Here is a 230686-nt window from a genome sequence, read left to right on the forward strand (position 1 = left end):
CACGCATAAACAAGGTCTGGTCGCCTTCCATGGCATCCAACAACAAGGTTTCGTAAGCTTCGGGGGTATCGGTATCGTAAGTGCCTTTGTAATCGAACACCATATCAACAGGGTTCAGCACCATGTCAACGCCAGGCCTTTTGGCCTGTACCTGCAAGCGGATGCTCATTTCGGGTTGTAGGCTGATAATCAATCGGTTTTGTTGCCAGATTTCGGCCACGTTAGAAGAAAAAATATGGTGCGGTACATCTTTAAACTGAATGGTAATCAGCGAAGAAGTTTGGTTCAGGCGTTTTCCGGTTCTGAGGTAAAAAGGAACGCCTTGCCAGCGCCAGTTGTCGATGTGGAATTTAACGGCCGCAAAAGTTTCGGTATTCGAATGCGAATCAACGGCGTTTTCATGGCGATAGCCCGGTACTTCCTTGCCTGCCACCCAGCCTTTGCCATATTGGCCACGCACCGAATTGTAGCTTACTTCTTCAGGCTTAAACGGACGCATGGCTTTCAATACCTCCACTTTTCTATCCCTGATTTCGTCGGCATCAAAAGAAATAGGCGCTTCCATACCCACCAAGCACAACAATTGCAACAAGTGGTTTTGGATCATATCTCTCAAGGCGCCAGAACCCTCGTAATAGCCTCCACGATCGCCTACGCCCAATTGCTCGGTTACCGAAATCTGCACGTGGTCAATATAGTTCCGGTTCCAAAGTGGCTCGAACAGTGAGTTGGCAAAGCGGAAAGCCATCATGTTCTGTACGGTTTCTTTACCCAAGTAATGGTCTATGCGGTAAATCTGCTTTTCGGTAAAAATCCCATCCAGCAAGAGGTTAAGTTCTTTAGCGCTTTCCAAATCGTGACCAAATGGCTTTTCTACCACAATGCGGCTGTTGCTTTCGTTGCCGGTTAGTTTGTATTTTTTGAGACATTCGGCAATGAGCGGAAAGAAGTTAGGCGCCACAGCCAAGTAATAGATCACCTGGGTATCTTCGCCAAATTCGGCCTTGTATTTTTCGATGTTTTCCTTCAGGTCTTCAAAAGTTTTTTGCGAGGTAATGTCAATCGGGCAATAGTGGATGTTAACCCCAAACTTTTCCCATTTATCGGCTTTTACCTTGCCGTTTCTCGAAAACTCGTTAATGCTGTCGAGTAGTTCCTGCTGATATTTCTCATCAGTAAATTCAGTTCTTCCGGTTCCGATGATGGAGAACTTTTCGGGCATGTACCCCTCGGTGTACAAATTGTACAGGGCAGGGGCCAGCTTGCGTTTGTTTAAGTCGCCAGTACCACCAAAAATGATAAATATGGTTGGTTTTAGATTACTTGCTTTTTTCATTTTTTTTGAATTGGGATGAATCGATTGTGCGCCGATCTGGCCACAAGGGTTCATGATATATTGTGCTTTCGCTATCTTCTGTTAGTCGTTTTTTTGGTTCCAATCGGCATGGAAAATGCCTTCGCTGTCGATTCGCTCAAAAGTATGGGCACCAAAGAAATCGCGTTGGGCCTGGGTGAGGTTAGAAGGCATGCGACCGGTTTTTAAGGTATCGAAATAAGTAAGAGCCGAAGCAAAGGCCGGAATGCCAATACCTGCTTCAACTGCTGCGCTTACCACGGTACGCGTACCTTTTAAACTCTGCTTAATCTTAGCTTGGATGGCCGGATCGGCATATAAATGTGCCAGTTCAGGGTTTTTGCTGTAAGCTTGGTAAATGTCTTCCAAAAACTCGGCCCTGATGATGCAGCCACCTCTCCATATTTTGGCAATCTCGGCCAAGTTGAGTTCGTATTTGTATTCGATAGAGGCTTGGGTAAGCAAATGCATGCCTTGTGCGTAGGCCGCCACCATGGCAAAATAGAAGGTTTCTTCCAAGTGCGCAATAAAATCGCCTTCGGTTTTGATTGGGCTTGATGGACCAAAAGCCTCGCCAAGCGCAACACGAAGCGTTTTGAGTTTAGAAAGGTTCCTGGTCGACACAGCGGCGTCGATGGTCGGAATAGGCACTTCAATGTCCATGGCCACCTGCGAAGTCCATTTGCCTGTTCCTTTCGATTTGGCTTCATCTTTGATCTCATCGACCAATAAATTGCCTGTTTTGACGTCTTTGAACAAGAAAACGTCTTTGGTAATTTCCATCAAGAACGATTGCAAACGGCCTTTGTTCCAATCGTCGAATACCTTTTGGATTTGCTGGTTGTCATAGTTCAATCCGTTTTTCAGGATTTCGTAGGTTTCGGCCAACAATTCCATAATGGCATATTCGATACCGTTATGGGTCATTTTAACAAAGTGGCCGGAAGCACCCGGACCGATATAGGTTACGCAGGGATCGCCATTTACCTTGGCCGAAACGGCTTCGAGCATATCCTTAACTACGGCATAAGCCTTTTTATCACCGCCAGGCATTAAGCTAGGGCCGAATCGGGCGCCTTCTTCGCCACCAGAAATGCCCATGCCGAAAAAGTGCAGGCCTTTGTCTTTCAATTCCAGCGATCTTCTGCTGGTATCCGTAAAATGCGAGTTTCCGCTGTCTATAATGATGTCGCCTTTGTCTAAAAGTGGTTCCAATTCCAAAATCACACTGTCAACAATAGGGCCTGCAGGCACTAAAAGGATAACGGTTCGCGGGGTTTGCAGGCTTTGTACAAATTCCTTGATGTCTGAAAACCCTTTGAGGTTATGGGCTTTGCCATCCTCTTCAAAGATCTGGATCATCTTTTCGCTTTTATCGTATCCGGTTACCGCAAAGCCGTTGTCGGCCATATTCAAGAGCAAATTACGTCCCATGGTGCCTAAGCCAACCATGCCGAAAGCGTAGGGTGCTGTTTTATCGTTATTCATGTGTGGATTGATTTATACTTTCTAAAATTGTTTTACTTTGTTCAAAGCCTTCGTGTACAAAGGCATTAATGCCCATTTGTTTGGCAATGGCCACGTGGATGGCCCTGTCGTCGAAATAAAGGCAATGTTTGGGTTCTACATGGGCAATGCCCAAGGCGAGTTTGAAGATGCAGGGATCGGGTTTGGAATAGCCCACTTCGCAAGAAGAAATGAAGGCATCGAAAAGCTGGTCGAGCCCGAATTTGTCTATCCGGTAATCGTTAAATTCCTTGCCCTCGTTGTTCACGGCAAACACCCTGATCTGGCTTTTTTGTTTCCACTCGATGAGCCAAGGCAGGAAATGAGGCAACAAGGTTGATTTGGAAAACATAAACGCCCTGAAATCGGCTTTGCTAAACGAGCGTGGCTTGTTAAAAATAACCGAATCCAAATATTGCTCGAGGTTTAATTTTCCGTTTTCGAAAAGCGGAAAGGCTACCGAATGGTCTTTTTCGAAGGGTATGGGGTCTAATCCGAACCGCTCTACCGCTTCCATTCTGGCCTTGTGGTTCCAGCCATCGCTTAACAGCACGCCCCCAATATCCAAGAAGAGCAGCTTAATGTCTTTCATCAGTGTTTATTTTTTATCGGGATAAGTTGTATGAACATGGTATTTTTCTTTGGCCTGCCACAATTTGGCGCCGCCCTTAATGCCGTCCTTGTTAGAAACCAGTTTAATGTTGTCGTCTAGCTTGAAGTTGATTTCGCTTGAATTGCCTCCGCCTATATACAACACATCATAGTTGAATACGGTTTTATAAGTGGCAATGATGTTTTGTAAACGCTTGTTCCACTTTTTCTTGCCTACTTTTTCAAAACCTCTGTCGCCAATATAGTCGTCGTAGTCTTCTTTTTTGTTTACAGGCAGGTGCGAAAGCTCCAAATGGGGCAACAATTCGCCATCAAACAGCAATGAGGTGCCAAAGCCGGTACCCAGGGTAAATACGATTTCGAAGCCTTTGCCACTTACAATGCCCAATCCTTGCTGGTCGGCATCGTTAATGAGGCGAACGGGTTTGCCAAACAGGTTGCTTACCTTTTGGGCCAGGTCTACATTGTTCCATTGGTCTGGTGCCAAGTTTGGCGCAGTTTGTACAATCCCAAGCTTAACATAACCCGGAAATCCGATAGATATCTTGCCAAAATCAGACAAGTCTTTGGTCAGGCTTTCGATAGCCTCTAAAACGGCCTGTGGCGTAGATTTTTTGGGCGTAGGGGTCTTTCTAAAATCGGTTAGCAATTTGCCCTGCTGACTAAGAATGCAAGCCTTGATGTTGGTGCCACCGATATCGATAGATAAGATATTGCCTTGGGGTGCTTTGTTTTGTTGAGGCATAAGCGCTGGTTGATGTATTTTGATCAAAAACCGTTATTGGTATCAAACAAACAAAAATACAACCATTAAGTTAGCTATACGATAATATTTGTGTAATAAGTTGGGCTTAATTACTAACAAAAACCAACTATTGTGGATTAAAACGGATAGAGTGGCAAAACCGGCCGGTTATTTAACCAAATATTAAAACCTTGGGCTTTTTATTGACCATGCTGCCTAGCGGTTCATTGGTTTCGATGTGCTTAAAATAAAGCGGGTTGCCGTCTTTTATTTTCTTTTTGAGGCAACAGTACAGGTAAAGGCACTTGATCCAGTTGAGTGCCGTTGCCTTATCTTTCCAGATTTGAGGATAAAGCGATACTTCGTTACCAGCAAAGCTGATCAGGTTTTTGGCCTCCAGCTCCTTTACATTGGCTATAATTTGTGCAGTTTGCTGGGCGATATTGGTTTTTACGGCTACCTTTTTATTGGCGTAAATCATGTCCAAATATAGGCAATCATTTGCTTTGGTTAAAAATGCAGGCCAAAACCGTTAGGACAAAACTACCTGCCGATGCCCAGGTACGGATGGCATGTAAGGCATTCCAGCTGGTTTCGAACAGGGCTCTTTGTTTGGCTAATGCTTCGGGCGTAGCCGTGCTGAGGTCAAATTTGTCCAAGGCATCGTTTAAAGGCACGTTGCCAAAGGCGGTTACGCCAAAAACGGCAACGATATACAGGATGCTGGCACTGAGCAAAAGCCAAAATCTTGTTGACGGCGCAGGCGTATAGCTGAAATAGGTGCTTAAAGGCAACAGCACCAACGCGCCCATAAAGCTGCAAAAGAACACGGGGTTGAGAATGGCACGGTTAATAGCCTGCATGGCCGATAGGTAGCCGAAATCGGTCAGGGTTTTTAGGCCCGGATTTACCGAACAGGAATAGCTGTAAAACAAACCTGCAATCAAGCCGCAGGCAATGGTGGTTATGGCCAAAATAAAGATGCTCATGCTTGTTCTTTTCATGCTTGGCCAAACTTAACGAATTTAATGCGCCGCTACAAGCTATACATTCTCCAAAACCGGTTTTGGAAGCGGGTGGATGTTCATAATTTTTACATTTGATTTGGTGAACCTATTTAGGGATATATTTGCGAAACCGGCACGGGAAAACCAAAATAAATAAATTCTATGAAAGATGGCGTTAAATATACAGTTAGCCTAAGCTTTGAGGAAATCAAATTGCCTCCATTTCAAGACATCCTGATTTTGGGCAGGGATGGGGCGCAGGGGCGCATAGGCCTTTCAAGATCTTTCGAACTGCTTATTCCCAACGGTTTTGAAACCATTCCGATTGACGAAGACAACGTAGAAGCCATTTTTGTGAATAAAAAAATCCTGCGCAAACTTCCTGTCGATCGCCTAATTGCCATACTTAAGGAAAAAGTATTCCCCTTTGTATCAAAAGAAGAATTGATCAGGGTCGATTGCCGAATTAATATTGCTCTCAATAATATTGAATTAGAACATCGAACATGATCAGTCAGCTATTTAGAAGAGAATTTAAAACCGTGGGCGCCTACGATGGAACGGTAATGGCCAAAAAAATGGTTCAGGAAAGCGGTGCGGTAATTGTAATGGAAGATAACGTGCCTCTGGGTTTGTTGTCGCCAGAAGATTTGGCCACCAAACAGTATAACCTGGTGATCGATTGTTTGTCGGAAAAACCAAAAATCGATATCAATCAGCCATTGGCCGAGGTAATCGATTTGATGAAGAAATGCCGGGTAGATGCGCTGCCCGTTTACGATGATGGAAAATTGATTGGGATTATCCATAAAAACGATATCCTCGATTATTTTGTACAATCGATAGAAATGCAGCGGACTGCGGTTCAACAGATCGTTCATGACCTTAAAAACCCCATTTCCAATATCAGTGGTTTGCACGAGCTCCTCGGACAGAATATCATAAAAGATGAGAACAAAGCCCTGCTGGCTTATTCGCAACAGGCTTGCGATCATGCAACAGAAATCTTGAACAACATCCTCATTGCCGAACGCAATAACAATGGTACGGCGAGCAAAAACAAAATAGAGCTCGGTAGCTTTTTAGCCGACTGTTTAGCCGAAATAAAAGGCAATGCCAGCCTAAAGGAAATCAAACTGGCGAACCATGTGTCGCAAGAACCTTATTTTGTGTCGACCGACCGTAGAAAATTGGCCCGTGTTATCCATAATTTGCTATCCAATGCCTTGAAGTTTACCCCGCAGGGAGGAGAAATTGCCCTTTCTTTGGCAATCGAGGCAAAACAATATACCATCGCCATCGCCGATACGGGCGTGGGTATTCCATTGGCTATCCAACCTTATATTTTTCAGAAATTTACGCTGGCCAACCGTTTAGGTACCAGTGGCGAAAATTCGACCGGCCTCGGCTTGTCTATTACCAAAGAACTCGTTGAGCAATTGGGAGGCCACATCGATTTTAAGAGTGTAGAAGACACGGGTACTACTTTCTTTCTTCAGTTTAATTTACAAGATTAAGGGCTTAAAATTAGCCTGTCAGATTCTCCAATTGTTAGTCGGCTATGAGGCTGGTTAATGCTGTAGCTTTTTTAAGGCCATGCTTTCCTGCTATATGACATTTTCAGCAAAGTAAATTGACATTTACAACAAAACGGTCTTGCCAATTCCAAGGTAATTTTGTCTTATAACATTTAAATCATAAAAAAATGAGACAAAGTAATGATCAAGGGGCGTTGCAGCAACCAGTAGGTTCTGGATTTAACGCCAAATCAACTGCCGCAGAAGTGATGGAAGGCATCAATCTTTCGGGTAAAACCGCAATCGTAACAGGAGGGAATACAGGCATTGGCTTGGAAACCACAAAAAGACTTGCCGAGGCCGGGGCTTCGGTCATTGTGTTGGCAAGAGATGTTGAGAAAGCGAAACAGAATCTAGCCGGAATTAATGGGGTAACCATAGCAGCGATGGATTTTATGGCTCCTGATTCTATCGACGCCTTTGCCGCCAAATTCATTGCCTCGGCAAAGCCCTTGCACCTGCTCATCAACAACGCAGGCATCATGTGGGTGCCCTTGCGCAGAGATGCACGTGGCATTGAGGCGCAGTTGGCTACCAATTACCTGGGACAGTATCACCTAACGGCCAAATTGTTTCCGGCATTAAAAAAAGCCAATGGGGCCAGGGTAATCAATCTTTCCTCGCTTGGCCATCAGTTTGGCGATTTCAATTTTGAAGATCCGAATTTTCTGCATCGCGAATACGAAACCTTGCAGGCTTATGGCCAATCGAAAACGGCAACCAATCTTTTTTCGCTCCAACTCGACCACCTGGCCAAAGCATTTAAGGTGAGGGCCTATGCGGTTCATCCTGGGTCTATTGGTGGCACGGAACTGGCCAGAGAGGCTTCGCTGGAAGAGTTTCAAAAACTGGGCTATCTCGATGCCGACGGCAACATGAAGCCAGAAGTAGCCGCACAGCTCAAAACCATACCGCAGGGCGCGGCAACAAGCGTTTGGTGTGCTACAAGCCCGCTACTCGATAACATCGGTGGCGTTTACTGCGAAGATGTAGAAGTAGCAAAATTGGCTACTGGAGATTCTGTCGAATCCTCAGGCGTTAAAGCTTACTCGCTCGACGAACATCGCGCCAAGAAGCTTTGGCAATTAAGCGAAGAACTGGCAGGCGCATATTTTGAATTTTAACAGCATCACATCATGAAAAAATTTGAAGGAAAAATAGCCCTGATCACCGGAGGGAACAGTGGCATAGGCTATGCAACAGCCAAAGAGCTGATTGCCGAAGGAGCAACCGTAATTATAACCGGCCGGAGAAAAGAAGCCGTTGAAAAGGCTGCGCTTGAACTGAATGCCATTGCCATGGTGGCTGATCAGTCTGATGTGGTTGCGATTAAAGGCCTAGCCGAAAGGGTAGGCCATCGGTTCGGGAAACTGGACATCATGTTGGTCAATGCCGGAATTACCAAATCTGCCTTGATCGAAGCAACCTCGGAAGAGTTGTTTGACGAGGTGATGAACGTCAATTTTAAAGGCGCTTTCTTTACGCTGAGCAACTTTATTCCCTTGCTCAACAACAATGCTTCGGTAATTCTGCTGTCTTCCAGTTCGGCACATATTTCGCCAAGAACCGCTTCGGTATATGCCGCAAGCAAATCGGCGCTGAATACCTTGATGAAAATTGCGGCACTAGAGCTCGCAGACCGAAAAATCAGGGTCAATGCGGTAAGTCCCGGACCGGTAAGTACCGAAATTATGCAGAAGATAGGGCTTAACGACAATCTTGAACAGCTCATGCTAAATTCAATTCCGTTGCAACGGTTCGGCACGGCCAACGAAGTAGCCAAACTAATTTGCTACGTAGCCAGCCAGGACGCCGCCTTTATAACAGGATCTGAATTTTTGATTGACGGTGGACAAAGCGCCTAGGGCCTTTAGCATAGCAAAGCGCAACAAATCTTTTTTATATTTACAGAAACACCAATATGGAACACGTCTCGAAATACCTGACCAAAGAAATCAAGCTTTCCAGTTATGAAGACAAGCTTTTCAAGTCCGACTTGATGTTTGATGACCACATGCTGGTATGGTTCATTTCTGGCGAGACCAAGATTATCCAGGCCGACAAAACCTATCATTTTGAAACCGGCGATATTTTCCTGATTCCGCGCAACCAATTGGCCACCATTATCAATTATCCCAAAGGAGGCTTGCCTCATCAAACGGTAGTGATGCACTTGTCTGCCGAACGTTTGAAACATTTTTATGAGAAGGTTGAGCTACCCCAAAAAATTGTTCCTGAGCAACGTTTATACCGTTTCAGCAATCATCCCTTGTTGCAGAGCTGCATGGCCTCACTCGTCCCTTATTTTGATGTACGGGGCGAATTTCCGGAAGAAATAGCTTCGTTGAAGATTACCGAGGCTATTTCAATTCTCCGATCTATCGATCAGAATGTGGATAATGTATTGGCTAATTTTAATGAGCCTGGCAAAGTTGACCTGATCGGTTTTATGGAAAAGAACTTCATGTTTAACTTGCCCTTGGAAAAACTTGGTTATCTCACTGGCAGGAGCCTTTCTACCTTTAACCGCGATTTTAAAAAGCATTTTAGTACAACGCCACAAAAATGGATGATTGATAAACGGCTCGAGCTGGCCTATTATCATCTGGCGGAGAAAAAGAAAAAAGCGAAGGATGTTTACCTGGAAGTTGGATTTGAAGACCTGTCGCATTTTTCGTTTGCCTTTAAAAAGAAATACGGCATAGCGCCTACGCAATTGAGATCAGTACCGGGGTAAACACTGTAAGAATGTGCACGAAAAAGGGTTAACGAGTCAGGCTTGCCAAAATTTAATGGATTTTTTTGTTTTGGCTGATTTGTTATGGGGCTGATTTTGTTTTGTTGTTGATAATCAGTTTGTTGTGTATTGATTCGAGCATAAAAAAAGCGTCTTTAAGACGCTTTTTGTTTTGGCGGAGAGTGAGGGATTCGAACCCCCGGACCTGTTACAGTCAACAGTTTTCAAGACTGCCGCAATCGACCACTCTGCCAACTCTCCGGCGCAAAAGTACAAACTCTAATTAATTCTACAAACTCAGATGTAATCTTTTTTGCGTTGTAGGGCTAATAGCCTAGAAATGAAGCAGAAAATTTTAAACTAATTTTAACCTCGGCTTAACAAAGGCCGTTTTTTAAGAAAATGAAGTCGACAGAAAATTTTAAATTTTTTAGAAAAAGGATAAAAAATCTAGAAATACCGGCTTTAGTTGAAAATTAGGGATTAGGCCTTGCCTATATTTTTTCGGAACAGCCAAAAAAGCAAGCCATAAACCGTTGAGGTGGTTATGAAAAAGATAAGCGTTAATCGGTCAAGAAAAATTTCTTCGTAACTGATAGACCGGATGTCGGGATCGCTAGAAAAAGTGAGTAGGGCAGCGAGAACCATTACAATGATCAGCAAGGTGAGTATAGCGTAGGAGGTAACATTCTGCAACCCTTTCTTTTTGGTTATGATCGATTGAAGAATGAGTCCCCATAATAAAAAGGCAATCCACACGATAGGGCTGATCATGAGAAAGAATAAGCCTCCATAGCCACTTGAGGCACCGGGACCAGCTATAAGCGCAATAGTCAGCAAAATGGTGATGATAAGCGCTAGGAAGAGGTGTTGTTTAAGTTTCATTGGCTTTTTATTTTTCTTCAGGTTTGCCCTGTTAAATTTGATCAACTGCCGCTTGTTGATGAAGAACACCAACAAGGGCGAATTTCTCTTCAACTTACAAATGCCTTAATTCCTAAATGTTAAAACTATAAGCTTTCGCACATCTATTGGTGAAGAACACCAACAAGGGTCGTGCCTGAAATGCCTTAATTCCTAAATGTTAAAACTATTAGCTTTCGCATATCTGTTGGTGAAAAACACCACCAAGGGCCACAACTTACAAATCTCTTAATGGTAAAAACAATATCGGCGTTGCTTTAACTTTATCATATCTATTAGTGAGGAACACTAACAAGAGCTATGCCCAAAAATCTCTTAATTTCTAAAGGGTAAAACAATATCAAGACTTCTCCAGTTTCTCTTCAACTGGCATATTTTTCTTAAACAGGTTGAAATTTGGCCTGATAATTTTTACGCTCCGTTTAGAAAGATCTACACTGGCATTCAGCTCAAAGCCAATAAGCAGGATCAGCGAATTGAGGTAAAGCCAGATCATTACCACGATTAAAGTGCCGATAGAGCCATATATCTTGTTGTAGGCGCTAAAATTATTGATGTAGAAGGAAAATCCCCAAATGGTAAGAAAAGCGAGTATAGTGGCCAGCCAAGAACCCGCGCTAAAGAATTTCCATTTCTTGGCGTGTGCCGGACCATAACGGTACAGGATAGAAACCGTGAGGAAATACAAGGTGCCCAGTAAAGTCCATTGCGTGAGCTGGATGGCGTACGAAGTGAGATTGCCCTTGTAATGAAGCTCGTTTTTTAAATAGGTAAGCAGGATTTCTCCAAGCGCCATGGCGATAATGCACACAATTACGGAGAAAGCAATAATCACGGTCAAAAGTACCGCAACCAACCTGCGCTTCAGCCAGCTGCGGGTTTCTACAATAAGCGACGACTTGTTAAAGGCTTTCATCAAATTGTGTACGCCATTGGTGGCAAAAAAAAGCGATAGCACAAAACCGATAGACAACAAGCGTCCGTTTTGAATATTTACGATTTCATTCAGCGTGTTTTCGAAAGCTAAAAAGGCATTTTCAGGCAAAACCAGGGCAATGAGTGCCATCAGTTGGCCCTGAAAGCCAATCCGCTTCGGAATGTAAGGGATAAGCGTAAACAGGAAGATAATGGCCGGAAAAATAGCCAGCAAAAAATTGTAGGCTAACGACGAAGCTTTGTTGACCAAGGTATCTTTGCCAATTTCCTTAAAAAAGAAAGTGGCTACGGTATAAAGAGGCAAGGGGCTAAAACCAGGTAATACACAGACTTTGGTCCATTCGATAAATAAAGAATAGAGCCTCAGTTTTAACAATTGTCTGTGTATCCAGTTCATGGGCTAGCTAAAATATGGCCTCACGTTTTTCATGAAATTTTCGGGTGGCGGACAAGGTCTGCGCGTTTGCCGGTTCACAAAAACCAATAAGGTACTGCCTGTATTGATCAGTTCATTAGCTTCGTTATAAATCTCGTATTCTACATTCAGCCTAACCGTTGGCAATGTCCTTACAATAGACTTGATGGTCAGCACCTGATTGTACAGCGCCGGCTTGATAAATTTAGAATGCATCTCTAAAATCGGCAACATCACGCCATCGGCTTCCATCGATTCGTAGCTCATACCCGAACAGGCCTCAAAACATTCGGTTCTGGCCAGTTCGTAATATTGGGCATAATTGCCATGGTGCACCACGCCCATTTGGTCGGTTTCTGCGTAACGAACCCTTACTTTGCTCTCGTATACAAACATTATTTGAAGATATTGCGTTTGTTTAAGGCCTCTCTGTATTTCTTGGCATTGATTTCGTGCTGTGCCTGCGTTTCGGCAAAATTGTGGTAGCCTGAAAAATCCTCTTTGGCACACATGTAGATGTAGTTATTCTTTTCTGGGTTCAAAACCGCATCAATCGCTTTAATGCTAGGCATGGTGATAGGGCCTGGGGGCAAACCGGCATACTTGTAGGTGTTGTATTTCGAATTTACCGCCAATAGCGCGTTGGTTACTCTTTTTACGGTAAAATCGTCATTGGCAAAAATTACTGTAGGGTCTGCCTGCAATAAAATGCCACGGTTTAAACGGTTGAGGTACAAACCGGCAATGGTAGGCATTTCTTTGTCGTAAAGCGCTTCAGAATCTACGATAGAAGCCAAAATGGTTACTTGAATGGGATTGAGGTTAAGGGCAGCGGCTTTGCGTTTGCGCTCGTCGTTCCAAAATTTGACGTATTCCTTTTGCATTTTTTCAAAGAAATCCATCGGACTGATATTCCAATACAACTCGTAAGTGTTAGGAACAAACATGGTGTAGACATTATCGCTATTGAAGCCGTATTTCTCGATCAACGCTGCGGAGTCAATCACTTTGATAAAAGCCAAAGAGTCTGATTCCATGTTTTTGGCTAAATAGGCCGCAAAGTTTTCTTTTTTCCTGATGTTCTGGAATTTTAATTTCACCGCATCCTGATTACCCGCTTTGATTTTGTTGATCAGGGTACGATTGTTCATGCCTTCTTTTACGGCATAGCGGCCAGGTTTCAGGTTGTTGGCCAAATTCATCTTTTCGGCTGCGGTTTGAAAAGAGCCGATGTTGTTCAGGGCTTCTTTCTCTTCCAATTCTTTGAGCAATTGGTCGAAAGAACTACCGGTTCTCACAAAAATATAAGCTGTTTTGCCACTCACGTTCGGAGCAAAATAGGTAGAATACAGTTTGATGCCATAAAATCCGGCAATAAGCAATACAACGATGGCAATGCCTAGTACAATTTTGGTGTTCTTTTTCAATGGTTTTTTATTTTCGGTGCTCATTAGGCTTATTGTTTGGGTTTGTTGGATAGGATGATATTGATTGGCGTGCCGATTTTTACCTTGGTCAGGGTATCGGCCACTGCCGGGTATTGGCTTACGATTACTGCATTTGCGGTGTCGGTAATCGCACCTTCGTAGGTAATTGTTCCGAGGCTCAGCATGAGGCCTTTGAGCGAGAAGCGCGCCTCGTCTATGGTAAGTCCGTTAAGGTTAGGCAATTCGATGTCCTCATTGCCCCGGCCATCGCCCAAGATTAGGCTTACCCTCGATCCCGTAGGCAGAATTTCTCCCGCTTTTATCGGCTGACCACCAAATAAGGCACCGAGTACTACATCTCTGGCTACGTCTGGTTTGTAGGTAGTATCGCCCAATTTTAAGCGATAGCTTTCTAAAATGGCTTGAGCCTCTCTCAACGATTTGGTTTCTATATCAGGGAATTTCACATTCGGCGCCTGCGAAGTATTAATGGTGAGGTAAATGGTTCTGTTGGCCTTTACAAAAGTATTGGCATCAGGGTCTTGGTCGGTTACAATGCCTGGAGGTTTGTCCATCATGTACACCGAATCGAGCTCGTAGCGCAGGCCCAATTCTTCCAGTTTGCTCACCGCCTGTGCAACGGTAAGTCCTTTAACCTCTGGCACGTTTAAGCCTTCGCCATGCTTGGTATAAAAGCGCAGGCTAAAAAAAGCAATCAGCAACAAGCCGACAACGGTACCAATGGCACCCAATAAATTATTCCTAAAAGATCTTGTTTTAAGGTACGCAGTAAAATTGCCCATTTATATTGTTAAGTGATGGAATGTATAATGTCCAAATTTAGCTTAAAAAAATATTTTATCTCAATTAAAATCGAAACAGCCTAAAGTGAACGGACAATCCGTAAAATTAATTGTTCCATTACTAAACTGTTTTATATTTTTGGAGCAAATTCCAAGCCTAATTTTCAATTGAGCATGAGTTTGTCGCGATTTTGCCTATTTCAGAAAATAAAGTAAAAACATGACTGATTCATTGTCCTTGAAATACAAACGATAAACTGATGAAAAAAACGATCGCATTATTAACAGGAGGTACAACCGGCGAATGGGTGGTATCTGTAAAAAGCGCCGCAACCATAGCGCAAAACCTCGACCCTCAAAAATATGAGGTCTATAAAATAATGCTTTCCGAGAATGGATGGTTTTACGAACCTGCCGATTCCGTAAAAATTGAAATAGACAAGAATGATTTCTCGCTGACCCTTAATGGCAGGAAAATCAAATTTGACGGTGTTTTTATCGCTATTCATGGTTCGCCGGGCGAGGACGGAAAACTGCAGGGTTATTTCGATATGATCGGTTTGCCTTATACCACCTGCAATGCCCTTACATCGGCCATTACCATGAACAAAGGCTATACCAAGGCCATTGTAAACGGCATCAAGCATTTGCACGTGGCCAAATCTGTGCAGATTTTTAAAAATGGCGATTATAGCCTAGACGATATCAAGAAACAGTTGAAGCTGCCTTATTTTGTAAAGCCTAACAACGGTGGTAGTAGCATTGGCATGAGCAAAGTAAAGCATGCGGATGATTTGGAAGAGGCCCTAACCAAGGCATTTAAAGAAGATAATCAAATCCTAATTGAGGAATTTGTTGAGGGCAGGGAATTTTCGGTAGGCGTTTTTCGTGCCAAGGGCAAAGTAACCGTATTGCCTGCTACCGAGGTTATTCCGGCCAATGAATTTTTCGATTTTGAAGCCAAATATACGCCGGGTGCTACCGAAGAAATTACGCCAGGCCGAATGACAGAGGAAGAAAAAAACAGGGTAGAAGAAGTCGTAGCAGCCGTTTACGAGCAGTTAAACTGTAACGGCGTGGTTCGTATCGACTATTTCTTGGAACACCAAACTGGCAATTTTTACTTCATCGAAATCAATACCATTCCGGGGCAAACGGCTACCAGTTTCATTCCGCAACAAGTAGCGGCCATGGGCATGCAACTGAAAGATTTCTACACCCAAATTATCGAAGAAACGATTTAACGGTGTTTCGATAAAAACAAAAAGGTCTGGAAATTTTTCCAGACCTTTTTTGTAAGCACATAAATTCCCCTCCACTGGAGGGGTGCCAGAAAGGCGGGGTGGTTAAGCGTACAGCGTATTGCGAATTGCGTATAACAAACCGCTTTACGCTAAACTTTAAACCCTTAGCTGAACCTTCCAGCCTTTCAACCCTCTAGCTTTCCAACCTCTCTAGACCATCGTTTTCTTCCACTTGCCACGCTTAAACAAGATAAAGGCAGCTATGGTGATGCCTACTTCGGCTACTGGAATGGCAATAAATACGCCAGTTGGGCCCAATTCGAGGTATTTGGCCAAAAAGAAGGCAAAAGGAATTTGGAACAGCCAAAAAGCCACCACATTGATTTTGGTTGGTGTCCAGGTATCGCCGGCACCGTTAAAGGCGCTGGTCAGCACCATACCTACGCCATATAAAACAAAGCCATAGCTTAAAATTCTTAAGGCCTCCGTAGTCACGCGTTTAACCTGTTCATCTATCGTAAAAAATGAAGCGAAAATCGAGCCACAGGTCAGGAAAAGCACCATTACTACGCCCATAAATACGATAATGTATTTCATGGTTACAAATACCGAACGCTCTGCGCGGTCTAAATGTCCAGCGCCCATGTTTTGTCCGACCAAAGTAGCGGCCGCATTGCTTAATCCCCAGGCTGGCAACATGAAGAACATCATAAGCCTTAGCGCGGTTTGATAGCCCGCCGAGCCATGGTCGCCACCAGTTGTAGCCACCAATTCGGCTAGAAAGATCCAGCTGCACGAAGCAATAACGAATTGCAAGATACCAGGTGCCGCAATCTTAACGATGGCGCGAATCTGTTCCCAATCGGGAGCAAAATAAGCCAGTTTTACTTTTAAGGCGCTGTTGCCTCGTGCTAACCTGAAAATCTGATAGGCTACACCCAAACCACGTCCAATTGCAGTAGCCATGGCGGCGCCCGTTAAGCCAAATGCAGGAATTGGTCCCCAGCCTCTAATTAAAAGCGGACAAAGCAAAATATTAGCTGCATTGGCAATCATTAAGCTTTGCATGGCGATAGAAGCATTGCCGGCACCCCTAAAAATACCATTAATGAGAAACAGGAGCATAATAACGGTGCTGCTGCCCATCATAATGCGAACAAAAGTGATCCCTTGTTCAGCTGTCGCATCGCTGGCACCCATAAGCAATAAGATTTCTTTGGCAAAGATGAAGCCCAACACGCTGATGATGACGTTAACCAGCATGGCAATGATGATGGTCTGCATACCGGCTTTGGCGGCCGCTGCCGGATTTTTCTCGCCAATGCGCCTAGCTACTACTGCAGTAGCGGCCATGCTCATGCCAATGGCCAAAGAATAAATAATGGTCAACACCGATTCGGTTAAGCCTACCGTTTGGATGGCATTGCTGCTATTGGGCAAGTGCCCCACAAAGTAAAGATCGACTAAGGCAAATACCGATTCCATCATCATTTCGAGCATCATCGGAATAGCCAGCAACACGATGGCCTTGCGTATGCTGATGCTTGTATAATCGGTTTCCTTGCCAATAATGGCTTGCCATAAAATGGTTAAAAAATTAGAAAAACCACTAGTCTTAGTAGATTCTGACATAAAATATGAAGTAAAAATGTAAGTATAAAACCACGAAGCACAAAAAGATGTGCCTAGTTAATAGAATTGCTGAAAATAGAGTCCTTGCTTGTAAAAAGCTAACGGGTGCGGACTACGGAAGCTATCATGGTTCTGTAGATTTGTTGAACAAAAATAGAAAAAAAACAGAACTTGCAAATAAAATTAGCAAAATCAAAAGATTAAATTTGGGTAAAGCTTGTTGAAGCCCGAATACGCTAGTTTTGGCATGATTAATTGTAACAACTTTTGGCTTTTGCCATCAAATTTTAAAAACCGAACTTGACAAATCTCGTACTTCAGCATATCAGCAAGCTATATGGGAGCCATTTGGTGCTTCAGTTTGATCATTGGGAAATCAATAAGGGCATTTATTGGCTTAAGGGTGGCAATGGAACCGGAAAAACGACGCTTTTTAGGGTCATTACCGGCCAAACTCCTTTTAATGGAACGGTAAAGCTGAACAATATCGATTTACGGCAAGACCCGATGGCTTTTCGTTCGCAAATCAGTTATGCCGAAGCAGAGCCTCAATATCCTCTGTTTATTACCGGAAAGGAGCTGTTGGATTTTTATGGCGACACCAGAAAAGGTACAGCGGCCGAAGCCATGGAACTGGCTAGGCTTTTCGAACTGGAAGCCTTTCTGTTGCAACCAATAGGGAGCTACTCGAGTGGCATGCTCAAAAAGCTCTCGCTGGTTTGTGCTTTTATTGGCGATGTTGATTTTTACATCCTCGACGAACCTTTGATTACCATCGATGTAGCTTCGGCGCATAAGCTCTACGAACTGATCAAAACCAAAGCCGCTCAAGGCAAAAGCTTTTTGCTTTCTTCGCACCAGCAAATCGATCCCGAAAAATTGAGCATAGATGGGGTTTTCGAAATTCGGGACAAACAAATTGTGGCATGCTAAAACTGCTGTACAAAACCATAGGACGTACTTTTTACCAGCAATATGCCGGACTTTTTTTAGTCGTTTTTTACCTGTTGTTTGGTGCTGTTGAAGGTTCGCAACTGATCAGCTACCATGAGGCCTTATTGCTAGCCTTTTGTGCTTCGCCATTAGCTTTGTTGCTGTTGTTGGGCATCTGGATTTTATATGCGCTTAAATGTGCCTTTTTTGTAAGGCAGCAGCTGAAACAGGAAAACTTTGTTTTTGCCAACAACATAACCGTATTGCGCAAAAACAGCCAGCTTTGGGTTTGGGTAAAGGTTTATGCCTTGTTGCTGCTGCCCATTTTAGGCTATGCTTTGCTCTTGTTGTTCATGGCTTTGAGGCATGGCCATTACTTAACTTTTATGGCTGTTTCGCTATTTTTGCCATTGTTGTTGCTGCTGCTTGCCCGCTACACGTTTAACCAGCATAATTATGCCTTTAAAACAATCCAAATATGGGTGAAATTGCCAATGTTTAAGGTTAAAAGGCCTTTTTGGACTTGGCCTTTGTTTTACTTGCTTAACGAACAGCGTCTGATGCTGATTTTGTGCAAAGTGGTATCGTTTGTGTTTTTAAAAGGCATGCTGTGGATGTTTGCCGATGTAGGTCCCGATAGTCGCGTTTACCTTACTGCGGCCATGACGGTTGTGCTGAGCCATTCGGTGGTACTGCTCAATTTGGTGAAATCCGAGGCCAATTACCTGTCTTTTGCCAAAGGATTGCCCATTGCCACCTTTAACAAGCTGCTGCACTGGCTTGGTGTAGTATGCTTGTTGCTATTGCCCGAAATGATTTTGTTTGTTTGGCTGGTTAAGTTCGATTGGGCGCAGTGTTTTGCCATTTTGCTTTACCTGCCAAGTGCCATGATCTGCCTACTTGCCTTGGTTTACTGGCTTAAAGCCAATATGGACCATTACCTTAAATGCTTGCTTTTTTTCTTTTTTGTTAGCATGTGGATGATATTGGCAGGCCAATACCTCGTTTTCAGTCTGTTGCTATTGGCCTTGGGCAGTTGGGCCTTTCTGTGGAAATACAATAGGATAGACCTCCGCGAAATAGCCTAAATGCTGTAGGCTGCAATCATTTCTTCGTTTACCCTGCACGAACGTTGGGTCGTTAGATCGATCATCACGTAATCGAAAACACCGTCTGAAGCTGTTTTGCCTGTTTTTTGGTTAACGATTTCGAACTGTACGCGGCAGCCTTTTTCGTTGATTTCGAGAATTCCGGTTCTGATTAGCATTTTATCGCCCATAAGCAAAGGTCGTTTAAAGGCGATATTTACCCTGCTTACTACCCAGCCATAGCCTTGCTCGGCAAATTTTTCCCAGCTCATGCCATAAAAACGGTCCATCTGTTCGTAACGGGCCGCCAATACGTAATCGAGGTATTTGCTGTTATGCACGTGGTTAAACATGTCGATGTCGTCTGGACGAACGCTAAGCTCGCTTTCGAATATGCTGTATTGGTTTTTTTCCATCCCTGCAAAAATAGGTTAAAGCTATCGATATTTAAATTTTGGTTTTGCGTTTAAAGCCCATGTTGATCAAATTCCTGTCATCTAATCCGATTAAATAGGAATATCGGGAAAACCCGATATATATTTGCGCTATGGATCAGGTAGAACTATTCAAAGCCCTGGCTAACAAAGCCCGTTTACAGATACTGAACTGGCTCAAAGAGCCAGAAACGCATTTTCCCGACTATAAGGCCTCTTGTGGCGATAACAGCGTTGGCGTTTGCGTGGGGCATATTCAGCGTAAAAGTGGTTTGACCCAATCAACCGTTTCGGAGTACCTGGCCGTGTTACAAAGGGCTGGATTGGTTAATGCCACCCGAATAGGACAGTGGACCTATTATCAAAGAAATGAAACGGCCATTAAGGCTTTGGGCCAGCTGATTGCAACAACGCTTTAGTTTGTTGTGATTGATCTGATACCCTAAATAAACAAATATGAGTACAAGAGAATTAGCAAAGCTTCCTTTTTCGGTTTTGGATTTAGCCACGGTTGTAGAAGGCAAAACCATAGCCGATACTTTTAAAAATAGCGTAGAACTGGCGCAACATACCGAAAAATTAGGCTACCTGCGTTATTGGTTGGCCGAACACCATAACATGATCAGTGTGGCCAGCTCGGCAACATCAGTGCTGATCGGACATATTGCTGACCATACCAACACCATACGAGTTGGTTCAGGAGGTATTATGCTGCCCAACCATTCGCCATTGGTTGTAGCCGAACAGTTTGGAACGCTAGCCACGCTTTATCCAGAGCGGATAGACTTGGGTTTGGGCAGGGCACCGGGTACAGATCAGCTGACCTCGATGGAAATCAGAGGCGAACGTTTTGCTGCGCCACATAACTTTCCGCAAGATGTATTGAAGTTGCAAAGGTATCTTTCGAGCACCAATAGCAACAGTAAAGTTCGGGCCATACCCGGCGAGGGCACGGAAGTGCCGATTTGGATTTTGGGTTCGAGCACCGAGAGTGCACATTTGGCCGCTTCTTATGGCTTGCCTTATGCCTTTGCCAGTCATTTTGCGCCTACTTATTTCTTGGAGGCCTTACAGATTTACAAGCAGAATTTCCGCCCTTCGGCCGTGCTTAAAGAACCTTATGTGATTTCCTGCGTCAATGTAATTGCGGCGCCGACCGATGAAGAAGCCGAATACTTATCTACTTCATTAAAGCAGCTCTTTATGGGCATTGTAACCGGAAAACGCAGGTTATTGCAACCACCGGTAGCGGATATGGACGAAATCTGGGATCCGATGGAAGAACAGGCTGTAAACCAAATGTTGGCCGTGGCTTTTATTGGCGGACCAGCAACTTTGGCCACACAAATGCGTTCGTTCTTGGCGCAGACACAGATTGACGAAGTGATGGTCACTTCTCACATCTACGATCATCAGGCCCGTTTACGCTCTTACGAGCTATTTGCCGAGGTTTTGAGGAAAGGGTAAAGTCGATAGACGATGGACTATGGACTATCGTCTATAGTCTATCTAAAACACTTGCGAAGTTTTTAAAACTTCGCAAGTGTCTGTTGTTGGTGAGGGACAACTCCTGCTTGATTAAACCCTATAACAATTTAACAATCCTAGCCATTTAAAACCTTCCAACATTCAACGTTCCAACTTTACAATTTTTTTAACTGGTTAAGATTCGAATAGGATTGCTTAACAGCTTATGGATGGGGCATTTGTCGGCAATTTGCATCAGGCGTTCCCTTTGCTCATGCGTTAAGGCGCCCGTAAATTCTATTTTTCTGGTAATGGTGGTTTCTTTACTCATCTGGTCTTCCTTGCAAATGGCCAAGTCTACTTTAATGGCTTCCAAAGGAAATTCCTTACGGTCGGCATACATTCTGATGGTGATGGCCGTGCAGCTGCCCAAACTGGCCAAAAGGAGGGCGCCCGGTTGCATGCCTTCGTCGGTGCCACCCAGTTCGGCGGGTTCGTCGGCATAAATCAAGTGTCCGTTAGCAAATACCTTTGTTTTGTATTTCGATCGGTCTAATTCGGTGATGGCTGTAATTTGTGCGCTGCTCATATTTGTAGTTTAATGCCTAAATTTACCGTAAACATAGCATAAATGGAAAAACAAAGCGAAGCACAGCAGCGATTATTGATATTTCAGTCGTTTACCGGAAAAGAAATCGGCCAATCTCCCTCTCATTTTATGAATTGGCTCAAGCCTACCTTAATCAGTGCCGAAAGAGGCAGCCTGCATTGCAGCTATGTGGTGAGAAAAGAAATGACCAATCCCTATGGCATTTTGCATGGTGGCATTACGGCAGGCATCATCGACGATTTAATCGGTGCTACGGTATACATTTTGGGCCTCAACGACCGTTATACTACTGTTAACAACAACATCGATTATTTTGCCCCTGCCAATGAAGGCGACACCATTACCGCCAAAACAGCCATTGTGAAACAGGGCAGGGCCATTATCAATCTGCAGTGCGAAATATTCTTGCCTTCTAAAAACCGCCTCATTGCCAAAGGTTATTCCAATATGCTGAATATTGGTTAAGCAGATGTGTATCAGTTTTTTAGCGTAGATTTAACTTTGGCTAAACATTTGGATAGTAGATTTGTTATACAGTTATCCCTAAACTAAATATAGCCATGTTGAACGATTATTTAAACCTCCAGTTTGATGTTAAAGGCAAGACCTTTAAAGGCTTTTGCATGAGGATCCACGACGATTTTCATTTGACCTATGCCGTTATTCTAGAAGATTGCCATTCGTTCTGCGTTTGGCTCGACAATAAAACTTCCAAATGGTACTCTTCTAAATTTACCAATCTGGACCAGAGTGTTTTAGATCAAATCATCGATAAGATAGACGTAAAGGAAGAAACCAGCTATTTGAGCTTTTCATAAGCTTAAAACTATCGCTATTATTTGGATTTGTTTTGATTCTTGATAGGTCTGTTGGTTAAGGTTAAGTGAGCGGAATTTCTTATTTTCCCTTACAACTTAAACTTTAATTAACAGACTATGAACAGAAAATCTATCCTTTTTCTCATTGGATTTTTGCTGTTTGCTTTGGTAGGCTATGCCCAAAAAACCGTAAGGGGCAAAGTAACCGATAGCGAAGGAGGCAGTCCAATTCCCGGGGTAAGCGTGCTGGTAAAAGGCACGGCCACCGGCGTAACCACACAGTCGGACGGGGGCTTTGTGGTTAATGTACCTGCCGAAGGTACTACCCTGATTTTTAAATACCTCGGTTTCGAAACACAGGAAATTGCCATTGGCAACCGCACCGAAATCAATGTGACTTTGGTGGCTAGTGCCCAAACCCTCGAAGGCGTGGTGGTAACGGCCTTGGGCATTAAGCGCAGCGAAAAATCGGTGGGCTATGCTACGCAACAGGTAAAAGGCGATAACCTGACCATGACCAAGGAACAGAATGTAATTGCTTCGCTGGCCGGAAAGGTTGCCGGTGTGCAGGTAACGGGTTCATCCGGTGCCAATATGGGCGGTACGCAAAAGATCAAGATCAGGAGCGTTAACTCTATTACTGGGGGCGGACAGGCCCTGATGGTGGTTGACGGTACGCCGATTGCCCAGAGCAATTTTGGTGGCGATGCAAACGGTGTTGATTACGGCAACGTTTCGCAAGACATCAACCCCGAAGATATCGACAACATCAGTATCTTGAAAGGTCCGGCAGCAGCGGCGCTTTACGGGATCAGAGGCCAATATGGTGTGATTTTAATTACCACCAAAAAAGGAGCCAAGGGAGCCAAAAAGGTAAATATCAGTGTTAATTCTGCTTTTACCGTTGATAAAGTGGCTAATTTTCTTCCCCTTCAAAATGTGTATGGCGTAGGTAATAACCAAACCTTCCAAACGCTAACAAACGGCCAGAAATATGTGAATGGCAACGATGAGAGCTGGGGACCAAAAATGGACGGCACGCCGGTGCGCATGTTTTACAGTTTCTATCCGCAAGATCCAGAATTTGGCCAGCTGACGCCTTTTGTGCCACAGCCCAATAACATCAAGGATTTTTATGAAACCGGGCAGAACATCAACAATGGCATCTCGATTACTGGCGGTAGCGAAAACATGAATTACAGGCTGAGCTATAACAACGCCTATACCAACGGGGTAATTCCGAATACTTGGCTTAAACGGAATAATTTGAGCCTGAGTTCGTCGCTCAATGTTACAGACAAATTTACTGTGGGCGCCAATGTCAATTATGCCAACAACAAAGGCCAGCGTCCTACACAAGGCTATCAGGGCTCGTTCACGGGTGCTACACAATGGTTTCAGCGCAACATCGATATCAACAGGTTGCGCAACTATAAATATGCCGATGGCACCATTTTAAACTGGAACGTTAACCCAAATACCACTACTGGCATTATCACCAACAACAGGCCAAGCGATTGGAATAACCCGTTTTTTGATGCTTATGAGGTATTGAACAACGACGATCGCGACCGTTTGTTTGGCGATGTCAATGCTTCGTATCAGGTACTGCCAGAATTGAAACTGAGCGGTTTTGTGCGCTCGGATATGTATACGCAGAACATTACGCACAAAGAAGGCTTGGGTGGTAGGCTTGTAGATGGTTATCAGGTAGGCAAATACCAGAATACCGAAAACAACTACGAGTTTTTGGCGCAATACAACAAAAACATTGACGATTTTTCGATGAATGTCAATTTGGGCGCCAACTTGTATACCCTTAAATATTCGCAACAGTACCAAGCTACGGTAGGTGGCCTGTCGAGCCCAGGATTTTACTCGGCCGCCGCTTCTGTCGATCGTCCGGTAAGTACCTCGTTTATCAGGCAAAAACAGGTAAGGAGTGTGTATGCCATGGGATCTTTTGGCTACAAAGACACTTATTTTATCGATGCCTCTATTCGTAACGATATTTCTTCGGCATTGCCAGACAACAACAATTCGTATTGGTACCCGTCGGTATCTGGAAGTTTTGTGTTTAGCCAATTGGCCAAATGGAAGCCTTTGAGCTTTGGTAAATTGAGGGCCAGCTACGCCATAGCGGGTTCCGATTTAAGCCCTTACCAAACCATATTCACTTATAGCCCAGGCGCTAATTATCCTTCTACTTCAGGTTCTATCAATACGTTATTTGTACCCGATAAGCTTAAAAATCCTTTAATCAAACCCTCTTTTGCCAATTCTTTTGAACTGGGTTTAGACCTCAAGTTTTTCAGCAACCGCTTGGGCATGGAATTTACTTACTATAACCAGGCCAATAAGAACCAGATTATCGACCTGTCGGTTTCTGGCGCCAGCGGTTTCGACCAAACCGTGGTTAATGCAGGCTTGATCAGGAACAAAGGTATTGAGCTTTCGTTGAACGGCCGCCCGATCCAATCGAAATTCTTTACCTGGGAAACCAATATCAACCTGGCTCGAAACAAGAACAAAATTGAAGAGCTTTATCCTGGAATTAATGTATTACAGAACGATTTAGCCACTTATTCGAGCCAAACCATTTACCTCAACTCAACCGTGGGCAGGTCGTTTGGCAATTTGGTTGGTCCGGGATATAAAATCGATCCGGGAACCGGAAAAGTACTTTTAGGTACCGATAACATGCCTTTATTTGATACGGCTAAGGATTTTGGAAGCGTAATCCCTGATTTTACCGGTGGCTTTCAGAATACCTTCAAAATCTGGAGGTTTGATTTGGGCGCCATGATCGATTTCCAAAAAGGCGGACAGTTTTTCAGCTGGTCTAAAATGCTTTCGGCCAAATCGGGACAGGCTTTCGAAACGGCGGCGCTTAACGATAAGGGCTTTAACGTGCGCGATGCCATTGCTGCCGGAGGTGGCGTAAAAGTAAATGGGATTTCGCAGGCAACCGGACAGGAAGTAACAGCTTATGTTGATGCCAGAACCTATTTTAGAACCAATTTGGGTACGCGTATTTACGACGAATGGATTTATAGCGCTTCTTACATCAAATTACGCGAAATAAGCGTAGGCTATAATTTCGAACCCGAATTGCTGGCTAAAACACCTTTTAAAACGGCTAAGATTTCGTTCATCGCACGTAATCCGGTTATGATTTGGCAAAAAGCGCCAAAAGGAGTTGACCCGTCCGAATTATCGTCGGGCAGCGCATCGATCAGCTGGATTGAAAAGGGAGAACTGCAAACCGTACGTTCTTTCGGTGTTAACCTTAACCTTACCTTTTAATTTTAAGTTTATGAAAAATAGCTATAAATCAATTTGCAGCGGTTTGTTAATGGCCTTGGCGCTGAGCAGCTGCGAAAAATTTGATAAATCCATCAATACCGATCCCAATAGTCCAACCAAGGCATCGGGAACGCAGCTGATCGCCAATGCGGAGCTTTACCTGCCCGGCCTCAGCTCGTCGCCTTATGGCGTGCATTATCCGCAGTACCTATCCAATACTTCGTTTACCGACAACAGCAGGTATGTAACGGTGAATTTTAACTTTTCTGGCTTGTATATCGGTCCGTTGATGAACCTGGAGAATGTAATCAATAATACCACCTTAGATGGCAACGAAGGTCCGATAGTGAACCAAATCGCGGTGGCCAAAATTCTGAAGGCTTATTTTTTCTGGCACATGACCGATAGATGGGGCGATTTGCCTTACACGGAAGCTTTAAAGGGTGATGTCAATTTTACACCTAAGTACGACAAGCAACAGCTCATTTACAGCCGTATGTTTACCTTGTTGGACGAAGCCAATGCCGCTATTGTAGCTGGAGGCAATATCAAAAACGATATTATATATAGTGGCGATGTGGCCAAATGGAAAAGACTGGGCAATACCATCCATGCCCTTATGGCGCTGCGCCTAAGCAAGGTAGACCCTACAACGGGAGCCATGGAGTTTAACAAGGCAGTAACCAACGGCATGATGACGGCCAATACCGATAACCTTTCTTATCCGCACCTGGCCGACCAGAACAATGAAAACTATTGGTATAACCAGTTTACGCGCTTGGGCCGAAACTGGTACGCGGTGAGCAAGCCGGTAGTTGATTATATGTTGCCTTTAAATGATCCGCGTTTGCCGGTATTTGCCAATAAGAACGGTGCTGGAAACTATGTGGGCCTAGATTATGGCTTGCCGGGTTCGGTAACCGTGGTTATCAACAACTATTCGCTGTTGGGTAGCAATTTGCGTTTACAGAATTCGCCGGTAGCTTTGGTTACCTATGCACAGTCGCTGTTTGCCATGGCCGAAGCGGCTAAAATTGGCTGGATTACCGGAGGCGATGTAACGGCCAAAGCCAATTACGATAAAGCCATCGAGTTTTCTATTCGCCAATGGAACAACAACGATATAAGCGCCTTGCCTGCCTATATGGCCAATGCCGAGGTGGCTTATACGTCGGTTGATGCCTTACGCAAAATAGGCAATCAGCGCTGGGTACATCTGTTTTTGCATGGCTACGAAGGCTGGGCCGAGTGGAGGAGAACCGGTTTTCCAAACTTTTTGGCGCCAGCACCTAACAACAACGGCATACAGATTCCAAGGAGGGAAGGTTATCCAACGCAAGAAAGATCGATCAATACCACAAGCTACAATAATGCGGTAAGTGGTTTTCCGTATGGTGGTGCCGACGACCTGAATGCAAGGGTTTGGTGGGATAAACCCTAGTGAAGTGTAATGTCAATAGACCATGGACTATGGACCATGGTCTTTATTCCATTTGAAAAGAAAAAATCGTTCTAACTCGGCGTTGGTCGGGATGTGCCATCTCGACCAAGCGAATGCTGGATTTCTAATCCAGTTACATTAAAAGTTACTCCAGAGCGGATTATAAATCCGTGATTAGTGCAGTCGAGAAAGCATTTCCCGACTAGCAAAAAGTGTAAAGTCAATAGACTATGGACCATGGTCTATTGACCTTATACCAATAAAAAAGGCCGTTACTGATAAAGAACGGCCTTTTTTAATCGATATCTAATTACTTGAAGTTCCCAAAGAAAAGATAGGCCAGGCCAATTGCGGTACAAACGCCAACTAAATCGGCTAGCAACATGGCACCAACTGCGTAACGGGTATTTTTGATGCTCACCGAGCCAAAATAAACCGCTATGACATAAAAAGTGGTATCAGAAGCGCCTTGAAAAACACCGGAAAGCTTGCTGGCGAAAGAATCGGCACCATAGGCTGTCATGGTATCTACCATCATGCCCCGGGCAGCACCACCGCTCAAAGGCCTGATTAAAGCCGTAGGCAAGGCGTTTACAAAGCGCGTATCGGCACCTACCCAAACAAAAAACTGCGTAATGCCGTTCATAATGACGTCAAAAGTACCGCTGGTTCTCAGCATGCTCACGGCTACCAATATACCCACCAAGTAAGGCACGATTTTAATGGCGGTATCAAAACCGTTTTTGGCACCTTCGATAAAAGCATCGAAAATGTCGATTTTTTTATAAACACCGCCGAGTACAATCAGTAAGAAAATGAGCAAGATCATGCCGTTGCTCAATATGCCCGAAAACGATTTGATGCCGGTCGAATCCAGCGAAGCGACATACAATACCAATGCGGCAATAATAACCGACAAGCCTAATACCCAGGCAATAATGGCGGGTTGTAACAAATTGATTTTCTGTTTAAAGGAAACAATCAGCATGGCGGCCATGGTGCCTATAAAGGTTACAATGAGGCAGGGAATGAAAATATCGGTTGGATCGCTGGCATTTTGCGAAGCCCGGATGGCAATCACGCTTACCGGAATCAAGTTTAAACCGGCCGCATGCAAACACAAAAACATAATTTGCGAATTGCTGGCCACGTCTTTGTTGGGATTGAGTTCTTGCAGACTGGCCATGGCTTTTAAGCCAAAAGGCGTAGCCGCGTTGTCCAGTCCCAGCAAATTGGCCGAAAAATTCATGATCATGTGTCCCATAGAAGGGTGATCTTTCGGGATTTCTGGGAAAAGCTTCGAAAAGAAAGGCGCTACAATCCTCGATAGCAACCTGATGCCCCCAGCTTTTTCGGCAATGCTCATAAATCCGATAAAAAGAGCAAGCACACCAATCAGCTTTAAACAGAGTTCTACGGCGGTCCAACAGGTTGGAATAATGCCGTCAACCTTGGTTAGGTTTGTCGGATCGTCGGCTTTGCCGGTCACCATCCAGCTGAATATTTCGGTTTGTCCAAAAAAGAAACACTTGATGCAAGCCACCACGATGGCAACAATGATAAATCCCGACCAAATTCTGTTTAATGCCATTAATTTGTTTGTTTAGTTTGTTGAAGGTTTAGCCATTTTGATAAACGGCGTGGTTAAATTTAGATACTTTGCGGAAATATCTGAAATAAATACGCAAATAGCACGAAAGTGGTACAAATATTAAGCTTGGCACATTTCTCCATCGGTGAAAGCTAAAATCAAGGTCGAATTTTCAAACAATTGAAACGAAGCATTTTCGTATAAGCGCACATCGCCTTGCAGCTGAAGATTGGCTTGGTTATACACGGTAAAGGCATCGCAGTAGCTTAAATCGCCTATGTCTTGGATGCTGTAGGTTTTAACCGTTGCGTGGCCATTATGGGTAGGGCTTTCGTCGTAATTAATGCCTATGCTGACTTCAATGCCATCCAATAGGAGTCCATGGATCAGGATATGAAAAATCTGTTTGTTGTTTTTGGGGATGGCAAAATAGTTGTCGAGCTCTTGTTGTTGATAATCGCCCCTGGCAATGGCCACTAATCCGGCAAGGATAGCCCCGAAATAGAATTTCCGGATTTCCTGCTTTTCGAAATCGTCCTTATAGCCTCCGGCTTCTATTAAAATGGTTGAAGTACCCAGTTTTTGGAAGTTGTCGCCAAAAGCACGGGGTTCAAATTCATCGTCGAACAGGCCAATGTGCTTCGGTACGATTTGATCCAGATGCCTGTACATTTCGGCAATCACCAGCATGGCATTTTTCCGGGTTTCGTCAATGTTTAGTTCTTGATCAAAAGCAGGTGCCAAAAAGGAGAGGGTTGCCGGCTTGAGGCTGCCGCTTACGCTCCACAGCGTGAGCTGATCGTGCAGGTTAAAACCAAAATGAGGTTGGATAGCCGCCCTGCAGGCTTTCAGGATTTTGGCTTCGGCCGTGGCTTCTTTTAAAAAATCGCGGTTAATGTCTATTTGTTGTGCATTTCGTCTGGTAAAGGCTTCGGCACCATCGGGATTAACCATGGGGATGATATCCAGTTGGCAGTTTTCGGCCAATAGCTTTACAAGCGGATCATCGCTTTGCAGGAAATTGAACAAATCGAACAAAGCCATGGTGCCCGTAGCTTCGTCGCCGTGCATTTGGCTCCACAACATGACCTTAATTGGTCCGTGCCCCCAGGTAACTTGGGTAACGCTTCGTCCTTTAACCGAAAGGCCAATTTGCTTTAGTTCAAACTGCTTGGGTAGCTGTGCGAGTAAACGGGTAACATCGACGTGTTTGAAAAAGCGGTTCGACAACTCGTTTTCTTTAAACTGATCGAAATTTTGGAGGGTGGTTGCTATCATGGTCGTTAACCCAAAATTACATAAAAAAAGAGGCAATCCTTTTTAAAGATTGCCTCTTTTATCGTTCATTGGTTCACTAGTTCATCAGTTCATTGGTTCGCTTCAAACTGTGAACTTCAAACTGATTATGGTTTTTCGTCGGTTAACTCAAAGCCCCAAGTTTTTCCTTTTTCTGTAGCAGGAATACCGCTTACCATCCATACAGGCGCTTTTGCACCTTTTAAATAGTAGTCGAAAAATTGCTGCTCGCGAATTTGGATATCTTTTCTGTTTTGGCGTTGCACCAAGTTGTGAGCTTCGTTGTTGTAGTTTAACAACCAAGCTGGTTTACCCAAACGCTTCAAGCCGGTAAACATTTCAATGCCTTGGTACCATGGCACGGCGCCATCGGTATCGTTAGACATGATCACCACTGGGGTAGTTACTTTTGGCAAATTGAACAATGGAGAGTTTTCGATATATAACTCAGGTTTTTCCCAAAGTGTGGCACCAATACGGCTTTGTGTTTTTTCGTATTGGAACTGTCTGTTCATACCGCTTTCCCAACGGATGCCACCATAGGCAGAAGTCATGTTTACCACTGGCGCGCCAGCCCAGGCTGCTGCATACATGTTGGTAGCCGTAATGAGGTGGGCAACTTGGTAACCGCCCCAGCTTTGACCTTGGATACCGATTTTGGTGCCATCAACCCATGCATTTTTCTTGAGGCTTTCCACACCAGAGTTGATAAACTCTTCGGCCGATTTGCCCGGGTGACCAGTTTCGTAGCTAATGTCTGGTGCAAAAACCAGGTAGCCATTACTTACAAAGAAAGGAATGTTTAAGCGCGATGGAGTAGGTGATGGCGCATTGTAGCTGTATAATCCGTCAGAAAGTTTTTCGTAGAAATAAACGATCATCGGATATTTTTTGTTCGGATCGAAGTTTTCTGGTTTGTACAGAATGCCTTCAGATTTATAGCCTTTTGGCGTAGTCCATTTAACCAATTCGGCAGTTCCCCAGTTGTAGCTGGCTTGTTGCGGATTGGTGTTGCTTAACTTGGTTGCAGTTTTAAGCTGGTCTTTAGAAATGTAAACATCAGGAGAGTTTACATAGCTGCCTTTGTCGAAAATGTAAACCTCGGCATCTTTGGCTTTGGTCAGGTTCGAATATTTGGCTGGAGCCATGATAACCAATTCTGGTGCTTTGTCGTTGCTGATGGCTTTGCGGTAAAAACCATTTTCTTTGTTGGTATTGTTAAAGGCATCTAACCACAATACATCTTTTTTGGTAAAGAACCTGGCTTCTGGATCTACTCTTTCGGCGCGGAAAGTAATGTTGTTTTGACGACCGAAACCATTGGTGATGTTTTTAGGCGCTGTTTTTCCATCCGGAGAAAATGCCCAGATATCATAACGATCGTATAAATACACCAATTTGTCTTCTTCCAGCCATCCTGCCGAGCCGTAGCTGTTTGGCAGATCTGGCACGTCGTTGTCTTCGTCGTAGAATTTAACGGTCATACCGGCGTTGAGTGCCACGGTTTTGCCCGTTGCAATTTGGTAGCTGTTCCAAAGTGCTGTTTTCTTGTCGAAATAAAGGATATAATTGCCACCCGGCGAAGGGGCTGCAATGCCGTTAAGGCCTTCTAAGATCTTTTTGCGTGCACCTGTTTTGGTATCAACCAGGTAGTAATCGCGTTGCGAACCGCCAGTCCATTGCGAGGCAATACGGTTGCCATAATCGGTAGAAGCCAACACAAAATTGGCATCGCCTTCTTTAACCAAACTGGCATCTGGCAATTTAACGTCGGTTAGAGGTACAATTTTGGCATCGGCGCTATAGATGTCGATTACGGTGAGGTAGTTCTTCTTAAGATCCCTATCCAGGTTTTTTAGCTGCATAGGCTGCAAATAATCATCCTTGTAGCCCCAAATATCAAGCTTGGCGTTTTCGAAATCTACCAAAGTGGTGTCTTTCGGCTTTTTGATCGGTGCAATGCCGAAGAACAATTTATTGCCGTCTTTGCTGAAGTTTAGTCGGCTGTCGCCACTTACCGCAAACTTAGCTGGCATGCCCGGCATGTCTTCATCTACCAAAATTTGTGCGGTATCTAAAGTAAGCGAGTTGTAATACACATTAAAATCTTTGATTTCGGCTTTTTCCGGACTGGTTTCGCCCAAAAATGCCAAGTGCTCGCTGTCATCGTCGAAGGTAAAGCCCTTAAAGTTGCCTTTGCCCTTAACCAATGTTTTTAGGATGCCTTTTTCGGTATTTAGCAAAAACACGCCTTGTGGTGCATCTTTTTCTTTTTTAGAGCCGGTGCAGGCAAAAACCAATAGTTTGCCGTCTTTGCTAAAGCTGTAGTCGCTTACAAACTTGTACACGCGTTCTTGTCCGGTGGCCAGGTTTTTTACAATCAGGTCGGTACCTTCTTTGGCGGCGCCGCCAGCAGGCTCGTCGTCGGCAAAAAAGTAATCCTGATCGTTTTTATTCGGCTCGCCTCCCTGTGGGGCAGGTTTGGCCTTTTTGCTGGTGTCAGGCGCTTTTTCTAGGCTATAAGCTAATAATGGCGCACCATTTTCAGGAAACTTGAACGATTTAACGCGAGGGATTTTGGTTACGGCCAAGGTAGTAAGGTTGGCGATACCCAAGGTATCTTTGGTCATTTCGTCTGGTTTTTTCTTTTTGATTTTGGCCATTCTGGTGTCCTTGAAAAAAGGCTTGATGGCAAAAGCAGCAAACTTGGAGTCGGCGCTAAACTGCGCAAAGCTGGCCCTAGGCACTTTTATTTTTTGTGCGGTTACGGTTTCCTGCAGGTAGAGGTTGGCGTCGCCTTCTTGCTGGTTAACGCTATAGGCAGCCCAAAGACCGTTTTTTGTCAGCTGTTTGGCACCCACGTTTTCCCAGGTGTCGTAAACCGAATGGTCTAGTGGTCTTTTTTGAGCGTAAGCCACGCTGGCAAACAATAAAAAAAGTAAGGTTAGTTTTTTTTGCATAATTTAAATCAGTTATAGGGTGTTTGGCCTTATCGAAACTTAAAAATTGTAAAATTTATGCACATTATTAAATCTGTACGTCAAATTTTACAAAAAAACTAAAGCTTCAATCCCTGATTTTAATTAGCTTTTAACCGTTGGATGTAGGTTTGATTGTCTGTCTTCTCTATTTTAAGGGCTGCAACTGGAGATAGGCTCAACTGTTTGTTGCCCAAATTATACGTTACAACACCGTTTTTGCTCACATAAAGCAAGGTTTGCGCATCAGTAAAAACGATATTCGAGATGGGCTTTTCGGTCGGGTTTGTTTTGAACAGTTCTTTTCCGGTTTTAGCGTCCAAAACAAAGAGCTGGTCTTTAAGGTAGCCGATAATCTTTTCATCAATCCAGTCTATGGTTTCTATTTTCTCTGCCGGAAAATCTGTTTTCCACAACTGTTGGCCATCGCTGGCTTTGAGGGCATAAACCGAAGTGGTTTTCGAACTTGGGCCTCCTTTGCCGGCCAAGTAAATGGTGCCCTGCTTTACAATGATGTTTTCGTCAACACCATACTGATTGTCGGCCAGGTTAAATTGCCAATCGATGGTCGATTGTCCGCTGGGATCTATGGCAAATAGCGTGCTGCTTTCGTTGCAGGCGTAAATACGTTGGCCATCGGTAACCATTTTGGCGTACATGGCTTTCCCAAAATTTCTTTGCCAGATCGCTTTGCCCACTTGTGCGTCAAATTTGTACACGTAGGGCGCATTGTTGATGAATATTTCGTCATTGGACAAAATAGGCGGGTAGATGTTGTACTCATAAGGCAGTTTGTAGTTCCATATCATTTCGCCATTTACCTTGTTTAAGGCATAAAAATTACTGTTTCTGGCAGCCACATAAAGCAGGTCGCCATGGGTTAGAGCGGTTTGTCGCCTCAACAGCATCTTATCTCTATTGAAGCCTATTTTGGCTTTCCAGTACGCTTTGCCGGTGTTGAGGTTGAGGGCGATAATGCTGCCGTCAACAAAAGGAATGTAGGCTGTCGCGTTTTCTACCGTAAACCTGTTGGCGCTGTTGTTATCGATGTTGGACTCTTTGTAGGTCCAGTTTGTTTTCTTGCTGACCAAATCGAACGAAACCACCGTGCCGTTGTTGCCATAAATCAACAAGGCATCCTGATGCAGCTTGTCGGCAGTATTGACCTTGAAAGTAACTTGGGTGGTCACGATGTCGTCGGCAGTGAGGATTTTATTGTTCGAATAAGGGTTCAGTTTGTCATCTTTGGCTGCCATGGGTGTTGGAGGCGCAGGCATGGGTGTGGCAACGGCGATATCTATACTTGCCGCTGCTTTTTGGGGAGGTGTTGGTACCGGTATGGGTTTAGGTGGCGGAGGTAAGGACGCGGGCTTTTGTGGTTTTTTGCTTACAGTTTTTTTAGTGGTTGTACTTTTTTGCTGCGCTTGTGCCTGCACGTACAGGTTTGCGAAAAGGATCATGCTTAAAATGAAGACAGTTTTTTTCATAGATGTACCGGTTATGGGTAATTAAGGCACAAATTTGAGGCCATAAACAATAACATCTGAGAAGTTTTTAAAACTTTGCAAGTGTATCTGACCAAGTGCCAAAACAAAAAAAGCATCCCGAAGGATGCTTTTTCACAAAATATATTGAAGCTTATTTTTTGTTTTTTTGTTGAGCCTGGGCTTGTTGCTGTGCTCTCATGTACTCGTCTAAACGAGCTTGGAACTTAGATTTTTTCTTTTCGGCTTGAGGCTTTGTTTTGTTTTCCTGCAAAATCGCGTGGATTTTTTCGTCGTTAACCATTCTTCTGATCAAGAATTGTTGCAAGAAGGTTAGCATGTTAGCCAAGAAATAATAGTAGTTCAAACCTGATGGGTAGCTATTCAATACGCCCAGGAAGATAATCGGCATAATATAGCCAATGTATTTCATCTGACCGGTTGCACCCGAAATCTGGTTGTTGAAATAGGTGTAGATCAAGGTCGAAATCGTCATCAAGATACACATCAAGCTCAAGTGGTCGCCAATGAATGGTACGTTAAAGCCAAATTTGATGAAATCGTCATAAGTTGAAAGATCTTTCATCCATAAAAAGCTTTCGCCCCTCAATTCGAACAAGTTCGGGAAGAAGAAGAAGAAAGCCATTACAAAAGGCAATTGCAGCAACATCGGCAAACAACCACCCAGGGGATTTACGCCTACCTTTTTGTACAGCTTCAAGTATTCTTGTTGCAAGAGGGTAGGATTGTCTTCACCTACTTTGGCTTTGATTTCGTCCATTTCTGGTTTCAAAATCCTCATTTTAGCCATCGAAATGTACGATTTGTAGGTTAATGGCGACATGGCCAATTTGAGCAAGATGGTCAGCACCAAAATAATCAGTCCATAGCCCCAGCCAAAGCTTTCCAATAAGTTGAAAACCGGCAATACAACAAACCTGTTGATGTATTTTAACGGCCAGTAGCCCATGTCAACCTGCTTTTCTAATTCGTGGCCTTGCTCTTTTAAGGTAGAGAATTTATTGTCGCCGAAGTAGAAAGTCATCGGATAGCTCTGTGTAGCCAGTTGGCTAAACGGTAATTGCATATTGGCGCCATACCATTTTATTTTTCCTGGTTCGGTGCTTACTTTCACTTCTAGGTTTCCTTTTTCGAAAGCGGTTTGCGGAATAAGTACGGCCGAGAAGAAGTGCTCTTTGAATGAGAACCATTCGATTTTGCCTTCTTTCAGTTCAACTTTTTCGTCTTTGTGCAAGCTCAAATGGTCAGGTGTTTTCTCTACATATTTGAAATACGGACCAGAGTGTTCCTGTTCTTTTTTGGCAGATTTTTCCTGTTCCAACAAAGTAGCTTCCCAGTTCAGGCTGATGTTGTTGCCTTGAATTACCTGGTTTAAACCGTTGAGGTTGATGTTGAAATCTACATTGTTGCCTTTTGGTTTTAGACTATAGCTAAACTCAATGTATTTATCGCCACTATAGTTGGCACGCATGCTTATGTTGCCTGCGTTTTGCGTAGCGGTAAAATATAAATTGTTGGTGTTTACAATTTTGCCATCAATGTTGAGGTTAAGGCCAAATTTGTTGTCGCTGCCATCAAACAAGATAAGCGGCTTGCCTCCGTAGGTATGTTCGCCTTTGATCTCTACCGACTGGATTTTACCACCCAGGTTGGTTAAAGTCAATTTCAGGTTTTCGTTTTCCAATACCGAAATCTGAGCAGTACCGTTGATGTTGCCACCAAACGGACCTTTAAGCGCCGCCGAATCGGGTTGCTTAGGGGTAGTTTCAACTTTATTTTGGGCAGCAGCTTTAGCGCCAACTTTTTTGAGCGAATCTGCTGTTATTTTTTCTCTTTCCTTCTTGATTTCGGCCTCGCTAGGCTTCATGAAAAAAACAGCTGCTCCCAAAATTACCATGATCAGGAACAGACCTGTAAATGTATTTCTATCCATTATGTTGTTTTAAACGTATTAATTTGCTTTTTTCTTGGCATGCTCCATTGCAGCGGCGACAAATTTAACAAAAAGTGGGTGAGGATTTGCAACTGTTGACTTTAATTCTGGATGAAACTGTCCACCAACAAAGAAAGGATGGTTTTTAAGCTCGATAATTTCTACCAAATTGCTATCTGGATTGATACCAGAGGCCATCATTCCGGCTTCTTCATATTGGTTCAGGTAGGCATTGTTAAATTCGTAACGATGTCTGTGTCTTTCGGTAATATGTTGTTTGCCGTAGGCATGGTAAGCCTTGGTGCCTTTTTTGATATCGCATGGATAGGCGCCCAAACGCATGGTACCGCCTTTGGTAGTGATGTTTTTCTGGTCTTCCATCATGTTGATTACCGGATGCTCGGTGTTTTCGTCGATTTCGGTGGTATTGGCGTTTTTAAGGCCCAATACATGACGACCGTACTCGATAACGGCACATTGCATGCCCAAACAGATGCCAAAGAAAGGAATTTCGTTTTCGCGAACGTATTTAATGGCTTCAATTTTGCCTTCAATACCACGGCTGCCAAAGCCTGGCGCTACCAATACGCCTTGCAGGTGGCCCAATTTTTCTTTGACGTTTTCTGGATAAATACTTTCCGAAGGAATAAATTCTACGCGAACCTTGCATTCGTTTTTGGCACCGGCATGGATAAAAGCTTCGCTAATCGATTTGTAGGCATCAGGCAGTTCTACATATTTTCCTACCAAACCAATCCTTACCTCAGCCGTAGGGTTTTTTAAGCGGCCTAAGAAATCTTTCCAGCTTTCCATGTCAGGCTCGTGCTTTTGAGGCAGTTTTAATTTGGTCAATACCGTTTTGTCCAGTTGTTCTTTCATCATCAACAGAGGCACGCTGTAAATAGAGGATGCATCTATTGATTCGATTACCGCATTGATGTTAACGTTACAGAAAAGTGCAATTTTTTTTCTGATATCGGCGCTGATGTGGTGTTCGGTACGGCAAACCAGGATATCTGGCTGAATTCCGTATTCCAATAAGGCCTTAACCGAGTGTTGCGTAGGCTTGGTTTTCAATTCGCCGGCAGCGGCGAGGAACGGAATCAAGGTAAGGTGGATCACAATGGCGTTCGATGAGCCTTCTTCCCATTTAAACTGGCGAACAGCCTCGATAAACGGCAAGGATTCGATATCGCCTACGGTACCGCCCAATTCGGTAATCACGATGTCGTAATTGCCACTTTCGCCCAACATGCGCATATTGCGTTTGATCTCGTCGGTAATGTGGGGCACTACCTGTACGGTTTTGCCCAAATAATCGCCCTGACGTTCTTTGTTGATTACATTTTGGTAAATGCGCCCGGTAGTAATGTTATTGGCCTGCGAAGTTGGCGTATTCAGAAAACGCTCGTAGTGGCCTAAGTCTAAGTCTGTTTCGGCACCATCTTCGGTTACATAACATTCGCCGTGCTCGTAAGGGTTCAATGTACCCGGATCGATGTTGATGTAAGGGTCGAATTTTTGGATGGTTACCCGGTAACCTCTGGCTTGTAAAAGTTTGGCCAATGAAGCGGAAATGATGCCCTTACCTAATGAGGAAGTAACACCGCCCGTAACAAAAATATACTTAGTCATGTTTGAGAATTTGTGAAATTAATAGGGCTTTATGGCCTTTTTAATTGTTTTTGTACGGGATACAAAGGTACGTAAAATTCTGATTTCGGAGCGCAAATATTGTAAATAAATTATTTGCTTGGGAGTCAGGTGCTAGCAACAATTCGTCGTTGCTTAGCATTTGAATGTTGGATTGCTAAATTGTTTAATAGGCATCAATGGTTTACCATGGATTGAAAATCCATAGTTAGTAAGATCGGGATGGCACATCCCAACCAGCAACAATATGTTGAGCTCTGCAAAATGATTTCCAAACTAAGATCATCCTTATCATAAATGGGGCATTGTCGATAGTTAGTAGACAATGGACTATGGACCATGGTCTATAGCAATTCCATCATCGCTATGAAACAATTCAACAATTGAACAATTCAACAATTGAACAATTGAACAATGGTCTATTGACCATGGACTAATAGCTTACTAGCTACAAAATCAACCCGTAAATCTCCTTTTTGATTTCTTCTATTTTGCGCGGATTTTTCTTGTCGTCGTAGCGGGTGTAAAGATCTACCAGCTTCTTGAAATCTTTTTCGCTGTCTGTTTTTTTGCCCTTGCTGGGTTCGGCAATGCTCATTACAGGTACATTTACGGCTTCTACCTTGGTGGCAAACCAGGTGGTATTGTAGCGCGGAATGGCCAGACCCAAAATCATGCCCGGCAAACCGGTAAATCCTTCCGGACCGCCCTTAAACAAAATATCGTCGGTATAAAAAGCCACTACGTAAACGGTATCGTTAATTACGCCAATGGCCTTGCGGCAATCGTAACCTGCTATTTTGCGTACATCGTGCATGATTTTCCAATTCACATGGGGCACGGTGTCGTTCAGGATGTAGTCTTCGCCCATCACCGGTTTCTTGATAATCCTGGTACCTTTGCTCAAGTCGGTATACATTTGAGCAGTATTCTCGCCAGAAGAAAACATGAACACGTTGTCGCTTACCTGGCTTTCTTTTTTTTGTGCCTTGTATAACGAGGTGGTTTCGTTAAAAGCATATTCCCAAAATGAGCTGATGTATTTTTTCATTTTGTCCTTGGCATCGTCTGATAGCCAGGTGTTGTCGGCCATTTGCCTTTGCAGGTTCACTTTTTTCTCGAAGGTAATCTTGGCGCTGCTTACAAAAACCTGTTGGGCTTTAACGCCAAGCAGGCCCAAGGTTAATAAGGTAGTTATGATTGCTGTTTTCATTTGTTTGCGGTTATTTGGCTGCTTTGGCAAAGTTGCCACTCAGGTTGTAGGTTAAACCAATCAGGATGTATCTCGGAATGTAGCTAAACGTGGTTTCGTTGATATAGTTGCCACCAACATAGCGATTGTAGCCTATCTTTTGGTTTAAAATGTCAGATACGGAAAGTTTCATTTCAAGCGCATCGGTTGGCAACATCTTTTTGGAAATGTAGCAGTTCCAAAGCGCTACGTTAAGCGGCGTATTGAACGATTGGTTGGCCGGTCTGTACGACAGCGAAATACTGGTGTTGAACTCGGTTTTGTAAGGCAATTGGATAGTGCCGCTAATTTCGTGGTTGTGGGTATAGCTTTTGCCATTGTTGATAGAGCCCAACGAAGAGTTGCTGTTGAGGAAAGTAACCGAGGGGTTATAGTTGACCTGAACTTTATCGGTATAGTAGCTAAAGCCTGGCCTTAAGTTCAGCTGGCCATTAAAATTCTTGTTCAGCTTGTTGTTGAGGATAGACACATAGTTTGAACTGTTATAGCTGATGCTGAAACTGGCTCTGAAATGCAACTTGCTGAAACCTTTCTGGTAGGAGGCGTTGGCATAGATGCTGTTATTGCCGTTAAGGTTGGTATAGCTGCTGATGGTTTTGTTAAACTCGTCTACAGTTTGAGTGCTTGCAATGGCATTTCTGGTGAAATTATAACTCAGGTAGCCATAAATAAACTGCTCCGACTTAAACTGGTACGAATTGAAATTAAGTCCGATACTGTTGCTAAACGAAGGTTTGAGGTTCGAATTTCCAACCACCTGATACAAAGGATTGTTGATTTGCCTAATCGGTTGCAACTGGTCTAGACTCGGCTGACTGGTATTGCCATTGTAATTAAGCGATAGGCTGGTGCTTTTGCTGATTCTATAATTGAAATTCCCTCTTGGTGCCCAGTTCAGGTAGTTCCTGTTAAACTTGTTATTGCGGTCTATATCGTCTAACTCGAAGCTGGTTTGGGTAGCTTCAACGCCTCCAGAAACAGAGAATTTTTGTGCGCGGTACTGCAACACCACTTTGCCGATGTTGGAGAAATTGTTGAAATCGAAATTATTGCTCAACGAATCAATAGCCTTTCTGTTTTGCAGGTTGTCGTAAACCATGCGGTTACTGCTCGAAATGACGGTTTTAAAGCTGTAGGCGGTTTGTAATTGCCATTTTTTGCCCAAAGGCTCCGTATACGATATGCGCGTACCCAACGAAGTTTGCTTGCTGGCATTATCCTTAAACAAGTCGAGGTTTTCGGTACGGTTCATCTGGCCTTGGTCGTTGTAGTAATTGGTTACGTTGAGGCTGTTTTCGATGCCCTTGCTGTTTTGTGTTTCGGGTTGCAGGTCGATAGATAGGGTTCTGCCTTTTTTCTTCGATTTGTGGGTATAGTTGATGTTGCCGTTAAATAGCTCGCTATCGGTATCGGTACTGTTTTGCTGATTGTTTTTACTTACAAATAAGCCTTGGTCGTTAAGCGATTGGTTGTAGTTGGTCGAATTGTTCTTGTTGAAGTTCGTTTTGCCCGAAAAAGAGATTTTCATGGTCGATAGCGAATCCAATGTGATGTCTACATTTCCTTTTACCGATTGCCCGCCTTTATTGCTGTTTTCGGTCGAAGTGCCCGAACTGAAAAAACTAGTGCCGTTGGGCAATAAACGCTGACCGTTTGAGGTTCTGTTGTCAATAACCTTGGTATCGGTGTTTTTATAGTTGAGTTTGAGCCCCAGTTTGTTCTGGTTCCACTTGTCAGAGAAGTGTGCACCATAGGCACTGTAGTTGGGCAGGCCATTGGTAGGAGAGAAGTAGTCGTCGTCATCGCCACCATAAGAAATCATCATCGTACTGCCATCGTCGCCAACTTCAATTACATCGTAATCGTTGCCCTTGAGCTTTGACATAGCCGAAGTAACCTTCGAATCCTGGTTAAGGTTGGTGGTATTGCCATAAATGGCGGCTTTGAGCTTGCCCTTGTAAACGCCAAGCATGCCACCCAGGTTTTTGTAATGGTCGAGGTCGCTATTGGCATCGAGGGTAGAGAGATAACCGTTTTTGGCATTTTCTTTCAGCTTGATGTTGATGATTTTGTCTTTTTTCCCATCGTCTATTCCGGTAAGCTCGGCTTCCTTGCTTTTCTTGTCGTAAACCTGAACCTCCGATACAGCGCTGGCCTTGAGGTATTTGGTGGCCAATAGCGGGTCATCGCCAAAAAACTCTTCGCCTTCTACCAATACGGTATTAACGTCTTCTCCAGCGGCCTTGATGGCGCCGTTTTTATCAACTTCTATACCGGGCAACCTCCGCAAAAGATCCTGCACGTTGGCATTGGGTTTTACGGCAAAACTATCGGCTTGGTAAACAATGGTATCGCCTTTCATCCTGATGGCTTCCTTTTGTGCACGAACAACAACCTCGTTCAACAAAAAAGTTTTGGTTTCCATGTGGATGGGGCCCAAGTTGAATTTAGAGCTGTCGGTTAAGCGGATATCCCGTATAAAATCGGCCATTTTCGGATAAGAGATCAACAAGCTGTAGTCGCCCTTTTGAAGATTGGTCAATTCGAACTCGCCCTGGGCATTGGCCCTTACCGATTTGACAAGAATAGAATCCTTGCTTCTGATGAGGAGGACGGAGCTGTTTTGAAGCTTCTTTTTTTCGATGGTATCTACAACAGATCCCTTGATGCTGGCTTTTTGGGCAAATGCTTGGCACGCAGAAATGGCTAGCAAAACCAACAGGAGTAGTTTTTTGGACATAGGAAGGCGTTATTGGTAGGTTGTAATTTGTGTTTGGCTAGGCGAAAGTAGCTGAAAAAAAGACTTTTAATTGTTAAAAACTGTTAATAAATGTTAATTCTTAAATTTTTAGTTCAATGGGCTCTCTAAAGTGTAACTATTTGTTTAGGTGGCTAAAAAAATGCCCGGCGCAAAGTCCAGACATAAATAGGGGATGATTTAAGTTGTGCACGCCAATTTTTTAATCAACCTGAAAGAAAAATACCCGAACCTCAGTCCAAGCGATTTGAAGCTTTGTGCTTAGCTGAAACTCAATTTGTCGCCGAAAGAAATTGCCCAGTTGCTTAACATTACGCCGAGGGCAGTAGCGGTAAGCCGTTATCGCTTGCGCAAGAAGTTAGGCCTTACCCCAGAGGTAAATCTCTTCGATTTTCTGTTTAAATAAGTTGATTAAATAACTGAATGCTATTTTTTTAACTGACAGCATTTGTAGTAAACCTTTACCTTCTTTTCCTTGACCGACCAAGCAATATACACCTTGTCGTCTTTGCCGGTACTGTAGTCGAAACCGTTGAGGCCGCTTTGTTTCAGCTCTTCGTAAAAGGCTTTGTCGGGCACGTTTTCGTCTGGCTTTTCATCAGGCATGACGGCTGGCACCAAAAAGTGTTCGTCTTCAAAAAAATCGTTTACCTCGTCTTGCAGAAACTTGATTTTATCGTCTTCTTTTTTGAGCTCGGCACTGGCTAGGAAACCTTTAAGCAGGTCGGCAGCTTTCATTTCTTTCTCGTAGATTTTCTCTCCATTGAAATTGACAATGGTAAAGAAAAGGCTCATGTCTTTGGAAGTTTTACCTTTGAGCGCAATCTTAAAGGTGTCTTGTTTTAGCGTATCGGTAAAAGGTTGCAAAGAGGTTTTTTCCAGATTGCCGGTTACCTGTTTGGCAGATTCGGATGTGCAACTGGCAAAAGCCATGATCAGCACCAAAAGAGAAAGCGATGCGAGTTTCATAGTGGATAAGTTTTGGGCCTAAGATAAAAAATTAGCTTTAAAAAACTATTTTTTGCAAGTCTTCCGGCGTATCGATGGCAATGGTTTCCAACTCCGTAATTTTGGTTTGAATAGCGTAGCCGTTTTCTATCCAACGCAGCTGTTCTAAACTTTCGGCAAGTTCTAAACTGGAAGGGGCCAGTTGTGTAATGGCCAATAAAGTAGCATTGCGATAGCCATAAATGCCAATGTGCTTGTAAAATTGATGCGCTTTGATCCAGTTTTCTTTTTCGGCGCCACGGATAAAGGGAATGGGATTGCGGCTAAAGTAAATGGCCTCGCCTTGGGCATTGGTAACCACCTTTGGCAAATTGGCATTAAAAAGCTCTTCTTCGGTATGTATGGCTTTGATCAAGGTAGCCAATTCTGCCTTTTCTTCCTCAAAACAGGAAGCTACCAAGTTTATCTGGGCGGGATCTATAAAAGGTTCGTCGCCTTGGATATTGATTACCACCTCAAAACCGGGCAATTGCTGTGCAACTTCGGCACAACGATCGGTACCGCTTTGGTGCTGCGAACTCGTCAGTACATATTGGCCCCCAAATCGCTCTACTTCCTTGGCTATCCGCTCATCGTCGGTAGCGACTACCACCTTGGCCAAATTGGCTAGGGAAGCCTGTTCGTAAACCCGTTGAATCATCGTTTTGCCGTTGATGTCAACCAAGGGCTTGCCCGGAAAGCGGGTAGAGGCGTAGCGTGCCGGTATAATGCCTAGGATTTTCATGGACAGCTTAAAACAACCCGTTGATTTCGGCTTCTATCGATTGGATTACCGTGCCCAAGTCTTCAGGATTATTGGTGAAATCCAATTTGTCCTTATCCAAAATGAGCAACTTGCCCAAGTTGTAGCCTTTAATCCAAGCTTCGTATTTTTCGTTCAGTTTAGAAAGATAATCGATACGGATGCTGGCTTCGTACTCGCGGCCACGGCGTTGGATATTGTTAACCAAAGTTGGCACCGAAGCCCTCAAATACACCAACAAATCAGGAGGTTTGATGAAAGAGGTAATATTATCAAAAATAGCCCTGTAATTTTCGTGGTCCCTGCTGGTCATCAGGCCCATTTCGTGCAGGTTTTCGGCAAAAATATGCGCATCCTCGTAAATGGTACGGTCTTGGATTACGTTGCGTTTATTGGCTTCTATCTCTACAATTTGCTGAAAACGGCTGTTCAGGAAGTAAATCTGCAGGTTAAAGCTCCAGCGCTTCATGTCGCTGTAAAAATCTTCCAGGTAAGGATTGTTGTCTACTGCTTCGTACAGTGCTTCCCAACCATAGTTTTTGGCCAGCAGCCCAGTTAACGTAGTTTTTCCGGCACCTATATTTCCAACTATTGCTATATGCATATTTTTCTTGATGTGAGATTTTAGACTTGAGATTTTAGACTTGTCTCCAATCTAATGTCCCATTGCTCAAATCTATTAAATTAAAAACTTTTAAATCCAATTATTTCGCGTACTTCCCTGATTGTTTTTTGGGCACTTTCCCTGGCCTTTAAAGCACCATGCTTGGCCACTTGACGCAGGTAAGCCGTGTCGGCCGCAATTTCGTTGATGCGTTCGCGCATTGGAGCCGTGGTCACGATCATGTCTTCGGCCAGTTGCTTTTTGAAATCGCCATAACGGATGGCCATTTTATTATACTGTTCTTCAAAATGCGCCAAGGTATCGGCCGATGAAACGATCTTCATCAAATCGAACAGGTTTTGGATGGCTTCCGGCTTCTCTTGGTTTTCGGCCGTAGGACCGCTGTCGGTAACTGCCCTCGAAACTTTTTTACGGATAATTTCCGGACTGTCTGATAGGTAAACGGCATTGCCTTCGCCTTCAGATTTGCCCATTTTGCCTTTTCCGTCTAATCCAGGTACCTTAACCAGGTTGTTCGAATAGCTGAACGCGTAAGGCTCCGGAAAATATTCGTTGCTGTACAAACGGTTAAATCGGTTGCCAAAGGTACGGGCCATTTCCAAATGCTGTTCCTGGTCTTTGCCTACCGGAACTTTAGTAGCACGGTGGATGAGGATATCGGCCGCCATAAGCACCGGATAGGTAAGCAAACCGGCATTTACGTTGTCAGGATTGGCACGAACCTTATCCTTAAACGAGGTGGCACGCTCCAGTTCGCCCAGGTAGGCATTCATGTTCAGGTACAAATAAAGCTCCGAAACTTCTGGCACGTCAGATTGTATATAAATGGTGGTGGTTTCAGGGTCGATGCCACAAGCCAAATATTCTACCAAAACCTGCTTAATGTTGCCGTGCAGATCCTGTGGCGTAGGATGCGTAGTTAAAGAGTGCAGATCGGCGATAAAAAAGTAACAATTGTACTCGTGTTGCATCTGTACAAAGTTTTTTACCGCGCCGTAATAATTTCCTATATGTAATTTTCCTGTAGAGCGTATGCCGCTTACAACCGTTTCTTTGATCATGGCCCGAAATTAAGAAAAAACCTAGAAAGTTTAGGGGTTCATTGGTTCATTTGTGTCATTAGTTCAATAGTACATGAGGCTATTCCCTAATTCATTCATTCTCTAATTCATTCATCCTCTAATTCACTCATTCCCTAATTCACTCATTCATTAGTCGAGAACTGAAACTAATTTTCTCAACTAGTCGCCAAAATTGTATTTTTGGTTATCCATGATAAAATTGCTCAAAAGGATCCACCAGCTTTATTTTACCTGCAGCCTCCTGTTTTTCTTTTTCCTGTTTTGGCCGTTCTATTACTTAACCAGTCGCAGCCCCAAGTACTATGGCATTCTCAATAAATTCAGAACCGCACACGGCTTTTTATGCTGTGCACTGGCAGGCGTTTTCTTCAAGTTTGATCTGGAACAGAAATTAGACAAAAAACAGACTTATATTTTTTGCGCCAACCATAGCTCCAACCTCGATATCATCGTTTTCTGCATATTGGCCCGGGGGCGCTATCATTTTATGGGCAAGGAAGAGCTGTTGAAAAACCCGATTTTGGGCATCTTTTTCCGTACCATAGATATTGCGGTAAACAGGGAGAGCAAAATTTCTTCGTTCAGGGCATTTAAAAGGGCAGGCGATAACCTCGAAAACGGCATGAGCCTCATCATATTTCCCGAAGGCAGGATAGACGATAGGTACCCGCCGCAGTTGCAGGAATTTAAAAACGGTCCTTTCCGCTTGGCTATCGAGAAAAATATTCCGATTGTACCCGTAAGCATTACCAACATTTGGAAAGTGTTGTGGGACGATGGTATGAAATACGGCACCAGGCCGGGCATTGTAAATATTTATGTGCACCAACCTATATTAACCAGTATCTTAGTGGCCGATAGCGCCGATTCGCTAAAAGAAGAAGTGTTTAGGAAAATAGAAAGCAAACTTTAAGTAGTCAGTAATAAGCAGATGAAAATAGATCAGCAAACGGTATATAAAGTGGCAGACTTGGCCCGCATTGAAATTGCAGCTAACGAAGTTGATACATTGACGGTAGAGATGAACAAGATCCTTACTTTTATGGAAAAGCTGAACGAACTCGATACCACAGGCGTAAAACCGCTGGTTTACATGAACGAGAGCGCAAACGTGTGGAGAGAGGACGTAGCGAAGCAGGAAATCAGCACTGCCGACGGACTGAAAAACGCAGCCAAGCATAACGAAAGTTTTTTCTTTGTGCCTAAAATCATAGAAAAATAAGCCGAGGCTGTAACATTGCATAGACAAAGCAGGTCTAAAAAGAAAAAACGATGGAGAAATCACTCATTACCATTAATGACATAGGACGTAAATACGTTATCGGTTCAGAAGTAATTCATGCGTTAAAATCAGTAAGCCTTACCATAGAAAAAGGGGAGTTTGTAGCCTTGATGGGTCCATCTGGCTCTGGTAAATCGACCTTGATGAATATTTTGGGCTGTTTGGATACGCCCAGCAAAGGCGATTACATTTTGAATGGTATTAACGTAAGCCACATGTCTGATAATGAGCTGGCCGAAGTACGCAACAAAGAAATCGGCTTCGTTTTCCAGACGTTTAACCTTTTGCCGCGTTCTACTTCCTTAGATAATGTAGCCCTGCCGTTGATTTATGCGGGCGCCAGTAAAAAGGAGCGCGATGAGCGGGCAACCAAGGCGCTCGAAAACGTAGGCCTGGGCAACCGTATTACCCACAAGCCCAATGAACTTTCGGGCGGACAGCGCCAACGTGTGGCCGTAGCCAGGGCTTTGATCAATAATCCTTCCATTATCCTGGCCGATGAGCCTACGGGTAACTTAGATACCAAAACCTCCATCGAAATTATGGGGCTTTTGGAAGAGATCCATAGCAAGGGCAATACCATTATTCTGGTAACCCACGAAGAGGATATCGCACAGCATGCCCATCGTATTGTGCGTATGCGCGATGGTTTGATCGAAAAAGACTACATCAACGAGGATATCAAAACCGTTTCGCCGCGTTTAAGCAATTTAGAGGCTAAAGGCGACGATTTCGAAAGCATACAATAAGGTTTTAGGGCAATGGCATAGGATGATGAATCCAGGCCCTCAACCTTCAACCCTCAACCTTACAACAATGAAAATCTATACCAAAACTGGCGATAAGGGCCAAACTTCGCTTATTGGCGGTACCAGGGTACCCAAATATCACGTACGCATCGAAAGCTACGGAACGGTTGATGAGCTGAATTCGTACATCGGATTGATCATGTGCCAGGCTATCGAAGCGCATCACCAGCAGATTTTAAAGGAGATCCAAGACAGGTTATTCACAATTGGTTCTTCGCTGGCTTCGGACCCTGAACGTTCGAAAATGAAAATCCCTGATCTTTTAGAAAGCGATATCACGCTTTTGGAGCAGGAGATGGACCAAATGAATGAGGTGCTGCCCGAACTGAAACATTTTATACTGCCGGGTGGAAATACGGTGGTATCTTATTGTCATTTAGCGCGTTGCGTATGCAGGCGAGCCGAAAGACTGGCGGTGCAACTGGCCGCCGACAGTTTTGTTGACAGCAATATTACAATTTATTTGAACAGATTGAGCGATTATTTATTTGTTTTGGCCAGAAAACTGAATGCTGATGCTAAAACAGAAGAAAACATCTGGATACCACGGATTTAAATTGGTGGAAAAAAATATTTGTTTTGCTCATTTTTTTTAGCATACTTTTGCCAACTCAGAAAGTTGAATTATAAATATTAAGTAATATAAGTAATATGTATTGGACATTAGAACTCGCATCGCACTTGGAAGACGCTCCATGGCCTGCAACAAAAGACGAATTAATTGATTACGCTATTCGTTCAGGTGCACCTGTTGAGGTGATTGAAAATTTACAAGCCTTAGAAGATGATGGTGAGCCTTACGAAACGATCGAAGAAATTTGGCCAGACTATCCTACAAAAGACGACTTCTTTTTTAACGAAGACGAATATTAAAGTGCTTAACAGAAACATTTAAAAGCCCCTGATCACATCGGGGGCTTTTTATTTTTTAGAACAATTTTAGTTTGCCTGTTGTTAATGCTATAAAATCAAGAGAATTAACAATCACTTAAAAACTAAAACTATGGGAAATCTACTTTATGTTATAGCGGTTATTCTGGTTATTATTTGGGCCATTAGCTTCTTGGGAGGCTACTATACAGGTGGCATTATCCATGCCTTGTTGGTTATCGCTATTATTGCCATTATCTTAAGGGTGATTAAAGGCGCCGCTTAATTCTTAAAATATGCTTTGGCAATGCCGACAAAAGGTGTTGCCAAAGTTACGGCTACCTGAGCAGAAAATGGGCCAGTTCCAGGTCTTCCGGAAATGTGATTTTCAGGTTGCTGCGCTCGCCCTCGATCAAATTGATTTTAAATCCGGCTTTCTCTACCACCGATGCATCATCGGTAAACTTGGCCCGATAGGGTTGTTGATAGGCCTTGCGCAATTGGCTGATTTCGAAAGTCTGTGGCGTTTGCACCAATACCAATTCATCGCGGTTAATGATTTTGCTCTGGTCGGCTTTGAGCCTCCTTACCGAATCGCTGGGTTTGATGCAGCATACCGCATTCCCGTTTTCTTCGGCTTCTTCATAAGTGCGTGTAATCAGTTTTTGGCTGACCAAGGGCCTCACAGCATCGTGTATGGCAATAATTCCATCGCCTTTAATGGCCATCAAACCGTTGCGTACCGAATGGAAGCGCTGTTCGCCACCCCTCACCAAGAGGTGTGGTACTTCAAAATTATATTGCGTACAAAGATCGTCCCATTGCTGGTGCAGGTCGGGATGCAGCACTAAAATAAGTTCGGGTTTGAAGTTGGAATGGTAAAAGGCCGAAAGGGTGTGCATGAGCACAGGCTGGTTGCCTAGCAATAAGAACTGCTTAGCAACGGGGTTCTGCATTCTTTTGCCAGAACCACCTCCGACAATTATTGCATAATATTTCATAATAAAGATAAAACGTATTGAGCAAAGAATAATTACGCTGTACTCAATACGTTTTACGCCATACTAGATAATTAACATGGCATCGCCGTAGCTGTAGAAACGGTATTTCTCTTTTACGGCAACGTTATAGGCATTCATTACGTTTTCGTAGCCACCAAATGCGCTTACCATCATCAACAAAGTAGATTCTGGCGTGTGGAAATTGGTGATCATACAATTGGCAATGCTAAAATCGTAAGGAGGGAAGATGAACTTGCTGGTCCAGTCGTTGGCTTCTTTCAATCTTCTGTTGGCCGAAACCGCCGATTCGATGGCGCGCATTGAAGTTGTACCTACCGCACAAACCCTTCTCTTCTCATCAAGTGCCTTGTTTACGGTATTTACAGCAGCCGATTCGATAATGAACTGCTCCGAATCCATTTTGTGTTTGGTCAAATCTTCAACCTCTACCGGTCTGAAAGTCCCCAAACCTACGTGCAAGGTTACTTCGGCAAAGTTTACGCCTTTCAGTTCCAGACGTTTCATCAATTCGCGGCTAAAGTGCAAACCTGCAGTAGGGGCAGCTACCGCACCTTCGTGTTTGGCGAAAATGGTCTGGTAACGCTCTTTGTCTTGCGCAGTGGCTTTACGTTTGATGTATTTTGGAAGTGGGGTTTCGCCCAATATCTCTACATTTTTTCTGAATTCTTCATCGGTTCCGTCAAAAAGGAAACGGATGGTACGGCCACGAGAAGTGGTGTTGTCAACCACCTCGGCAACCAAAAGGTCGTCATCGCCGAAATAAAGCTTGTTGCCTACGCGTATTTTACGGGCAGGATCAACCAATACATCCCAAAGGCGTAGTTCTTTGTTCAGCTCGCGCAACAAAAATACCTCGATGGTGGCACCGGTTTTTTCCTTGTTGCCATACAAACGGGCAGGAAATACCTTGGTGTTGTTCAAGATCATTACGTCCTTGTCATCAAAATAGCCTAAAATATCTTTAAAAATTTTGTGCTCAATTTGGCCAGTGTCTTTATGTAAAACCATTAATCTGGCTTCGTCCCTTTGTTCGGCAGGGGTGTTGGCTAAAAGCGAATCTGGTAAATTGAACTTAAATTGAGATAACTTCATATTTTCTTGGATGTAAATTAGGGCGCAAATTTACGAAATATAATTTTGTTTTTACAATATAATAATTATGGACGGTTGGGGGGAGTTAAGGATTGAATTAATCAATGATTGAGTGATTGAATGAAGGAATGAAGGAATGATAGCATGATTGGCTCGGCGGCCGGAACCTTTCACCTTTAGTCTTTCACCTTTGGCCTTGAACCGTAAATGTATTTTTTATAATATACTCGCACAACTGTAACCTTTTATGGTATTTTTGGTCTAAACAGCATGATGATGATTTTTAGACTAATAGGCGAGAGTTTCAGGTTTGCTTGGGATGCACTCCGCCAGAACAAACTGAGGACCGCACTTTCCCTATTGGGGATCACTATTGGTATATTTCTCATTATTGCCGTATTAACCGGCGTAGATACCATGCGCAATAAAATCCAGGCCAGTGTCGACAAACTGGGCTCAAATACGCTGTTTGTGCAGAAATGGCCATGGATATTCAGCGATAATTTCCCTTGGTGGAAATACATCAATCGCCCTCAGCCCTCTTTAAGGGATTACGAAGCGCTTAAAGACCGGATGGAAATGGCCAAAGGCGTTTGTTTCGAAACATCGGCCAGTAACCGTACCATTAAATACCACAGCAATTCTGTGGAGGGCGCAAATTTGAATGCCGCCAGTCAGGAATACGACCGCACTTGGAATTTGGAATTTCAGGACGGCCGTTATTTTACCGAAAACGAAGGGCGAACGGGGTCGCCGGTTTGTGTTTTGGGGGCCGATATTGCCGATGGTTTGTTTAATGGCGAAGAACCTTTAGGCAAACAGATCAAGGTAATGGGGCGGCGCTTGACGGTAGTTGGCGTATTTAAAAAAGAGGGTGACGATATGCTGGGCATGTCGCAGGATAAAAACGTACTTATCCCGCTTAACTTGGCCAAAGGCATGTTCGATGTGCAAGACGACCGCTATAATCCGCAAGTAACCGTTAGGGGCAAGGAAAATATCAGCCTCGATGAGGTAGAAGCCGAGTTAAAGGGGCAGATGCGCTCTATACACAGGCTTAGGCCAGGCGAAGAAGACGATTTTTCTTTGAACAAAACCACCATGCTGTCTAACCAGCTCGACATTATGTTTGGCGTGGTCAAAATAGCCGGTTGGGTAATTGGAGGGTTTTCTATCTTGGTAGGCGGTTTTGGTATTGCCAACATCATGTTCGTTTCGGTAAAGGAACGTACCAATATCATCGGCATCCAAAAATCGCTGGGTGCCAAAAACTACTTTATCCTGTTGCAGTTTATATTCGAATCGGTAGTGCTGTGCCTGTTGGGTGGGGCATTTGGCCTCGGACTGGTGTACCTGCTTACACTGGTGTTTACTTATGGGGCCAAGGTAGAAGTGGTTTTATACATGAGCAACATCGTGCTCGGCATAGGCGTATCGGTAATTATCGGATTGATTTCCGGTTTTTGGCCAGCCTATTCGGCTTCGAGATTGGACCCGGTAGAAGCGATTAGATCGTAAAGACCAAACAACAAGCATAAAAAAAGAGGATTACCAATCGTAATCCTCTTTTTTGTTTGATGGCAAATTGAAACTTAAACCAGTTGGGCCAAAGCTTCGGCAATTCTTTTTACGGCTAACCTCAATTGATCTTCGGCAGCGGCATAAGAAATACGGATGCAGTCTTCGTTGCCAAAAGCTTCGCCGGTTACCAACGAAACGTGTGCTTCGTTTAATAGGTACAAGCAAAGGTCTTCGGCATTATTAATCACGTTGCCATTAAAGCTTTTGCCAAAATAGGCTTTCACTTCTGGGAAGAAATAGAAGGCGCCATCTGGCAGGTTAACTTTCACATTCGGAATGGCTTTAAGTAGGTCGTAAACAATATCTCTGCGTTTTCTGAATTCTTCACGCATGTGGTATACGGTTTCCAACCCCCCTTGGTAGGCGGCCAGGGCTGCACGTTGACTAATTGATGAGGTACCTGAGGTAATCTGTCCCTGCATTTTGTCGCAGGCTGCGGCAATTTCTTTATTGGCCGCCATATAGCCCACCCTCCAGCCAGTCATGGCGTAAGATTTAGAGAAGCCATTAATGACTACCACACGGTCTTTGATCGAATCGAAAGCGGCGATAGAAGCATGCTCGTTTACAAAGTTGATGTGTTCGTAAATTTCGTCAGAAATGATGAAGATATTCGGGTGTTTTTCGAACACAGCTACCAAAGCGGCCAGTTCTTCCTTGCTGTATACCGAACCGGTAGGGTTGCAGGGCGAAGAAAACATAAACAATTTGGTTTTTGGCGTAATAGCTTCTTCCAATTGCTGTGCGGTTATTTTAAAGTTCTGTTCAACGGTAGCATTGATGAATACGGTTTTGCCTTCGGCCAGTTTGATCATTTCAGAGTAAGATACCCAATAAGGTGTAGGTACGATTACTTCGTCGTCTGGATCGATGAGGCACATAACGGCATTGGCCAAGCTTTGTTTGGCGCCTGTAGAAACCACGATCTGGTCGATGCCATAAGTCAGGCCATTTTCTCTTTGAAGCTTTTCTGTAATTGCCTTTCGCAAATCTGGATAGCCAGAAACTGGCGTATAGTAAGAGTAGTTTTCGTCGATTGCTTTTTTAGCGGCAGCCTTTACATTGTCCGGCGTAAAAAAGTCGGGTTCTCCAAAGCTTAAATTGATTACATCAATCCCCTTGGCAGCTAATTCTCTACCTAACTTTGCCATTTTAATGGTCTGAGATTCGGATAGGTTACGGATTCTTCTAGATAAAAATGTCATAATGATTTGAGTGAAAGCGCAAATATATAAACCTGAGCGAATTTTGGGTCAAAAAATAACAATTTTCATAAAAACTGAGCATTAAACTGTAATTTTGGGTCTAAAATTTCTTCAATTGCAACCAAAAAAGAAGGCTATACTGATTTCGCTATGTGTAAGCATTGCTTTGATGCTGGCCAAATTTGTAGCTTACTTTCTTACAGGTTCCAATGCCATCCTTACCGACGCGGCCGAAAGCATCGTCAATGTACTGGCCAGTGCCTTTGCCTTTTACAGCATTTATTTGGCCACCTTGCCCAAAGATGAAAACCATCCCTATGGCCATGGCAAGGTCGAACTTTTTTCGGCTTTTGTTGAGGGCATTCTCATCGGCCTGGCGGGAATTATTATCATCTTCAAATCTACCTACGACCTCATTTATCCGAACGAAATCAAACAGTTGTTTGACGGCGCCATTATTATCGGTGCCACTGGCGTAATCAATGCTTTGGTAGGTTATTACCTGATCAAAACCGGTAAAAAGCACAATTCGATTACCTTGGAGGCCGACGGCAAGCACCTGCTTACCGATTCGGTGAGCAGCGCGGGATTGGTGGTGGGCATTATCCTGATCCAGTTAACCGGCTTTTATTGGCTGGATGGCGTAATTTCTATTGGTCTTGGTTTGTATATCGTTTTTAACGGCTATAAGCTGATCCGGAAATCGGTAGGGGGGCTTATGGACGAAAGCAATATTGAACTGGTGAAAGATATTGTGGTCATTCTGCAAAATAACCGTCAGGATAGCTGGATAGACATCCATAACCTGAGGGCGCAGCAATACGGGGCCGACCTGCACATCGATTGCCATGTTACCTTGCCTTATTATTTCGACCTTACTGCCGTACATCAGGAGATTTCGAACATAGACCAGCTCATTAACGTTTCAGGCTCTCACCAAACCGAACTTTTTATCCATGCCGATCCTTGCCTGCCTGCCTGCTGCAATTATTGCAAAATGCAGAACTGTGGCGTTAGGCAAGAGGCTTTCCGAGCAGAAATTGCCTGGAACATGGAAAATGTAACCAAAAACCAAAAGCACTTTAATCAATGAGTTATTTTAACGTAAGGGTATATGGCTTGCTCATTAACGATAACAATGAGGTTCTGCTGAGCGACGAATATGAATACGGACAATACTTTACCAAATTTCCGGGTGGTGGCGTAGAGCTGGGCGAAGGATTGATTGATGCTTTGAAACGTGAGTTTGTAGAAGAATGCAATGCAGCCATTGAGGTGGTGAGCCATTTTTATACCACCGATTTTTACGAAAAATCGTCGTTTAACGAAAGCCAGCTCATCAGCGTATATTATATCGTAAAGGCAGTAAATCCATTGGCACTGGATATCAAAACAACGGTTTTTGATTTCTCGGCCGATAGTACGCAATCTTTCAGGTGGGCAAACATCGATACGCTCAGCTTGGACGAAATTACCTTCAAAACCGACAAAACAGTGGTTGCTTTACTGAAAAATACCCTCGGCTAACATGCAAAGACCTGTTTTGTACTATCTGGCACCGATTATAAAAATTATACTATTCCTGATTTTTATCGTGTTGTGGGTAATTCCGGTAGCGATGGTTTTTGGATTCAATTTTCTTCCTTTGGCCGGGAGCGGGTTTGCCGTTGAATTTTATTGGGAACTGGGCATGGTACTGGCCATTTTGGGCAGTTTACAAATGGTCTTTTTTATATTCAAAATTGATTTTTGGACCGTTTTTGTCAGGAAAATAGGCGCATTTTCAGGCTTTTTAAAAGGAACGTTGATCGGATTTTTGCTCATTGCGCTTTGCGGTGGCATTTTATGGGCCAACGGCAATGTCCGCTTTGCCATAGGCGGTATCAGTTCTATCACCTTGGCGGTCTATTTGTTTTATTTTATACTGGTTGCCATTTTTGAGGAGCTGATGTTCCGTACCTATCCCTTGTTTGTATTGGCCGAAAGCTATCGGATAGCTGTTGCGGTAATCATTAACAGCATTGGTTTTGGACTGGTGCACTTGGCCAATCCGGGTTATACGCCCTTGGCCTTTCTCAATATCATGTTGGCTGGCGCTTTGTTTGCTGTTTTTACTTTGATTAAGCGAAACGTAAGCTGGGCCATCGGTATACATTTTGGATGGAATTTTGCCCAAGGCGTACTTTTGGGCTATAAAGTTAGCGGCTTAGATACAGAACGGGCCTTGATAGCCCAGCCCATTGGCAAAGCCTATCTTTCGGGAGGGGAGTTTGGCATAGAAGGTTCTGTTTTCTGTACCCTCATATTATCGATTTTAATAAGCTGGATGCTTTACCGTTATCGGATTGCACCAGTAGTAACTTGGGCTTTTGTAGAAGCCCATGAAGAAAAGGAGCGAATAGAATGAATTTAGTAGCAAGAGACCAAAAAGTAATATGGCATCCTTACACGCAAATGAAGAATGCCTTAACACCCATTTCCATTACCCATGGCGAAGGTGTTTATTTGTATGCCGAAGATGGTAAAAAGTATATCGATGCCGTTTCGTCGTGGTGGGTAACCATTCACGGCCATGCACATCCGCATATTGCGCAAAAAGTGGCCAAGCAGCTGCAGACCTTAGAACACGTTATTTTTGCGGGCTTTACGCACGAACCTGCCGTAACCTTGGCCGAACGTTTGTTGCCTTTGTTGCCAGGTCAGCAGGAAAAGGCTTTTTACAGCGATAATGGCTCTACAGCGGTAGAAGTGGCCCTAAAAATGTGCTTGCAGTACTGGAACAATAAAGGCAATACCACCAAGAAGAAGGTGTTGGCTTTTAAAGATGCCTATCATGGCGATACTTTTGGAGCGATGTCGGTAAGTGGCCGGAGCATTTTTACGAATCCTTTTGCCGAACTGCTTTTTGATGTGGAGTTTATCGATTTGCCCACCGCCGAGAACATCTCCAATCTCCAATCTAAAATCTCCAATCTAAAATCCGAGTTGGCTTGTTTTATCTTCGAACCTCTGATTTTAGGTGCTGGCGGGATGTTGATGTACGAAGCCAAATACCTGGATCAGCTTTTAGCCGCCTGTACCGAAAACGAAGTGCTGACCATCGCCGATGAAGTAATGACTGGTTTTGGCCGAACAGGAACCTTTTTCGCTAGCGAACAGTTAAGCAATAGACCCGATATTTTCTGTTTGAGCAAAGGCCTAACCGGAGGCACTATGCCTATGGGCCTTACCACCTGCAATGCCAAAATATTCGAAGCTTTTTTAAGCGAAGACAAATTGAAAACGCTTTACCATGGCCATTCGTTTACGGCCAATCCGGTAGCCTGCGCCGCTTCCTTGGCTAGCTTGGACATTTTATTGGAACCGGCTACCTTGGCCAATATCAAAAGGGTAGAAGCGCAACATCGCCAGTTTTTTGAACAGATCAAGGGCCATCCCAAACTGCGCAACGTGCGCCAAACCGGAACCATTATTGCCTTGGAGTGGGAAACGGGCAACGATACTTCGTACCTCAGTGGCTTGAGAGATCGCTTGTATACCTACTTTTTAACTAAGGGAATTATCCTGAGGCCATTGGGCAATATTATTTACATCTTACCTCCGTATGTCATTTCTAACGATGATTTGGCGTACATTTACCGCACTATTCAACAAGCTTTAGACGAAATATAACATGCAACTTTCTTCAATTTTAGAAAATATAGTGAATGATAACCAACTGCATTCCAAATGGTTAAATACTTTATCGTACATGGAAAATGCAGGTGCCAAAAAGATATCGGCTTCTGAGCACAAGGAAGAAGTTACGCTGCTGATTTTGAAACATGCGGCAGAAGAACATCGTCATGCCTACTACCTGAAAAAACAATTGGTCAAGCTCGACGAAAATTTATGCAAGACCTACACCAATGCCGAATTGTTGGTACCAGACCATACGCGTTTTTACCTGAACACGCTTGATGTACAGGTGTGCAGGTACTTGAAAAAGCATTTCAACTTGAGCGGTTTTGACTTGAAGTTTGCCGCCTATCTTTTTGTAACCTATGCCATCGAAGTGAGGGCAGATGAGCTTTACCCGATCTATCAGCAAATTTTGACGGCCAAAGAAAGCAAAGTAACCGTAAAATCGATTATTTTGGAAGAGGAAGGCCATTTGGAAGAAATGCTGAACCAGTTGCGCGAATTTTCGCCAGACTGGGAGAAACATGCCGAAGCGATTATCCAAATTGAGCAGAAAATGTTTAATGATTGGATGCAGAGCTTGGCAAAAGTGGTTAATTAGCTAAGCGTCTTGCGGAGGGCGCTTAGCGTCACAAAAATCGTCATCCTGGACTTGATACGGGATCTTACGTGTAATTCGTCATTGTGAGGAACGATATTGAGCTTATTGGCTATCAATCAATGCCCTTAATCCTTTATTGAGGTTTTTAAGGTCTAGCCCAAATTCTTTTTCGTACACCTCGTTCACGTTGGTATAGGTCATTAGGCGCTTTAAACCCTTTATGCCATCTTTTTTATAAACGAGGTTGCACAATAGACCCTGAATAGTACTCAAAGGATTGGTATAGTTATCCATGAAGTAAAATTCTTGGGGCTTGTTCAGGTTAATTTCGGGATGATTTTTCAGGTATGCCTTAACCCGCTTTATATGCCATGAGAGATTTTGCCCCATAGAGCCACCGTAAAATACGGCCAAGCCTTCGTTTAATGGTGATTTGGGATGTATAGGGTTGAGGTAAATGTGCACAATTTCGTGAAAATAGTTTTCGCCGTTGCCGGCACCGTACACGATATTGTCGGTTTGGTTTGAAAGGCCCGAGGGCTTTTCCCTGTTTCCTAGGCCCAATGTAAAATCGAAGCCCCTAATCTGTTGTATTTCATCGTAGGTAGGGGCAAAAACATACTCGATTTGAATGGGTTTGAGCTCCCAGTCCTTTTCCAGCTTTTCTACTTGTGCAATTAAGCTATCGGCTATTTTTTTATTGAAAATATGCTTTTTGGGGAAAGTATAATGGATATTTCTGAGGTCTTTGTGCTGCCAATCCTTTTTGTAGAAAGTAGTGGGCTTTACAAAATGCAATTGCTGGTTCTTGTCTTTTTTGATGAGGTGATTAGACAGATACATCACATTCAAAATCTTTAAGGTATCAATCCATCCGCCAATAGATTTTAGCATTACCATGTCGTTTGGCAAGGGCTTAACATAGGTAATGGTTTTGATGGGAGCCATGGCGTAAATCGGGTAATCGCCACCTACGCCATAAATAGAAAGATCTGGGATTTTGTAGCTTTTGCAATCTTCTTCGCTCCAATATTTCTTAAAATCGGGCAGCTTTTTGCCTTTAAATTCGCCCATGTAATCAGTATAGAATTTAATAGCCGATTTAATGGTAAGGTCTGTAGTATCTACTCCCGGATTGATGTTGATTTGTGCCCCTGCTTTTAGGCCGATAATAATCGACAAGAATAAAATAGCGATGATTTTTCTCATTGGGCCAAATATATAAATAACTATACTTTTATCACTTTTAAAGGTGTAATGGCAAATATTTGGTCGCTGGCCTTGGGTTTGATCATGCTCAGGCCCGTAAAGGCGCTAAAGGCCGGCAGTACGGCATAATCGGTGCCGAAATGAAAACAGGGAAAACGCAGGCTTTGCTTGGCTTTGCCCAATAAGGTTATCCCCGGGTGGATATGCCCACTGATGGGATAAAGCGTTTCGTCCTTGCACTGCACAAAATCGTGTATGAAGCAAAACTTGGCTGTGCAATAGCTCGGGTCGTAGATTTTAATGTCTAAATGGCGATAGCTTTCTTCATCAAGCTTGTCGTGATTGCCTTTTACCAGTACAAATTCGAGTTGGGTGTATTGCTGTTTCCATCGTGCAAAATCGTCTACTTCGGTATTATGTTCGTGGTGGAACATATCGCCGTTAATGAGCAACGTTTTGGGTTGGAATTTTTCAAGCAGGCTACCGAGCCTTTGCAGGTCGCTTTGCGCCAAAGTGGTAGGTACCTGTATGCCGGCTTTTCTAAAATGCGCCGATTTGCCCAAATGAAGGTCGCTGATGGCCAAGAGCTGTTCCTTTGGAAAGAAAACCGCCCGTTCTTTGGCTAATATCAATTCTTCGTCTTTGAGGGTAATAATCATGTGCTTATTTAAAAACTTCGCCTTTCATCCGTTCAATGCGCTGTTCTAATTCTTCCGAACTCATGTTTGCCCTGAGGCTGTCGACCTTGATGGGAAAAGACAGGGGCGTAAACCTTTGTGGATAAGTAATTACAATCAGGCTCTGCTGTATGCGATGCAGGGCAGCGGCCAAACGGGGTTCTTCCAGTTGCTGATAAAATACCTCGTCGTAAGCCTGGCGCAAAAGTAGGTTATGCTTGTCAAAATCGCTAAATACGTTGAAAAATAGACCAGCAGATGATTGCAGATGCTTGTTGGCTACGTATTTGCCCGGATAGCCCTGAAAAACCAGGCCGGCAATGCAGGCAATATCCCTGAACTTGCGACGAGCCATTTCTGTGGCATTGATGCTCAAGGCGATATCTTCGGTGAGGTTGTTGGGCGAGAAAACTTCGTAGGCAATCGCGTCGTCCATCGGGATTTCAATATCGCTCAGCAGTTCGAAACCGTAATCGTTCATGGCTATAGAAAAGGTAATGGGTACCAATTTGCTCAATCGGTAGGCCACCAGCGCAGCCAATATTTCGTGTACCAGCCGGCCTTCGAAAGGATAGGCAAAAAGGTGGAAGCCTTCTTTGTTGCTGATCATTTCTATGAGCAGTTCGTTGTTTTGAGGCACATGCGAGCGTTCTTGCTGTACCAAGAACAAGGGGCGTACCACCTCCAATTCTTCTTCCTGCTGGTTGGATTCGAGTACCTCATTGTATTTTTTGCGCAAAACCATGCCCAAATTCGAGGAAAGGGGCAGGCGACCACCCATCCAGCTAGGAGAGATGGCTTTGTTTCTTTTGCTCTTGCGCACCATGACGGTCATGTCTTTCAGCTGGATAAACTCTAAAATCCGTCCCGCTAAGGTAAAGCTGTCCCCGGGTTTGAGCTTCGATATAAAGTACTCTTCAACCATGCCCACATAGCCTCCGGTCAGAAACTTGACTTTGAGCATGGCTTCGCTTACAATGGTTCCAATATGCAAGCGGTGCCTCATGGCAATCTGTCGGCTTTTTACTTTCCAAAGCCCGTCTTTTTCGTCTTCGACCACTTTTTTAAACTCTTGGTAGGCACTTAAACTATCGCCACCAGAAGTGATGAACTGCATCATCCAGGCCCATTCTTCGGGCAATAGCAGCTTAAAGGCATGGGTTTGCTTGATTTCTTGGTAAACGGTTTTGTCGTCGAAACCATCGCCTATGGCCAGGGTAACCAGGTACTGGATCAGCGTATCGAACACCATAATTACGGGTTCCCTGCTTTCGATGTTGTGGTATTTGGCGGCTTCTTTAATGGCGGCGGCTTCTACCAGCTCGAGGGCGTGGGTGGGCAGAAAATAGATTTTGGAAGTTTGGCCGGGCGAGTGGCCCGAGCGACCGGCTCTTTGCAGGAAACGGGCAACACCTTTGGGCGATCCTACCTGTACAACGGTATCTACAGGTTTAAAATCTACCCCCAAATCGAGCGAAGAAGTAGCGATAACGGCTTTGAGCAGGCCAGTGTGCAGCGATTCTTCGATCCAATTGCGCAGTTCGAAATCTATCGATCCATGGTGGATGGCGATGCGCCCAGCCAAATCAGGCTCGATGTTGAGCAAGTGCTGGTACCACATTTCGGCCTGTCCGCGGGTATTGGTAAAAATGAGCGTGGTTTTGCTCTTTGCGATAATGGGTAGGAGCTTGTAGGCCAGTTTGAGACCTAAATGTCCGGCCCAAGGCAGGGTTTCGATATCGTCGGGCAAAATAGATTTGATGGCGATTTTCTTTTCCAGCTTGGCCCTGACAATTATTTTCTTAGCCTTAGCTTCGGGTGCGATAACTTCGAGTGCTTCTTCGATATTGCCAATGGTAGCCGATATGCCCCAAACCCTCAGTTTCTGCTCGTTGTTTGCCTTTTGCAAGCCTTTGATGCGCGATATGGCCAGCTCTACCAATACGCCTCTTTTGCTACCCAATAGTTCGTGCCATTCGTCGGCTACGATGCATTTGAGGTTTTTGAATGAGGAAGTGGAGCCTTTTTGGGCCAGCATGAGGTGCAGGCTTTCGGGGGTGATGAGTAAAACTTCGGGCAGGCTTTTCTTTTGTTGGAGTTTTTCGGCCTGTGTGGTATCGCCATTTCTGACTCCAACGGTCCAATCCAACTCCAATTCGAGCAGTACTTCGCGCATGGCCCGGGCAATATCCTTGGCCAGCGAACGCAGGGGCGTAATCCAGATGAGTTGCAGGCCTCTGCTGTCCTTAGCAACTGTTGGGTTGGCTTGGGCATTAAGCCCTTCTATCACTACCGCCAAAAACAACGAAAAGGTTTTGCCAAAGCCTGTAGGTGCGTTTACCAAACCGCTGTAGCCCTGCAAATAATAGTCCCAGGCCTCTTTCTGGAAATCGAAAGGCTTCTTTTTGCTCGCTTTGAGCCAGGCAACTATTTGCTGGTAACCTATGGTTTTTTGCATCGCAATACGAATATAATACTTTAGGGCTTTAGCGTTTCGGCAGCCGTCAATAATTGCCTCAAATCTTCCAAGGTATTGATTTCGTCTACTTTTTTGTCTTTTCGCCACCTGGCAATACGAGGGAAACGGAGTGCCAATCCGGCTTTGTGGCGTTTGCTTTCGGCGATGCCCTCAAAAGCAATTTCGAATACAAGTTCGGGCTTTACGGTGCGTACGGGACCAAATTTCTCGATGGCATTTTTATTCACAAAGCTGTTTACTTCTTTAATTTCCTTATCGGTAAGGCCAGAATAAGCCTTGGCTACAGTAATGAGCTGGTCGCCGTCGCGAACGGCAAAAGTATAATCGGTGTAGAAATTGGCGCGCCTGCCACTTCCTTTTTGGGCGTAAATCATCACGGTGTCTACGGTATAAGGATTGATTTTCCATTTCCACCAATCGCCACGCTTACGGCCGGTGTGAAAAACAGAATCCAGTTTTTTGAGCATGATGCCCTCACTGTTGATGGCTCTCGAATTTAATCGTTGCTCGGCCAGTTCCTCCCAGGTGGCAAATGCTACAATCGGAGACAAGACGACGATCTGTTCGGTTTTGAGCTTTTCGACAATGCCGGCAAGCAGGGTACGTCTTTGTGCCAAGGGATATTGCCTGATGTCTTCGCCTTGGTATTCTAAAATATCGTAGGTGAAAAATCCGATAGGGGCGTGTTGTAGTTGCGTTTTGCTGATGGTTTTCCGGTTTAACCGTTGCTGAAGCGTACTAAACGATTGTACCTTGCCTTCTTTTACCGAGAGGATTTCGCCATCCAGCACAATGCCATCTTCCAATTCGTCTTTAAGAAAATGCAGTTCGGGAAACTGCTCGGTAACCAGTTCTTCGCCCCGCGACCATATAAACAGCTCACCATTGCGTTTTACGATTTGTCCACGGATGCCATCCCACTTCCATTCGGCCTGCCAGGCACTGGGTTCGCCCAGGTTTTCAGGTTCCGTGTCTAAGGCGTAGGCCAGGCAAAAAGGATAGGGCCAAGAGTTGTCGGTATTGACGTGGCTACCCGAAGTGAGTGCTTCGTAAGCGATTTCGTTGGGGTGCCATTTGCCCATGATGCTGTGCATGATTTTGCTGCTGTCCTGCCCCGTTTGCTTGGCGAGGGCATTAACGAGCATTTTATTGGAAACCCCGATGCGGAAATTTCCGGCAATGAGCTTGTTGAAGATAAAACGTTCTTGGGTGTTGAGGCTGTTCCAGGCCTGAATAACGTATGCTTTTTTGGTTTCGTCGTCTTTAGTGGCTAGTTCGGCCAGTTCGGCTATCCATTGGTGCAAAGGCTTGGCTATGTTTTGGGTAGCTGGAGGCAAAACGAGGGCAATGGTTTCGCTCAGGTCGCCTACGTTGTGGTAGCTTTCGGTAAAAAGCCATTCGGGCAATTGGCTCAATTCAATGGCCCATTGTTTAATGAGCGTGGTGTTTACGGGTCGTTTTGGTCTTTTTCCGGTAAACATAGCAATTACATAGGGTTTGTCCCTGTCATCAGCTTCGTTAAAATAGGCCACCAAGGCTTCTATTTTATCGTTGGTTTTGTTGCTGAGCTCGAGTTGCTGTATCAGTTGCGCAAAACGTTTCAATTCTTGTTTTCTATCAGGTTAATCAGGCTTTCGTCGTCGTCGTTGCCGTATCTGGTGGTTACTTCTTCGGCACGGATGCCAATTTCGTTCAGGTATTTGGCAAATACCGCCGATGAGCCATGGGTAACAAATACTTTTTCGGCACCTGTAGCTTTAATTGCGGTTAACAGACCTGGCCAGTCGGCATGGTCGCTCAGGGCAAAACCGGCATCGGCACTGCGCCACCTTCTGCCTGCGCGTACCATCATCCAGCCCGAGCAGATGCCTGTGGCGGGTTGTTGCAGGCTTTTGATCCATTTGCCATCGGCCAAGGCTGGCGGAACGATTACCACTCCCTTTTGCATGGCTTCTTTTTTGGTTTCGGGGGTTATTTTGATGGTATTGGTCAGGGCTACGCCGGCAGCTTTAAAGCCCTCGTTTAAATTGGCAATGGATTGATGCACATAGATAGGGTAGTTGCCGGCCAGGTTTTTAAGGAGCCGTTGCGCCTTGCCCAAGCTGTAGGCTATCAGAATGCTGGTTTTGCCTTTGAGGTGGTTAATTGCTATCCAATCTCTCATCTGTTCAAAAATCAGTTCTTGGGGCTGCCAGTGGTAAATAGGGAGTCCAAAAGTGCTTTCGGTTACAAAAGTATGGCATTTTACAGGTTCGAAAGCGGTGCTGATACCATCGTATTCTACTTTATAATCGCCAGAAACCACGCATATTTCGCCTTTGTAGGCCAATTTGATCTGTGCCGAACCAATAACGTGTCCAGCCGGGTGCAGGCTCAGTTTCACGCCATTAATGTCTATTTCTTCGTGATAAGGCAAGGTCTGTATGTTATCGCTTAGGCCATAACGTTGTTGCAGGATGGGCTTAGTCAGTTCGTGGCAGAGGTAGTTTTTATTGCCCCACTTCACGTGGTCGGCATGGCCGTGGGTAGTTACGGCATAATCGACCGGATGCCAAGGATCGATGTAAAAATTGCCCTGGGGGCAATAAATACCTTTGTTGGTGAATTTGATTAATGCCATAGCTCTATTAACGCATAATGGCCATACAAAGTTTGGTATTGGGTATTTGGCCGATTGCATTTATTATCGGGTGTTTAGCCGATAAATTAAAATATCGGGTATTTAGCCGATAATTGGAAATATCGGGTATTTAGCCGATATTAGTAAAATGATAGCAGTAATCACAGGAGATATAGTCAATTCGAGGGCATTGCCCGACGAATGGATCGGTACCTTGAAATCGGCTTTAGAGCATTTGCTGGGCAAAAAAAGAGCGAAGTGGGAAATTTTTAGAGGCGATAGCTTTCAGGTAGAACTAAGCCCCGAAGATGCCTTGCTCAATGCCATTTACATCAAGGCTTGCATCAAAACCTTGAAAAAGGCAGATGTACGTATCGGAATTGGTTTGGGCAAAAAAAGCATCGATTCGGCTAGGGTAACAGAGGCCAATGGCGAGGCTTTTATCAGTTCGGGTGTGGCTTTTGATAGCCTGAGGCTCAACAAAACCAATATGGCCGTTAAAACACCTTGGCCTGATTTGGACGATGAGCTTAATTTTTCCATCCGCTTGGCGCTGATTGCGATGGACAACTGGGGACAGATTGGTGCCGAAATGGTAAAATATGCCATCGAAAACCAGGAAACCAAGCAAGACCAGATTGCCAAAATATCGGGCAGGAGCCAATCGTCGGTTAGCGAAGCCTTAAAAAGAGCCCATTATACAGAAATTATGGAGCTCGAAAACAGATATAGAAACCGGATTGTTCAACTCATTAAAAGATAATGGAAATAGCCTTGCTTAAACTTTTGCTGGCCCATGTACTGGGCGATTTTGTGCTGCAGCCTGATGCCTGGGTGGCAGAAAAGGAACGGATCAAACTCAAATCGCCGAAGCTTTACCTGCATGTAGCCATTCACATGGCCCTGATTTTTGTGGTTTTTATGTCTTTTACCGTTTGGCCATTGGCTTTGCTTATCGGTTTGCTGCATGGCATTATAGATGCGGTTAAGCTGCTCTTTCAGAAAGCCAGTACCAAAAGAATCTGGTTCTTTGCCGATCAGGCCTTGCATATCGTCGTCATTTTAGGCTGTTGGAATTATTTCTATCAACCCAACATGAACCTTGGTTTCTTGCAAAGCAATCAGTTTTGGCTGTTGTTGCTTGGTGCCTTGTTTTTAACTACGCCAGCTGCGGTATTGATTAGGGTAATCATTGCCAAATGGATACCCACAGGCGGCGGAACAGCTTCCCTGCAAAATGCGGGCAAGTTTATCGGCATTTTAGAAAGATTGCTCATTTATCTTTTCGTATGCACCAATCATTTTGAAGCGGTGGGCTTTTTGCTGGCCGCCAAGTCTATTTTCAGGTTTGGCGATTTAAAGGATGCCCACGATATCAAGCTTACCGAATACGTGCTGATTGGCACGTTGCTGAGTTTCGGTACGGCACTGCTGGTAGCTATGGCCGTGCTTCACATCGAAATTTAATTTTACAAAAAAGGCCTCTACGTTAGCAGAGGCCTTTTTTGATGAAAGCTGTCTATCTTCCTCCCGGAGGACAGTTTTCTTTCAAGAATTTGGTATAGGTTAAAGAAAGATGCTCGCTGGTACCCGGACCTTCAGAAATACTGTGGGTACGGTTAGGATAGCTCATCATTTGAAATACTTTCTTGTTTTTGATCAGTTCGTTGATCAGCATTTCTGCATTTTGGTAATGTACGTTATCATCGCCGGTCCCATGGATATACAATAAATTGCCTTGCAGATTTTTGGCGTAGGTAATTGGCGATCCTTTTACATAAGCCTCGGTGCTTGGAAATGGTGTACCCATGTAACGCTCTTGGTAAATGTTATCGTAGGTAAGCTGGTTGCCCACGGCCGCAATGGCGATCCCTGTTTTGTAGATCTCAGGATATTGGAACATAAGGTTAAGGGTAGAAGAACCACCGCCACTCCAGCCCCAAACCGCCACACGGTCTTTATCCATAAAAGCATTGGTAGCCAATAGCTTTTTGGCGGCCATAGCCTGGTCGCGGATATTGATAACGCCGATGTTTTTGTAAATGCTTTTGCGCCAGTTAGCTCCTTTTGGCACCGGTGCGCCACGGTTGTCCATCGAAATGTAGATGTAGCCGTCTTTGGCCATATCGCCGGCATACAAGAAGTTTCTGCCCGCGCCAAAGGTGTCGCCTGCGGTTGGCGAAGCAGGTTCGCCATACACGTAAAATACAACTGGGTATTTTTTGGTGGCATCGAAATTATCGGGTTTTTTCATCCATCCGTCCATTTCTACGCCATCTTCGGTTGTTACTTTGAAAAATTCTACCTTGTTTTTTGAAGGTTGCTGCTTGGCCAACTGGTTGGTAACGCTGCCTTCCATGGTTAGCGGATTGTTGGTTTTAAAGTTCATCCACTCGGTAACAGGGCTCACGGTAGCACTGTTGTAGCTGTGGCGGGCAAATAGGCCGTTAGGCGAAATAGAATAGCTGTGCGTGCCCGGTAAAACCGATGGCGTAACCATTTCCAATTTGCCTTTGCCGTCTAATTTGGTTTTGTAAAGGTATTTTTGGGTAGCATTGGTAGGCGAGGCCATGAAATAAACGGTGTTCTCTTTTTCATCTATCAGGCTCACGCTCATTACATCATAATTGCCTTTGGTAATCAAAGCTTCTTTTTTGCCATCCTTGCTGATGCGATAAAGGTGTGTCCAGCCGTCTTTTTCGCTTTGCCAAACAAACTCCTTGTTGCCGTTTAGCCAAACCCAGCCATCGGTAGCATCGATCCAGGCTTTGTCGTTTTCTTTATAAATCTGGCTTACTTTGCCCGTTCCGGCATCGGCTACGAACAAAATGCTTTCGTTTTGCTGACGGTTTAATTGTTGCAAAATGACTTCGTTGCTGTTCGGAATCCACTCCATGCGCGGAATGTAATGCTGTACGTTGTCGCCGGGGATAGCCAGCCAATTGGTTTTCGCCGTGGCAATGTCTACAATGCCGATTTTGCAGGCCGAAGGATCTTGACCAACTTTTGGATATTCAACCGGAATGGTGAAAGAATAGATCGAATCGGTGTTGTTGATCATCAAAAAGTTTTTGATTTTGGTGGCATCTATTTGCCAGTAGGCGATCGATTTGCCGTCAGGGCTCCACCTAAAGCCATCCAAACAGGCAAATTCTTCTTCGTAAACCCAATCGAAGGTGCCGTTGATCATTCTCGAGGTGCCATCGGTGGTTAAGGCTTTTGAAGTGCCGGTTGCCAAATCTTCTACATACAGGTTGTGTCCGCTTACATAGGCTACTTTCGAGCCATCGGGCGAGAACTTGGCAAACATGAGCGAAGAAGCAGGCTTGTCTTTGCCAATTTGGGTCAATTTATTGTTGGCTATATCGGCCACCCAATAATCGCCACGGCTATCCTGGCGCCAAACTTTTTTGGTGTTGGTGTAAATCAGCGCCTTGGTGCCGTCGTCGCTCAGCTGGAAGCTTCGTACCGGAATGGTCTTGCCATTGGCTGTTAGCAATTCTCTGCTGATTACTGTTTTCCTGTCGCTTTTGGGCAAAGTAATCATTACAATTTCTCCGCCAGCGTTCTGGTAATAGCCACTGCCGTCTTTGGTCCAGTTAATACCGCCACGGCCTTGTGCCTTTGCCTGGTAGTTGCCCAACAAAGCAACAACCGCAACGGCCATTAAATACTTGGTTATTTTCATATATAATTTATAGTTGTGTGCGTTTTAGAGTTTGATAAATTGCTGATAAACAGTTTGTAAATAGGATTGGCCTAATTTAAGGTTTTTATCGGTTTGTACTGTGTTTTTCGGGTCGCTGTTATACAAAATGCTTTTGCCGATGTTGTCGAAGGTAACGCATTGCCCCTCGTTAACAAAGCCCAACCCATTGTCCCAGCTGAAGAAGGCAAAATGTGGCGAATAGGGGTTGAGCAGGTTTTTGCTCCAGGTAAAATCCTTGGCATTGATGCCTAATTGGGCCAATAAGGTAGCGGCAATATCCTGCTGACTTCCAGTTTGGTTAAAGGCTTTCCCTTTAAACTCGTCTTTAATCACATCGCCATAAAAAAGCAAGGGAATGTGGTAGCGTTGCGGCTCAAAAACCTCGAACTTGTTTTTCGGATACAAGTGTCCATGATCGGCCACAAAAATGAAGAGGGTGTTGGCATACCAAGGCTGTTTTTTGGCATTAGACAGATAAGCGTTGATGCACGAATCGGTATAATAGGCCGTGCTTTTAAATTTTTGGATGATGTCTTTATCCCCGAATTTTTGCTTAACCGGCAACTCGAAGGGCTCGTGGTTGGTTAACGATAAAATAGTAGAAAAAAATGGCTGCTTTTCCTGGTTCATGGCCTGTAGCTGTTTGTTGAAAACCAAGGCATCGTAAGCACCCCATTTAGAGTTCATGTCTTTTTTGTCGAAACTGTTCTTGTCGGTCAGCTTTTGGTAATTGTGGCTCAAGATAAAGGCCTTGTAGTTGTCGAATTCTGATTCGCCACCATAAAAAAACGAAGTCTGATAACCATTTTGAAACAGCTTTTGACTGATGGCCGGTATTTTTTGCATTTTTTCGGGCCATTTCACAATGCTTCCGGTTCCGAGCGTAGGAAAACCCGTTAACGTGCCAATCAAGCCTTTGTCGGTGCGGTTGCCTGCCGCGTAAATCTGGCTAAACAATACGCCGTCCTTGATCATGTTGTCGAAATTTGGCGTAATTCCATCTTCATTGCCCAAGGTCTTGGTAAGGTCGGCAGTAAAGCTTTCGAGTATAAAAAGAACAACGTTTGGTTTGTTGTTTTTGAGAATAGAAACGGTAGTATCTTTGGGTACCTTATACAATTCGGCTACGGTTTGCTGGGCTTGGGCATCATCAAAATAGCGGTAAGGATTTTTGTTGGTTTTGGTAGAGGCCAAAATGCTCGATACCAAATTCCACTCGGTATTGAGGGAGGCGTGGTTCAATATCTCATTTTTAGAGAAATAGGCCATGCTTTGGCTGTTCGGGGCAACATCTACACCACCCCTGATGAGGAGGAAATTGAAACCCAAAAGCAAAATCGCTATCCCAACTTTAAGCCAGATTGGAGTCGGGACGAAAGTAATTTTCTGCCGGATGAGCACCCGATGCAGGTAAAGGCCAACCAGCAATAAGGCTGTGAATACAATAGCACTCAACAGCAATGGGGAAGAGGCGCTTGAAGCCAGGGCTTCGTTCGGCGTATCGAAAACAAAGGCAAGTACCTTGGCATTGACTTTACTGCCCCATTCGCGGTAAACATTGAAGTTGATGGTGGCCAACAGACTGAACAGCGCAATGAGCACAATATCGTATATCCTCAGCCATTTCAATTCCACTTGACGCTTCTTGCCCAGATACCAAAAAATAAAGACCAGCAAGGGTATAATGGTGATATAGGCCGCCATAGAAAGATCAAGGCGCAAGGCGTGGTAAAAGGTGGCTAGCTTCTCATCGAGCGGGATATCGCGCAGTTTTTTGTGGAAGATGAACAGAAAGATAAATCTGTCGAAGGCAAAAAACAGGAGCCAAAAAATAAAAAAACGGACAAAAAAAATCAGGCTTTTAAACATTGGCCACTAATTTAGTAAAAAAGCCAATATAAAAGCCTGATTTGAACAAATGCGTTGCTTAGCGACTATTCGCCACCGCCATTTTGCATAGCCATAATTTCTTCCATGGTTTTAATTTCGTAACCACTAGGTACCTCTAAAGAAAGCGGGCCAACTTTTTCTTCGGCTGCATTTTTTAGGGTTAAAGTGGTTTTAACACCGTTTTGGAAACGGGTAAATTTCAACAAAGCGCCTTTTACATCTTTAAAGTCTTCGCCAGAGAAGCCTGCAGGCAATTCAAGGTCGGTAGTAGCCCAAAGCTCATAGCTTCCGCCTTTGTCATCTTTGTAGGTATATTTTTCGGCGTTATAGGCACCAATCATTTTTTTCTCGCCGGTAGCTTTGAAGTCGCTTAGTTTTGGCGAGCTTGCTTTTGCTTTTTCGTATTCTTCTTTTCCTTGTTTTACGGCAAGTTGCATTTGAGCTACAGGAACATCAATCAAAATCAGTCCGTTGTTGGTTGAACCGTCGCGCAATACAGTAATGGTAGCCGGACCTTGTTCCAGTTCCATCTTAGAGATGGTGCCATTAAATTTCACTTTGGTTTCTTTAGGCAACTGAGCTGCCATCGGTTCTTGTTCTGGGGTAAGACCATACTCTAAAGTATAGGTGACCGAGCCTTCGTTTATTTTTTTCTGAGCGTGGGCACCAACTGCCGTAGCGATTAAGAATGCGGCCAAAACGCCCGTTTTCATGAATTTGAACATAGTATTAGTTTTAGAATTTATTTTACCATTTAATTTTTTCTTTGTTCAGGAAAGAAGCTACCCCTTTTTTAAAGTCGTCGCTTTCTCTCACCTTGGCATTGAGCTGTACCGCTTTTTCCAAGCTTTGGTCTAGCCAAGGATTTGTTGTTCTGTTGATCAGCTCCTTGGTCACTGCCAAGGAATTTGCCGATGTGCTGTTACACAAATCTAATGCAAAATCATTTACCTTTTGAGCAATCTCTTCCTTTTTTGTTACAAAAGTTATCAAATTAAAAGCAAGGGCCTGCTCGGCCGAAAAGAGCTCGCCGGTCAGCAGTATACGTTTGGCAATTGTTTCGCTTGTTTTGCGTAGCAGAAAGCATGCCACAATGGCTGGGACAAAGCCCAGTTTCACTTCTGTGTAGCCAAAATTAGCCTCTGGAACCGAAAAAATAACATCGCATACCGTCGCCAATCCACAGCCTCCGGCTATGGCATGGCCTTCCACCTGTGCAATAACTACTTTGGGCAAATCGTAAATGGTGGTAAAGAGCTTTTTCAAGTGATTCGAATCGGCCAGATTTTCTTCGTAGCTGTTCTGTTGCAACTGTTGCAGGTAGGCCAAATCGGCACCGGCACTAAATACGGCTCCATTTGCTTTGAGTACCACTGCTTTTACATCCTCATCTTCGGCGGCGCGCAGCAAACAGGTGGTCAGTTCGCTTACCAGCTCCGGATTTAAGGCATTCCGCTTCTCGGTTCTGTTTAAGGTAATGGTGGCAATCCTGTTGGCTGTTTGGTATAAAACAAGTGCTTCGTTCATATTTTTTGGTCAGCTAAAAGTCGATCAAATATGAATTATTTTTCTTTAAAATGTGGACGGATATTCCAATTTTATTTGCCTCGGCCACATAGCGCCTGATTTGGTAGTCTTTAAGGCTGGCATCAATGATAAGTTCCGAAAAGACGAGCTCTTGCCTTAATTCCACCAATTTTCGATTGAATCCCCGATGGATCCATACCAAATCGAACTTGGGCAATTGACCGATTTTTTTCGAGTTTAACGAAGAATCAAGCAATAGCAGCTTGTAATGACCAAACTGGAGCTGATGTTCTTTTTTGGCTAAATATTTTGTTGCGGTATCTTGATTGAAGTTGAGGAAAGTAAACCGGTTGATTTGTAGTTGCTCAAGTGCCGGCCTGACGTAGAATTTAAAGGCCTTGTCGTTTGTAGCCAAATCACTAACCACTACAGCATTTTTGCCCTTAACAAAGGCCATAGCGTAGTTTTTTCGGAGGCTGAAACCTATCGTTTTTTGTTGTTGCGATGCTTGGATGTATCGGTAAACCAAGGTTGACTGTAAGACAATTACCAGTCCTAATCCTGCAAATAACCCTTGTTTTTGGTAACGGGTCAAGGCAATGATGAGGCTTCCCAGCGCGAAACTTAATAGGATCAATTGCCATTGGTCGATCCAAATTCCGTTAATGCCGGCGAAAGGCAGGCGGGCAATCCATTGGAGGCCATGATTGGTGAAATTGATAAGCCATTCGAATAGGGGTGCCAAAAAGTACAGTCTGAGTATCAAAATTATTATCCCCAGATACATCAACACGGTAATGGGCAAGAGGATAAACAGGTTACTGATGATAAAGTATAAAGGAAACTGATGAAAATAATAGATGCTGAGCGGAAAGGTGGCCAGTTGCGCAGCTAGACTAATGGCCGTGGCCGACCATAGTTTGTCAAGCCATTTGTTTTTAACATAAAACCACTTGTAGATTTTGGGCTGCAGATAAATCAGTCCGAAAACCGCTAGGAAGGAGAGCTCAAAACCTACATCCCAAAGCAACAAGGGGTCGTAAACCAGCAGGCCAAAAGCGGTAAAGGCAATGATGTTGTACGAATTGGTGCTTCTGTTGAGCGATTTGGCAATAATGTAAACACTAAGCATAACGGCCGACCTCAGTACCGAAGGCGAAAGACCTGTTAATAGCGCATAATACCAGATTAGTGTACAGATGAGCAACAGCTTGACGATTTTTAAAATTGGCTTGCGGTCTAAAAAGAACAAGACCCAGTTTAGAAAAATATAAATAATCCCCACATGCATACCCGAAACGGAGAGCGCATGTATGGTTCCTGTTTTGCTGTAGGCGTCTAGGGTTTCTGGGCTCAGATCGGCACGATAACCCAAAATTAGGGTAGAAGCTACAGCAAAGGCCTCGTCGTTGTGGATGAGTTTTCGGTAAATCGCTACCTGCTTTTGTCTTAAGGTAATGGCGTATTTTAGCACGGGATTTCCGCCTTGGCTACGGAGCTGAACCAACTGATTTTGATTAATGAAAACCTGATGATAGATATTCTGATGGGCCAGCCAAGCCTTAAAATCGAATTCTGCGGGATTATAAGGCGGTTCTACTTCCTGATGTTGCGAAAACAAGAGCACCTTGTCGCCATAATTGAGCTTGATAGGTTTTATTTTGTCTAGCTTAAGTGCAACCAGCAATTTGCCGTTCCGCGGTTGCCAGCTGTTTTGCTGATAGCCTTGGCCAACAGTTACCTGAAAGCGCATGATTAAGCCGTTTGTTTGGGGCTCATTGCTGATGTATCCCTTAAGGTAGGTGGCGCTATATTTGCCGAAATAATGCCTGCTTAACGATTGTTCATTGAGCAGCAAAGCCGAAGTGCCGAAACAGCAACAGAAAACATAAAATAACAAACCTGTAATGCCTTTGTAATGGTATATTTTCCATTTTTTATAAAACAGATTGGTAAGCCACAGCGCGATGAGCAAGCCAATGGTCGATGCAACTATCAAATAACTAGGAAACCAATCTGGCAAATGGTAGCCCAATACCAATCCGGCAAGGAAAGGGAAGAGCACCCTCACAAAAACGATTTCGCCTTTAAAAGTCAAAACAATCAGAATTGGTAGCGCAGCTGTAGTTTAACATCGCTTTTTTTGTTGCCTTCAATTTCATCGAGGCCAGAACCAACAGTGCTTGCCTTGGGGTAAAACGAAATGGCATACCTGCCCCAAATGTCTAAGCGCTTAAGAAATTTGTATTTCAGGTTCAGGTAATTTCTTAAACCTTTGCCATTGTACATGCCAAAGCTGAAACTGTACAGCACATCGTCTTCGTAAGCATATATTCTGCTGTTGAAAGAAGGAATATCGAAATAAGCAACCCTTATATTTCCTGATAATTTGGCGCGGATAGACTTATAGCTTACATCCTGATAGACGAGGTAACCAAATTCAGCTCGGCTTGTCCCTTTGTGATACTGCGATACCTCTAAACGATTTTGAAAGCTAATCGACTTGTTCAGCTCCCAGTTTACATCTGCCCTGTACGATTCCTTTTTTACATCATCAAGGTAATTGATGGGAACGGCAAGATCTGTGTTTTGCTGTTTCAACTCGCTCTTGTAGCGCAACTGAACTTTGAAAGTCTTGCTCGGCATATAGCTCAACTGCCCCAAAACCTCATAGCCGTCTGATGGTGCATCAATCCTAAATTTTAGCCACGGAAATTTAAAATAATCGGCGTAAACCGCAATGGCCCACGATTTGGCAGGATATAAGTTTAATCCAACATACAAGCCCCTTTCATTCGCCGCACGAGTTGCTTCGGCGGTTGCCTGGTTAAAAAAGTTGTGGTAATTGCTGGCGTAGTTGCGGTAAAACACCACTGCAGATGCCTTTGCCGACACGCTGATCAAAGCACCGTTTACATAGGCCAGTCCGCTATTGAGGCTTTTGGCAATTTCTCCAAAAAGATAAAGGTTGCGATAAGTATAGGTGTAATGCAAGCCTAGGTTGGTTAGTGCTTTTCCTGAAAAATCATAATAACGGTATGGAGCTGTTTCCGTAGTAAAAGCATGATTATAATTAGTACGATGAGCAATCAGGCCGATATCGAGGTTGTTTCTTCGGTATTGTAACGCTCCGCCAAAAAACAGTTGGGTTAAACTGTTCCTGTTTTTGATTTCGGTAGCCGTTCGATGATAACCCGTTTCATTGATCGTCGTGAGCACTTCTTCGCCCTTGCTATTGAGGCTTAAACTGGCATCGAGTTTTCTGTAAGACACAAAACCTGTAAAATCTAAGTGCTTGGTTAATGTAACAGTTGTTGCCAGTCCGCGCAAGAAAGCATATTCGTTGGTCGAGTTATAAGGCCTTAAGCCAAGGTCCTTTTTGGCAACACTGGTTACATCGGGCGCCTTGCCAAATGCAAATCCCGACCAAAGGGTTAATCCCTGACCAAATTGCAGGCTGTAATCGCCCAAAACGATCTTGCTAACCCTCCAGGTGTTAAAAATGGCCAAATGAGCCGATTTAAAGTCCGCACCCCACTTTTCTCCCGCATCTTTTTCGGCAATCAAACCGGCGTCTATCCGTTGGGCAAAATTGTATTTGTAACGCAGCAACAAACGTTCGGGCGTGCCCAAATACTTGCTTCCGCTAAGCTTGGAGAAACCCATTGGTATTTCCAGTGCACGTCCGGTTCGAATAAACAGGTCGTTTTCGCCAAATGTGCGCAGGTTCTTCAAAGTAGGTTTCCTGGTCAGACTATTGCTTTCTATCGCTACAAAAGGCAGCAATCGCTCTACGGTTTCCGCATCAAAATTTGGAATGCTTTGCAGTTCGAGCACATCGATGAAGGGCCCATTGGCCTTGAGGTAGGCGAAGAAATTACTGATTTGCAGAGGCGAAAGAAAAACCAGGCTTTTTAATTCTTCTGCACGGGTTTGGTTCAAGTTGATGGGGTGTTTGCTGAAATAGATCAAGCGGTCTTCCAATTCGAAAAGATCGTAATCCTCTGGTAGGTTTTCTGCCAGGCTCTCCATCAGGTCCTTGATAAAACCCGCCTCAGCCGTTTGTGCCCTAACGATATTACTGTATAAGAAAAGCACCAACAAAAGCCTAAAACACATAAGCCAAAGTAATTTGTGGCGAATAGCCTAGGTAAGGATCGCTAGCTACAGCCATGTCTAACATCAATTTTCTATAGTGGAGGCCAAAACCGGCATATTGCTTAAAGGGCTTGGCCGTTAAACCGCCACGCAGGCTGAGCAGGGATAGTAGTTCGTAATCTATGCCAATGGCTACATCAATTGGAAGCTGCAGTGTCTTGCTCAAATCGGTCGCAAGCAAAACCTTGTCGCTGATGAAGTAGGAGAGCCCCAGATGAAAAGAGGTTGGGATGGTAAGTTTAACGGCTGGGCTCTTGTATTTTTGGAGTGCCGGATTATCGGCGTAAAAACCAAGCAAAAACCACTTATTGAGGCGATAGAGAAAGCCTACACCTAAAGAAAATGCCGTGGTTGCTCCATAATTATTAATTTTAAGCTGGTGATAATTTCCTTTGAGACCGATACCTAATTGCCCCCCGAATTGTTTAACCACAGCCAAACTGGCCTTGATTTCACTGTATTCGGCAATACCATAACGGTCTAAGCCAATTCCAATGCTGTTTTTTTGAAAGGGGATGGCAATCGCCATAGCCTGTCGGCTGAGTTCGGTAGCAAAAAGGTACTTGGTGTAATCAATGGCAGCCGTTACTGCCGAAATTCCGGAGATGCCTGCCGGATTGCCCTGGATGCTCCAAACATCTTCAACGGTATTGCCGTTATTGCCCATGGCGGTCAGCCTTGCGCCTAAATGGGCCTGCGCAAGGCTACCAACAACGCTACCTTGTAGCATTGCTAGGCATAATAATATTCTGTTCATAGGTTAGGTAAGCCTAATTTACAGAATATAAATGATATTTAAATTAAATGTTTAAAATTTTATTCTTTTAAAATTTATGATACAAAATTAAATTTTATTTCTTTTTCTTCCAGGCATTGGTCCACATGCGCTTGTGCACCGGAATGGCAATGAGCTGATCAATTACTATTTGATTAAAATAGGCGGTATCGACTACGTTAATGCGATAATTGTTGTTTTGGTTTTTAATACTGAGCCAGTAGCATTGCTTGTTGAAATACTTGTCGACCACTTTTCCTTTAATCGTGTCTTTGACCGTCCAGCCTCTGCTTTCATAAGAACCCGACTGATAGATTTTTTGTGCCTTGGCCAAACTAAAAACGAAGAGCAATGCCAAGATGAAGCTTGTTGTTTTCATGTTAATGATGTCTATGCCGTTAACTAAGCTATGGCAAAACATCGCCTATGAACAATAGGGCTTGGGCAGGCCAAATCCCGATAGGATTTACCTAATCGATATTTAATTTAAAGTCATCATATTTAACTAGTTAGCATAATAAATTTTCTCCATACTTTAATTTGTTTATTTGTATGTAATGTTCTGATTGGCTAAAGGATGGCATGCAAAGGTTGTAACGGCTTTTATTGATAAATAAATCGATTTAGTTTTGTTATTTAAGCCTGTACTGTTTACATTTAATTTAAATTTTAATCTTCCCAACCAAATTTATTCCTGATATGAATATTAAAAATCTCCGTTTTTTTATTTTTCCGATTCTTGGGGCCTTGGCAGCCTGTCATTCGCCAAATCAAGAAACGGCTAGCGAGCAGGCAACAGTAAGTAAGGGTTTAGTGGCCGATTCTTTTAAAACTACTATTGATGGCAAAGCAGTTGCGCTTTACAGTTTGGTTAACGCCAAGCATATAGAAGCCAAGTTTACCAATTATGGGGGACGCTTGGTGAGCCTATTGGTACCTAACAAAGCCGGAAAAATGGTTGATGTGGTGGTGGGGCTGCCGAGTGCAAAAGCTTATGAAGAAGCTACCGAACCTTATTTTGGGGCTACCATTGGCCGTTATGGCAACCGTATTGCCCAAGGTAAATTTAAACTGGATGGCCAGGTTTATGCCTTGTTTGCCAATAATGGGCCCAATACCCTGCACGGAGGCAAAAAAGGTTTTCAATATGTAGTTTGGGATGCCAAGCAACCCAATGCCCATACGCTGGAGCTTAGCTATCTTTCAAAAGATATGGAGGAAGGCTTTCCAGGCAATTTAAGGGTCAAAGTAACCTATACTTTAACAGATGATAATGAGCTGAAAATGGATTATGAAGCGACTACCGATAAAAACACGGTCGTTAACCTTACCAATCATGCTTTTTTTAACCTCAATGGCGAGGGCAGTGGCGATATCCTCCAACACAGCCTCCAGCTTTATGCCAATTATTTCCTGCCGGTCGATTCGACCCTGATTCCAACTGGCAAATTACAGCAGGTAGCCGGTACACCTTTCGATTTTACACAGCCACAGTCGATTGGCAGCCGTATCAATGAGCAAAACGAACAGCTCGCTTTTGGCAAAGGCTATGACCATAACTATGTACTCAACAAAACCAAAGCTTCGGGCATGTACCACGCTGCCACGGTAAAGGGCGATAAATCTGGCATCGTTATGGATATTTATACCCAAGAGCCCGGTCTGCAGTTTTATAGCGGTAATTTTATGCAAAGTAAAAATACCTTTAAATCGGGTGCCAAAGACGATTCCAGGACGGCATTTTGTCTAGAAACGCAACATTTTCCAGATTCGCCCAACCAGCCCAACTTTCCGAGCACTTTGCTCAAGCCTCATCAGGTTTATCATACCAGTTCCGTTTATAAATTTTCGAATAATTGATTTTTGGCTGACATCCGGCCCGGCAAAGAAACTTAGCTTTGCGGCTTTAAGCCCAGTTAATGAACAAACACATCGAACGTATACAGCTTGCCATCGAACCCTTGAGGCAACAAATTGTGAACCATCCGGTTTATAGTGTCATTGAAAGCGTAGAAGACCTGCGCTTGTTTATGCAGCACCATATTTTTGCCGTATGGGATTTTATGTCGCTTTTAAAGGCCTTGCAAAATAACCTGACTTGTACATCGGTGCCGTGGTTTCCGACCGGCAACGCGGCAACAAGGCATCTGATTAACGAGATTGTGGTAGGCGAGGAGTCGGATGTGGATGAGCATGGCCAGCGCAAAAGCCATTTTGAGCTTTATTTGGAAGCCATGGAGCAATGTGGTGCAAGTACAGCCAGTATCAATCAGTTTATTGCTTCGCTTAAGGCCAACGGAAATTTCGAAAAAGCCTATGCAGCATCGAATACGCCGATGGCTGCGCGCCGATTTGTAGATTTTACCTTCGATGTAATCAATAGCCAAAAGGCCTATCTGCAGGCTGGTATCTTCACTTTCGGTCGCGAAGACCTTATTCCATCGATGTTCTTGGCTATTATTAAAGATATGGCGCTCGATTTTCCGGAGCAGATCAGCATCTTTAAATACTATTTGGAAAGGCATATTGAAGTAGACGGCGACCACCATAGCCATTTGGCCCTGGAAATGACGGCCTTGCTTTGCGGAGACGACGAACAGAAATGGGCCGAAGTTGGTGTTGCCATCAGCGAATCGTTGCAGCAACGCATCCAGCTCTGGAATGAAGTGCACAAAGAAATTTGTAAAACGAAAGCCATTGCGTAAATTGCAGGAGCAAAGCTATGCCTTCAAACCATATATTACGATGATTGTTGGTTTGGTATTTGAGGCTAAAATTGCTTAATAGTTAAAGGATTATGAAAACGTTTATGAATAAAACATCATCAGGTTTGCTTGTGGCGATCTGTATGGTGGCAGTCTTGCTTTCGTCTTGTAAAAAGAACGATACTCCAGTAATAGCTACTGGCGATGCGAAGATTAAGGTGGTGAATACCGTGAGCAATTCAAATGCGCAGGATTTTTATCAGGGTAATAATAAACTAACCTCAACTCCGGTTGCCTATGGCGAGTCGAGCGATTATTTAAAGGCAAGTGGAGGTGTGAGCAATGTTGTTTCATTTAGAGATAAAGACGGAGGCCCTACCAAGGCTTCGTATAGCACCTCGCTAACACCCAACGTGGCTTATACGGTTTTCTATTTTAGTGATCCGTCTGGTACGAGCCAAATTATAGGTCTTGACGATGACAATACGGCTCCGGCCACCGGCAAGGCCAAGATCAGATTTATGAATATCGTATATAACAATACCTTAAATATTGCTGTGACTGGTGGTAATGCCGTGATGAATCCTTTGCAATATGGCTATGTGTCAAATTATAATTTAGTTGATGCCGGCGTAAGCTTAACCATATCGGCAGTGGGCGGAACCACCACCGCGGTTATTCCGACTACTGCTTTTGAATCAGGTAAGGTTTATACCGTGTGGATTGATGGTTCAATCAGCACTTCGATAGTAGCACACATTGTGAAGCATAACTAAGCTTAATCCAATTTAGAAATAAGGGCATTGCAATTTCGGCAATGCTTTTTTTGTGCCATAGCCATTTAAAATTTGTTATTTTTGGTCCTTATCATTTCAAATGGATCAGCAACAATCCTTACAGTTAAGAACGGTAAATGTAACCCGCTATGTAACGCCCCTGCGCGAAGGCGGTTCTATGCCTGCCATTGCCGAAGCAGACGACGGCTTTTTGTACGTGCTTAAATTTAGGGGCGCGGGACAGGGCCATAAAGCGCTCATCTCCGAAATTATTGGTGGAGAACTGGCCAGGGCTTTGGGCCTTAAAGTGCCTGAGCTTGTTTTTGCCAACCTTGACGAGGCTTTTGGCAGAACTGAGCCCGACGAAGAAATACAAGACCTCTTGAAGGCAAGCGTAGGCCTTAACCTGGCCCTGCATTACCTTTCGGGCGCCATTACTTACGACCCAACTGTTGCTACGATAGAGCCGTTGTTGGCTTCGAAAATCGTTTGGCTCGATTGCCTACTGACCAATATGGACAGAACGGCTCGCAATACCAACATGCTTTTCTGGCATAAAGAGCTTTGGCTCATCGATCATGGCGCATCGCTTTATTTTCACCATTCGTGGCAAAATTGGGAAGAACAAGCCAAACGTCCGTTTGTATTGGTCAAAGACCATGTTTTGCTGCCACAGGCCAGTTTGCTGGAGGAGGTTGATGTCGAATTGCGCAAGCTGCTGCATCCGGCACTGATTAACGAAGTGCTGCAACTCATTCCTGATGCATGGCTCGATGAAAGGGCTTTTGAAAGCAGTCAGGCCCAAAGAGAAGCCTATGCCTCGTTTTTGAACACCCGAATAGAAAATTCTTCCATTTTTGTAAAAGAAGCACAACATGCAAGAGCTGCACTTATTTGAATATGCCGTTATTCGCGTGGTGCCCAAGGTAGAACGCGAAGAATTTTTGAATGTTGGGATCATTTTGTATTGTGCCAAACAGAAATTCTTGAAGAGTGTTTTTCACCTTAACGAAGCGCGCCTGAGTGCCTTTGCCTGCGAAACGGAAACCGATTTCATTTGGCATAACCTATTGGCCATCGAGAAGATCTGTGAAGGCAAAGCAGGTTCGGGCCCGATTGGACAATTGGATATGGCTTCACGTTTTCGTTGGCTTACGGCTACCCGAAGCACCGTTGTACAAGCTTCTAAAGTGCATCCCGGCTTTTGCGTCGATGCACAGGAAACCTTGGAGAAACTGCATCAGCAACTGGTTTTATAGCATGTTGACAAAGGCCAGGAAATATAAGCAGGTAATTGGGTATGGTGCTGTATTTGCCCTCCTCATGCTGGTGATAAGATGGCTCGAAATCCGTTACATCATTATGGCGCATGCTTTCGAAATCTATGCAGGCGCCATTGCGCTTATTTTTACCTGTTTGGGCATTTGGCTGGCGCTGAAACTGGTTAAACCCAAAATACATACCCAGGTAATCGAAAGAGAAATCTACAGAACGGCGACCGATTTTGCATTTAACCAAGAAGCTTTCGAAAAACTGGGCTTAAGCAAACGCGAACTGGAGGTGCTGCAACTGATGGCCAGAGGCGCCAGCAACCAAGAAATTGCCGACCAGCTTTTTGTATCGCTCAATACCATTAAAACCCATGTAAGTCGCTTGTTCGAAAAACTTGAAGTGAAACGCCGAACACAGGCCGTAGAATTGGCCCAAAAGCTTTCCTTAATCCCTTAAGGATCTCATACTTTAGTACCAAAGGCTTGTTTTTTAGTAAAATCACCCGAAAGTATGAAGCCGATTTTAGAGCCATCAGCTTATTTTGTCGTCAAATAATCCTAACTTTTAAACAAATTATCAAGTACGATGAAAAAGAACATTCTCGTTTTCGGCCTCCTATCCGGACTCATTGTAAGTGTAGCCATGAGCGTTTCTATGGTGCTATGCTACAACAAAAACAGCTATTCGGGCAATATGGTGTTGGGTTACACCATGATGCTTTTGGCTTTTGTCTTTGTTTTTGTGGGCATTAAGAACTACCGCGATAAGTTTAACGGCGGCTTGATCAGCTTTGGCAATGCCTTTAAAATAGGTGGCTTAATTGCCTTGATCGCTTCAACCATGTATGTTATCGCTTGGCTGATTGTGTATTACAATTTTATCCCCGATTTTATGGAGAAATATTCAGCCCATGTAATCAACCAGGCTAAAGAGGCCAAGGTTTCGCAGGCTGAACTTAACAAGCAGATTGCCCAGATGAATTCTTTCAAGGAAATCTACAAAAGTCCCTTGGGCATTATTTTAATGACCTATCTCGAAATCCTGCCTTTGGGATTAATCGTTGCGCTCATCAGTTCGTTGATCCTGAAGAGAAAAGAGATGAAGCTAGCGGCCTAGAGGTTTAAAGTTCAAACGTTTCGCCTCGCTCGGGGATGGCCACTTGGTAACCTTTCTGCTTTAAGGCATCGGCAAAGGCAAACATGCTTTTGGTTTCGCCATGGACCAAAAACACCTGTTTGAGCTGTTCTACAGGTTGTTGTCTTACGGTTTCCATCAAATCGTTATGATCGCCATGCCCGCTTAGCAGGTCGGTTTGTTTAATGGCGGCATAAACCATCAGGTCGCGATTGCGTAAACGTACAATTGGATCGCCTCGCAATAGCCGGTCGCCCAAAGTTCCCTTGGCACAAAAGCCTATAAAAAGAATGGTGCAGTAATAGTTTTGGATGTTGTAATAAAGGTGGTCTTGAATACGGCCACCTTCCAGCATTCCGGCAGAAGAAATGATAATGCAGGGTTCTAAATAATTGCTGATCGACTTGCTTTCCTTTTGGTCGTGCGTGTAGGTGAGGTTCTCGAATTCAAACTCGTCGCCTTTAAGCTGGTAAAACGCCTTGGCTTCGTCGCTAACCAGTTCATGGTACTTGCGGTAAACATCGGTGGCATAATTGGCTAGCGGGCTATCCACAAAAATCTGTACCGGAGGCAACAGTCCCTTGCTAAAAATCTGGTTCAAGGTAAACACCAACGATTGGGTGCGACCAATGCTGAAGGCGGGAATAATGAGCCGGCCAGGGTTTTTGATACAGGTTTCTGTTATCGTTTCAATCAGTTTTTGCTCAATGGTCGTTCCTGTCGAATGCAAACGTCCGCCATAAGTAGATTCGCAAACCAGGTAATCAACCGGAGGCAAAGGCATTGGATCGGGGAGGACAGGATAGTTTTTGCGGCCGATATCACCTGTAAAAGCTATTTTTTTGGTGATCCCATGTTCTGTTATGCTCAGAATTACTGCTGCTGCACCCAGTAAGTGGCCAATCGGAACAAAAGTGAGGGTTATATTGCCGTTAATTTGGAACGTTTTGTTAAAACCGATGGTCACAAAGCGATCTACGGTTTCCATCACATGTTTTTGCAGGTAAAGCGGTGCCGGACCTGAACGTTTTTTACGGCCCTGCGATTTCTTCTTTTGTTTGCTTAAAAAGATATTCACCGAATCCAACAGCAAAAGTTCGCTCAAATCGGCTGTGGGTGGCGTACACAGGATCTGTCCTTCAAATCCCATCCTGATCAAAGTAGGCAAGTTGCCCGAATGGTCGATATGGGCATGGGTCAAAATCACCACGTCGATGTTGCTGGGGTCGAAAGGAAAATGTTGATTTTCGTCTAGATAGGTGCCTTTTTCATAATCCAGTCCGCAATCTATCAATATATTGTAACCCTCGGTCTGCAACAAACTCATGCTGCCCGTTACTTGCTGGGCAGCGCCCCATACGCTTAATTTCATCTCAGTTAGATTCTCCGCTAAAGTGGACAAGATATTCATTTTTGCGGTTCAAACAAAACCCTGAAATGCCAATTGACTTAATTGTGAGTAAAAAAAATATAGCTAAACAAAAATGCCCTTGTCGCTGTTTTTTAATGGAATTGAGCCTGTGTTTTTTGAATAGCCGATGCCTCGATTTCTATTTTGGCATCATTTTTTCACTAGTTGGGTATAAATTAAATCTAATATTATGAAAAGGATAATCGCAATAGTTGCCTTTGCAACAGTTTTAGCTTCTTGTGGCAATAGGGCCAAAGAAGAGGCATTGGCCAAACAGCAGGCCATCGCTGCCGTAAAAGACAGCTTAAAATTAGATAGTTTTAAAAGGGCAGAAGAGGCCAACAAGCAACGCCTGATCGAAGAAAAACACCAGGCAGAATTGGCAGCCGCCAGAAGAAGCGCTACAACCAGCTATTCATCTAGCGGTACGACCACTACCTCGTCGGCCGGAACCACCACGGCAGCCAAGAAAAAAGGCTGGAGCGATGCGGCCAAAGGCACAGCTATTGGTGCGGGTGTTGGCGCATTAGGCGGTATTTTAATTGATAAAAACGATGCCAGGGGCGCTATTATTGGTGGCTTGGCAGGTGCAGGTGCCGGTTATGCCATTGGCAGGGCCGAAGACAGAAAAAGCGGTAGGGTACAGAAAAAACAATAATATATTAATCTAGCTATGTTTAAAGCCCAGTTTGTAAAAGAACTGGGCTTTTTTTGTGGATAAAAAAGACATTGCGCTAACCATACCGACATTGTACCCTAATGAAATTGTATCTATCATTGTAGGTGATTTCAAACTGACCAAAATGTATCTGCTGCTTATTGTTGTTTTAACGCTCGTTATAGTCACCTACCTCGTGCTCCAGCTTCCCGTTTTTGGACGTTTGCCAAAGGGAAAGCGACTCGAAAAACTGAGGCAGTTGCCAAATTATGGCAATGGCGCCATCGAAAATCTTTCGCCAACGCCAACCAAGCCAGAAGATGTTTCATGGGGGCAAATGCTGTCTAAAGTGATCAAAGGCAATGTAAATGGCGTGCCTCCAAAGGCGATTCTGCCACTCGTACCAGACTTTTCGCCTTCCGAATCGTTAAAAATGACTTGGTTTGGACACTCGTCCTACCTCATCCAGGTAGATGGCCTCAATTTATTGGTCGATCCGGTTTTTAGTGCCAGAACATCGCCTTTTCAGTTTATCGGTACCCAAAACTTTCCGGGCACCGATTTTATCAAGGCCGAAGACCTGCCGTCTTTGGATATCGTGCTAATTACCCACGATCATTACGACCATCTGGATTATGGAACCATTTTAAAGCTAAAAAACAAAACCAAGCATTTTATAACTTCTTTGGGGGCAGGTAGCCATTTAGAGCGATGGGGCATCAAGCCCGACCAATTAACCGAATTGGCTTGGGGCGAAACGGCCGAACTGATGGGGCTGAGCTTTACTGCAGCGCCAGCCAGACATTTTACCGGACGAAAATTTAAGCGCAATCAAACCCTCTGGTCGTCTTTCGTGCTCAAAACCAAAATCCAACGGCTTTATTTGGGTGGAGATTCGGGCTACGATACCCATTTTAAGAACATCGGACAAACTTATGGCCCTTTTGATTTAGCCATTTTAGAATGTGGGCAATACAATGACATGTGGCCTTATATCCATATGTTTCCCGAAGAAGTGGTGCAGGCCAGTATCGATCTTGGTGCGCAATGTTTGCTGCCTGTACATTGGGGCAAATTCAAATTGGCTATCCATGATTGGGACGATCCTATTAAAAGAGTAACGGCCAAAGCCGACGAGTTGGGCGTGCAATTGGTTACGCCGCAACTAGGGCAAACATTTAGTCTGGAAAACAAACCGCAAACTGCCTGGTGGAAAGAATTATAAATTGTTTAAATGAACAATTGCCCCTAAATTAGTGTTTGTTAAAAAAGCTAAACCATAGACCCATGAAAACCGATCTTGTCGAAATATTTCAAACCATCAGGGCTTCGTTGCAGCCCTATGCAGCTAAAGGTTTTGCCGTTCGAAACAATACCGATGCCGTTTATGAACTTTGGAGCGAGCAGGAGGTAGAGATAACAGGCAGAAAGTACGACGAGGTATTTTTTGTGAGCGTTTGCATCTTGAAAAACAGTGTTGGTTTTTATTTTATGCCGGTTTATATCGAACCGGAGCTTAAAAAATTGTTGCAGCCCGATCTGCTTAAGTTGCTCAAAGGCAAATCATGCTTCCATGTCACCAAACTAAGCGACGAATTGTTAAATCAGATTGTAAATGCCCTGGAAACAGGTTTTACGCTTTATAAACAAAAAGGGTGGGTTTAAATCCGTTTTGGCAGGAAGATGTTTTTTTAACTGTACAGGCATTTCAACATGATATCAAATGGCTGCACCCGGCACCTTATTGTATTTTGCAGTGCAACGGGCAGTTTTTTATCCATTTGGTATCTTTAACTAATCAGTTTGAGCCTGAAGAGCTGATTGCCTTACAGCTTCAATACCAACAAGAAGGCAAGCAGTTGGTTCATTTGTGGGAAGATGTATGGCTGGCCAGAAGAGCACAGGTGCTGATGCGCATCAAATCTTTTCTCGGCTTAAACCAGACCTATCATGGCAGGCAGGTCCAAATTGTTGAAATCGATTCGAAAACCGCGCAACGCTTTTTAGATGCCCACCATTTGCAGGGCTATATCAATGCCAAATACCACTATGGCTTAACTTATCATGATGAATTGCTAGCTGTGGCAAGTTTCAGTGGCGCAAGGGCGATGAAATCAAAAGGGGCTGATTACCAGTCGGCAGAGTTGGTTAGGTTTGCCTCGGCCAACGGACTGACCATTGCAGGTGGCTTGAGCAAGCTGATCAAACACTTTACCAAACAGCTTCAATTAAACGACCTGATGACCTATGCCGACAGAGATTGGTCGCTGGGCAAGGGCTACGATAAATTGGGCTTCAGCTATGCCAATGAAACCGAACCTGCCTATTTGTATGTACACAGTTCAACGCTGGTCAGGTATTTTCCACATCGCCTGCCCGCCAAAATATTATTGGATTTTGAAGCTCAAAAAGATATAAATTTGGACGATTTTTTGGCTTTTCACGGCTATGTGAAGCTATTTAACACGGGCAACTTAAAATATTACCTCTACTTTTAAATGCAGGCACATCCATTGTTGATTATTTTGGGGCCAACGGCTTCTGGCAAAACCAAACTGGCTGTTGCAGCAGCTGATCGGCTAAACGGCGAAATCATCAGTGCCGATAGCCGGCAGGTTTTTAAGGGGATGGATATCGGAACCGGAAAAGACCTTAACGAATACCAAATCAACGGAAATCATATTCCTTATCATTTAATAGACATCAGGAACGCTGGCGAACAATACCAGGTCAACGCCTTTAAGGACGATTTTTATCAGGCTTTGACGCAAATTGTTCAACGCGGGCATTTGCCTGTTTTATGTGGTGGCACCGGCATGTACATCCATAGTTTATTGCAAAACCACGAACTGACCGCTGTTCCGGTTAACGAAACCCTACGAACTGAACTTTTGTCCTTATCAAAAGCCGAACTGCAAGATAGAATTAGCCAATACCCAGAAAATTTAAGGGCTCAGGCCGATTATTCCTCGGCCAAAAGACTGATTAGGGCGATAGAAATTGCGGCCTATCTCCAAAACAACCCTTTGCCACAGCAAACCCGACCTACGCTTAGGCCTTTGGTTATCGGTTTGGATAGCGAGGTAGAATTGCGGCGGAAAAGAATTATAGAGCGATTGCAAGTGCGGTTAAACAATGGACTGATTGCGGAAGTTGAAGGTTTGCTCCACAACGGCGTATCGGCGGCAATGCTTTCTTTTTATGGGCTTGAATATAAGTTCGTAGTCGCTTACCTTCAAGGCGAAATGGATTTGGCAACCCTGCAGGAGAGGCTGGGTACTGCAATTTGCCAGTTTGCCAAAAGGCAGATGACTTTTTTCAGGAAAATGGAAAAAGACGGCGTAAATATCCATTGGCTAAAGGCCGAAAAAGGGACGGCAACGCTCCAAAAAGAAGTTGTGGATTTATTTATGGCGTTTAATTCAAAATAATCGCATATTCGCTCCATGAACAAAAAAATGCGGCCGCTAATCAAATGGACGGGAGGTAAGTATAAGGAATTTGCCCTGTTTGCCCACCACATCCCTCATTTTGAGCGTTATGTAGAGCCGTTTTTTGGTGGAGGAGGCGTGTTTTTTGCCCTGCAACCCCGTGTTCCCGCTTTCATCAACGATAAGAGCGCAGATCTCATTAATTTTTACCGGCAGCTTGGACAAGAAGATTTCAAAGCCGAGCTTTTGAAATATGCCGATGCCTGGACCGCTTTGGCCAAATTATCGGCACAGCTTTGGGAAAGTTGCGAGGAGATTTTTACGAGGTTTATTTATACCGATTTGCCAATAACCGAGTTACATCAATGGCTCGAAAAGAGGTTAACCAAGCAACTTGACAAACACAGTCTGCTCAACGACAAGGATTTTCTGGTTGATGCCGAAGGGTTTAGGAATACCCTTTTGAGTAGCCTAACCGATAAGGCCAAGCGCATCAAAAGGATTGAACAAAGGGAAAAACGCCAATTTAACGCCTCAGAATTGGCCGTGCATTTCGAAACGGGATTAAGAAGCGGCACTTATCTGTTTTTTAGAAAGTTGCTGAACCAATATTATAAGCAAACTTTAAACTTGTCGATGGCCAAGTCCGTGGCCAATTGGTATTTTGTGCGCGAGCTTTGCTATGGAGCCATGTTCAGGTTTAATGCCAAAGGCGAATTTAATATCCCTTACGGAGGCATTGCCTACAACAAAAAGAACCTGCATCAGAAAATCCAGCATATTTTCAGCAACGAAATTGCCCAGTTGTTTGAGGCTACGAAAATAGCCAATGAAGACTTCGAGGCTTTTTTGAATGGGTTGGATTTAAAGCCCAGTGATTTTATTTTCCTCGATCCGCCATACGACAGCGAGTTTTCGGAATACGATCAAAATGCCTTTACGCAACATGACCAGGAGCGCTTGGCCAATTTTTTAATAAGCTGTAAGGCCAAATGGATGGTGGTGATTAAGGAGACTGAATTTATCCGGAAAATATATACTCATCCTCAAATAAAAATCGTAAATTTCAATAAAAGCTATAGCTATAATGTAAGAGGCAGAAACCAAAGAGCCGTTGTGCACCTGATTATTACAAATTATTGATATCTATGAACGAATATACGCAAATAAGTCCTTATGTATTTAATTGCGATGTTTGTCCAACGCGTTGCGATGGTGCTAGTAAAATGGTTTATAATTTTGAAGATGATGTGGCTTTCTCAGAGCATTATGAACAACAACTCATAGATTACATCAACAACACAGGGAAATTTCTAGCCCAAAAAACAGCTGATGATGCTTATCCTGATATCAAAGTCACACACAAAAACAGCAATAGTTCTTTCTATATTGAAGTAAAAGTACAGAGGCGTACATTTATGAGCATCGAAAAAAAATTGCCAGATGCTAAATTAAAGCCCTCTGAGACTGTAGCCTTAAATCTAAGCGATTTGTTAAGATATGACGAATTAAAAAAGACAAAAGGAATAGAGATATTTATTTTGTGGGTTTTGTTAGATAGGCCATGTATTACTGGAGGGGAAACAAAATATTACTATCGGCTTATTTCAGAATTGATGCTGATTTTTGAAGCAAATAGCGAAAGTAGACGTTTTACACGTGAAAGCGGTGATGGTGATATTGTGGATGGAATACATAAAGGCGTTACAGTAAACTATCATTTTAGCCTGACTGAACTTAAGCCTTGGGAAAAAAGGGATTAGGTAAGCAGGAACAAAAGCAGTAACACACCTGATCATTACCAATTACTAGTTTTTCGCCTGTTAAACTGATCAGCAGACAAGCATACCTTGACTTGTATAGGCGTATCGAGATGCCCCAAAACAAGCAAAAATCATAATTTACATTTCCTTAACAAATGCAAAGACTGGTTTTAGTGAACTATCATAAGTCTTCCAGATTTTTCGTGCAGATTGTATTTGTTTAATTTTCAGTTAATTATATTGATTTTCGTTAGGTGTACTTAACTTATAACGCTTATGGCGCTATTTAAATGCAATTGATGCGAACAAATACCCTGTAAGAATGTTAATATGTTATTAACTATTCAAAATTTGGTTTTGTCATGTGGCATACAATTTGTTTAAATTTGAGTAGATGGCCAATAAAGGCTGTCCGCAACAAAACTTAACCAAAGTATTTTTAACAATGAAAAATTCTACAAAATTTTTAGCTTCTGCAGTAGCTGCACTGGCTTTATTCTTCACGAGTACTAACGTTAATGCACAATCGTCTTCAAAATTCGGTATCGGTTTAAATGTTGGTATCCCAACTACAACGGGTTATAGCTTCGCCATTGGTGGCGATTTGCGCTATCAGTTCGACATCGACAAACAATTGTCGGTTCCAATTACTGCGGGCTATACCAATTTCTCGCTAAAAGACAGCTACGGTGGTGGCAGCTTCGGCTTTATCCCGGTTAAAGCTGGTCTTAAATATTTCTTCAATGATAGCGGCGCTGGCGCTTATGGCTTGGCCGAAGCTGGTGCCGGATTTAGCACTACTTCAGGTGGCGGTACGGCATTCGTTTACTCGCCAGCTATCGGTTATGCCTGGAGCACTGGTTTAGACCTTGGCTTGAAATATGAAGGCTATTCTAACAACGGAAGTATCGGCTACGTAGGTTTACGTTTGGCTTATGGCTTTAAACTGTAATTAGATTTACCTCAGAAACTGGCCCTCGACATTGATTTGTCGAGGGTTTTTTGTTTGTATTATCTCGATTGGCTTGCAGGCTGATGAAGTTGCTGGCTTAAAAATCTGTTAATCTGCCACTTGGTTTTTATCGGAACCAACTAGGCGCTTTATCTCGTTCTAATCCCGATTTAATGCTAATCTAATTTAAAAGTCAAGCCTTCAAAATTTTGAAGGCTTTTTTGCTATTTTAGAATTATAAATGCTATTTTGAGCAAAAAACAAAATCTATGCGATTACGCTTCTGTTTTCAACAAAACATGGTGTAAACGTTAACCAAATAGAAACATCAGATGAGAAATTATTTCGGGGTTGCAGCCCTTATGGTATTGGCGGCTTGCAACACTAATTCCAATTCATCAGGCACTACCACCAAAGACAGCACGGCCAAAACCGTTGCCGTAGCCACTGTGGCCAGCATCAGTTTCAAGGATGCCAAGTTGCAGGATATCTATAACGACTATATCGCGCTGAAAGACGCGCTGGTAGCCACTAAAATGCCTGATGCCCAAACAGCTGCAAAAAAGCTCGCCGGTTCGTTAAAAATCTTTAATGGATGCGAGAATACGGCAGTGACTGCGCAAAAAATCGCCGATGCCAAAGATATCGTTGCGCAGCGGAAAGAGTTTACGGCCTTGAGTTCAGACGTCATCGCCTTGTTTAAGCATGCCGAATTGGCTAAAGGAACCATTTTTGTACAGCACTGCCCGATGGCCAACAAAGGCGATGGGGGAGATTGGCTCTCTTCTGAAAAGAAAATCCAAAATCCATACTTTGGCAGCGAAATGATGGAGTGCGGTGCGGTTACCGAAGAAATCAAAGCCAAATAATTTCATTGTAAAAACCTTGGGTTTTGGCCTAAAATTAACAATAACTTAACAGTTTTGTTAGGTTCAGAACCCTCAATTTAAATTCAGATTAACTATTTTTGTTATTTATAAATTATAAGATATATGTCAGCTATTGCAGAAATTAAGATAGACGGTATGACCTACGAGTTTCCGGTTATTACTGGAACCGAAGGAGAGAAGGCCATCGATATTTCAAAATTAAGAGATCTAACAGGTCACATTACTTTAGATTTAGGTTATAAGAACACAGGTTCGACCAAAAGTGCCATTACCTTTTTGGATGGCGAAGAAGGCATTTTGAAATACCGCGGCTACCCGATTGAGCAATTGGCAGAAAAATCTACTTTCTTGGAAGTAGCCTATTTGTTGATTTATGGTGTTTTGCCTAAACAAGAAGAACTGGATGATTTCCAAAAGCAGATCAGCAGGCACACCCTGATCCATGAGGATATGAAGAAATTCTTAGACGGCTATCCGTCTAAATCGCATCCGATGGCGCAGTTGGCTTCATTGGTTTGTTCGTTGTCTACTTTCTACCCTGAGTCGCTTAACGCCAACTCTTCGAAAGAGGAAATGAACCTGACCATGATCAAATTGTTGGCCAAGTTTCCAACCATTGTGTCTTTCATCTATAAAAAATCGTTGGGCCATCCGCTCATCTATCCTAAAAACAAATTCGATTATGTAACCAACTTCCTGCACATGATTTTTGGTCAGCGTACAGAAGATGTAGAAATCGATCCTGTGGTAGTGAGCGCCATGAATACCCTGCTTATTTTGCACGCAGACCACGAGCAGAACTGTTCGGCCTCTACGGTAAGAATGGTAGGTTCATCTGATTGTAACCTTTATGCTTCGATATCGGCCGGTATTTCGGCGCTTTGGGGTCCGTTGCATGGTGGTGCCAACCAAGCGGTAATCGAAATGCTAGAGCTGATTAAAGCTGATGGTGGCGATACCGAAAAATGGATCAACAAAGCCAAAGACAAAAACGATCCTTTCCGCATGATGGGTTTTGGACACCGCGTTTATAAAAACTTCGATCCAAGGGCAAAAATCATTAAAAAGGCCTGCGACGATATCTTGGAGAAATTAGGCATCAACGATCCGGTATTGGAAATTGCCAAAAAACTGGAAGAAGCAGCCTTGAACGATCCTTACTTCATCGACCGCAAGCTTTACCCTAACGTAGATTTCTATTCGGGCATTATTTACAGAGCCTTAGGCTTCCCAACCGATATGTTTACCGTATTGTTTGCCTTGGGCCGTTTACCGGGATGGATTGCCCAGTGGAAAGAAATGCACGAAAACAAAGAGCCAATCGGCCGTCCGCGCCAAGTTTACGTAGGCAATGTGAACATGGAGTTTGTGCCAATCGACAAAAGATAAAAAGAAAACTTCAATAAAAAAGGCCGATGCAATTTGCATCGGCCTTTTTGTTTTTTGTGATACTAGCCAACTACATGGCTAAGTAATAGATGACGTTGACGATAATGACTTCCGTAATTTTAATGGAAATGCCGTAAAGCACAAAAATCCAGATCATCCGCCAAGTGGTGGTGCGTCGACTTCTTTGGTAAAATAGCGTAAGAGCCTTGTACATATACCATAAGATCCAGCCCAGCATGGCTACATTGATCAAATCGCTGATGGTTGAATGAGGCCCGAAGATGTATTTAGTCAATGTTTGCGTGATGATAGAAATCAAGAAGAAAGCCGTCATGCCATGGATGGTGAAAATGAGATGGTCCATGTAATAGATATGGTTCTTCCTGAAATTGATCATGATGAAGAGCGCCATCAGAGGCATCAGCAAAAAGTACTGCTTGGGCCTGTTGTGTTCGAGCTTTTCGTTAATGAGCTCAGAATTCTCGCCAATGCCAATGCTTCTCTTTTTAACGAAGCGTTGAAACCAGCCGTCGCGTTGCAACAGCGGAAGCTTGTTTTGGCGCTCAAGGTAGGCTTCGTAGGTACTGTCGTTGCGCACAATATGTATGGCCTTGTATTTATCGATTATTTTGGCCAATGAGTCTGATTTACGGACCCTGTACTGCGAATCTAGGCGTTGCAGCACCAATTCCTGTGTCTTAAAGCTCATCTTTTTGTATTGTTCCTGCTCCAATTGCGAGACAATGGTTCGGGTTGCTGTTTTGCCAATGGCTTTGTCAAGGCCCGAATCGGCCAATACGTTGTTGATGCTGTCGATTTTTGCATCGTTCTTTTTAATCGCCTCTTCCGTTTGTACTTCTACTTCGCTTTTTTCATGGCGTTTGGGCGAATAGGCAATCAAAAAATAAACAATCGATACAAAGATGTACATGTTTACCGGGTTGATGTACCTTGCCCGTTTGCCGGCCAGGTAATCGAGCGTTACTTGTCCAGGCTTGGTGAGCAGGGGAACCAGCGTTTTAAAAAACTTGTTGTCGAAATGGAAATAATGGGCAATGCTATGGGTAACAAAATGCCAAACATTTTCCTTGAGTTCGAGGTTGGCTTGCCCGCATCTACTGCAGTAATGTTCCTCTACATGGAAACCGCAATTGAGGCAGGTATGGTCTTTTCTATATTTTCCGGCAGACATTTGAAAAGTTGATATTTAAACAATGATTAAACCATAGCAAAACTAACAGCCATGATGATCAGGAAACAAAGGGTAAATACAAAGGTATAACAGAAGCTCAAAAAGAATATTTTAAGTACGGTTACCCATCGGGTGCTGTTGTAGAAAGTGCGCAACGAGCGGTATACGTACCAGATGATGTAAATGGTACAGAAAAACTCGAGCCAGCCACTGATGTCGTACACAAAGCCGAACAGCCACCTGAGCAGCATCGTTATCAATACGCTTAGGAAAATAGCCGAATGCAGGTGGAAAGAATAGATCAGGTGTTCGTAGTAGTATTTTCCCTTGTTGATGTAAACCAATTTGAGAATCAGCGCAAACATAGGCAACAGCAAAAACATCATTTTAGGGATGTTGTGCATCAGATCCTCCATGAATTTCTTTTGTGGATCTTCGTATTGGTTCAACTCTATGCTTCTTTTTACAAAATAGTGTTTGATAAAGCCATCTCTCTTTGCCGCTGGCAGGGCCGCTTGGTGTTTCTCGTAATCGACTACAGTACTGTCTTTGCCTCTTAGTTTAGAGAGCCCCCATTTTCCCTTTTTCTTGCCCTCATCGAGGTTGATTTCGGTAACTTCGTCTTTATCGGCTGCGATATTCCTTTTGGCTTCCTTCAAGATGCTGTCTTTTACACCTTCCTTCATCGGAATGTACTTGATGGCATCTTCAACGGCATCTAATTTGGCTTTTTGCAGGCTGTCTTTTTTGCTGAGCGGCACCGTAGCCGTTGCTTTTTTATGTGCCGGCTCTTTTTTCTCCTTTTCGCCACCACCTAAAATAAAGAGGAAGAAAACAATACTTACAAAAATATAAAGACGGATAGGGTGGATGAAAGACACTCTTTTGCCGGCCACATATTCTTTGGTAAGCTGGCCTGGTTTAAGCAATAACGGCTTTAGGGTTCCAAAGAATTTATGCTCAAAGTGGAAATAGTCAGCTATGGCGTGTGAAACCATGTGAAAGGCATCTTCCTTAACCTCGATATTTTCCTGCCCGCAATGCGGACAGAAATGCTCTTCTACAATATGGCCACAATTTAAACAGTCTTTTTCTTTTCTAAGTTTTACGGATGACATCTTGCTGGGTAAGGATATATTAATGGGTAATGGCTTCGATTACTTTGGCTTCGGCTTGACTATGTTTGTGTTTAAAGAAGATGACGAAGAAAACGGTAATTACCAAGGCATAAATGGTAAATGAAAGCCAGATACTATGCCAGTCTTTCACATCGAGAGCCCTGCTTAGGTTGCCATTTTCTAATACCTTGATGCCTTGTTTGCCCAGAAAATTGAGCAGGTGCGAATCCTTGGTATCCGAACCTACCAGTGTGGCCAATGGCTGTATATTGGTAAAAGAAGTGGTAAAATATTTTTGGATCATCCAGCCTGAAACCAAGCTGCCCAAAATGGCACCGAAGCCGTTGGTCATCATCATAAATAGGCCTTGCGCCGACGAACGTATTTTGGCAGTAGTTGAACTTTCTACAAACAAAGACCCCGAAATGTTGAAGAAATCGAAAGCCATGCCATATACGATACATGATAAAATGATCATCCAAAGTCCACCGGTTGGATTGCCATAAGCAAACAAACCAAACCTGAAAACCCAGGCCACCATAGAAATTACCATTACCTTTTTAATGCCATAGCGTTTTAAAAAGAACGGAATAGCCAAGATAAAGAGGGTTTCAGAAATCTGCGATATAGATAGAATGATCGTTGAATACTTGATTACAAAAGACTCCGCATAGGATGGAAACATTTTGAATTCGTCTATGAACACGTCGCCGTAGGCATTGGTCAGTTGCAATGCACCACCCAAAAACATCGAAAAGATAAAGAAAACGGCCATTTTGTAGGTGCCGAAGAGTTTGAAAGCCTCTAAGCCCATTTTCTGTACAAACGACTTTTTCTCGCTGATTTTTAAAGGCGGACATTTAGGCAAAGAGAAAGAATAGATGCCTAAAGCCAAAGCACTGATGCCTGCAATGTAAAACTGATTGGCGCTGGCTTTGTTGTCTGTTAAATTGGTAATCCACATGGCTACGATAAAGCCAATGGTGCCCCAAACGCGTATCGGCGGGAAATCTTTTACCACGTCGAGGTTGCCCGATTTGAGGGTCGTATACGAAATGGAGTTGCTCAAGGCAATGGTTGGCATATAAAAACACATGGCAATGAGTATAATCCAGAAAAAGGTATGCGGATCGTTTACCTGTGGCAGGTAAAACATAGCACAGGCATATAAGATATGCAACAGGGCATACAATTTCTCGGCATTGAGCCATTTATCGGCAATGATACCGGTAAGGGTAGGCATAAACAATGATGAGATGCCCATGGTAGAAAAGATGATTCCAAAATCGGCGCCAGCCCATTGCTTGGTTCCGAACCAATAATTTGCGATGGTCATGAGCCAAGCGGCCCACACAAAAAATTGGAAAAAACTCATTATTGTTAAACGAATTTTGATATTCATAAATACGGTTTAGTTGCTTAGTTTTAAATTAGCTGTAAGTTATAATTATTTTAAAACATTAACTACAATGCAGCTAAATTTTGTGGAAAACAAGGCGCTTTAGGCTTTGTCAAATGCCATCATTTGCGGCTTGTTGGATAAGTGGCGTGTAAGTTCTTTGTTATGCAGAATTTCTTTTGTTGATTTCGTCCCTAATTCGGGCTGCTTTTTCGTAAGCCTCCTCGGCCAAGGCCTCTTCCAGCTTCTGCTGCAGTTCTTCCAAACTTAGCGAATGGTAGCCGCCTGCATTGGGAATAGAGGTGGGCACATCTTCAGAACTGTGCTCTTTGGCAATCGAATCCATGTTTTCGAGAAAGAGAAAATCATTTCCTTCAATCACAATCCCTGCCGAAGAAAGAATAAATTCATAGGTGTAAATAGCGGCATTGAACCTTACAGCCAAGGCAATGGCGTCGGAAGTGCGCGCGTCTATTTCCTGGGTGGTGGTGCCGTCGGTACAGATCAATTTGGCAAAGAAAACACCATCAACCAGGTTGTAGATGATGATTTCGGTAATTTCTACTTGGTAGGCCTGGGCAAATGATTTGAACAAATCGTGCGTTAAGGGGCGGGTAGGGGTCATCTTTTCGATTTCGATGGCAATGGCCTGTGCCTCAAAAGCACCAATGATAATCGGCAATCGCCTGCGTCCGTTCACCTCGCCAAGCACTAATGCATAAGCTCCAGACTGGGTTTGGCTATAAGATAAGCCAACGATATCAAGTTTTACTTTTTTCATATATAAACAAACCTAACAAGCTTTGTTATAGGCTTGTTAGGTTCTTTATTTAATGTTATCCTTTATGGGCTTTAAGTGCGGCAATAATTTTAGGCACCACTTCAAAGGCGTCGCCTACGATACCGTAATCGGCCACTTTAAAGAACGGCGCTTCTGGGTCTTTGTTGATGACCACGATCACTTTTGAAGAACTTACACCGGCCAAGTGCTGGATGGCACCCGAAATACCGATGGCAATGTACAAGTTCGGGCTAATGGCGATACCAGTTTGGCCCACGTGCTCAGAGTGTGGCCTCCAATCGGCGTCAGAAACCGGTTTAGAGCAAGCCGTAGCAGCGCCTAACAAATCGGCCAGTTCTTCGATCATTCCCCAGTTTTCAGGACCTTTCAAGCCTCTGCCTCCTGATACCACCAATTCGGCATCAGGTAAAGATACTTTATCGGTAGCCCTTACAATTTCCTTCACAATGGCGGTGAGGTCTGTAGCCTTGATTTCTGGACTGTAGGCTTCGATGGTGGCATCAACAGCATTTTCTTTTACACCAAATGCGTTCGGGTTTAAGGCGATAACCTTATTGGCCGAAGTTAAGGTGGTAATGGCAAAAGCCTTGCCCGAGAAAGCGGTTTTCTTTACCGAAAAGCCACCGTCAAAGTTGGGCAGTTCTACCGCGCCATCAATTAAGCCGGCTTTAAGTTTTACTGCAATTCGAGGGGCTAACCCCTTGCCCGAAAAAGAGTTAGACAATACCACGATGTCGGCATTTTCTTTTTTGGCGGCTTCGGCAATCACTGAGCCATAAGCTTGGTTTACAAAGTTTTTCAACTGCTCGACAGTTACGTTCAAAACCTTGCTTGCGCCATATTTACCCAGTTCCTTCAATTCGCCTTCGGCTACGTTGCCAATAGAAATGGCGGTAAGGTTGGTGTTTTGTTGGTTGGCGATTGCTTTTGCGTAAGATACCGCTTCGTAAACAGATTTTTTGAATTTGCCGTCGGCGTGTTCTACATATACTAATACTGACATAGTTTTATAGTTGAAATCTCGTGGAGATTAATTTTTAAGTTTTATAATTCAGTTAATTAGGCGTGGCTTAGATTACTTTGGCTTCGGTATGCAACAAAGTGATTAATTCTTCGGCATTTTCGGCCGGAATTAATTTTACCGCACCGCGAGGGGCAGGTGTTTCAAACTTGGTTACTTTGCCCAGTTCTTCGATTTCCTTGGCTTCTACTACTTGCAAAGGCTTGGTTCTGGCCGACATGATGCCTCTCATGTTAGGGATTTTGGCTTCGGCCGTGCCCTCTGCGCAGCTGGCTACAAATTTGCCACTTACGCTCAATACTTCCTTGCCACCTTCAATTTCGCGTTCTAAAGTAGCCGTAGTACCGTCGTAGTCTAATTTTTTGATGATGGAAATAGAAGGGATATCTAAAAACTCGCCGATCATGGCTGCTACTTGCGATCCATTGTAATCGATAGACTCCCTGCCGCACAAAATCATATCAAATTCGTTACTCTTGACATATTCGGCAATCTGAAATGCAGTGAAATAAGCATCTCTAGGTGTTACATTTATCCTTACGGCATCATCGGCACCAATGGCCAAAGCCTTTCTAATAGTAGGTTCTGTAGCGCTTTCGCCCACATTAACAACGGTTACTGTACCTTTGCCACCTTCGCAAAGTTCTATTGCCCTCGAAAGTGCAATCTCGTCGTAAGGGTTGACAATAAACTGTACGCCTGCGGTATTGAATTGTGTATTATCGTTAGTAAAAGTTATTTTTGTAGTGGTGTCGGGCACGTTACTGATACAAACTAATATTTTCATACGTTTACATTTGTTTTAAGGGTAATGAACCTATATTTAGCCAGATTTTTACAATGAGCTAAGTATAGATTCTTTAAATTGTCTTTTTGCAAATCTAATTAAAAAAGCAGGGATTTAAAATGCAAAACGCGCGTTTGACCAAGTTATTAGAATTTTTAGAGCAGGAACCTAACGATAGCTTTATATTATACGCTTTGGCCACCGAGTATAACTCACAAAATGACATAGAAAATGCTTTTTTCTATTACCTGAAACTGGTAAACGAACATCCAAGCTATGTAGGCACCTATTATCACCTGGGCAAATTGTACGAAAAACAGGGAGAAAAAGAGAAGGCGATAACCATTTACCAACAGGGCATGCAAACAGCAAGGAGCAAACGCGACATGCATGCGCTTTCGGAGCTGCAAGGGGCCTATAACAGCGCGGCAGGTCTTGATTACGAAGATGATTAACTGAAACATACATTGGCAAAAAGGCAACTTTTATTTTTAAGGAGTGTAATTGTTTTCACCTTTACCGCCTTTGGTGGCGCCCAGGCACATATTTCGCTCTTGTTGCGTTATTTTGTTAAAAATACCCAATACATTACCGAAGAGGAGTTGCTGGAGCTCAATGCCCTGGCCCAAGTACTGCCTGGTCCGGCCTCTACGCAAACATTGGTGGGCATTGCCTATAAAGTTGGAGGGCTGAAACTGGCCATTATTTCCTTTCTGATCTGGATTTTGCCATCTGCCTCGATCATGACCTTGGCCGCCATTAGTTATGGCTTTCTAGACCAAAAGCAACAATTTATCGAGATACTTAAATATATCCATCCCATTGCCTTGGGTATTGTGGCTTATGGGGCTTTTAATCTGGCCAAAAAGGTGCTGACTACAGAGCTGTCTGTTTTTTTAGCCTTTTCGGCTGTGGTAGCTACCTTGGTCTTGAGAAACGCCTATGTTTTTCCGATTGCCATTTTAATTGGTGGCATGGTTTCGTCGGCTATTGGTACGCCTAGCGAAGAAACTCAAATCAGGGTAAGGTTATTGTCGAATATCAATCCACGTAAGCTGACTTATTTTATTGGCTTTATGGTATTTATGGCTTTGCTAGGTGCGATTATCAACCGAACATCGCCATTCAGTTTGCCGATTAGGCTGTTCGAGAACTTTTACCGTAACGGTATTTTTGTGTTTGGTGGTGGACAGGTTTTGGTGCCCTTGATGTTTACAGAGTTTGTACAGTCTAAACATTACCTCCTGCAATCTGATTTTATTTCGGGCTATGCCTTGCAACAGGTTTTGCCGGGACCGACGTTTTCGTTTACCAGCTATTTGGGAGCACTGAGCATGAAGCATGGCGGTTATGGTGTAACCGGACAGGCCTTGGGGGGCGTATTGGCGGTGCTGGGCATTAATTTGCCTGGATTGATTTTGGTGTTGTTCATTGTTCCCTTTTGGGACGACTTAAAGAAGATAGGTCGTATCAAACACTCGCTTTCGGGCATTAATGCCGTAAGTGTGGGCTTTATTATCGCTGCTTTTATGTTGTTGGTAAAACCGATCGGATTTAACGCATTGCCTATTTCTATTTTGATAGGAACTTTTTTAGTACTCAATTTTACCAAAATAAGCCCGCCGATTATCGTATTGATCGGGATTGTGCTGGGGTATTTTATCTGATATCTTTTTTCTAAGATTAAAAGCTACAGGTTTACGGATTAATTGTAAAACTCAAGCTGGTCGGGATGTGCCATCTCGACTAAAATATTTCTGGATTTGCAATCCAGTATAAACATTTCCAGACCAACGGAGTTAATGTATTAACTGGACTAAAAGCCACAGATTTACGGATTAATTGTAAAGCCCAAGCTAGTCGAGATGTGCCATCTCGACTAAAATATTTCTGGATTTGCAATCTAGTATAAACATTTCTTGCCAAGGAGAGTTGTTCCTTACTTGCCAGCAGTAATCATGCAATGACGAAATATTAAAAAGGTGGTTCGTCGTCGTGCATGTCGTTCATGCTCGAAGGTCTGATAATTACGTTGCCGGCTGGTTTATCAAAGTTTTGCGAAGGAGCCATGCTGTCGGAGAAACTGCTAGGCGGTGCAAAGCTGTCTTCCAAATCGGCAAACTTCACGTACTTGCCAATAAAACGAAGCGGTACGATACCGGTTTCACCGTTACGGTGCTTGGCAATGATTACTTCGCCTACGCCTGCCATCGATCTGCCATTCTCATCTTCGGTAATACCATAATATTCTGGTCGGTACAAGAAAAGTACCATATCAGCATCCTGCTCAATAGATCCCGATTCACGCAAATCGGATAGCATTGGCCGCTTACCATTTGGTCCGGGTCTGCTCTCAACGGCACGGCTCAGCTGCGAAAGTGCCAATACGGGTACGTCTAGTTCTTTGGCTACCGATTTAAGCGCCCTCGAAATACTACCAATTTCTTGTTCACGATTACCGCCACCTTCGCCTTTACCGTGCATCAGCTGCAAATAATCGATAATGATCATTTGGATATCGTATTGCGATTTGAGCCTACGGCATTTGGCGCGGAATTCGAAAATATTCAGTGCGGGGGTATCGTCGATGAGGAGCGGGGCTTCGCTTAAGCTGCCGATCTTGCTGTGCAGTTGTTGCCATTCCCATTCGGCCAGGTTTCCTTTCCTGATTTTCTCTTGTTCAATTTCGGTTTCGCCAGAAATCAAACGGTTAACCAACTGTACCGACGACATCTCTAGCGAGAACACCACTGCAGGCTTTTTAAACTCGACAGTAGCGTTACGGGCACAGCTCAATACGAAGGCCGTTTTACCCATCGCCGGCCTTGCCGCAATAATCACCAAATCGGATTTTTGCCAACCGCCGGTAATCCTGTCTAAGTCGGTAAAGCCCGAAGGCACGCCGGTTAAACCATCGGTTTTGGTACGGAGTTCTTCCAGAGTAGCCAAAGACTGTTTGATGATCTCGTCCATTTTTTGCGTATCTCTGCGCAAGTTGTTTTGGGCAATATCAAAAAGGCCTTTTTCGGCCTGGTCCAGCAAATCGAAAATATCGGTGGTGTCTTCGTAGGCATTGGTAATGATGTCGGTAGAAATCCTGATCAGTTCGCGCTGAATGTATTTCTGCGAAATAATGCGGGCGTGGAACTCGATATTGGCCGAAGAAGCCACACGATTGGTTAAATTGGTAATGTAAAATGCGCCGCCAACGATTTCCAGTGTTCCATTTTGGCGCATTTCTGTCGTTACGGTCAAAATATCGACCGGTTTAGATTTTTGGAAAAGCGTTTGGATGGCTTCAAAAATCTTTTTGTGGGCCTCGTGATAAAAAACCTCGGGTTTAAGGATGTCGATTACGGTTGAAAGTGCGTCTTTCTCCAGCATCAACGCGCCCAAAACGGCTTCTTCCAAATCGGTAGCCTGTGGCGGTATTTTGCCCATGGTACTTACTGATGGCGTTGTAAACCGGTTTTTTCTTGCTGAAGTTGAAAATTTCCCCTGACCTTGTGATTCGTTATCGAGACTCATAACAACAAAAGTAGACAAAACTTTGCCTTTTTGTTTGTACAAGTTTTCAGTTGTTTGTTAACAAGTTGAAGCTAAATATGTTGATTTTTTTGCTTAAATTATTTTTGAACAATTTATTGTGGATAAGCCCGGTGCCGATTCATTTATTTAGCGTACTTTTGTGCCTTTATTAATCACTATGGACAATTTCAGAAGACCGCAAAGAGCAAAAGAGAACAACGAATTCGTATTTGGCATCAGGGCCGTTATCGAAGCCATCAAAGCTGGCCGTGATATCGAAACCATTTATGTGCAGCGAGGCTTGAGCGGTCCTTTGTTTCTGGAGCTTAAGTCGTTGCTTATTGGTTCGCTTATTCCGCTAAGCTCGGTTCCGATAGAAAAATTGAACAGAATGACGACCAAAAATCACCAAGGGGTGATTGCGGTAATTTCGCCGATAACCTACCAAAATATAGAAGACCTTATTCCGGCTATTTTTGAAAAAGGAGAGACCCCGCTCATTTTGGTGCTCGATAGCGTAACCGATGTTCGCAACATGGGCGCTATTGCGCGTACGGCGGCCTGCGTGGGTGTGCATGCCATTGTGGTGCCTTTGAAAAATGCGGCGCAAATTAATGCCGATGCGATCAAGACTTCGGCTGGGGCATTGTTCAGTATTCCGATTTGCAGGCATTCGAATCTGCATAAAACCTGTCTGTTTTTGCAGGATAGTGGCTTGCAACTAGTGGCTTGTACCGAAAAAACCAGCGATTTGATTTATGTACCCGATTATACCTTGCCAACGGCGATTATCATGGGGTCGGAAGACGAGGGTATTTCTAATGACTTGTTGAGGGTAGCCAACCACCTGGCCAAAATACCGATGGCGGGCAAAATAGAATCCCTCAATGTATCTGTAGCGGCTGGGGTGATTTTGTACGAGGCAGTGAGGCAGAGAACGGTTTAGCGAGGTTTTCTTGTAGGCTTTTTACCACCTTAGATATTTAAGAGCGCCTAAGGGCTATTATGCTAAATGCCTTAATGTTGGGTTAAATGCTGGCAAAAGAATTAAACATTAAAGGATTAAGACTTTGTTTCTTTGGTTGATTTTACCACCTTAGACATTTAAGAGCGCCTAAGGGTATTATGCTCAATGCCTTAATGTTGGGTTAAATGTTGGCAAAAGAATTAAACATTAAGGAATTAAGAACTTCGTTTCTTCGGTTGATTTTACCACCTTAGACATTTAAGAGCGTCTAAGGGTTGTTACGCTAAATGCCTGAATGTTGATTTAAATTGTTGTCAAGTTATTGATAATTATTTGATTAATTGCTTCGTTTCTTTGGTGCTAACTGATCATTGCCAATTGTAAGCTGAAAAACTGTCAACTCCATCTAAATATCCATCATCATTTCGATCATGTGGTTGTTGAAGCCGAATTTTTTGTAAGCATTAATGGCGTTCTGGTTTTCGGCATAAACTTCTAGCTTAAGCTTGGAAATGCCTTTTTCTTTGGCCCAGTTTTTTAGATGGTCGAGAATTTGGCTGTTCAGTCCTTTGCCACGATGTGCAGGATCTACATACATAAAGCCCAGGTAGCCGTAGTAATCGGGTTGGTGCTGGGGTTTTGATTTTTCTATTCTGATATAGCCACTGGCAACCGCAATATTGTCGAGATAGCCAATTACCAGATAGCTGTTTTCTCTTTCTATTAAGGTTTTGAGGTCGTAATAATGTACTTTTTCTGGCCTGATGTTGTTGGTAAACGGCCTTTCGGCTGTAATGACTTGCTGTTCGAAAAGTTGCAAAGTCGCCATATCGGCTAAGCTAGCGGGTTTAATAACGAGCTGGTTTTCCATTGGATAAACTTAATGTAGAAGTTAAATCATATTATTAACCCTCAAGATAAGGAGAGGCAAAAGTACTTTGCGAATACTTTGCGGTTAAAAATACTAAATAAACTTGTTGGCAAATTTCGCCTTGACATCGGCTACGATGTTTTTTACGTTTTGCTCTTCCGAACGTGGGCAAATGAGCAAAGTATTGTTTGCTTCGACCACAATGTAGTTATGCAGGCCTTGTAAAATCACCAGTTTTTCTTCAGGTACGTTGACCATACAATTGGACGAATCGAACATCATCACTTGTTTAGAAGGGATTACGGCGTTGCCTACATAGTCTTTTTCTGCCATTTCGTAAATTGATGCCCAGGTGCCCAAATCAGACCAACCAAAATCGGCGGGCAATACGTACACATTGTCCGCTTTTTCCATGATTCCGAAATCGATCGAAATATTGGTGCACTGCAGGTAGGCATTGGCTATAAAGGTAATTTCGTTGGTGGTATTGTAAAAAGGTGTGCCTTGCCTAAAAATGTCGTACATATCTGGCAAATGCTTTTCGAAGGCGCTGGCAATGGCTTTGGCCGACCAGATGAAAATGCCTGCATTCCACAGAAAATCGCCACTTTGAATAAAAGATTGTGCCAATTCCAGGTTTGGTTTTTCTGTAAAGGTTTTTACTTTATGGATGCTGCCATCGCTTTGCAGCACTTCGTCTATGTATTGGATATAGCCGTAGCCGATATCGGGCCTGTTGGGCTTAATGCCAAGCGTAATGAGGCATTTGTTTTGGGCCGCGGCCTCCATCGATTGTTCGATGGCGCGCACAAATTCCTTTTGGTTGGCTATGGTATGGTCGGATGGGGCTACAACAATTACGGCATCGGGATTGAGTTCGGCAATTTTCATCGATCCATAGGCAATGCAAGGGGCTGTATTGCGCATAATGGGCTCTGCCAAAATCTGGTTCTCGCTTAAAGCGGGCAGTTGTTCCTTAATCAGGTCAACATAAAGCTCATTGGTTACGATAAAGATGTTTTCTGCAGGGCAGATCTGTAAAAAACGATCGTAAGTACTCTGGATAAGCGTTTTTCCTACGCCGAAAAAATCAATGAACTGTTTAGGGAATTCGGTTCTGCTGACTGGCCAAAAACGGCTACCAACGCCACCAGCCATGATTAATGCGTAGTTGTTTTTATTCATGTAGCTAAGATAGACTTTAATTAAATAATTCCTTCCTGCAAAAGGTCATGCAAATGTATCATTCCGTAATAATGCCCGTTTTCGGTAACGAGCAATTGCGTAATGTTGTTCTTTTTGATCACCTCCAAGGCAAGCAGGGCCAATTCGTTTTTGTCAATTTGTTTGGGGTTGCTGTTCATCAGGTCGGCCGCTGTAATATTTTCGATGTTAGTATGTTTTTCGAGCATCCTCCTGATGTCGCCATCGGTAATCACTCCCAATATGTTGTTATCGGCAATAACAACAACGGCGCCCAAACGGTTTTTGCTAATTTCAATAATGACATCCTTTACAGATGCCGAAGGCGAGATGCTGGGTCTTTCGTTCTTAAGTGCCAAATCTCCAGCTTTGAGGTACAAACGCTTGCCCAGTGAACCGCCAGGATGGTAACGCGCAAAATCTTCGGTATTGAACTCGCGGGCTTCCAATAAACAGATAGCCAAGGCATCGCCCATAGCCAGTTGCGCCGTAGTACTGGTGGTTGGAGCAAGGTTATGCGGACAGGCTTCCTTTTCAACACTGGTATTGAGGATGAGATCGGCCTGCTTAGCCAAATCCGAATCCAACGAGCCCAGCATGCCGATTAGCACATTGCCCGATTGTTTTAAAAGGGGAGCCAAGAGCTTTATTTCGGGCGTATTGCCGCTTTTAGAAAGGCACATCACGATATCGTCTTTTTGGATCATGCCCAAATCGCCATGTACGGCATCGGCGGCATGCATAAAAATGGCCGGCGTCCCCGTCGAATTAAAAGTGGCCACGATTTTTTGGGCAATGATGGCACTTTTGCCTATTCCTGTAACAATTACCCTTCCTTTACTCTCTAAAATCAGGTCAACGATCTTTACAAAATCTTCGTTAACATGTTGTAAAAGGTTTAAAATGGCATCTGATTCCAGCTTGAGCGTTGAAACAGCTATTTCTATAATCGATTTTTTACTTTTCAAAGAGAATTTATTAGTATATTAATGCTTTCAATTACTGCAAAATTATGTTATTTTGAACAATAATAGCACAGAATATTTGACACAAAAAATGGACGTGAAAAAGTCGTTGTTTGATAACCTGCAAACTTTTTTTGGTTTCGACAATTTTAAGGGAGATCAGGAACCCATTATTACCAATATCTTAGAAGGCAAAAACACATTTGTAATCATGCCTACTGGCGGTGGCAAGTCCATTTGCTATCAGTTGCCAGCATTAATGAGCGAGGGTACCGCCATCGTGATTTCGCCCCTGATTGCCTTGATGAAAAACCAGGTAGACCAGCTGAGGGCCTTTGGTGGCAGCGATAGCATTGCGCATTTCCTGAACTCGTCCCTCAATAAAACCGAAATTACCCAGGTTAAGAGCGATTTGCTGAACGGACAGACCAAATTATTATATGTAGCGCCAGAATCGCTGGCCAAGCAGGAAAACGTAGAGTTTTTGCGTTTGCTCAAGATTTCTTTTGTGGCGGTTGACGAAGCTCACTGTATTTCGGAGTGGGGCCACGATTTTAGGCCCGAATACCGGAAAATCAGACAGGTAATTACAGGCTTGGGAGAAGAAATCCCGATTATTGCCCTAACCGCTACTGCTACGCCAAAAGTACAGCAAGATATCATCAAAAACCTGCAAATGACCGATGCGACTTTGTTCAAATCGTCGTTTAACAGGCCCAACCTTTTTTACGAAATCCGCCCAAAACGCGATGTAATCAAGGAAATGATCCGCTACATCAAGTACAATACCGGAAAATCGGGCATTATTTATTGCCTGAGCCGTAAAAAGGTAGAAGAGGTAGCCGAAAGCCTTAATCTTAACGGCATCAAGGCTTTGCCATACCATGCCGGCTTAGAGCCAAAGGTGCGTGCCGAAACGCAAGACAAGTTCCTGATGGAAGATGTAGAGGTCATTGTGGCCACCATTGCCTTTGGGATGGGGATAGACAAACCCGATGTGCGTTTTGTAATCCACCACGATATTCCGAAAAGCATGGAAGGCTACTACCAGGAAACGGGCAGGGCCGGTCGCGATGGTGGCGAGGGTGTTTGTATTGCCTTTTACGCACAAAAAGACGTTGATAAGCTGGCCAAGTTTATGAAAGACAAGCCGGTGTCTGAGCGCGAAATCGGTACGCAAATCCTCAAAGAAGTAATCGATTATGCCGAATCTGGCGTTTGCCGACGTAAGCAGATTTTGCATTATTTTGGCGAAAACTTTAACGAAACCGGCTGTAACTGCATGTGCGACAACTGTAAGAAGCCTAAACAGCAGTTCGAAGCCGAAACACATTTGCTTACTTTGCTAAAACTGATTGAGAGCACCGGACAGAAATTTGATGATGCGCATTTGCTCAATATCTTTATGGGCAACGAAACGGCCCAGACCATTGCCTACGAGCAAAATAAACTGCCCGAATTTGGACAGGGCAAGGAAGATGGCGAGCTGTTGTGGAAATCGCTGATTAGGCAAGCTGTGCTCAATAATTTTGTAGCCAAGGACATTGACAACTATGGTTTATTGCACCTGACCAAAATAGGCAAGGACTTTATAGAAAACCCGTACAGCCTCAAATTTATCCTGAACGAGCAGTTGGATAATGTGAGCGAAGACGACGAAGAGGAAGTGAAACAGGGAACCGGTGCGTTAGACACGCAGTTGCTGGGCTTGTTGAAAGACCTCCGCAAGAAAATTGCCAAACAGAAAAACGTACCACCTTTTGTGGTTTTCCAAGATCCATCGCTGGAAGAAATGTGTACCCACTATCCGATTGCCATGGACGAGCTGAAACAGATTTCGGGAGTAGGGAATGGCAAGGCGCTCAAATTCGGCGGACCGTTTATCGAGCTCATCAAGAAGTATGTGGGCGATAACGACATTGAAAGGCCAATTGACTTGGTGATTAAAACCCAAGCCAATAAATCGGCGCTTAAGGTATCGATTATCCAAAATATTGACCGCCAGATTGGTTTGGAAGATATTGCCCGCTCAAAAGGCCTAACTTATTTTGATATTTTAAAGGAGGTTGAAGCCATCGTCAACTCGGGAACCAAACTCAATCTTTCCTACTTTGTTGATGAAGTAATTGACGAAGACAGGCAAGATGAAGTATTTGACTATTTCCGAGCGGCCGATAACGATTCGATTGACGATGCCCTGAGCGATTTGGGCGAAAACGATTATACCCGTGAAGAGATACAGCTGATGCGTATCAAATTCATGTCGGAACTAGGAAACTAATTAATTTACGATTTAAGATTGATGATTTGCGATTGCAATTTTGGATTTGGGATTATGCTCAATCTGAAATCTTCGGTCAGAAATCTAAAATCGTAGATCCAAAATCTAAAATCCCAAGATGTTACAAATAGAAAAACTCAAACACACAGATTCAAATAACTTCTTTTTAATGGCTGGCCCTTGCGCCATCGAAGGCGAAGACATTGCCTTGCGCATTGCGGAACAAATCGTAACCATAACCGATAAACTGAATATTCCCTATATTTTTAAAGGATCATACCGCAAAGCGAACCGAAGCAAAGGCAGTTCCTTTACCGGTATTGGTGATGAAAAAGCCTTGAAAATTCTGGAAAAAGTGGGCAAGACCTTTGATGTACCTACCGTAACCGATATCCACGAAAGCGGGGAGGCTGCCATGGCCGCCGCCTATGTTGATGTATTGCAGATTCCTGCTTTTTTGTGCAGACAAACCGATTTGCTGATTGCGGCTGCGCAGACAGGCAAAGTGGTTAACGTAAAAAAAGGCCAATTTCTTTCGGCGGGTTCGATGAAATTTGCCGTAGAGAAAATCAACGATTCGGGAAATAACCGAGTGATTTTAACCGATCGTGGCAACACTTTTGGCTATCAGGATTTGATTGTTGATTACCGTGGCTTGCCAGAAATGCAAGGTTTTGGCGTACCTGTAGTGATGGATTGTACGCACTCCTTGCAGCAACCTAACCAGAGCAGCGGCGTAACTGGTGGCAAGCCCGAACTGATTACTACCATTGCCAAAGCAGCTATTGCCGTAGGTGCCGATGGTTTGTTCATCGAAACGCATCCCGATCCGGCCAATGCCAAATCTGACGGCGCCAATATGCTTAATTTGGCCCTATTGGAGGATTTATTGGTGAAATTGGTCAGAATTAGGCAAGCTGTTATTTAAGTGACGAATGGCAGAAATTGGCTTTGGCCAATTATGCTGTCGATAAAGAGATTTTGCTTAATTATTTGCCTCCCTTTACCGAACTGGATGATTGGGGAGGCAAATAATTTGTGAGCTTGGTCGAGAGTTTTTCAACCCCTGTTGTTAAAGGGCAGTAGGTTAACTAGTTAGCAATAATAGCCACAGTTTAACAGATTTTGTTGAATAGATTCTTTCTATAATCGGAATGGCAAGCGTATTGGCATGGCATTGACGCATGAACCAATCTAAAATTGTAATTCCAAAATCGTCAATCACTAAATCCTATGGTAATCGCCACGCCAGTTTTTAATGGCTTTTTTAATATCGGTAGGCGATAGCTGTTCGGCCAATGCCTGATCAACCAAAGCTGGAAATTCTTCGTCGCTGGCAAAGCGCAAGGCCAAAATTTGTCCCATTCGCAAGGTAGCAGGCAACATTTTTCCCGTAAGGATGTAATAGCGCAAGCGTTCATCGGCCCTTGCCGCGCGGTCTTGCACACGGAGCGAAAAGAAACGGGCAAAAAGTCCGATTATACCAATGAGCATAAAAGCCAATACGATTAGGCCATGGGTGAGGTCTGGTGTTTTTACAAAGGCGTAAACGGCAAATCCCAATCCGGTAAGGATTAACGGAACCGTAAAGAAATGGTAAGGCGGACTAAACCTTTTGTGGTTGTTGAAGTTTTGTGACATGGCTAGCTTTTGGTTATTCTGAATTCTGTTCTTCGGTTTTGTTGACGGCCTTCTTCGGTGCTGTTGTCAAAGCGAGGCTTGGTTTCGCCGTAGCCTTTAAAAGTGAGGCGTTTGGCAGCAATTCCGTTTTTAACCAGGAAATCGTAAACGGCTTTTGCACGGTTTTCCGACAGTTTCTCGTTCATTTTGGCATCACCCACATTATCGGTATGGCCTTGTATTTCTATTGCCACGTTTTCGTTGTTTTTGAGCAGTTCGGTTAAAAGGTTCAGCTCGACCATTGAAGCGGGCAGGAGTTCATACTTGTTGGTGTCGAAAAAGATATTGTGCATGGTTACTTCTCCGCCCACCTTGATTTTGTCCATCAGGATTTCTACTTCGTACGGTTTGTTGGTATTGGCCGGCTTGAGTTCGAAATGTTGCGAGTAGAACAGATAGCCGTTTGCCTCTACATTAAAAGAATAGTCGCTTCCGATAGGCATAACCGCCAAAAAGTCGCCTGTTTCGCTGGAGGTAAAATCGTTGAACATCGCATTGTTGGTCTTCAAATCGATTACCATGACATTAGCTTCGAGCAATTGTTTGGTTTCCTTGTCTTTTACAATCCCCTTTACATAGGTAACCGGCAAAGGCTTGTACTTTTCGGGCATTTTAAAATGGTAGATGTCCAAATCGCCGAAGCCTCCATTAGCGATGTTCGACGAGAAAAGGCCTTCGGTGCCATCGGCGGTAACGATAAGCCCAATTTCTTCGTTAAAGGTATTGATGGGATAGCCCAGATTGATAGGTTTAGCGAATTCGCCTTGCTTGTTCATCCGGCTGTAAAAGATGTCTTTGTTGCCCAAACCCGGCCAGCCATCGGAAGAAAAGTAGAGCGTTTTGCCATCGGCGTGCATAAATGGCGTATTCTCGTCGTAAGGGGTATTGATGTTGGGACCTAAATTAACCGGTTCGGTCCATTGGCCCTCGTCGGTAAGCGTACTTTTCCAAATATCGTAACCACCCAAGCCACCAGGCCTGTTGCTTACAAAATAAAGCGTGCTTCCGTCTGGACTGATAGAAGGTTGTGATTCCCAATACTCCGAATTGATGACTTTGCCCAAATTAATGGCCTTTCCCCAATCGTTGCCTTCTTTTCTCGATACGTAGATATCGCATCGGCCCATGCCATCGGGGCGATTGCAACCTGTAAAAAACAGGTATTTGCCATCGGGAGAGATGGATTGTGCCCCCTCGTTATAGTTTGGTGTATTGATGTTATTGCTTAAGGGCTGTGCCTTTTGCCATTCGTTGTTTTTTTTGGTCGAGACATAGAAATCTTCGTTGCCATCAACCACGCGGGTAAATATAATGGTCTGTCCATCGGCGGTTAATGCCGGAAAGTAATCGCGGTTGGCGCTGTTGATGTAAAAGCCCATGTTGATGGGTTCGTACTTTTCAGGATTTTTGATGGCTACAACGGCAAAATCGCAATCAGCAATGTATTTGGTTGCTTTTTTAACCAGATCCTGGTCATCGCCGGTATATTGTTGCCTATAGCTTTCAAAGTGTTTTTTGGCGTTGGCATAATCTCCGGTCAGGAGCTCGCTTTCGCCCAGCACATAATAAATCCTCGCTTCAACAGTAGGTGCCGAAGCTACCGCTTTGGTGTAGTTTTCCTTCGCTTTTTCGTGGTTTTTCATCCTGCGGTACACATCGCCCAACTGGATGTAGGCCAGCTGAAATTTGGGATCGGCCTTTACGGCTTCTTCCAAATATTTGATGCCCTCGTCGTAGATGTTTTGCCTGAGGTATTGCTGTGCATCGTCAAAACTATTTTGGGCTTTTTTTACGGCAGAATTTTGGGCTTTTGCGCCCAAAGCCATCAAACAGCATAAAAACAAGATCAGGTATTTATTCATTAGCCCATCGCCACTTGGTAATAGACTAATGTAAATAAAATCTGGAATTAAATTAAGGAATGTTGAGGAATTTGTGCGTTTGCAAGGAGATTTCCCACTTCGGATTGGCCATCACATAGTCTACAATCAGCGGGGTCATTTCCTTGGCTTTCGACCATTCGGGCTGCAGATACAGCTTGCAGCTTGGCGAAACGGTAGCCGCGTATTTTTCGGCCCAGTCAAAATCGCTTTTGTTGAATACGATTACTTTAAGCTCGTTGGCAAAAGGAGTGATGTCTGGTCGCGGTGCCTTGAATTTTTTAGGCGAAAGGCAAATCCAGTCCCACGAACCCGAAAGCGGATAGGCACCAGAAGTTTCAATAAAAGTCAATATGCCTTGTTCCTGCAGTTTTTTGGTCAGGTAATCCAAATTATAGATCAAGGGTTCGCCACCGGTTACCACCACGGCTTTTCCGGGATAGGTTACGGCTTTGGCAGCAATATCGTCAGCAGAAGTGAGAGCATGCAGTTCGGCATCCCAGCTTTCTTTGACGTCGCACCAATGGCAGCCCACATCGCAACCGCCCAAACGGATAAAATAAGCCGCTTTTCCCGTATTAAATCCCTCGCCCTGTATGGTATAGAATTCTTCCATTAGTGGAAGCAATGTGCCGTCTTCTGGTATTTGATGTGCCATAAATTTCGGCAAATTTACTAAAATTATGCGCGTTATGCGAATATGTGTATCTTGCTAAAGCAATAATTTAACCCGCTATGAAAACCAAGCTTCTCCTTGTCCTGTCTGTATTGTGCCTATTTCTGAGCTCTTGCTTTGATGTAGAGGAAACCTATAACCTCAATGCCGATGGTTCTTATGCGGCGAACTACAACCTCAACATGGGCCAGTTGCTAAATATGGTGAACAGCATGACGCCAGATTCGGTAAAACAGACAAAAGAATATACCACTGTAAAAGATACCTTGGTTAATTTGGGGTCGATGCCTGATAGCATCAAAAAGAAATTCAGTGCCGAAGAATTGGCCATGATGAAACAAAGCGATGTACGCATGCAGATGAACATGGCCCAGGGTATTTTTAACATCGGTTTTTCTAACAAAGGCAAATCGGCCAAAGAACTGAGCTATTTCCTGCGCAACTTTGGTAATGCTCTCGAAAAAGGCAAAGTGGGCGATATGATGAAACCCAAAGGCGTTCCTGACGAAGCCGGCGGAGAACCCGAGGTGCCATTTAAGAACAAGGAGTATGATTATGTGGTTACGCCAACTGTTTTCGAGCGAAAGGTAAAACTAGATGTGTTTGCCAGTGTTAAGGAAAAAGACAGGCAGACATTTGATATGCTGAAAGGCATGAACATGAAAATGATAAGCACAGTTGTAGTCAATTTGCCTCGGCCGGCCAAAAGCGTTGGCAATCCGAATGCAGTGCTATCGGCCGATAAAAAGCAGTTTACCTTAAAATTGGATATGCTCGAAGCTTTAGACAAACCTGAATTGCTGAATTTTAAAATCGAATATTAAGATGGAATGGTTCAAGGTTGATATTGAACTGCCCGAGGATGATTTTGTAGAGCAGATTAAAGTAAATGGCAAAAAGCTTTGCCTGATCAAATACGAACAGAAAATCTACGTCATCCAGAATACCTGTCCGCATGCCGGTGGAATTTTAAGTGGTGGCTGGTGCAAGGAAGGAAACATTGTTTGTCCCATTCACCGCTACGAGTATAGCTTAACCACCGGAAGGGGCGCACCTGGTCAAGGCGATTATATTGATATCTATCCTACAGAACAGCGGGAAGACGGCTTGTATGTTGGCCTGAAAGAAAGCTGGTGGAAGAGGATTTTCTAATAGTCGATAGTCCATAGTGAATAGTCCATGGTTTGGAAGGATGATTCGGGTTGATCAAGAAATCCTGCTAAAATTGGTAATCAGAATGATGGAGCTTGTTGGTGAAGAACACCAACAATTGGCTTTATTGATGATTTAATAAGTAGAATCTGCTCAAGTTGGTGTTATTCACCAACTGGTTTTTAGCTTTTTGAGGCTTAGATACTTGGTTTGTTGGTGAAGAATACCAATAAATGCTTCCCTGCTGGTGGAAGAGGATTTTTTAATAGTTGATAGTCCATAGTGAATAGTCCATGGTTTGGAAGGATAATTCAGATTGATGAAGAAATCCTGCTAAAATTGGTAATCAGAATGATGGAGCTTGTTGGTGAAGAACACCAACAATTGGCTTTATTGATGATTTGTAAGTAGAATTTGCTAAAATCAGTGTTCTTCACCAACTGGTTTTTAGCTTTTTAAGGCTCAAATAATTGGTTTCTTGATGAAGAAACATCAACACCAATGAGTGCCTTGTTAAATAAACAATCGACCATCGACCATGGTCCATAAACTATTAGCTGTATATCTCTTTTTTCGCAGAAGCTAAGGTATTCTTAAGTAAACCTACAATCGTCATTAAGCCTACGCCACCCGGTACCGGAGTAATCCACGAGGCTTTAGGCGCTACATTTTCGAAATCCACATCGCCGTAAAGTTTGTAGCCAGATTTGGTGGTATCAGAAGTTTCGCGGTTAATGCCCACGTCGATGATAATCGCACCCGGTTTAACCATATCGGCTGTTACAAAGTTCTTGCGGCCAATGGCGGCTACAATAATATCGCCCTGCAATATCATTTCTTTCAGGTTTTGGCTCTTGCTGTGGGTAAGGGTTACGGTGCAGTTGCCCGGATTGGCATTGCGGGCCATCAAAATACTCATCGGACTGCCCACAATATTGCTTCGGCCAACTACCACACAGTGCTTGCCGGTGGTATCAATGTTGTAGGCTTGCAGCATCAATAAAATGCCATAAGGCGTAGCCGGAATAAAACACGGCAAATTGCGCATCATTCTGCCCAAATTGATAGGGTGGAAGCCATCTACATCTTTGCGATGGTCGATAGCCGCGGTTACTTTTTCCGGATCGATATGCTTAGGCAGAGGCAGTTGTACAATTAGGCCGTCTACACCAGCATCTTGGTTTATTTCCTGGATTTTCTGCAACAGCTCGGCTTCGGTAACGGTATCTTCATACCTCACCAACGACGATTGAAAACCTACCTTTTCGCAGTTCTTCATTTTGCTGGCTACATAGGTTTCGCTGCCACCATCGTGGCCAACCAATATGGCTACCAAATGGGGCTTACGTCCGCTTTGTACTAAAAATGAAGCCGCTTCTTCAGCTATTTCGGCCTTGATTTTTTCTGAGGCAAATTTTCCGTCGAGTAGTTGCATGGAGTAATGAGTATAGGTTAACGCGTATTGAGATCAGGTTCCGTAAAGCAAACGCCATACGCAAATCGCCATACGCAATACTAGTTTAATCTAATTTTAACACCGCCATAAACGCCGTTTGCGGGATTTCTACGTTGCCCACTTGGCGCATGCGTTTTTTACCTTTTTTCTGTTTTTCCAAGAGCTTGCGTTTACGCGAGATATCGCCACCATAACATTTGGCCGTTACATCCTTGCGGAGTGCGCTCAATGTTTCGCGGGCAATAACCTTGGCCCCAATTGACGCTTGGATCTTGATTTCGAACTGTTGGCGAGGGATCAGCTCCTTTAGTTTTTCACATATCTTTTTGCCAAAATCGTAAGCATTGCTCCGGTGGATCAATGAAGACAAGGCATCAACAGGTTCGTCGTTCAATAGCATGTCCAATCTTACCAGATCAGATTTGCGGTAGCCCACCTGATGGTAATCGAAAGAAGCATAGCCTTTAGAAATGGTTTTCAGCTTGTCGTAAAAATCGAATACGATTTCGCCCATTGGCATTTCGAAAACCAGTTCTACGCGGTCTGAGGTGAGGTAGGACTGGTTGACGATAATTCCTCTTTTTTGTATACAAAGCGACATCACCGGCCCCACAAATTCGGCCTTGGTAATGATGTTGGCCTTGATGAAAGGTTCTTCTACCGAATCGAGCTTGCTCGGATCTGGCAAATCGGATGGGTTATTGACTACAATTTCGGCGCCTTTGGTGGTGTACGCAATGTACGATACGTTGGGAACCGTGGTAATCACCGTCATGTCGAACTCGCGTTCTAAGCGCTCTTGGATAATTTCCATGTGCAACATGCCCAAGAAACCGCAACGGAAGCCGAAGCCCAAGGCTGCCGAGCTTTCTGCTTCGAAAACGATAGAAGCATCGTTTAGCTGCAGCTTGTGCATGGCCTCTCTCAGTTCTTCGAAATCTTCGGTATCAACTGGATAGATGCCCGCAAATACCATCGGTTTTACCTCTTCAAAACCTTGGATAGCTTCTGCAGAGCCATTTTCTACGGTTGTAATGGTATCGCCAACTTTGACTTCGCGCGCTTCTTTAATACCCGAAATGATATAGCCTACGTCGCCGGTTTTTACGCTGTTGCGTGGTGCCATGTCCAGTTTCAAAATACCCACTTCGTCGGCAATGTATTGTTTGCCGGTGTTGATGAACTTTACCTTGTCGCCTTTTTTGATTTCGCCGTTTACCACTTTGTAGTAAGCAATAATGCCCCTAAACGAGTTAAATACGCTGTCGAAGATCAAGGCCTGTAAAGGACCGTTTGCATCGCCCACAGGCGCAGGTACGCGCTCAACAATGGCTTGTAGGATATCTGGAATGCCCATTCCGGTTTTACCCGAAGCTGGGATGATTTCTTCGCGTTTGCAACCGATCAGGTCAATGATTTGATCCTTAACTTCTTCTGGCATAGCGCCCGGAAGATCCATTTTGTTCAAAATCGGGATAATTTCCAGGTCGTGTTCCAAAGCCAGATAAAGGTTGGAAATGGTTTGGGCCTGGATGCCCTGAGAAGCGTCTACAATGAGCAAAGCGCCTTCGCAGGCAGCAATAGAGCGCGAAACTTCATACGAAAAGTCAACGTGGCCAGGTGTATCAATCAGGTTGAATATGTACTCTTCGCCATTCACTTTATAGTTCATTTGGATGGCGTGGCTTTTGATGGTAATGCCACGTTCGCGCTCCAAATCCATATTGTCTAACAGCTGCGCTTGTGCCTCGCGTTGGCTAATGGTATTGGTGTATTCTAATAAACGGTCGGCTAAAGTGCTCTTTCCGTGGTCAATATGTGCAATTATGCAGAAATTACGTATGTGCTTCATTTTGTGCAAAGATAGTTTTAAAAAGCGGAAAGACCAAAGGCAGAAAGCGTAAAGGTAGAAGGTAAGGAGCCAGATGGAAAATGGGACAAGCCACTAGAGGTAAAAGACTAAAGCTGAAAGACTAAAGTGGAAAGACCAAAGGTTAAAAAGAATGGCAGAAAGCGCAGGTGACGGAGTTAATAATTGTTTCAAATGCAACTATTGTTTGATACTTTCGTCTTTACTTAAAAGATGCTGATGAGAAATGCCCTGATCCTTGTATGTATGTTGTTGGCTACCCGTTTAGTGGCACAAGATTGTAATTGTACCCTTAATTTTAACTATACCGTAGAAAAGGTAAGCAAAAACTATGCGGGTTATAACGATAAGGTCAATTCGTCGAACCTAAAGGAATTTAACAGCTTTACACAGCAATTAGCCGAAAAGGCAAAAACGACCAATAATGTCGATACTTGTTATGTACTATTGCGCAAATGGACTAATTATTTCAAGGATCAGCATTTGAGGGTACAGTTGGATTGGCGCTACCGCGAAAAATATCCAGAGAAACTAGGGCAGTTAAACAAGCACTTTGCCAAGTTTAAAGTGTTGCCTCCGCCTGCCACAGATACGCTGGTAAACCAAACCAGCATAAGGCAGTTAAGCAGCCAAACTTTGCTCATCAGCTTGCCTTCTTTTGATTATGCCGAAAAAAAGAAGGTTGATAGCCTGATAAAGAAATATGAAGCCGAACTGCAGACAAGCCCCAATTGGATCATCGATATTAGGGGGAATATGGGCGGGAGCGATTTTACCTACAGTCCGTTTTTGCCTTATCTCTACACCAATCCCATGGCTACATTGGCCTCGGAGTATTGGGCTACAGCAGATAATATCGCTATTTACGAACAAGAACTGAACAATAAAAACCTCAATAAAGACGCCGCTGGCTACATTGCCAATATCGTTTCGTTAATGAAGAAGAACATTGGCAAATTTGTAAACCCTGCCGGTAGCGATACGGCATTGATTACGTTAAACAAGGTTTACGATTATCCCAAAAAAGTAGCCTTACTCATTGACCGTAACTCGGCAAGTTCGTCCGAATCTTTTTTATTGCTGGCTAAACAAAGCAAAAAGGTAACTGTTTATGGCGAAAACTCTTATGGCATGCTAGATTATGCCAACTATCAGTATTTTGATATCCCCTGCGATGCCTACAATTTGACTATACCGATATCGCGTTCCAAACGCCTGCCTAAAAACCCGATAGATAACATCGGCATCGCCCCTGATGTAAGGATTGACAATGCCGAAAAAAACAAAATCAAGATGATACAAAGTCGATTGGAAAGCGCAAATAAATAATTAAAGGTTAAAGAAAGGCAGGAAGGTAGAGGGTATAAGGGTGGAGGCCGAAAAAGATGCCGTTTTAACCGGGTTTAAGGGGAAAGGTTGAGATTTCTATTCTGGCAGGATTGCAAATCCTGAGTTATTGGGGTCGGGAATTAAATTCCCAACCAGCCAAATTATTTAATTCGATTTCCGACCAATATTGAACTTGCTGGTGTTCTTCACCAACAAGTTTTAGCTTTAATTGCCTGTTAGTCGTTGGTGAAGAACACCAACGACAGCCCGTGATGAAGAGCATCAACGATAGCATATGAGTTATTGGGGTCGGGAATTGAATTCCCAACCAGCCAAATCATTTAATTCGATTTTCGACCGCTATTGCGCTTGTTGGTGTTCTTCGCCAACAAGTTTTAGCTTTAATTGCCTTTTAGTCGTTGATGAAGAACACCAACGACAGCCCGTGATGAAAGGACATCGACGACAGCCTATCACAGCTATTGTTTTATCGTGATTTCATCAAAAAAGGATTTTTCGCTTCAATCCGGTTTAAATAACAAAGGCTTGTGCTACTATGTATTGTTGCAAAATTTCTAAAAGGTTTTACGAGGAAGTGCTCTTATCAAAATAGACAATTAAATCAAAATTTGCACCGATAGAGAGTTTCTTGTTCACTGGGGTACTTGTTGCCCCAATCATTCTCATATCTTGGGCTTGGTTAAAAAACGTGTTTAGAATTGGGTTTTTGATTGATGAATTTATATCTATAATGAAGTTTTTATACTTACACTGCTTAAAATAATACTCATAAGCTTTATCAGAAGTAACTTCTGGATAATAAAGTGGGCTAAAATCTCCGATTGGTTTATTCTTGGCAATATATTTTCTAACTAAAACTTCGCCATAATTAAAGTCGGTGGCAATTACAAAATACTTTGATTTGTACTTTTCAAAAAGAAAAGTGCCCATAGATGGCTCATTGTACAAGGCTGTTTTAGCTACATGGCCATTATGTGCCCAAACTATCAATTTGTTATTGCTGGTTTTTTCTTTAATCCAAGTTGCATTTTTAGACATGTACTCATCTCTTAATCCAATTTTTTTCTCATGAAAATAATCGACATTTTGAGCAAGTAAGTTTACATAATGCTGTTGCATGGCACTTGCATTTACTTTTCGCAGGTTTTCAATGGTTTTCTTTATAAGATTGATATCATCTTTCTTTAGGTCGGTATAACTTGTAGCCTTAAATTTTTCGAGCGTTTTTTTGTCGTTTATGTCCAGGTCTGTAAATTGTTCCAGAATCTTAGCACTGATATTGTTAAAGCCTCTAGCTTCTAAACCATAAACATGTACTTTGTTTTCATCAGATTGAGATAGGTTATATTTCTTTAGCCACTCAATCATTTTAACATTATTTAAATGTAGGGGTGTTCCTGATAAATTGCCCAATACAGCAATTTTGCCGTTAATGTAATCATCAATCTTTTCTAGCGCTATAAAATCACTTTCAAAAGCTATTGCCTTATACGCTAGGCTGATCACTAAAAATCGAACTAATCTATCTTTATAATCGAATACTTCGCGAGTTCCATGCGTAACTTCTCCTAGTGCAATTACTTCTTTTTCTTTTAAAGGTTCTTTCAGAAATAGAAGATCCTCGAAACTACTATCAGCATTTAAAGTTTTTATAGGGTTAACAAGCTCATTTAAACTGCTGATAATTTTTTCGCTTTTTTCTTGCGCTGAAGAATTTAGGCTAATGAAAAATAAAACGCAAATTAGAACTGAAATGCTGATTTTATTTAAGGGCATAACGTTAATTTTTGACCTAAAATAAGCCATTTAGCTTTGAGTATGATTTATTTAACCATATTTAACATTGCACTTGCCGTGGTGTTCTTCGCCAACGAGTTTTAGCTTTAATTGCCTGTTAATCGTTGGTGAAGAACACCAACGATAGCCCGTGATGAAGAGCATCAACGACAGCATATGGGTTATTGGGGTCGGGAATTGAATTCCCAACCAGCCAAATCATTTAATTCGATTTCCGACCACTATTGCACTTGTTGGTGTTCTTCACCAACAAGTTTTAGCTTTAATTGCCTGTTAATCGTTGGTGAAGAACACCAGCGATAGCCCGTGATGAAAGGATATCGATGACAGCCTATCACAGCTATTATTTTACCGTGATTTCATCAAAAAACGTATGGGCTAGACCTCCAGCACCTTCGTGCCAGCTAGGCAATGTACCATAATTTTTGGCCACAATTTTAATATACCTGCAATCGCTGTTTACCTTGGTGCCAATTTCCTTGATTTGAATGTTGTAGTCTTTGGCCTCGGCAGGCGCTTTTACCGTACCTATCGATTTAAAGTTCATGTCGTCGCCGGCAATCAAGAATTCGGTTGTTGGTGGAAAAATGATCCAAGCCTGTGTATCCTGCAAAGCGCCCACGCTTACCGAATTGACGTGTTGGCTTTTGCCCAGGTCTAAAACCACTTCAAAATCCTTACCCCAAACACCCTGCCAGCGGTTGCCGATGCGCCAGTTGATGGCTCCTCTCACGCCATCGATCAAGGCATCGTTGCCACCACCGGTAAAGCTCTTGTTGATTTCGCTGTTTACCTTGATGCTGTAATTGTTGTTAATTCTTTTGTAAACGGCTACGCTTACATAGCTGGTTTGATAGCCTTTTTGATAGGCAATGGCCTTGATGGTGATATCATCGCTGATTTCGAAAGGTGTCGTATATTTTTTCGAGCTCGGATTTGGTTGTGTTCCGTCTGTGGTGTAGTAAATGCTTGCGCTAGCCAAGGCATCGCTTAGCGTGACGGTAGCCTTGTTTTTAAACGTTTCCTGCGGACCTTCGATAATCGGGTTGGGAACAATCAGTGTACCGCCGATTTTCATGACCGGCTTTTTAAGGCTGTTCAGGTAGTTCATGTCTGGCTGTGCGCTCATGTTAAAGTTAACTATCGCACCGTTGGCTAAATCGGCAAAATCAAGGTAAAGTTGGTTATGCGTTTTGCCATTGATCGAAATTCCTTTAATGTAGTAGTTTTCTTCGGTACGGTTTGGGGCATCAATCACTATTTTTTTGCCGTTTTCGAGGCTGATACTCATTTTTTTGAACCAGGGCGTGCCGATAATGTACATATTGTTGCCCGGCGAAACAGGGTAGAAGCCCATGGCACTCATCACCAGCCAGGCGCTCATTTGGCCACAATCTTCATTGCCCGAAAGGCCATCGGGTTGATCGTGGTACTGCTCGTTCATGATTTTGTTCACATAGTACTGCGTTTTTTCAGGATGCGAAGTAAAGTTGAACAAATAGGCCATGTGGTGGCTCGGCTCGTTACCATGAGCGTATTGGCCAATCAATCCGGTAATATCGCTTTGGTCCCTGCCGGTGAGGCCTTGTTTGGTGGTAAAAAGTTCATCGAGTTTTGCCTGGTAGGCTTTTTCGCCACCCATCATTTGCATGTGTCCGTTTACATCCTGTTGGGTGCTAAAGCTGTAATGCCACGAATTGCCCTCGGTATAGTTGTTGTTAACTTCGGTGGGGTTAAATGGCTTCCACCAGCCACCATTATTGCGCGCCCTGATGTGGCCTGTTGAAGGATCGTAAACGTTTTTCCAGTTTTGTGCCCTGGCCATATAGGTCTGGTAATCGGCTGTTGCGCCAATCATTTTGGCAAATTGGGCAATGCACCAGTCATCGTAAGCGTATTCAACAGTTTTCGAAGCGCTTTCATGTTCCACATCGGCCAAAACAGCACCGTTTTTGGCATAAACGTCAATACCAAACTGCTTCCGGTTTACGGCATGTTTCATGGCCTGTAGTGCCAATTTGGTATCGAAGCCACGAATGCCTTTGGCGTAGGCATCGGTAATAACCGGAATGGCGTGGTTACCAATCATGCAGTAAGTTTCATAGTTTGCCAATGGCCAAACAGGCAACAAACCGCCCTGTTGGTGCATGGCCAAAAAGGTTTTGATGAAATCTAAGGTGCGTTTGCGATCGATTAAAGTCAGCAACGGATTTTCGGTACGGTAGGTGTCCCACAAAGAAAAAACGGTATAGTACTCGAATCCATTGGCCGTGTGTATTTTGTTGTCTAAACCACGGTAACGGTTGTCGACATCCATATAGAGGTTTGGATTAAGCAAACTGTGGTAAAGTGCCGTATAAAAAGTAGTTAAGTTTTTCGTATTGTTGCTTTCTACCTCGATTTTAGCCAGTTCCTTGTTCCAGTCTTGTTGTGCTTTTTGCAGGGTTTTGTCAAAGTTGAATCCGTCGATAGCGGTGTTGAGGTTTTTGAGTGCACCTGTTTCGTCAACTGCCGAAATGGCGATATTGGCCAGTACTGCTTCTTGATTGCTGGTTTCGAACTGGATGTATAATTTGATGTTGGTGCCTCTTGCTTTCTTTAAATTAGGCTGCAGCTCGTCGTTAACAGCAATGCCATACGCTTTAAAAGGCTTGTTATAACGTACATGGAAATACAGTTCCTGGGCCTTTGCCCATGCGCTCGACTTGCGGTAGCCCCTGATTTCCCTGTCGTTAACGATTTCTACCCAGCTATCCAGTACTTTATCGCGGTGTTTTAAATCGATGATAATATTCGATTCGCTGGATTTTGGATAAGTGAATTTGTATAATCCGGTTCTGCGGGTTGCAGTTACTTCGGCCTTAACCTGGTATTTGTCTAAAAAAGTAGTGTAATAACCCGGACTGGCTTTCTCGTTTTGCTTTTGAAAAGGAGAGGCGTATTCGGTGTTAAGGAATTGGGGCTTGCCGACAGTTGGCATGAGCAGAAAATCGCAATAATCTTCTACGCCGGTACCGCTCAAGTGGGTTTGCGAGAAGCCATAAACCACCGAATCGCTATAATGATAACCTGAACAGCCATCCCATCCTTCCAAACGGGTATCAGGGCCAGGTTGGATCATGCCAAATGGCAGAGCAGGACCAGGATAGGTATGCCCATGGCCACCGGTGCCAATAAAGGGATTTACATATTGGTTGTAGTTCTTTTTGCTTTGGGCAAAGGTTGCGGTGCCGATAAGGATAAAGGCAAAGCATAGCTTCGAGAATTTCATCAATTTATTTTTCAGGTTTGGGTTCGGTTTTTTTCATGCGAGAGAAAGGGTAGCCATTGCATCCCTTTTTGGGGTTCTGCCTGTCTACGTATGCAGTTTGTTCGGCTTGCTGATTGGTTTCTGCATCATAAACCGTTAGGCAAAAGCCCCAATGCCAAGGTTCCATACCGTTAAAGGTCATATAATCGATGCGGGTATACTTGTTGCCGTCGGTTTTGTTCTTTGCATCGTTTCGGGCTACCAAATATTGTTTTTCGGGGTTCCATTTGATGATGTGATACTTGATGTTGGGATGTTGCACCCATAAAGTGTCGCTAATGGTATAGCTGATGCCATAATCGTCGGCAAAAGTGCCTAGGGCAAAAGCTGGAGCCTTGATTTCCTTGTTTTGACCCAAAGCCAGTAACGGATATAAGAGGATAAACGTAAAGATATATTTCATCTGATTTTACATCGGTTTAATTTGAATTATGGAACAATAAGGGCAGTGCGGAATGGAAAAAGGCTCATGAGCTTGATTTTAAGGCCTCAACAAGCGCTTTCACTTTGTCTGGGGCGCTTTGCTCATACTGGTATTCGTCGTCAATACTGCCCATTTTTGTAGCTTCGTTGCGATATTGCATTTTACTGCCCACTTTTGCCCTTGCCGAAGAATGGAAGTTTTGCGCGCCTGTTTCTTTGCGCAGCTGTACAATGTTTTCGGCATTTACACCAGCACCGGGCATAATTTCAATCCTGCCATCGGCTTGTTTAACCAATTGCGCAATTCGTTGGGCGCCTTGTTGTGCGCTTGGACTACCGCCAGAGGTAAGCACGCGTACAATGCCTAGTTCGATCAGGTCTTCAAGCGCTCGACTTAAATCGTTGCTCATGTCGAAAGCGCGATGAAAGGCCACCGGCATAGGGGAGGCTAGCGCAATCAGTTCGGCGCAGCGTTTTTTATCGATGGCACCGTTTGCTGTTAAAATGCCCATCACTACACCATCGCAATGTAATTCCTTACACAGTTGGATATCCGCTTTCATCAGTTCGAACTCGTCGTCGCTGTACAGAAAATCTCCGCCACGCGGCCTGATGATTGGCCAGATTTCGATGTTTGGGAGCGATTTGGAAAACTTGATCTGCGCATAGCTTGGCGTGGTGCCACCCTCGGCCATGTTTTCGCACAATTCTACCCGATTGGCGCCACCAATGGCGGCCGCTTTTGCCGAGGCGAACGAATTGGCACAGATTTCTAGCTTGGGTAAATTGTTATTCGTCATCACTTACCGGGTTTAACACTCTCCAGCCGTTTGCCGTGTTGGCCACGTTTATTTTTTGGACGGATTTGCCACCATCGGCATACCAGCACACTTCGGTAATGATCCAATGCTGTTCGGTAACTTTTTCTCTGGCCGGAAAAGCGCAGGTTATGCCGTTAAAATTCGGAAAACCGTATTCGTTCATGCTGTTGATAAAGGAGGCTTCCAATACATCGGCTAACCCCTTGGTGGTTTCTTCGTCGGGCTCGATGCTCATTTTGGCCATCATCACTCTTGCCTCGGCCGTAAAATCCTTACAGGCTAATACGGCCTCCAAATCTTCTTTTTTATAGGCTTCTTCAATCGCTAAAATAGCACCTTCTGGCGTGTCGAAGCCCGGCTTAAAGTAATCAACGCCCTCGTCTATGTACAAGCCAATGCTTTGGTCGAAGTTTGGTTTCTCGCTATCCGGTATATTGTTTCTGATGGCCCTAATGGTATAACCGCCAATCAAACGGCCATGTTCAACAATCATCCAATCTGATATATGCTCACGATCTACACCGATTTTCTGGTCCATTTTTACGGTTTTTACATCAACAGGCTCGTTGCCAACGGTGCCGAAAAGATTGCCGTCTTCATCAAAGTGCGGCTCGGTAAGCCAAATGTGTTCTAAGTTGTCGCCGTCTATGATTTTTACCTTCACCGAAAAATAAGATTGATAGGATTGCGGATTTTGGAGGCTCGCGGCAAAGTACCAAAGCGTAAGCTTGGCTTTTTCTATGGCCCAATTCATGCCTTCGTCTTCATTGGCTACGCGTACCATATCTGGTTCGCCCTGACGTTCTACCACGTTCTTTTTTCCGAAAATTTTGGAGAATAAACCCATTTGTAGGTGTTTAATAGTTAGTAATAGCTTTTTCCCTTGATTACCAGGTCTTGTTTCTTGGCATCGCAAACGGCATACGTAAAGCCTTTTTGAATGGCATAAGCGCCATATTCGCCCTTTTTGTTCATGGCTAAGAAGCCCACTTGAATATTTTTGGCGGTTTCTGGTTTCTTTTTAATGATGCGCATAACGGCTTCTTTGCAGGCATCTTCTGGCGAATAACCTTGTCGCATCAACTCAACCACCAAAAACGAACCCACGTTTCTGACCACTTCTTCGCCAACGCCGGTTGAAGTAGCGCCGCCGATTTCGTTGTCAATGTAGAGGCCGGCACCAATAATCGGACTATCGCCCACACGTCCATGAAGCTTGTAGGCCATGCCACTGGTGGTACAGGCACCAGAAAGGTTGCCCTTGGCATCGAGCGCAATCATGCCGATGGTATCGTGGTTGTATTGATTGCCCGGCAGTTTTTGTGGCGAAGCTTTATCGTAAAGTTTGTTTTCGATGTTCATTACCGGCTCGTATTTGGCCTGTTTTAACCACTCTTTCCAAGCTTTTTCGCTAGCGGGCGTTAAGAGGTTTTCTTTTTTAAATCCTTGTTCCAAGGCAAATTGCAGGGCACCGTCGCCAGCCAGCATCACGTGCGGGGTTTTTTCCATCACCTTGCGGGCTACTGAAATAGGGTGCACAATATATTCAAGGGCCAGTACTGCACCGCAGTTGCCGGCTTCGTCCATGATGCAGGCATCCAAAGTTACCTTGCCGTCGCGGTCTGGCAATCCGCCATAACCAACTGATTGATTGCTTTCGTCGGCTTCCGGAACCCAAACTCCCTGTTCAACCGCATCCAAAGCCTTTCCGTTGGCGCTTAATACCTTCCAAGCCGCCGCATTGGCCGCTACGCCAAAGTCCCAGGTGGAAATGACAATGGGCTTGTTGGTTGGGGCAACTGCCGATGGAACAACATTGGCCATGCTTTTTTTGTCGATGGCCAAAAGCGCCGTAGATAGGGCACTGGCTTTGATAAACTTTCTTCGGTTAAACATATTTGGTTAGTCGGTGTTTGGTTAAGGTATAAGGGTAAAATTATCCGAATCTTTCAAGAAAGGGAATTGTCTGCGTATTTTTTCCAGATCGGGATAATTGATGCTGAAGGTGTATAGATCTTCGTCCTCGGGTTTGTAGTAAACGGTATTGCCATAAGGATCGATGCACATCGAGTGGCCGCTGTGGTAAATCTGGTTGCCATCGTGGCCTACGCGGTTTACACCGATTACATAGCTTTGGTTTTCGATGGCGCGTGCGTGGATGAGCGTACGCCAGTGCGAAGACCTCTTGTCGGGCCAACTGGCTACCAGCAGCAGGATATCGTATTCGGCATTTTTGTTGCGCAGCCATACCGGAAAACGAAGGTCGTAGCAAACTGCCAAACGGATTTTCCATCCTTTGAGTTCTACAATTAGCGGTTTTTGGCCAGCCGTATAGTTTTCGTCTTCGTCGCCCATGCCAAAAAGATGGTGTTTGTCATAATATTGGAATTCGCCATTGGGCAACATCCAGATCATTCGGTTGTAGTACTTGCCGTTTTCTTTAATAATGAGGCTTCCGGTAACCACACAGTCGTAGTTTGCCGCGGTTTTGGCGAGCCATTGCATGGTTTTGCCGTCCATTTCTTCGGCCATTTCTTCGGCCTTCATGGTAAAACCCGTACTGAACATTTCTGGAAGCACAATGAGGTCGGTTTTTTCACGCACACCGCCCGATAGGCGCAACGAAATATTCTGAAGGTTCTTGTCAATATTTTCCCAGAAGAGGTAGGCCTGGAAGACCGTCACTTTTAGGTTTGGGATGTTTAAATATTGTGGACTTTCCATTTTTATAATTTTTTTAGGGATGAAAATTATATTTTTATTAGTCTTTCAACGGCTTTTTCCAAGGTGTCTTGTTCTTTGGCAAAGCAAAACCGCAATACCTTGTTGTCGGTTCCTTTGGTGTAAAAGGCAGAAACCGGAACGCTGGCTACGCCAAAATCCTTAATTAGCCTGATGGCCATGTCGGTGTCTTTTTCTTCGCTGATCTCGGCAAAGCTTACACACTGGAAGTAGGCACCCTTACAAGGTAGTAATTTAAATCTAGTCTCATTTAACAGCTTGCGGAAGAAATCTCTTTTTTGCTGAAAAAACTGTGGCAGTTCCGTGTAAACATTTTCGCTTTTGAGGTAGTTGCCAATGGCTACCTGCATCGGGGTATTTACACTGAATACGTTAAACTGATGTACTTTTCTAAACTCGTTCATTAATTTGGCTGGAGCTAAGCAATAGCCTAATTTCCAGCCGGTAGTATGTAGTAATTTTCCAAAAGAGGCCACTACAAAGCTCCTTTCCCTCAACTCGGGGTAAAGGGCTACGCTTTGGTGCTGCTCTCCGTCAAAAACGAGGTGTTCGTACACTTCGTCGCTTAAGATCATGACGTCGGTATTCTTGGTCAGTTTGATGAGCGCTTCGATATCGGCCTTGCTTAAGATACTTCCGGTTGGGTTTTGGGGACTGTTCAGGATAATCATTTTGGTGTTGGCCGTAAACAGTTTTTTAACCATTTCCCAATCTATTTTGTAATCGGGCGCATGCAACTCGAAAGGCTTAACCAAACCTCCAAATAGCTTTACGGTTGGCGAATAGCAATCGTAGGCCGGTTCGAAGATGATAACTTCATCGCCAGGGTTGATAACAGCGGCCAATGCGGTAAAAATGGCTTGGGTGCCACCGGCTGTTATGGTAATCTCGGTATCGGGATCGTAGTTTGCTTGGTAAAAGTTTGCGGTTTTCTCGGCAATCAGCTCCCGCAAGCTCATTAAACCGGGCATTGGGGCGTATTGGTTATGGCCGTTTTTCATGGCATCGGCCACTAATTTGATCAATTTTGGATCAGCTGGGTAGTCTGGAAAACCTTGCGAGAGGTTTATGGCATTGTGTTCTTGGGCCAGTTTAGACATCACCGAAAAAATAGTGGTGCCTACTGTAGGTAGTTTAGAATTTATAAGCATCATGTACAACGAAAATAGCAATAATCTCTTTCAATATAGCCATTAACGTTAAAATGATGGGCAAATTATGGGTTGTTGACCGCGTTTGACTTGATTTGACTGTTGCCAATGAAGAGGCAGCACAGGGCAATTAGCGCAGCCATGGTCATTACGGCGGGCATAGGCCATACCGCATCGGCGGCGAATACGCTGATTAGGGCAGAAGCCAGTGCACCCAAACCCATTTGCAGGGCACCCATTAAAGCCGAAGCACTACCTGCATTTTTACTGAAAGGCGCCAAGGCCAATGCCGAAGCATTTGGATTGATAAAACCAAGGCAGGCCAAAAATAAGGCGATAAACGAAACGGTGGTGTATAAATTAAGCCAGTTGTTCAGCGCAGCCACTAAAAATAAGATGCTGACTATGGCCTGCGCCATCAAAGCCCAGTTGATAATCTGCTTGCTGGTAAACCATCTGAGTATGTAACTGTTTACTTGACTAAAGCCAATAAAAAATACTGATAGCAAGGCGAATATCCATCCATATCCTGTTTCGCTAACTTGGTAGATATCCATGAATACAATGGGCGAGGAAGATACATAGGCAAACAAACCGCTAAAGGTGATGGCACTGACCAAGGCATAGGTATAAAACGAAGGCTCTTTGATAACGACAAGGAAATTACCGATGATGGGCTTGGGTTTTAACGAATAGTTGGGGTCAGGTTTGTAGCTTTCTGGTAGTTTCCAAATGGACAATACAAGCATAACCAGCGCCATAAAACTTAGAAAAACAAATACCGAAGGCCAGCCCATGGTGGTAATGAAATAGCTTCCCGCAGTAGGTGCGAGCATGGGGGAAACCGCAATAACCAGCATGAGTGAGGCAAATACCTTCGGGCTTTCTTTTACGGTAAATAAATCCCGTACCATGGCTACAGAAGCTACTGCTGTGGCGCAGCTGCCCATGGCCTGCACAAAGCGCAAAACAATCAACTGGTCTATCGAAGTTACAAACAAACAACCCAACGAAGAGGTGATGTATAGCACAAGTCCGAAATAAAGCGGTTTTTTCCGTCCAAACTTATCTAAAAGTGGACCGTACAGTAGTTGTCCGGCCGAAATGCCGATGAAAAAACTGGAAAGCGACAGCGACACATTGGCTACATCGGTGTGTAAATCTTTGGCTATGGCCTTAAAGCCCGGTAAGTACATGTCGATAGAAAAAGGACCGAGCGCAGCCAGCAAACCCAAAATGAAAATAAGCAGGAATTTCGATTTAGCCATAGGGTGATTTTAAGAGGAGGCAAAGATGGGCATTAGAAAAAAAAGTGCCGTCTAAATCATGTCAAAATTAGACTTAATTCCTTCATGGTTCAACTAGCGACCACCTTAGACACCTCAGATGGGCTAAGGTCCATTAGCCACAAGGTGCAAAACATATTAAATTTTTCAACTTGAAGCCATAGGATTAATGGTTTCTATAACCACTAAGTTTGATTAGGCATACACAGATATAAGATTTTAATTATCAGCTTTACAGGACAATCTTAATTCCTTCATGTTTCAATTTCTGGACCACCTGAGACACCTCAGATAGGCTAAGGGCCCAACACTATACGCTCAACGCTATACTCAATACGCTTTAAATTGTGACAATGCAACAGGAAGCAAAATTTCGTTTATCTCAAAATAATTGTATTTTAGCATTCATGACTTTTAAAACCAAAGAAAGCCGTTTGCTTCTCGTTCTGGGGGCATTTTTTGTGGCTAATGCCATTTTATCAGAGTTTATTGGAGTAAAGATTTTTTCGGTAGAAGGCACGTTGGGAATCAAGAAATTCGATATCAATTTATTTGGTGTACCCAATCTCTCCTTCAACATGTCGGCAGGGGTTTTAACCTGGCCCATCATCTTCATCATGACCGATATCATCAATGAATATTTCGGGGTAAAACAGGTGCGCTTTCTTTCCATACTCACTTGCATCCTTATTGCCTTTGCCTTTTTTGTGGCTTGGGCCTCTATGCAGCTTAGTCCGTCTGATTTTTGGATCAACCAGGATGTAAATGGCCATAACCTGAACATGGTTGATGCCTTCGACAATATTTTTGGCCAGGGCATGTGGATTATCGTTGGGTCGCTCATTGCCTTCTTAATTGGGCAGATGGCCGATGTAATCATCTTTCATCGCATAAAAAAGGTTACCGGCGAACGTGCTTTGTGGCTTCGGGCTACCGGTTCTACGGTGGTTTCGCAGCTGATTGACAGCTTTGTGGTTATTTTTATTGCCTTTTACCTTAACCCCAAGTACCATTGGAGCTGGCAGATGGTAGCTGCCATTGGTTTGGTAGGATATATTTACAAATTTATCGTGGCCTTGCTCATGACGCCTATCCTGTACCTCGTACATGGCATCATAGATGGTTATTTAGGCAAGGATTTGGCCCATCGCATGATCAAGATGGCCGGAAGGGGCTAAATATGGAAAACAATACCTGGCTGGCGCTGACGTTTATACGTAACACGGTAATGGCTTTTCCGGGTGTTACCGAACAGCTTTGCTTTGAAACGCCGGCCTTCTATGTAAACAAGCATATTTTTGCCAGGCTTAAAGAAGATGGTGAAAACCTGGTGGTACATACGGTAGAACGGGAAAAATGGATGCAAAAAGATCCGCAGACTTTCTTTATTACAGACCACTATGTCAATTATAAATACATGTTGGTGAATTTGGAAAGGGTAGACCCCGACGACCTTAAAACCCTGCTGTTAACGGCCTGGAAAAACAGGGCACCCAAAAAATTGTTGAATGAATTATAATTGATCTATGTACTTCTACCTTTTGTACTTTGCCGTGGCCAGCAAAGAATTTACTGAAGCCGATTTTGAGGAATTATTGGAACAAGCCAGATCGAGAAACGCTTTTTTAGACATTACCGGCAAGCTTTTGCATTGCGAAGGCACTTTTATACAATTGCTGGAAGGCAACAAAGCCGCTGTTAAAGAAGTTTATGAATCTATTGTTAAAGACCAACGCTTGATAGCCATCAAAACCATGGCAACAGGACATGCCGAAGAACGTTATTACAGCAATTGGAGCATGGATTTTAAGGAAGTGAGCCTAGCAGAACTCAATAAGTTGGAAAACTGCGCCCATGAAGACGTAGCCGCCTATATTAAAAACGCTTCTGCGGTAAAGCTGCTCAAGCTGTTGGCCAAGGCATAAAATGTGCTATTTTTTGTCAGTATTTGTTGGTTCGAGCTAAATAAGTTAAATTCTGCTTTAAATTGAGCAACCATGAAAGTTGATTATATCGCCTTGTCTGTACCGGTCTTTTTTCTGCTGATTGGCGTAGAGCTGGGCTATTCGTTTTATAAAAAACTGGGCTATTACCGGCTTAACGATTCGATTGCCAACCTGAGCCAGGGCATCGGGCAACAGGTGACGGGCCTTTTCATGAAAACAGCACTGTTTTTTGGCTACAAATATATTTTTGAGCATTGGCGACTGTTCGATCTGCCCAATACCATTTGGGTTTGGATCATCCTTTTTATCGGGGTCGATTTCTTTTATTACTGGTTTCATCGCATGAGCCATCAGGTTAATGCCTTGTGGGCGGCGCACATCGTGCATCACCAGTCTGAAGAATACAATCTTACCGTAGCCTTGCGCCAGTCGTGGTTTCAAGGCTGGTTTTCGTGGGTGTTTTATTTGCCTTTGGCCTTAATTGGCTTTGACCCGCTGATGTTCTTAACCTTGAGTGCCTTTAATACGCTCTATCAGTTCTGGATCCACACCAGGGCCATTAAAAACATGGGTTTTTTGGAGCATATCATCAATACGCCTTCGCATCATCGGGTGCACCATGGCTCCAATCCCAAGTATATCGACAAAAACCATGCGGGTTCGCTCATCATTTGGGATAAGATGTTCGGCACCTTCCAGCGGGAAGAAGAAGAGGTTTATTATGGCATTACCAAGCCCTTGGCCAGTTGGAACCCTGTTTGGGCTAATGTGCATTATTGGGCAGAGCTGATTGATACCGCACGCAAAACCGATGAGTTTGCTGATAAAATAAGGGTTTTTATCAAACCTCCGGGCTGGTTTCCGCTTGCTTTGGGTGGCTTTAAGCCGGCTCCCGAAATAGATGTGCTCCACTACAAAAAATACGATGCCTATTACAGCAAGGCTTTGGTAGGCTATGTCTTGTTTCAGTTTGTGGTAGCTTTGGCCGTTGGGTCTATGCTGCTGTTTTTATATCCCAAAATGACCGGCGAAACTGTTGTAATAGCCGCTGTTTTTACCCTTTTTACGCTCTTAAGTTGCGGCGCGCTGCTAGAAGGCAAGGCCTGGCTCAAGTATTTCGAATTTATTCGCCTCATTGTAAGCCTCCTTGGGCTCTACCTGTTTAAGGATATGGCTATTTTTAATACTTTAGCCATTGTTTTTACGCTAGTTCAAGCAGGTTCATTCACTTGGTTCTGCTTTATACAAAACAAAATCATACATGCTAAAGAAACATCTACAATTTAATTTTGCCTTTGTTATTATCTTTATTGTCCAACTTTTGGTAGAATCTGATCCGGTTACTTCTAAATTGGTTTTGTTGGATTTTCATTATTTGGTAAAGCCGCTCATTACCATTTCGCTAATGTTGTTTCTGGTTTACCACACCCAGCTTAAGGGCCGTTTTGCCAAACGTGTATTTGGCGGTTTGTTGTTTGGGCTGTTCGGCGATTGCTTTTTGATGTTCCAAACGGCTCATCCCTCATTCTTTTTGTTAGGATTGGCTTCTTTCCTTATTGGCCATCTGCTATACATTATGGCATTTTACCTCGATTATATTTGGAATTCTCGCATCCAGAAGGGCTATACGCGCTGGGCACTGGCTATTTTTGGTGTATTCTGCATCGTGTTTTATATTTATCTGCGCCCTTATTTGGCCGAAATGAAAATACCGGTCATGGTTTATGCCTTTGTGATTTCGCTGATGGGCATTATGGCGGCCAACCGCAAAGGCAGGGTAAACACCTTGAGTTTCGAGCTGGTGATGTGGGGTGCCGTACTGTTTATTATTTCGGATGCGATATTGGCCTATAACCGTTTCGTGCTTCCTTTCGAAACTTCTGGCCTTTGGATCATGTCTACCTACATGCTGGCGCAATACCTCATTACAATGGGCGCCGTAGAGCGTAAGATGAAGAAGAAATCGGCGATGTAGCGTTTAGCAATCAGTGTTTTTCCTTGTCTAATATGGTGAAAACCTGCACTAGGCGTTCTCCCTTTTCGTCTACCAACGTAAGTGTATGTTTTCCAGGAGTAGGATTTAGGGCCATTTGATGGAAAGATTGGGTGCTGCCGATGTAGTTCTCGTCGATGTGCCAATAGATTTTTGTTTTTGGATTGCGATGGGCCACATTGAAAATAACCTTGCCTCGGGTGCCATCCAGTTCAACCGGAATATAGACCACCGCATTATTTTTGGGATAAATCATATCCATGGGCAACTGATTGCTTGGCTCGTCGCAACCGGGTTTAAAGGGAGGCAAGGGCTTGTAGTCGCTATTTTTGATCTTGTAGTAATATTCCATGGCCGGAGGCAATACAAACCATTTTACGTGTTGCATTTTTGCCGGACTTTCGCATTTGTCGGTTACACGGTAAGTACCAGTTGCATCGAGGTGAACAAGTTGATGATAAGGGCATAGCCTGGTTTTTTCTCCAGCAAAAGGTACCAATTCGCTTATCTTTTCGGGACAGTTTTCGCCGGCCTTAAAGCCACTTAGCTTGCATACGGTAATTTTCTTGAGCTTGGTTTTGGGCGTTTGAAACCAATTGGCATTGGGCAAGAGCCTAAAAATATCGAAAAGAACAGGGGCGGCCGCTTCAATACCCATTAAACCCGGTCTACCTTCGCCATCGGCATTGCCTACCCATACGCAAACCACATAATCTGGATTTAAGCCAACAGCCCAAGCGTCACGAAAGCCAAAACTGGTTCCCGTTTTCCAGGCTATCCTTTGCGATGAGGAGAACTGCTCCCACAAACCTTCGTCGCCAGGGCGCATCACTTCTTCCATGGCATTAAAAGTTGCCCAAATGGCACCATGGTCTAGCACAGAATTGGGTTCCAGTTCCTTCTTGGTGCTTGTTTGCTCCTTGTTTTTAACATAGGAAGGTGCATCATAGTCGTGCGGATTGTACCGGCCTTGGTATTCGTTAAAATGATTAAGCGTACGGGCCATGCCCATATAGCTGCTGGCCAAATCCCATAGGGTAACTTCGCTGCCTCCCAAAATAAGCGATAAGCCATAATGGTCGGCCGGTTTGTTGAGCGTACTAAAATGTAGTTTTTTAAGCTGGTCGTAAAAGCGCTCGTACTTGTATTGCTGCAGCATTTTTACTGCCGGAATATTGAGCGACCTGCTTAGGGCCTTGTCGGCTGCAATGGCACCATCATAGCCTAAATCGTAGTTTTGTGGGGTGTAGCCTGCAATTTGCGTCGGGATATCGGCCACCAGCGAATGAGGCAACAGCAAACCGTCGCTCAGCATGCTGGCGTAAAGCAGGGGCTTGAGCGTGCTTCCCGGACTTCGAGGCGCTTTGATCATATCGACATGGCTTTCGAGTTCCTTGTTTTCGGGCTGATAGTTGTTGCCCACATAACTGACTACCTTGGCATTTTTTACGTCGAGCACCAAAGCGGCTATGTTATTGATGCCGTTGGCTTTGTATCTGTTGTTGTATCTTTTAAGTAGTTCGTTTACTTTAAGTTGTAAATCGTAATTTAAAGTTGAACTTAATTTGGTAGAAGGCAAAGCCAATGCTCTTCTTTCCTCCTTAAAACGGTTAAGCAGGTGTGGTGCATACTGTGGTAAAGGCAGGGGCTGCGTAGGGATGGGCTCGGCTTTGGAAAGATTGGCCGTAGCCTGATCAATGTACTGTAGGGTTGCCAATTTATCCAGCAAGTCGTTTCTTTTTTTGATGAGCTTGTGAGCGTTTTTGCCAGGGCGTACCAACGATGGACTATTGGGCAGCACGGCCAAAGTGGCCATTTCGCCCCAGGAGAGGTTTTTTGCTTTTCGGCCATAATATCGCCAGCTGGCAGCTTCCAAGCCAACCACATTGCTGCCAAAAGGGGCGTTGGCGGCGTAGAGGCCCAATATCTCTTTTTTAGAATGGCCGAGTTCCAAACGCATGGCCAAATACATTTCAATCAGTTTCTGCCAAATGCTACGGTTTTGTTTGCGCGATAAACGGATTACCTGCATGCTAATGGTACTGCCACCACTGACTACACTGCCCGATTGCAGGTTTTGTTTCATGGCACGGCCCATAGCCACTGGATCTACGCCAAAATGCATCAAAAAGCGCTGATCTTCGAAAGCGGTTAGGCATTTTGCAAATTTATCAGGCACCGAATCAGCCACCGGAAAACGCCATTGTCCATCGCTTGCAATCGCCGCACTGAGCAGTTCGCCGTTGCTGGCTTCTACTACATAAGAGGTAGGACTTTTGAACAACTGCTTGGGCCAAGCCAACAGAAAAACCAGTACCCCTAAAAGGCAAATGCTATCGCTAACTAGAAATGCTTTGGGTATTCTGATCATTTTTTATAGGCAAGCAGGGTAACATTTTGCGGTAACGCTTGATGTATATAAAAATCAAGGTTATGGAAAAGATTGTTACTTTTTTAAGATTTGCAGCAGGGTTTATTCGTTTTTTGATGATTAATATTTGGCCGAGGCTCTAGGTGTTAGTCTGGAGTCATCAATCAATAGTCCACAGTCAACTTATCCGAACCATGGGCTATCGACTGTGGACTAAAAGACTACTTAACCACCTGCACCCATTTGCCGGCTACCGTAGCGCTGATGTTGTTGTTGTACATCGCTTCGCATTGTACGGCCGACAGGTAGTATTTGCCCAAATATGAAGCATTGAGCAATACTTTGTAGGTGAGGGTTTCGTTTTCTCGGAGGTTGAAATAGGTAAATACCCGATCATCCCTGATATCGCGGTAGGTATATGGCGACGAAGCCAGCATACTTTCGTTGTCGTTTAGGCGGGTATTGATAATTTCCCATCCTGATGGGAAAATCTGCGTCAGTGCCATTTGTTCGTAATAGCCCATTTTGCCTGGGTTCTTGATGGTTACTTCGGCATAAAAATCGGTTCCCTGTTTCAGTACACTTGGATCAAGGGTTTGGCCTCTCAAGGTTTTGTAGCTTACTGATAAGCCCAAGGCATCGGGATTGTTAGGCAGGAAGCTATTTTGACCCGCCGCAGGTTGTCCTTGCAGCACCAAACGCACAAACAACACGTTGTTGCCAGTATTGGTAATGCTGACATTGTTGTTTTTAAAGCCCAGCTGACTACTGTTCAGGTATTGTTCGCTGTTTACGTTTCCATTTTGACCATCGATTACAAAATTGTACTGCAGTTTGTTAGAACTGCTGTTTTGTCCGCAGAATTTGGCAATGGCCAATAGGCTGTAGGCCGTGGTTTGCGTACTGTACCAGGTATCTTTGCCCAAACGAGCTGCAACGCTTTGCAACAATTGGCCGGCTTTGGCTTTTTGGCCCATCAGGGTCAGCGTTTCCATAATCATGGCCTCATCCCTCAATTCAGAGCCGTAGGTGCCACCCAATTGGTTGTAAGGCTCTACGGTTAAAGCCAAACCTTTAACTAGGGCATTGGCTGCAGCGCTTTGACCCGCCAGTTGGTAAGCGACGGCCAATCGCCATTTGGCACTTACCGATAGGTATTCGAAAGCTCTTAACCTGTTCATGGCGGCCATTTCTGGTTTTTTGGCCAAAGCCAATACGTATAAACGATAGGCTTGGCTCAAATCGCCACCATAAAAATTGTTGCTGTTAGGCACCCAGTTATTGGCTTTGCTTTTTTGGTAACGGATCAATTCGTCGATCAGGCCAACGGGTAGGGTGTAACCAGCGTTTTGGGCTTCTACCAAGAAATGTCCGGCATAATTGGTTCCCCATTCGTCGGCCGAACCTTCGCCTGGCCAGTAGCTTAAGCCACCTTCTGTGGTTTGGAAACCTTTTAGGCGGTTAATTCCCGATTTGATGTTTCGTTCAACCTCGGCTTTCTTCTGGTTGCTCAATGGCGTGAGCTTATCGAGCATGAGTTGTGGGAAAACACCCGAAGTGGTCTGTTCTACGCAACCATGCGGATATTGGATCAAATAACCCAATCGTTTGTTCAGGTTGATTGGCGGAATAGAGGATACTTCAACCGTGCCCGAGTTGGTGCCCGCCATGCCGATTGGACTATAAGCAGTTTTCCAGGTTTGTTTAGGCTGCAAGGTAGCCGCAATGACATTGCTTACATAAGGATTTGGATTACGTACATCCATTTCTACTTCATAAACGGTCTTTTCGGCACCGCTTTGTGCTACGATTTTCACTTTGGCTACACCAACGGCATCCGGAGCGGTTACCTGAAAATAGGTCATTTGTTCGCCAGCCTGTTTAAAGCTTAGCTGTTGCGTTTTAGCACCACTCACCAGCAATTGTCCGCTTTGAAGCGCCACGCTTACATTTTTGAGGTTATTGTTGGTGGCAAAAATGTTTACTGGCAACGTAAAACTTTCGCCTGGACCAATTACCCTTGGCAGCGTGGCCAAGACCATTAAAGGTTTTTTCACCTCGACGCTCTTCTCTGCATAGCCATAAGCCCCATCTTGAGCCGCAATAACCATGGCCCTAACGGCACCGATGTATTGTGGGAGGGTAAACTTATGGGTTTTGCTTTCGCCTTTGCCGAGTTTGTATGGTCCCATAAATTTAACTACAGGTTTAAAACGGTTGGCTTTTGCAGGATTAAGGTTCCTGTTTACGCTGCCGTCGCCACCAATGCTCAAGATGCGTTCCAAATTGCCTCCCCAGGCACCCAATACTTGATCAAACAAATCCCATGTTTTAACGCCCAGGCCTTCTCTGGCATAAAAAATACTATGCGGATCTGGCGTTTTAAAACGGGTGAGGTCTAGCAGGCCTTCATCAACCAAAGCGATGGTATAGGTCATTGCTTTTCCTTTTTCTTCGGCAATGGTTATGCTGCTTTCTACCTCTGGTTTTAGGGTAGAAGGCATTTTGATGACCGGTTTCAGTATAGTTTCTGGATCTTCAATGCTCAATGGAATAGCACCGTACATCCTGATCGGCAGATCGTTTAAGGTTTGCGCATGTGGCTGCAGGAGGGTTACATTGGCGAAAACATTAGGCGCCATATTCTTTTCGGCCTTGAACTTGAATTGGGTTTGGCCTTTTTGCGTATCAATCCAATAGGTTTTAAGCACGCGGCTGCCGTTTTCAATCGAAATCAAGGCACGGCCATTTTCTCCGGTAGGGATGGTAAGCACCACGTCTTCACCTACATTAAATTTCTCTTTATTGGCCGTAAACGAAAGCATAGAAGCCTCGGTAGGGTTGTTGGCCTGCTCGCGTTGTGCCCATCCCGGCCAATCTACGTAAACGGATTTGCCGGTAGTATGGCCTCCAAAACCATCGCGCACCAAAATGAGGTAACGTCCCCACTCGGGTTCGTTGATGCGCAGGGTCCAAGAGCCCTTGCCATTGTAGAGCATAACCGATTGCTTTTGAACCAGTTTGTTGTATTGATTTTGCGTAAAATTGGCATAGCTTTCCTGATTGTCTTGTTCCCACCACCAACGCCATTGCACTTTGTACAGTTCTACTTCAACGGTTTTGCTACCAGTCATTAAACGGCCATTGCGGTCAACATTTACCAGTTCTATTTGATGGTCTTGGCCCGTAACCAGCATGCCGCTCAGTCGATCGCCTTTTGGTGTTTTCACGCCCAAATAGTTGTCGTAAACATGGTAAGGGATGCTGAAATTGTCTATACTGAAGTTACCACCCGGTTCAAATACTTTGGTGGTAAAATTAGCCCTTAACATGCCTGGAGCAGTATTATTTTCGCTTAAGTTGGTATTAACGGTAGCCATGCCATTGGCATTGAGCGTACCTTCGAAAATGGTTTTGACCTGCAATTGGAAGTTAATGGTCGGATTATCAAAGCTGTAATCGTCAAAACCCTTAAACTTGGTCTGCATGGTATTCAGGTTCACATCTACCTTGGCTTTGAGGTTTTGGGCTGGTGTACCAAAAAGCCATTTAGCCGAAAGGGTAGTGGCCGATGAGGCTCCATTGCCCAAATAGGTTTTGCCACCCAAATCGAAATTGATTTTTAAGCGGTTGGGCATAATGGTTTCAATCTTGATGGTTTTTGAGAAAGAAGCGCCCCCAACTTTAACTTTTGCCAGCCAATTGCCTGTTGGCGCCGTACTTTCCGTAGCTGTTTTAAAGGTATAGAAACCGTTCAGGGCCTGCGCGCTTACCATTTTTTTGGCCAGCTGGCCTTTCGGATTGTAAAACTCGAAGGTAACCGGATAATTTTCGGGCAGTTTTTTCAGCTTGTCTTCCAAGATAAAGGATAGGTAAAGGCTATCGCCCGGACGCCAAACGCCCCGCTCTCCGTAAATAAAGCCTTTGATGCCTTCCTGCACTACATCGCCACCTACATCAAAACGGCTCAAAGGCAGCGAATTGCCATCATCAAGCTTTAAATAGCCTCTTTCTTTTCCATTTTTGGCAATCAAGAGGAAAGGCTTGCGTTTGAGGTCGAAGCTGGCCCAGCCGTCGCCGTCAGTTTTTACTGTAGTGAGTACCTGTCTTTGGTAATCCAATAATTCGATATCAACACCACTTAGAGGCTTTGCCGTAAGCAGGTCGGTGGCCACCACCAACATGCTGTTGTCGTTGCCACGTTTGGCAATCAAGCCAATATTCGAAGCCAAAAGGTTTCTGCTGGCCCAGCGTTCGTTGGTATAATAAGAAGGCGTGCAGGGATTGTTGCGGTCGTCCCAACGGTAGTGATTTGGGTAGTAGCTGTTGTAGCGCTCCCAAAATTCGTCGTCTTCATCTATTTTCTCGCCATAGCTGCCATAGTCTTCATCGCTTTCATCGCCATCGGTGGCCTTGGTTTCGTCGGCCTTACAGTCGTAAACGTTGTAAGCCTGCCTAAAGCCAATGGTTACGCGGTACATGGCGCCCGGCTCGGTTCTGATGAGCTTATCGAGATCGAGTGTAAAACGTGTTTTTTTGTGCAGGTTGATGGCTTTGTCTTCGTCTAGTCGGATGGTTTTTTGAACCACGGGTTTCGCTACGCGACGTAATTCATTGCCTTCCTTGTAATTGTTGACCTGGAAAAACTGCGGAATATTATCTTCATAAATCTTGATAATGGTTACATCAACCGCTTTAAGGTTAACCGCTTCGAAAGGCAATACCAATTTGCCCGAGTTTGGCAATATGGTTCCGGTACCCGCAATAGTAACCGAAGGCTGTTTGTTTTCGAAAATGATATTGGCCGTTTTTGCGCTTTGCAGCGTTTTGCCTTCAATATTGGTGATGCCCGCATTGACCGTGACGTTGTAATTGCCCTGTAGTTCGTCGGGTGCATAAACTTTAATCTGACTGCCGTCTATGGTAAAGCGAAGGTCTTGCAAGGCTCCCAAAGTAATCAATCCGTTGAGGTCTTGACCCACGTTTACCGGTTCGGCACATTGGATCAAGGCATAATCTTCAGCACCCTGAATGGCTTTGATATCGAGTACCTTGAAAACGTTTTTGGCTGGCACCACGATTTTTTCTTCGCCTTTGTTATCTGAAGCGCCAATGGCATCGCCGTTCCATTTGAGCAGGAGTGCCTGTTCGTTGCCTCCTTTTTTGATGCTGTCGATGGTAAAGGTAGAGAAGTGCTTTTCTGAATTATGTTGCCATTTTATTTTGAGTTTTTGGGCAAAATCAACGTTCAAGGCCTTTTCTATGCTTTGCTGCTCTTCTACATCGGCGGTATTTACCTCGCCACTCAGTTTCATGTAGGCCAAAGAGGTATTGTTTTGCGATACCAAGCCATTTTGGCTCAAGCTAAGTCCAGGTTTGATGACCTTAAAGTCGAAATCAAACTCTTCGAGGCCTTTTTCGGTTGTGGTAATTTTATCGAGATGTAAGGTTGCCTCGTATTTTTGGTCGGGCTTAAGTGCTTCGGTAGGCCTAAACTCGATGGTTTGGGCGTCAATCCAATAGGTTTTTCCCTTAATGCTCGGCGAAAAATCGACCAATTCACGCTCGTCGGGCTTGCCTAGATCGCTCAGGTTTTTTACGGCGCTGGCCAAATGGACACGAATAAAGCTCTTTTTAGAAATGGTACCCGAAGTATAGGATTCGATGTACTTGGCATAGGCTTGGTTGTCCTGATGTTTTTTCTTTTTAAAGATCAAAAAGGCTGCTGCGGCTACAATGGCCACCAGCACACCAATAAGGATATACTTTTTTGAGGTTGAAGCGATGGGTTTTCCGGTATTTTCCATACAATAAATTGTGGGTGATGTATGAAAATTAGCGAAAAAGCTTTGTAGCGAAGAATTTATTTATCAACGATTCTTTTCAGTTCGTAGTTTACAGTCAATAGTTTTCAGTTCTGACTACAAAGAATAAAAATAGCTTCTACTTTCGAAGTTTTTAAAATTTCGAAAGCGGAGCGCATCAATTACTTGATCATGACCCCGGGTTTGTTGAGTAGGGGAATGCGGATGAGGTTATTGTCGATAATGCTTTCGGGAAGGAAGATGAACTTTTTATCAAAAATATCTTTTCCGATGTAATAGCTGAGCCAGTATTCGTTGGTTAAGCCAAACACGGCTGGATCTATGGCTTCAACCGCGGCGTACGACTGAGGGGCCAAATCGCCAACAAAATGCCTTAATAATGATGTTTTTACCTGTTTGCCATCTTTCTCGCCATACCCTTTAGAGGTAATGAGGACGTTGGTAATGGGCTCTTTTTTGAAATTGACCAAATACACGTTCCAGTTCTTTACCTCTGGTGTTTCGCTCATCAGCACTACCGCAATGGCTACGTCTTCTACAATATTTTCTGGCAGGTCCTTTTTCAAAATTGTAATGTTTAAAAGTTGGAATGTTAAATTATCCAACCTGAAACTGTCAACTGATTATTTCTTCTTCGCTACCGTTTTCTTTTTGGCTGGAGCTTTTTTCTTTTTCGGTTCAAAAGCATCAGGCACTTGGGCAACAATCAGTTTTTTAACGTCTTCTAAAGAGATGGAGGCCAATTCTTCGGCGGTGTATTTTTGCTTGGTGGCCGAATTGTTCCCCAGTTTCAGCATTTCCTTGCCAAAACGGATGAATGGTCCCCAACGACCGTTTTCGATGGCTATTTTCTCGTCTGTCCATTGCTGGATAAAACGGTTGTTCTCTTTTTCTATCTTTTTGGTAATCAGTTCTTCGATGTCGCGCTGCGAAAGGTTTTCAAAATTATAGGCACGAGGTACGTTGATAAACAAGTCGTTCCATTTAATAAATGGTCCGAAACGGCCTGTGCCTTTGGTTACCGGCCTATTTTGGTATTGGGCAACCGGTGCATCGGCACTCATCTTTTCTTGGATGATTTCGATGGCCCTGTCCATGTCAACCGTTAATGGATCTTCGTTTTTAGGGATGGAGATAAAGGCATCGCCCCATTTTACATAAGGACCAAAACGGCCTACACCCACCGAAACTTCCTTGTCTTGGTAATCGTCTAGCTGGAACGGTAGTTTAAACTGGTCTAAAGCTTCTTCAAGCGTAACGGTTCCTACCGACTGCGATTTTAACAGGCTGGCATAGCGTGGCTTGTCGTTTTCGTCGTCGGTTAAGTCGCCAATTTGTACCAGCGGGCCGTAACGGCCAACTTTGGCATATACATTTTTGCCCGAAACTGGATCAACGCCCAGCAAACGTTCGCCGTTGGCACGGTCGGCAGTTTCTAAAGTGGTTTCTACTTCGGTATGGAAAGGCTTATAAAACGAGTGCAGCATTTTGGTCCATTCTTGCAGGCCTTGCGCGATCTCGTCGAACTGCTTTTCTACTTTGGCGGTGAAGTTAAAATCGACAATTCCCTTAAAATGTTCTACCAGGAAGTCGTTTACTACTTCGCCGATATCGGTAGGGAAGAGCTTGGCCTTTTCGGCTCCGGTAACTTCGGTTTTGGTTTGCTTGCTGATGTTGCCATCGGCCAATACCATGCTTACGAAATTGCGTTTTTTGCCATCACGGTCTTCTTTTACCACATAGCCACGGTTTTGGATGGTCGAAATGGTTGGAGCATAGGTAGAAGGTCGGCCGATGCCCAATTCTTCCAGTTTTTTAACCAAACTGGCCTCTGTGTACCTCGCTGGAGGTCTTGAGAAACGTTCAACGGCGGCCATTTCCTTAAGTAATAGCGTTTGGCCTTTTGTCAATGGTGGCAACAAGTTGTTGTCGTCGTTATCGTCTTCCTCTTCGTCGGTCGATTCGAGGTATACCTTTAAAAAGCCATCAAATTTCAATACTTCGCCTTCGGCAATCAGTTCTTCTTTTCGGGTATTGATATGGATGTTGGCTGTTGTTTTTTCGAATATAGCTTCGCTCATCTGCGAGGCGATGGCACGTTTCCAGATCAGTTCGTACAAACGTTTTTCGGCATTGTCGCTCCCAGCGGTATGCTGATTAAAGTAAGTAGGACGGATGGCTTCGTGCGCTTCTTGGGCACCAGCGGTTTTGGTTTTATAGACCCTTGGCTGGTGGTATTGCTGACCATAAGCCGATTTGATCTCGGCCGCAGCGGCAGCGATTGCGGTTTCAGAAAGGTTCACCGAATCGGTACGCATATAAGTGATTTTACCACTTTCGTAGAGTTTTTGCGCAATTTGCATCGTTCTGGCCACCGAATAGCCCAATTTCCTGGAAGCTTCCTGTTGCAGCGTAGAAGTGGTAAAAGGCGCAGCCGGATTTCTCTTGGCAGGTCTTACCTCTAGATTGCTTACCGAGAAGTTGGCATTTACGCAGTCTTGTAGGAATTTTTCGGCATCTGCTGCCTTTTCAAAACGCTGTGGCAATTCTGCCTTTACAATTTCGCGGCCTTTGCCCGTGCTAAATTGAGCTGTAATTTTAAAAGCTGCCGTTGCATTGAACTGGTTAACCTCGCGTTCGCGGTCTACAATTAAGCGTACCGCCACCGATTGTACACGGCCGGCGGATAGAGATGGCTTTACTTTTTTCCACAATACTGGCGAAAGCTCAAAACCTACCAAACGATCTAGCACGCGGCGCGCCTGTTGGGCATGTACCAGGTTATAATCGATGGTTCGTGGAGTTTCTATAGCCTTTAAAATGGCTGGTTTGGTGATTTCGTGGAAAACGATGCGTTTGGTATTGGCTTCCTTCAGGCCCAAGGTTTCGAACAAATGCCAGGAAATGGCTTCTCCTTCGCGGTCTTCATCGGATGCGAGCCATACCATTTCGGCCTCCTTAGCTAGTTTTTTGAGTTCGGTAACCACCTGCTTTTTGTCGGCAGGTACCTCGTAGGTTTGAGAAAAATCATTGCTGATGTCTATTCCCATATCGCCTTTTACTAGGTCACGGATATGGCCGTAACTAGATTTCACTAAAAAATCTTTTCCTAAATACCCTTCTATGGTTTTAGCTTTTGCAGGTGACTCGACGATCAGTAAATTTTTTGCCATTCAGAACGCTTTTGCTGCAAATAAAACTATAAATTAAGCTAAATTCAAAATTGGCGCCGTATTTATTTTAAAACTAATAGGGTAATGCAATAACCTAACTACCTCTTTTTGATGAGGTATGGGCGGTTTTAGACAGGTTATTTCGCGACTAAAAATAATTTTATTTACTTTTTTATGGCGTAAAGCGTTTTGGGGTAATTAGACTTTCACCAGTTAAGAACCTCCTTATCTATTTATTCTTAGCCTCCCTTAGACGTCTAAGGTGGTTGTTTTTTGAACCATTAAGGAATTAAGAATTTAATTAACATAGCCACGCAATAGCCTAACTATCTCTTTTTGATGAGGTATAGGCAGTTTTAGACAGGTTATTTCGCTAATAAAAATATTTTTTTTGGCGTATTACATATGGAGTAATTAGAATCTTGCCAGCTAAGAACCATCATATCTATTTATTCTTAGCCTCTCTTAGGCATCTAAGGTGGTTGTTTTTTGAACCATTAAGGAATTAAGGATGTTAAGATGTTGTTGTTTGTCATAAAGACAGCGAGCCGTTAGTTTGGGTTTAAGTAGCAGAAAATCCTTTTTGATGTCTTGAATTATTCAAAACTTTAGCCGATTAAACGCGTCTTAGCCTCTCTTAGGCGCCTAAGGTGGTTGTTTTTTGAACCATGAAGGAATTAGGGATGTTAAGATGTTGTTGTTTGCCATAAAGACTATCTAGTTTAAGCAATCGGCAAATTTTTCTTGACGTTTTGATTATTCAAGCCAACCAATTTGTTGTTATCTTCGTATATACTCAAAAAACAAAACCATGATCAATACCTTATTACTCATCATCAGTTTGTGGGTTGCACCAAAGCCGCCTCAAACCATCTACGATTTTTCTTTCAAAACATTGGATGGCAAAACCGTTAAGCTTTCAAAATTTAAAGGCAAGAAGATCTTAATTGTCAATACGGCTTCTAAATGCGGTTATACGCCACAGTACGAAGACCTTGAAAAACTACACAAAGAATATGGCAAAGATGTGGTGCTGATTGGTTTCCCGGCAGGCAATTTTGGCGGACAGGAATTAGACAACAACGTGGCCATTAAAGAATTCTGTACCGGAACTTACAAAACCACTTTCTTGTTGGCCGAAAAGAGCAGCGTAAAAGGCGATGACATTACGCCGTTGTTCAAATACCTCACCGCACAGGAAAACCCAGATTTTACGGGAGATATCAAATGGAACTTTGAAAAATTCCTGATCAACGAAAAAGGCCAATTGGTACACCGCTACCGTTCGGCCGTAAAACCTTTAGATCCGGTAATTACCAAAAACCTGTAAGCAGGTAAAGGAGAAGATGGAAAAGGTAAGATGGATTGTTTCCACCTTACGTTTTCCATTTTTTATGTTTTAGTTTTTCTCGAGTATAAATCTCCAAAAAACCGCACTCAAAATAGCGCCCAAAATAGGAGCCGCAATAAACAGCCATAATTGGCTAATGGCTTGTCCGCCAACCAAAACACCTGGGCCAATACTACGGGCGGGGTTTACCGATACGCCAGTAACCGGAATGCCCACAATATGAATGAGCACCAAGCTCAACCCGATGGCCAAACCCGCAAAACCGCCGTTGATGTTTTTGGTAGAAGTAGCACCGAATATCACCAACAGGAAGATGAAGGTAAATACGGTTTCGGCAATAAAGCCCGATACCATGCTGTAGTGCTGTGGAGAGAATTCGGCATACCCGTTTTGGCCAAGTCCCGCAGTGAGCGAATACTCTGCTTTGCCCGAGGCGATAAAAAACAGGATACTTGCACCGGCGATTGCACCAAGCACCTGGGCAATAATGTAATAGACAGCTTCAGATGCTTTCATGCGGCCTGCTACCACCATGCCGATAGAAATAGCCGGATTGATGTGGCAGCCCGAAATGTGTCCAATGGCATAAGCCATAGCCACCACCGAAAGGCCAAAGGCAAAGGAAATGCCCAACAGGCCTACGCCAGTTGTTCCATTAGCCCCCGCAATAACCGCACTCCCACAACCCATTAACACTAAAACCAAGGTGCCGATAAATTCGGCGCCAAATTTTGAGAATTTACTTGTTTCCATATAATTGTAGTTTAATTTAAACGCGAAAAAATTATACAGGGACGACTAATATTAAATTAAATATATATAAATAATTTACTACTTGCATCGAAAAGAAATCTAATTTAAATGCCTTAGTTTTGATTATGAATTTATATCCCGTATTCTTTATAGCGCTGGTGCTGTTATTGGCCTTTTATTTTATTTTTCGTCGAAAGAAAATAACACCGGTTCCGTTGGCTGTTTCCGATCTGCAATTGTTGGCCACACACGTTGCCTATTACCAGGCGCTTGACGAGGAAAAGAAAAAACGGTTTGTTCAAAAAATAGCCGATTTCCTGGCCTCCGTAAAAATAGAAGGTGTTGGGGTAGAAGTGGAGCCTTTAGATCGTCTTTTAGTAGCCAGTAGCGCGGTAATCCCGATTTTTGGCTTTGACAATTGGGCCTACAGCAATTTGGGCAGTGTAGTACTTTACCCCGATACTTTTAACGAAGACTTTGCCTTTGAAGGCGGCAAGCGCAATATCTTGGGCATGGTGGGCACGGGCTATATGAACGGACAGATGATTTTATCGAAAAGTGCATTGCGACACGGCTTTTCGGCCAATGCAGGCAAATCGAATACCGGCATCCACGAATTTGTGCACCTGTTGGATAAGTCTGATGGCGCTACCGATGGCATTCCGCAAAATTTGATGGCACACGAATACACCATTCCTTGGCTTAAAATGATGCACGAGGAAATCAGCCGTATCAATAAAGACCAATCCGATATCGATCCTTACGCCATGACCAACGAGGCCGAGTTTTTTGCCGTGGCTTCAGAATATTTTTTCGAACAGCCAGAAATACTTAAGGAGAAGCACCCTGGTTTGTATGAGCAATTAAGCCGGATATTTGCGCAACATCCCGCTGGTTAAGGCCTAGAGAGCTACCAAATGGCCCAAAAATACAAAAGCCTTATCCCGGGTAGGAGGCAATAAAATACCAAGCCAGCATAATGATGAGGGCGATGAAGACAAACAGGGCCAGTAGAACCGCGATTGCCTTGTTTTGGTCTACGGCAGCCGAGTAGCCCTTGCCCGAAACCACAGGACTGACAGCAGATTGATGGCTGTTTCGATACATTTTTACATAATCATAGTAGTCGATATGGTTTTCGAGCGGCTGGTTAAGGATTTTTCTGAGGAACATTTTTCCGGACGGTTCTAACGGACTGTACTCCAACACGGTGGAAAGCCTTTCGAACAAATTGTCTTTAAACGGACTGCCGAGTTGCACCAGTTCCTTGTAAATAGAAAGGCATTTATCAATCGTGTTTGTTTTGAGGGTATTGATGGCGTGGATAAAAATCGCCTCTGCGTGAATGGGCGTATCAGGATTGTCTTCCTTGTATTTTGCATATTCGCTGATGGCGCTGTAAGGATATTGTTTTCTTTGCTGCAAACTCTCATACAGTACTTCTTTATCATAAATCTGCGAGTCGGTAATCTTTTTCAAGAGCTGGGCGATATCACTGATGAGTTCAGGCGTGTATTTAAGCTTGTTTTGGTTGACAATATTCAGGCACATCACAAAATAAAACTTTAAAAAATAATCCTCGCCGATGTCGCAAGCAATGAACCTTTGGTAATTAATTGAAAATCTGTTTTTTAAATGGATTTGATGAGTGTCCTGGATATCGAAAAAACTGTTTTTGCCATAATAAATTGCAAGAGCCTGATCAAAATGGCCATGTTGATAATAATAGTCGCCAATCACATTATTATAGTCGTCAAATGTTGATTGTTGCGCTTTGTCGTTGCTTTTGTATTTGGTTAGCAAAAGATTTCCAAATGGATTGCCTCTTAAATCCAAATACTCCAAATCGGAGAAATTAGATAGGGCAATGACACTGTCAATAAGATTGCTGCTTAGGTCTATATGTTTTGCAAAACGCAGTCTTTGAAGAGGGAGAACATCCGCTATTTGATTGTTTGCTAAGTTTAGTGTACTTACTGCGCGAACATTTTCCAAAAAATGGATGTCGGTTAGCCCACAATTTTCGAGGATCAAATAGGCAAGCTTGTTTAGGCTCTTGAAGATGCCTGTTTTAAAAGCGGGGATATTGGAGGCCGCAAAGGAGAATAGGTTTTCTTGATCAATAACATCCGGATAAGAGCTGATTGGATTGTTTGAGATGTTAGCACTCCTTAGCTTGCGTAGATGTGCCAAAAAGCTACAGTCGCTGATCAAGTTGCTGTTGATGTTTAGTGCACTGAGCGCTAAACAATACGATAGTGGCACAGAATCTTCAATAGTATTAAAGCCAACATCTAGATTTTCTAGTTGTGGCATGTATTTTAGAAAAGCCAGGTTATCCAAATTGGTTTTGCCTATATACAGCGAACTGATATTTTCCAGTTTTTCCAAAGCCCCATGATTGCTGATCGGATTATAAGAAAGACTAAGTACTTTTAAGTGCTTAAGACCCTCAAGCGAAGAAATATCACTGATACAATTGTTGTCTAAAATGAGGCTTTCCAAACTTTTCAACCCTTTTAAGGGGGAAATATCCTCGATTTTTGAGCTTCTTAGCTCGATTGTTTTCAGATTGGTTAATTCAGCTAACACGCTGATATCACTTATTTTAGCATGCGTTATCCTCAACTCAAGCAAATCGGTTAACGTACCCAGCTTGGAGATATCTTCAATTTGGTTATAGCCTTCAATGGTGAGATGTTTAAGGTCCTTTAGCTGAGCAAGCTGATTGATATTCCTGCTTTTTGAAATATCATTCAAATCTATCTCTATTGATTGGAGGAATGGAAATTTGCAGATGGTTTCAAAGATATCGGTTGCTATAGGCATGGCCTCGTAATACTCCGGATCAAATAGGCTGAGGTTGATGATATGACCATTGCTATCCAAATCTGCCCAGTACATATCACTGCCTATCCCTAGCTCTTTTTCCAGCATTTCCTGCTCAAGTACCCGTTTACGCATTGAAATTTAGTTTTATTCGGAAAATTAAGAAATTAGTTAAAATAAAAAAGCCACAAATCTTTCGATCCATGGCTTTTTGTATTTCGAATGGGTTGTTTAGATCAAGAATCCGCCACCCAATAAATCGTTTCCTTCATAAAAAACAGCCGACTGGCCAGGAGCAATAGCCGATACCGAATGGTCGAAAACCACACGCATTTTATCTTTTTCCTGAACAATGGTGCTCAGCATGCCCGCATCTTTATAGCGGATTTTGGTGACCACATTTGCTAAGGGCTCCTGGATGCTTTCGTATTTGATCAGGTTTACGTTTCTTACCAAAGCCTCTCTGCGTTCCAATTCTTCGGCACGGCCCAATACTACGGTATTGCTTTCGGGCAAAATCTGCGTAACGAACATTGGCTCGCCAAAAGCAACGCCTAAGCCTTTGCGCTGACCAATGGTATAGAAAGGGTAGCCTTTGTGCTGACCAATCACCATACCTTGGCTATTGATAAAATTACCACCGGCTACACGTTCTTCCAAGTCTTCCACTTTGTGTTTCAAGAAGGCACGATAGTCGTTATCGGGTACGAAACAGATTTCGTAGCTTTCGCTTTTCTTGGCCAGTTCTTCTTGGCCCATATCCATTGCCATCTGGCGGATTTCCGCTTTAGAGAAACTGCCCAATGGAAATTGGGTACGTGCTAGGTTTTCTTGCGAAACGCCCCAAAGCACATACGATTGGTCTTTGTTTTCGTCTTTGCCTTTAGAAATTACATACCTGCCGTTGTCTTGCTGGCGGATATTGGCGTAGTGGCCGGTTGCGATAAACTCGCAGTCCAATTTGTTGGCACGTTTTAAAAGGGCTTCCCATTTGATGTGGGTATTGCACAATACGCAAGGATTTGGCGTACGGCCAGCCAAATACTCGTCTACAAAGTTGTCGATTACAAAATCGCCAAACTCGTCGCGGATGTCCAAAATATAATGCGGAAAGCCATAATTTACAGCCAGGGTACGGGCGTCGTTAATGCTGTCTAGGCTGCAGCAACCGGTTTCCTTGCTGGTACCGCCCGATGTTGCATAATCCCAGGTCTTCATGGTTAGGCCAATTACCTCATAACCCTGCTCGTGCAGCATCACTGCTGCTACCGAACTGTCGACCCCGCCACTCATGGCCACCAAAATTCTACCGTGTTTGCTCATTGCTGTAAATAAAGATGCAAAAATACAGGTTTTTAGTTAATTATGGGAAATGGGCGGTCTTAACAATGTCAAAAGACTAGAATTTGGCCTGGCTCGACTCTCTTACCTGCAGTTTGGTAGGCAAGAGGATGGTTTCGAAAGGCTGGGTGTTATTGTCGGCAATTAATGTCAGCAACTGCTGTGCCGCCAAACGGCCAATTTCAAATGAAGGCTGATGGATAGTGCTCAATGAAGGATTAAGCACTTCGGCCAAATCGGTATTGCTGAAACCAATCAGGGCAATATCGTCTGGAATGCGAAGTCCTGATTGATGCAAATGGGCCAGGCATTTGGTACTGAGCAGGTCGGTAGCCGTGAAAATAGCCTGAGGCCGTTGTTTCAAGGCCATCAATTCTTGCAAGGCTGTGGCCAGTTCCTCGTCTAAAGTGGCCGCATTGGTGGTGTCGCAAAATTTGACCCAGTCGGGATTAAAGGCAATGCCGAAATCCTCGAGCGCTTTTTGATAGCCTTTAAACCTTTCCGTCGCTACGCTCAGTTGCGTATTCCAATTGAGGTGGGCTATGGCGCGGTAACCATTATTGATCAGGTGTACCGTGGCTTCGTAGGCTCCTTTAAAATTATCGACAGCTACTTTGTGGGTTTCGATATGGTTGCTTAAACGATCGAAAAGCACCACGGGCAAACCGGCCTGCTGCAGGTTGGTCAGGTGGCTAAAATCGGTGGTTTGGTAAGAAGGGGAGATGAGCAGTCCATCGATGCCACCGGCGTAGAGCAGGCTTACGTTGGCTTTTTCCTGTTCGTACAGCTCCTTGCTTTGCATGATAATGATCTGGTAATCCCTTTCCGAACAGTAACGGTCTATGCCATCCAGCATCTGGGCCATAAAACTATTGTCTATCGAGCATACAATAACGCCAATAGAGCGGCTTTTGCCTTCCCTGAGGCTTCGGGCCATCCGGTTGGGTACATAATGGTGCTCTTTGGCATAGGCCAAAACCTTCTGCTTGGTTTCATCACCAATCTGGTAGCTGTCTGTCAGCGCCCGCGAAACGGTAGAAACAGACAGGTTTAAGGCTTTGGCAATATCGCTTAAGGTAATATTATTGTTCATTTTCAGTCGCCTCCTTAGAGGATTTCAGGGCTAAAGATACAGAATTTTGCCGTTTTTAAAGCGAATGGGCATTTTGGTCGCTATGTTTTTACTAAAACCATTTAGTTGTAAGCAGAGATAGTTTTTTGAGGTTGGTGAAAAATTAATACCTTAGGCTTTCTAATCATTGCTACACGAATTAAACAAATGAAAAAAACACTGCTCTGTTGTCTTGTATTGTCTGCCATGGCAGCGCAGGCGCAACAAAATCTGGTTAAATATGTAAAGCCGCTTATCGGTACCGAAAAAATGGGACATACCTATCCGGGTGCCACCGTTCCTTTTGGCGCGGTGCAGCTTAGTCCCGAAACAGATACCATTCCTTACGAGATGAATGGCAAATACAATGGCGATGTGTACAAGTATTGCGCAGGTTACAAGTACGAAGACAAAACCATCGTGGGCTTTAGCCATACCCATTTTAGTGGCACGGGGCATTCTGATCTAGGCGATTTTCTGATTATGCCCACGCAAGGCAAATTGCAGTTGAACCCGGGTACAGCCAGCAATCCGAAAGGAGGCTATCGCTCGGCATTTTCTCATGCCAACGAAGTAGCGGAGGCCGGTTATTACAAAGTAAAATTAGACGATGACAATATATTGGCCGAGATGACCACCACCAACCGCGTGGGCATGCACCAGTATACTTTCCCCAAATCGGATCAAAGCCATATCATTTTAGACTTGATGGCGGGCATTTATAATTATGACGATAAAACGATTTGGACCTATGTAAGGGTAGTAAACGATACCTTGGTAACTGGTTACCGCCAAACCTATGGCTGGGCACGTACCCGTACGGTTTATTTTGCCATGAGCTTTTCTAAACCGTTCAAAAACTACGGACAAAGGAATTATGATGCACGTCAGGCCTACAGAGGCTTTTGGGGCAAATTCGATCAAAACAAGAATTTTCCTGAAATAGCGGGCAAAAAAGTAAGGATGTTCTTCGATTTTGATACCCAGGAAGGAGAAAAAATCAAAATCAAGTTTGCCCTATCGCCGGTGAGCCAAGAAAATGCCTTGCAAAATATGCGTGCAGAGATTACAGGCTGGGATTTTGACAAGGTAAAGACCCAAGCACAGGCTACTTGGAACAAAGAATTGGCCAAGATCAACATTTCGGCTTCCGAAGATGACAAAACCAATTTCTACACGGCCATGTACCATGCTTTCATCAATCCAACTACCTATACCGATGTAAACGGACAATATAAGGGGTTGGATCAGGATGTGCATACGGCCAAGGGTTTTACCAATTACACTACATTCTCGCTTTGGGATACCTATCGAGCCTTGCATCCTTTCTTTAATATCGTTCAACCAACGCGTAATAACGACATGGTGAAGTCGATGCTGGCCCATTACGACCAAAGCAGCCTGCACATGTTGCCTATTTGGTCGCATTATGCCAACGACAACTGGTGTATGAGTGGTTACCACAGCGTTTCGGTTATTGCAGATGCCGTTATTAAAGGGGTATTTAATGGTGATGCCAACAAAGCACTAGATGCTTGTGTGGCTACGGCAAAGCACCGCAATTATGAAGGGATTGGCTATTATATGGATTTGGGCTATATTCCGGCCGAACGTAGCGGCGTATCGGTTTCGAATACCTTAGAGTATGCCTACGACGATTGGGCGATTGCCCAAATGGCCAAAAAGCTGAACCGCATGGATGTTTATGATGAATTTATCAAGCGCTCGGCCAACTGGAAGAACAATTTTGACAAAGCTACCGGCTTTATGCGTCCGAAATTGGCCGATGGCACCTTTAAAAAAGATTTCGATGTGCTGAGCACACATAGTCAGGGCTTTATTGAAGGCAATAGCTGGAACTACAGCTTCTTTGTGCCTCAAGATCCTGCCGGTTTAATAGAAATGATGGGAGGCAAGAAGAAATTCGCAGCCAAGTTAGACACTTTGTTTACCATGCACCTGCCCGACGAGTTTTTTGCCGATACCGAAGATATTACCCGCGAAGGCATTATCGGTGGCTATGTACATGGCAACGAGCCGGCGCACCACGTAGCCTATTTTTACAATTGGGCCGACCAGCCTTATAAAACACAGGCTCAGGTACGCCACATCCTAAAAATGCAGTATAAGCCAACGCCTGATGGTTTGGGTGGCAACGACGACTGTGGTCAGATGAGTGCCTGGTATATGTTTTCTTCGTTAGGCTTCTATCCGGTTTCACCGGGTGGCGATGAGTATACCCTGGGGTCGCCTGCAGTAAATAATGCTACGCTGACTTTAGAAAACGGCAAAACCTTTACGGTAGAAGCCATTAACCAAAGCGATAAAAATGTGTATGTACAAAAAGTATTGCTGAATGGAAAAGAACTGGCTAAGCCTTTTATCAAGCATAGCGATATTACCAATGGTGGCAAACTGACGTTTTACATGAGTGCCAAGCCTAAAAAATCATAATCGCAATCAAATGATAGCTTTAAAGCCACTGGACATAATCCAGTGGCTTTTTTGTGAAAAAGTTGGTCGGGATGTGCCATCTCGACCGTAATAACATTGGGTTTTTAATCTGCCTAGTCAAAAACGGATTACAAATCCGCAGTTCGCTTGTTCGGGAAAGCATTTCCCGACCAGCAGGAACCGTCAGAATTTTCGAACTTGCTGGAATTGTTCCGCAGTGGCTTTTTTGGTGAAATATTAATTCCCCTCCACTGGAGGGGTGCCTGCAATGCGGGGTGGTCATGAAGATGAGAACAATAGGGCCGTTGTTCTCTACATTTCATAGTTGCCCTTTTGATATTCTTCACGGTTGTTGTAAGTTTCTTGGTGCCCCTTGTTGGTGTTCTTCACCAACGGCCGTAATTTATTGCTGGTCGGGATGTGCACATCTCGACCTTGATAACAATGGATTTTTAATCTGCCTAGTCAAAAACGGATTACAAATCCGCAGTTCGCTTGGTCAGGAAAGCATTTCCCGACCAGCAGGAACCGTCAGAATTTTCGAACTTGCTGGAATTGTTCCGCAGTGGCTTTTTTGGCGAAGTATTAATTCCCCTCCACCGGAGGGAAGCCTGCAAGGCGGGGTGGTCATGAAGATGAAAATAATAAGGCAGTTGTTCTCTACATTTCATAGTTGCCCTTTTGATATTCTTTACGGTTGTTGTAAGTTTTCTTGGTGCCCCTTGTTGGTGTTCTTCACCAACAGTCGTACTTGTTCATGTGTTATTTTATAGCCCTTGTCGCCAAGCAGATAGGTCTTAAAAGCCAAAATGAGGAAAACTTTTCTTAAGTCGGTTCTAATATTTTTTAGATATTTAAACTCCGAAAACTGAATATTTGAAAGATGAAGATCGTAATTGCCGAGAAGCCTTCCGTTGGTCGTGAGTTAGCAAAAGTGTTTGGTGCCACCACCAGAAAAGACGGTTATATCGAAGGCAAGGGCTATTCTTTTACCTGGGCTTTTGGGCATTTGCTTCAGTTGGCACCGCCACAGGACTACGGCTTTATCGGCTGGCGCAAGCAGCATTTGCCCATGTTGCCGGCCAAGTTCAAACTGGCTATCCGCAAAATCAAAACCAAAGATGGCTTTGTAGAAGATCCGGGCGTAAGAAAACAGCTCGATATCATTAAAAAACTATTCGACGAGGCTACTGAAATTATTGTGGCAACTGATGCGGGGCGCGAAGGAGAACTGATTTTTCGCTACATCTACTACTTTCTCAAATGCAAAAAGCCTTTCAAAAGGTTATGGATTTCGTCGCAAACCGACGAAGCCATTAAAGACGGTTTCAGAAACCTAAAGCCAGGTACCGATTACGATACCTTGTTCAATTCGGCACATTGTCGCTCCGAATCAGATTGGCTGGTGGGCATGAATGCAACCCAGGCCCTGAGTATTTCGGCCGGAAACAAAAGCGTACTTTCTTTAGGTAGGGTACAAACGCCAACCTTGGCCATGGTTTGCGCCCGTTATCTGGAGAACAAGAATTTTGTGCCACAAACCTATTTTCAAATTGGCATCCAACTGGATAAAGACGGGCAACTGTTCAAGGCCATTTCTGTTGCCAACTACAAAACCCAGGAAGAAGCACAGGCCATATTCGACAAGGTGGAAGATGTAGCCTCTGGCGTTGCACTGGGCGGAAACATTACAGCCGTAGAAGCCAAGCCCAGAAAAGAGCCACCGCCGCTTTTGCACGATTTGAGCAGTTTGCAACAGGAAGCCAATAAAAAACATGGATTTACGGCCGATCAGACCTTAAATCTGTTGCAAAACCTGTACGAGAGCAAGTTGGTTTCTTATCCGCGTACGGGTAGTCGTTATATCGGCGACGATATTTTCGCCACCGTACCCGCTTTGATCAATAACCTCGTGGTGCATCCGGAATTTGGCCGATCCGCAACGTTTTTGCAGACCGCTACCTTGAGCAAACGGAGTGTGAATGCCAAAAAAGTGACCGATCACCATGCTATTTTGCCAACGGGTATACAACCGCAGCACCTGAGCAAAGATCATCAGGCCATTTACGATTTGGTAGTAGGCCGCATGTTGGAAGCCTTCCATCAGGAATGCGTAAAAGAAGTGACCAAAATTACCATCGAATCTGGAACCACGTTTCAGGCCAATGGCACGGTAATCCGTTCTGCCGGTTGGCGTTCGGTGTTTAACGAGGTAGAAGACGATAAAAAGGACGAAGACAATCCGGCTTTGCCTAAAGTAAAAAAAGGAGAGTTGCTGCCCATCGTAAACAAGGCTTTGTTGGAGAAACAAACCAAGCCCAAACCTTTATACAACGAGGCTTCTTTGCTAAAGGCGCTAGAAACTTCGGGCAAGGAAATTGAAGACGAGGAATTGCGCTATGCCATGAAAGACAGTGGATTGGGTACGCCTGCAACCCGCGCAGCCATTATCGAAACCCTGCTCACCAGGGAATACATCAGTCGCGAAAAACGAAACTTGGTGCCCACCCTTAAAGGATTGGCGGTTTACGAAATCGTTAAAGACAAGAAGATTGCGCAGGCCGAGCTTACCGGTCAGTGGGAAAAACGTTTGGAAGAAATCAGGGCAGGCGCCTCAGTAACCGAATTCAAGGCCGAAATAGCCGAATACACCAAAAACATTACGCAAGAGCTGTTGGTAGCAGGGGCAAGCCTTTCGGCACAACTGGCCGAAACACCAGCAACGGTTTAGTTACGGCAGCCATTTGGGCGAATAGCCGGAGTTTGCTAACTTGCTTTCCAATGAACCGCAAATACTTCCTTTCTTCCATTATCCCGGCTACTTTGCTCTTGCATTCGCTCAAAAGCAGTGCAACGGTACGGTCCGAAACAGCAGCCTCCAAAAAACTGAAAATTCCCTCGTATCTAGTTGCGGGCGATACCATTGGCATTACCTGTCCGGCCGGATACATTACCCAGGTCGAAATAGAGCCTGCGGTTGCCCAAATGAAAAGCTGGGGCTTTAATATCGTAGTAGGCAAAACGGTAGGTGCCAGGGATTTTACTTTTGGCGGTACCGATCAGGAGCGTTTGACCGATTTGCAGGAAATGTTGGATAATCCTCAAATCAAAGCCATCATGTGCGCCCGGGGTGGCTATGGTGCCGTGCGCATTGTCGACCAGCTCAACTTCAGCGCCTATCGCTCATCGCCAAAATGGCTTATCGGTTTTAGCGACATCACGGTGCTGCATTGCCATATCAACAGCAATTATCGGGTAGCCAGCATCCACTCTAAAATGTGCAATAGCTTTCCGACCGATTGGACCAAAGCCGAACCCATACAGGTCGACACCATCAATTCGATCGAAAAAGCGCTAAAAGGCGAAAAAATGAAATATACGGCTCCCTACAATAACAACAATAGGATGGGGAGTGCGCAAGGCGAGCTGATTGGAGGCAATCTGCGCTGTATCGAAAACCTGGCAGGAAGTATTTCTGAAATCGAAACCGACGGAAAAATATTGTTTGTAGAGGATACTGGCGAATACCTGTACAGCATAGACCGCATGTTTTATAACCTGAAACGTAGTGGCAAGCTGGCCAAGTTAAGAGGTCTTATCGTAGGTTGCTTTAAAGTAAAACCCGACGATGAAGGAGAAGCCTTTGGCAAAACCTTAACTGATATTGTACTCGAAAAGGTAAAAGAATATGATTATCCCATCAGTTTTGATTTTCCGGTAGGACACCAACGGGCCAATTTTGCACTAAAATGTGGCGTACAGCATTGGCTGGATGTCAGAGCCAGCGGAACAAGGTTGGAAGAAATCTAGACAACTTAAGCTTTCCATCGCTAAGGCGCCTGAGGTGGTAAAAAAAAGCTTAATGAAGCTCTAAAATACCCTAAGGTGTCTAAGGTGGTGAAAACCAGCTTAAGGAATCTTTAAAAATACCCTAAGGTGTCTGAGGCGGTGAAAAACTCAATCTAAGGTGTCTGAGGTGGTTAAATAATAGAAAAATCTACTATTTAACAAGCCTTAATATAATAAACAGGCGTTTCCTGAAACCTCGAAGCCACTACAATCTCAGTACCGTTGGCATGTTGCTGAAACAGCTCCTGTACCAACTGCGGGCAGTTGTTGTCTTTGCTCAAATGCGCAAGAAAAAGATGGCTCATGTAGGCCGGTCGGTGATTGAGGAACAGGTCAAGCGCTTTTTGGTTAGACAAGTGCCCGTTACCACCCCTAATGCGGTTTTTCAAAAAATAAGGATATCTTCCCTTATCCAGCAGTTCGTCGTCGTAGTTCGCTTCTAAAAACGCGGCATGGCATTGCTTAAAATGATGGATAACATGTTCGCAATGGTCGCCAATATCGGTAAATACACCAACGGTAACCCCATTGCAACTCACCACAAAACTATGAGGCTCGGCCGCATCGTGCTTTTTGGGGAAGGCCGTAACGGCCAAATTTCCAAATGTTATGGGTGCATACGTTCCAAAAGACGTAACCAGTTCAGAAGGCAGTTGTTGCCGTCCGCTAATCAGTGTACGTTGGGTGATGTAAACCGGAAGCTTGTATTTTTTGGCCAGTACAGGCAGGCCACGGATATGGTCGCTGTGTTCGTGCGAAATAAAGATGGCTTTTACCTTTTCCATGCTCAGGTTAAGGCGTTGCATACGACTTTCCGTTTCCTTGCAGCTCAGACCGGCATCAACCAATATAGCTTCCTGGTCGTTGCCAATATAAAAGCAGTTTCCGTTGCTTCCGGTATTCAATGAACTAATAAACAAGGCCATGTTTGCAAAAATACGGGAAAAATCGAGTTTAAATTTGCAATTTTATAAACATTCCAACAGATTGAAACAACTGTTGGCTAATACTGTTTTAGTTAAAACGAATTCAAAATGGAAGAGAAACGCAACAACGCTACGTCGCAACGACCGGCTGGAGCCCGTATCCTCGATGCAGGGATCATCCCCATAAACCTGCCCAAGTACATTGGCCTCATCAAAACAGAAGAAGCCTATACCAAAAACAGGAAAAATGCCATCACGGTATTCAAATCAGACCAGGTTACCATTACCTTGATTGCCCTGCAACAGGATGAAACCATCAGGCCGGGAAGCGAGGAGGGAGAAGCCATCATGAGTTTGCAGGTGATAGATGGTCAGCTGGCTTTCGAAAGCATGGGTACCGATGTGAAGCTGCAAACCGGCGAACTGCTTACTTTGCATCAGCAATTGTCGTTTAAAGCAACGGCCACAACCGACTGTATATGCCTCTTAACCATGATTAAATAGGCTTTTTGGCATTTTTTTTAATTTTTTTTAAAAATCCAATAATCAGCTAACCGGTTGCCAGTCAGTAGTTTTGCTTTGAAAAGTGCCCTACAGGGCTTGTAAACGCTATATTATAACGGCAAGGCATGCTTGTTTCTTTAGTTTAAATGATATATTTGAAACTAAATTAAAATTATTACAATGGAAAAATTCTCAAAAGTTAAAGAAGTAATTGCTGCTATCGAAGCAGACGCAGAAAAATTTTATAACGCAGGTAATGCAGCAGCTGGTACTCGTGTACGTAAAGCAATGCAAGACCTAAAAGTATTGGCTCAAGAGATCCGTACTGAAGTAACTGAGAAAAAAAACAGTGCAAAATAAGCCTCAGTGCTCGAATTTTATAAAAGACTCTGCTTTGGCAGGGTCTTTTTTTATGAAATTAAATTTGTACAAATAGATTTTCTTATTTCAACAAATTTGTAATTTAGACGTAAATCATAATCCGGTAACCCATGATTTCCGTAGAAGTAAGCTATACTGTAAAACCAGCGTTTTTAGAACAGAACAAGAGAAATATTAGTTTGTTCTTGGCCGATTTCAGGCAATTGACCCACCTTAATTTCCTTTACCAGGTGTATCTCAAAGACGATGGCCTTACCTTTATGCACCTTTCCATGTACGAAAACGAGGAAATACAGCAACAGATTTTGCATGTGCCTTCGTTTCTGCAATTTCAGCAAGAACGCGATGAGAGCAATCTCGATAACGCGGCGCAAGTGAAGCAACTCACCCTGATCGGCTCTTCCTTACGGCTTATTTAGCCAAACAAATTTTGATACATAAGGGTTATCAATGTCGAACGTTCAAATCTTTTGGCGCTCTGATGACAGATTTGGCCTTCGTTAGGCCTTATGTTTGTTTCGTATCAGCCATTATTCAAGGACAGCAACATGAAAGCAATTATATTAACCCAGCCAGGTGGCGTAGAAAATCTTAAATTAACTACAGTTGAAAAGCCAAAAGTGGCCAGAAATGGTGTTTTGATTAAAGTAAAAGCCATCAGCATTAATCCGGTAGATTGGAAAACACGCAGGGGAACTGGAGTTTATGGCCGTTTAAAAGATCTGAATCCATTGATTATTGGCTGGGATGTAAGCGGGGTGGTAGAAAGCGTAGGCGAGGACGTCGTAGCATTTAAGTCTGGCGACGAAGTTTTCGGGATGGTCAATTTTCCCGGCCACGGCCAGGCTTACGCCGAATACGTAGCCGCGCCTGCCGATCATCTGGCCCTGAAACCAGCCAATATTAGCCATGAAGAGGCCGCTGCTGCTACTTTGGCTGCTTTAACTGCCTGGCAGGTATTGGTTACCTATGGCAATGTACAGGCTGGCCAAAAAGTACTGGTCCATGCGGCCGCTGGTGGCGTTGGCCATTATGGCGTACAAATAGCCAAACATTTGGGCGCTTATGTTATTGGTACCTCGTCAGCAGCCAAGAAAGATATTGTAATGGATTTGGGTGCCGACGAACATATCGACTATACAAGCCAAAAATTTGAAGAGCTGGTTCAAGATGCCGATCTGGTTTTCGATACGGTTGGTGGCGAAAACTTTGTCAGGTCTTTAGATGCCGTTAAGCCCCATGGCTGGGTTATTTCCATTCCATCGGGTATGTCTGGCGATATTGAAGCGCAGGCCAAGGCCAAAGGCGTCAATGCAAGGGCAATGCTGGTAGAAAGCAATGGAAAAGATATGCAGCTCTTGGCCGGACTATTGGCTAGCGGCAAAATGAAATCGCTCATCAATTCGGTTTATCCTTTTGAGCAAATGGGAGCGGCCCATACCGAACTGGAACAAGGAAAAGCTACCGGAAAGATTATGGTTACGCTATAATAGGCCGTTTTCAGTTCGCGGTTAACCATCTCAAAGTTTGGTGGTTTTTAATGGTTAGCATCCTATTTTAAGCTTTAACTTGCTATTGCGTATATTCGTATTGGCTATCAAACTTGCCCATGAAAATTAGTCAGCCCATACCGAACCCCAAAATTGCCGACTATGTAGAACGTATTTTGGTGATTGAAGATGTTCAGGTCGTCAATCCGTTTGTGCTGCCGCTTTATGCCAATGGGTCGCCAACCCTGCTGTTTCAAACGGCAAAGGGACAGATCAAAAACAGCAGCAACAACCTAACCCTGTTTGGGCAAACTGTTTTCCCCGAAGACCTATTGATTAAAGACGATTTTACCCTGATTGCCTATTTTTTCAAGCCTTTTGCCCTGTATGCCTTGTTTGGAGTTTCGGCGCAGGAACTAACTGATAATCCGATTGACCTGAACCTGTTGGCTCCTGCAAAAACCTACGAGTTTCAGGAACGTTTGCTCAATGCTCCATCTGTTGCCATCATGGTGGCTTTGTTGGACGATTATGTATTCAGCCTCATCATGAAAACCAAGGTCGATTGCGAGCTGATCAAATATGCAACTTTGTCCATTGCCGGCAATTCGAGCAAAGATGTACTGGTAAAGGTTCAACAAGAGCTGTATCTCACCGAACGCACTTTTCAGCGTTTGTTCGAACGCAATATCGGCTTGTCGCCTAATCTTTTCAGGCGCATCTGCCAATTCAATGCGGCCTTTCAGCAACTGAACAACCGCAATTTTAATAAACTAACCGATGTAGCCTTCGATAATGGTTATGCCGATCAGAGCCATTTTATCAGGAGTTTTAAGGAATTTACACGCATTACACCAAAAACATACCTGAACTTTGGCAATCAAGATTAAAGTAAGATTGTCGGGTTTGTTCTATTTTAGCATAGTTGCTCTGCCTTTCTTTGTGGTAGAAATTAAAACTTAAAACAATGAAAAATCAAATTTACCCTTGCCTCTGGTTTGATGGTCAGGCCCAGGCAGCTGCCAAATTTTACTGCGCTATTTTTAAGGATTCGAAAATTACAGCCGATAACCAGATGGTGGTTACCTTCGAATTGAACGGCAAGCGCTTTATGGGCCTCAATGGCGGCCCTCAGTTTAAATTTAACGAAGCGGTTTCCTTTGTTATCGATTGCGAAACACAAGAAGAAATTGATTATTACTGGCAAAAACTCACTGCCGATGGCGGAAGCGAGGGCCAATGTGGCTGGCTTAAAGACAAGTTTGGCGTGTCGTGGCAAGTAGTGCCTACCATTTTGCCTAAATTGCTGAGCGATCCCGCAAAGGCGCAAAACGTATTGCAGGCCTATATGAAAATGAAAAAATTCGATATCGAGGCCTTACAAAATGCCTAATAAACTAAGCCCGATCGTAACTAGGTCGGGCTTTTTGATGGATTTACTAAGAAGCCATTAGTTTTTTTCTTCAATAATGCTGGTTTTGTTGCGTTTCGCGACTATCTTAGTTAAGGTAATGATCCGGTATACCAAATAACGAATGATGACATGGCTGCCAGCAAACCCATACATCCAAATTTTCTTTACCATTTAGGTTTTAAAGAACGCGCGCTAATCGAACTTTTCAGCGATTTAAGAACGTTTATGCTCGAACTGTATCCGGCAGGCAATGAGCTTTTGTACCATACACATGCCTTAACGGCTGTATTTTCGCTTTCTGATAAGCTGGGCGATGCCTATTGCATGATTCCGATATACACCAACCATTTAAATTTGGGTTTTAACAAAGGTACGCTGCTTGCCGATCCACATTCGCTGTTGCAGGGCACAGGCAACCTGATTAGGCATATTCCGATAAGCAGTCAAAACGATTATCGAAACAAGCCGGTAGAGGAGCTGATTAAGGCTGCTATTGACTTGGCCTTGAAACATCAAGACAAACCAAGCAAGGCAACAGGCCAAACCATTTCTAAAATCAAAACCAAATAACCATCCGTTGTGCTTCCCGAAAATTGCGAGCGAGTAGCAAAACAATGTTTGCTATTTTGAATTTGCTTGGCTGTGGTTTTTATAGATGGCTTGAAAATTCTGTTCTATATCTTTCAGCTTGTAAGTTGCCGGAATAACCACTTTGCCGTTTCGGTCTATAAAGCCATAAGTATCGCTGATTGACTTGACCATGGCCAGATTTTCGTTGTATTTTCCGAATTTCTCTATTTTGGCATAGATGGCAGGTACTACAACTTTTCCGTCTCTGTCGATGAAACCGTAAGTGCCGCTAACCGTTTTTACCAAGGCCCAATCCTTGTTGTACTGGTTGTAGGCATACTTTTTTTGATAGCCGTTTTGGGCAAAAGCCACCGAACCGATCAGCAAAAAGAAAAAAAGGAGAGTGAAACGTTTCATTTTTTTTGATTTAAATGTAGCTCGTGCCGACATTGTCGACGTTGATAAAATTAAACAAATAATGCTTTGGTATGAGCTATTTTTGTTAAACATAAGGGTATTGGTAAAACAGTTTTAAACTATTGATGAAATGAAAAAGGTAATTTTAGATTTGGCCGTAACGTTAGATGGATTTATCGAAGGCCCGAACGGAGAGATAGATTGGTGCATCATGGACGATGATATGGATTTTGATAGCTTCCTGTCGAGCATAGACACCATCTTTTACGGTAGGGTAAGCTACGATGCCTGGGGCAATTTCAGTCCGGAAGCCAATGCCAGCGAGGCCGAACAAAGACTATGGCAGGCTGTACACGCAAAGCAGAAGTTTGTTTTTTCAAAGCAGAACCTCAACGATGGAAAAGCCACCTTTGTCCATGCAGCTATTGCTGATAAAGTGGCCGAAATTAAAGCACAGGATGGAAAAGACATTTGGCTGTACGGTGGTGCAGGCTTAATCAAAACATTTATAGATTTGAAGCTGGTTGATGTTTACCGGATCTCGGTACATCCAATAGCTTTGGGTGCCGGTAAGCCTTTGTTCGAAAACCTGAAAGAAAGGGTAAAACTAAACCTGATCAAAACCAATGTTTTCAGGTCTGGCGTAGTACAGCTTATTTACGAATCTAAGTAATTTTAAATGAGTGGCGAGCGTGGTTATGATAGACTGGGGCTTAAACTGCTTTTATCTGGCAATCGCTAGCAAGCAATTGGGCCACCTGATTGGAACGTTAAAAAAATTATCGCTAAAAATGTTCTAAAATCTTACTTTTACTTTAAGGCTTGGCAACCAGTAGCATCTTTAAATTAGCCCGCCAAGCCTTGTTAAAAGAACAGGCCTATTTTAGGCTAAAAAGATATGGAAAGAACCAATTCGAGGCTTCAGGAACTGATCGAACTTTATTTGCAGCAAAGCATTACCGAAGCAGACAAGATCGAGTTATGGGGCTATGTCGACGATCCGGTATTTGAAGCAGAAATCAAGAATTCGCTTTCCGAGGCATTCTACCAGGTAGCACCTGTCGAGCTTACGGCCCTGCAACAAGAGCAGGCACTTAACCATATTTTTCAGGCTGATAATCCGGTTATCACAAGCCAAGAGCCACAAAGGCAACCAAAGCTTAAACGTTTGTGGACAAGGATTGGAGTGGCTGCAACCATAGCGGTTGTATTGGGGCTTGGCCTTTATTTGTACCAACAGAAAACCGAACTTTCGTTGGCCGATCAGGTGGCACGTAGTGGCATAAAGACCGGTGGCAACAAGGCATTTCTAACGTTGGCCAATAACAAACGTATTGTGCTAAGCGAAAGCCAATCCGGAATTAAATTGCAAGACAATAAACTGTCTTACAGTAACGGAACATCGCTTTCGGGTATCAATTCCGCTGATGTGGGGCAAGAATATACGTTGAGCACGCCTAAGGGAGGTACTTATCAGCTGGTTTTGCCCGATGGTTCAAAGGTTTGGCTCAATGCGTCTTCTTCTATCAGGTTTCCTGCCGTCTTTAACGGAAACAGAAGCGTAGAGCTTAGCGGAGAGGGCTATTTTGAAGTAGCCAAAGATGAAAAACATAGCTTTGTGGTCAACAGCCGTTCGCAAAGCGTAGAAGTGCTGGGTACACATTTCAACATCCAAAACTACCAGAACGAAACAACGGCGAAGACTACTTTGCTAGAAGGAAAAGTAAAAGTGTCACTGGCCGATAATGGCTTAACTAGAGTACTTAAACCAGGCGAACAGGCCGGCGTAACCGGTAAACAGCTCAAGGTATACCATGTAGATATAGAGGATGTGGTGGCCTGGAAAGAAGGCTATTTCAACTTTAACAACGAAACGATTGCCCAAATTATGGCCCAACTGGCCATGTGGTACGATGTAAAAATAGATTTCGTGGATCCGCCTTCGGAAGAAACATTTACCGGTCAGATTTCGAGAACAAAAAGCCTAGCCGAAGTACTGGATATTATCGCCAAAGCCAAACCCGTCAAGTTTAAAATCAAAGGCAGAACGATTGAAGTAAGCCATTAACTTGCTAAAAGGACATATTTTTCCTTATTTATTGTTGGCAAGCCAAAAATATCCATTATCTTGTAAATAGGATAAGGTGGTTAAACCAAGCAATTCCTATTGACGGTAAATTAGTTTTGTGTATATGAAGCAACAAAAAATACTGTTAATCATCCTGTTTACATTATTTTTTAAGATTTGCGATGCCCAAAAGGTTACCTTGAACGAGCGTAATTTGGCATTGGAAAAGGTGCTTCGCAAAGTGCGCCAGCAAACTGGCGTGGGTTTTCTTTTTACCGAAAATGCCTTGAAAACTGCCATTCCGGTCACTATTGACGTGAAAGACCGCGATTTAAAAGAAACCCTCCAACTGATTTTCGAAAAACAGCCGCTCCGATACGAATTAGAAAACAACTCGATTGTTGTTTCGACAAAGGAAAAAAGCCTGTTGGGCAAAATCGTTGCCTATTTTAAAAGAATAGAGGTCAATGGCCGTGTGCTCGACGAGGAAGGCAAACCCTTGGAAGGCGCGATAATTAGCCTGTTGCCCACCGGAACCGAAAAGGAAAGCAATTTGCGCAAAGTGCTGGCCACCACGCTTGCCGATGGCAGTTTTCAAATCAGCGGCCTTGCCGACAGTTCATTTTTGTACATCACCTATGTAGGCTACGAACCCTTGCCGATAAGAGCCGTCGAAAAACTGGGTAATTTAAAGCTGACTCTTTCCGGCAATTTAAAAGAAGTGGTGGTCAATACGGGTTATCAAACGCTTACCCGCGAGAGAAGTGCCGGCTCGTTTGCTATTCCAAACTTAGAACTGATGGCCGCACGTACTTCTTCCATGAACGTATTGCAAAGGCTCGATGGTTTGGTGGCGGGTATGGTTATCAATAATTCGCCAACGGCCCATAAAGAAGGCAATACTATTTTGGTTCGTGGCTTGTCAACACTTAATGCCAACCGGTCGCCATTGGTTGTGGTAGATGGATTGGCTATGGATGTTGGCAATATTTCGGCTATCAATCCACAAGATGTAGCGAACATTACGGTACTCAAAGATGCTACAGCGGCTTCGATATGGGGCTCGAGAGCTGCCAATGGGGTAATCGTAATTACTACTAAGAAAGGGGGCGCAGGCAAAACCAAAGTCAACTACAATTTCTTTGTGAATTTTCAGGGTAGGCCGCAATACGACTATTTCCCGGTACTCAATAGCTCGCAGTACATACAAGCCTCGAGAGAAACCTTCGATCCAGTGTATTGGCCCTACAGCAAAGCAACGGTGTACAGCCAGCCTACAGTAACCATCGGCATTTCGCCCGATCGGCAGATCCTCTACGATATGAACAGGGGAGTGCTCAGCGCAGCGCAGGGCAATGCCAAGCTAGATAGCCTGTCCAGAATCAGCAATGTAGGCCAAATGGGCGAGGTTTGGTACCGACCTGCTATTTTAATGAACCACAGCCTTGCTGTTGCGGGTGGCACCGACAAGCATACATTTTACAATTCGTTTGCCTACACCAATGCGCAGAGCTCTACGCCCGGCGAAAGCGACCAGACTTTTAAAATCAATACCCGGCAGGATTTTGCAGTCGGCAAACGGTTAAAGCTTTATTTTATAGCCGACCTCAATTATCAGCTAACCGCAACGGCCAATTTCAAGCCGGTCGACAATCGTTTTCTGCCTTATCAGCTGTTTCAAGATGCCAATGGCAATGCGCTTGCGATGCCTTATCTTGGCTATTTAAGTGAGGCGCAGCGACCATCAATCGAGAACCAGAGCAAGATGAGCCTCAATTACAACCCCTTGCAGGATGCGCAAAGTGGCTTTAGCAAAGGCAACGATTTCAAGGGTAGGTTTAATGCCGGATTGGATATGGAGCTCATTAAAGGCCTGCACTTCGAAGGACTTTACGGCTACATTAAAGGCATTGGCCGTTACAAAAAATACCTCGACCAAAGCAATTACCAGCAACGGATAAACACAGTTAATTTTGCAGTAGCCAACACCGATGGCTCTGTAACCTACAATTTGCCCAATTTTGGTGGCCAATACACCACCAGCAATATCGATTTGCAAAACTGGGTAGTTCGCAACCAGCTGAATTATACTAAAAACTGGAACAGCGGTCAGCATCAGCTGGTGGTCTTGTTTGGTAACGAATTGCAGGAACAGCGCACCCTGAATACCACCAGCGCCGTTTTTGGCTATAACCTTAACCTGCAAACCTATGCCATGGTCGATTATAAGATCCTAAGCTCAACGGGCGTGAAAAATCCGATATTAAATAAGGGCGTAAGCGGTTCTGTTTTAGACCCCAATGTTTATTTCTCCGAATTTGAAAGCGTGCCGCGAACCCGGTACATCTCTTATTATGCCAACGCAGGCTATACCTTTAATGGTAAATACACCTTAAATGCCAGCTGGCGAAACGACCAGAGCAACTTGTTTGGGCCTGACCGCGCTGCGCAGCGAAGGCCTGTTTGGAGCGTCGGTTTAAAATGGAATTTGGGCGCCGAACCATGGCTGTCCGAAAATTGGATCAGCCTTTTGATGCTCAGGGCTACCTACGGCATTACCGGCAATGCGCCCAAGCCAGGCTTTGCTTCTTCAAAAGATGTGTTTGCCACAAAACCCTTAACCAATGCACCGGGTGGGCAGGCCTTGGTCATTTCTACTTTGAGCAATCCAAAGCTTACTTGGGAAAGCACAGCCAATTATAACCTAGGCCTCGATTTTGGCCTGTTGACCCACCGTATTTCGGGAGCGATCGATTTCTATGTCAAAAAAACAACAGGCATGCTAGGTAGGATGCCGGTAAACCCGATTGTAGGTGCCGATGCCATCAACGGCAACGTAGGGAGCATGAATAATAGGGGTATAGAACTTACCCTTAACTCCACAAATATAAAAGGCAGGGACTTTGCTTGGCACAGCAGCTTTATCCTATCTTACAACAAAAATAAGGTCACTAATTTTGGCGCATTGGCCATTCCGATTACTACTGGTGCACAGCAGGTAAATTCGTTGTATACCATGGGCCAATCGGCTTTTGCTATCTATGCCTACAACTATGCTGGGCTCGATCAGCTTGGCGATCCCATGGTGAGGCTGGCCAATGGTTCGCTCACCAAGAGAAATATAGATGTACTGCCTGGCGACGTTTTATACATGGGCAGTATACAACCAGTGTGGAATGGCGGTTTGGCCAATATGTTCAGGTATAAGGATTTTTCGCTTAACCTTAACCTGTCATATAGTCTTGGCGATGTGATGTACAGGAACATGAACCAGGTATTTACCGGATGGGGATTTATTTCGAACCAAAACCTTCAGGCTGGCAACCTACATGCAGATTTTGCCAATCGCTGGAAACAGCCCGGCGACGAGGCTTTGACCAATATCCCAGCTTTTGTTGCCAATAGCAACCTCTCTTCAAGCAGGCGTTTCACCGATTTTTATACCGGTGGCAACCTGAATGTAGTGAGCGCGGCCTATGTTAAGCTAAGAGAGCTTGCCTTGTCCTATCAAGTACCCGAAAGAATAGTTAGGAAAATGAAAATTGGCGGATTGAGCCTGAAGGCCCAATTGTCTAATGTAATGCTCTGGAAAACCAATAAATATGGAATAGATCCCGAATTTCAGGATGCAAGGTTTGCCACCACAAGCCAAATGCCTTCCAATCAGAATACGATCTCTTTTGGCCTTTCCCTAAATCTTTAGCTATGGATACTAAATACTTTAAATACCATAAAATAATTTACTTGCTGTGTTGTGGCATGTTGCTCATTGCCTGTAAGAAAAAGTTTTTGGATATTGACCCGAAAGGCTACCTCATTGCGCAAAAAACCGAGGATTACGACCTGATTTTAAATGACGTAAGCACCTTGGCCGAGATTTCAAGCGTTTCTACCGTGCTCATGTCCGACGAGCTGGCCACTTCGGCATTTTATTTTGAATCAGATACGAGGTTGCTCGATCAGAATGCCTTTAAGTGGGCCGACGATCTTTATACTGTTACGGCACCTAGGTCTGAGTTTTTTGTACTTAGCCAGCAACTTTATCTCTACAACAAAGTTATCAATGAGGTGCTCGATTCGGAAGGCGATAACATGGCACAGAAAAAAATGCTGAGGGCAGAAGCGCTTGCTGGCAGGGCCTATATTTATTTTATGCTGGTTAATTTTTATGGCAAGCCCTATCAGGCCGTTACGGCTGCTTCAGATTTGGGCGTACCCTTGCTCAAAATAGCCGATGCCACTCAAACCAAGTTTACGAGGGCAAGCGTACAGGAAGCCTATGACCAGATTTTGGCCGATTTGAACGAAGCCATGCCCGACCTGCCTGCTAAGGTAAGCAGTAGGGTAAGGATGTCTAAAGCCGCAGGCGAGGCCCTGTTGGGCAAAGTTTATATGTTTATGGGCAGCTTTGATAAAGCCTTGCCTTGGTTGGATAGGGCAGTGGCAGATTTACAAAATGCCAGTGTGGCTGTAGGTTTGTACGATTTTAACAAAGAACTGCTTGCCGGAGGAGTGTGGTACCCCATCAATTCCTTTACCGGACCGCCCAGAAGCGATGCCTACAAAGACAAGGAAATATTGTATTTGAAGCGGGCCACTAACCAGTATTATTATTTGCTTTCGGCGATGGTAGTCAACCCGCAAACCATGGCGCTCTTTGGGGCTAATGATCAGCGACTTAAATTTCTGAGCCCATATCCGCTTGCTGTAGCGCAGTCTTATCCCTTGGGCATGAGGCGAGCCTATGGCAAAGGCTATAGCAATTTTGGCATAGGCGTAGCGGATATTTACCTGTTGCGAGCCGAGTGCAGGTCGCGCATGGGGGATATAGGTACGGCAGCCACAGAACTCTTGGAATTTAGAAAAAACAGGATGCCGGCAGCAGCGGCAGTTATTCCGGCATCGGCAACGGCCAATAAAGTAGCACTAACCAAGTTTATTTTAGAAGAACGTATCCGTGAATTTGCCGTCGATGGGGCGCGTTGGTTTGATATGCGCAGGTTATCCGTCGATCCCGAATATGCGGCCACTGTGGGCAAATCACACCAGGTTTATGATGACAATGGCAATGTAGTAGCAAGCTATGCCCTAAAGCCGGAAAGATTTACGTTGAGGCTGCCACTGTATATTTTGGCGGCCAACCCAGCTATGCCTCAAAACCCTTAGGACTTAACCTATCTATTTAAAAATATAAGCTTCGTTTTTTATTAATCTTAGGTATGCTTGATCTTTTTATTAACTTAGCCCTGAGCTCCCTACATAAGGTTTAAACACACTTTTGATAAAGAAATCCAACCAATGGCGGTCGAACAGCTGTTAAATGAAAGAGAAATATTGCTTCAAATAGCCGATGGGAGCCAAGCGGCTTTCGCGCAGCTGTTTAAGCACTATCACAGCTACGTATTTGCATTTGCCAAGAAAATTACGCATTCCGAAGAGCTGGCTGGAGAAATTGTACAGGACATCTTTTTAAAGCTATGGCTAAAAAGAGAGACCCTTGGCGCCATAGAAAATTTTGGAGCCTACCTGAACCGAACGGTGCGTAATACTTCCTTTAATGTGTTGAGGCAACTGGCGCATCATGCAAAACTCAACCTAAAGCTCAGCTTAGACCAAACAGAACTCGAAGAAAGCACCAACAAGGAACTCGACTATCGAGAAACCAAGCGCTTGCTCAGCGATGCCCTCAATACCCTTTCGGCACAGCAAAGAACAGTTTATCGGCTATGCCACCAAGAAGGCCTAAAATATGCCGAAGCTGCCGAAAAAATGAGTATATCGCCACAAACCGTTCACGAATACATGAAATTGGCCCTACAAAAAATACGGATTCATTTTAAAAAGAACGGTGCGGGCTATCAGATCCTTATTGCCGTACTGTTTAAATTCAAATAGCCTTTTTTATTTCCTTATTGCTGGTATTGGCTAATTATTTGGCTGATAGCCAGTTTTTTTGTGTTTATTTTTTTATGGCATCCCCCCATCAGTACCACATTGCAGTGTCATGCTAAGTAAGGCAACGTAAAGTTACGTACAACTGCACAACCCGTTAAGGATGGTGCGCCGCCTGTAACCAAGTAAAAACTTTTGAATGGAGTAAAGTACCTGTTGGCAATGCCTAGGCAGGGCACGTTCAGACATTTTTGCATGGTTGTGCTTTAATTATAACACTGTGAAATGAATGTATTACTGGCAGATCAGCATCAAACCGTCCATGTGGGACTAAGGTCATTAATATATAGTATGTGGCCAAATGTAAGCATGAAGGAAGCCTCAGCTATAAACGAAGTCGTAGCACTCATCAGTGATGGGGATTTTGATCTGGCTATTATCGACATTTCGTTGCCCGGAGGCGAAAATTTGGAAGAACTAATTGGGCTTTTGGCACTTGAAACGGCCATTGTGGTTTTTTCTGACAATGAAACGGATGTTAACCGTATACAGAAAATGCTTTTGGTTGGAGCCGTTCAGTTTCTTCCTCCAAAAACATCGCTTCTTGAAATCAGAAACCGCTTGGAAATCTTGTTCGCCTAATGCAAAAATTGTTGGACAGCCATAAAATGCTAAGTAAAAAGCCAAAATAGCTAACGCCTAATCCAAGCCCCTATCGAGTTATTCCTATATCCCAGATACATCTTTTGATTGATTACATTGCTGAGCGAAACGTTTACTTATGCTTCAAATCCTGACCAGGCACTTGTTGAGTTGCTGATAAAAGGAGATGCCCTGGCCTATACCGCCATTTACAACCGCTATTTTGATGTACTTTACCTGCATGCACGCAAAAGGCTTGGAGATAATGAAGAAGCCCAGGACCTGTTGCAGGATTTGTTTGCTGCTTTGTGGAACAAACGTGCTGAGCTTCAGCTGAAGTCTAATTTAAAAGCCTACCTCTATGTAGCGGTTAGAAATAAGGTGCTGGATGTCATTTCGCACAAGCAGGTAGCCGATAAGTACATCAATTCGTTGCAGCGCTTTATTGATGAAGGCTATGCGGGGGCAGACCATTTGATCAGAGAGCGCCAACTAAAGGAGCTGATTGAGAAAGGCATTGCAGGACTATCGCCGAGGATGCGCGAAATTTTTGAACTGAGTCGAAACCACTGCTTAACTTATAGGCAAATTGCTGAGCAGCTTGGCATTTCTGAGCAAAATGTAAAAACCCAAATAAAGCTGGCGCTAAAAAAGTTGCGCAAAGAATTGGGCCTAATGCTATGTTTAGCGCTATAAATAAAAAAATGTAAAAAAAAGATTACATTTCGTACCCCCCTAAGAAGCCACATGGCCGTCTATACATTTAATAACCAAAGGTAAAATTTGTATAGATGAACAAGCACAAAGAAGCCCACGTACTTTTGAACAATTATAGACAGGGAAAATGTTCTGCCGAAGAACTAGCCTTGCTAGAAAATTGGTATTTGGTACACGAAGATGAAGAACTACAGTTAAGTGCCGAAGAACTTCTAGAGGCTAAACTGGAAGTTTGGCAAAAGTTGCCGTTTTATCGGCACAACAAGCCTATGGCTAAGCTATGGCCTAGACTTGTTGTGGCAGCCATGCTTGTTTTGTGTACATCTGTAGCGTTATGGCTGGCTAAGCAACGCAATACAAAAGTTGTACAATCAGCAAAAACGGCAGTTATCCAACCGGGAAGCAACAAAGCTACCCTTACTTTAGCCAATGGAACCCAAATAACATTAGACGGCTCGGTTGCCGGAAAACTGACCGAAGACCATGGTATTGCCATTAGCAAAGACAAAAGCGGGGCATTGGTTTACACCCTGCTACCCATTTCACAACAGGTAACCCTTGCCCAAAAAACAAATGCCATTGCCACCCCACGGGGAGGTCAATACCAGGTTAACCTACCTGATGGAACCAAAGTATGGCTAAATGCCGAAACAACATTGACCTATCCATTGGTGTTCGATGCCAGCGAGCGAAAAGTAGACCTTAAAGGCGAAGCCTATTTTGAGGTGGCACACGATGCCACAAGACCTTTTAAAGTGATAACTGCTAATCAAACAGTTAGGGTGTTGGGTACTCACTTCAATGTTGAAGCTTACGAAAACGAAGCTATCACCAAAACAACCTTATTAAGCGGAAAGGTGCAGGTTGAGGAAACGAAAGACCATACGGCTGTGCTGCTTAAGCCAGGTCAGCAAGCGGTTAGCGAAAACGAGGAAATCAATGTGGCCGACGTTCCTGCAAATGATGCTGTAGCGTGGAAAAACGGCTATTTCATGTTCAACAATGAGCCACTGGGTAGCATGATGAAAAAGATTGCAAGATGGTACAACGTAGAAGTGCTTTGTCCGCCACAATTGGCCTCGATGACCTTTTCGGGTTCGGGGCCCCGCAGTTATAACATTAACCAAATATTAAACAAAATAGAACTCACAAATGCAATCCACTTTAAGATAGAAGGAAGGAGGGTAGTCGTTATGCCTTAGCTCTTATTGCTCACTGCCGGCAAAAAACCAAGCCCAATAGCAGTCGCAATGCTATTGGGCGGTAAGTTGTTTTTATTGCCGGGTTTATTATGTCGCTCCGAATTAACCAAGTCGAAACTAAACCTAACAAACAAATGTATGAAATTCAAAAGGGTTTTAGGCATAGCCCCTGCTATACCTATGCCAGAAAACTAATCAAATTCAAACTGATACTTGTGGTGCTCATTTTTGCCATTCTTCAGGCAAGCGCGAGCAGTTATGCCCAAATTACACTGAACGAAAAGAACGCAACGCTAGAAACTGTGCTTACGAAGATAAGGAAACAGAGCGGCTACGATTTTTTCTACCAAACAGCAGTAATGGTCAAGGCCAAGCCAGTAACCATCGTGGTAAAAAATGTAAGCGTGGCCGATGCATTGGCCCTCTGTTTCAAAGGCCAGCCCCTTACGTACCAAATTGAAGACAAAACCATTGTGGTGCGTTACGCCGCTCCAACGGGGCTAACCCAAACGGTTGAGGCCCAGGTGATAACCGGTAAGGTGTTGGGCGAAAACGACAAGCCCTTGCCTGGTGTAAACATCAGAATAAAAGACAGCAAAACCCTGCTTGCGGCAAGTAACGAGAAGGGTGAATTTTCAATTACCGTGCCTAACGGCAACGAAACCTTGGTATTTTCTTATGTGGGCTACCAAACTAGGGAAATCAAGCTTCAAGGTGGTGCTGCGCTGTTAATTGTGAAAATGCTTCCAGAAGAAAACGTAATGAAAGATGTGGTAATTACGGGGATGGTAAACAAGAGCAAAACGGCTTTTAGTGGTGCAACAGCTACTTTTACCGGCGAAGAGCTGAAGCAAGTGGGCAACCAAAACCTCATCAAAAGCCTGGCTACCCTAGACCCTGCATTTATCCAAATTGAAAACAACTCGGCCGGCTCCAATCCAAACGTATTGCCTACTGTCGAATTAAGGGGCCAAACCAGTATCGCTACCCAGCAGCTGCGCGATCAGTTTTTGGGCGACCCTAACCAACCCCTGTTCATTTTGGATGGGTTTGAAACCAATTTACGTACCATCGTCGACCTTGATATGAACATAGTTGCTTCGGTTACCATCCTCAAAGATGCGGCCTCTACAGCGCTTTATGGCTCAAGGGCTTCTAATGGAGTGGTTGTGGTAGAAACCAAAAAGCCCGTATCGGGAAAAATAAGGTTAAGCTATTCCTCAGACATGAACATAGAAATGCCTGACCTTTCCTCATACAACATGATGAATGCCTCAGAGAAACTGGAATACGAACGTTTGGCGGGAAGGTATACCAGTACCGATGGCTATCAACAAGCTTATGATACCTTGTACAACAACCACCTGAGAGAAGTTTTAAAAGGAGTAAACACCTATTGGCTTTCGCAGCCTTTGCAAACCGGCTTTTCTTTGCGCCACTCTGTGAGTGCAAGTGGGGGCGACAATGCCATACGCTATAGCATTGGCGCAAACATACGCCAGAACGACGCCACCATGATCGGAACACAACGTAAAGACTGGGGTGCCTTTGTTGACTTGTCATATCGGACCGGTGCTTTTAACATTTCGAACAGGACCTATGTAAATGGGTACAACAAAGTCGATTCGCCTTATGGCAGTTTTTCAGATTGGGTAGAAACCAACCCTTATTTACGTCTGCAGGGAGCTGATCAAAAATACATTGAAAATGTAAGATTGTCCCACTACTCGGGAATAGGAAAATTGCTGATGACCCCTAATCCTTTTTACAATGCCGGTTTGCGAAGTTTTAGCAAGGGCTCGTCTTTTGGCGTACAGAATAATTTTTCGATGAATGCTGAGTTTAACAGAGTTTGGAAAATTGGCTTAAATGCACAGATCAGCAAATCGGCTACCGAGGATGTTTCCTTTGTTTCGCCACTCCATACACAATATGAAAACATAGAAGACCCTACGTTAAAAGGGAGGTACAGCAATACGAGAAATGGTGGACTGAATTACACAGCGAACTTGAGCGTTACTTACGCAAAGGTATTTGACAAGCACATGGTAAATGCCTTTGCAAGAGTAGAGTTTGCGCAGAATGATTTGAATTTAAAGGGCTTTTCGGTTTTGGGTTTCCCAAATAACAGCAATGGCAACCCGTCTTTTGCCTACGGTTTTGCCGCAGGGGCCAGGCCAACGGTGGCCAATTCGCTTACACGACGCAATTCTAACATAGCTTCGCTGAGCTACTCTTACGATCAGCGCTACAATGCCGACTTTAACCTAAATATTGATGGTTCTACGGCCTATGGCGCATCAAAGCGCTATGCTTCTTTTTATAGTGCAGGCTTGAGCTGGAATATCAACAGAGAAAAATTCATGAAAGGAATAGAATGGATCAATGTATTAAGGTTGAGGGGTAATGTGGGGCTTACAGGTAACCAAAACTTCAATAATGTTAACCAGTCTGTTTATGCCTATTATGCTACCGTTAATACCTTTGGCCAGGGCGTGTACCTGCAAACCTTGGGTGCATCAGATTTAGAGGCCCAAAAGACCTTGCAAACCAGTGTTGGAATCGATGCAACGCTATGGAACAATAGGCTGAGGCTACAATTTAACGCCTACAGAAAACTAACCGATCCGTTGGTAGTGGCCGTTAGTTTACCTAGCTCGACGGCTTTGGCCACTTACCCTCTTAATACAGGTGCAAGTACCACGAAGGGCATAGATGGAAGCTTGTTTTTTTCGCCTATTTACAAACCTGGCAAATTGGTATGGACTTTAGGCGCCACTTGGGAAGTATCCAGACAGAAGTTCAGCAAGTTTGATCAAAAGCTAGAAGCCTTAAATACTACGCTTAGAAACAGCAATTCGTTAACCAGGTACAGAGATGGCTATAGCAGCTATGATCTTTGGGCTGTACCCTCATTGGGCATAGATCCTGCTACGGGCAATGAAGTGTTTTTGGGCAAAGATGGCCAACAGACATTTGTTTACAATACCAGCGACCAAGTGGTGGTAGGTAGCTCAAGGCCCAAAATCCAAGGCGTAATCAGCTCGAGCCTGTTATACAAGGGTTTTAGGGCAGGCATATCAATCCGATACATATTGGGCCGTTCCATCATGAATAGCGCGTTGTACGAAAAGGTAGAGAATATTTCGGCGGCCGATTTGCTGAATAACCAAGATAAACGTGCGCTTTACGACCGTTGGAAAAATCCAGGAGATGTGGCACAGTTCAAAAAGATTTCGAGCACGACCACTACACCAATGTCGTCGAGGTTCTTGCAAAAGGAAAATGCCTTTATCGGCGAATCGTTCAATGTAGGTTATGAGTTTAAGGATAAGAAATGGCTGCAATATGCCTACTTGGAAAGGCTTTCGCTCAATGCCTATTCAAATGATTTGTTTTATGCTTCGAATATCAGGAGAGAGCGTGGCATCGACTATCCTTTTGCGCGTTCGGTTTCCTTTAGCTTGCGAGCCACTTTTAAATAATATCCACCCCTGTGATACTTAAAGATTTTGTCACCATTAAACGAATAGAAAGATGAAAAAATGGTTTAATTATATGCTTTTGTGTCTTGCTTTGGCCAGTTTGCCAAGCTGCAAGAAATGGCTCGATGTAAGGCCCGAAGATAAATTTACAGAAGCAGACCTGTATACCAATGCCTCTGGTTTTGAAGACGCCATGAACGGACTTTACTTGCAATGCAGCAGCACCAATATGTACGGCGCCCGGCTTACCATGACCACCATGGATGCCTTGGCCAAGCTGTACCACTTAACCAGCGAAAACAATCTTTACCAAATAGCCAACTATAACTATGGCGATGCTTCTTCGCTTTCGCAGATCGATGCCACTTGGTCTAACCTGTACAAGGCTATCCTTAACATGAACAAGCTACTGCAAAGCTTAGAAACCTATGGCAACGTACTTGATCTTAAAACACGCAATATGTACAAAGGCGAAGTGCTGGCCCTGCGTGCATTTTGTTATTTCGATTTGATGCGCATGTTTACCAAACCCTATGCGCTTAGCCCGACAGATAATGTGCTGCCTTATTACGATAAAGCTACTTATGAAATCTCCGATTTTAAAAGCAACGCCTTTATCATGGAGCGCATCCTCAAAGACCTGGGTGATGCAGAACAGCTGTTGCAACAAAACGACCCTGCGGTAACACAGGCACAGGTAAGCAAGGCCACCTTAAGCTTAGTTCGCAATTCGCGCAATTACCGCATGAATTATTATGCGGTTAAAGCCCTACAGGCTAGGGTAAACCTATGGAAAGACGACAAGCCTGCCGCTTTGGCTGCCGCACAGACCTTGATTGCCAATCAGGCTAAATTTCCATGGACAGAATTTTCCGACTTGAATATCAGTGAGTCGTCTAACAAAGTATTTGCCACCGAAATGATTTTTGGGATTGAAAGTACAGAACTGACCAAGACATTCAATGACAATTTTGCCCCCTCATTACTCGATGGAAAGATACTTGCCGGAAACCCAACGGGGGCTTTTATTTCGGCTACCATATTTGAAGGCTTTGCCAGCGACTATAGGTTCCAGTTTGTTTGGAAAATAGACGGCAAGCCTTATTATACCTTCTTTAAGTATAAAAACGGAAGCAATGTTTCGCAGTCCTGCAACAATACCATTCCGCTCATCAAGATGGGTGAAATGTACCTGATTGCGGCCGAGTGCGAAACCGACCCTGCAAAAGCCTTGGATAACCTCAATGCCTTGCGTACGCACCGTGGTATTGCCGCACTTGTTGGATCCTTAAGCACAACGCAGCTAAACGACAGGATCATGCGCGAATACCGCAAAGAATTTTATGGCGAAGGCCAATTGTTTTTCTATTACAAAAGGAAACAGATGACCTCTGTTGCAGGGGCTACCAACAACGTAATCGTGAGTATGAGCCCAAGCAACTATACGTTTCCTATCCCGCTATCCGAAACACGACCACGATAAAAAAAGACAATTAAACCAAGGTGTTAATCATTAAAAACAAAAAAATGAAAATAGAAACCTTAAAAAAAATCAGCCTTATCCTGTTGGTTGGCGTCATTTGTGGCGCTTGTAAAAAAAACAGTCTGGCTACCTATAGCAACGAAAAGGACGAAAGAAGCGTTTATTTTCCACTGGCCGAAACCACCAATACCGTCACCGTCAGTTTTGGCTATGCGCAATCGCAGGTAAGCGATTCGCTGATCGCTATCCCCATCCGTACCATTGGTGCACCGGTGGGAGCCGACCAAAGCTATAAGCTCGATATTGGGGCCAATAGCACCATGAAGGCGGGCACCGATTACGATATCCTCAACCCGACAACAGCGATTAAGGCCGGTTTGGTAGCCGATACTTTAAAAATCAAGTTGAAACGTACCCAGCAGATACGAAGCGACAGTCTTTTTCTTTACCTGGAGCTACAACCCAACGAATATTTTGCCCAACGCTATCAAACCGGCAAGATTAATGGGACTAGCAGGACTTTTACCCGCTTAAGGATCAAATTAGATGATATTGCCGGTCCACCGCCTTATTGGATAGCGGGTCACCCAGCCCTAAGTATAATGACCGACTACTTTGGGGCTTACAGCACTTTAAAATTCCAACTTTGGCTAACCCGCTATAATTTAAATGCGGTCGATTTAATGGATCCCAACTGGTCCAAAAACAATTTTTCGAGAATTGTAGCTTATAGCAGCGGACTTAAAGCCTACCTGCAGCAAATGCAGCTAGACAAAACCCCCATATATGAAGCCAATGGTACTTTAATGGCCATGGGACGTTACGCCCGATAAGCGAGCAGTACATTTTTAATTCACCTCTAAACTAAGCAAAATGAGAATAAAGAACCACCTATGGATTTTTTGCCTTTTTTTATGCGCCATTAACCTGGTAGCCTGTAAAAAAGATTTGGGCAATTACAGCTATAAGGAAGTAAACGAAGGCACGATTTCAAAACTTGAAATTTCCTATACTGCGCTGAGAGGACAGCGCCTGCAGATTATGCCCGAATTGTCGTTTACCCTCGATCAAACCAACGATACCACGAAGTACAGTTACCAATGGATGATTACCTATCCAGCCACCGAAAACAGAAAGGTAATTGCCCGTACGCTTCGGTTAGACTGGCTGGTAGACTTACCATCGGCCGATTACAAATTCAATTTTTCGGCTACAGATAAAGCTACTGGTTTAAGCTGGAGCAAAGAAATGACCCTTAAGGTTACCAGCAATATTGGCGATGGCTGGTTGGTGATGAATGATATCAACGGTATGGCCAGGCTCGATTTCTTTAACTATTCGCCGGCCAGCAGCAACTTCCAGTACTATCAGGATATATTGGCAATTCAGGCGAATTTAAGTTTAAAAGGTAAGCCGAAATTGGTTTATTACTGTCCACGCAGAGATGCTTTTAGCCTAGTAAGTGCCAAGTGTATTTTCGTGGCCAGCGACGAGGAATCTTATGTAATCAATACGCAGAACAATAATTTTGTTTCACCTGCTTTGCTTGGTAGCATTTTTGGCACCTATAATCCGGCCCCATTTTATCCAGAAAGGGTAGTTTCCTTAGGAGGCACTAACAGGGTAGTGTACATGTTGACCAACAAAGGCGATCTGTCATTCGAAATCGCCTTATATTCATCTCCTTTTGGTACCAGGGTAAATAAAGAAAGCAATGGGCGCCAGTTTGCTATTTCGCCTTATTTCTGCGAATCGTACCGGAGTGATGGACAGAACTATGTGTTGATGTATGATACCGACAATAAGCGTTTCATGGAGCATAAAATGTCAAATGCTTATGCTACGATACCGGTAATTACCGGCCAAAATAAACTCTTTGTTCCTGGCAACATGGGCATGGATCTGCTTTACCTGGCCAATACGCCAGCTTTGGGTAGCCAAGCCTATGCCTTGTTCAAAAACAGTCAAAACCAGGTTTATCTGGCACGTATTGTGGCCAATTATTCTACGTTTAGCCCCGTAGCTTTCGATCAGGTTAAAACCGCTCCAGAACTTGTTAATGCTACACAGTTTGCTATCGATCCGGTAGAAGGCTATGTCATGTATCTGGTAGGCTCTAAAATTTACCGTTATAATCCATCTGACCAAAGCAATACGCTGGTGCTCGATTTGGGAACTCGCAAGGTAAGCCTCATCAAATACCAGAAACTGGTTTTAACGGGTTCTTTTTCCGATGCAAGACTAACCGAATATTCGAGAAAACTGATCGTATGCAGCTATGACGAAGCCTCGCCAACTACTTCTGGCAAGATGGAACTGTATACCGTTCCAAGCCTAAATGGGGCCTTAAGCCTTTACAGGTCGTTTGATGGACTGGGCAAAATTATAGATGTAAGCTATAGAGAATAAACCTGATTAACCCTATAAAAAACTAAAATGAAAAAAATATATATGGCTGTATGCTGCCTGTTTGTCGCTTTGCATAGTTTGGCCCAACAGCCTGTAGAGATTACGGGTCTGTTGAAAAAAGAAAACAAAACTGCAGTAAAGCTTTACAAGGTAGAAGAAGGCAAATTGGTCGAATTGTCGAGCACCAACCCCGCATCCAATAGCAAATTTGGCTTTATGTTTTATCCCGATTACGAAGGATTTTACGTACTGTCTACCACAGCCGCCAATGCTTTGGATGGCTATAAATTTTACTTCAAAGGCGGAGAAAAGCTGTCGCTTACCCTGTTAGACACTACCTATGTGCTTACCGGCAATACCAACTCGAAAGCAAACGTACTGCTTACACAGTGGTACAAGCTTTTGCAACCTGTGGTTAGAAAAACCGTAAACATTAGGTCCATGAGCACCTTTGTCGACTTTTTTCCTGAACTGGACAAGGTCTTGCCACAGGCCAAGGCGTTTTTAAAGGACAAGGTTACCGATAATCCGGTTTTTAACAAACGCTTAAAACAGATAGTGGCCCAAGATCTCGACTTGTATGCGTTGTACTTTCTCTACACGCCACGTATGGCACACCCCAGCACCGAAGAATGGCATCCTTTCTATTCGAGCATTAAAGCAGAAGAGCTGTCTAAAAATGCTGCTCAGATTTATGGCTACCCCTGGGGTTCGCGCCTGATCAACATGGCTTTATCGGCCAACATGACGCTTAAAGGGTTCAGGTTCAATACACCAGATGCTGTAGACAAGCAACTCGCCATGCTAACTAACGATACCTTAAAAGGCGACTTTGTTTTGGAGCAGGCAACTCGTATAAAGGATTTCGGCCAGTTCAAAACATTGCAGGATAAATATGGACATTACTTGTTAACCAAGAGTCAGCAGGCGCAACAATTTGAAATATTGGCCAAAGTAGTGCCACTCAAGCCTGGTGATGAGGCCTTCAAATTTACTTATCCAGATAAAACCGGTAAGAACGTAAGCTTAGACGATTTAAAGGGAAAGGTGGTTTTGGTTGATGTATGGGCTACTTGGTGCGGGCCCTGCAAAGAGCAGATCCCTTTCCTAAAAAAACTGGAAGAAGAAATGAAGGGTAAAGACTTGGCCATTGTCAGCATTTCGGTTGATGCCGAGAAAGACAGACAAAAATGGCTTCAAATGATTGTGGATGAACAATTAGGCGGTACACAGTTGTTTGCTTCGGCTAAAAACGACCTGATGAAATATTACAGGATTTCGGGAATACCTCGTTTTATGGTTTTTGATAAGCAAGGCAAGATCGTCACAATTGATGCGCCGAGGCCATCGGACCCGCAACTCAAGGCCTTGTTAGAGAAAGCCATGGCCAAATAATACTGCCTTAAATCTAATGCTCTCTATTAGTTAATTTAGGTAGGGCACGGGAGGCTAGCTTCCCGTGCCTATTTTTCATTTTTAGTCTTACGCACTTTGAAAAACAGGTTTTTTAATAAATATTTCTTCGCGTTCATCTGGCTGTTGCTTGGTTCGTCGGTTTTGGCCCAAACCAATCCTTTGCCAAAGGCCGTGATCCCTTTCGAGAGTCGCAATGGCGCTATCATATTAACGGTTAAGCTCAATGACAGCGAACAGCCATTGAAGCTGTTGTTTGATACCGGAGCCGACGGTATGGCCATAGGCGAGGCATTGGCCCAGAAAATCGGTCTTAAGGCAAGCCGTTGGAACAAAGCTGCTGTTGTTGGGGGAGCTGCCGATATTGGCATAGCCGAAGGCAACACGGTACACTTGGGTACTTTCGATCTTCCTAGCCAGAACATTGCGATTTTTAAGGAAATGCACAACGAACTGGATGGCATTATAGGCAATATCATAGCCCGAAGCTATGTGGTTAAGGTCGATTTTGACCGTAAAGAGCTCTCGCTTTTTGATTTTGAAGGTTATACTTACGAAAAGCAAGGAACCATATTACCTTTAACAGAACCTAAAGGTATGTTTTCAGTTACTGGTGTATTAACCGTGGCCAATGGAGCACCCTGCCAGGGAAACTTTTTGTTCGACACCGGCGCAAGCTACAACCTGATTTGCTTCAGGCCTTTCGTAAGAAAAAACAAATTGCTGGTTAGCGGTTTCAAACCCGAATATCAGGGCAATACAAATAGTATGGGTGTAAATTCGCCAACATTCTCGGGTAGGGCAGTTTTTGCCATGGCCAATTTGCCTGTGCTCAGCCAAATGCCGATTACGCTCATGGCGGGTGGCAGCGAAGCCAATATCCCTTATGATGGCTCTATAGGTAACCGATTGCTGTCGAGGTATAATTTTACCCTCAACAGCCGTCAAAGAGAAGTCCACTTGGTGCCGAACAAATCATCGGCTTATCCTTTCGATTTTGCATTTGGAGGCTACATTTTTGGCTTTGATACCGATGGAAACCTGACGGTATTGGATTTGGTCGCCCGGGAAGATTCAAAAAACCAGCTTAAGCCAGGGGCGAAGGTCAAATCGATTAACGGCTTGCCTGTCGAAACCCTTCGAAACAACGGCAAGCAACTTGAGAAACTTTTGGTTTTGCCTTCGGGAACTGCTATGCTTGTAGAAACAGAACTAGATGGCAAGCAATTTAGTCAAACGCTAAAAAAATAACTTATAGTCAATGCTTCTTGCATAAAAGGGAAAAGCTATAGTTAGTAGGCTTTTCCCTTTTTTATTAATTAATGCCTGCAATTTTGGTGATTTTCGTAGGTTTCGAAAATAAAATAAAGTTAACTATATAGTTGACTTTATTTTTGTATGTTTGTTGGCGAGAAAATAACAAATGGAATCAGACATCATCAAAGCTATGGGCTATAAGGCCCTCGACAGCAGGTTGAAAAGAATAAGCGACCGCATGTCGCACGACGTAAGGCGCTTTTACAAAGAAATCGGCATCGACATCGAACCCAACTGGTACTTGGTATTCATGCTCTTGCAAGAAATGGGAGAGGTGCCGATTACGGCCATTGCCGAACCTTTGGGCTATACCCATCCGTCGGTGGCCATTATTGTTAAAAAGATGGCCGATAAAGGCTATCTGCAACTGAAAAAAGACAATGTGGACAAACGGAAACAAATGGTTTCCTTGTCAGACAAGGCCCTGGAAATGTTGCCCCAGTTGTCGAAGATTTGGGAAAGCTGCGAAAGGGCCATCCTCAAAATGCTTGATGGCGATTTGGCCATTCTCAGTTATCTCGACGGCATAGACCTGGCCTTAAAGACCAGCTCTTTTCAACAAAGGTATAAGCAAGAATATCTTAATTCAACTCTGTAATGAAAACATTCGCTTTAATGAGCCTTTTGCTGCTTGGCCTGACGGCTGGCGCAGTAGAAACCAAGGTAATGGTAAGGGCAAAAGGCAGGGATGCCAAATTTATCGGAAGTTCGCTCGGTGGTGCTTATGTGATCATCAGAAATAAAGTTAACCAACAGATTTTGGCAGAAGGAAAAACAACCGGAAGCACCGGAAATACCGATTTGATTATGAAAGTGCCGAAAACAAGGGGGCTTTCTATTGCCGATGCGCAAACGGCGGGTTTTCTGGCCAAGATAGATATCGATGAACCCACCTTTGTAAGCATAGAGGTTATTTCGCCCTTTAATCAGAAACAGGCCCAGGCCAAAGTGAGCACCGAACTGTGGCTGCTTCCCGGAAAAGATATATTGGGCGACGGCATTGTGCTCGAAATCCCGGGTTTCATTATTGATATATTAAAACCACGTACCCATCAGTACATTGCCTTAAAATCGGTTAAAGATCAGCCTTTTCAGTTTCAGGCCAATGTGGTGATGATGTGTGGTTGCGTAGTAGAAAAAGGAGGAATATGGAATTCGGAAGAGATGGAAGTGAAGGGCATTCTTAAAAAAGACGGAAAATACCTGAGCGAGGTTAAGCTGTCGCTGGTTTCGACCAATCTGTTCGAAGGCGACATAAAACTTACGGCTGCCGGAAACTATGAGCTGATTCTGTATGCCTACCATGAAAAGTCGGGCAATACAGGTATTGATAAGGTAAACTATGTGATTTATGAATAAGATAACCGGGTTGAAGTACAGACCTCAAGGCTTATTTTTCTTGGCCTGTTTCATTCTTTTCGTGTTTTGCACGATGGCAAAAACTCCCGATTCCAGTGTTGCACAAATTAGCTCGACAAAAGATTCTGTTGAGGTGATTATAGCCCAAGAAGTAGCCAAACTGATGAAACAGCCTGGCTACACAGCGGTTTCTGGAGTAATCTATCTCAAAGGTAAAGCTCATCACTTCCATTTTGGCCAGTTGCAAAATGGCAAGAAGCCAGACAATCATACGATATATGAAATAGGCTCCATTACAAAGACCTATACAGGCCTGTTGCTTGCACAAGCGGTGAGCGACCACAAGATTGGCCTTGATGACGATGTGAGAACTTATCTTGACGGCCAATACCCAAACCTGGTTTTGAGTGGCGGACGGCCAATTACCTTTCGTCATTTGATAACCCACACTTCGGGGCTCCCTTTGCACAACAACTGTTACGATGGGATGGCAACTGTAGCCGAACAGCTAGACTGTTTTAAGAACCTGACGGAAAGCGACTTTTTTGCTGCGCTTAAAAATGTAAAACTGGTGGATAATTCAGGCAGGAACTACCATTATTCAGGTGTAGGTACCCAATTGATCGGTTATATTTTGGAACATGTTTACCGATTGTCGTATCAGGATTTGTTCCAAAAATATATCTTCTCGCGCTCTGGAGAAAAAGAAACTTTTTCAGAGCTGACCTACAATAAAGATGCAAACATATCTATTGGCAAAGACAGTATCGGCAGGCCAATGCCTTTAATCAACGGCTATTATAAATATTCGGCAGGCATGAAATCTTCTACAAGTGCCATGCTTGCCTATATGAAAATGTACTTGGAAAGCAACGATAAGGTGGTTAGACAGGCTATGAATCGCTTGGCGGGTACGGCGCAGTACGGAAGGGCCTATGCCTGGAACACTTATAATTACGATAAGGAAATGAAAATGCTCTACCATAATGGAGGCAGTTTCGGGCATTCCTCGTGGATAGCGCTCTATCCTAATCAAAAAGTTGGAATATTCATTGTAACCAATGTGGTAATGGCCGATTCTCAAGTCAAACTGAACGAGTTGTCGAATAGCATTATCGATCGAATAGGGATCGAAGGCCGTTAGCTGTTGGTCCAAAAAATGAGATAAATCCGTGTTTTTTGGTTTGTTTCATTTGGCATAACTTTCGGTAGTTGGCATATAGTCGATAGGCAACAGATCGCCGAGGCGTTGCGTTGCCCAGTATCGTTCTACTTTTAAACTCATGGGGTTAACTACAACGCCATTCCAGTCGAAGAGAACATGGCCATCATAAATGGAAATTAAACTGGCCATTTTATCCAGCTCAGGACTAGGCGTGAAAGACTCCTTGAAGCGTGGGGAAGGCATTTTATATCCATTTCCGAGCCTTGCTGGGATGTTTTTAATATAAGTTACATATAACGAGTTTTTAAATTCGCAGGTATCACACGTAAAGCTTATTGAGCCTTTTTTGCCGGGCACTTTTATATATATCCACTTTTTAATATAGTTAATGTCGTTGTTGATGCGGAGCGCATATAAGCCGTTCTGATCTGTTAACTGAGCGATTTCTTTGGCTATCAGCTTTGTCGTATCTACAACTTCGATATAGCGAGGTTGCTGAAACATACTGGTCCAGAAAAAAAGAGAATCTTTGTCTATTTTACTGTATTTGCCACTGTACAAGCGAATCTTTTCTTTGATCAGGGTATCTGCAAGGCGACTCATATTGGGCGATCGCGTATCTGTGGCTACTACAAAGCCAGATTCTCCTTCCTTATTGATATTGTTTCCGAGCACAGACCTTAAAAAATGCTGCAATGAGCCCGTATAAGCTTCAAGACGGTTTTCGTTCCATTCTTGGCGCTGCTGTTCGTTACCTTCCATCGTTTCAAACAAGACGTAGCCTACATAGGATATAAGCTCCGTTTTTTCGTTCCGTTCAAAGTCTTCGAGCAAATACTTTAGGCGATATCCGAGGGCTTTGTTTTCAATGACCATAAAATCCGAGGTATAGGCCGTAAGCTTGTTTTCTTTTGGGTCGAAGTTGAGCTGGATTACCTTCGGATTGAGGATGTGGCATTGTCTGCCAAATTTCGAAGTCCCCAATAGCTCTCGCTTGAACATCTCCATATATTTGCTTTCGACCTTTTTGGCAACCGTAATTTTTACTTCATTTAAGGAAGTGCTTTTTTCCTCCATAATTACCGTTGGTACTTTTGTATCAGCTTTCACTGCTAGGGCAACGTTATAAACTTTAAAGCTCATCATTGAAACGACGAGCTCATAATGGCCAGGTGGCACATTACTGATCGTGAAATTGCCCTGTTGATCTGTTTTTGCCCCATAATTCGTTTTGTTTAAAAATACTGTAGCGTTTTCTAAAGGTTTGTTATCTGCTGCGTTTAATACTTTGCCGGTTATGGTAAATTGCGCAAGCGCTAAATTTGAAACAGCTAAAAAGAATAAGATGAGAAAGCTTCTTTTCATAAGTTGGGTTTAAGGACCTGTAATTGGCCTATACTGTCGTGAATATAGTGGTTTTCTGTGTTTATTTAAACTTTTCGGGCAAGATGATAGGCCCTATCAAAATATCGAACCGGCTAATTTAGGTTTAGTTCTATATTGATGGATGTTCCGGTCTTGTTTGCTGCTGAAAGGATTTCTAGCTGGCCATTTAGGTAGGCGACCCTGTTTTTTTAAGTTGCGTATATCCATGCCGTTGTTTTCCATTAAACTGGAGGGATCGAAACCTTTGCCATCGTCTTCAACAGTGATGAGGAACAGCTTGCCTAATGTGTGCTGGCTTAAATGTAGACCACCTTACTTTTTTGTCATCATGGCATTATTAAAATGGATTTTTCTAAATTAGGTTTATCTAATTATAAGAAAATGAGCCTATTCTCTGAAAACGAACCTGAAACCTACGAAATTAACGAGCGCGTATTACGCTGTCACAACTGTAGCAACGATACCTTTTGGTCAAGAAGGGCGCAACTTAATACGGCAGTCGCCAGCTTTTTCAATTTAGACTGGGCCAATAAGGAAGCTACCTGTCTGGTCTGTTCGCAGTGCAACTACATCCATTGGTTCTTGATATAGTTTTTTCAGTAAATCGACGCTGGGCATACGCTAAACGAAAAAAGCCACTCTCTAGGGGTGGCTTTCAGCGAACTGGATTAGTTCTTTTGTGATCCCGCTGGGACTCGAACCCAGGACCACTACATTAAAAGTGTAATGCTCTACCAACTGAGCTACGGAATCATTCCTTTTGTTTAAGGAGGGGCAAATATAGAAATTAAAATAAAACACTCCAACTATTTTTCGTAAAAATATGAAATGTATTGATTGTGAGTGTGATAATCTACGGGTTGCCTATTGTTTTCTTTGCTAAGATATAGCCTTGGGCATCATAAACGACTAATAGCGCATTGGTTTGGGGTTCAATGGGCAGTTTAAGCTTTTCGTTTTTAGCTACCAACTGGGTAAAATAGGGAATGTGTCCGTAAAAATCAGTTGCCGTTTTCTGCTCTTTCGCATAGAACAAGGCCACTTGTACCGGAACGCCAAATTTGTTGCGATAAGCTACGCCATGTTGTACAATAGGCCTTTGCTGGTTGTTGAGCACATAAAAATCAATGGCACCATATTTTTTCTCATCGGCTAAATCAGCTTGACTAAGTAAACTATAGGCTGATGGACTGTATTTTCGGTAAAGGTTAAGATGTGTTTGGCTAATGGTGAGCGGATCGATCTGATATTTCTCCTTGAAAACAGTGGCCATCCATTTTTTGCCTCGCGTGGTTGGCTTTTCCAACAAATGGTCTATTCCCACTAATACCAAAACTTTGGCATGGGGGTCGATTGCCAAGGTACGGTTATACAAATTGTCGGCTTGGCCAATTTCGCGGTCTTGTTTGTCGTCTGTATTTTCGTAGGCTACCAATTTAAAGCCAAGCTTAATCGCTTCGCGTAACAAGTTGCCATAATTTTGCTCACGTGTGTAAAAACCCGTGTTTAAGGTAGGGAAGGCACCTGGGCTATTCAGCAAGCTGTCGTTCGGCGTAGCCAAGGCTTCTAAGGCCAAATAGTCATAGCCAAGTGATTTTAGTCGAGGGAGCAACTCGGTTACCAATAAGCGATGCTGTGGATAGTAATGATTTTCGTTGATCATGAGCACCTGTGCTTTTTGGGCTTCGGCAAGTATGCGATCAATAGCCTCGTTGTTATGGATGCTGTTGGTCTTTATTTTGTTCAACACGGTATCGTTGGGCTTAAAACTAGATTCCTGCAAGCCAATTAAATAGTCGTATTGCTGGTTGGGCAACAAAAAAGAAGCATAAGTGAGCTGCATCTGCAGTTCGAGGCTATTGCCCTGCTTTTGAGGTATCGGAAACTGTTCTATTTCGCTCAACGTTTGGTAGAACTGGTTCTTGTTCATCGATGCCGAAACGATATCCATTACCGAACTGGTGCCTAATTTGTAATCTGCTCCCGATTTTAACGATTTGACCATGGCATTTAAATCGGCTTCCATAGCTTTAACTGCCCTTACGCTGTCGGTTCTGGCCATAAAATGAAGCTCGTAACCGTTAAGCAGGGTATCTATTGTTTTGTAGTCGCCTCTTTGTACAGGTTCCTTGGCATTGCCAATAGATACCGCAAATTCATAGGGAGGCGTGGTGGTAGTGCCCAACAATAGGATTTCGTTGGCGGTTTTGAATCGGCTTTGCGGCCAAGCATCCTTAAACGATTTTTTATCGGTACTGTACTTGATATCGGCAGGCGAGGTAAGGTGCAGTTGCAAACTATCGTTTAAAATGTGGATGTTGAAACTGCGCTGATAGCGATTATAGACATAGTTCTGATGCAGCTTGGGCGAACAAGAAAAGAGGAAAGCAAGCAATATAAAGCCGATAATTGTGGCTTTATATTTTAGTAAATAGGGCATATTAGTAGTTCAAATATTTAAACTACTAATTTAGTTGATTTGGGGCGTAAATGGAAATGAATTTGATTACAATGCTATGGCCAGTATTTCAAGTGCTATTTTCGAGAGGTCATTGGCATCGGTATTGCAAAAAACAATCAGCACCTGCTTGCTTTCGGGCAATTGCAGGTAGGTGGCATTGTAGCCCATGATGTTTCCGTTGCGTTCGATCGCTTTAATTTTTTTGTCGCCAATGCTAAGCGTTTTAAGATAGCCACCTGGCGTAACTTCTTCGGTGTTAATGCCTTTTCCTGTTTTGAGATTTGGCTCATAGAGCAGGGCGAGCGAGGCAGGATTTAGGATTTTTCCAGTTGCCAAAGCCTGATTGAGTTTCAGCAATTCGATAGGTGTGGTGAAAATAGCTCCGGCAGCGGCATAGTTCTCTAAAAAGAGCGGATCGTCGTTTTCTAGCGGATCTTTGACCTTTTCGTTGCCAAAAGAGTAATTATGGTAGCCATAGGCCAGGTTTTTGATCACCGAATCTCTTTTAACTACACCGGTTTGTTGCAATTTTAGTGGCTTGATGATCACATCGGCAAGCAAATCTGCCCATTTTTTGCCGCTTACTTGTTCCATAATGGCCGTTAATAGGATAAAATTGACATTGTTGTAGCGATAAGTAATGCCCGGCGTACTCAACAGCGTATCGGCTATGCGCTTTTGAATGAAATTTTTTGCATTGAGTTGCGTGGTATAATCGGCTATTCTTTCGTTGGGAAGTCCGGCGGTATGAACCAGTAATTGCCTGATGGTTATTTTCTTGTTGTTTTTAGGCAAAAGATGGGGTGTATAATTGAAAATCGGACTGTCGATATGCAGTTTGCCTTGCTCTTGAAGCTTGAGCACCAAAATAGCCGCATATAATTTAGTAATGGAAGCCACAGGGAATCTGGTGCTTGACGAAATGGGTACGTTAAATTGTCGGTTGGCCAAACCAAATTGACGCTGATAAATGATGTTGCCGTTTTTAGCGAGAAGTACCGTGCCATCAAACCGACCCTTTTGTTGGTGTTTTTGCAACAGTTCGTCTATTTTTTGTGTGGCATGCTGCGCGTAGGAAGCCAAGGATAAAATGGAAAGGAAAAGCAAAAGGAGAATTCGTTTCATAGCTGTTTATTTCAGTTGATGTACAAAAGACAGCCCGCATTTACAAATGTTGCAATAGCTGTAGCTTTTGCCTAAAATAAAACCTCGGCTCTTGCAAGTATATAAAAGTCGGCCACAAATAATATTGATTGGTTTCCTGAACTTTTTTAACGGTTTTGGTCAGGAGGAAAGGGTAGAAAGCCTGTTTCAAAGAAAACAAGCTTAAACTCCGATTATCGCTAGGTAGCCATATTGAGCCTAAAATATTTAATCTGATTTGCTTTACGTAAATTTGATTTTTACAAATAGGAGCAAGATGGATTCATTGGAAGATTTTTATCAGCAGATTGGCCGTGGCACCAATAACGATTTAAGGACCTTGTTACCAGAAGGCATCAACAAGGAAATAGGCCACTTCAACGTATTTGATACCAACGAACTCTTTAAAAAGCGCCAGGAAAAGGCCTTTATGCCCTACAATAGAAGGGCTTATTACAAAATCAGCTTGATTAATGGACGCAACCGGGCAGAGTATGCCGATAAGGTTATTACTATTGAGCAAAATGCGCTGCTGTTTGCCACACCTAAAATTCCGTATCATTGGTTGCCACAGGACGATAACCAGGCAGGGCATTTCTGCATCTTTACAGCCGATTTTTTGGCACCTGCCAAAAGTGGCGTATTGCTAGACGAACTTCCTATCTTTAAAGTGGGTGGTTATCCTGTATTTGAGGTGAGCAATGAAAGTGCCTTGGAAATCAGGAGTATATTTGAGAAGATGCACAAAGAGTTATCGTCTGATTACGCCTTTAAATACGATCTTTTGCGCAACTATGTCATCGAGCTTATCCATTATGGACAAAAACTGCAGCCTGCTACGGCACTCTATCCAGCGCACAGCGCTTCGGCCAGGGTTTCCTCGCTTTTTGTAGAATTGTTGGAGCGTCAATTTCCCATCGAATCTCCCCAGCAAACACTGAAGTTGCGTACGCCAAAAGACTATGCCGATCGCTTGGCCATACACGTTAATCACCTGAATAAAGTGCTTAAAGAACATACCGGACAAACCACTTCAGAGCTGATTGGCAAACGTTTGGTACAGGAAGCCAAAATTTTGCTCAAACAAACCGAATGGAACGTATCCGAAATTTCTTACAGCTTAGGCTTTGAAGAGGTTGCCCATTTCTCCAACTTCTTTAAAAAACAAACCGAAATGTCGCCCTTAAAGTTTAGGTCTTGATGCAGATTTGAATTTTGCAAATAATGGATTGATGTTTGCAAACACTTGCGCATGGTCTGTTGTTAACTTTGGAGTATTAAATCAATAGAAAATAATGGAACAAAACAAAATTGCACTGGTAACCGGCGGCAGTCGCGGACTAGGTAAAGATATGGTGCTTAACCTCGCCAAAAATGGTATCGACATTATACTGACCTACAACAGCAAACAGGAAGAAGCCGAGGCCGTAGTAAAACAGATTGAAGCATTGGGCCAAAAAGCGGTAGCCATACAGCTGAATGTTGGAGATTCGAAGGCTTTTAACGATTTTTTTGCTCAGGTTGGTGTTAAACTGAAAGAGAAATTCGATACCGAAAAATTCGATTTTTTAGTAAATAACGCAGGCATTGGTGCCGATCAGTCGTTCGCCGAAACAACCGAGGAAGTTTTCGACGAACTGATGAACATCCACTTTAAAGGTGTTTTCTTTTTGAGTCAAAAGGCCTTGCCTTTGCTTAACGATGGTGGCCGTATCATCAACATTTCTAGCGGATTGGCTCGTTTCAGCTTTCCTGGCAAAGCGGCCTACGGCTCGATGAAAGGTGCCATCGAAACGTTGAGCAGGTATATGGCCAAAGAATTGGGTAGCCGTGGCATTGCCGTAAATGTAGTGGCGCCAGGTGCTATTGCAACCGATTTTGGCGGTGGCGTAGTAAGGGATAATGCCGAAGTTAATAAAGGCGTTGCCAGCGTTACTGCCTTGGGTAGGGTAGGCCAGCCCGAAGATATTGGCGGCGTAGTTGCCTTTCTTTGCAGCGAGGCAGGCCGATGGGTCAACGGGCAACGCATTGAAGTATCGGGCGGTATGATGCTGTAGATTTTTTTGATAACTAGTGAAGCCTTCAAGTTAGTTGGAGGCTTTTCTTTTTGCTACAAATTGCAGTATAAATAGCCCTTCGTTTTTCTTATTTTTGGATATTCAGAATCGCTTAACCCCAAAATATGTCGTATTGCACCGCTATAGAAACCATGACCGCCGATAGAAAGGCGCTCCACAAAAACTACCACGATAACCATTATGGTTTTCCCATACACAACGACAACGAGTTGTTTGGCCGTTTGGTGCTCGAAATCAACCAGGCTGGCCTAAGCTGGGAAACCATCTTAAAAAAGGAAGAAGGCTTTAAAAAGGCATACAGCAATTTCGACATCAAAAAAGTAGCGGCTTATACGGAAGCAGACCGCGAAAGGCTGTTGGCCGATCCGGGAATTATACGCAATCGGCTTAAGGTAAATGCGGCTATCGAGAATGCCAAAACCATTTTGGGCCTGCAGCAAGAATTTGGTTCTTTCGAAAAATGGATCGAACACCATCATCCTAAAACCAAAGCGGAGTGGGTAAAGCTGTTTAAAAAGACCTTTAAGTTTACCGGTGGCGAGATTGTGAACGAATTTTTGATGAGCACAGGCTACCTGCCCGGCGCGCACGACGAGCATTGTAAAGTTCAACAAGAAATACTGAAGCACAAACCCATGTGGTTGCAACCGATCTCCATTTGATAGCTGGAATTACATACCAAGCTAAAAAGCCCGATGCTTCGCTGGCACATTGTATAGAAAGCTTTTGGCTGTTGGCCAATACTACCGACGAAGAGAAAACAGTAAGCATTATGCCCGATGGCAGAATTGACCTTTTCTTTTCCAAAACGGCTACATCACCTTTTCACGTAGTACTATTGGGGTTAGAAAGCGGTACATCGAATGCGATTATCGCACCCCAGACCCTTACTTTTGCCGTAAGCTTTAAATTGCTGGCAGCCGAATATGTGTTGAAACATTCGGTAGCATCCTTACTCGATGGCGGTATGCGCTTGCCTGACGATTTTTGGGGGATGTCGGTCGCTGATCTGGACGATTTTGAGGCCTGTTGCAATCGAGTTTCCGAAAAAATAAAGATCCTGCTTAACAAAGAACCCGATCCGAGAAAATTGGCTTTGTTTAACCTGATTTACAACAACAACGGCGATTTGCTGGTTCATGAAATGGCCAGTAAGGTACATTGGACCAGCAGGCAGATCAATCGTTATTTTAACCAATGGTTCGGGCTTTCCTTAAAAGCCTACTGCAATATTTTAAGGTTTAGGGCTTCCTTTGCCCAGATCAAGGCCGGAAAGTTTTTCCCCGAACAGAACTTTGCCGATCAGGCGCATTTTATACGAACCGTAAAAAAATATGCCGGTGTGGCACCTAAAGCACTCAATAAAAATAAAAACGACCGATTTATTCAATTTTCTACTTTGCCAAAGAAATAGTTTTGCCTAACTAATTTCAACGACAATGTTAGATACTCAAAAAAATATAGCCATTATTGGCGGTGGACCAGGTGGCTTAACCTTAGCCCGATTATTGCAAATACAGGGCGTCAAAGTAAAAGTATATGAAAGAGATGCCAATAAGGAGGTACGCGTACAAGGTGCCACTTTAGATTTGCACGAAGAATCGGGTTTAAAGGCGTTAGCAAAAGCGGGGCTGATGGATGCCTTTAAGGCCAATTACAGACCTGGGGCTGGTAAAATGCGAATTGTAGACCATCATGGTACGATATGGCACGACGATGCGACAGATGAAAGAGAAGAAACCCGGCCAGAAATTGATCGCGGTCCACTGCGAAAAATATTATTGGATTCGCTGCAGCCCGAAACCGTAGTTTGGGATAGTCATTTTAAATCGCTCGTACCAAATGGAAACGGCTGGACCATCACATTTAAGAACGGTACTTCGGCTTTTGCCGATATTGTAATTGCAGCTGACGGCGCCAATTCTAAAATCAGGTCTTTTATTACACCTATCAAGGCATTTTATTCGGGAGTTACCATGGTAGAAGGCGTGGTGTATCAGTCGGCCGTGCAGGCGCCAAACCTGCATCAACTACTCAACGGCGGAAAGATTTTTGCGCTCGAAGGAGGCAAAACCTTAATCGTGAGCTCAAAAGGCGATGCCAGCCTGGTGTTTTATACCGGTTGCAAAACCGACGAGCATTGGTGCAAGGAAATAGATTTTTCAGATAAAACCCAAGTATTGCAATGGTTTAAAAGCGCTTTTGCCGGTTGGAGCGAGGCTTGGTTAGAACTCTTTGAAAAGGCCAGCCTGCCTTTGATAGCCAGGCCCCAGTATTGCATGCCCTTAGATCAAACCTGGGAAACTTTGCCCAATTTAACGATGCTGGGCGATGCCGCTCATATGATGCCTCCATTTGCAGGCGAAGGGGTAAACATGGCCATGCTCGATGCTTTGGAATTGAGCGAGTGTTTGGCCAAATACTCCAGCGTAGTCGAAGCCATTTCCCGGTATGAGAAAGAGATGCGCCAAAGGGCAAGTGCTACAGCCAAAGACACTTTAGATCAAACCGAATCGATGCATACAGCCGATGGCTTAAAAAACATGCTCGAAATGTTTGCTGGATAGCCGTTGCTATTTCAGTTAAAATCCATTTTCAGTCAGCCAGCTTCTGCAAAGTTCGAACCAAATCGTTTTGCTGTTAAGATCAGTTAGACCAAAACCATGTCCACCCGATTGCAGGATATGCATTTCGGCCTTTACCTTTGATTTTTGCAAAGCCTTAAAAAAGGCCAGGCTGTTTTGTACAGGAATGACATCATCGTCGGCGGCATGTACCAAAAAAGTTGGAGGTGTATGGGTGTTTACCGATTGATCTGTACTGTAAAGTTTGAGCAACTGTTGGCTCGGTGTTTTGCCAATCAGATTTTCACGGGTTCTAGGTATATTGGTATCATAAATAATCACTGGGTATAGCAGTATCATAAAATCTGGTCGCAAATTGGCTTTTTCGGCATTTTCTATAACAATTCTGTCAAGCTGGGTTCCTAGGGTCGATACCAAATGTCCCCCAGCCGAAAGGCCCACCATGCCTATTTTATGAGGCAATAAATTCCATTCTTTGGCTCGATCCCGCACTATTTTGATTGCCATTTGTCCATCTTGCAGGGGGGCAATTGATTTATCAATCATAATTTCATCGCTTGGTAGGCGATATTTCAATAAAAAAGCGGTTATTCCTATTTCATTGAAGGCTTTGGCCAATTCAATTCCGGTTTCTGGGGCAAGTAGCCGGTAGCCTCCACCCGGTGCAATAATGATGGCCGTTCCATTGGCTCGTACTTTTTTGGGAAAATAGGCTGTGAGAGTAGGTACAGAGACTTTGGTAATCAGGCCCGAACTATCGGTTTGCTCCACGTAGTTGGCTGGTGTCTTTTTGGAATTGGGAATGTTTTTTTCATAAAGAGGAATAACCTGAGGTTGAGCTTGAACTGTTGCAAAATAGGAGAAGAGGAGGCCGCAAAGGGTAATTTTTTTCATTTTCTTGGTCGACTAAATTTATCCCTAAGCTAGGCTTAAGCCAAGAAAGCAACTGTGCAAAAATGCCCAATTATTTTTTCGTCGCCCTAAAAATGTTGGGCTGCAGTCCATAGCTTTCCTTAAATGCCCTGCAAAAGGCACTTTGATTTTCGAAGCCGCAGCTCCAGGTAATTTCATTAACGCCCATGGATGTGTTTTGTAGCAGTTCGGCAGCCTTGTTCAGCTTGATGCGGATGAGATATTGATGAGGCGTAAGCCCAAAAGCAGCCTTAAATTGTCTAACCAGTTGCGAAATCGATAAACACGAAGCTTTGCCGATAGTGGCTAAATCCGGATTGTCCATGTAGGAAGAATGCAAGAGGTCTTTAGCTGTACACAGCCGTTTGTACAGCTCTGTTTTAGTACTTGTTTTGATGGCCTCTACCTGTTTGGAACGCTTGAGCTCTATTTTATGGATGCCGATAAACTCCAATAATATGCTGCTCAATTTTTCGTCTATGCCATAGGCATTATAGCCCCATCGATCCAAAAAAAGCAACAAATCATCAAGTTGCATTTGCAGTTTTGGAGTGATTGCGTTTAAGGTTTGGAAAAATTCGAGTGGCTTCTCGCTCAAGCGAAATGGATCGTCTAATAGGATTTCTTCACTAGAAATGGCATCTTGGAATACCGTCGAAGCAAATTCGCTTTTAAAGAAGATGGAAAAACACCGCGAGCTTTGTTCGGTATCGATCCTGCACGAATAATTTTGGTCGTTGTTCAAGAGCAGGAACTGTCCGGGCCTTACTGCGAGCTGATTTCGGTTAACGCCGTACCATTCTTCGCCGCTAAGTACGGTTTTGAAAGAAAGGCAGCCTACATGATTATCGCAATAACTCTGCTGGCTAAGCGCATTGAAAATGATGTTGTGCTTCTTGAATTGTTCAAAATGCCTCTGCTCGTCAAATCCAGGTTTACTATGGTCGGGCAAACTAGTGAAATACATGCTGCGCTAGCTGGGTTTAGACTGCAATTTAGCATAAAGCATTAAAAAATAGGCCTGCCCGACCAAATAAATTGACGCTAGGCTAGGCTTCTTGTCTTTTTCATGATAGCTAAAGACCTTTCGTCGAAAGTACTTTCCTGTAAAGGCATTACTACACTTTCGAACAGTTCCATTAAGTCGGCCGAATGATTGGCTATTTTCTGGGTTTGGATATTGAAATGTATGAATTTTGTCCAAAGTAGGGCCTTTAGTTCGGTTTCGTCTTCGTTCCACATTTTCAGCTCTACCAGCAAAATCTTGTCGGTGTATTGGATCAGTTGCGATTCGATAACCACGGTTTCCATGGTAAATGCAGGCTTGAGGTAACTGATTTGGTTGGAGAGCACCACCCAGCTTATGCCACTCGTTTTTAAGAATTTGAATACATCAAGCCCATAACTCTCGGCAATTTGGTCTTCGCGGGCATTGATAAAATAATCCAGGTATTTCGAATTGTTCAAATGGTTGAAAGGGTCGCAGTCTTGAAACCTGATTTTTCTTTTGGTCTTTAATATTTTTTCCATTGTTGAGGATTTTTAGGTCACATACCAATCGGTATGTACTGGGTTAAAAAATTTTAGTTCTTTATTTTAGCAATTATTCCGTTGTCTATAAAATCCATGGCTTTACTGATATAGCTTTCGTCGTTATGGGTAAAGGCCAGGAGTGAGCTTCCTTCAATCATGGATAAAATAACCTTGGCATAATCCAGTGGGTTGATATCCTGTTTCAGTTCCTGGCTTAGTTTTCCTTCCTCTATAATGGTGGCAAGGCCATCCAGCATTCTTTTCGAAAGATTTTCGGCCTGCTTAAATAGGAGCGGATTGATGTATTTGGTATCGACACCAACCCGTAACATCGGACAGCCCCCCAAATCCTTAACCAAATGATAATAGCCGCGTTGGTAGGTCGTAATGGCATATAGTTTATGAATGGCGCCTTGTGTAGTGGCAATCAGCCTAAAAAGCGGATAAATTGCTGTTCTCACATTCAATTCGAAAGCCTTTTGGGCCAGATCTTCCTTGTTGGCAAAATTACAGTAAATAGCACCTTTGGTTAGCCCGGTAGCCTGGGTAATATCGGCCAAACTGGTGCCAACATAGCCCTGTTTGTTAAAAATGGGAGCAACTTTTGCCAATATAAATTCGTTGGTATTCATCTTTTTGCCGATGGTTCTACAACAAATATAGCAAATACATACCAATCGGTATGTGAAAATTTAAAATAAAATAACAACGTATTCGTATGTTGTTTTTCATTTTAAAATGAGGTGATTTATTAAGAATTAGGCTTCGTCGCTGGGTTCGGGTTCGCTATCATCCATCTCTTGGATAAACTCGGTTGGTGTTTTTCCGAATTCTCTTTTAAACTCGTTGCTGAAGTACTTTCTATCGCTAAAACCAACGGCGTAGGCTATTTCCTTAATGTTGAGCTCCCCCTGTTTTAAAAGTTGCGCAGCACGCTTTAACCGCATCGCTTTAATGAATTCGTTTACAGAAACCCCGGTTACTGCACGTATTTTCTTGTAAAGTACGGCCTGACTGATGCCTATGATGCCACTGAGCTTGGGAATAGAAAAATCGCTGTCTGCGATATTTTCTTCCAAAATATGGATCAGTTTTTTCAAGAAAACCTGGTCTAGCCCAATAGGTTCGGGTATTTGCGGACTGAGGGAGAGCAATTGTGCATACTTTTTCTGCAGCAATGTTCTCGAAGCAATCAGGTTCCTGACATTGAGCTTGAGCAGGTTTACATCAAAAGGCTTGGTGATATAAGCATCTGCACCGGTTTCTAGACCGTTTATTTGGTGGATATAAGCCGCCCTGGCCGTAAGCAATATAACGGGAATGTGGCTGGTCCGATCGTCGGTTTTAAGCTTGTGGCAAAGCTCAAATCCATCCATGCCAGGCATCATGACATCGCTGATGACAAGATCGGGTAGTTTTTGGCTACAGATTTGCCAGGCTTCCAAACCAGAAGAAGCCTCGAGTATCTGATACTCTTGCTGAAAGAGGTGGATAATAAACTTCCTGATTTCAATATTATCGTCGGCAATGAGCAGCTTTTTTCCTTTTTTCGAAACCACATCTTCCGTAGCGTGCAAATGGGCTTCTTGTTGCGGATAATAGGTTTCGTTTTCTGGACTTGCCTGATGCTGCAGGAGTTCTGTTGCGTTAAAATGCGCTGTTCCCTTGAGCAGGTAAAATCCGAAGCAGGTTTTTTTGCCACCGCCCAACTGGTCAAGACTTAGCACTTTAATTTGGCCATGGTGAAGTTCGACTATACTTTTTGAAAAGGCCAGTCCAATACCGGTTCCGATGTTGTTTGGTTCGTCGGCCTGATAAAAATTGGTGAAAATATTCGCCTGGTCTGTCGCCGATATGCCTTTGCCGGTATCGGTTACCGAAATATTGACCTTATCTGGCTCGTTAACGATTTCTAATACAATTTTACCTCCATCTTTTGTGAATTTAAAGGCATTAGAAAGGAGGTTGAAGAGCACCTTTTCTATTTGAGGCTTATCGAAGTAAACAGTGAGTTCAGTTTCCTGGCATTTAAAGACATAGTCGATGTTCCTGGCTTCGGCCATATTCTTAAAGGCAAGGTAAATTTCGTTGCAAAAGCTTACGATGTTTTCGGGGCTAACGTGAAGCCGCATTTTACCGGCTTCGGCCTTCCTGAAATCCAAGAGTTCGGTTACCAATCGCATCAGCCTATCCGTATTGTTTTTAACCACGAGCAACTGTTTGTTCAGTCCATAATCGCTTTGGCTTTCGTTCAGCAGTTTGTCTAAGGGACCAAGGATGAGTGTCAAAGGCGTTCTGATTTCGTGCGAGATATTGGTGAAGAAATTAAGCCTCGACTGTCCGGTTTCCTTTTCCTTTGCCAAAAGCGCCCTGATGAAAAGGTACCTCAATACAATGAAAACAACGGCACAGATTACGATCAGGTAAAACAAATAGGCCCACCAGGTTTTGTAAAACGGCGGGCGAACCTCGATAAGCAGCCTCGATATTTCCGTACTCCAAATTCCATCGTTGTTGCAACCTTTGGCCAAGAGCACATAATTGCCCGGCGAAAGGTTGGTATAGGTAGCGGTAGGCGTTTCCACATAGTTCCAGTTTTTTTCAAAGCCTTCGAGCTTATAGGCATAGCGGTTTTTTTCTGGCTTGATGAAATTGAGGATGGCAAAGTCGATGGAGAATACATTTTGCCTCGATTCGAAGGTTATAGACGGAGCAATACTGATATTTTCGGGCAACAGCTTGTTTTTGGTATCTATTTCAACAGGTTTGTTAAAAAGTTTAAGTCCAGTGAAAATTACTTTGGGCGCAGCTTTGTTTTCCTTGATCTGGTTGGGGAAAAAGCTGATTAAGCCGCTAAGCGTACCAAAGTAAAACTCTCCTTTGCTGTCTTTTAAAGAAGAATTGTAGTTGAATTCGTTTGATGGAAGTCCATCTTTGACATTATAGATTCTAAAGGTGTTTTCTTTTTGATTGTACTTGGCTAAGCCATTATCCGTGCTGATCCACAAGTTTTCCTGATCATCTTCCAGCAAGCCCACGATATTGTTGCTCGGCAAGCTTTCGGCCCGGCTAAAATGAAGGTAGCTATCGCCCTTGGCATCAACTTTATAAATTCCATTGCGGATTGTTCCTATCCAAAAGTTGCCCTTTTTATCTTCTAAAATGCAACTGGCGCCACTTCCGGCAAAAACCTCTTGGTTATTTATCTTCATGGGTACAAAAGAGCGACTGTTGTTGGCTAGCAGATAGAGGTCGTTGACAGTGGCTAGCCAAATCTGATTGCGCGAATCTTCATAGATGAACGCAATGGGGTCTGTATTGCCATTTATCTGGTTGCGCCTGAATTTGCCTGTTGTAGGATCGAAAATGTTTAGGCCGCCGTTGGTGCCCACCCAAAATCTTCCTCTGCTGTCTTCAAACAAGGAGGTAATTTCATCCGAGCTGATCGACGTGCTGTCGCCTTTTTTGCTTTTGTACCTGGTAAAGCTTTCGCTGGCGGGATTGAACAGGTTAAGTCCACCTAAGTGCGTACCTACCCAAATACGGCCTTTCTTATCTTTTAAAATGGCTTTTATTAAATTTGAGCCCACGCTGTTGGGATTGTTGGGGCTAAAGAGATAATGGCGATAGGTATTTGTTTTCCGATCGAAATAATTGACGCCTTCGCCTTCGGTTCCAATCCATAGGTTATTTTGGTTGTCTTCGGTAATGGCGCTGATAACCCTGCCGCTTAAGCCTTTGTCGTTGGGTTTGCTGCTGTAAATCCTGAATGGCGTATGGTTAGGGTAAACCATATTTACCCCTCCAAAATAGGTGCCTATCCAAATAATGCCCTGTTTGTCTTGAAATATGTCGTAAACAGAGTTTTGGCTCAGGCTGGCAATATCACCGGGCGTATTTTGTAAGATGGCCAGCTTTTGCGTTGCAGGATCGTACACGTTGATGCCGTGCAGGGTGCCTATCCAAAGCTTGCCCTGGGCATCGACAATGATTTTCCGGATGTTGTTGCTAACAATGCCCACCTGGTTTTTATCGGAATAGGAGAGCGTTGTGAATTTTTCGGAAAGCAGGTTCAGTTTGCTCAATCCTGTTTGCTTGGTGCCTATCCAAAGGTTGTTTTCATGGTCTTCAACCAAGGTAGTTACCCTGTTGTCGACCGCCTGGTTCATTTTGCTGTTGAAATCAGGATATTGCTTAAACGTGGCTTTGTTGTTGCTGATGGTGATGCACAGGAGGCCGGAATTTGTTCCCACCCAAATTCTTCCCCAATGGTCTTCGGCTATGGCCCAAATTTTAAGAGCCGGATTGGTTAAGAATTTTTTGAAGGAACGGTCTTTTTCCGATTCGAGCAGGTTTAATCCGTCTGATGCACCAATCCAAATGCGCTTTTTGCTGTCTTGAAACAGGCAGTTCACTTTGTCGCTGCTCAGGCTGCTTGGGTTCTTGGGGTCATTCAATATTCGTTCAAAATCATCGCTTTGCTCATTGTAGATGCTTACACCGTAAGAACTGCCCACCCAAATGTTGCCGCTTTTAGTAGTGAGTATAGAGGCCAGAAAATAGGAGGAGCTTAAACTGGTGGGCTTGCCTTTTTCGTTAATGTAGGTCTTGATGGTTCTTGAATCGTATTTATTAAGGCCAAACCTGGTGCCGAACCACAAAAAGCCCTTGCCGTCTTGGCCAATAGAAAGGACAGAGCTTTGCGAAAGCCCGCTCTCCAAATTCAGCTGTTTGAAGGCAATATTATTCTGGGCAAAGAGTGCCGACGAATACAGTAGTACAAAAAAAAGTATCGAGCGCTTAGTCATCATCTTGGGTAGATACACACCGATTAAGGTATATAAAAACTAAGTTACAATTTTTGCTAAAGTGATTCGTATGGCTATTAAATTATTCCCGAATAGAATTTTTACCCCATTTAGATAGGATTTTCACCCTGTCGAACTTCAACGAACCTATAGTTTTGGATAATGTGGCAATCGGATTACCGAAAGCGCTTCAAGAGTTATTTACTGTTTTTATAGAAAAGAAAGGAGAGCGAGCAAGAAACCAACCCACAACAAGCGCCACCTAAAGGCAGGTGGAACAATGCGATTAAGCTTCTAACCAATAAACTTAACCTTAAAGTATGAGAAACATCTATCTATTTTATGCAATCTTACTGTTGCTGTTTAACCTTCCGGCAACAAGTTACGGACAGTCTGTCCAGTTTGAAGGCATTGTGCTCGATCAGAATGGCCAAGCCTTAGAAGGCGTAACCATTACGGTTGATGGCAACGATTTAACGACCGACCGCCTAGGTCATTTTCAGCTGAGCACCACATTGGGTGCTGCCGTTCGTTTTTCACTCGATGGCTATCAGCCCAAAACGGTATCGGCATCTAAAGAAAACCTCAAAGAAATTAGGCTTGAACAGGCCAGTGGCAAAACCGTTAACCTCTTGTACCAAAAAGTGCCGAAAAGCAGGCTGCTCCAGTCGGTTTCTGAAGTGGGAACTGAAGACCTGGTCAAAGCGCCTGTAAACAATGTGCGTAATGCCATTGCTGGTCGTTTGGCTGGTTTAAAGGTGAACAACGGAAGTGGTAATCCGATCTTCGACGGAGCTTCGTTGACGCTGAGAGGGCAAAGCCCAGGCATTATGGTAGATGGCGTTTTCCGCGATTACCTTTCTATGGCACCCGAAGAAATCGAATCGATAACCGTATTAAAAGACGGTTTGTCGACAGCTTTGCTAGGTCAGCGCGGTTCTAACGGCGTTTTATCTATCAAAACCAGAAGCGGCCAGCCAGGAAAGCTCCAGATTTCGCTAAAAGCGCAAACCGGCGTACAAAAACCATTGCAGCTGCAGCGTCCGTTAGGCGCCGCGCAATGGGCAACGCTTTTTAACGAAGCCATGGTAAACGACGGAGGATCGCGTGTATACAGCGATGCCGATATACAGGCCTATCAAAATGGCACCGATCCGCTAGGACATCCCAACGTAGATTGGTTCAACACGATACTTGAGCCTAAATCGTGGTACTCGAGGTACAACCTTTATGCCTCTGGTGCTTCTAAAACTGCTAAATACTTCACTTCGGTTGATTTGCTTTCTAACGACGGCTTATTCAAAACCGACGACAAGAATCCATATAATACCAATACCAACTTTAACCGTGTTTCTATCCGTTCAAACATTGAAGCGAGCCTAACCAAAAGCTTGTCGCTAAACGTTGGCGTTTACGGCAGGATACAGGGTGGCAACGAGCCGGGTACATCGTCAGATAATATTTTTGATGCTTTGTACAACACGCCAAACAATGCGTATCCGGTTTTTGCCAGGGGCGATAGCTTGGGTACCTCATCAGATTATCAAAGCAACATCTGGGGTCTTTCTACCAGATCGGGCTATACCCAGCGCTACAATAGAGATCTTTCTTTCGATGTGGCGCTTAAAAAGACTTTAGATGCCGTATTGCCAGGTTTATGGGTACGTGTGGCCGGAACCTACAATACGAGCTTATCTGAAGTAACCAACAGGAACAAAACCTACGCTTCTTTTCAACGATTGGTTAACAGCAGCACCAATGCGGTTACTTACCAACAATACAGTACCAATGGCCAATTGGGCAACCCAAGTGGCATCAGCCAAAGCATTTCAAGGAACGTTTATTTTGACGTTCGAGCCGGCTACAGCAAGGATTGGGCAAACGACCATTCGTTGAATGTATTGCTGATTGGCAATACACAAAACGTGGTTAACGCCTATGCAAACCTTCCGGCTATTTACAATGTAGTTGGAGCACAGGCCAGTTATGCCTATAAAAACCGCTACTTGGCCGAAGTTGCCTTGAGCTACAGTGGCTTTAACGGCTATGCACCAGGCCAAAGATGGGGAGTTTTTCCTGCAATAGGCTTAGGCTGGATCATTTCTGACGAGCCTTTTATGGCGGCAACAAAAAACTGGCTCAGCAACCTGAAATTAAGAACAACTTATGGCCGTAATGGGAATATCAACGTTGGTTATTTTGCCTATGGACAATATTACGGAGGTGGCAACAGCTATATCATCGGCAGTGGAGCTACCAGCGTTTCGGGTGTAACCATGAGCGCCTTGGCCAATCCCAACATTACTTGGGAAAAATCCGATAAAATTAACGTAGGCATGGATTTGGGCCTATTCCAAAACAAATTCACATTGAGTGTAGATTACTACAACAACCGCTTTTTTGACCTTGCCCAGGTAAGGGGTAAAAACACTGGGCTGTTGGGTACTGCCTTTCCAAATGAAAATATCGGTCGCGAGCGCTATACAGGTACAGAATTTGAACTTACCTATAATGGAAAAAGCGGCGATTTCAACTATTTTGTTTCAGGAAACTTTACCGCAAGACGAAGCAAGTCGCTTTACTTTGACGAGGTTAATCAACCCTATAGCTACATGAACAGAACCGGTCAGCAGGTGGGGCAGGCCTTTGGTTATATTGCCCAAGGATTATTCTCATCTGATGCCGAAGCTGCCGCCTCGCCAAGTACAGAAGGTTATGTGGCCAAAGCCGGAGACATCAAGTATGCAGACCTTAACGGCGATGGCGTGATCAATTATTTAGATGTGGCACCGATTACACCGAACAAACCTATTTTGATTTACGGCGTTTCTTTAGGCTTCTCGTGGAAAGGTTTAGACCTGTCTGTTTTGGTTGAGGGCAATGGCAATCGCTATGTAAACATTGCGGGTAACAGGACGTTTGCCTTTACCAACAATGGCAAAGGACAAGCCTGGCCAATCGATTTGGATAGATGGACGCCTCAAACAGCGGCTACAGCAACCTTTCCGAGGCTGTCTATTGCCAACTCGGCACACAATCAGGCTACCTCGTCTTTCTGGTACCGCTCTGCCAGCTATGTTCGGTTAAAAAACGCGGAAATCGGCTATACCTTGCCGCTCAAATGGTCAACAAAATTAAAATTGAGCAATGTACGCTTCTTTGTAAACGGACAAAACCTGTTGACCGCAACGCCGCTTGATTATTTAGATCCTGAGGGATTGACCAATCAATATCCGTTGCAACGAGTAATGAACATGGGTGTTAACGTGAAGTTTTAAAATTATGAAAACTAGATATCTAAATATTTTGATACTGGCAGGATGTGTTTTTACCATAGCCAGTTGCCAAAAGAACCTGATCGAAAAAGAGCCATTGCAGAACCTGAAAGAAGATGTGGTTTTTGATACGACCGACTCGATTGGGTACTATACCGAACAGTTTTTGAACAACATCTATTCTTATGTGCCTAATGGATACAATAGAATTGACAACAATTACCTCGATGCCGGATCTGACGATGCCATCGCATCTGGCCTGAACATGTCTATTGAACGTTTTACCCGTTCAACCTTGACGGCCAACAACAATCCCGACGATGCCTATAGCAAAAACTACACAGGCATCAGGTTGGCCAATATTATGCTGGCTAATATCGATAAGATTAACCTGATCAGTTCCAATGCGGCCAATAAAGGTTATTGGAAGGCAGAAGCGAGGTTTTTGAGGACGCTGTTTTACTTTGAGCTGGTGAAACGTTTTGGCGGAGTGCCTCTAATTGGCGATAGGGTATTCAACTTTACCGACGATTTGAATATACCTCGCAACAGTTACGATGAGTGTGTAAACTATATTGTATCAGAATGCGATGCTGTAATGCCACAATTGCGTAAAGACCCTATTGATAATACCAATTTGGGTAGGGCCACCCAAGGCGCAGCCATGGCTTTAAAGGCAAGAATGTTGCTTTATGCCGCAAGTCCTTTGTACAATACCCAAAACGATTTGACCAAATGGACCAAAGCAGCCGATGCCGCCAAAGCCATTATGGATATTTCGAGTGGCAAATTTGCCTTGGAAGCTACTTATGCCAATGCTTTCTTATCGCGTACCAGTCGCGAGATTATTTTCGCTTTTCAGGCCGCCAACAGCAATACCGTCGAGTATGCAAATTCTCCGATGGGCTATTTGGCCAACAATACGGTGAGCCAAGGCCGAACAAGCCCTACGCAAGAATTGGTTGATGCCTTTGAAATGGCCAATGGCAAAGCCATTACCGATGCTACTTCTGGCTATAGCGATACCAATCCTTATGTAAACCGCGACCCTAGATTTTACCAAACCATTTTTCATAACGGCATGACTTGGTTGGGCAGAGGCGTTGAAACCTTTGATGGTGGCCGCGATAGGCCAGGGGGTGTATCTACACAAACCCGTACCGGCTATTACGCCCGCAAGTTTATGGGCAGTAATACCACCGGATCAACCTATGCCTCGGTAACCCATAACTTCCCAATTTTCAGGTATGCAGAAGTGTTGCTCAATTATGCCGAAGCTAAAAATGAAGCCTCGGGTCCTGATGCAACGGTGTATACGGCCATCCAGTCTATCAGACAGCGCGCCGGATTAAATCCTTTCGTACTTGCTGCTGGTTTAACCCAAGCCCAAATGCGTGATGTGATTCGCCACGAGCGCCGTGTAGAGATGGCTTTTGAAGAGCAACGTTTTTGGGATATCCGTCGCTGGAAAATAGCCGAGCAAGTGATGAACAAGCCGTTAACTGGCATACGCATCACCAAAAATGCAACTACAGGAGTACTGAGCTATGCCCGTGTACCTGTAATTACGGCTGTTTTTACGGTGCCGAAGATGTATCAATACCCAATCCCTTATGGAGAAATGGTAAAGAACAACAGACTTCAACAAAATCCTGGTTGGTAACATTTAGCTGAAAAAACTATGAAAATTTCTATATATAGTCTATTAATAGGCCTCTTTATGTTGCCTGTTATCCTTGCCCAAGCGCAACAAATCTCGGGAAACGTCGCTGACGACAGAGGACCGTTGGTTGGTGTAAGTGTTTATGAAAAAAATCTTGCTACAAACGGTACTTCTACCGATAATAATGGCCATTTCGTTTTGACCCTAAAACAAGAAAAGGTTTTGGTGTTCAAGCTGGTGGGGTATTTAACCAAAGAGGTGAGTATTTCGCCTAACCAAAAAACGATCAATGTTACCATGGCCGAAGATACCAAAGGCCTGGAAGAAATCGTGGTGTTGGGTTATGGTACGCAAAAAAAGCTGACCAATACCGGTTCGGTAAGCAGTATCACCAGTAAGGACCTGAAGCAAAACCCGACCACAAACTTGCAGAACTCGTTACAGGGACGTTTGCCTGGCTTTTTTGCCGTACAGCGTAGCGGCCAGCCTGGTTTAGATGCTTCGCAGTTCTTCATCAGGGGCGTATCTTCTTATGTAGGGGTAACCGCCGCCAACGGTACGTCGAGTAGTGTTGCCGGAACAACCACGCTTGGAAGTTCGAACAATGCCTTGATTATTGTGGATGACATCGAATACAACATGAGCGACGTACAGCGCCTTGATCCGAATGAAATTGAAAGCATTTCGATTTTAAAAGACGCAGCTACCACAGCCATTTACGGATTGAGGGGTGCGAACGGTGTTTTGGTAATTACCACCAAACGTGGTCAAACCGGCAAACCGTCTATCAACTTAAGACAAGAGTTTGCGCTACAAACATGGTCGTACAAGCCTAAGTTCTTAAGGTCGTACGAAAATGCTTCGTTGTTGACAGAGGCCGAAAAAAATTCGGGAATGACCACAACCACTTTTACGCCGCAAGATTTGGAACTTTTCCGCACCGGTGCCGACCCTTATGGACACCCTGATGTAGATTGGTGGGGTACGCTGACCAGAAAATCGGCGCCACAGTACCGTACCAACATCGATATCTCGGGAGGTAGCAATACCGTAAAATATTTCATTTCGGGCGGCTACATTTCGCAAGATGGTATGTTCAAGAACTTTGGACAGGAATCGGGATATAACAGTGCTTTTTGGTACAACCGTTACAATTTCCGCTCAAACTTAGACATTCAGGCCAATAAAAACCTGTCGTTCAGGGTTGACGTGAACGGTCGTTTTGGTACCACCAACAGACCTTTGAACAACGGAACGATTTATAGCGGGCTTTTGATGACCGAGCTGTTTATCTTGGCGCCTTATGCTTATCCAATTTATAATCCTAATGGTACTTATGGCGAGAACAAGGCTACCAATTCATCGCAAAACATCGTAGCCAAATTAGCCACCAACGGTTATAGCCGCGATTATGCCAACGATTTGAATGCCGTATTTGGCGCGACACAAAAATTAGACTTTTTAACCAAGGGACTTTCGGCCAAAGCCAATATCTCTTATGCCAGCAGCCAAACCAACAACCGTACGTTAAGTCGTTCTAGTTTCCCTTCTTACTATTACAACTCGGCCGATGGTTCTTACCGTTTGGCAACGGCAAACTTATACAGGTTGCCACCTCCGTCGCTTTCTACTTCTACAGGCTTGGCCTTAAAGGTATTGCAGCTACAGGGAATATTAAACTACGACAACACGTTTAAAGATCATCGTGCATACGGAACGGTTTTGATTGACCAAAAATCGGATGTTGGTCGCGATGGCACAAACTTGCCTTGGGTGTACAGAAGATATACCGGTCGTTTTGGCTACAACTACAAACAAAAATACTTGGTTGAGTTTATTGGTGGCTACAATGGTTCTGATAGGTTCCAAACTTCCAAACGTTATGGCTTCTTCCCGGCGGCTTCGGTGGCCTGGAACATTGCCGAAGAGAAATTCTTCCAAAAAGCATTGCCTTTTGTTGATGTATTCAAACTTCGCGCATCGAGGGGTTTAACGGGTAATGATGGGGTAGCCGGCAACTTCGGTTATGTGTATCAGCAAACCTATACCACAGGCAACGGTACGCAGTTTGGACAAACCCAAGGGACTACCTTTAACGGCGTTACCGAAGGGCGTTTGGCCAACTTGGACGTGACTTGGGAAAAAGACCTGCAAACCAACTTTGGGGTAGACCTGAACATGTTTAAGAACAAGCTGAATATCGTAGCCGACCGTTTCTACGGCAAACGCTATGACATCTTGACCAACAGATCGAGTATCTCGGGTATTTTTGGGGCCAGCTTGCCACCTGTAAACTTGGGTATAGTTGAACGTAACGGATGGGATGGCGAAATAACCTACAAAAACCAGTTAAAGGATTTTGGCTATAGCATCAACCTGACCTACAGTTTCTCTAAAAACACGATCATCGAAAAAGACGAAGCGCAGCCGAGATATCCATGGTTGGCCGAAACAGGCCATTCTATCGGCCAGAACTTTGGTTATTTGTTTAACGGCTTTTACAGTGCAGCTGATATCGCCGATCCGAACGTAGCCAAGCCAAGCATCACTCCAAGGCCTGGCGACTTGAAATATCTTGATATCAATGGCGATAAGGTAATCGATGCCTACGACAGAAGAGCTATAGGTTCGCCAAGCTTGCCTTCAAATGTAATTGGCTTGAATTTGGGCTTTAATTACAAAGGCTTTGGCTTGAATTTGGCCTTCCAGGGATCGTACAATTTCTCAATTGCATTGAACTCTGAAGGTCTGGGCTTTAACAACTACCAGCCGCTGCAACTATTAAGGTGGACGCCAGAAACAGCCGCTACGGCGCAATATCCGGCCTTGGGTGGTACCAGTATCAACGATGCCAGAACATTTTTCTCTGATTTCTGGTTGCTCGAAGCCTGGTATGTTCGTTTGAGAACCGCCGAGTTTTCATACCAATTGCCTGATTCGTGGGTTAAACCAGTTGGCCTAAAAGCAGTGAGGGTATACACCAACGGCAATATGCTGTTTACCAAAACCAACGTGAACAAAAAGTACCAGGTAGACCCAGAGTCGATAGGAGGTGCCAATACCGGTTATCCTGCCCAACGTACTTTCAATTTAGGCGTAAATGTTACTTTTTAAGAAATTTGATATGAAAAGCAAAGTAATTTTATTTGTTGCAATAATTGGTTCTCTGATTGTTGCACAGGGCTGTAAAAAAGGAAGCGATTTCCTCGACCCTCAGGTTTCGAACGACCTTAACGGAGATGCCGTATTTAAAGACAGTACGTACACTTCGATGTTCCTTAATCGTATCTATTACGATATCGGATTTACCTTCCAGATGAGCGATGGCTACCAGGGTTTGTCGAGGTTTGCCGCCGGAGGCCACATGGTGGTTGGTGGAGAAGCTTCGCCATATCGCTATAACGGACTTCAAAACACTGCACCGTTGATGGCTGTCGGTAACATGTCGCCAGAAACATCGGTGGCCGGAATTGCCGAAATGTGGAATGTGCCTTGGGCCAATATCAGACGATGCAATTTGATGATGCAACGCATTAACGAAACTCCTGTTTCGGCCCAAACCAAATCATACTGGATTGCACAAGCTCGATTTTTAAGAGCATGGTACTACTTTTTGCTCGTAAGAAGCTATGCAGGTGTGCCTTTGATTGGAGATAAGGTGTTTGACATCGAAGACAAGATCGAAGTGCCGCGCAGCAGCTATAGCGATTGCATAAAGTACATCGCTACCGAATTGGATGCCGCTGCAGCAGGTTTGCCAAGCTTCGAAACGCAAATTGCGCAAGATTATGGCAGAGCCACCAAAGGAGCCGCGCTGGCCGTAAAAGCCAGAGCCCTTTTGTATGCCGCAAGTCCTTTGTTTAACGGCGGTTCAATTGCCACCGACGCCACGCTAAAAGCCATTACTTCGTATCCAACTTACGACAAGGAAAGGTGGAATACCGCGCTTCAAGCCATGAAAGCGGTGATGGATTTGGGAAGCTATAACCTGTATGTAGACAATACCACCAGAAATGGTTACGGCTATTACAAGGTTTTCCAGAAACGCTACAACAACGAATACATCTTGGCCAAGATGGAGGGCAACAACACTACCTTAGAAAGCTGGTTGCGCGTACCTTCGTTGGGCGATGGCTATCGGGCTGTGCCAATTTTGCAGATGGTAAATTCTTATGGCATGAGCAATGGTTTGCCTATCGACGATCCGACTTCGGGTTATGATGCAAACAACCCTTACCTCAACCGCGATCCGCGTTTTTACAACAGCATCTTGTTTAATGGTGCCGACTGGTTCAACACCAGCAACGCGAAGATCAAAATTGCCAGCTATGCTAATTCTGGAACAGCAGATGCTTATACCAACTCATCGGTTAATTCGAGTTATTTCATCAGGAAGATGCTGAACGAAGATGGAACAGGTTCTACCGAGCGTTGCTGGCCATTGTTGCGTTATGCAGAAATTTTATTGGGCTATGCCGAAGCCAAAAACGAATACAGCGGCCCAACTACAGAAGTTTACGATGTCCTTAAACAGCTTCGTATACGTGGTGGCGTAAGCGCGGGTGTTGCTGGCAACTATGGTTTAAAAGCTGGTATGACCCAAGAAGAAATGCGTAAAGTAATCCAGAATGAATATAAGGTGGAGCTTGCTTTCGAAGAACATAGGATGTGGGACGTACGTCGCTGGAAAACGGCTATGCAGGAGCTGAACATCACGCCAATTGGTACTACGGTAACCAAGAATGCCAACAACACCTATACCTATGGTACTAGAAATGTTTACACACCATACCTTTTTACCGAAAAATTCTACTTGTTTCCGATCATGAGTTTAGAAATTGGAAGGAGTACTGCGCTGGTTCAAAATCCGGGTTGGTAATTTTGAACGCTTATTTTTTTGGTTAGTAATGTTAAGGCCATCTCCCTTTGTTCCATAGGGAGGTGCCTTTTCATCGCTTTAAAGCCTTAATAGAATGAGTCGCCGGTTTAAAGGAATACAACAAAACAAAAGGTTATCCTATATTTAAGAACAAGAGAAATAATTTTATCGAACTACAAAGAAACATGAAGAGACTACTGATAGCCTTTGCTTTTTTAGCTGCGTTTTCTAAAAGTAATGCCCAAGAGGCCAAAAAGCCTTGGGCGCAGCTGATCAAAGATGAATTTGAATTTGCAGGCAAACAATATAAGTTTTTAGCCAAAAACATACCCGAAGGCAAAACGCCACAATCATTTAAAGATGGTAAGCCCATCAATTACGATATCAAATGGTGGTGCAGCGGTTTTTACTCGGGTACCTTATGGAATATTTATGAGCAAACCCGCGATGAAAGCATCAAGCAAGAAGCAGAAAACGCATTAAAAGTCATTGAGCCTAACCAAACCTTTACCGGAAACCATGATTTGGGCTTTATGATGTATTGCAGCTTCGGCAATGCCTACCGACTAACCAATAAGCCAGAATACAAGTCGGTTATCCTGCGTTCGGCCGAATCGTTGTCAACCCGCTACAGGCCAAGTATCAAGTCTATACAGTCGTGGAACAAGAACAAATATTGGAACTGCCCGGTAATTATAGACAACATGATGAATCTGGAAATGCTGACTTGGGCAAGCGAAAACGGGGGCGACAAAAAATACAAGGAAATAGCCATTACACATGCCAACACTACACTAGCCAATCATTTCCGCCCTGATTTTAGTTCCTACCACGTGGTAGATTACGACCTCGAAACCGGAAAAGTAAAGAAAAAAGCCACTTGGCAAGGCGCTGCCGATTGTTCTTCGTGGTCGCGTGGCCAAAGCTGGGCACTGTACGGCTACACCTTGATGTATCGTTTTACCAAAGACCAGAAGTACCTGAAACAGGCCAAAGGAATTGCTCATTTTATTTTAAATCATCCAAACTTGCCTGCCGATAAAATCCCGTTTTGGGATTTTGACGCGCAAGGCATCCCGTTTGCCAAACGCGATGCTTCTGCAGGCGCCATCATCGCTTCGGCTTTGCTTGAACTAGGCCAATACACCGCCAAAGAAGAAAAGAAGGAATTTATAAAAGCTGCCGAAACCATGTTGCAGTCGTTAGCCAGTCCGGATTACAGGGCTAAGCTTGGCGAAAATGGAGGCTTTTTGTTGATGCACAGCACAGGCGCCTATCCAATGAACAGCGAAATAGACGTGCCCCTTATTTATGCCGACTATTATTATTTAGAAGCATTGGCGCGCTATAAAAAATGGTACCTATAATTCAAACAAGAAAGCACGATGAAAGTTAAATTCCTATCCACCTTAATGCTTGTTTGTATCGCGCTTGCGGTAGCCGGTCAAAAAACAAAGGAAAGCACCGGTGCACAAGACCGGGTTTTCTGGGCTAAAACGCTTTACAGGATTTCTTATCCGGTAATCCACAATCTGGCCAATGGCACGCTGAAGAAAAACATGCCCATTGAAACACCAGAAAATCATGATAGCAACCGCGAAAAAGTAACCTACCTGGAAGCCTTGGGACGTACCATGGCCGGTGTAGCACCCTGGCTTGCTTTGCCTGATGATGATACCGAAGAAGGCAAAATGCGTAAGCAATTGCGTACCGAATTGTTAAAGGCTTTGACTAATTCGGTCGATCCAGCCAATCCCGATTATATCAATTATCGTGTCGAATATCAGCCTATTGTAGATGCCGCTTATGTAGCTCATGCTTTTTTGCGTGCCCCAAAAGCACTTTGGGAGCCTTTAGATGAAGTAACCAAAAAGCGTTTTATAACAGAGTTTAAATCTTTGCGCGACAGGAGCGGGGCCTATAACAACTGGTTGCTTTTTGCTGGCCTCACAGAAGGCTTTTTAATGAGCATTGGCGAGCAGTATGACCCAGCCCGCATTCAGTTTTCGCTCAACAAAATGAAAGAATGGTATGTGGGCGACGGCTGGTACAGCGATGGTGCAAAATTTAGCATGGATTATTACAATTCTTATGTGATCCATCCCATGCTGGTCGATTTGTTGGGCATCATGGTCAAAAAGGGAAGGGCCTCGCAAACCGACTATGATTCTGCCTTGAAACGCATGATCCGTTATGCTGAATATTTGGAGCGTGTGATTGCGCCTGATGGCACTTATCCCGCTTATGGACGTTCAATTACCTACAGAACCGCCGCTTTTCAGGCCTTGGCCCAGGTAGCGTTGATGGAAAAACTGCCTCAATGGATCCAGCCTACACAAGTACGTGCCGCGCTAACCAAGGTGATGCACAACATGTACGATGGCAACCAGAATTTTGACAAAGACGGCTGGCTGGTGTTGGGCTTTAACGGACATCAACCCATGATTGCCGATACCTATACTTCAACTGGCAGCCTTTACATGGCTACTTTGGGTTTTCTTACCCTTGGTTTGCCGGCCGACAATGTTTTTTGGACTGGACCACCCGCGCCATGGACTTCGGTTAAAGCTTGGGGTGGTACCGCACTTAAAAAAGATTATAAAGTAGAATATTAGCGGTAATCTTTACCGGCTAAATAACAATGCCCTGTTGCCATTAAAGCAACGGGGCATTTTAGGTTTAGGCAACAGATTTGATGGCTTGTTGCCCACAAAAAAGAGAAAAAAATATAAGCACTGAAAAACCGTTGTCACAAGTGCCAACTACCTTGGCCACCTAACAAAATTAGTAAGCCATGAATTTAATATCCATCAGAATCATTACCGCCAAGGTAGAAGAACTCATCAATTTTTATGAACAGGTAACAGGAGCAACGGCCACAAGGTATACGCCCGATTTTGCCGAGTTAAAGACCAAAACAGCAACTTTGGCTATTGGAAGTACCCAAACTTTACAGTTCTTTGGTGGCGACAGCATCGCGCAGCCTGCGCATAACCGGAGTACGATTATTGAATTTTTGGTTGACGACGTACAACAACAATTTGATGAATCGGCGGCCTTTCTAAAGACCTATATGGTGCAAGAGCCTACCCTAATGCCTTGGGGAAATAAATCGCTGCTATTAAGAGATCCCGACGGCAATTTGGTCAATCTCTTTACGCCCGCTACTCCCGAAGCGGTTGCAAAGTTTAAAAACAGCTAAAACACAGCCCGAAAAATCCTTTAACGAAAAATTAAAGGATTTTTTTGATTCCTGTAAGGGTCGGTTAAAGGAGCTAAAAGCAATACTTTTATTCCTGTCATTTTTAATTTTTTCTTTAACGTCACGATAATTTTATATTTGGATTTTTCGATTATATTTGGTTGCCAATCTTAATTGAGGTGTTCAAGGTAATATGTGTCAGGAATTAGATAGTGATTTTTTTATTTTATTAAAGCTAAATAAAGAAAAAGCCTTTCAGCTTGTATTTGATATCTATTGGCACCCACTTTATAAGCAGGCCTTTAAAAAGGTACAGCGCGCCGACCTGGCCAAGGATTTGGTTCAGGATGTATTTGTTTGCCTTTGGGATAAAATAGACATGCTCGACAGTGAGCAAAGCGTATTGGCCTATTGTTATGCCATCTTGCGGAATAAAATACTGCAGCTTTACGAGAAGAACAAGGTGCAGCTGCGCTATGCCATCAGTGTTGCCGGAAACGAAATCGTGGCAGACCAACATTCCCAAAATGTGCTGCTCGAAAAAGAGCTGACCGCGATTATCAATGAAGAAATAGAACGGATGCCTCCTCGGATGCGTGAAATTTATATCCTTAAAAAAGAAGATGAGCTCTCTATAAAAGAAATAGCCGAGGATTTATCGATATCCGAACAGACCATCAAAAACCAATTGCAAATGGCCTATCAGCGTTTAAGGAACCGCTTAAAAAACTATGATTCTTCCTTGGCCATATTGTCCATTATCCTATCTAAATTGCTATAGTCAACTATTTATTTCAAGTAAATAAGTACTATCTACAGGTATTTGCACTGGTATCGAAAAAAAATATGAAAACCGTATGGTACTTTATATGACCTAAACGGATATAATGGCAAATACAACTCATTTTGAACAAAGAGCAACTCAAAAAATACAATAACAAAACAGCAAGTGCCGAAGAGAAAAGGGCAGTAGAGACCTGGTATGAAACCGTAAATGGAGCAGAAGCAGCACATACCGCTGATGAAGCAGCGCAACTTAAAGAAGTAATTTTTAATCGGGTAAAGTCTAAAATAGAAGCAGAAAAGGAGGTTCCCGTTCTTAAGAATAGGCTCAGAATCAGTACTGCTTTTCTGGCCAAGGCCGCTGTATTATTGCTGGTTTTTTCTGTAGGTGCTTTTTTCTATCTGCATAAGAACAAGCCTGTTTCCTTTGCTTCGTTCATCAAGACAAAAAAATCGACAATTAAACCTGGCGATAACAATGCGGTTTTAACCCTTGCCGATGGTTCTACCGTTATATTGAATGAGGTGGCTAATGGCCAAATTGGCCAGCAATCGGGTGCCAGCATCACCAAAACCAAAAGTGGCGAACTGGTGTATTCGTTTGCCGCAAATACGAATGCCAAAACTACGGCAATTAACACGATAAGTACGCCAAAGGGTGGGCAGTACCACCTGATCTTGACCGACGGCACCAATGTTTGGCTGAATGCCAATTCTTCCATCAAATTTCCAGCTGCTTTTACAGGCGACAATCGCCAGGTTGAAATTACTGGAGAAGTTTATTTTGAGGTTTTTAAAAATAAGGCCAAACCATTTATTGTAAATACCAGCCAATCTGAAATCAAAGTGCTGGGTACGCATTTCAATGTGAATGCCTATGATGACGAAGCCTTTGAAAAAACAACTTTGCTGGAGGGAGCCATCGAACTTAAAAGAGGAGCAGACAAGGCCCTCTTAACTCCTGGGCTCCAGGCTAGTTTAAGCAAATCGTCTTCGCATATCGCTATTAAGGAAGTAGACGATTTGGATGCCATAATTGCATGGAAAAACGGCTATTTCCAATTTGATCGTGCCGATTTGCAATCGGTTATGCGCCAGGTTTCGCGCTGGTACAATGTAAGCGTAAGCTATAAAGGACCTATTTTAAACAAGGAATATTCTGGTAAGATACCAAGAAAAACTACGGCTGAAAAATTAATCGAGATGCTCCATTATTCGGGCATCAACTGTACCATAGAAAATAACCAAATCACAGTAAAACCTTAGCAAACTAAAACAAATTACCTATGAAGAAAAAATACTAAACAAACCTACCCACTTAATTCTCCCTATCAATAAAAAACGAGAAGTGTTCGTACCACTTCCCGTCTTAAGATTTTGGGAATAATTTACCCTGCCAGGATCGATCCTCTGCAGGTACATCAAGTTGTCTAACCTATAATGTTTTAAACCCAAATTCAAATTTATGAATTTTAGTACATCTTTTTGTGCTGTATTTCGGCTACAGCATAAGCCAAAACAAATTATTCTGGTAATGAAGCTAACAACAATACTCTTACTTGCTGCCCTTTGTCAGGTTAGCGCAAGTGTTTATAGCCAAAATCTTACCCTAAAACAGAAAAATGCCTCGATAAGTTCAATTTTTAAGTCTATTGAAAAACAAAGCGACTATGTTTTTCTCTACGATAACCTGGAACTTGAAAAAGCTCAAAAAATAAATATCGACGTTAAAAATGCCTCGATTGACGAAGTGCTGAACATTTGCTTTAAAGATCAGCCCTTAAGCTATAGGGTATTTGAAAAAACGATTGTGCTCCGCAAAAAAGAGGAGCTCAGTTATCCCAACTTCTTTGAAAACATACGCGGCAAGGTGACCGACGAAACGGGCCAGCCCATCATCGGCGCAAGCGTAGTGGTTAAGGGCACCAAAATTGGCACCGTTACCGACGATAATGGTTCTTATACGATTAACGCCCTAAAAGGCTCTGTATTGGTTGTTTCATTTATCGGCTATACCAGCAAAGAAATAACCGTAGGCGAAGAGAAATATTACAATGTAAGTTTAGAGCCTGCCACCAATGGCTTAACCGAAGTAGTCGTAACCGCCTTGGGTATTAAACGCTCTGAAAAATCGTTGGGCTACTCTGTCCAAAAATTAGATGGAAAAGACCTGCAAACCGTTAAGGGGGTAGATTTGGGAACCTCGCTTTCTGGTCGTGTAGCAGGTTTGGAAGTAAGAAACTCGACAGAATTTAATGCAACTCCAACATTAGTGTTGAGGGGAGAAACTGCAAGGCTGATTGTAGACGGAGTTGATTATGACAATTTAAGTCTGCGTGATATCCCGACCGATGATATTGAAAGCATCAACATTTTAAAAGGACCTGCTGCTTCGGCGCTTTATGGTTCCAGGGCTGCCAATGGCGTGTATGTAATTACCACCAAGAAAGGTGCAGGTAAAAATGGCGTATCGGCCGATTTTAACAGCAATACCATGTTCCAGCTGGGATATTTGTCTATACCAGAAGTACAATCGAGCTATGGCCGTGGCTTAAATGGGGTAATTGGCAACGACTACGTTTGGGGACCTAAACTGGATGCCGGCAATACGGCAACCGACTGGAACCCGCAAACCAAGCAAATGGAGCCTAATCGTCCTTTACTGTCGGTTGGAAAAAACAACCTGAAAAACTTCATGAGCACTGGTATCATTTCAAGCAATAATATTTCAATTGCCCAAAGTAGCGAAAACGGCAGTTTTAGGCTTGGTGTAAATCAGGTTTATAACAAAGGCCAATTCCCTAATCAGGAACTGAACATGTTCAACGTAACCGGTGGTGGCGAAGTTATCGTTTCGCCTAAGTTCAAGATCGAGGGAAGATTCGGTTTGAGCCGCCAATCTACGCCACAAGTATGGGGCTCTGGCTATAATAACCAGGGTTATTTGTACCAGTTGATCATGTGGACCGGTACCGAATACGACATCAGGGATTATAGAGATTATTGGGTAATTCCAAATAAAACCCAAAACTGGATGTATACCAACTGGTACGATAATCCTTACTTAATTGCCTACGAAAAGATAAACAGTAGCGTAGAGAACACCATGAACGCTACTTTTTCGGCCAACTACAAGTTCAGCAAAGATTTGAATTTATTGGTCCGCATGGGTTACGATAATTACAACAACAAAAGCACCATGCATAACCCTACTTCCAACATCTATTCGAACAGGGGTGGATGGGATGCCAAAGGGATGTACAGTATCAATACCACTACCGGATTTAGCATTACCAATGATGTAATCTTGAACTATAATAAAAAAATCAGCGATTTCTCTATTGAGGCGCTTGCTGGGGCAAACTTGTTTTATAAAGAAGACGAAGGTTTTTCGGGAAGCACCAAAAACGGATTGATTTCTCCAACATTTTTCTCGCTAAGAGGTTCGGTTGAGCCTGTAACGGTTAACCAATCCTTTTCGCCAAGAAAAAACAACAGTGTATACGGCAGGGCGGCCTTTGGCTGGAAAGATGCTGTTTTCGTAGATTTAACAGGCAGAAACGACTGGATGTCGACCCAACCTGCCAACAACAGATCTTATTTCTATCCAAGTGCGGGTACAAGTGTTATCCTTTCCGAGCTGATCAAAATGCCTAAGGTGATTGACATGCTGAAGGTAAGGGGAACCTTAGCCTTGGTGAAAAAACCGGCAGGTATTTTCGAAATCAATAAAACTTACGGTACTTCTACCAACGTTTGGAATGGCTTAAACTCGGCATCTTATCCAACTACCATCTTGGATTTCGAAACCTTGTTGCCAAGTTCAGAACGTACTTGGGAGCTTGGAGGTTCGGCTTATTTGTTTAAAAAGAGATTGCATGTTGATGTAAACTACTTTAACAAATACTACTTCAATACTCAAACAACGGCCAGTATTCCGCAAAGTTCGGGCTTTTCATCAACATTGGTTAACACTGCCGAAACCAGGGTACGTAGAGGCTTCGAAGTTACGGTTGATGGCAGCATCATCAAAAATTCGAAGTTTGAATGGAATTCGATGATCAACTGGTCTAACCAACATCTATACTATGAAAACTTAGACCCGCTTTATTCTCCTGACAGCAGATGGGTTTACAAAGGGGCCAGAACCGATGTTTACACCGCAGCCTATTGGGTAACCGATGCCAGCGGAAACCTGGTACACACGGCTGGCGGTATGCCTTTGCTAAGTACGACAGGCAACTCAAGAGATGTTAAAAAATATGGCTATAGCGATCCAACTTTTACCGTGGGCTTCATCAATAACTTTAGCTATGGCAACTGGAACTTAGGATTGACCCTTGATGGTCGCGTAGGTGGTTACATGTATAACTATTTGTACGATTACATGTTCGAAACCGGAACGGCTCCAGAAACCGATAATGCCTACAGGTATGACCAAGTAGTTAATAAGCTTAACAATTATGTAGGACAGGGCGTGAAATTGGTTTCTGGTTCGGCAACCTACGATAAATACGGCAACATTATTGGCGATACAAGGGTTTACGCACCAAATGATGTGAAAGTAGGCTACCAAACCTATGCCCGTAGCTATAGAGGTGGAGATAGGGGCATCCAAAGCAAAACCTTCATCAAGTTGCGCGAATTGTCTTTGGGCTACAGCATTCCTCAAAAAGTTTTGAGCAAAATAGGCTTAAAGCGTGGTTCGATTGCGGTAACAGGCCAAAATCTGTTCATGTGGACCAATTTCAAATATTCAGATCCTGATGTGAATTCGGAAGACTTGAACTCGCCTTCGCAACGTATTGTAGGCTTTAACATCAAATTGGGTTTATAAAAATTAAGAATTTATTTTATGAAAAAAACGATCTATAAATACAGCTTGATGTTACCATTATTGGTCTTGTTAAGCAATGGGTGCAAAAAATTTGACGAAATCAACGAAAACCCACATGCCGCTACCCAGGTAAGTTCGGGTATGCTGGCTACAGGCATGATCTTAAATATTACCCGATCAGACATCAGCACTACAAAATCTTTTATGCAAAGCTTTTTGTTGAGCAAATATTTAACGTGGGGTGAGGGTATCGAAGGCTTTCAGTACAATAGGCTAGGCGCTACCGATTTTGCCAGGATTAACCTGCTGAGAAACGTTAAGCCAATGATTGATGCTGCTCCAAATGAGGGCTTAAGAAAATCGTACGAAGCTTTGGGCCATTTTATCAGGGCTTGGCAATTCTTCCAAACTACCATACAGGTGGGTGATATTCCTTATACAGATGCCGTTAAAGGAGAAGAATCGGGTATTATCCAGCCTAAATACGATACCCAAAAAACAGTGTTCTTAGGCATACTGAATGAGCTCGACCAGGCAAATACGCTATTTGCAGCCGGAACTAATTTTGATGGCGACCCGATTTATGGCGGAAAAGTAGACAATTGGAGAAGGTTGGCCAACAGTTTTCAACTACACGTTCTCATCAACTTGTACAAAAAAACAGCTGATGCCGAATTAAAGGTTGTGGAACGCTTTAAGGATGTAATGACCAGGCCATTAATGCGCGATTATAAAGATAATTTTGCCTTGGTTTATTCGGCAACAGCTACCCAGAACTATCCTTGGAGCAACGTGCCCGCAGGTAGCAATGCTTTTGCAAGTTCTAACTATACCATGTTAAGCTCATACCTGATCAATCCATTGATTCAGCTGCAAGACAGAAGGTTATTCTATTATGCAAAACCTTCACCGGTAAAAGTAACGGGAGGAATGTCGGAAAGCAATTACAATGCCTATGTTGGCGCTGATCCAGCTACCAATTTTCAAACTTTGCTAACCATGAAAAACGGCAAAGATTACTCCGACTTTAATAATCGCTATTCGCAATTGGTAAATGCAGAGCCCGTTAGTGTTTTTAGCTATTGGGATTTACAGTTTGTATTAGCCGAAGCCGCTGTTCGTGGTTGGATCATCGGAACTCCTGCCCAAACTTATTATGCTGCAGGGATTAGTAATTCGATGAATTTTCTTGCCTTTTACACACCTGATGTTGCCGATTACCATCATAACATGAAAATGGATGCCACTTATATCGCAACCTATACTGCTTCGGCAGCGGTAGCTTTAAGCGGAACGGTTGACCAGCAAATAGAAAAAATCATTACACAAAAATATTTGGCCAACTTTTTACAAGGCAGCAAATATTTAGGCTGGTACGAAAATAGGAGAACGGGCTATCCGAGCTTTACTTTAAATGCAAGTACAAACTTAAACATACCGGCAAGCTCATTCCCTTTAAGGTGGACCTATCCTTCAAATGAAACAAGCTATAATGCAACCAACACCAATGCGGCTATTTCAAGTCAGTATGGCGGTACGGATGATACCAACCAAATCATGTGGTTGTTGAAATAATTCCTATCGAAAATTAATAGTCTCTCAAGTCCTTTCGCATGGTCGAAAGGACTTTTTTTATGTCAAATACTTCCGCCTATTTCTTTAACGGTCCGAGATGCTTGTAAGTATTGATCAGCAAACCGGTAGGTGTGGCTTTCGAATCGACAAAAGCAAGTTCTCGGGCATCAATGGCATCAGACAGTAAGCGTTTGCCATGACCCAACAAAACTGGATAGGTAATGAGGATAACCTCGTCGGCCAAGCCTTGGTCAAGCAACACGGAGGTTAGGGTAGAACTTCCCACCACGATCAAATCTGGACCATCCGTTAGCTTGAGCTTGTGGATCGACTCTATAACATCATCGCCTAAACCTTGTACCGGACCCCATTCCAAGCTCTTGGGCCTATGGGTAGCAATATGTTTGGTGGCTGCATTTATAGCATTTGCCATCGGAAAATCGCCGGCATTGGGCCAAAAATTGCTAAATATATCATAGGTTTTACGACCAAGCAAAAGGTCGAATTTCGACCCATAGGCTTCAAAAAGCATAGTTGCTCCGGCAGGACTTCTATAGGCTGTGGACCATGCGCCATAGGTATAATCTCCATCGTGTTCTATCACGCCATCAAGCGAGATGTGTTCGAAAATTCTGATCTTTCTCATTTTGTTTCGATTAAGTTGTTTTTATCTATACAAAGCTAAGTGCGAATTGTTGCGCAAGTGTAGTGCAATCGCGACAATAAAAGGGTGTTTTTTCTTTCCTATTGGATAGCTGTCTACGATAACATCCGGTTTTAAAAGAATGCCTGCAACAGGAGATGGGTATTTATACCCATAAAATAGGGGATGCATTCCTATTGCAATCGCTTAGCATCTATTTCACCTTTGTAAAGCAGGCGAAATCTATTTTTGTTCGGGGCCGTGAGGGTATAAACCATGAAACGAGGACTGGAGAAGATGATGTAAGTCCCTCAAAAAGCATCTTCAGCCTACCTGCTCCAATAGTAAGAAATGGCATTAGCTATTGGCCTTAAATATTTGTAAATGGCCAGAATGTATTCGTAAATTGTACTGTATATCTTATGGCTCAAATTCAATCTAAAACAATCTTCTTGCTGCTTATCCTAGCACTATGCTGCATCAAGGGATTGGCGCAAAATAAAGTAATAAGTCGCAAAGACTCCCTGGCCTTTGCCGAGCTGGTTACTCAGTATAATAACATCGTTAACCAAAATGCGGCCAAAGCCGATTCTATTGCTGTCGTTTATTTTTCCAAAGCCCAGCAAATGGAAAATGACGATTACATGGGGCGGGGCGCTACGCTAATTACGACTACCCGCATGGCGCTGAAAAAAACAGCCCAAGCCACCGAATGGTATAATAAAGCGCAACAGTATTTTGTAAAGGCCGAAAATTATCTTTGGAAAGGTTATGCCAATCTTAATATGGGTATTCTTTACAGTCAGCAATACGATTTCGAAAAAGGGTTTGGCTATCTCATCAAGAGCGTGCAGGATTTTGAAAAGGCAGGCGATAGCAGTATGGTCGTTTCGGCGTACGTCAATATTTCCAATACATTCCACGATTCTAAAAACTATGCAAAAGGGATTGCCTATGCCAAATTGGCCTTGAAAAAGGTGGCCGCACATCCTGGCATCAAAGATTATTATCACTGGGCGGCTTTTAATGCACTGGCCATCAACTATGACGATAATAAGGACTATGCCCAAGCGATAAAGGCTCATCTTCAGGCTTTGCCTTATGCCGACAAAAGCATTCATTCTACCTATAATAACCTGGGCAATTCTTACAAGAAAATGGGTCGTTTGGATTCTGCAATTTATTACCTCCACCAATCGTTGGAGAGCCTTGAAAACAACCCTCCTGGTTGGGCAATGGATTATAACTATGCCACAGTATACGGTAACCTGGCCGATGTAAACCGTATTCAAAAGAAATACCTGGTGGCTAATGTTTTTTTGGACTCGGCATTATACCATTCGCAAAAGAGCGAGAGCCCCGAGAAGCTGTTGGATGCTTACGAATATGCCTACCAGCTCAAAAAGGATATGCAGCAGTACAAACCCGCTATGGGTTATCTTGAAAAATTTGTTGCCCTGAAAGACTCTTTGCTCAATAAGGAAAAGACCACAGCTATCCTTAACCTTCAGGAAAAATACGAGGCCGAGAAAAAACAAAAAATTATCGAGCAACAAAAATTTGAAATCGCGCAGAAAAATCAATGGCTCTGGTTGGTGGGCATGGGATTGATCTTGGTTTGCATTGCGGCCTATCTGCTTTATAAAATCAATAAAAACAAACAGGAGAAAAAATTGCAGCAGGAAATTTTTAATCGCCAGGCGGCAGAGGCAAAGGCGCTGTTTGATGGCGAACAAAACGAACGCATCCGTATTGCCCGCGATCTGCATGATGGCGTGGGGCAAATGCTATCGCTGGTTAAAATGAGTTTATCAACCCTTGACGCCAGCGATGTAGCCGTTGAAAAAGCAATCCTGTTTACCGATAAAACCATAGCGGAAGTACGCGACGTATCCCATAACCTAATTCCACAAGAACTGAATTTTGGTCTTTTCCGGGCATTGGAAAACCTATCCGAAAAAGTAAACGAGTCGGGCCAGACAAAAATGAGTATTGATATTCCAGAACACATACAAAAAATTCAGTTCGAAAAGCAAAATGAACTTTCCATCTATAGGATTGTGCAAGAAGTGGTGAACAACATGATTAAACATGCCGGTGCAAGCGAAATAGGCCTCTCTATTCAAGCTAAAGAGAACCAGATATTAATAGCCTTGAAAGATAATGGCCATGGCTTGGATGTAGGCGATATTGACCAGTCTAAAGGCATGGGCTGGAAAAATATCAATGCAAGGGTGAACATGCTCGATGGAAAAATAAGCGTACAGTCTGAAAAATTATCAGGCACTCAAATAGAAATAACTTTACCTGCAAATGAAGCGATCTAAAATCAATATCCTATTAGCCGACGACCACCAGATGATGATTGATGGGGTAAAAGACATGTTAAAAAGGGACGACAACTACGAGGTGATAGCCGAAGCCAATAATGGCCAAATGGCCTATGAAATGTTGGCCGCCGAGCCCGAAAAGTTTGATATACTGATTACCGACATCAGTATGCCCTTGCTTAGCGGTACGCAACTCTGCCGGATGGTAAAAGACCAGTTTCCGCACATACAGGTATTGATCCTTTCCATGTACAACAACGCCACTGCAGTGCGCGAGGCCGTATTTGCCGAAGCAGATGGCTACATTTTAAAAAATGCGGGCCGGGATGAACTGCTTAATGCCATGCACCGTATTGTTAACGGCAGCACCTATTTTTCGCATGATGTGATCCCGATGATTTTCAATCAGTACCACAAACAAAAGATACAGGATGAGCAAACGAGCCAGTTATCGTTAAGGGAAAAAGAAATACTGGTGCTTATTGTAAAAGAATTGACCAGCGAAGAAATAGCTGAAAAATTATTTATCAGTAAAAAGACCGTAGATAATCACCGGACAAACATCTTGGTCAAAACCCAGTGCAAAAGCACCATCGGATTGGTAAAGTTTGCCATCAAAATGGGATTGACAGAATAGCAAAGCTTTGAATAGGAGTGGAAAGGCGCTGGCAACAGCACCAAAACAAAAGCGCTGACTTGCTTTAACAGTTAACTTTATCCGTTATAATTGGAGTTAAACTCTACAATCCATTCAATACCATATTTATCTCTGAACATGCCGGCATAGGTACCCCAGGGACTATCGCTCATAGGACCTTCAACAGCGCCACCTGCCGATAACCCGTTAAATAATTGCTCGGCTTCTTCACGGCTTTCGGCAACAACGTGTATTTTGGAGCGGTTCTCGTTTTCGTCTACCCGGCCCATAAATCCGGGAACGTCATTGGCTATTAAAACATTATTTTGGCCAATTGTCAAACCGATGTACATGATTTTGTTTAAATCAGCTGCCGGGATTTGGAATTCATCACTAGCGAGATCTCTGAAACGGACAATCTTTGTAAATTCTCCACCAAAAACCGATTGGTAAAAAGTGAAGGCCTCTTCGGCATTGCCGTTGAAATTGATCCAGGGATTGATTGCTTTCATCAAGATTGTTTTAACGTATTAAATTTTCGCATTTTTTTTGAATTTCCAAAATATCGAACCGGATAAAGGCATTCGCCGAAGAACTTTAATTACTTAAGCTCTTAAAAAGCATGATTTTAATAAATTCATTTTGATTTAATCAGGGTTTCTTCAAAGAGGCATTGAAAAATTCCAATAGTACTGAATTAAATAAGCCGGGTTTTTCGTATGCTCCAAAATGTGTGGCTCCGGGCATGACAAACAACTGTGAATTGGGAATATGCTGAAAAATACCTATTGTATGCTCTATATTAATAGCATCCCTGTCGCCAGACATCACAAGAACAGGGGCCTTAATGCTGTTCAGGTCCGAAAAAGGCATATTCGGGTAGTTCACCATTAATGTATTTAATTGTCGTTCCTTTATGGTTTTTCCATTTTTTGAGCCCGTTATAATACTCTCGTAGATTTTAGGAGCAAACGCCTGTTCATTTGCCTGAATATTAGCTCCCCAAACGGCTAATTTCTTCACTTTATCAGGGTGCTTCATAGCCAACAGTAAGCCTATTATCCCTCCGTCACTCTGCCCCCAGATATAGGCGCTGTCTATGTTTGTTTTTTCCAAAAGCTTGTTTATGTCATCTGCCATTAAATCGTAGGTTAGTTCCTGGCCATCATCCCCCGATTTTCCCTGTGCTCTGTTGTCTATGGCAATGACTTTATATTTGCTTTTAAAATCAGCGATCCTGACTTTATGGCCCGAAATCGAACCTCCATTGCCGTGCAATAGAACCAAGGGCTTTCCACTGCCATAAATCTCATAATACAGCTTAATTCCATTGACGGTTATATAATTTCCGGCTTTGTCATTGTTGCCATA

The 230686-nt window shown here is 43.7% G+C and carries 196 protein-coding genes and 2 tRNA genes (2 of these 198 running past the window's edge); 108 read left to right on the forward strand and 90 right to left on the reverse strand.

The features are described from left to right. From zwf to VRU48_RS02940, 6 genes are all read right to left on the reverse strand, one after another. Positions 1-1336, reverse strand: partial view of a glucose-6-phosphate dehydrogenase gene (zwf, locus tag VRU48_RS02915; RefSeq protein WP_330106424.1) — the 5' portion only. The gene continues 179 nt to the left of window position 1, outside the view; 1336 of the gene's 1515 nt are visible here — the first part of the coding sequence; its start codon is at positions 1334-1336; its stop codon lies beyond the left edge, outside the window. Positions 1337-1417: 81 nt separating this feature from the next. After that, entirely contained in the window at positions 1418-2842 is a 1425-nt protein-coding gene (gene gndA / locus VRU48_RS02920; RefSeq protein WP_330106425.1) for an NADP-dependent phosphogluconate dehydrogenase, read from the reverse strand. Then, positions 2835-3452, reverse strand: coding sequence for an HAD family hydrolase (locus VRU48_RS02925; protein WP_330106426.1), 618 nt, complete (start codon positions 3450-3452; stop codon positions 2835-2837). The genes gndA and VRU48_RS02925 overlap by 8 nt, the downstream gene beginning before the upstream one ends. Positions 3453-3458: 6 nt before the next feature. Then, positions 3459-4217, reverse strand: coding sequence for an ROK family protein (locus VRU48_RS02930; RefSeq protein ID WP_330106427.1), 759 nt, complete (start codon positions 4215-4217; stop codon positions 3459-3461). 172 nt (positions 4218-4389) lie between these two features. Beyond that, positions 4390-4698 carry a hypothetical protein gene (locus VRU48_RS02935; protein ID WP_330106428.1) on the reverse strand — a complete coding sequence of 103 codons (309 nt, stop codon included), beginning with the start codon at positions 4696-4698 and terminating at the stop codon, positions 4390-4392. A 16-nt stretch (positions 4699-4714) separates the two neighbouring features. Next, positions 4715-5221, reverse strand: a complete 507-nt coding sequence (locus VRU48_RS02940) for an anthrone oxygenase family protein (protein WP_330106429.1) — start codon at positions 5219-5221, stop codon at positions 4715-4717. Positions 5222-5386: 165 nt separating this feature from the next. Between VRU48_RS02940 and VRU48_RS02945 the strand changes: the two genes are divergently transcribed. From VRU48_RS02945 to VRU48_RS02965, 5 genes are all read left to right on the forward strand, one after another. Next, positions 5387-5734, forward strand: a complete 348-nt coding sequence (locus tag VRU48_RS02945) for a hypothetical protein (protein WP_330106430.1) — start codon at positions 5387-5389, stop codon at positions 5732-5734. Beyond that, on the forward strand, positions 5731-6741 hold the full coding sequence (locus VRU48_RS02950) for an ATP-binding protein (RefSeq protein ID WP_330106431.1): 1011 nt from the start codon (positions 5731-5733) through the stop codon (positions 6739-6741). Before VRU48_RS02945 ends, VRU48_RS02950 begins: the two co-directional genes overlap by 4 nt. A 188-nt stretch (positions 6742-6929) precedes the next feature. Then, the gene (locus VRU48_RS02955) at positions 6930-7925 is read left to right on the forward strand and encodes an SDR family NAD(P)-dependent oxidoreductase (protein ID WP_330106432.1); all 996 of its coding nucleotides are present in this window, start codon (positions 6930-6932) and stop codon (positions 7923-7925) included. A gap of 12 nt (positions 7926-7937) precedes the next feature. After that, positions 7938-8666, forward strand: coding sequence for an SDR family oxidoreductase (locus VRU48_RS02960; protein WP_330106433.1), 729 nt, complete (start codon positions 7938-7940; stop codon positions 8664-8666). Positions 8667-8722: 56 nt separating this feature from the next. After that, positions 8723-9538: a helix-turn-helix domain-containing protein gene (locus VRU48_RS02965; protein WP_330106434.1), complete on the forward strand. Its 816-nt coding sequence runs from the start codon at positions 8723-8725 to the stop codon at positions 9536-9538. 173 nt (positions 9539-9711) lie between these two features. On the opposite strand, the gene VRU48_RS02970 is transcribed toward VRU48_RS02965, so the two are convergent. The 6 genes from VRU48_RS02970 to VRU48_RS02995 all read right to left on the reverse strand — a co-directional run bounded on the left by VRU48_RS02970 (position 9712) and on the right by VRU48_RS02995 (position 14043). Then, positions 9712-9799, reverse strand: a tRNA-Ser gene (locus VRU48_RS02970). 222 nt (positions 9800-10021) lie between these two features. Further along, positions 10022-10423: a hypothetical protein gene (locus VRU48_RS02975; protein WP_330106435.1), complete on the reverse strand. Its 402-nt coding sequence runs from the start codon at positions 10421-10423 to the stop codon at positions 10022-10024. A 379-nt stretch (positions 10424-10802) separates the two neighbouring features. Continuing rightward, on the reverse strand, positions 10803-11795 hold the full coding sequence (locus VRU48_RS02980; protein WP_330106436.1) for a YihY/virulence factor BrkB family protein: 993 nt from the start codon (positions 11793-11795) through the stop codon (positions 10803-10805). A gap of 3 nt (positions 11796-11798) precedes the next feature. Next, positions 11799-12209 (reverse strand): acyl-CoA thioesterase, encoded by a 411-nt coding sequence (locus VRU48_RS02985; RefSeq protein ID WP_330106437.1) that lies wholly within the window; start codon positions 12207-12209, stop codon positions 11799-11801. Then, entirely contained in the window at positions 12209-13264 is a 1056-nt protein-coding gene (mltG, locus tag VRU48_RS02990; RefSeq protein ID WP_330106438.1) for an endolytic transglycosylase MltG, read from the reverse strand. The genes VRU48_RS02985 and mltG overlap by 1 nt, the downstream gene beginning before the upstream one ends. A 5-nt stretch (positions 13265-13269) precedes the next feature. Beyond that, complete coding sequence (locus tag VRU48_RS02995; RefSeq protein WP_330106439.1) at positions 13270-14043, reverse strand: PASTA domain-containing protein; 774 nt, start codon at positions 14041-14043, stop codon at positions 13270-13272. 260 nt (positions 14044-14303) lie between these two features. Here VRU48_RS02995 and VRU48_RS03000 point away from each other — a divergent pair, with 260 nt between their 5' ends. Beyond that, positions 14304-15287 carry a D-alanine--D-alanine ligase gene (locus VRU48_RS03000; RefSeq protein ID WP_330106440.1) on the forward strand — a complete coding sequence of 328 codons (984 nt, stop codon included), beginning with the start codon at positions 14304-14306 and terminating at the stop codon, positions 15285-15287. 210 nt (positions 15288-15497) lie between these two features. Here the strand turns inward: VRU48_RS03000 and VRU48_RS03005 are convergent, their stop codons facing one another. After that, positions 15498-16919 (reverse strand): MATE family efflux transporter, encoded by a 1422-nt coding sequence (locus VRU48_RS03005; RefSeq protein WP_330106441.1) that lies wholly within the window; start codon positions 16917-16919, stop codon positions 15498-15500. A 300-nt stretch (positions 16920-17219) separates the two neighbouring features. Here VRU48_RS03005 and VRU48_RS03010 point away from each other — a divergent pair, with 300 nt between their 5' ends. Both VRU48_RS03010 and VRU48_RS03015 read left to right on the forward strand, forming a co-directional pair. Next, positions 17220-17852, forward strand: coding sequence for an ABC transporter ATP-binding protein (locus VRU48_RS03010; protein WP_330106442.1), 633 nt, complete (start codon positions 17220-17222; stop codon positions 17850-17852). Beyond that, entirely contained in the window at positions 17846-18940 is a 1095-nt protein-coding gene (locus tag VRU48_RS03015) for a hypothetical protein (RefSeq protein ID WP_330106443.1), read from the forward strand. Before VRU48_RS03010 ends, VRU48_RS03015 begins: the two co-directional genes overlap by 7 nt. Here VRU48_RS03015 and VRU48_RS03020 read toward each other — a convergent pair. Beyond that, on the reverse strand, positions 18937-19356 hold the full coding sequence (locus tag VRU48_RS03020; RefSeq protein WP_330106444.1) for an acyl-CoA thioesterase: 420 nt from the start codon (positions 19354-19356) through the stop codon (positions 18937-18939). The genes VRU48_RS03015 and VRU48_RS03020 overlap by 4 nt on opposite strands. 131 nt (positions 19357-19487) lie before the next feature. On the opposite strand from VRU48_RS03020, the gene VRU48_RS03025 reads away from it, so the two are divergent. Beyond that, positions 19488-19793 (forward strand): ArsR/SmtB family transcription factor, encoded by a 306-nt coding sequence (locus tag VRU48_RS03025; protein ID WP_330106445.1) that lies wholly within the window; start codon positions 19488-19490, stop codon positions 19791-19793. Between the two features lie 37 nt (positions 19794-19830). After that, positions 19831-20841 carry an LLM class flavin-dependent oxidoreductase gene (locus VRU48_RS03030; RefSeq protein ID WP_330106446.1) on the forward strand — a complete coding sequence of 337 codons (1011 nt, stop codon included), beginning with the start codon at positions 19831-19833 and terminating at the stop codon, positions 20839-20841. Positions 20842-21028: 187 nt separating this feature from the next. Here the strand turns inward: VRU48_RS03030 and VRU48_RS03035 are convergent, their stop codons facing one another. Further along, on the reverse strand, positions 21029-21430 hold the full coding sequence (locus tag VRU48_RS03035; RefSeq protein ID WP_330106447.1) for an OsmC family protein: 402 nt from the start codon (positions 21428-21430) through the stop codon (positions 21029-21031). A 42-nt stretch (positions 21431-21472) separates the two neighbouring features. Here VRU48_RS03035 and VRU48_RS03040 point away from each other — a divergent pair, with 42 nt between their 5' ends. From VRU48_RS03040 to VRU48_RS03055, 4 genes are all read left to right on the forward strand, one after another. Next, the gene (locus VRU48_RS03040) at positions 21473-21916 is read left to right on the forward strand and encodes a PaaI family thioesterase (protein WP_330106448.1); all 444 of its coding nucleotides are present in this window, start codon (positions 21473-21475) and stop codon (positions 21914-21916) included. 95 nt (positions 21917-22011) lie between these two features. Next, on the forward strand, positions 22012-22269 hold the full coding sequence (locus VRU48_RS03045) for a hypothetical protein (RefSeq protein WP_330106449.1): 258 nt from the start codon (positions 22012-22014) through the stop codon (positions 22267-22269). Between the two features lie 117 nt (positions 22270-22386). Next, complete coding sequence (locus tag VRU48_RS03050) at positions 22387-25575, forward strand: SusC/RagA family TonB-linked outer membrane protein (protein WP_330106450.1); 3189 nt, start codon at positions 22387-22389, stop codon at positions 25573-25575. A gap of 10 nt (positions 25576-25585) precedes the next feature. Then, positions 25586-27016 carry a SusD/RagB family nutrient-binding outer membrane lipoprotein gene (locus VRU48_RS03055; protein WP_330106451.1) on the forward strand — a complete coding sequence of 477 codons (1431 nt, stop codon included), beginning with the start codon at positions 25586-25588 and terminating at the stop codon, positions 27014-27016. Between the two features lie 310 nt (positions 27017-27326). Here the strand turns inward: VRU48_RS03055 and VRU48_RS03060 are convergent, their stop codons facing one another. From VRU48_RS03060 to VRU48_RS03095, 8 genes are all read right to left on the reverse strand, one after another. After that, positions 27327-28607, reverse strand: coding sequence for a nucleoside recognition domain-containing protein (locus VRU48_RS03060; RefSeq protein ID WP_330106452.1), 1281 nt, complete (start codon positions 28605-28607; stop codon positions 27327-27329). Between the two features lie 120 nt (positions 28608-28727). Beyond that, positions 28728-29885 carry a M14 family zinc carboxypeptidase gene (locus VRU48_RS03065; protein WP_330106453.1) on the reverse strand — a complete coding sequence of 386 codons (1158 nt, stop codon included), beginning with the start codon at positions 29883-29885 and terminating at the stop codon, positions 28728-28730. 125 nt (positions 29886-30010) lie between these two features. Continuing rightward, on the reverse strand, positions 30011-32863 hold the full coding sequence (locus VRU48_RS03070; RefSeq protein WP_330106454.1) for a S9 family peptidase: 2853 nt from the start codon (positions 32861-32863) through the stop codon (positions 30011-30013). Positions 32864-32982: 119 nt separating this feature from the next. After that, positions 32983-34368, reverse strand: coding sequence for an outer membrane protein assembly factor BamB family protein (locus tag VRU48_RS03075; protein ID WP_330106455.1), 1386 nt, complete (start codon positions 34366-34368; stop codon positions 32983-32985). Between the two features lie 151 nt (positions 34369-34519). After that, the gene (gene yidC, locus VRU48_RS03080; protein WP_330106456.1) at positions 34520-36319 is read right to left on the reverse strand and encodes a membrane protein insertase YidC; all 1800 of its coding nucleotides are present in this window, start codon (positions 36317-36319) and stop codon (positions 34520-34522) included. Positions 36320-36337: 18 nt separating this feature from the next. Then, a complete protein-coding gene (pyrG, locus tag VRU48_RS03085; protein ID WP_330106457.1) occupies positions 36338-37954 on the reverse strand; it encodes a CTP synthase in 1617 nt (538 codons plus the stop codon). A 466-nt stretch (positions 37955-38420) separates the two neighbouring features. Then, on the reverse strand, positions 38421-39185 hold the full coding sequence (locus VRU48_RS03090) for a GLPGLI family protein (protein ID WP_330106458.1): 765 nt from the start codon (positions 39183-39185) through the stop codon (positions 38421-38423). Positions 39186-39195: 10 nt separating this feature from the next. Further along, positions 39196-41964, reverse strand: a complete 2769-nt coding sequence (locus VRU48_RS03095) for an outer membrane beta-barrel protein (RefSeq protein WP_330106459.1) — start codon at positions 41962-41964, stop codon at positions 39196-39198. A 295-nt stretch (positions 41965-42259) separates the two neighbouring features. Between VRU48_RS03095 and VRU48_RS03100 the strand changes: the two genes are divergently transcribed. Continuing rightward, positions 42260-42388 carry a helix-turn-helix transcriptional regulator gene (locus tag VRU48_RS03100; protein WP_330106460.1) on the forward strand — a complete coding sequence of 43 codons (129 nt, stop codon included), beginning with the start codon at positions 42260-42262 and terminating at the stop codon, positions 42386-42388. 20 nt (positions 42389-42408) lie between these two features. On the opposite strand, the gene VRU48_RS03105 is transcribed toward VRU48_RS03100, so the two are convergent. The 4 genes from VRU48_RS03105 to trpS all read right to left on the reverse strand — a co-directional run bounded on the left by VRU48_RS03105 (position 42409) and on the right by trpS (position 45418). Continuing rightward, positions 42409-42951 carry a hypothetical protein gene (locus tag VRU48_RS03105; RefSeq protein ID WP_330106461.1) on the reverse strand — a complete coding sequence of 181 codons (543 nt, stop codon included), beginning with the start codon at positions 42949-42951 and terminating at the stop codon, positions 42409-42411. A 37-nt stretch (positions 42952-42988) separates the two neighbouring features. Further along, entirely contained in the window at positions 42989-43714 is a 726-nt protein-coding gene (kdsB, locus tag VRU48_RS03110; RefSeq protein ID WP_330106462.1) for a 3-deoxy-manno-octulosonate cytidylyltransferase, read from the reverse strand. A gap of 7 nt (positions 43715-43721) precedes the next feature. After that, on the reverse strand, positions 43722-44348 hold the full coding sequence (locus VRU48_RS03115; protein WP_431311628.1) for a deoxynucleoside kinase: 627 nt from the start codon (positions 44346-44348) through the stop codon (positions 43722-43724). A gap of 68 nt (positions 44349-44416) precedes the next feature. Further along, the gene (trpS, locus tag VRU48_RS03120; RefSeq protein WP_330106463.1) at positions 44417-45418 is read right to left on the reverse strand and encodes a tryptophan--tRNA ligase; all 1002 of its coding nucleotides are present in this window, start codon (positions 45416-45418) and stop codon (positions 44417-44419) included. A gap of 211 nt (positions 45419-45629) precedes the next feature. On the opposite strand from trpS, the gene VRU48_RS03125 reads away from it, so the two are divergent. From VRU48_RS03125 to VRU48_RS03150, 6 genes are all read left to right on the forward strand, one after another. Next, positions 45630-46352, forward strand: coding sequence for a lysophospholipid acyltransferase family protein (locus VRU48_RS03125; RefSeq protein WP_330106464.1), 723 nt, complete (start codon positions 45630-45632; stop codon positions 46350-46352). An 18-nt stretch (positions 46353-46370) separates the two neighbouring features. Beyond that, entirely contained in the window at positions 46371-46661 is a 291-nt protein-coding gene (gene gatC / locus VRU48_RS03130; RefSeq protein WP_330106465.1) for an Asp-tRNA(Asn)/Glu-tRNA(Gln) amidotransferase subunit GatC, read from the forward strand. A 50-nt stretch (positions 46662-46711) separates the two neighbouring features. Further along, on the forward strand, positions 46712-47470 hold the full coding sequence (locus tag VRU48_RS03135) for an ABC transporter ATP-binding protein (RefSeq protein ID WP_330106466.1): 759 nt from the start codon (positions 46712-46714) through the stop codon (positions 47468-47470). A 67-nt stretch (positions 47471-47537) separates the two neighbouring features. Next, on the forward strand, positions 47538-48086 hold the full coding sequence (locus tag VRU48_RS03140) for a cob(I)yrinic acid a,c-diamide adenosyltransferase (RefSeq protein WP_330106467.1): 549 nt from the start codon (positions 47538-47540) through the stop codon (positions 48084-48086). A 95-nt stretch (positions 48087-48181) separates the two neighbouring features. Beyond that, on the forward strand, positions 48182-48403 hold the full coding sequence (locus VRU48_RS03145) for a DUF2795 domain-containing protein (protein ID WP_097129232.1): 222 nt from the start codon (positions 48182-48184) through the stop codon (positions 48401-48403). Positions 48404-48533: 130 nt separating this feature from the next. Continuing rightward, the gene (locus tag VRU48_RS03150; RefSeq protein ID WP_199140722.1) at positions 48534-48686 is read left to right on the forward strand and encodes a lmo0937 family membrane protein; all 153 of its coding nucleotides are present in this window, start codon (positions 48534-48536) and stop codon (positions 48684-48686) included. Positions 48687-48738: 52 nt separating this feature from the next. Here the strand turns inward: VRU48_RS03150 and VRU48_RS03155 are convergent, their stop codons facing one another. Further along, positions 48739-49401 (reverse strand): 2-C-methyl-D-erythritol 4-phosphate cytidylyltransferase, encoded by a 663-nt coding sequence (locus tag VRU48_RS03155; protein ID WP_330106468.1) that lies wholly within the window; start codon positions 49399-49401, stop codon positions 48739-48741. A 63-nt stretch (positions 49402-49464) separates the two neighbouring features. Further along, positions 49465-50514 carry a tRNA preQ1(34) S-adenosylmethionine ribosyltransferase-isomerase QueA gene (queA, locus tag VRU48_RS03160; RefSeq protein ID WP_330106469.1) on the reverse strand — a complete coding sequence of 350 codons (1050 nt, stop codon included), beginning with the start codon at positions 50512-50514 and terminating at the stop codon, positions 49465-49467. Positions 50515-50787: 273 nt separating this feature from the next. On the opposite strand from queA, the gene VRU48_RS03165 reads away from it, so the two are divergent. Then, the gene (locus tag VRU48_RS03165) at positions 50788-52032 is read left to right on the forward strand and encodes an ABC transporter permease (protein ID WP_330107753.1); all 1245 of its coding nucleotides are present in this window, start codon (positions 50788-50790) and stop codon (positions 52030-52032) included. Between the two features lie 74 nt (positions 52033-52106). On the opposite strand, the gene VRU48_RS03170 is transcribed toward VRU48_RS03165, so the two are convergent. Further along, a complete protein-coding gene (locus VRU48_RS03170; protein ID WP_330106470.1) occupies positions 52107-53300 on the reverse strand; it encodes a pyridoxal phosphate-dependent aminotransferase in 1194 nt (397 codons plus the stop codon). A 115-nt stretch (positions 53301-53415) separates the two neighbouring features. On the opposite strand from VRU48_RS03170, the gene VRU48_RS03175 reads away from it, so the two are divergent. From VRU48_RS03175 to VRU48_RS03195, 5 genes are read left to right on the forward strand one after another with little or no spacing between them, the layout of a single operon-like run. Beyond that, on the forward strand, positions 53416-54393 hold the full coding sequence (locus tag VRU48_RS03175; RefSeq protein ID WP_330106471.1) for a cation diffusion facilitator family transporter: 978 nt from the start codon (positions 53416-53418) through the stop codon (positions 54391-54393). Continuing rightward, positions 54390-54827 (forward strand): NUDIX domain-containing protein, encoded by a 438-nt coding sequence (locus VRU48_RS03180; RefSeq protein ID WP_330106472.1) that lies wholly within the window; start codon positions 54390-54392, stop codon positions 54825-54827. The genes VRU48_RS03175 and VRU48_RS03180 overlap by 4 nt, the downstream gene beginning before the upstream one ends. 1 nt (position 54828) lies before the next feature. Then, positions 54829-55707: a CPBP family intramembrane glutamic endopeptidase gene (locus VRU48_RS03185; RefSeq protein WP_330106473.1), complete on the forward strand. Its 879-nt coding sequence runs from the start codon at positions 54829-54831 to the stop codon at positions 55705-55707. Beyond that, positions 55704-56972 (forward strand): adenosylmethionine--8-amino-7-oxononanoate transaminase, encoded by a 1269-nt coding sequence (gene bioA / locus VRU48_RS03190; protein ID WP_330106474.1) that lies wholly within the window; start codon positions 55704-55706, stop codon positions 56970-56972. Before VRU48_RS03185 ends, bioA begins: the two co-directional genes overlap by 4 nt. Position 56973: 1 nt before the next feature. Continuing rightward, on the forward strand, positions 56974-57582 hold the full coding sequence (locus VRU48_RS03195; protein WP_330106475.1) for a hypothetical protein: 609 nt from the start codon (positions 56974-56976) through the stop codon (positions 57580-57582). A gap of 102 nt (positions 57583-57684) precedes the next feature. Here the strand turns inward: VRU48_RS03195 and VRU48_RS03200 are convergent, their stop codons facing one another. From VRU48_RS03200 to VRU48_RS03220, 5 genes are read right to left on the reverse strand one after another with little or no spacing between them, the layout of a single operon-like run. After that, positions 57685-58791, reverse strand: a complete 1107-nt coding sequence (locus VRU48_RS03200; protein ID WP_330106476.1) for a hypothetical protein — start codon at positions 58789-58791, stop codon at positions 57685-57687. 20 nt (positions 58792-58811) lie between these two features. After that, positions 58812-59450 (reverse strand): ligase-associated DNA damage response endonuclease PdeM, encoded by a 639-nt coding sequence (gene pdeM / locus VRU48_RS03205; protein ID WP_330106477.1) that lies wholly within the window; start codon positions 59448-59450, stop codon positions 58812-58814. A gap of 4 nt (positions 59451-59454) precedes the next feature. Further along, the gene (locus VRU48_RS03210; RefSeq protein WP_431311608.1) at positions 59455-61926 is read right to left on the reverse strand and encodes a ligase-associated DNA damage response DEXH box helicase; all 2472 of its coding nucleotides are present in this window, start codon (positions 61924-61926) and stop codon (positions 59455-59457) included. 20 nt (positions 61927-61946) lie between these two features. Next, on the reverse strand, positions 61947-63551 hold the full coding sequence (locus VRU48_RS03215; protein WP_330106478.1) for an ATP-dependent DNA ligase: 1605 nt from the start codon (positions 63549-63551) through the stop codon (positions 61947-61949). Next, positions 63548-64567 carry a ligase-associated DNA damage response exonuclease gene (locus tag VRU48_RS03220; protein WP_330106479.1) on the reverse strand — a complete coding sequence of 340 codons (1020 nt, stop codon included), beginning with the start codon at positions 64565-64567 and terminating at the stop codon, positions 63548-63550. The genes VRU48_RS03215 and VRU48_RS03220 overlap by 4 nt, the downstream gene beginning before the upstream one ends. Positions 64568-64715: 148 nt before the next feature. Here VRU48_RS03220 and VRU48_RS03225 point away from each other — a divergent pair, with 148 nt between their 5' ends. Next, on the forward strand, positions 64716-65330 hold the full coding sequence (locus VRU48_RS03225) for a SatD family protein (protein WP_330106480.1): 615 nt from the start codon (positions 64716-64718) through the stop codon (positions 65328-65330). Continuing rightward, positions 65330-66034, forward strand: coding sequence for a DUF3307 domain-containing protein (locus VRU48_RS03230; RefSeq protein WP_330106481.1), 705 nt, complete (start codon positions 65330-65332; stop codon positions 66032-66034). The genes VRU48_RS03225 and VRU48_RS03230 overlap by 1 nt, the downstream gene beginning before the upstream one ends. 52 nt (positions 66035-66086) lie before the next feature. On the opposite strand, the gene VRU48_RS03235 is transcribed toward VRU48_RS03230, so the two are convergent. The 8 genes from VRU48_RS03235 to VRU48_RS03270 all read right to left on the reverse strand — a co-directional run bounded on the left by VRU48_RS03235 (position 66087) and on the right by VRU48_RS03270 (position 77005). Then, positions 66087-68255 carry a S9 family peptidase gene (locus VRU48_RS03235; protein ID WP_330106482.1) on the reverse strand — a complete coding sequence of 723 codons (2169 nt, stop codon included), beginning with the start codon at positions 68253-68255 and terminating at the stop codon, positions 66087-66089. A gap of 24 nt (positions 68256-68279) precedes the next feature. Further along, positions 68280-70145 (reverse strand): LTA synthase family protein, encoded by a 1866-nt coding sequence (locus VRU48_RS03240; protein ID WP_330106483.1) that lies wholly within the window; start codon positions 70143-70145, stop codon positions 68280-68282. A 65-nt stretch (positions 70146-70210) separates the two neighbouring features. Beyond that, on the reverse strand, positions 70211-70891 hold the full coding sequence (locus VRU48_RS03245) for a hypothetical protein (protein WP_330106484.1): 681 nt from the start codon (positions 70889-70891) through the stop codon (positions 70211-70213). Between the two features lie 22 nt (positions 70892-70913). Further along, positions 70914-71693 (reverse strand): enoyl-CoA hydratase/isomerase family protein, encoded by a 780-nt coding sequence (locus VRU48_RS03250; RefSeq protein WP_330106485.1) that lies wholly within the window; start codon positions 71691-71693, stop codon positions 70914-70916. 13 nt (positions 71694-71706) lie between these two features. Continuing rightward, the gene (locus VRU48_RS03255; protein ID WP_330106486.1) at positions 71707-73791 is read right to left on the reverse strand and encodes a ComEC/Rec2 family competence protein; all 2085 of its coding nucleotides are present in this window, start codon (positions 73789-73791) and stop codon (positions 71707-71709) included. Positions 73792-73796: 5 nt separating this feature from the next. Further along, a complete protein-coding gene (locus VRU48_RS03260; RefSeq protein WP_330106487.1) occupies positions 73797-75812 on the reverse strand; it encodes a helix-hairpin-helix domain-containing protein in 2016 nt (671 codons plus the stop codon). Beyond that, positions 75802-76608: a hypothetical protein gene (locus tag VRU48_RS03265; protein WP_330106488.1), complete on the reverse strand. Its 807-nt coding sequence runs from the start codon at positions 76606-76608 to the stop codon at positions 75802-75804. The genes VRU48_RS03260 and VRU48_RS03265 overlap by 11 nt, the downstream gene beginning before the upstream one ends. 94 nt (positions 76609-76702) lie before the next feature. Further along, positions 76703-77005 carry a hypothetical protein gene (locus VRU48_RS03270; protein WP_330106489.1) on the reverse strand — a complete coding sequence of 101 codons (303 nt, stop codon included), beginning with the start codon at positions 77003-77005 and terminating at the stop codon, positions 76703-76705. A gap of 320 nt (positions 77006-77325) precedes the next feature. Here VRU48_RS03270 and VRU48_RS03275 point away from each other — a divergent pair, with 320 nt between their 5' ends. The 7 genes from VRU48_RS03275 (at position 77326) to VRU48_RS03305 (ending at position 82495) form a co-directional block, all read left to right on the forward strand. After that, positions 77326-78486 carry an aldose epimerase family protein gene (locus tag VRU48_RS03275; protein ID WP_330106490.1) on the forward strand — a complete coding sequence of 387 codons (1161 nt, stop codon included), beginning with the start codon at positions 77326-77328 and terminating at the stop codon, positions 78484-78486. Positions 78487-78545: 59 nt separating this feature from the next. Next, positions 78546-79331, forward strand: coding sequence for a DUF3050 domain-containing protein (locus VRU48_RS03280; RefSeq protein ID WP_330106491.1), 786 nt, complete (start codon positions 78546-78548; stop codon positions 79329-79331). 104 nt (positions 79332-79435) lie between these two features. Further along, positions 79436-80107 (forward strand): DUF4397 domain-containing protein, encoded by a 672-nt coding sequence (locus VRU48_RS03285; RefSeq protein ID WP_330106492.1) that lies wholly within the window; start codon positions 79436-79438, stop codon positions 80105-80107. Positions 80108-80207: 100 nt separating this feature from the next. Then, positions 80208-81005 carry a HipA family kinase gene (locus VRU48_RS03290; protein ID WP_330106493.1) on the forward strand — a complete coding sequence of 266 codons (798 nt, stop codon included), beginning with the start codon at positions 80208-80210 and terminating at the stop codon, positions 81003-81005. Next, the gene (locus VRU48_RS03295) at positions 80983-81366 is read left to right on the forward strand and encodes a DUF3037 domain-containing protein (RefSeq protein ID WP_330106494.1); all 384 of its coding nucleotides are present in this window, start codon (positions 80983-80985) and stop codon (positions 81364-81366) included. The genes VRU48_RS03290 and VRU48_RS03295 overlap by 23 nt, the downstream gene beginning before the upstream one ends. A gap of 1 nt (position 81367) precedes the next feature. Next, positions 81368-81835 carry a helix-turn-helix transcriptional regulator gene (locus tag VRU48_RS03300; protein ID WP_330106495.1) on the forward strand — a complete coding sequence of 156 codons (468 nt, stop codon included), beginning with the start codon at positions 81368-81370 and terminating at the stop codon, positions 81833-81835. Positions 81836-81964: 129 nt separating this feature from the next. Next, positions 81965-82495 (forward strand): DUF4199 domain-containing protein, encoded by a 531-nt coding sequence (locus VRU48_RS03305; RefSeq protein ID WP_330106496.1) that lies wholly within the window; start codon positions 81965-81967, stop codon positions 82493-82495. Between the two features lie 4 nt (positions 82496-82499). Here VRU48_RS03305 and VRU48_RS03310 read toward each other — a convergent pair whose 3' ends face one another. Next, on the reverse strand, positions 82500-83885 hold the full coding sequence (locus tag VRU48_RS03310; RefSeq protein WP_330106497.1) for an MBL fold metallo-hydrolase: 1386 nt from the start codon (positions 83883-83885) through the stop codon (positions 82500-82502). Between the two features lie 229 nt (positions 83886-84114). Here VRU48_RS03310 and VRU48_RS03315 point away from each other — a divergent pair, with 229 nt between their 5' ends. From VRU48_RS03315 to VRU48_RS03360, 10 genes are all read left to right on the forward strand, one after another. Then, positions 84115-84582 (forward strand): YMGG-like glycine zipper-containing protein, encoded by a 468-nt coding sequence (locus tag VRU48_RS03315; protein ID WP_330106498.1) that lies wholly within the window; start codon positions 84115-84117, stop codon positions 84580-84582. Between the two features lie 55 nt (positions 84583-84637). Further along, on the forward strand, positions 84638-85807 hold the full coding sequence (locus VRU48_RS03320; protein ID WP_330106499.1) for an MBL fold metallo-hydrolase: 1170 nt from the start codon (positions 84638-84640) through the stop codon (positions 85805-85807). A 62-nt stretch (positions 85808-85869) separates the two neighbouring features. Beyond that, positions 85870-86247, forward strand: coding sequence for a hypothetical protein (locus VRU48_RS03325; protein ID WP_330106500.1), 378 nt, complete (start codon positions 85870-85872; stop codon positions 86245-86247). Further along, a complete protein-coding gene (locus tag VRU48_RS03330; protein WP_330106501.1) occupies positions 86238-87080 on the forward strand; it encodes a hypothetical protein in 843 nt (280 codons plus the stop codon). The genes VRU48_RS03325 and VRU48_RS03330 overlap by 10 nt, the downstream gene beginning before the upstream one ends. Beyond that, positions 87081-88013 (forward strand): tRNA (adenosine(37)-N6)-dimethylallyltransferase MiaA, encoded by a 933-nt coding sequence (miaA, locus tag VRU48_RS03335; protein ID WP_330106502.1) that lies wholly within the window; start codon positions 87081-87083, stop codon positions 88011-88013. Positions 88014-88040: 27 nt separating this feature from the next. After that, complete coding sequence (locus VRU48_RS03340) at positions 88041-89156, forward strand: DNA adenine methylase (RefSeq protein WP_330106503.1); 1116 nt, start codon at positions 88041-88043, stop codon at positions 89154-89156. A 5-nt stretch (positions 89157-89161) separates the two neighbouring features. Next, positions 89162-89776, forward strand: coding sequence for a hypothetical protein (locus VRU48_RS03345; protein ID WP_330106504.1), 615 nt, complete (start codon positions 89162-89164; stop codon positions 89774-89776). Positions 89777-90221: 445 nt separating this feature from the next. After that, positions 90222-90728 carry a hypothetical protein gene (locus tag VRU48_RS03350; protein ID WP_330106505.1) on the forward strand — a complete coding sequence of 169 codons (507 nt, stop codon included), beginning with the start codon at positions 90222-90224 and terminating at the stop codon, positions 90726-90728. Between the two features lie 332 nt (positions 90729-91060). Beyond that, positions 91061-91597: a DUF3347 domain-containing protein gene (locus tag VRU48_RS03355; protein WP_330106506.1), complete on the forward strand. Its 537-nt coding sequence runs from the start codon at positions 91061-91063 to the stop codon at positions 91595-91597. Between the two features lie 123 nt (positions 91598-91720). After that, positions 91721-93007 carry a citrate synthase gene (locus VRU48_RS03360; RefSeq protein WP_330106507.1) on the forward strand — a complete coding sequence of 429 codons (1287 nt, stop codon included), beginning with the start codon at positions 91721-91723 and terminating at the stop codon, positions 93005-93007. A 70-nt stretch (positions 93008-93077) separates the two neighbouring features. On the opposite strand, the gene VRU48_RS03365 is transcribed toward VRU48_RS03360, so the two are convergent. From VRU48_RS03365 to VRU48_RS03390, 6 genes are all read right to left on the reverse strand, one after another. Further along, positions 93078-94199 carry a DUF3667 domain-containing protein gene (locus VRU48_RS03365; protein ID WP_330106508.1) on the reverse strand — a complete coding sequence of 374 codons (1122 nt, stop codon included), beginning with the start codon at positions 94197-94199 and terminating at the stop codon, positions 93078-93080. A gap of 26 nt (positions 94200-94225) precedes the next feature. Then, the gene (locus VRU48_RS03370; RefSeq protein ID WP_330106509.1) at positions 94226-95317 is read right to left on the reverse strand and encodes a DUF3667 domain-containing protein; all 1092 of its coding nucleotides are present in this window, start codon (positions 95315-95317) and stop codon (positions 94226-94228) included. 19 nt (positions 95318-95336) lie between these two features. After that, positions 95337-96719: a nucleoside permease gene (locus VRU48_RS03375; protein ID WP_330106510.1), complete on the reverse strand. Its 1383-nt coding sequence runs from the start codon at positions 96717-96719 to the stop codon at positions 95337-95339. Positions 96720-96879: 160 nt separating this feature from the next. Beyond that, positions 96880-97497 carry a bifunctional nuclease family protein gene (locus tag VRU48_RS03380; RefSeq protein ID WP_330106511.1) on the reverse strand — a complete coding sequence of 206 codons (618 nt, stop codon included), beginning with the start codon at positions 97495-97497 and terminating at the stop codon, positions 96880-96882. Between the two features lie 55 nt (positions 97498-97552). Beyond that, entirely contained in the window at positions 97553-98521 is a 969-nt protein-coding gene (locus VRU48_RS03385) for an electron transfer flavoprotein subunit alpha/FixB family protein (RefSeq protein ID WP_330106512.1), read from the reverse strand. A gap of 67 nt (positions 98522-98588) precedes the next feature. Then, positions 98589-99326, reverse strand: coding sequence for an electron transfer flavoprotein subunit beta/FixA family protein (locus VRU48_RS03390; protein WP_330106513.1), 738 nt, complete (start codon positions 99324-99326; stop codon positions 98589-98591). 134 nt (positions 99327-99460) lie between these two features. Here VRU48_RS03390 and VRU48_RS03395 point away from each other — a divergent pair, with 134 nt between their 5' ends. Both VRU48_RS03395 and chrA read left to right on the forward strand, forming a co-directional pair. Further along, entirely contained in the window at positions 99461-99781 is a 321-nt protein-coding gene (locus VRU48_RS03395; protein WP_330106514.1) for a tetratricopeptide repeat protein, read from the forward strand. 12 nt (positions 99782-99793) lie between these two features. Beyond that, entirely contained in the window at positions 99794-100993 is a 1200-nt protein-coding gene (chrA, locus tag VRU48_RS03400; protein WP_330106515.1) for a chromate efflux transporter, read from the forward strand. A gap of 307 nt (positions 100994-101300) precedes the next feature. On the opposite strand, the gene dnaB is transcribed toward chrA, so the two are convergent. Continuing rightward, positions 101301-102854 carry a replicative DNA helicase gene (gene dnaB, locus VRU48_RS03405; RefSeq protein WP_330106516.1) on the reverse strand — a complete coding sequence of 518 codons (1554 nt, stop codon included), beginning with the start codon at positions 102852-102854 and terminating at the stop codon, positions 101301-101303. 178 nt (positions 102855-103032) lie between these two features. Here dnaB and rlmB point away from each other — a divergent pair, with 178 nt between their 5' ends. Further along, the gene (gene rlmB, locus VRU48_RS03410) at positions 103033-103800 is read left to right on the forward strand and encodes a 23S rRNA (guanosine(2251)-2'-O)-methyltransferase RlmB (RefSeq protein WP_330106517.1); all 768 of its coding nucleotides are present in this window, start codon (positions 103033-103035) and stop codon (positions 103798-103800) included. Between the two features lie 427 nt (positions 103801-104227). On the opposite strand, the gene VRU48_RS03415 is transcribed toward rlmB, so the two are convergent. The 3 genes from VRU48_RS03415 to VRU48_RS03425 all read right to left on the reverse strand — a co-directional run bounded on the left by VRU48_RS03415 (position 104228) and on the right by VRU48_RS03425 (position 106863). Beyond that, entirely contained in the window at positions 104228-104692 is a 465-nt protein-coding gene (locus tag VRU48_RS03415) for a GNAT family N-acetyltransferase (RefSeq protein WP_330106518.1), read from the reverse strand. A 93-nt stretch (positions 104693-104785) separates the two neighbouring features. Next, a complete protein-coding gene (locus VRU48_RS03420) occupies positions 104786-105877 on the reverse strand; it encodes a mannose-1-phosphate guanylyltransferase (protein ID WP_330106519.1) in 1092 nt (363 codons plus the stop codon). 20 nt (positions 105878-105897) lie between these two features. Then, positions 105898-106863 carry a KpsF/GutQ family sugar-phosphate isomerase gene (locus VRU48_RS03425; RefSeq protein WP_330106520.1) on the reverse strand — a complete coding sequence of 322 codons (966 nt, stop codon included), beginning with the start codon at positions 106861-106863 and terminating at the stop codon, positions 105898-105900. Positions 106864-106951: 88 nt separating this feature from the next. On the opposite strand from VRU48_RS03425, the gene recQ reads away from it, so the two are divergent. From recQ to VRU48_RS03440, 3 genes are all read left to right on the forward strand, one after another. Then, a complete protein-coding gene (gene recQ / locus VRU48_RS03430) occupies positions 106952-109141 on the forward strand; it encodes a DNA helicase RecQ (protein ID WP_330106521.1) in 2190 nt (729 codons plus the stop codon). Positions 109142-109259: 118 nt separating this feature from the next. After that, on the forward strand, positions 109260-110069 hold the full coding sequence (gene kdsA, locus VRU48_RS03435) for a 3-deoxy-8-phosphooctulonate synthase (RefSeq protein ID WP_330106522.1): 810 nt from the start codon (positions 109260-109262) through the stop codon (positions 110067-110069). A gap of 17 nt (positions 110070-110086) precedes the next feature. After that, a complete protein-coding gene (locus tag VRU48_RS03440) occupies positions 110087-110176 on the forward strand; it encodes a hypothetical protein (RefSeq protein WP_330106523.1) in 90 nt (29 codons plus the stop codon). 189 nt (positions 110177-110365) lie between these two features. Here VRU48_RS03440 and VRU48_RS03445 read toward each other — a convergent pair whose 3' ends face one another. Genes VRU48_RS03445 through VRU48_RS03455 form a run of 3 tightly spaced genes read right to left on the reverse strand, consistent with a single transcriptional unit; the run spans position 110366 to position 113359 of the window. Beyond that, positions 110366-110782, reverse strand: a complete 417-nt coding sequence (locus tag VRU48_RS03445) for a DUF6526 family protein (RefSeq protein ID WP_330106524.1) — start codon at positions 110780-110782, stop codon at positions 110366-110368. A 2-nt stretch (positions 110783-110784) separates the two neighbouring features. Further along, the gene (locus VRU48_RS03450) at positions 110785-112683 is read right to left on the reverse strand and encodes an OmpA family protein (RefSeq protein ID WP_330106525.1); all 1899 of its coding nucleotides are present in this window, start codon (positions 112681-112683) and stop codon (positions 110785-110787) included. Between the two features lie 52 nt (positions 112684-112735). Then, a complete protein-coding gene (locus VRU48_RS03455) occupies positions 112736-113359 on the reverse strand; it encodes a 7-carboxy-7-deazaguanine synthase QueE (RefSeq protein WP_330106526.1) in 624 nt (207 codons plus the stop codon). Positions 113360-113436: 77 nt separating this feature from the next. Here VRU48_RS03455 and VRU48_RS03460 point away from each other — a divergent pair, with 77 nt between their 5' ends. Next, positions 113437-114201 (forward strand): hypothetical protein, encoded by a 765-nt coding sequence (locus VRU48_RS03460; RefSeq protein WP_330106527.1) that lies wholly within the window; start codon positions 113437-113439, stop codon positions 114199-114201. Position 114202: 1 nt separating this feature from the next. Further along, positions 114203-114529 carry a Rieske (2Fe-2S) protein gene (locus VRU48_RS03465; RefSeq protein ID WP_330106528.1) on the forward strand — a complete coding sequence of 109 codons (327 nt, stop codon included), beginning with the start codon at positions 114203-114205 and terminating at the stop codon, positions 114527-114529. Positions 114530-115082: 553 nt separating this feature from the next. Here VRU48_RS03465 and VRU48_RS03470 read toward each other — a convergent pair. Then, positions 115083-115964 carry a bifunctional 5,10-methylenetetrahydrofolate dehydrogenase/5,10-methenyltetrahydrofolate cyclohydrolase gene (locus VRU48_RS03470; protein ID WP_330106529.1) on the reverse strand — a complete coding sequence of 294 codons (882 nt, stop codon included), beginning with the start codon at positions 115962-115964 and terminating at the stop codon, positions 115083-115085. A gap of 85 nt (positions 115965-116049) precedes the next feature. Beyond that, entirely contained in the window at positions 116050-117837 is a 1788-nt protein-coding gene (gene lepA / locus VRU48_RS03475; protein WP_330106530.1) for a translation elongation factor 4, read from the reverse strand. Positions 117838-118074: 237 nt separating this feature from the next. Between lepA and VRU48_RS03480 the strand changes: the two genes are divergently transcribed. Continuing rightward, positions 118075-119184 carry a S41 family peptidase gene (locus VRU48_RS03480; RefSeq protein ID WP_330106531.1) on the forward strand — a complete coding sequence of 370 codons (1110 nt, stop codon included), beginning with the start codon at positions 118075-118077 and terminating at the stop codon, positions 119182-119184. Positions 119185-119769: 585 nt separating this feature from the next. Here VRU48_RS03480 and VRU48_RS03485 read toward each other — a convergent pair. The 9 genes from VRU48_RS03485 to VRU48_RS03525 form a co-directional block, all read right to left on the reverse strand. Continuing rightward, positions 119770-120981 (reverse strand): erythromycin esterase family protein, encoded by a 1212-nt coding sequence (locus VRU48_RS03485; RefSeq protein ID WP_330106532.1) that lies wholly within the window; start codon positions 120979-120981, stop codon positions 119770-119772. A 364-nt stretch (positions 120982-121345) separates the two neighbouring features. After that, positions 121346-124273, reverse strand: a complete 2928-nt coding sequence (locus tag VRU48_RS03490; RefSeq protein ID WP_330106533.1) for a GH92 family glycosyl hydrolase — start codon at positions 124271-124273, stop codon at positions 121346-121348. 4 nt (positions 124274-124277) lie between these two features. Then, positions 124278-124715, reverse strand: a complete 438-nt coding sequence (locus VRU48_RS03495; RefSeq protein WP_330106534.1) for a hypothetical protein — start codon at positions 124713-124715, stop codon at positions 124278-124280. A 64-nt stretch (positions 124716-124779) separates the two neighbouring features. After that, positions 124780-125535: a copper homeostasis protein CutC gene (locus tag VRU48_RS03500; protein WP_330106535.1), complete on the reverse strand. Its 756-nt coding sequence runs from the start codon at positions 125533-125535 to the stop codon at positions 124780-124782. After that, on the reverse strand, positions 125525-126403 hold the full coding sequence (locus tag VRU48_RS03505; RefSeq protein WP_330106536.1) for a YegJ family protein: 879 nt from the start codon (positions 126401-126403) through the stop codon (positions 125525-125527). Before VRU48_RS03505 ends, VRU48_RS03500 begins: the two co-directional genes overlap by 11 nt. Before the next feature lie 17 nt (positions 126404-126420). Further along, the gene (locus tag VRU48_RS03510; RefSeq protein WP_330106537.1) at positions 126421-127452 is read right to left on the reverse strand and encodes a glycosylasparaginase; all 1032 of its coding nucleotides are present in this window, start codon (positions 127450-127452) and stop codon (positions 126421-126423) included. Between the two features lie 21 nt (positions 127453-127473). After that, complete coding sequence (locus VRU48_RS03515) at positions 127474-128280, reverse strand: nitrilase family protein (protein ID WP_330106538.1); 807 nt, start codon at positions 128278-128280, stop codon at positions 127474-127476. Positions 128281-128306: 26 nt separating this feature from the next. Beyond that, complete coding sequence (locus tag VRU48_RS03520; protein WP_330106539.1) at positions 128307-129452, reverse strand: methionine aminotransferase; 1146 nt, start codon at positions 129450-129452, stop codon at positions 128307-128309. Between the two features lie 62 nt (positions 129453-129514). Beyond that, a complete protein-coding gene (locus VRU48_RS03525; RefSeq protein ID WP_330106540.1) occupies positions 129515-130717 on the reverse strand; it encodes a multidrug effflux MFS transporter in 1203 nt (400 codons plus the stop codon). Between the two features lie 425 nt (positions 130718-131142). Between VRU48_RS03525 and VRU48_RS03530 the strand changes: the two genes are divergently transcribed. From VRU48_RS03530 to VRU48_RS03550, 5 genes are all read left to right on the forward strand, one after another. Continuing rightward, complete coding sequence (locus VRU48_RS03530; RefSeq protein ID WP_199140284.1) at positions 131143-131913, forward strand: queuosine precursor transporter; 771 nt, start codon at positions 131143-131145, stop codon at positions 131911-131913. A 2-nt stretch (positions 131914-131915) separates the two neighbouring features. After that, positions 131916-132254 (forward strand): MmcQ/YjbR family DNA-binding protein, encoded by a 339-nt coding sequence (locus VRU48_RS03535; RefSeq protein ID WP_330106541.1) that lies wholly within the window; start codon positions 131916-131918, stop codon positions 132252-132254. Positions 132255-132261: 7 nt separating this feature from the next. After that, on the forward strand, positions 132262-132660 hold the full coding sequence (locus tag VRU48_RS03540; protein ID WP_330106542.1) for a BLUF domain-containing protein: 399 nt from the start codon (positions 132262-132264) through the stop codon (positions 132658-132660). A gap of 72 nt (positions 132661-132732) precedes the next feature. After that, a complete protein-coding gene (locus VRU48_RS03545) occupies positions 132733-133968 on the forward strand; it encodes a sterol desaturase family protein (RefSeq protein ID WP_330106543.1) in 1236 nt (411 codons plus the stop codon). Next, positions 133943-134656 carry a lysoplasmalogenase gene (locus VRU48_RS03550; RefSeq protein WP_330106544.1) on the forward strand — a complete coding sequence of 238 codons (714 nt, stop codon included), beginning with the start codon at positions 133943-133945 and terminating at the stop codon, positions 134654-134656. The genes VRU48_RS03545 and VRU48_RS03550 overlap by 26 nt, the downstream gene beginning before the upstream one ends. Positions 134657-134666: 10 nt before the next feature. Here VRU48_RS03550 and pbpC read toward each other — a convergent pair whose 3' ends face one another. From pbpC to topA, 4 genes are all read right to left on the reverse strand, one after another. Then, positions 134667-137045 carry a penicillin-binding protein 1C gene (pbpC, locus tag VRU48_RS03555; protein WP_330106545.1) on the reverse strand — a complete coding sequence of 793 codons (2379 nt, stop codon included), beginning with the start codon at positions 137043-137045 and terminating at the stop codon, positions 134667-134669. Between the two features lie 221 nt (positions 137046-137266). Then, positions 137267-142852: an alpha-2-macroglobulin family protein gene (locus VRU48_RS03560; protein ID WP_330106546.1), complete on the reverse strand. Its 5586-nt coding sequence runs from the start codon at positions 142850-142852 to the stop codon at positions 137267-137269. Positions 142853-143031: 179 nt separating this feature from the next. Further along, positions 143032-143436, reverse strand: coding sequence for a hypothetical protein (locus VRU48_RS03565; RefSeq protein WP_330106547.1), 405 nt, complete (start codon positions 143434-143436; stop codon positions 143032-143034). Between the two features lie 57 nt (positions 143437-143493). Further along, on the reverse strand, positions 143494-146043 hold the full coding sequence (topA, locus tag VRU48_RS03570; protein ID WP_330106548.1) for a type I DNA topoisomerase: 2550 nt from the start codon (positions 146041-146043) through the stop codon (positions 143494-143496). An 811-nt stretch (positions 146044-146854) separates the two neighbouring features. Between topA and VRU48_RS03575 the strand changes: the two genes are divergently transcribed. Next, a complete protein-coding gene (locus tag VRU48_RS03575; protein WP_330106549.1) occupies positions 146855-147373 on the forward strand; it encodes a glutathione peroxidase in 519 nt (172 codons plus the stop codon). Between the two features lie 69 nt (positions 147374-147442). Here VRU48_RS03575 and aqpZ read toward each other — a convergent pair whose 3' ends face one another. Next, positions 147443-148147: an aquaporin Z gene (gene aqpZ / locus VRU48_RS03580; protein ID WP_330106550.1), complete on the reverse strand. Its 705-nt coding sequence runs from the start codon at positions 148145-148147 to the stop codon at positions 147443-147445. Positions 148148-148272: 125 nt separating this feature from the next. Between aqpZ and VRU48_RS03585 the strand changes: the two genes are divergently transcribed. Continuing rightward, positions 148273-149046 carry a M90 family metallopeptidase gene (locus VRU48_RS03585; RefSeq protein WP_330106551.1) on the forward strand — a complete coding sequence of 258 codons (774 nt, stop codon included), beginning with the start codon at positions 148273-148275 and terminating at the stop codon, positions 149044-149046. Between the two features lie 40 nt (positions 149047-149086). Here the strand turns inward: VRU48_RS03585 and VRU48_RS03590 are convergent, their stop codons facing one another. From VRU48_RS03590 to VRU48_RS03600, 3 genes are all read right to left on the reverse strand, one after another. Continuing rightward, positions 149087-151111 (reverse strand): leucine-rich repeat domain-containing protein, encoded by a 2025-nt coding sequence (locus tag VRU48_RS03590; protein ID WP_330106552.1) that lies wholly within the window; start codon positions 151109-151111, stop codon positions 149087-149089. A 96-nt stretch (positions 151112-151207) separates the two neighbouring features. Further along, the gene (gene mnmA, locus VRU48_RS03595) at positions 151208-152299 is read right to left on the reverse strand and encodes a tRNA 2-thiouridine(34) synthase MnmA (protein WP_330106553.1); all 1092 of its coding nucleotides are present in this window, start codon (positions 152297-152299) and stop codon (positions 151208-151210) included. Between the two features lie 76 nt (positions 152300-152375). After that, positions 152376-153410, reverse strand: a complete 1035-nt coding sequence (locus tag VRU48_RS03600) for a LacI family DNA-binding transcriptional regulator (RefSeq protein ID WP_330106554.1) — start codon at positions 153408-153410, stop codon at positions 152376-152378. Between the two features lie 186 nt (positions 153411-153596). On the opposite strand from VRU48_RS03600, the gene VRU48_RS03605 reads away from it, so the two are divergent. From VRU48_RS03605 to VRU48_RS03615, 3 genes are all read left to right on the forward strand, one after another. Beyond that, entirely contained in the window at positions 153597-155882 is a 2286-nt protein-coding gene (locus VRU48_RS03605; RefSeq protein WP_330106555.1) for a GH92 family glycosyl hydrolase, read from the forward strand. 883 nt (positions 155883-156765) lie between these two features. Continuing rightward, a complete protein-coding gene (locus tag VRU48_RS03610; protein WP_330106556.1) occupies positions 156766-158613 on the forward strand; it encodes a DNA topoisomerase 3 in 1848 nt (615 codons plus the stop codon). A 233-nt stretch (positions 158614-158846) separates the two neighbouring features. Continuing rightward, a complete protein-coding gene (locus tag VRU48_RS03615; protein WP_431311629.1) occupies positions 158847-159692 on the forward strand; it encodes a S66 peptidase family protein in 846 nt (281 codons plus the stop codon). Positions 159693-159886: 194 nt separating this feature from the next. Here the strand turns inward: VRU48_RS03615 and VRU48_RS03620 are convergent, their stop codons facing one another. Then, positions 159887-160657 (reverse strand): MBL fold metallo-hydrolase, encoded by a 771-nt coding sequence (locus VRU48_RS03620; protein ID WP_330106558.1) that lies wholly within the window; start codon positions 160655-160657, stop codon positions 159887-159889. 108 nt (positions 160658-160765) lie between these two features. Here VRU48_RS03620 and VRU48_RS03625 point away from each other — a divergent pair, with 108 nt between their 5' ends. From VRU48_RS03625 to VRU48_RS03655, 7 genes are all read left to right on the forward strand, one after another. Further along, on the forward strand, positions 160766-161161 hold the full coding sequence (locus tag VRU48_RS03625) for a cupin domain-containing protein (protein WP_330106559.1): 396 nt from the start codon (positions 160766-160768) through the stop codon (positions 161159-161161). Positions 161162-161341: 180 nt separating this feature from the next. Beyond that, complete coding sequence (locus tag VRU48_RS03630) at positions 161342-161521, forward strand: histone H1 (RefSeq protein WP_330106560.1); 180 nt, start codon at positions 161342-161344, stop codon at positions 161519-161521. Between the two features lie 131 nt (positions 161522-161652). Beyond that, positions 161653-161961 (forward strand): hypothetical protein, encoded by a 309-nt coding sequence (locus VRU48_RS03635; protein ID WP_330106561.1) that lies wholly within the window; start codon positions 161653-161655, stop codon positions 161959-161961. A 129-nt stretch (positions 161962-162090) separates the two neighbouring features. Beyond that, the gene (locus tag VRU48_RS03640; RefSeq protein ID WP_330106562.1) at positions 162091-163032 is read left to right on the forward strand and encodes an NADP-dependent oxidoreductase; all 942 of its coding nucleotides are present in this window, start codon (positions 162091-162093) and stop codon (positions 163030-163032) included. 119 nt (positions 163033-163151) lie between these two features. Further along, positions 163152-163922, forward strand: a complete 771-nt coding sequence (locus VRU48_RS03645) for a helix-turn-helix domain-containing protein (protein ID WP_330106563.1) — start codon at positions 163152-163154, stop codon at positions 163920-163922. A 77-nt stretch (positions 163923-163999) separates the two neighbouring features. Beyond that, positions 164000-164425, forward strand: a complete 426-nt coding sequence (locus VRU48_RS03650) for a VOC family protein (RefSeq protein WP_330106564.1) — start codon at positions 164000-164002, stop codon at positions 164423-164425. 150 nt (positions 164426-164575) lie between these two features. Beyond that, entirely contained in the window at positions 164576-165016 is a 441-nt protein-coding gene (locus tag VRU48_RS03655) for a hypothetical protein (RefSeq protein ID WP_330106565.1), read from the forward strand. Positions 165017-165067: 51 nt separating this feature from the next. Here VRU48_RS03655 and VRU48_RS03660 read toward each other — a convergent pair whose 3' ends face one another. Beyond that, the gene (locus VRU48_RS03660) at positions 165068-165433 is read right to left on the reverse strand and encodes a WG repeat-containing protein (RefSeq protein WP_330106566.1); all 366 of its coding nucleotides are present in this window, start codon (positions 165431-165433) and stop codon (positions 165068-165070) included. Between the two features lie 130 nt (positions 165434-165563). On the opposite strand from VRU48_RS03660, the gene VRU48_RS03665 reads away from it, so the two are divergent. The 17 genes from VRU48_RS03665 to VRU48_RS03745 all read left to right on the forward strand — a co-directional run bounded on the left by VRU48_RS03665 (position 165564) and on the right by VRU48_RS03745 (position 188564). After that, entirely contained in the window at positions 165564-166106 is a 543-nt protein-coding gene (locus tag VRU48_RS03665; protein WP_330106567.1) for a dihydrofolate reductase family protein, read from the forward strand. Positions 166107-166331: 225 nt separating this feature from the next. Further along, positions 166332-167501, forward strand: a complete 1170-nt coding sequence (locus VRU48_RS03670; protein ID WP_330106568.1) for a FecR family protein — start codon at positions 166332-166334, stop codon at positions 167499-167501. Positions 167502-167625: 124 nt separating this feature from the next. Further along, positions 167626-171204 (forward strand): SusC/RagA family TonB-linked outer membrane protein, encoded by a 3579-nt coding sequence (locus VRU48_RS03675; RefSeq protein WP_330106569.1) that lies wholly within the window; start codon positions 167626-167628, stop codon positions 171202-171204. A 2-nt stretch (positions 171205-171206) separates the two neighbouring features. After that, a complete protein-coding gene (locus VRU48_RS03680) occupies positions 171207-172667 on the forward strand; it encodes a RagB/SusD family nutrient uptake outer membrane protein (protein WP_330106570.1) in 1461 nt (486 codons plus the stop codon). Between the two features lie 132 nt (positions 172668-172799). Continuing rightward, complete coding sequence (locus VRU48_RS03685; protein WP_330106571.1) at positions 172800-173396, forward strand: RNA polymerase sigma-70 factor; 597 nt, start codon at positions 172800-172802, stop codon at positions 173394-173396. 282 nt (positions 173397-173678) lie between these two features. Then, positions 173679-174035: a response regulator gene (locus tag VRU48_RS03690; protein ID WP_330106572.1), complete on the forward strand. Its 357-nt coding sequence runs from the start codon at positions 173679-173681 to the stop codon at positions 174033-174035. Between the two features lie 108 nt (positions 174036-174143). Further along, positions 174144-174731 carry an RNA polymerase sigma factor gene (locus tag VRU48_RS03695; protein WP_330106573.1) on the forward strand — a complete coding sequence of 196 codons (588 nt, stop codon included), beginning with the start codon at positions 174144-174146 and terminating at the stop codon, positions 174729-174731. Positions 174732-174826: 95 nt separating this feature from the next. Continuing rightward, the gene (locus VRU48_RS03700) at positions 174827-175954 is read left to right on the forward strand and encodes a FecR family protein (RefSeq protein ID WP_330106574.1); all 1128 of its coding nucleotides are present in this window, start codon (positions 174827-174829) and stop codon (positions 175952-175954) included. A gap of 134 nt (positions 175955-176088) precedes the next feature. Beyond that, the gene (locus VRU48_RS03705; RefSeq protein ID WP_330106575.1) at positions 176089-179439 is read left to right on the forward strand and encodes a SusC/RagA family TonB-linked outer membrane protein; all 3351 of its coding nucleotides are present in this window, start codon (positions 176089-176091) and stop codon (positions 179437-179439) included. Between the two features lie 52 nt (positions 179440-179491). Beyond that, complete coding sequence (locus VRU48_RS03710) at positions 179492-180922, forward strand: RagB/SusD family nutrient uptake outer membrane protein (RefSeq protein WP_330106576.1); 1431 nt, start codon at positions 179492-179494, stop codon at positions 180920-180922. 44 nt (positions 180923-180966) lie between these two features. Next, complete coding sequence (locus VRU48_RS03715) at positions 180967-181755, forward strand: DUF4843 domain-containing protein (RefSeq protein ID WP_330106577.1); 789 nt, start codon at positions 180967-180969, stop codon at positions 181753-181755. Between the two features lie 40 nt (positions 181756-181795). Continuing rightward, positions 181796-183331 (forward strand): PKD-like family lipoprotein, encoded by a 1536-nt coding sequence (locus VRU48_RS03720; protein ID WP_330106578.1) that lies wholly within the window; start codon positions 181796-181798, stop codon positions 183329-183331. A gap of 27 nt (positions 183332-183358) precedes the next feature. After that, on the forward strand, positions 183359-184726 hold the full coding sequence (locus VRU48_RS03725; RefSeq protein ID WP_330106579.1) for a TlpA family protein disulfide reductase: 1368 nt from the start codon (positions 183359-183361) through the stop codon (positions 184724-184726). Between the two features lie 96 nt (positions 184727-184822). Further along, the gene (locus tag VRU48_RS03730) at positions 184823-185995 is read left to right on the forward strand and encodes a retropepsin-like aspartic protease (RefSeq protein WP_330106580.1); all 1173 of its coding nucleotides are present in this window, start codon (positions 184823-184825) and stop codon (positions 185993-185995) included. A 172-nt stretch (positions 185996-186167) separates the two neighbouring features. Further along, on the forward strand, positions 186168-186659 hold the full coding sequence (locus VRU48_RS03735) for a MarR family winged helix-turn-helix transcriptional regulator (protein WP_330106581.1): 492 nt from the start codon (positions 186168-186170) through the stop codon (positions 186657-186659). Further along, entirely contained in the window at positions 186659-187420 is a 762-nt protein-coding gene (locus VRU48_RS03740) for a hypothetical protein (protein ID WP_330106582.1), read from the forward strand. Before VRU48_RS03735 ends, VRU48_RS03740 begins: the two co-directional genes overlap by 1 nt. After that, positions 187413-188564 (forward strand): serine hydrolase domain-containing protein, encoded by a 1152-nt coding sequence (locus VRU48_RS03745; protein WP_330106583.1) that lies wholly within the window; start codon positions 187413-187415, stop codon positions 188562-188564. Before VRU48_RS03740 ends, VRU48_RS03745 begins: the two co-directional genes overlap by 8 nt. A 45-nt stretch (positions 188565-188609) precedes the next feature. Here VRU48_RS03745 and VRU48_RS03750 read toward each other — a convergent pair whose 3' ends face one another. Further along, complete coding sequence (locus VRU48_RS03750) at positions 188610-189950, reverse strand: carboxypeptidase-like regulatory domain-containing protein (RefSeq protein WP_330106584.1); 1341 nt, start codon at positions 189948-189950, stop codon at positions 188610-188612. 402 nt (positions 189951-190352) lie between these two features. Here VRU48_RS03750 and VRU48_RS03755 point away from each other — a divergent pair, with 402 nt between their 5' ends. After that, positions 190353-190562, forward strand: coding sequence for a hypothetical protein (locus VRU48_RS03755; protein WP_330106585.1), 210 nt, complete (start codon positions 190353-190355; stop codon positions 190560-190562). A gap of 89 nt (positions 190563-190651) precedes the next feature. Here VRU48_RS03755 and VRU48_RS03760 read toward each other — a convergent pair. The 3 genes from VRU48_RS03760 to VRU48_RS03770 form a co-directional block, all read right to left on the reverse strand. After that, positions 190652-190724 (reverse strand) — tRNA-Lys (locus VRU48_RS03760). 100 nt (positions 190725-190824) lie between these two features. Then, positions 190825-192411, reverse strand: coding sequence for a hypothetical protein (locus VRU48_RS03765; RefSeq protein WP_330106586.1), 1587 nt, complete (start codon positions 192409-192411; stop codon positions 190825-190827). Between the two features lie 66 nt (positions 192412-192477). Next, entirely contained in the window at positions 192478-193557 is a 1080-nt protein-coding gene (locus VRU48_RS03770) for a serine hydrolase domain-containing protein (RefSeq protein ID WP_330106587.1), read from the reverse strand. Between the two features lie 295 nt (positions 193558-193852). On the opposite strand from VRU48_RS03770, the gene VRU48_RS03775 reads away from it, so the two are divergent. From VRU48_RS03775 to VRU48_RS03795, 5 genes are all read left to right on the forward strand, one after another. Next, positions 193853-194776, forward strand: a complete 924-nt coding sequence (locus tag VRU48_RS03775) for a helix-turn-helix domain-containing protein (protein ID WP_330106588.1) — start codon at positions 193853-193855, stop codon at positions 194774-194776. A gap of 94 nt (positions 194777-194870) precedes the next feature. Then, complete coding sequence (locus VRU48_RS03780) at positions 194871-195632, forward strand: SDR family NAD(P)-dependent oxidoreductase (RefSeq protein WP_330106589.1); 762 nt, start codon at positions 194871-194873, stop codon at positions 195630-195632. Between the two features lie 125 nt (positions 195633-195757). Beyond that, the gene (locus VRU48_RS03785; protein ID WP_330106590.1) at positions 195758-196315 is read left to right on the forward strand and encodes a DNA-3-methyladenine glycosylase I; all 558 of its coding nucleotides are present in this window, start codon (positions 195758-195760) and stop codon (positions 196313-196315) included. After that, positions 196312-197067 carry a helix-turn-helix domain-containing protein gene (locus VRU48_RS03790; protein ID WP_330106591.1) on the forward strand — a complete coding sequence of 252 codons (756 nt, stop codon included), beginning with the start codon at positions 196312-196314 and terminating at the stop codon, positions 197065-197067. The genes VRU48_RS03785 and VRU48_RS03790 overlap by 4 nt, the downstream gene beginning before the upstream one ends. Positions 197068-197092: 25 nt before the next feature. Beyond that, complete coding sequence (locus VRU48_RS03795; protein ID WP_330106592.1) at positions 197093-198220, forward strand: FAD-dependent oxidoreductase; 1128 nt, start codon at positions 197093-197095, stop codon at positions 198218-198220. A 15-nt stretch (positions 198221-198235) separates the two neighbouring features. Here VRU48_RS03795 and VRU48_RS03800 read toward each other — a convergent pair whose 3' ends face one another. The 5 genes from VRU48_RS03800 to VRU48_RS03820 all read right to left on the reverse strand — a co-directional run bounded on the left by VRU48_RS03800 (position 198236) and on the right by VRU48_RS03820 (position 205494). Beyond that, on the reverse strand, positions 198236-199132 hold the full coding sequence (locus VRU48_RS03800; RefSeq protein WP_330106593.1) for an alpha/beta hydrolase: 897 nt from the start codon (positions 199130-199132) through the stop codon (positions 198236-198238). 70 nt (positions 199133-199202) lie between these two features. Then, positions 199203-200117 carry a helix-turn-helix transcriptional regulator gene (locus VRU48_RS03805; protein WP_330106594.1) on the reverse strand — a complete coding sequence of 305 codons (915 nt, stop codon included), beginning with the start codon at positions 200115-200117 and terminating at the stop codon, positions 199203-199205. 77 nt (positions 200118-200194) lie between these two features. Continuing rightward, positions 200195-200680, reverse strand: coding sequence for an acyl-CoA thioesterase (locus tag VRU48_RS03810; RefSeq protein ID WP_330106595.1), 486 nt, complete (start codon positions 200678-200680; stop codon positions 200195-200197). Between the two features lie 53 nt (positions 200681-200733). Beyond that, positions 200734-201315: a TetR/AcrR family transcriptional regulator gene (locus tag VRU48_RS03815; RefSeq protein WP_330106596.1), complete on the reverse strand. Its 582-nt coding sequence runs from the start codon at positions 201313-201315 to the stop codon at positions 200734-200736. Positions 201316-201441: 126 nt separating this feature from the next. Next, complete coding sequence (locus VRU48_RS03820; RefSeq protein ID WP_330106597.1) at positions 201442-205494, reverse strand: hybrid sensor histidine kinase/response regulator transcription factor; 4053 nt, start codon at positions 205492-205494, stop codon at positions 201442-201444. 317 nt (positions 205495-205811) lie between these two features. Here VRU48_RS03820 and VRU48_RS03825 point away from each other — a divergent pair, with 317 nt between their 5' ends. From VRU48_RS03825 to VRU48_RS03875, 11 genes are all read left to right on the forward strand, one after another. Next, positions 205812-208769, forward strand: a complete 2958-nt coding sequence (locus tag VRU48_RS03825) for a SusC/RagA family TonB-linked outer membrane protein (protein ID WP_330106598.1) — start codon at positions 205812-205814, stop codon at positions 208767-208769. Between the two features lie 4 nt (positions 208770-208773). Next, positions 208774-210429 carry a RagB/SusD family nutrient uptake outer membrane protein gene (locus VRU48_RS03830; protein ID WP_330106599.1) on the forward strand — a complete coding sequence of 552 codons (1656 nt, stop codon included), beginning with the start codon at positions 208774-208776 and terminating at the stop codon, positions 210427-210429. 57 nt (positions 210430-210486) lie between these two features. Further along, positions 210487-213543 carry a SusC/RagA family TonB-linked outer membrane protein gene (locus tag VRU48_RS03835; protein WP_330106600.1) on the forward strand — a complete coding sequence of 1019 codons (3057 nt, stop codon included), beginning with the start codon at positions 210487-210489 and terminating at the stop codon, positions 213541-213543. 10 nt (positions 213544-213553) lie between these two features. Then, positions 213554-215308, forward strand: a complete 1755-nt coding sequence (locus VRU48_RS03840; protein ID WP_330106601.1) for a RagB/SusD family nutrient uptake outer membrane protein — start codon at positions 213554-213556, stop codon at positions 215306-215308. Between the two features lie 185 nt (positions 215309-215493). Next, entirely contained in the window at positions 215494-216675 is a 1182-nt protein-coding gene (locus tag VRU48_RS03845; RefSeq protein WP_330106602.1) for a glycoside hydrolase family 88 protein, read from the forward strand. Between the two features lie 18 nt (positions 216676-216693). After that, positions 216694-217923 (forward strand): DUF2264 domain-containing protein, encoded by a 1230-nt coding sequence (locus tag VRU48_RS03850; RefSeq protein WP_330106603.1) that lies wholly within the window; start codon positions 216694-216696, stop codon positions 217921-217923. Between the two features lie 179 nt (positions 217924-218102). After that, positions 218103-218510 (forward strand): VOC family protein, encoded by a 408-nt coding sequence (locus tag VRU48_RS03855; RefSeq protein ID WP_330106604.1) that lies wholly within the window; start codon positions 218103-218105, stop codon positions 218508-218510. A 193-nt stretch (positions 218511-218703) separates the two neighbouring features. Then, positions 218704-219291, forward strand: coding sequence for an RNA polymerase sigma factor (locus tag VRU48_RS03860; RefSeq protein WP_330106605.1), 588 nt, complete (start codon positions 218704-218706; stop codon positions 219289-219291). 125 nt (positions 219292-219416) lie between these two features. After that, positions 219417-220559, forward strand: a complete 1143-nt coding sequence (locus tag VRU48_RS03865) for a FecR family protein (protein ID WP_330106606.1) — start codon at positions 219417-219419, stop codon at positions 220557-220559. Positions 220560-220827: 268 nt separating this feature from the next. Next, a complete protein-coding gene (locus tag VRU48_RS03870) occupies positions 220828-224130 on the forward strand; it encodes a SusC/RagA family TonB-linked outer membrane protein (protein WP_330106607.1) in 3303 nt (1100 codons plus the stop codon). Positions 224131-224148: 18 nt separating this feature from the next. After that, positions 224149-225705, forward strand: a complete 1557-nt coding sequence (locus tag VRU48_RS03875; protein WP_330106608.1) for a SusD/RagB family nutrient-binding outer membrane lipoprotein — start codon at positions 224149-224151, stop codon at positions 225703-225705. Positions 225706-225781: 76 nt separating this feature from the next. Here the strand turns inward: VRU48_RS03875 and VRU48_RS03880 are convergent, their stop codons facing one another. Beyond that, on the reverse strand, positions 225782-226351 hold the full coding sequence (locus tag VRU48_RS03880; RefSeq protein ID WP_330106609.1) for a dihydrofolate reductase family protein: 570 nt from the start codon (positions 226349-226351) through the stop codon (positions 225782-225784). A gap of 449 nt (positions 226352-226800) precedes the next feature. Between VRU48_RS03880 and VRU48_RS03885 the strand changes: the two genes are divergently transcribed. Both VRU48_RS03885 and VRU48_RS03890 read left to right on the forward strand, forming a co-directional pair. Continuing rightward, entirely contained in the window at positions 226801-228675 is a 1875-nt protein-coding gene (locus VRU48_RS03885) for a tetratricopeptide repeat-containing sensor histidine kinase (RefSeq protein ID WP_330106610.1), read from the forward strand. Then, positions 228662-229315, forward strand: a complete 654-nt coding sequence (locus tag VRU48_RS03890; RefSeq protein WP_330106611.1) for a response regulator transcription factor — start codon at positions 228662-228664, stop codon at positions 229313-229315. The genes VRU48_RS03885 and VRU48_RS03890 overlap by 14 nt, the downstream gene beginning before the upstream one ends. A 77-nt stretch (positions 229316-229392) precedes the next feature. Here the strand turns inward: VRU48_RS03890 and VRU48_RS03895 are convergent, their stop codons facing one another. Together VRU48_RS03895 and VRU48_RS03900 are read right to left on the reverse strand one after the other, a co-directional pair. Continuing rightward, positions 229393-229827 (reverse strand): VOC family protein, encoded by a 435-nt coding sequence (locus tag VRU48_RS03895; protein WP_330106612.1) that lies wholly within the window; start codon positions 229825-229827, stop codon positions 229393-229395. A 139-nt stretch (positions 229828-229966) separates the two neighbouring features. Next, positions 229967-230686, reverse strand: partial view of an alpha/beta fold hydrolase gene (locus VRU48_RS03900; RefSeq protein ID WP_330106613.1) — the 3' portion only. Its footprint extends 591 nt past the window's final position; only the last 720 of its 1311 coding nucleotides appear in the window; the start codon falls outside the window, past its right edge; its stop codon occupies positions 229967-229969.

The organism is Pedobacter albus, from assembly GCF_036324255.1.
Classification (GTDB): Bacteria; Bacteroidota; Bacteroidia; order Sphingobacteriales; family Sphingobacteriaceae; genus Pedobacter; species Pedobacter albus.

Bases quoted from the DNA above. Each gene is read 5' to 3' on its own strand.
- gndA (WP_330106425.1), bottom strand. From the start codon at position 2,842: ATGAATAACGATAAAACAGCACCCTACGCTTTCGGCATGGTTGGCTTA.
- VRU48_RS02925 (WP_330106426.1), bottom strand. From the start codon at position 3,452: ATGAAAGACATTAAGCTGCTCTTCTTGGATATTGGGGGCGTGCTGTTA.
- VRU48_RS02930 (WP_330106427.1), bottom strand. From the start codon at position 4,217: ATGCCTCAACAAAACAAAGCACCCCAAGGCAATATCTTATCTATCGAT.
- VRU48_RS02935 (WP_330106428.1), bottom strand. From the start codon at position 4,698: ATGATTTACGCCAATAAAAAGGTAGCCGTAAAAACCAATATCGCCCAG.
- VRU48_RS02940 (WP_330106429.1), bottom strand. From the start codon at position 5,221: ATGAAAAGAACAAGCATGAGCATCTTTATTTTGGCCATAACCACCATT.
- VRU48_RS02945 (WP_330106430.1), top strand. From the start codon at position 5,387: ATGAAAGATGGCGTTAAATATACAGTTAGCCTAAGCTTTGAGGAAATC.
- VRU48_RS02950 (WP_330106431.1), top strand. From the start codon at position 5,731: ATGATCAGTCAGCTATTTAGAAGAGAATTTAAAACCGTGGGCGCCTAC.
- VRU48_RS02955 (WP_330106432.1), top strand. From the start codon at position 6,930: ATGAGACAAAGTAATGATCAAGGGGCGTTGCAGCAACCAGTAGGTTCT.
- VRU48_RS02960 (WP_330106433.1), top strand. From the start codon at position 7,938: ATGAAAAAATTTGAAGGAAAAATAGCCCTGATCACCGGAGGGAACAGT.
- VRU48_RS02965 (WP_330106434.1), top strand. From the start codon at position 8,723: ATGGAACACGTCTCGAAATACCTGACCAAAGAAATCAAGCTTTCCAGT.
- VRU48_RS02975 (WP_330106435.1), bottom strand. From the start codon at position 10,423: ATGAAACTTAAACAACACCTCTTCCTAGCGCTTATCATCACCATTTTG.
- VRU48_RS02980 (WP_330106436.1), bottom strand. From the start codon at position 11,795: ATGAACTGGATACACAGACAATTGTTAAAACTGAGGCTCTATTCTTTA.
- VRU48_RS02985 (WP_330106437.1), bottom strand. From the start codon at position 12,209: ATGTTTGTATACGAGAGCAAAGTAAGGGTTCGTTACGCAGAAACCGAC.
- mltG (WP_330106438.1), bottom strand. From the start codon at position 13,264: ATGAGCACCGAAAATAAAAAACCATTGAAAAAGAACACCAAAATTGTA.
- VRU48_RS02995 (WP_330106439.1), bottom strand. From the start codon at position 14,043: ATGGGCAATTTTACTGCGTACCTTAAAACAAGATCTTTTAGGAATAAT.
- VRU48_RS03000 (WP_330106440.1), top strand. From the start codon at position 14,304: ATGAAAAAAACGATCGCATTATTAACAGGAGGTACAACCGGCGAATGG.
- VRU48_RS03005 (WP_330106441.1), bottom strand. From the start codon at position 16,919: ATGTCAGAATCTACTAAGACTAGTGGTTTTTCTAATTTTTTAACCATT.
- VRU48_RS03015 (WP_330106443.1), top strand. From the start codon at position 17,846: ATGCTAAAACTGCTGTACAAAACCATAGGACGTACTTTTTACCAGCAA.
- VRU48_RS03020 (WP_330106444.1), bottom strand. From the start codon at position 19,356: ATGGAAAAAAACCAATACAGCATATTCGAAAGCGAGCTTAGCGTTCGT.
- VRU48_RS03025 (WP_330106445.1), top strand. From the start codon at position 19,488: ATGGATCAGGTAGAACTATTCAAAGCCCTGGCTAACAAAGCCCGTTTA.
- VRU48_RS03030 (WP_330106446.1), top strand. From the start codon at position 19,831: ATGAGTACAAGAGAATTAGCAAAGCTTCCTTTTTCGGTTTTGGATTTA.
- VRU48_RS03035 (WP_330106447.1), bottom strand. From the start codon at position 21,430: ATGAGCAGCGCACAAATTACAGCCATCACCGAATTAGACCGATCGAAA.
- VRU48_RS03040 (WP_330106448.1), top strand. From the start codon at position 21,473: ATGGAAAAACAAAGCGAAGCACAGCAGCGATTATTGATATTTCAGTCG.
- VRU48_RS03045 (WP_330106449.1), top strand. From the start codon at position 22,012: ATGTTGAACGATTATTTAAACCTCCAGTTTGATGTTAAAGGCAAGACC.
- VRU48_RS03050 (WP_330106450.1), top strand. From the start codon at position 22,387: ATGAACAGAAAATCTATCCTTTTTCTCATTGGATTTTTGCTGTTTGCT.
- VRU48_RS03055 (WP_330106451.1), top strand. From the start codon at position 25,586: ATGAAAAATAGCTATAAATCAATTTGCAGCGGTTTGTTAATGGCCTTG.
- VRU48_RS03060 (WP_330106452.1), bottom strand. From the start codon at position 28,607: ATGGCATTAAACAGAATTTGGTCGGGATTTATCATTGTTGCCATCGTG.
- VRU48_RS03065 (WP_330106453.1), bottom strand. From the start codon at position 29,885: ATGATAGCAACCACCCTCCAAAATTTCGATCAGTTTAAAGAAAACGAG.
- VRU48_RS03070 (WP_330106454.1), bottom strand. From the start codon at position 32,863: ATGCAAAAAAAACTAACCTTACTTTTTTTATTGTTTGCCAGCGTGGCT.
- VRU48_RS03075 (WP_330106455.1), bottom strand. From the start codon at position 34,368: ATGAAAAAAACTGTCTTCATTTTAAGCATGATCCTTTTCGCAAACCTG.
- yidC (WP_330106456.1), bottom strand. From the start codon at position 36,319: ATGGATAGAAATACATTTACAGGTCTGTTCCTGATCATGGTAATTTTG.
- pyrG (WP_330106457.1), bottom strand. From the start codon at position 37,954: ATGACTAAGTATATTTTTGTTACGGGCGGTGTTACTTCCTCATTAGGT.
- VRU48_RS03090 (WP_330106458.1), bottom strand. From the start codon at position 39,185: ATGAAAACAGCAATCATAACTACCTTATTAACCTTGGGCCTGCTTGGC.
- VRU48_RS03095 (WP_330106459.1), bottom strand. From the start codon at position 41,964: ATGTCCAAAAAACTACTCCTGTTGGTTTTGCTAGCCATTTCTGCGTGC.
- VRU48_RS03105 (WP_330106461.1), bottom strand. From the start codon at position 42,951: ATGAAACTCGCATCGCTTTCTCTTTTGGTGCTGATCATGGCTTTTGCC.
- kdsB (WP_330106462.1), bottom strand. From the start codon at position 43,714: ATGAAAATCCTAGGCATTATACCGGCACGCTACGCCTCTACCCGCTTT.
- trpS (WP_330106463.1), bottom strand. From the start codon at position 45,418: ATGATCAAAGAAACGGTTGTAAGCGGCATACGCTCTACAGGAAAATTA.
- VRU48_RS03125 (WP_330106464.1), top strand. From the start codon at position 45,630: ATGATAAAATTGCTCAAAAGGATCCACCAGCTTTATTTTACCTGCAGC.
- gatC (WP_330106465.1), top strand. From the start codon at position 46,371: ATGAAAATAGATCAGCAAACGGTATATAAAGTGGCAGACTTGGCCCGC.
- VRU48_RS03135 (WP_330106466.1), top strand. From the start codon at position 46,712: ATGGAGAAATCACTCATTACCATTAATGACATAGGACGTAAATACGTT.
- VRU48_RS03140 (WP_330106467.1), top strand. From the start codon at position 47,538: ATGAAAATCTATACCAAAACTGGCGATAAGGGCCAAACTTCGCTTATT.
- VRU48_RS03145 (WP_097129232.1), top strand. From the start codon at position 48,182: ATGTATTGGACATTAGAACTCGCATCGCACTTGGAAGACGCTCCATGG.
- VRU48_RS03150 (WP_199140722.1), top strand. From the start codon at position 48,534: ATGGGAAATCTACTTTATGTTATAGCGGTTATTCTGGTTATTATTTGG.
- VRU48_RS03155 (WP_330106468.1), bottom strand. From the start codon at position 49,401: ATGAAATATTATGCAATAATTGTCGGAGGTGGTTCTGGCAAAAGAATG.
- queA (WP_330106469.1), bottom strand. From the start codon at position 50,514: ATGAAGTTATCTCAATTTAAGTTCAATTTACCAGATTCGCTTTTAGCC.
- VRU48_RS03165 (WP_330107753.1), top strand. From the start codon at position 50,788: ATGATGATTTTTAGACTAATAGGCGAGAGTTTCAGGTTTGCTTGGGAT.
- VRU48_RS03170 (WP_330106470.1), bottom strand. From the start codon at position 53,300: ATGACATTTTTATCTAGAAGAATCCGTAACCTATCCGAATCTCAGACC.
- VRU48_RS03180 (WP_330106472.1), top strand. From the start codon at position 54,390: ATGAGTTATTTTAACGTAAGGGTATATGGCTTGCTCATTAACGATAAC.
- VRU48_RS03185 (WP_330106473.1), top strand. From the start codon at position 54,829: ATGCAAAGACCTGTTTTGTACTATCTGGCACCGATTATAAAAATTATA.
- bioA (WP_330106474.1), top strand. From the start codon at position 55,704: ATGAATTTAGTAGCAAGAGACCAAAAAGTAATATGGCATCCTTACACG.
- VRU48_RS03195 (WP_330106475.1), top strand. From the start codon at position 56,974: ATGCAACTTTCTTCAATTTTAGAAAATATAGTGAATGATAACCAACTG.
- VRU48_RS03200 (WP_330106476.1), bottom strand. From the start codon at position 58,791: ATGAGAAAAATCATCGCTATTTTATTCTTGTCGATTATTATCGGCCTA.
- pdeM (WP_330106477.1), bottom strand. From the start codon at position 59,450: ATGATTATTACCCTCAAAGACGAAGAATTGATATTAGCCAAAGAACGG.
- VRU48_RS03210 (WP_431311608.1), bottom strand. From the start codon at position 61,926: ATGCAAAAAACCATAGGTTACCAGCAAATAGTTGCCTGGCTCAAAGCG.
- VRU48_RS03220 (WP_330106479.1), bottom strand. From the start codon at position 64,567: ATGGCATTAATCAAATTCACCAACAAAGGTATTTATTGCCCCCAGGGC.
- VRU48_RS03225 (WP_330106480.1), top strand. From the start codon at position 64,716: ATGATAGCAGTAATCACAGGAGATATAGTCAATTCGAGGGCATTGCCC.
- VRU48_RS03230 (WP_330106481.1), top strand. From the start codon at position 65,330: ATGGAAATAGCCTTGCTTAAACTTTTGCTGGCCCATGTACTGGGCGAT.
- VRU48_RS03235 (WP_330106482.1), bottom strand. From the start codon at position 68,255: ATGAAAATAACCAAGTATTTAATGGCCGTTGCGGTTGTTGCTTTGTTG.
- VRU48_RS03240 (WP_330106483.1), bottom strand. From the start codon at position 70,145: ATGTTTAAAAGCCTGATTTTTTTTGTCCGTTTTTTTATTTTTTGGCTC.
- VRU48_RS03245 (WP_330106484.1), bottom strand. From the start codon at position 70,891: ATGTTCAAATTCATGAAAACGGGCGTTTTGGCCGCATTCTTAATCGCT.
- VRU48_RS03250 (WP_330106485.1), bottom strand. From the start codon at position 71,693: ATGAACGAAGCACTTGTTTTATACCAAACAGCCAACAGGATTGCCACC.
- VRU48_RS03260 (WP_330106487.1), bottom strand. From the start codon at position 75,812: ATGTGTTTTAGGCTTTTGTTGGTGCTTTTCTTATACAGTAATATCGTT.
- VRU48_RS03265 (WP_330106488.1), bottom strand. From the start codon at position 76,608: ATGAACAGAATATTATTATGCCTAGCAATGCTACAAGGTAGCGTTGTT.
- VRU48_RS03270 (WP_330106489.1), bottom strand. From the start codon at position 77,005: ATGAAAACAACAAGCTTCATCTTGGCATTGCTCTTCGTTTTTAGTTTG.
- VRU48_RS03275 (WP_330106490.1), top strand. From the start codon at position 77,326: ATGAATATTAAAAATCTCCGTTTTTTTATTTTTCCGATTCTTGGGGCC.
- VRU48_RS03280 (WP_330106491.1), top strand. From the start codon at position 78,546: ATGAACAAACACATCGAACGTATACAGCTTGCCATCGAACCCTTGAGG.
- VRU48_RS03285 (WP_330106492.1), top strand. From the start codon at position 79,436: ATGAATAAAACATCATCAGGTTTGCTTGTGGCGATCTGTATGGTGGCA.
- VRU48_RS03290 (WP_330106493.1), top strand. From the start codon at position 80,208: ATGGATCAGCAACAATCCTTACAGTTAAGAACGGTAAATGTAACCCGC.
- VRU48_RS03295 (WP_330106494.1), top strand. From the start codon at position 80,983: ATGCAAGAGCTGCACTTATTTGAATATGCCGTTATTCGCGTGGTGCCC.
- VRU48_RS03300 (WP_330106495.1), top strand. From the start codon at position 81,368: ATGTTGACAAAGGCCAGGAAATATAAGCAGGTAATTGGGTATGGTGCT.
- VRU48_RS03305 (WP_330106496.1), top strand. From the start codon at position 81,965: ATGAAAAAGAACATTCTCGTTTTCGGCCTCCTATCCGGACTCATTGTA.
- VRU48_RS03310 (WP_330106497.1), bottom strand. From the start codon at position 83,885: ATGAAATTAAGCGTATGGGGCGCTGCCCAGCAAGTAACGGGCAGCATG.
- VRU48_RS03315 (WP_330106498.1), top strand. From the start codon at position 84,115: ATGAAAAGGATAATCGCAATAGTTGCCTTTGCAACAGTTTTAGCTTCT.
- VRU48_RS03325 (WP_330106500.1), top strand. From the start codon at position 85,870: ATGAAAACCGATCTTGTCGAAATATTTCAAACCATCAGGGCTTCGTTG.
- miaA (WP_330106502.1), top strand. From the start codon at position 87,081: ATGCAGGCACATCCATTGTTGATTATTTTGGGGCCAACGGCTTCTGGC.
- VRU48_RS03340 (WP_330106503.1), top strand. From the start codon at position 88,041: ATGCGGCCGCTAATCAAATGGACGGGAGGTAAGTATAAGGAATTTGCC.
- VRU48_RS03345 (WP_330106504.1), top strand. From the start codon at position 89,162: ATGAACGAATATACGCAAATAAGTCCTTATGTATTTAATTGCGATGTT.
- VRU48_RS03350 (WP_330106505.1), top strand. From the start codon at position 90,222: ATGAAAAATTCTACAAAATTTTTAGCTTCTGCAGTAGCTGCACTGGCT.
- VRU48_RS03355 (WP_330106506.1), top strand. From the start codon at position 91,061: ATGAGAAATTATTTCGGGGTTGCAGCCCTTATGGTATTGGCGGCTTGC.
- VRU48_RS03360 (WP_330106507.1), top strand. From the start codon at position 91,721: ATGTCAGCTATTGCAGAAATTAAGATAGACGGTATGACCTACGAGTTT.
- VRU48_RS03365 (WP_330106508.1), bottom strand. From the start codon at position 94,199: ATGTCTGCCGGAAAATATAGAAAAGACCATACCTGCCTCAATTGCGGT.
- VRU48_RS03370 (WP_330106509.1), bottom strand. From the start codon at position 95,317: ATGTCATCCGTAAAACTTAGAAAAGAAAAAGACTGTTTAAATTGTGGC.
- VRU48_RS03375 (WP_330106510.1), bottom strand. From the start codon at position 96,719: ATGAATATCAAAATTCGTTTAACAATAATGAGTTTTTTCCAATTTTTT.
- VRU48_RS03380 (WP_330106511.1), bottom strand. From the start codon at position 97,497: ATGAAAAAAGTAAAACTTGATATCGTTGGCTTATCTTATAGCCAAACC.
- VRU48_RS03385 (WP_330106512.1), bottom strand. From the start codon at position 98,521: ATGTCAGTATTAGTATATGTAGAACACGCCGACGGCAAATTCAAAAAA.
- VRU48_RS03390 (WP_330106513.1), bottom strand. From the start codon at position 99,326: ATGAAAATATTAGTTTGTATCAGTAACGTGCCCGACACCACTACAAAA.
- dnaB (WP_330106516.1), bottom strand. From the start codon at position 102,854: ATGAGTCTCGATAACGAATCACAAGGTCAGGGGAAATTTTCAACTTCA.
- rlmB (WP_330106517.1), top strand. From the start codon at position 103,033: ATGGACAATTTCAGAAGACCGCAAAGAGCAAAAGAGAACAACGAATTC.
- VRU48_RS03415 (WP_330106518.1), bottom strand. From the start codon at position 104,692: ATGGAAAACCAGCTCGTTATTAAACCCGCTAGCTTAGCCGATATGGCG.
- VRU48_RS03420 (WP_330106519.1), bottom strand. From the start codon at position 105,877: ATGAATAAAAACAACTACGCATTAATCATGGCTGGTGGCGTTGGTAGC.
- recQ (WP_330106521.1), top strand. From the start codon at position 106,952: ATGGACGTGAAAAAGTCGTTGTTTGATAACCTGCAAACTTTTTTTGGT.
- kdsA (WP_330106522.1), top strand. From the start codon at position 109,260: ATGTTACAAATAGAAAAACTCAAACACACAGATTCAAATAACTTCTTT.
- VRU48_RS03445 (WP_330106524.1), bottom strand. From the start codon at position 110,782: ATGTCACAAAACTTCAACAACCACAAAAGGTTTAGTCCGCCTTACCAT.
- VRU48_RS03450 (WP_330106525.1), bottom strand. From the start codon at position 112,683: ATGAATAAATACCTGATCTTGTTTTTATGCTGTTTGATGGCTTTGGGC.
- VRU48_RS03455 (WP_330106526.1), bottom strand. From the start codon at position 113,359: ATGGCACATCAAATACCAGAAGACGGCACATTGCTTCCACTAATGGAA.
- VRU48_RS03460 (WP_330106527.1), top strand. From the start codon at position 113,437: ATGAAAACCAAGCTTCTCCTTGTCCTGTCTGTATTGTGCCTATTTCTG.
- VRU48_RS03465 (WP_330106528.1), top strand. From the start codon at position 114,203: ATGGAATGGTTCAAGGTTGATATTGAACTGCCCGAGGATGATTTTGTA.
- VRU48_RS03470 (WP_330106529.1), bottom strand. From the start codon at position 115,964: ATGCAACTACTCGACGGAAAATTTGCCTCAGAAAAAATCAAGGCCGAA.
- lepA (WP_330106530.1), bottom strand. From the start codon at position 117,837: ATGAAGCACATACGTAATTTCTGCATAATTGCACATATTGACCACGGA.
- VRU48_RS03480 (WP_330106531.1), top strand. From the start codon at position 118,075: ATGAGAAATGCCCTGATCCTTGTATGTATGTTGTTGGCTACCCGTTTA.
- VRU48_RS03485 (WP_330106532.1), bottom strand. From the start codon at position 120,981: ATGCCCTTAAATAAAATCAGCATTTCAGTTCTAATTTGCGTTTTATTT.
- VRU48_RS03490 (WP_330106533.1), bottom strand. From the start codon at position 124,273: ATGAAATTCTCGAAGCTATGCTTTGCCTTTATCCTTATCGGCACCGCA.
- VRU48_RS03495 (WP_330106534.1), bottom strand. From the start codon at position 124,715: ATGAAATATATCTTTACGTTTATCCTCTTATATCCGTTACTGGCTTTG.
- VRU48_RS03500 (WP_330106535.1), bottom strand. From the start codon at position 125,535: ATGACGAATAACAATTTACCCAAGCTAGAAATCTGTGCCAATTCGTTC.
- VRU48_RS03505 (WP_330106536.1), bottom strand. From the start codon at position 126,403: ATGGGTTTATTCTCCAAAATTTTCGGAAAAAAGAACGTGGTAGAACGT.
- VRU48_RS03510 (WP_330106537.1), bottom strand. From the start codon at position 127,452: ATGTTTAACCGAAGAAAGTTTATCAAAGCCAGTGCCCTATCTACGGCG.
- VRU48_RS03515 (WP_330106538.1), bottom strand. From the start codon at position 128,280: ATGGAAAGTCCACAATATTTAAACATCCCAAACCTAAAAGTGACGGTC.
- VRU48_RS03520 (WP_330106539.1), bottom strand. From the start codon at position 129,452: ATGATGCTTATAAATTCTAAACTACCTACAGTAGGCACCACTATTTTT.
- VRU48_RS03525 (WP_330106540.1), bottom strand. From the start codon at position 130,717: ATGGCTAAATCGAAATTCCTGCTTATTTTCATTTTGGGTTTGCTGGCT.
- VRU48_RS03530 (WP_199140284.1), top strand. From the start codon at position 131,143: ATGACTTTTAAAACCAAAGAAAGCCGTTTGCTTCTCGTTCTGGGGGCA.
- VRU48_RS03535 (WP_330106541.1), top strand. From the start codon at position 131,916: ATGGAAAACAATACCTGGCTGGCGCTGACGTTTATACGTAACACGGTA.
- VRU48_RS03540 (WP_330106542.1), top strand. From the start codon at position 132,262: ATGTACTTCTACCTTTTGTACTTTGCCGTGGCCAGCAAAGAATTTACT.
- VRU48_RS03545 (WP_330106543.1), top strand. From the start codon at position 132,733: ATGAAAGTTGATTATATCGCCTTGTCTGTACCGGTCTTTTTTCTGCTG.
- VRU48_RS03550 (WP_330106544.1), top strand. From the start codon at position 133,943: ATGCTAAAGAAACATCTACAATTTAATTTTGCCTTTGTTATTATCTTT.
- pbpC (WP_330106545.1), bottom strand. From the start codon at position 137,045: ATGATCAGAATACCCAAAGCATTTCTAGTTAGCGATAGCATTTGCCTT.
- VRU48_RS03560 (WP_330106546.1), bottom strand. From the start codon at position 142,852: ATGGAAAATACCGGAAAACCCATCGCTTCAACCTCAAAAAAGTATATC.
- topA (WP_330106548.1), bottom strand. From the start codon at position 146,043: ATGGCAAAAAATTTACTGATCGTCGAGTCACCTGCAAAAGCTAAAACC.
- VRU48_RS03575 (WP_330106549.1), top strand. From the start codon at position 146,855: ATGATCAATACCTTATTACTCATCATCAGTTTGTGGGTTGCACCAAAG.
- aqpZ (WP_330106550.1), bottom strand. From the start codon at position 148,147: ATGGAAACAAGTAAATTCTCAAAATTTGGCGCCGAATTTATCGGCACC.
- VRU48_RS03585 (WP_330106551.1), top strand. From the start codon at position 148,273: ATGAATTTATATCCCGTATTCTTTATAGCGCTGGTGCTGTTATTGGCC.
- VRU48_RS03590 (WP_330106552.1), bottom strand. From the start codon at position 151,111: ATGCGTAAACGGGTACTTGAGCAGGAAATGCTGGAAAAAGAGCTAGGG.
- mnmA (WP_330106553.1), bottom strand. From the start codon at position 152,299: ATGAGCAAACACGGTAGAATTTTGGTGGCCATGAGTGGCGGGGTCGAC.
- VRU48_RS03600 (WP_330106554.1), bottom strand. From the start codon at position 153,410: ATGAACAATAATATTACCTTAAGCGATATTGCCAAAGCCTTAAACCTG.
- VRU48_RS03605 (WP_330106555.1), top strand. From the start codon at position 153,597: ATGAAAAAAACACTGCTCTGTTGTCTTGTATTGTCTGCCATGGCAGCG.
- VRU48_RS03610 (WP_330106556.1), top strand. From the start codon at position 156,766: ATGAAGATCGTAATTGCCGAGAAGCCTTCCGTTGGTCGTGAGTTAGCA.
- VRU48_RS03620 (WP_330106558.1), bottom strand. From the start codon at position 160,657: ATGGCCTTGTTTATTAGTTCATTGAATACCGGAAGCAACGGAAACTGC.
- VRU48_RS03625 (WP_330106559.1), top strand. From the start codon at position 160,766: ATGGAAGAGAAACGCAACAACGCTACGTCGCAACGACCGGCTGGAGCC.
- VRU48_RS03630 (WP_330106560.1), top strand. From the start codon at position 161,342: ATGGAAAAATTCTCAAAAGTTAAAGAAGTAATTGCTGCTATCGAAGCA.
- VRU48_RS03635 (WP_330106561.1), top strand. From the start codon at position 161,653: ATGATTTCCGTAGAAGTAAGCTATACTGTAAAACCAGCGTTTTTAGAA.
- VRU48_RS03640 (WP_330106562.1), top strand. From the start codon at position 162,091: ATGAAAGCAATTATATTAACCCAGCCAGGTGGCGTAGAAAATCTTAAA.
- VRU48_RS03645 (WP_330106563.1), top strand. From the start codon at position 163,152: ATGAAAATTAGTCAGCCCATACCGAACCCCAAAATTGCCGACTATGTA.
- VRU48_RS03650 (WP_330106564.1), top strand. From the start codon at position 164,000: ATGAAAAATCAAATTTACCCTTGCCTCTGGTTTGATGGTCAGGCCCAG.
- VRU48_RS03655 (WP_330106565.1), top strand. From the start codon at position 164,576: ATGGCTGCCAGCAAACCCATACATCCAAATTTTCTTTACCATTTAGGT.
- VRU48_RS03660 (WP_330106566.1), bottom strand. From the start codon at position 165,433: ATGAAACGTTTCACTCTCCTTTTTTTCTTTTTGCTGATCGGTTCGGTG.
- VRU48_RS03665 (WP_330106567.1), top strand. From the start codon at position 165,564: ATGAAAAAGGTAATTTTAGATTTGGCCGTAACGTTAGATGGATTTATC.
- VRU48_RS03670 (WP_330106568.1), top strand. From the start codon at position 166,332: ATGGAAAGAACCAATTCGAGGCTTCAGGAACTGATCGAACTTTATTTG.
- VRU48_RS03675 (WP_330106569.1), top strand. From the start codon at position 167,626: ATGAAGCAACAAAAAATACTGTTAATCATCCTGTTTACATTATTTTTT.
- VRU48_RS03680 (WP_330106570.1), top strand. From the start codon at position 171,207: ATGGATACTAAATACTTTAAATACCATAAAATAATTTACTTGCTGTGT.
- VRU48_RS03685 (WP_330106571.1), top strand. From the start codon at position 172,800: ATGGCGGTCGAACAGCTGTTAAATGAAAGAGAAATATTGCTTCAAATA.
- VRU48_RS03690 (WP_330106572.1), top strand. From the start codon at position 173,679: ATGAATGTATTACTGGCAGATCAGCATCAAACCGTCCATGTGGGACTA.
- VRU48_RS03700 (WP_330106574.1), top strand. From the start codon at position 174,827: ATGAACAAGCACAAAGAAGCCCACGTACTTTTGAACAATTATAGACAG.
- VRU48_RS03705 (WP_330106575.1), top strand. From the start codon at position 176,089: ATGTATGAAATTCAAAAGGGTTTTAGGCATAGCCCCTGCTATACCTAT.
- VRU48_RS03710 (WP_330106576.1), top strand. From the start codon at position 179,492: ATGAAAAAATGGTTTAATTATATGCTTTTGTGTCTTGCTTTGGCCAGT.
- VRU48_RS03715 (WP_330106577.1), top strand. From the start codon at position 180,967: ATGAAAATAGAAACCTTAAAAAAAATCAGCCTTATCCTGTTGGTTGGC.
- VRU48_RS03720 (WP_330106578.1), top strand. From the start codon at position 181,796: ATGAGAATAAAGAACCACCTATGGATTTTTTGCCTTTTTTTATGCGCC.
- VRU48_RS03725 (WP_330106579.1), top strand. From the start codon at position 183,359: ATGAAAAAAATATATATGGCTGTATGCTGCCTGTTTGTCGCTTTGCAT.
- VRU48_RS03735 (WP_330106581.1), top strand. From the start codon at position 186,168: ATGGAATCAGACATCATCAAAGCTATGGGCTATAAGGCCCTCGACAGC.
- VRU48_RS03740 (WP_330106582.1), top strand. From the start codon at position 186,659: ATGAAAACATTCGCTTTAATGAGCCTTTTGCTGCTTGGCCTGACGGCT.
- VRU48_RS03745 (WP_330106583.1), top strand. From the start codon at position 187,413: ATGAATAAGATAACCGGGTTGAAGTACAGACCTCAAGGCTTATTTTTC.
- VRU48_RS03750 (WP_330106584.1), bottom strand. From the start codon at position 189,950: ATGAAAAGAAGCTTTCTCATCTTATTCTTTTTAGCTGTTTCAAATTTA.
- VRU48_RS03755 (WP_330106585.1), top strand. From the start codon at position 190,353: ATGAGCCTATTCTCTGAAAACGAACCTGAAACCTACGAAATTAACGAG.
- VRU48_RS03765 (WP_330106586.1), bottom strand. From the start codon at position 192,411: ATGCCCTATTTACTAAAATATAAAGCCACAATTATCGGCTTTATATTG.
- VRU48_RS03770 (WP_330106587.1), bottom strand. From the start codon at position 193,557: ATGAAACGAATTCTCCTTTTGCTTTTCCTTTCCATTTTATCCTTGGCT.
- VRU48_RS03775 (WP_330106588.1), top strand. From the start codon at position 193,853: ATGGATTCATTGGAAGATTTTTATCAGCAGATTGGCCGTGGCACCAAT.
- VRU48_RS03780 (WP_330106589.1), top strand. From the start codon at position 194,871: ATGGAACAAAACAAAATTGCACTGGTAACCGGCGGCAGTCGCGGACTA.
- VRU48_RS03785 (WP_330106590.1), top strand. From the start codon at position 195,758: ATGTCGTATTGCACCGCTATAGAAACCATGACCGCCGATAGAAAGGCG.
- VRU48_RS03795 (WP_330106592.1), top strand. From the start codon at position 197,093: ATGTTAGATACTCAAAAAAATATAGCCATTATTGGCGGTGGACCAGGT.
- VRU48_RS03800 (WP_330106593.1), bottom strand. From the start codon at position 199,132: ATGAAAAAAATTACCCTTTGCGGCCTCCTCTTCTCCTATTTTGCAACA.
- VRU48_RS03805 (WP_330106594.1), bottom strand. From the start codon at position 200,117: ATGTATTTCACTAGTTTGCCCGACCATAGTAAACCTGGATTTGACGAG.
- VRU48_RS03810 (WP_330106595.1), bottom strand. From the start codon at position 200,680: ATGGAAAAAATATTAAAGACCAAAAGAAAAATCAGGTTTCAAGACTGC.
- VRU48_RS03815 (WP_330106596.1), bottom strand. From the start codon at position 201,315: ATGAATACCAACGAATTTATATTGGCAAAAGTTGCTCCCATTTTTAAC.
- VRU48_RS03820 (WP_330106597.1), bottom strand. From the start codon at position 205,494: ATGATGACTAAGCGCTCGATACTTTTTTTTGTACTACTGTATTCGTCG.
- VRU48_RS03825 (WP_330106598.1), top strand. From the start codon at position 205,812: ATGAGAAACATCTATCTATTTTATGCAATCTTACTGTTGCTGTTTAAC.
- VRU48_RS03830 (WP_330106599.1), top strand. From the start codon at position 208,774: ATGAAAACTAGATATCTAAATATTTTGATACTGGCAGGATGTGTTTTT.
- VRU48_RS03835 (WP_330106600.1), top strand. From the start codon at position 210,487: ATGTTGCCTGTTATCCTTGCCCAAGCGCAACAAATCTCGGGAAACGTC.
- VRU48_RS03840 (WP_330106601.1), top strand. From the start codon at position 213,554: ATGAAAAGCAAAGTAATTTTATTTGTTGCAATAATTGGTTCTCTGATT.
- VRU48_RS03845 (WP_330106602.1), top strand. From the start codon at position 215,494: ATGAAGAGACTACTGATAGCCTTTGCTTTTTTAGCTGCGTTTTCTAAA.
- VRU48_RS03850 (WP_330106603.1), top strand. From the start codon at position 216,694: ATGAAAGTTAAATTCCTATCCACCTTAATGCTTGTTTGTATCGCGCTT.
- VRU48_RS03855 (WP_330106604.1), top strand. From the start codon at position 218,103: ATGAATTTAATATCCATCAGAATCATTACCGCCAAGGTAGAAGAACTC.
- VRU48_RS03860 (WP_330106605.1), top strand. From the start codon at position 218,704: ATGTGTCAGGAATTAGATAGTGATTTTTTTATTTTATTAAAGCTAAAT.
- VRU48_RS03870 (WP_330106607.1), top strand. From the start codon at position 220,828: ATGAAGCTAACAACAATACTCTTACTTGCTGCCCTTTGTCAGGTTAGC.
- VRU48_RS03875 (WP_330106608.1), top strand. From the start codon at position 224,149: ATGAAAAAAACGATCTATAAATACAGCTTGATGTTACCATTATTGGTC.
- VRU48_RS03880 (WP_330106609.1), bottom strand. From the start codon at position 226,351: ATGAGAAAGATCAGAATTTTCGAACACATCTCGCTTGATGGCGTGATA.
- VRU48_RS03890 (WP_330106611.1), top strand. From the start codon at position 228,662: ATGAAGCGATCTAAAATCAATATCCTATTAGCCGACGACCACCAGATG.
- VRU48_RS03895 (WP_330106612.1), bottom strand. From the start codon at position 229,827: ATGAAAGCAATCAATCCCTGGATCAATTTCAACGGCAATGCCGAAGAG.